At 30.5% G+C, this 167329-nt stretch carries 162 protein-coding genes, 13 tRNA genes, 3 rRNA genes, 1 pseudogene, 1 riboswitch and 2 other annotated features (2 of these 182 only partly in view); of the genes and pseudogenes, 162 read left to right on the top strand and 17 right to left on the bottom strand.

The genetic code is table 11. From position 1 onward, the window contains the following. The 6 genes from AC2JAQ_RS14820 to AC2JAQ_RS14795 all read left to right on the top strand — a co-directional run. Positions 1-1302, top strand: a 23S ribosomal RNA gene (locus AC2JAQ_RS14820); it begins 1602 nt to the left of the window's first position. A 50-nt stretch (positions 1303-1352) separates the two neighbouring features. Beyond that, positions 1353-1470: ribosomal RNA gene (gene rrf, locus AC2JAQ_RS14815) — 5S ribosomal RNA — on the top strand. A 6-nt stretch (positions 1471-1476) separates the two neighbouring features. After that, positions 1477-1551, top strand: a tRNA-Asn gene (locus tag AC2JAQ_RS14810). Between the two features lie 2 nt (positions 1552-1553). Further along, positions 1554-1671: ribosomal RNA gene (gene rrf / locus AC2JAQ_RS14805) — 5S ribosomal RNA — on the top strand. Between the two features lie 975 nt (positions 1672-2646). Next, a tRNA-Phe gene (locus tag AC2JAQ_RS14800) sits at positions 2647-2722 on the top strand. Positions 2723-2726: 4 nt separating this feature from the next. Continuing rightward, positions 2727-2801: transfer RNA gene (locus AC2JAQ_RS14795), tRNA-Cys, on the top strand. A gap of 126 nt (positions 2802-2927) precedes the next feature. Here the strand turns inward: AC2JAQ_RS14795 and AC2JAQ_RS14790 are convergent. After that, positions 2928-3809: a S66 peptidase family protein gene (locus AC2JAQ_RS14790; protein ID WP_488457067.1), complete on the bottom strand. Its 882-nt coding sequence runs from the start codon at positions 3807-3809 to the stop codon at positions 2928-2930. A gap of 89 nt (positions 3810-3898) precedes the next feature. Further along, a complete protein-coding gene (locus tag AC2JAQ_RS14785) occupies positions 3899-4843 on the bottom strand; it encodes a magnesium transporter CorA family protein (protein ID WP_488457066.1) in 945 nt (314 codons plus the stop codon). Between the two features lie 275 nt (positions 4844-5118). Between AC2JAQ_RS14785 and AC2JAQ_RS14780 the strand changes: the two genes are divergently transcribed. Further along, positions 5119-5616, top strand: coding sequence for a DUF6106 family protein (locus AC2JAQ_RS14780; protein ID WP_488457065.1), 498 nt, complete (start codon positions 5119-5121; stop codon positions 5614-5616). Positions 5617-5646: 30 nt separating this feature from the next. On the opposite strand, the gene AC2JAQ_RS14775 is transcribed toward AC2JAQ_RS14780, so the two are convergent. Next, positions 5647-6816 carry a zinc-binding metallopeptidase family protein gene (locus AC2JAQ_RS14775; RefSeq protein ID WP_488457064.1) on the bottom strand — a complete coding sequence of 390 codons (1170 nt, stop codon included), beginning with the start codon at positions 6814-6816 and terminating at the stop codon, positions 5647-5649. Between the two features lie 154 nt (positions 6817-6970). Between AC2JAQ_RS14775 and AC2JAQ_RS14770 the strand changes: the two genes are divergently transcribed. From AC2JAQ_RS14770 to AC2JAQ_RS14730, 9 genes are all read left to right on the top strand, one after another. Further along, positions 6971-7147: a sigma factor G inhibitor Gin gene (locus tag AC2JAQ_RS14770; RefSeq protein ID WP_488457063.1), complete on the top strand. Its 177-nt coding sequence runs from the start codon at positions 6971-6973 to the stop codon at positions 7145-7147. An 18-nt stretch (positions 7148-7165) separates the two neighbouring features. Then, a complete protein-coding gene (locus AC2JAQ_RS14765; RefSeq protein ID WP_488457062.1) occupies positions 7166-8590 on the top strand; it encodes an aminotransferase class I/II-fold pyridoxal phosphate-dependent enzyme in 1425 nt (474 codons plus the stop codon). A 281-nt stretch (positions 8591-8871) separates the two neighbouring features. Next, positions 8872-9462: a guanylate kinase gene (locus AC2JAQ_RS14760; protein WP_488457061.1), complete on the top strand. Its 591-nt coding sequence runs from the start codon at positions 8872-8874 to the stop codon at positions 9460-9462. Positions 9463-9477: 15 nt separating this feature from the next. After that, the gene (locus AC2JAQ_RS14755; protein ID WP_488457060.1) at positions 9478-9633 is read left to right on the top strand and encodes a hypothetical protein; all 156 of its coding nucleotides are present in this window, start codon (positions 9478-9480) and stop codon (positions 9631-9633) included. Between the two features lie 166 nt (positions 9634-9799). Then, positions 9800-10129 carry a cyclic-di-AMP receptor gene (locus tag AC2JAQ_RS14750; RefSeq protein WP_423238968.1) on the top strand — a complete coding sequence of 110 codons (330 nt, stop codon included), beginning with the start codon at positions 9800-9802 and terminating at the stop codon, positions 10127-10129. 22 nt (positions 10130-10151) lie between these two features. Continuing rightward, positions 10152-11075 (top strand): DNA polymerase III subunit delta', encoded by a 924-nt coding sequence (locus AC2JAQ_RS14745; RefSeq protein ID WP_488457059.1) that lies wholly within the window; start codon positions 10152-10154, stop codon positions 11073-11075. Positions 11076-11077: 2 nt separating this feature from the next. After that, a complete protein-coding gene (locus AC2JAQ_RS14740; protein WP_423238970.1) occupies positions 11078-11983 on the top strand; it encodes a PSP1 domain-containing protein in 906 nt (301 codons plus the stop codon). A 167-nt stretch (positions 11984-12150) separates the two neighbouring features. Next, a complete protein-coding gene (locus tag AC2JAQ_RS14735; RefSeq protein ID WP_003452217.1) occupies positions 12151-12321 on the top strand; it encodes a 4Fe-4S ferredoxin in 171 nt (56 codons plus the stop codon). A gap of 133 nt (positions 12322-12454) precedes the next feature. Next, positions 12455-14125 (top strand): Mur ligase family protein, encoded by a 1671-nt coding sequence (locus tag AC2JAQ_RS14730; protein ID WP_488457058.1) that lies wholly within the window; start codon positions 12455-12457, stop codon positions 14123-14125. 51 nt (positions 14126-14176) lie between these two features. Here the strand turns inward: AC2JAQ_RS14730 and AC2JAQ_RS14725 are convergent, their stop codons facing one another. After that, positions 14177-14830 (bottom strand): MBL fold metallo-hydrolase, encoded by a 654-nt coding sequence (locus tag AC2JAQ_RS14725; protein ID WP_488457057.1) that lies wholly within the window; start codon positions 14828-14830, stop codon positions 14177-14179. 216 nt (positions 14831-15046) lie between these two features. Here AC2JAQ_RS14725 and AC2JAQ_RS14720 point away from each other — a divergent pair, with 216 nt between their 5' ends. From AC2JAQ_RS14720 to AC2JAQ_RS14685, 8 genes are all read left to right on the top strand, one after another. Next, positions 15047-15502 (top strand): CtsR family transcriptional regulator, encoded by a 456-nt coding sequence (locus AC2JAQ_RS14720; protein WP_488457056.1) that lies wholly within the window; start codon positions 15047-15049, stop codon positions 15500-15502. A 21-nt stretch (positions 15503-15523) separates the two neighbouring features. Further along, on the top strand, positions 15524-16051 hold the full coding sequence (locus AC2JAQ_RS14715) for a hypothetical protein (protein WP_488457055.1): 528 nt from the start codon (positions 15524-15526) through the stop codon (positions 16049-16051). Beyond that, on the top strand, positions 16035-17051 hold the full coding sequence (locus AC2JAQ_RS14710; protein WP_488457054.1) for a protein arginine kinase: 1017 nt from the start codon (positions 16035-16037) through the stop codon (positions 17049-17051). Before AC2JAQ_RS14715 ends, AC2JAQ_RS14710 begins: the two co-directional genes overlap by 17 nt. Before the next feature lie 24 nt (positions 17052-17075). Continuing rightward, complete coding sequence (locus AC2JAQ_RS14705) at positions 17076-19520, top strand: ATP-dependent Clp protease ATP-binding subunit (RefSeq protein WP_488457053.1); 2445 nt, start codon at positions 17076-17078, stop codon at positions 19518-19520. Between the two features lie 80 nt (positions 19521-19600). Then, a complete protein-coding gene (locus AC2JAQ_RS14700; RefSeq protein ID WP_488457052.1) occupies positions 19601-19948 on the top strand; it encodes a hypothetical protein in 348 nt (115 codons plus the stop codon). A 218-nt stretch (positions 19949-20166) separates the two neighbouring features. Further along, positions 20167-21105 (top strand): thioredoxin-disulfide reductase, encoded by a 939-nt coding sequence (gene trxB / locus AC2JAQ_RS14695; protein ID WP_488457051.1) that lies wholly within the window; start codon positions 20167-20169, stop codon positions 21103-21105. A gap of 2 nt (positions 21106-21107) precedes the next feature. Further along, positions 21108-21341 carry a glutaredoxin family protein gene (locus AC2JAQ_RS14690; RefSeq protein ID WP_488457050.1) on the top strand — a complete coding sequence of 78 codons (234 nt, stop codon included), beginning with the start codon at positions 21108-21110 and terminating at the stop codon, positions 21339-21341. An 11-nt stretch (positions 21342-21352) separates the two neighbouring features. Next, positions 21353-22801 (top strand): NADP-dependent glyceraldehyde-3-phosphate dehydrogenase, encoded by a 1449-nt coding sequence (locus AC2JAQ_RS14685; RefSeq protein ID WP_488457049.1) that lies wholly within the window; start codon positions 21353-21355, stop codon positions 22799-22801. Positions 22802-22932: 131 nt separating this feature from the next. Here AC2JAQ_RS14685 and AC2JAQ_RS14680 read toward each other — a convergent pair whose 3' ends face one another. Further along, on the bottom strand, positions 22933-23160 hold the full coding sequence (locus AC2JAQ_RS14680) for a glutaredoxin family protein (protein ID WP_488457048.1): 228 nt from the start codon (positions 23158-23160) through the stop codon (positions 22933-22935). A 92-nt stretch (positions 23161-23252) separates the two neighbouring features. After that, positions 23253-23420 (bottom strand): hypothetical protein, encoded by a 168-nt coding sequence (locus AC2JAQ_RS14675; RefSeq protein ID WP_488457047.1) that lies wholly within the window; start codon positions 23418-23420, stop codon positions 23253-23255. A 198-nt stretch (positions 23421-23618) separates the two neighbouring features. Between AC2JAQ_RS14675 and AC2JAQ_RS14670 the strand changes: the two genes are divergently transcribed. From AC2JAQ_RS14670 to disA, 4 genes are all read left to right on the top strand, one after another. Next, positions 23619-24341, top strand: coding sequence for a GntR family transcriptional regulator (locus AC2JAQ_RS14670; protein ID WP_488457046.1), 723 nt, complete (start codon positions 23619-23621; stop codon positions 24339-24341). After that, positions 24338-25066, top strand: coding sequence for a glucosamine-6-phosphate deaminase (gene nagB / locus AC2JAQ_RS14665; RefSeq protein WP_488457045.1), 729 nt, complete (start codon positions 24338-24340; stop codon positions 25064-25066). The genes AC2JAQ_RS14670 and nagB overlap by 4 nt, the downstream gene beginning before the upstream one ends. Positions 25067-25319: 253 nt before the next feature. Then, a complete protein-coding gene (radA, locus tag AC2JAQ_RS14660; RefSeq protein WP_488457044.1) occupies positions 25320-26681 on the top strand; it encodes a DNA repair protein RadA in 1362 nt (453 codons plus the stop codon). A gap of 19 nt (positions 26682-26700) precedes the next feature. Next, the gene (gene disA, locus AC2JAQ_RS14655; protein ID WP_488457043.1) at positions 26701-27765 is read left to right on the top strand and encodes a DNA integrity scanning diadenylate cyclase DisA; all 1065 of its coding nucleotides are present in this window, start codon (positions 26701-26703) and stop codon (positions 27763-27765) included. 36 nt (positions 27766-27801) lie between these two features. Here the strand turns inward: disA and AC2JAQ_RS14650 are convergent, their stop codons facing one another. Then, entirely contained in the window at positions 27802-28203 is a 402-nt protein-coding gene (locus AC2JAQ_RS14650; protein WP_488457042.1) for a nucleoside triphosphate pyrophosphohydrolase family protein, read from the bottom strand. 312 nt (positions 28204-28515) lie between these two features. Here AC2JAQ_RS14650 and AC2JAQ_RS14645 point away from each other — a divergent pair, with 312 nt between their 5' ends. The 65 genes and pseudogenes from AC2JAQ_RS14645 to cwlD all read left to right on the top strand — a co-directional run bounded on the left by AC2JAQ_RS14645 (position 28516) and on the right by cwlD (position 79013). Further along, on the top strand, positions 28516-29622 hold the full coding sequence (locus tag AC2JAQ_RS14645; RefSeq protein ID WP_488457041.1) for a PIN/TRAM domain-containing protein: 1107 nt from the start codon (positions 28516-28518) through the stop codon (positions 29620-29622). Between the two features lie 14 nt (positions 29623-29636). After that, positions 29637-30314 (top strand): 2-C-methyl-D-erythritol 4-phosphate cytidylyltransferase, encoded by a 678-nt coding sequence (gene ispD / locus AC2JAQ_RS14640; RefSeq protein ID WP_488457040.1) that lies wholly within the window; start codon positions 29637-29639, stop codon positions 30312-30314. Positions 30315-30668: 354 nt separating this feature from the next. Further along, the gene (locus tag AC2JAQ_RS14635) at positions 30669-32381 is read left to right on the top strand and encodes a proline--tRNA ligase (RefSeq protein ID WP_488457039.1); all 1713 of its coding nucleotides are present in this window, start codon (positions 30669-30671) and stop codon (positions 32379-32381) included. Between the two features lie 108 nt (positions 32382-32489). Beyond that, entirely contained in the window at positions 32490-33887 is a 1398-nt protein-coding gene (gene cysS / locus AC2JAQ_RS14630) for a cysteine--tRNA ligase (RefSeq protein ID WP_488458807.1), read from the top strand. A 226-nt stretch (positions 33888-34113) separates the two neighbouring features. After that, positions 34114-34524 (top strand): Mini-ribonuclease 3, encoded by a 411-nt coding sequence (locus AC2JAQ_RS14625; RefSeq protein WP_488457038.1) that lies wholly within the window; start codon positions 34114-34116, stop codon positions 34522-34524. A gap of 15 nt (positions 34525-34539) precedes the next feature. After that, a complete protein-coding gene (thyX, locus tag AC2JAQ_RS14620; RefSeq protein WP_488457037.1) occupies positions 34540-35277 on the top strand; it encodes an FAD-dependent thymidylate synthase in 738 nt (245 codons plus the stop codon). A gap of 22 nt (positions 35278-35299) precedes the next feature. Next, positions 35300-36172, top strand: coding sequence for a 23S rRNA (guanosine(2251)-2'-O)-methyltransferase RlmB (rlmB, locus tag AC2JAQ_RS14615; RefSeq protein WP_488457036.1), 873 nt, complete (start codon positions 35300-35302; stop codon positions 36170-36172). Between the two features lie 15 nt (positions 36173-36187). Then, positions 36188-36697: an NYN domain-containing protein gene (locus AC2JAQ_RS14610; protein ID WP_488457035.1), complete on the top strand. Its 510-nt coding sequence runs from the start codon at positions 36188-36190 to the stop codon at positions 36695-36697. 81 nt (positions 36698-36778) lie between these two features. Continuing rightward, positions 36779-37426: an RNA polymerase sporulation sigma factor SigH gene (sigH, locus tag AC2JAQ_RS14605; RefSeq protein ID WP_423238994.1), complete on the top strand. Its 648-nt coding sequence runs from the start codon at positions 36779-36781 to the stop codon at positions 37424-37426. Positions 37427-37508: 82 nt separating this feature from the next. After that, positions 37509-37584 (top strand) — tRNA-Thr (locus AC2JAQ_RS14600). Between the two features lie 66 nt (positions 37585-37650). Continuing rightward, on the top strand, positions 37651-38844 hold the full coding sequence (gene tuf, locus AC2JAQ_RS14595; protein ID WP_003452162.1) for an elongation factor Tu: 1194 nt from the start codon (positions 37651-37653) through the stop codon (positions 38842-38844). 182 nt (positions 38845-39026) lie between these two features. Then, positions 39027-39176 (top strand): 50S ribosomal protein L33, encoded by a 150-nt coding sequence (gene rpmG / locus AC2JAQ_RS14590; RefSeq protein WP_003482374.1) that lies wholly within the window; start codon positions 39027-39029, stop codon positions 39174-39176. Positions 39177-39227: 51 nt separating this feature from the next. Further along, positions 39228-39452 (top strand): preprotein translocase subunit SecE, encoded by a 225-nt coding sequence (secE, locus tag AC2JAQ_RS14585; protein WP_423238995.1) that lies wholly within the window; start codon positions 39228-39230, stop codon positions 39450-39452. A gap of 38 nt (positions 39453-39490) precedes the next feature. After that, positions 39491-40012, top strand: a complete 522-nt coding sequence (nusG, locus tag AC2JAQ_RS14580) for a transcription termination/antitermination protein NusG (RefSeq protein ID WP_423238996.1) — start codon at positions 39491-39493, stop codon at positions 40010-40012. Between the two features lie 74 nt (positions 40013-40086). Beyond that, positions 40087-40512: a 50S ribosomal protein L11 gene (gene rplK, locus AC2JAQ_RS14575; RefSeq protein WP_423238997.1), complete on the top strand. Its 426-nt coding sequence runs from the start codon at positions 40087-40089 to the stop codon at positions 40510-40512. A 57-nt stretch (positions 40513-40569) separates the two neighbouring features. Further along, positions 40570-41259 carry a 50S ribosomal protein L1 gene (gene rplA, locus AC2JAQ_RS14570; protein ID WP_003452172.1) on the top strand — a complete coding sequence of 230 codons (690 nt, stop codon included), beginning with the start codon at positions 40570-40572 and terminating at the stop codon, positions 41257-41259. 56 nt (positions 41260-41315) lie between these two features. Continuing rightward, positions 41316-41442: a sequence feature (ribosomal protein L10 leader region), on the top strand. Positions 41443-41476: 34 nt separating this feature from the next. Next, positions 41477-41977, top strand: a complete 501-nt coding sequence (gene rplJ / locus AC2JAQ_RS14565) for a 50S ribosomal protein L10 (RefSeq protein ID WP_488457034.1) — start codon at positions 41477-41479, stop codon at positions 41975-41977. Between the two features lie 57 nt (positions 41978-42034). Beyond that, positions 42035-42400 carry a 50S ribosomal protein L7/L12 gene (gene rplL / locus AC2JAQ_RS14560; protein WP_003452170.1) on the top strand — a complete coding sequence of 122 codons (366 nt, stop codon included), beginning with the start codon at positions 42035-42037 and terminating at the stop codon, positions 42398-42400. Between the two features lie 304 nt (positions 42401-42704). Continuing rightward, positions 42705-46405 (top strand): annotated as a pseudogene (gene rpoB / locus AC2JAQ_RS14555) (DNA-directed RNA polymerase subunit beta). A 79-nt stretch (positions 46406-46484) separates the two neighbouring features. Further along, the gene (gene rpoC, locus AC2JAQ_RS14550) at positions 46485-50021 is read left to right on the top strand and encodes a DNA-directed RNA polymerase subunit beta' (protein WP_488457033.1); all 3537 of its coding nucleotides are present in this window, start codon (positions 46485-46487) and stop codon (positions 50019-50021) included. 112 nt (positions 50022-50133) lie between these two features. Beyond that, complete coding sequence (locus tag AC2JAQ_RS14545) at positions 50134-50373, top strand: ribosomal L7Ae/L30e/S12e/Gadd45 family protein (protein WP_423239001.1); 240 nt, start codon at positions 50134-50136, stop codon at positions 50371-50373. 57 nt (positions 50374-50430) lie between these two features. Then, positions 50431-50811 carry a 30S ribosomal protein S12 gene (gene rpsL / locus AC2JAQ_RS14540; RefSeq protein ID WP_003452165.1) on the top strand — a complete coding sequence of 127 codons (381 nt, stop codon included), beginning with the start codon at positions 50431-50433 and terminating at the stop codon, positions 50809-50811. Positions 50812-50970: 159 nt separating this feature from the next. Beyond that, the gene (gene rpsG / locus AC2JAQ_RS14535) at positions 50971-51441 is read left to right on the top strand and encodes a 30S ribosomal protein S7 (protein WP_322504988.1); all 471 of its coding nucleotides are present in this window, start codon (positions 50971-50973) and stop codon (positions 51439-51441) included. An 80-nt stretch (positions 51442-51521) separates the two neighbouring features. After that, positions 51522-53588, top strand: a complete 2067-nt coding sequence (gene fusA, locus AC2JAQ_RS14530) for an elongation factor G (protein WP_488457032.1) — start codon at positions 51522-51524, stop codon at positions 53586-53588. 72 nt (positions 53589-53660) lie between these two features. Then, the gene (tuf, locus tag AC2JAQ_RS14525; protein ID WP_003452162.1) at positions 53661-54854 is read left to right on the top strand and encodes an elongation factor Tu; all 1194 of its coding nucleotides are present in this window, start codon (positions 53661-53663) and stop codon (positions 54852-54854) included. 707 nt (positions 54855-55561) lie between these two features. Next, on the top strand, positions 55562-55870 hold the full coding sequence (gene rpsJ / locus AC2JAQ_RS14520) for a 30S ribosomal protein S10 (protein ID WP_003479233.1): 309 nt from the start codon (positions 55562-55564) through the stop codon (positions 55868-55870). A gap of 82 nt (positions 55871-55952) precedes the next feature. Beyond that, positions 55953-56582 carry a 50S ribosomal protein L3 gene (gene rplC / locus AC2JAQ_RS14515; protein WP_423239003.1) on the top strand — a complete coding sequence of 210 codons (630 nt, stop codon included), beginning with the start codon at positions 55953-55955 and terminating at the stop codon, positions 56580-56582. Between the two features lie 24 nt (positions 56583-56606). Continuing rightward, positions 56607-57221, top strand: a complete 615-nt coding sequence (gene rplD, locus AC2JAQ_RS14510) for a 50S ribosomal protein L4 (RefSeq protein ID WP_423239004.1) — start codon at positions 56607-56609, stop codon at positions 57219-57221. After that, the gene (rplW, locus tag AC2JAQ_RS14505; protein WP_003454311.1) at positions 57221-57514 is read left to right on the top strand and encodes a 50S ribosomal protein L23; all 294 of its coding nucleotides are present in this window, start codon (positions 57221-57223) and stop codon (positions 57512-57514) included. Before rplD ends, rplW begins: the two co-directional genes overlap by 1 nt. Positions 57515-57567: 53 nt before the next feature. Continuing rightward, positions 57568-58401: a 50S ribosomal protein L2 gene (rplB, locus tag AC2JAQ_RS14500; RefSeq protein ID WP_003460473.1), complete on the top strand. Its 834-nt coding sequence runs from the start codon at positions 57568-57570 to the stop codon at positions 58399-58401. A gap of 70 nt (positions 58402-58471) precedes the next feature. Continuing rightward, the gene (rpsS, locus tag AC2JAQ_RS14495) at positions 58472-58753 is read left to right on the top strand and encodes a 30S ribosomal protein S19 (protein WP_003454422.1); all 282 of its coding nucleotides are present in this window, start codon (positions 58472-58474) and stop codon (positions 58751-58753) included. Positions 58754-58780: 27 nt separating this feature from the next. Beyond that, the gene (gene rplV, locus AC2JAQ_RS14490; RefSeq protein WP_322504993.1) at positions 58781-59116 is read left to right on the top strand and encodes a 50S ribosomal protein L22; all 336 of its coding nucleotides are present in this window, start codon (positions 58781-58783) and stop codon (positions 59114-59116) included. A gap of 20 nt (positions 59117-59136) precedes the next feature. Next, a complete protein-coding gene (gene rpsC, locus AC2JAQ_RS14485) occupies positions 59137-59805 on the top strand; it encodes a 30S ribosomal protein S3 (protein WP_003454406.1) in 669 nt (222 codons plus the stop codon). A 30-nt stretch (positions 59806-59835) separates the two neighbouring features. Then, positions 59836-60270 carry a 50S ribosomal protein L16 gene (gene rplP / locus AC2JAQ_RS14480; protein WP_003454381.1) on the top strand — a complete coding sequence of 145 codons (435 nt, stop codon included), beginning with the start codon at positions 59836-59838 and terminating at the stop codon, positions 60268-60270. After that, complete coding sequence (rpmC, locus tag AC2JAQ_RS14475) at positions 60270-60479, top strand: 50S ribosomal protein L29 (protein WP_003454396.1); 210 nt, start codon at positions 60270-60272, stop codon at positions 60477-60479. The genes rplP and rpmC overlap by 1 nt, the downstream gene beginning before the upstream one ends. Before the next feature lie 21 nt (positions 60480-60500). Beyond that, the gene (gene rpsQ / locus AC2JAQ_RS14470) at positions 60501-60755 is read left to right on the top strand and encodes a 30S ribosomal protein S17 (protein ID WP_003454312.1); all 255 of its coding nucleotides are present in this window, start codon (positions 60501-60503) and stop codon (positions 60753-60755) included. A 30-nt stretch (positions 60756-60785) separates the two neighbouring features. Further along, positions 60786-61154: a 50S ribosomal protein L14 gene (rplN, locus tag AC2JAQ_RS14465; RefSeq protein ID WP_008681183.1), complete on the top strand. Its 369-nt coding sequence runs from the start codon at positions 60786-60788 to the stop codon at positions 61152-61154. A gap of 23 nt (positions 61155-61177) precedes the next feature. Next, positions 61178-61492, top strand: coding sequence for a 50S ribosomal protein L24 (gene rplX / locus AC2JAQ_RS14460; protein ID WP_003454257.1), 315 nt, complete (start codon positions 61178-61180; stop codon positions 61490-61492). Between the two features lie 22 nt (positions 61493-61514). After that, on the top strand, positions 61515-62054 hold the full coding sequence (rplE, locus tag AC2JAQ_RS14455) for a 50S ribosomal protein L5 (protein ID WP_003454431.1): 540 nt from the start codon (positions 61515-61517) through the stop codon (positions 62052-62054). A 16-nt stretch (positions 62055-62070) separates the two neighbouring features. Beyond that, positions 62071-62256, top strand: coding sequence for a type Z 30S ribosomal protein S14 (locus AC2JAQ_RS14450; RefSeq protein ID WP_003470274.1), 186 nt, complete (start codon positions 62071-62073; stop codon positions 62254-62256). Between the two features lie 33 nt (positions 62257-62289). Then, positions 62290-62688, top strand: coding sequence for a 30S ribosomal protein S8 (rpsH, locus tag AC2JAQ_RS14445; RefSeq protein WP_003454446.1), 399 nt, complete (start codon positions 62290-62292; stop codon positions 62686-62688). Positions 62689-62784: 96 nt separating this feature from the next. Further along, positions 62785-63324, top strand: coding sequence for a 50S ribosomal protein L6 (gene rplF / locus AC2JAQ_RS14440; RefSeq protein WP_060795071.1), 540 nt, complete (start codon positions 62785-62787; stop codon positions 63322-63324). Between the two features lie 30 nt (positions 63325-63354). Then, positions 63355-63714, top strand: a complete 360-nt coding sequence (gene rplR, locus AC2JAQ_RS14435; RefSeq protein ID WP_003454424.1) for a 50S ribosomal protein L18 — start codon at positions 63355-63357, stop codon at positions 63712-63714. Between the two features lie 20 nt (positions 63715-63734). Further along, positions 63735-64232 (top strand): 30S ribosomal protein S5, encoded by a 498-nt coding sequence (rpsE, locus tag AC2JAQ_RS14430; protein WP_423239006.1) that lies wholly within the window; start codon positions 63735-63737, stop codon positions 64230-64232. 5 nt (positions 64233-64237) lie between these two features. After that, a complete protein-coding gene (gene rpmD / locus AC2JAQ_RS14425) occupies positions 64238-64417 on the top strand; it encodes a 50S ribosomal protein L30 (RefSeq protein WP_322505130.1) in 180 nt (59 codons plus the stop codon). A 33-nt stretch (positions 64418-64450) separates the two neighbouring features. Beyond that, a complete protein-coding gene (rplO, locus tag AC2JAQ_RS14420) occupies positions 64451-64891 on the top strand; it encodes a 50S ribosomal protein L15 (RefSeq protein ID WP_423239007.1) in 441 nt (146 codons plus the stop codon). Between the two features lie 2 nt (positions 64892-64893). Further along, positions 64894-66171, top strand: a complete 1278-nt coding sequence (secY, locus tag AC2JAQ_RS14415) for a preprotein translocase subunit SecY (RefSeq protein WP_488457031.1) — start codon at positions 64894-64896, stop codon at positions 66169-66171. Positions 66172-66197: 26 nt separating this feature from the next. Further along, a complete protein-coding gene (locus tag AC2JAQ_RS14410; protein ID WP_488457030.1) occupies positions 66198-66848 on the top strand; it encodes an adenylate kinase in 651 nt (216 codons plus the stop codon). Then, positions 66848-67597 carry a type I methionyl aminopeptidase gene (gene map, locus AC2JAQ_RS14405; protein ID WP_423239010.1) on the top strand — a complete coding sequence of 250 codons (750 nt, stop codon included), beginning with the start codon at positions 66848-66850 and terminating at the stop codon, positions 67595-67597. The genes AC2JAQ_RS14410 and map overlap by 1 nt, the downstream gene beginning before the upstream one ends. Positions 67598-67685: 88 nt before the next feature. Further along, a complete protein-coding gene (locus AC2JAQ_RS14400) occupies positions 67686-67964 on the top strand; it encodes a KOW domain-containing RNA-binding protein (RefSeq protein ID WP_488458806.1) in 279 nt (92 codons plus the stop codon). A gap of 7 nt (positions 67965-67971) precedes the next feature. Then, complete coding sequence (infA, locus tag AC2JAQ_RS14395) at positions 67972-68190, top strand: translation initiation factor IF-1 (protein ID WP_300351220.1); 219 nt, start codon at positions 67972-67974, stop codon at positions 68188-68190. Positions 68191-68202: 12 nt separating this feature from the next. Beyond that, the gene (gene rpmJ, locus AC2JAQ_RS14390; protein WP_039312872.1) at positions 68203-68316 is read left to right on the top strand and encodes a 50S ribosomal protein L36; all 114 of its coding nucleotides are present in this window, start codon (positions 68203-68205) and stop codon (positions 68314-68316) included. A 235-nt stretch (positions 68317-68551) separates the two neighbouring features. Beyond that, positions 68552-68917 (top strand): 30S ribosomal protein S13, encoded by a 366-nt coding sequence (gene rpsM / locus AC2JAQ_RS14385; protein ID WP_300351226.1) that lies wholly within the window; start codon positions 68552-68554, stop codon positions 68915-68917. A gap of 16 nt (positions 68918-68933) precedes the next feature. Beyond that, the gene (rpsK, locus tag AC2JAQ_RS14380) at positions 68934-69329 is read left to right on the top strand and encodes a 30S ribosomal protein S11 (protein WP_003454436.1); all 396 of its coding nucleotides are present in this window, start codon (positions 68934-68936) and stop codon (positions 69327-69329) included. A gap of 23 nt (positions 69330-69352) precedes the next feature. Beyond that, the gene (gene rpsD / locus AC2JAQ_RS14375; protein ID WP_003470276.1) at positions 69353-69973 is read left to right on the top strand and encodes a 30S ribosomal protein S4; all 621 of its coding nucleotides are present in this window, start codon (positions 69353-69355) and stop codon (positions 69971-69973) included. Positions 69974-70056: 83 nt separating this feature from the next. Beyond that, positions 70057-71004, top strand: coding sequence for a DNA-directed RNA polymerase subunit alpha (locus AC2JAQ_RS14370; protein WP_003454404.1), 948 nt, complete (start codon positions 70057-70059; stop codon positions 71002-71004). A 16-nt stretch (positions 71005-71020) separates the two neighbouring features. Then, a complete protein-coding gene (gene rplQ / locus AC2JAQ_RS14365) occupies positions 71021-71362 on the top strand; it encodes a 50S ribosomal protein L17 (RefSeq protein WP_423239011.1) in 342 nt (113 codons plus the stop codon). A gap of 199 nt (positions 71363-71561) precedes the next feature. Next, positions 71562-72407, top strand: coding sequence for an energy-coupling factor transporter ATPase (locus AC2JAQ_RS14360; protein WP_488457029.1), 846 nt, complete (start codon positions 71562-71564; stop codon positions 72405-72407). Continuing rightward, positions 72392-73249 carry an energy-coupling factor transporter ATPase gene (locus AC2JAQ_RS14355; protein WP_488457028.1) on the top strand — a complete coding sequence of 286 codons (858 nt, stop codon included), beginning with the start codon at positions 72392-72394 and terminating at the stop codon, positions 73247-73249. Before AC2JAQ_RS14360 ends, AC2JAQ_RS14355 begins: the two co-directional genes overlap by 16 nt. Positions 73250-73264: 15 nt before the next feature. Then, a complete protein-coding gene (locus AC2JAQ_RS14350) occupies positions 73265-74071 on the top strand; it encodes an energy-coupling factor transporter transmembrane component T family protein (RefSeq protein WP_488457027.1) in 807 nt (268 codons plus the stop codon). Positions 74072-74243: 172 nt separating this feature from the next. Further along, positions 74244-74978 carry a tRNA pseudouridine(38-40) synthase TruA gene (gene truA, locus AC2JAQ_RS14345; protein WP_488457026.1) on the top strand — a complete coding sequence of 245 codons (735 nt, stop codon included), beginning with the start codon at positions 74244-74246 and terminating at the stop codon, positions 74976-74978. Between the two features lie 146 nt (positions 74979-75124). Further along, the gene (gene rplM, locus AC2JAQ_RS14340) at positions 75125-75559 is read left to right on the top strand and encodes a 50S ribosomal protein L13 (protein WP_423239016.1); all 435 of its coding nucleotides are present in this window, start codon (positions 75125-75127) and stop codon (positions 75557-75559) included. Positions 75560-75585: 26 nt separating this feature from the next. Further along, the gene (gene rpsI / locus AC2JAQ_RS14335; RefSeq protein ID WP_003454434.1) at positions 75586-75978 is read left to right on the top strand and encodes a 30S ribosomal protein S9; all 393 of its coding nucleotides are present in this window, start codon (positions 75586-75588) and stop codon (positions 75976-75978) included. 518 nt (positions 75979-76496) lie between these two features. Next, entirely contained in the window at positions 76497-78110 is a 1614-nt protein-coding gene (locus tag AC2JAQ_RS14330) for a Na/Pi cotransporter family protein (RefSeq protein WP_423239017.1), read from the top strand. 210 nt (positions 78111-78320) lie between these two features. Next, a complete protein-coding gene (cwlD, locus tag AC2JAQ_RS14325; protein WP_488457025.1) occupies positions 78321-79013 on the top strand; it encodes an N-acetylmuramoyl-L-alanine amidase CwlD in 693 nt (230 codons plus the stop codon). Positions 79014-79248: 235 nt separating this feature from the next. Here the strand turns inward: cwlD and AC2JAQ_RS14320 are convergent, their stop codons facing one another. Further along, positions 79249-80106 carry a YitT family protein gene (locus AC2JAQ_RS14320; RefSeq protein WP_488457024.1) on the bottom strand — a complete coding sequence of 286 codons (858 nt, stop codon included), beginning with the start codon at positions 80104-80106 and terminating at the stop codon, positions 79249-79251. 253 nt (positions 80107-80359) lie between these two features. On the opposite strand from AC2JAQ_RS14320, the gene AC2JAQ_RS14315 reads away from it, so the two are divergent. From AC2JAQ_RS14315 to AC2JAQ_RS14295, 5 genes are all read left to right on the top strand, one after another. Continuing rightward, positions 80360-81058, top strand: coding sequence for a response regulator transcription factor (locus AC2JAQ_RS14315; RefSeq protein WP_423239020.1), 699 nt, complete (start codon positions 80360-80362; stop codon positions 81056-81058). Beyond that, a complete protein-coding gene (locus AC2JAQ_RS14310; RefSeq protein WP_488457023.1) occupies positions 81036-82868 on the top strand; it encodes a sensor histidine kinase in 1833 nt (610 codons plus the stop codon). Before AC2JAQ_RS14315 ends, AC2JAQ_RS14310 begins: the two co-directional genes overlap by 23 nt. 116 nt (positions 82869-82984) lie before the next feature. Next, positions 82985-83341 carry an arsenate reductase family protein gene (locus AC2JAQ_RS14305; protein ID WP_488457022.1) on the top strand — a complete coding sequence of 119 codons (357 nt, stop codon included), beginning with the start codon at positions 82985-82987 and terminating at the stop codon, positions 83339-83341. 282 nt (positions 83342-83623) lie between these two features. After that, a complete protein-coding gene (locus tag AC2JAQ_RS14300; protein WP_488457021.1) occupies positions 83624-85855 on the top strand; it encodes a ribonucleoside-diphosphate reductase subunit alpha in 2232 nt (743 codons plus the stop codon). A gap of 101 nt (positions 85856-85956) precedes the next feature. Further along, entirely contained in the window at positions 85957-86991 is a 1035-nt protein-coding gene (locus tag AC2JAQ_RS14295) for a ribonucleotide-diphosphate reductase subunit beta (RefSeq protein ID WP_488457020.1), read from the top strand. A gap of 67 nt (positions 86992-87058) precedes the next feature. Here the strand turns inward: AC2JAQ_RS14295 and AC2JAQ_RS14290 are convergent, their stop codons facing one another. Further along, positions 87059-87754: an LbetaH domain-containing protein gene (locus AC2JAQ_RS14290; protein ID WP_488457019.1), complete on the bottom strand. Its 696-nt coding sequence runs from the start codon at positions 87752-87754 to the stop codon at positions 87059-87061. Between the two features lie 247 nt (positions 87755-88001). Between AC2JAQ_RS14290 and rpsD (AC2JAQ_RS14285) the strand changes: the two genes are divergently transcribed. Further along, positions 88002-88595 (top strand): 30S ribosomal protein S4, encoded by a 594-nt coding sequence (rpsD, locus tag AC2JAQ_RS14285; protein ID WP_488457018.1) that lies wholly within the window; start codon positions 88002-88004, stop codon positions 88593-88595. A gap of 173 nt (positions 88596-88768) precedes the next feature. On the opposite strand, the gene AC2JAQ_RS14280 is transcribed toward rpsD (AC2JAQ_RS14285), so the two are convergent. Further along, the gene (locus AC2JAQ_RS14280; RefSeq protein WP_488457017.1) at positions 88769-90775 is read right to left on the bottom strand and encodes a sigma 54-interacting transcriptional regulator; all 2007 of its coding nucleotides are present in this window, start codon (positions 90773-90775) and stop codon (positions 88769-88771) included. 473 nt (positions 90776-91248) lie between these two features. On the opposite strand from AC2JAQ_RS14280, the gene ptsP reads away from it, so the two are divergent. From ptsP to AC2JAQ_RS14260, 4 genes are all read left to right on the top strand, one after another. Further along, positions 91249-92868: a phosphoenolpyruvate--protein phosphotransferase gene (gene ptsP, locus AC2JAQ_RS14275; protein WP_423239027.1), complete on the top strand. Its 1620-nt coding sequence runs from the start codon at positions 91249-91251 to the stop codon at positions 92866-92868. Positions 92869-93032: 164 nt separating this feature from the next. Next, positions 93033-94202, top strand: a complete 1170-nt coding sequence (gene iadA, locus AC2JAQ_RS14270; protein WP_488457016.1) for a beta-aspartyl-peptidase — start codon at positions 93033-93035, stop codon at positions 94200-94202. A 117-nt stretch (positions 94203-94319) separates the two neighbouring features. Continuing rightward, positions 94320-94634 carry a thioredoxin gene (gene trxA, locus AC2JAQ_RS14265; RefSeq protein WP_488457015.1) on the top strand — a complete coding sequence of 105 codons (315 nt, stop codon included), beginning with the start codon at positions 94320-94322 and terminating at the stop codon, positions 94632-94634. Between the two features lie 26 nt (positions 94635-94660). Beyond that, positions 94661-95521 carry an NAD(P)/FAD-dependent oxidoreductase gene (locus tag AC2JAQ_RS14260; protein WP_488457014.1) on the top strand — a complete coding sequence of 287 codons (861 nt, stop codon included), beginning with the start codon at positions 94661-94663 and terminating at the stop codon, positions 95519-95521. A 34-nt stretch (positions 95522-95555) separates the two neighbouring features. On the opposite strand, the gene AC2JAQ_RS14255 is transcribed toward AC2JAQ_RS14260, so the two are convergent. Beyond that, entirely contained in the window at positions 95556-96158 is a 603-nt protein-coding gene (locus AC2JAQ_RS14255; protein WP_488457013.1) for a cell wall hydrolase, read from the bottom strand. 70 nt (positions 96159-96228) lie between these two features. Further along, positions 96229-97191, bottom strand: a complete 963-nt coding sequence (locus AC2JAQ_RS14250) for a hypothetical protein (protein ID WP_488457012.1) — start codon at positions 97189-97191, stop codon at positions 96229-96231. A gap of 161 nt (positions 97192-97352) precedes the next feature. Between AC2JAQ_RS14250 and cdaA the strand changes: the two genes are divergently transcribed. The 21 genes from cdaA to AC2JAQ_RS14145 all read left to right on the top strand — a co-directional run bounded on the left by cdaA (position 97353) and on the right by AC2JAQ_RS14145 (position 125391). After that, positions 97353-98210: a diadenylate cyclase CdaA gene (cdaA, locus tag AC2JAQ_RS14245; protein WP_423239033.1), complete on the top strand. Its 858-nt coding sequence runs from the start codon at positions 97353-97355 to the stop codon at positions 98208-98210. Next, a complete protein-coding gene (locus AC2JAQ_RS14240; protein ID WP_488457011.1) occupies positions 98177-99511 on the top strand; it encodes a CdaR family protein in 1335 nt (444 codons plus the stop codon). Before cdaA ends, AC2JAQ_RS14240 begins: the two co-directional genes overlap by 34 nt. Positions 99512-99586: 75 nt before the next feature. Then, positions 99587-101188, top strand: coding sequence for an NAD(P)/FAD-dependent oxidoreductase (locus tag AC2JAQ_RS14235; protein WP_488457010.1), 1602 nt, complete (start codon positions 99587-99589; stop codon positions 101186-101188). A gap of 181 nt (positions 101189-101369) precedes the next feature. Beyond that, positions 101370-102278, top strand: a complete 909-nt coding sequence (ptb, locus tag AC2JAQ_RS14230; RefSeq protein WP_488457009.1) for a phosphate butyryltransferase — start codon at positions 101370-101372, stop codon at positions 102276-102278. Between the two features lie 21 nt (positions 102279-102299). Next, complete coding sequence (gene buk, locus AC2JAQ_RS14225; protein ID WP_488457008.1) at positions 102300-103385, top strand: butyrate kinase; 1086 nt, start codon at positions 102300-102302, stop codon at positions 103383-103385. A 349-nt stretch (positions 103386-103734) separates the two neighbouring features. After that, the gene (locus AC2JAQ_RS14220) at positions 103735-105453 is read left to right on the top strand and encodes a ferredoxin hydrogenase (RefSeq protein WP_488457007.1); all 1719 of its coding nucleotides are present in this window, start codon (positions 103735-103737) and stop codon (positions 105451-105453) included. A gap of 246 nt (positions 105454-105699) precedes the next feature. Further along, positions 105700-106809 (top strand): ABC transporter ATP-binding protein, encoded by a 1110-nt coding sequence (locus tag AC2JAQ_RS14215; RefSeq protein WP_488457006.1) that lies wholly within the window; start codon positions 105700-105702, stop codon positions 106807-106809. 35 nt (positions 106810-106844) lie between these two features. Next, entirely contained in the window at positions 106845-107789 is a 945-nt protein-coding gene (locus AC2JAQ_RS14210) for a PucR family transcriptional regulator (protein WP_488457005.1), read from the top strand. 374 nt (positions 107790-108163) lie between these two features. Further along, positions 108164-109390, top strand: coding sequence for a sugar ABC transporter substrate-binding protein (locus AC2JAQ_RS14205; RefSeq protein ID WP_488457004.1), 1227 nt, complete (start codon positions 108164-108166; stop codon positions 109388-109390). Positions 109391-109483: 93 nt separating this feature from the next. Next, on the top strand, positions 109484-110434 hold the full coding sequence (locus AC2JAQ_RS14200; protein ID WP_488457003.1) for a carbohydrate ABC transporter permease: 951 nt from the start codon (positions 109484-109486) through the stop codon (positions 110432-110434). Between the two features lies 1 nt (position 110435). Then, positions 110436-111329 carry a sugar ABC transporter permease gene (locus AC2JAQ_RS14195; RefSeq protein ID WP_488457002.1) on the top strand — a complete coding sequence of 298 codons (894 nt, stop codon included), beginning with the start codon at positions 110436-110438 and terminating at the stop codon, positions 111327-111329. Positions 111330-111636: 307 nt separating this feature from the next. Further along, positions 111637-112650: a LacI family DNA-binding transcriptional regulator gene (locus tag AC2JAQ_RS14190; protein WP_488457001.1), complete on the top strand. Its 1014-nt coding sequence runs from the start codon at positions 111637-111639 to the stop codon at positions 112648-112650. Between the two features lie 24 nt (positions 112651-112674). Beyond that, the gene (locus AC2JAQ_RS14185; protein WP_488457000.1) at positions 112675-114822 is read left to right on the top strand and encodes a TIM-barrel domain-containing protein; all 2148 of its coding nucleotides are present in this window, start codon (positions 112675-112677) and stop codon (positions 114820-114822) included. A gap of 21 nt (positions 114823-114843) precedes the next feature. Then, positions 114844-116337 carry a 4-alpha-glucanotransferase gene (gene malQ / locus AC2JAQ_RS14180; protein WP_488456999.1) on the top strand — a complete coding sequence of 498 codons (1494 nt, stop codon included), beginning with the start codon at positions 114844-114846 and terminating at the stop codon, positions 116335-116337. Then, a complete protein-coding gene (locus AC2JAQ_RS14175) occupies positions 116330-118693 on the top strand; it encodes a glycogen/starch/alpha-glucan phosphorylase (protein ID WP_488456998.1) in 2364 nt (787 codons plus the stop codon). Before malQ ends, AC2JAQ_RS14175 begins: the two co-directional genes overlap by 8 nt. A 405-nt stretch (positions 118694-119098) precedes the next feature. Further along, on the top strand, positions 119099-121117 hold the full coding sequence (locus tag AC2JAQ_RS14170; protein WP_488456997.1) for an amylo-alpha-1,6-glucosidase: 2019 nt from the start codon (positions 119099-119101) through the stop codon (positions 121115-121117). 115 nt (positions 121118-121232) lie between these two features. Next, on the top strand, positions 121233-122072 hold the full coding sequence (locus AC2JAQ_RS14165) for an AIM24 family protein (RefSeq protein ID WP_488456996.1): 840 nt from the start codon (positions 121233-121235) through the stop codon (positions 122070-122072). A gap of 214 nt (positions 122073-122286) precedes the next feature. Continuing rightward, a complete protein-coding gene (locus AC2JAQ_RS14160; protein WP_488456995.1) occupies positions 122287-122595 on the top strand; it encodes a YerC/YecD family TrpR-related protein in 309 nt (102 codons plus the stop codon). A gap of 75 nt (positions 122596-122670) precedes the next feature. After that, positions 122671-122988, top strand: a complete 318-nt coding sequence (locus tag AC2JAQ_RS14155) for a DUF1540 domain-containing protein (protein ID WP_488456994.1) — start codon at positions 122671-122673, stop codon at positions 122986-122988. A gap of 335 nt (positions 122989-123323) precedes the next feature. Further along, the gene (locus tag AC2JAQ_RS14150; protein WP_488456993.1) at positions 123324-124016 is read left to right on the top strand and encodes a response regulator; all 693 of its coding nucleotides are present in this window, start codon (positions 123324-123326) and stop codon (positions 124014-124016) included. After that, positions 123997-125391, top strand: a complete 1395-nt coding sequence (locus AC2JAQ_RS14145) for a sensor histidine kinase (RefSeq protein WP_488456992.1) — start codon at positions 123997-123999, stop codon at positions 125389-125391. The genes AC2JAQ_RS14150 and AC2JAQ_RS14145 overlap by 20 nt, the downstream gene beginning before the upstream one ends. A 42-nt stretch (positions 125392-125433) precedes the next feature. Here AC2JAQ_RS14145 and AC2JAQ_RS14140 read toward each other — a convergent pair whose 3' ends face one another. Then, entirely contained in the window at positions 125434-126726 is a 1293-nt protein-coding gene (locus AC2JAQ_RS14140) for a DUF349 domain-containing protein (RefSeq protein WP_488456991.1), read from the bottom strand. A gap of 469 nt (positions 126727-127195) precedes the next feature. On the opposite strand from AC2JAQ_RS14140, the gene glmM reads away from it, so the two are divergent. From glmM to AC2JAQ_RS14110, 6 genes are all read left to right on the top strand, one after another. After that, the gene (gene glmM, locus AC2JAQ_RS14135) at positions 127196-128542 is read left to right on the top strand and encodes a phosphoglucosamine mutase (protein ID WP_488456990.1); all 1347 of its coding nucleotides are present in this window, start codon (positions 127196-127198) and stop codon (positions 128540-128542) included. A gap of 752 nt (positions 128543-129294) precedes the next feature. After that, entirely contained in the window at positions 129295-131127 is a 1833-nt protein-coding gene (gene glmS / locus AC2JAQ_RS14130; RefSeq protein WP_488456989.1) for a glutamine--fructose-6-phosphate transaminase (isomerizing), read from the top strand. 17 nt (positions 131128-131144) lie between these two features. Continuing rightward, positions 131145-131315, top strand: a complete 171-nt coding sequence (locus tag AC2JAQ_RS14125) for a hypothetical protein (protein WP_423239057.1) — start codon at positions 131145-131147, stop codon at positions 131313-131315. Between the two features lie 252 nt (positions 131316-131567). After that, entirely contained in the window at positions 131568-132380 is an 813-nt protein-coding gene (locus AC2JAQ_RS14120; protein ID WP_488456988.1) for a class I SAM-dependent methyltransferase, read from the top strand. 214 nt (positions 132381-132594) lie between these two features. Further along, on the top strand, positions 132595-133176 hold the full coding sequence (locus AC2JAQ_RS14115; RefSeq protein WP_488456987.1) for a 5-formyltetrahydrofolate cyclo-ligase: 582 nt from the start codon (positions 132595-132597) through the stop codon (positions 133174-133176). A 92-nt stretch (positions 133177-133268) separates the two neighbouring features. Further along, positions 133269-134963, top strand: coding sequence for a M3 family oligoendopeptidase (locus AC2JAQ_RS14110; RefSeq protein WP_488456986.1), 1695 nt, complete (start codon positions 133269-133271; stop codon positions 134961-134963). An 83-nt stretch (positions 134964-135046) separates the two neighbouring features. Here AC2JAQ_RS14110 and thrS read toward each other — a convergent pair whose 3' ends face one another. Continuing rightward, complete coding sequence (gene thrS, locus AC2JAQ_RS14105) at positions 135047-136978, bottom strand: threonine--tRNA ligase (protein WP_488456985.1); 1932 nt, start codon at positions 136976-136978, stop codon at positions 135047-135049. A gap of 87 nt (positions 136979-137065) precedes the next feature. Continuing rightward, positions 137066-137284, bottom strand: a binding site (T-box leader). A gap of 243 nt (positions 137285-137527) precedes the next feature. Between thrS and AC2JAQ_RS14100 the strand changes: the two genes are divergently transcribed. The 6 genes from AC2JAQ_RS14100 (at position 137528) to AC2JAQ_RS14075 (ending at position 140175) form a co-directional block, all read left to right on the top strand. After that, a tRNA-Leu gene (locus AC2JAQ_RS14100) sits at positions 137528-137611 on the top strand. A 4-nt stretch (positions 137612-137615) separates the two neighbouring features. Further along, positions 137616-137689: transfer RNA gene (locus AC2JAQ_RS14095), tRNA-Gly, on the top strand. Between the two features lie 9 nt (positions 137690-137698). After that, positions 137699-137773 (top strand) — tRNA-Gly (locus tag AC2JAQ_RS14090). Positions 137774-137778: 5 nt separating this feature from the next. Further along, positions 137779-137852 (top strand) — tRNA-Gly (locus tag AC2JAQ_RS14085). Positions 137853-137896: 44 nt separating this feature from the next. Beyond that, positions 137897-137972, top strand: a tRNA-Lys gene (locus AC2JAQ_RS14080). Positions 137973-138273: 301 nt separating this feature from the next. After that, positions 138274-140175, top strand: a complete 1902-nt coding sequence (locus AC2JAQ_RS14075) for a GDSL-type esterase/lipase family protein (protein ID WP_488456984.1) — start codon at positions 138274-138276, stop codon at positions 140173-140175. A gap of 193 nt (positions 140176-140368) precedes the next feature. On the opposite strand, the gene AC2JAQ_RS14070 is transcribed toward AC2JAQ_RS14075, so the two are convergent. Then, positions 140369-140773, bottom strand: coding sequence for an HNH endonuclease signature motif containing protein (locus tag AC2JAQ_RS14070; protein WP_488456983.1), 405 nt, complete (start codon positions 140771-140773; stop codon positions 140369-140371). Positions 140774-140963: 190 nt separating this feature from the next. Between AC2JAQ_RS14070 and AC2JAQ_RS14065 the strand changes: the two genes are divergently transcribed. The 7 genes from AC2JAQ_RS14065 (at position 140964) to AC2JAQ_RS14035 (ending at position 144807) form a co-directional block, all read left to right on the top strand. Then, entirely contained in the window at positions 140964-141656 is a 693-nt protein-coding gene (locus AC2JAQ_RS14065) for a hypothetical protein (RefSeq protein ID WP_488456982.1), read from the top strand. A gap of 101 nt (positions 141657-141757) precedes the next feature. Then, positions 141758-141834: transfer RNA gene (locus AC2JAQ_RS14060), tRNA-Arg, on the top strand. 3 nt (positions 141835-141837) lie between these two features. Further along, a tRNA-Gln gene (locus tag AC2JAQ_RS14055) sits at positions 141838-141912 on the top strand. Between the two features lie 71 nt (positions 141913-141983). Next, a tRNA-Gly gene (locus AC2JAQ_RS14050) sits at positions 141984-142057 on the top strand. 45 nt (positions 142058-142102) lie between these two features. Next, a tRNA-Lys gene (locus AC2JAQ_RS14045) sits at positions 142103-142178 on the top strand. A 133-nt stretch (positions 142179-142311) separates the two neighbouring features. Next, the gene (locus tag AC2JAQ_RS14040; protein WP_488456981.1) at positions 142312-143154 is read left to right on the top strand and encodes a pyridoxamine kinase; all 843 of its coding nucleotides are present in this window, start codon (positions 142312-142314) and stop codon (positions 143152-143154) included. A gap of 77 nt (positions 143155-143231) precedes the next feature. Further along, positions 143232-143395: riboswitch (SAM riboswitch) on the top strand. 98 nt (positions 143396-143493) lie between these two features. Beyond that, on the top strand, positions 143494-144807 hold the full coding sequence (locus tag AC2JAQ_RS14035) for a Na+/H+ antiporter NhaC family protein (RefSeq protein ID WP_488456980.1): 1314 nt from the start codon (positions 143494-143496) through the stop codon (positions 144805-144807). A gap of 55 nt (positions 144808-144862) precedes the next feature. Here AC2JAQ_RS14035 and ispF read toward each other — a convergent pair whose 3' ends face one another. Next, the gene (gene ispF, locus AC2JAQ_RS14030) at positions 144863-145333 is read right to left on the bottom strand and encodes a 2-C-methyl-D-erythritol 2,4-cyclodiphosphate synthase (protein WP_488456979.1); all 471 of its coding nucleotides are present in this window, start codon (positions 145331-145333) and stop codon (positions 144863-144865) included. A 406-nt stretch (positions 145334-145739) separates the two neighbouring features. Between ispF and AC2JAQ_RS14025 the strand changes: the two genes are divergently transcribed. Genes AC2JAQ_RS14025 through rluF form a run of 3 tightly spaced genes read left to right on the top strand, consistent with a single transcriptional unit; the run spans position 145740 to position 148372 of the window. Further along, positions 145740-146390 (top strand): class D sortase, encoded by a 651-nt coding sequence (locus tag AC2JAQ_RS14025; RefSeq protein ID WP_488456978.1) that lies wholly within the window; start codon positions 145740-145742, stop codon positions 146388-146390. 60 nt (positions 146391-146450) lie between these two features. After that, positions 146451-147464: an anti-sigma factor domain-containing protein gene (locus AC2JAQ_RS14020; protein WP_488456977.1), complete on the top strand. Its 1014-nt coding sequence runs from the start codon at positions 146451-146453 to the stop codon at positions 147462-147464. A gap of 20 nt (positions 147465-147484) precedes the next feature. Next, entirely contained in the window at positions 147485-148372 is an 888-nt protein-coding gene (gene rluF, locus AC2JAQ_RS14015) for a 23S rRNA pseudouridine(2604) synthase RluF (RefSeq protein WP_488456976.1), read from the top strand. 214 nt (positions 148373-148586) lie between these two features. On the opposite strand, the gene AC2JAQ_RS14010 is transcribed toward rluF, so the two are convergent. Then, positions 148587-149534, bottom strand: coding sequence for an alpha/beta hydrolase (locus AC2JAQ_RS14010; protein ID WP_488456975.1), 948 nt, complete (start codon positions 149532-149534; stop codon positions 148587-148589). Between the two features lie 116 nt (positions 149535-149650). On the opposite strand from AC2JAQ_RS14010, the gene AC2JAQ_RS14005 reads away from it, so the two are divergent. From AC2JAQ_RS14005 to AC2JAQ_RS13930, 16 genes are all read left to right on the top strand, one after another. Beyond that, on the top strand, positions 149651-150361 hold the full coding sequence (locus tag AC2JAQ_RS14005; protein ID WP_488456974.1) for a DUF3298 and DUF4163 domain-containing protein: 711 nt from the start codon (positions 149651-149653) through the stop codon (positions 150359-150361). 235 nt (positions 150362-150596) lie between these two features. Continuing rightward, positions 150597-151973, top strand: coding sequence for an aldehyde dehydrogenase (locus AC2JAQ_RS14000; RefSeq protein WP_488456973.1), 1377 nt, complete (start codon positions 150597-150599; stop codon positions 151971-151973). A gap of 701 nt (positions 151974-152674) precedes the next feature. After that, complete coding sequence (locus AC2JAQ_RS13995; RefSeq protein WP_488456972.1) at positions 152675-154054, top strand: glycoside hydrolase family 1 protein; 1380 nt, start codon at positions 152675-152677, stop codon at positions 154052-154054. Between the two features lie 334 nt (positions 154055-154388). Continuing rightward, entirely contained in the window at positions 154389-155459 is a 1071-nt protein-coding gene (locus AC2JAQ_RS13990; protein WP_488456971.1) for a mannose-1-phosphate guanylyltransferase, read from the top strand. Between the two features lie 318 nt (positions 155460-155777). Continuing rightward, positions 155778-156344: a DUF3867 domain-containing protein gene (locus AC2JAQ_RS13985; protein WP_488456970.1), complete on the top strand. Its 567-nt coding sequence runs from the start codon at positions 155778-155780 to the stop codon at positions 156342-156344. A 313-nt stretch (positions 156345-156657) separates the two neighbouring features. Next, positions 156658-157236 carry a zinc dependent phospholipase C family protein gene (locus AC2JAQ_RS13980; protein WP_488456969.1) on the top strand — a complete coding sequence of 193 codons (579 nt, stop codon included), beginning with the start codon at positions 156658-156660 and terminating at the stop codon, positions 157234-157236. Positions 157237-157320: 84 nt separating this feature from the next. Beyond that, positions 157321-157941 carry a GntR family transcriptional regulator gene (locus AC2JAQ_RS13975; protein ID WP_488456968.1) on the top strand — a complete coding sequence of 207 codons (621 nt, stop codon included), beginning with the start codon at positions 157321-157323 and terminating at the stop codon, positions 157939-157941. 131 nt (positions 157942-158072) lie between these two features. Further along, on the top strand, positions 158073-158432 hold the full coding sequence (locus AC2JAQ_RS13970) for an ArsR/SmtB family transcription factor (protein ID WP_488456967.1): 360 nt from the start codon (positions 158073-158075) through the stop codon (positions 158430-158432). A 14-nt stretch (positions 158433-158446) separates the two neighbouring features. Further along, positions 158447-160642: a heavy metal translocating P-type ATPase gene (locus tag AC2JAQ_RS13965; RefSeq protein ID WP_488456966.1), complete on the top strand. Its 2196-nt coding sequence runs from the start codon at positions 158447-158449 to the stop codon at positions 160640-160642. Positions 160643-161106: 464 nt separating this feature from the next. Continuing rightward, on the top strand, positions 161107-161745 hold the full coding sequence (locus tag AC2JAQ_RS13960; RefSeq protein ID WP_488456965.1) for a redox-sensing transcriptional repressor Rex: 639 nt from the start codon (positions 161107-161109) through the stop codon (positions 161743-161745). A 271-nt stretch (positions 161746-162016) separates the two neighbouring features. Then, complete coding sequence (locus AC2JAQ_RS13955) at positions 162017-162799, top strand: short-chain-enoyl-CoA hydratase (RefSeq protein ID WP_488456964.1); 783 nt, start codon at positions 162017-162019, stop codon at positions 162797-162799. A 46-nt stretch (positions 162800-162845) separates the two neighbouring features. Next, positions 162846-163985 (top strand): acyl-CoA dehydrogenase, encoded by a 1140-nt coding sequence (locus AC2JAQ_RS13950; protein ID WP_423239083.1) that lies wholly within the window; start codon positions 162846-162848, stop codon positions 163983-163985. Between the two features lie 18 nt (positions 163986-164003). After that, a complete protein-coding gene (locus AC2JAQ_RS13945) occupies positions 164004-164783 on the top strand; it encodes an electron transfer flavoprotein subunit beta/FixA family protein (protein WP_240298804.1) in 780 nt (259 codons plus the stop codon). Between the two features lie 21 nt (positions 164784-164804). After that, a complete protein-coding gene (locus AC2JAQ_RS13940) occupies positions 164805-165812 on the top strand; it encodes an electron transfer flavoprotein subunit alpha/FixB family protein (RefSeq protein ID WP_488456963.1) in 1008 nt (335 codons plus the stop codon). Positions 165813-165925: 113 nt separating this feature from the next. Next, positions 165926-166774, top strand: coding sequence for a 3-hydroxybutyryl-CoA dehydrogenase (locus AC2JAQ_RS13935; RefSeq protein WP_488456962.1), 849 nt, complete (start codon positions 165926-165928; stop codon positions 166772-166774). Between the two features lie 258 nt (positions 166775-167032). Further along, positions 167033-167329, top strand: the beginning of a protein-coding gene (locus tag AC2JAQ_RS13930; RefSeq protein WP_488456961.1) for an ABC transporter ATP-binding protein. It continues 1404 nt past the right edge of the window; only the first 297 of its 1701 coding nucleotides appear in the window; its start codon is at positions 167033-167035; its stop codon lies beyond the right edge, outside the window.

Here is a 167329-nt window from a genome sequence, read left to right as displayed (position 1 = left end):
AGAAAAGCGTCTAGAGAGAGAAGTAGTGCCCGTACCGCAAACCGACACAGGTAGGTGAGGAGAGAATCCTAAGGCCGGCGGAAGAATTACAGTTAAGGAACTCGGCAAATTGACCCCGTAAGTTCGCGAGAAGGGGTGCCTACGAGAGTAGGCCGCAGAGAATAGGCCCAAGCAACTGTTTAGCAAAAACACAGGTCTCTGCTAAAGCGTAAGCTGATGTATAGGGGCTGACGCCTGCCCGGTGCTGGAAGGTTAAGGGGAACACTTAGCGCAAGCGAAGGTGTGAACTTAAGCCCCAGTAAACGGCGGCCGTAACTATAACGGTCCTAAGGTAGCGAAATTCCTTGTCAGGTAAGTTCTGACCCGCACGAATGGCGTAATGACTTGGGCACTGTCTCAACTGTAAATCCGGCGAAGTTGTAGTGCGAGTGAAGATGCTCGCTACCCGCGATTGGACGGAAAGACCCCGTAGAGCTTTACTGTAGCTTAGCATTGAGTTTTGGTATTGTCTGTACAGGATAGGTGGGAGGCTAGGAAACTAGGGCGTCAGCCTTAGTGGAGCCATCCTTGGGATACCACCCTGACAGTACTGAAATTCTAACTGGCGGCCATGAATCTGGTCACAGGACATTGTTAGGTGGGCAGTTTGACTGGGGCGGTCGCCTCCTAAAAAGTAACGGAGGCGCCCAAAGGTTCCCTCAGAACGGTCGGAAATCGTTCGTAGAGTGCAAAGGCAGAAGGGAGCCTGACTGCGACACCCACAAGTGGAGCAGGGACGAAAGTCGGGCTTAGTGATCCGGTGGTACCTCGTGGGAGGGCCATCGCTCAACGGATAAAAGCTACCTCGGGGATAACAGGCTGATCTCCCCCAAGAGTCCACATCGACGGGGAGGTTTGGCACCTCGATGTCGGCTCGTCGCATCCTGGGGCTGAAGTAGGTCCCAAGGGTTGGGCTGTTCGCCCATTAAAGCGGCACGCGAGCTGGGTTCAGAACGTCGTGAGACAGTTCGGTCCCTATCCGTCGCGGGCGTAGGAAATTTGAGAGGAGCTGTCCTTAGTACGAGAGGACCGGGATGGACTGACCTCTGGTGTACCAGTTGTTCCGCCAGGAGCACAGCTGGGTAGCTAAGTCGGGAATGGATAAACGCTGAAAGCATCTAAGCGTGAAGCCAACCTCAAGATGAGATTTCCCATAGCGTAAGCTAGTAAGATCCCTTGAAGAACACAAGGTTGATAGGTCAGGGGTGTAAGCATGGTAACATGTTCAGCTGACTGATACTAATAGATCGAGGGCTTGACCAAATATAGTATTAATTATGTGCAATTTTGAAAGAACAAAATCTTTCTAATAATCTGGTGATGATGTTCTTTAGGGTAACACCCGTTCCCATTCCGAACACGACGGTTAAGCCTTTAGAAGCCGATGGTACTGCACGGGAGACTGTGTGGGAGAGTAGGTGGTCGCCAGGTCAGTATTCCTCGATAGCTCAATGGTGGAGCACTCGGCTGTTAACCGATAGGCTGGAGGTTCGAGTCCTCTTCGAGGAGCCAAATCTAGTGATGATGCGTTTAAGGGTAACACCCGTTCCCATTTCGAACACGACGGTTAAGCCTTTTACGGTCGATGGTACTGCACGGGAGACTGTGTGGGAGAGTAGATGGTCGCTAGGTAAGATAAAGCTTGAATTTTAATTCAAGCTTTTTTATTTTGTGAAATATTAAGATATCCACATGAAAACTTTATTCTTTTAGAATAATTTTTTCTGTGGATATTTTTATTTTAAAAATTATCCACAGAATTTAAAACTAAAAAAAATAAATTGTTTTTGTGGATAACTTTCAGAGTAGTAAGTGCTTGTCATAAAACTTATAATATTTAATATAATAAATTAAGCAAAGGATATAAATAAATTTAACTTTTTGAAAGTGTTATTTAGGAGCTGAATTATTTTTAAATCAGTATTAATTTTTAACCATTTCTTCAACCTACTAATTTTAAGATAAAATCAAAATTTTCAATTTTGTATTTTGAACTTATATATTTAAACAAACCAAAGAGAGAATTCATTATAAAAATTCATGATGTCATTATCTTAAGTAGATAAAATAAGGTTTAATGTAGAAATCTTATTAGGCCTCTGAATTTTATTTAAATTTATCTAGGAACGGTGACAGCTTGAAATTAATAGTTATTAGAATTAATTATTAAGGTGGTTTTATAGTTTTATCTAAAAATTAATATTCACCTAAAACACAACTGAAAAGTATAATAAAATTGTGTTGATAAAATATAATTCATTTTATATGTTGATAACTTTTTAAATAAATTTTATAAACAGATATAATTAATTTAAATTGTATAAATTAGGTGAACAAATTTTAGGTATGAGAATATAATAAAAATATAGACAATTATTTTTTAGCTGAGTAGATCTTTATCACAGAAAAGTATTTTATTAAGTAGAATTAATAATATGGCTACAAAGAGATGTTTTTTTGATGTAATATTGTATTTTTTAGTAGATATTAATTGAATAAGTATATTTTTATAAAAAAACATATAAAATTTTCAAAAAACATGTTGACATATTGCAGATATATCTATATAATTAATACTTGTGAAGAGCAATTGCTCTTTGGTGGTAAGGCTCGATAGCTCAGTCGGTAGAGCAGAGGACTGAAAATCCTCGTGTCGCTGGTTCGATTCCTGCTCGAGCCACCAGTGTGGCGCTATAGCCAAGTGGTAAGGCAGAGGTCTGCAAAACCTTTATTCCCCGGTTCAAATCCGGGTGGCGCCTCCATAAAAAACCTCAGTAAATTTACTGAGGTTTTTGCTTTGTAGAAATTTACATATACACACTAAATTTTATTCCAAACACTAAGGATTAAGTGGATTTATCTTTGATAAATCCACTTTTTTCATTTTACTAATATTTTATTATTAATTTTTCTTTAGTTGGATCAAATAATATAGAAGAGCTAATCGGAAGACTTATATTAGGATAATCATGTCCAAAAGGCATATTATATATTATTGGTTTATTATAAGGTGATAATATAGAAATGATAGTATTAATTGTTTTGGGGTTATACGGAGTAAAGTGACCTATTAAAAAGGCTCTACATGAATCTAATTTTCCTGAAAGTTTTAGTTGTATTAAAGATCTATCTATAGCGTAATTTTCTTCGTTTATATCCTCAAGCATAAGTATTTTATTTCTAGTATTTATTTCATAAGGAGTTCCGAGAGAACTACATAGCATTGTTAAATTTCCTCCACAAAGAGTTCCTCTAAACAAATCTTTATTTATTATCTTAAAATCTTTGGTAGGTATGTTAATTAAATTGCTTTCATCAGTTAACATTGATAGAAAACTATTCTTAGTTAATTCATCTGAGTTGATCTTAGAATTTATCATTGGACCATGAAACGTTACTAATCCTGTTTTTTGTGATATATAGTTTAAGAGAACAGTTAAATCGCTATAACCACATAAAATTTTAGGATTTTTTTTAATTAATCCAATATCTAAATAAGGTAAAATTCTTATACATCCATAACCACCTCTATAAGCTACTATTGCCTTTACATCTTTATCTTCAAACATTCTCATTAAATCCTCAGCACGCTCTTTATCTGAAGCAGCTAAGTAGTCATTTTTCTTTCTTAAATGTTTCCCTTCTTTAATTTTAAAGCCTAGGTTTTTAAATGAAGATATATTGTAGTTTATTACATCAGGATTATCTCCACTAGCAGGAGAAACAATACCGATTGTATCTCCAATTTTGAGTTTTTGAAATTTCATCATAAAACCTCCTAAAAAAATAGAGAGCAAAATTGCTCTCAATACTCTTTTAGTTAATTATATGCTTAAATTTTTCTATGTTTACATGTAATTTAAAACATATCTTTTTTATATAATATAAATGCTATTACACCACAAAGTATTATAGATAGAGTCATAACTATAAAAAATCCATTTGGATGGTGTAATAATGGTATATAGTCAAAATTCATTCCATATATACCTGAAATAACAGTTAATACTGACATAAGTATTGTAACAGAAGCTAAGAATTTCATTACTATGTTTAGATTATTAGAAATAACAGAAGCAAAGAAATCCATAGTACTGCCTAAAATGTTACTATATATTTCAGTCATTTCAATAGCCTGTTTATTTTCTATTATTACATCTTCTAAGACATCTTTATCTTCTTCATATCTTTGAATAACGTCAAGCTTCAACATCTTTTCCAATGTTATTTCATTAGATTTCAAGGATGTTGAAAAATATACTAATGATTTACTTAATGAGTGCAATTGAACTAACTCTCTGTTTTTCATAGATTTGTGAAGTCGTTTTTCTATCATAATACTTTTTTTATCAATTTGTCTTAAATATAAAAGATAATATGTAGAAACTCTATTTAGAATTTGTAAAATAAATCTTGATTTTTTAAAAGAGTAAAAATTACGAACTTTATTTGAAGAGAAGTCGGTTAATACCTTACTATTTTTTAAACATACAGTAATTAATTCATTTTTAGTATGAATTATTGCTAATGGATAAGTATCATATGTTAAGGAGTTATCCTCCATTTCTGTAAAAGGAATATCGACTATTATTAATATAAAATCGCCTTCTATTTCTATACGAGAAGTCTCTTCATCATCTAAAGATGCTTTTAAAAATTCCAAAGGAACTCCAGTTTTTTTAGAAATAAGAAGTAGCTCCTCTTGAGAAGGTGCGATTATATTAACCCAACAACCTGGTTCAAGGGAATCAATTTTCTTTAAAGTCCCATCATTTTCACTTAAAGATTTATATATTTGAATCATTTTCTCCCTCCCAAAGTATTAAGTTATATTAGTGTTCCAACTACCATTAAACAAGTTATTTAAGATAAAATCAAGAGAATTTTTGCAATTAATTTATATATAATAAAGAAAGCAACAGAAATAATGAGGTACAAGCAATACAATTGATATAAACTTTAAATATGAAGAATTTAGATTAAAATCAATAAAATTTTACCTTTATCTAGGTAGAATTAATTTATGAAAATTAGTATAATGTGTTTTGTTTATAATATTAAAAGTCGGGGGATTTTTAAATGGGCACTATGCACAAGGAAATAGTCAAAAAAAGAAGGGATGTAGCTATTGTAATTAGTATAATTTGTATGAGTTTAGCTATAAGCCTATCAAATTTTTTTGGAAATTTTAAAATTGAATCTTTTAGAGCAGAAACAATAACAGATCCAATATTTTTAGTCTTAACATTAGTTATATTCTTTAGAGAGTATAGAAAATGTAATACAAGCTATAAATATTCTATTGTAGCTAACCAACTAATGATTCATAAAATGAAGTCTAATGAACAATCAACATTAGAAAATGTTAAGATAAATAATATTGTTTATTTAGGAAAAGATGATTCTAAAAAAGCAAGAGAATTTAAAACTTCTTCTTGTAGAAAATATGTTTGTAGTTTATTAGATGTAACAGGTCATTATTGTTGTGTATATAAAAAAGATGACAGATATCATAAGTTCTATTTTAAGCCAAGCAGAGAGCTTGTTGATAAATTAGAAAAGAGCATAGCTAGTTAATAAAAAAGAGAGTTTTAAGACTCTCTTTTTTTAATATAAACTTTCTTTAGATAAATTAAATGTTTCTTTAATCTCTGAAAGTAAGAAATCACTTTCTATAAGATCTAAAGCTGTAGAAATAAGTGAATAAGAGGCTGAGAGTGCTTGTTCTTGAGCAAAGCCTGATATTGTTGCATCAGCAAATTCTTTAGTTCCATATTTAATATTTATATCATCAATTATGTTTATATAAGGGTGAATACATGGAACCTTATGACTTACAGCTCCAAGTGAAAGTCCTGCATCTATATCTCTTGGTTTTCCTATATTTATTATTCCATTTTCTTTTAAATTATGGCTATATAATCTATTTAAGATTTGGTTTGATAAAAGTTCCTCGTTTGGAGGTTCATAAAGTTGAACGCAGCTTTCTAAATTCATAGTATCAGAAATACAAGAAACTATATTTCTGATTTTATTTTCTATACATTTTGCTATTTTTGTATTTTCTGCTCTTATATATAACTTGCCTTCTGATTCAGTAGGTCTTAGAAGCGGAGTAACACCACCTTGAGATAAAATAGTATGTATATTAGCTTCTTTACAAAATCCCTTAGATAAAGCATTTATTACATTAAAAGTTAACATAGTACCATCTAAAGATGTAAAACTATCAAAATCTAAAAAGCTTAATCCATCCTTTCCTTTAAAAGTCACTTTTAGAGGAATAATCGCTTTAGATGTACCACTTTCAGAAGTAGTGACATCTGGGTGTGCTGTTAAAACTACATCTATATCATCAAATACACCTTGTCTAACAAAAGTTGCTTTAGTTCCACCTAAATATTCTCCAGGGCATCCTATTAATACTACGGTTCCACCAGACTTTTCAATAACTTTGCCTAAACCTAAGGCACTTGTAATTGAAATTGTACTAAGAAGATTATGGCCAGTTATATGGCCGCCTTTAGATTTAATAGCATCATATTCACATAAAAAGCATATCTTAGGGTATCCATTTCCTTTTTCAGCATAGAAAGAAGTATCTAAGTCTAAGAACTTCTCTGTTACTTTAAAATCTCTATCTCTTAGGAAATTACATATATATTTACAAGCATCATACTCTTTGTAGCTTTCTTCAGGGTTATCATGTAGAAATTTGCAAAGATTAAATAAATCTTCTTTTTCTGTAGATAAATAAGAAATAACTTCCTGTCTCATTGAAAAAACCTCCTAAATATTTATAACTTTAGTTTGTGCTACAATAAAAAAAATATTTATTTTTATTTACTTAAATATTTTTGTAGCATAGTATGTATAGAAAAATACCATTTGGAAAAAATATAGAAAAACAGAATTTTAAGGAGTGTTATCTATGAGTAAATCAATTTGTATAATTTGTGGAAAAGAAGGCTGTGGTATAATGATACGAGGAAAATTAATATGCACAGAATGTGAGAAAAAAGCTATAAGTTGTGATGCAAATAGTGAGTTTTATGAATTCTATAAAAATAGATTAAAAGAAGAGATTTATAAGAAGAAATTAGGATAAATAGAGGAGAGGATAGCGTTGAAAAATATTCCTATAATTGATGGAATATCAAGTTACTTAAAGGAAGAAATAATCCCTTTCTCAATGCCAGGACATAAAATGGGAAGAGGATTTAAGAATTTAGAACAAATACTTTTACAAGGTGATTTAACTGAAGTTGAAGGATTAGACAACCTTCAGCATCCAGAGGGCATAATTAAGGAGGCTGAAGAAAAGCTTTCTAAATTATATAATAGTAAAAAAAGCTATTTTTTAGTTAATGGAAGTACTTGTGGAAATTTAATAATGATTTTTTCTTTGTTTAAAGAAGGGGATAAAATCTTAGTTGAAAGAAACTGTCACAAAAGCATAATGAATGGAATAATAATGAGAAAGTTAAAACCAGTTTTTATAAATAATATATTTCATTCAAAATTAAAGGCACCAGTGGGAATAGATTTAAATCATTTAAAGAGCCAAATAGATTTAAATAAAGATTTAAAAGGAATAATATTAACTTATCCTAACTATTATGGAGTTGGTGTCAATATAGATGAAACAGTAAAAATAGCTAGAGAGGCTAATTTGAAAATTGCCATAGATTCAGCTCATGGTGCGCATTTTGGATTTAATAAATTATTACCTAAAAGTGTACAAGAATTAAAAGCTGATATGGTGGTAATGAGTGCTCACAAAACATTGCCAAGCTTAACTCAAACTGCTTGGATGCATGTTAATGATGAAAAATTTATTGAGGAAATAGAGTTTTATAAAAATGTATTTATGAGTACTAGTCCTTCTTATATGTTCATGATGAGTTTAGATTACTCAAGGAATTTTTTAGAGGAACATGGTGAAGAAGCCTATGATAAATTACTTAAAGTAATAGATGATTTTAAGAAATCAGTTGAGGATTTATCATATTTCAAAATATTGGATAAAAAGTTTTTAATTAATGGATTAGAAAAAAATATTAAGATAAATGATATTAAAATAGATAGCAGTAGGATAGTAATAAATTTAGAGGAAAATTTAAATGGAAATAAACTATTAGATTATTTAAGAAGCAAGAAGATACAGTGTGAAATGAGTGATAATAAGAACGTTGTTTTAATACCATCGCCATTTAATACAGAGAATGACTTCAGGAGTTTAGAAAAAGCTTTAAAGTCATGTGATATAAAATGCTTAGAAGATGAAGAGATAGATTTTTATTTAACAGATTTACCTAAAAGGAGTTTAGAACCTTTTGAAGTATTAGATGCAGAATATGAGAGAGTTAGTATAGATAAAGCACTAGGAAAAATAGTAGCAGAAAGTATAGTTCCATATCCACCAGGAGTTCCTATGCTTATTATTGGAGAAGTAATAGAGGAAAAACATATTAAATTAATTAATGAGTATAGGAAAAATGGAGTAGATATAATAGGAATAAAGGATAATAAAGTAAAAGTTATAAAGTAGAATCAAAAGAAACTAAAATATTAAAGTTTATAAGATAGTTATAAAGAATATCAAATAAGATTAGTAGGTTGTATCAATTTATTTAGTAAATGAAAGATATAAAAGGAGTATTTTTTATTTATAAATTTTGGTACAACCTTTTTAATGTATATAATAACTTTAATCTTGCATAATTTGATATAATAATCTGTGGATTAAGATGAGGAGTTATTATAGAATTTGCTATAATAGCCTTGATATACATTAGAAAATTAAATATTTTTATATAGATTGGAGTAGTCATGGGTAAGATATTTTGCATAATGGGGAAAAGTGGTTCAGGTAAAGATACTATTTTAAAAGAAATAAATAAGATAGAAAATTTAAACCTAAAAACTATAGTTACATATACAACTAGACCTAAAAGAAATAATGAAACAGATGGTGTGGAGTATTTTTTTATAGATAAAAAAAAGTTAGATAGTTTTGATAAAGATGGGAAAATAATAGAATGTAGAGTTTATGATACTGTGCATGGAAAGTGGTATTATTCAACTATAGATGACGGTCAAATAGATTTAGAAAACAATAACTATATAGTTATTGTGACTTTAGAAGCTTATTCTGAGTTTAGAAAGTATTTTGGTGATGAAAAGCTTGTTCCTTTATATATAAATTTAGATGATGGTATTAGATTAGAAAGAGCTTTAAAAAGAGAAAGAGAACAAAAAAATCCTAATTACAATGAGATGTGTAGAAGATTTTTAGCTGATAATGAAGATTTTAGTCATGATAAATTAATTAGTAATAATATAATTAAGAAATATGATAATTATGATTTAGATAAGTGTATAAATGAGATATCAGAAGTTATAAGAAAACTTTCTAAATAAAATGGGGTAGAGAATATGAAAAATGCATTAAAATTAACTTTTGTTGGATTTTTAATAATATTAATAGGAATATATTTGGCTGTTTCTAATATTGATACATATGGAATAAATAAAGTATTCGCTATAGTAGGAGCAATTTTAGCTGTTTTAGGTATAAAAAGTATAAAGTAAAATCAGATAATTTTTCTATTTAATATATAAAGTTTTTAATAAAGAGTAAATTATATACTTTATGAAATTAAACCATTAAGAAGTTTGGTTAAGAGTAATAAATAATGATATAATTATTTAAAACATAATTTTGAAATTAGGGTGTAGAAGGTAAGGAGGACGTGTTATGAAATTGGTAATATCTATAGTACAGGACGATGATGCTTTAGATTTAGTTGATGCGTTAAATGAGAAGGGATATAGTGTAACTAAATTAGCTACAACTGGTGGCTTTTTAAAATCAGGTAACACTACACTTTTGTCTGGGGTTCAAAAGGAAAAGGTTGATGATGTAATAAAGATAATAAAAAATATATGCGAGACAAGAAAAGGCGTTGTAAGTGGACCTACAACTGTTTCAGAACCAGGAGGGGTATATATACCATATCCTATAGAAGTTCAGGTTGGTGGAGCTACAATCTTTGTTGTTGATGTAGATAAATTTGTGAAAATTTAAAAGTAGAAAGGAAAGTGCATAAATGATAGGTCACAATAAAGTTAGAGATAGATTTAATAAAAGTGTAAGTAAAAATGCACTTTCCCATGCTCATTTAATTATTGGTGAGGATGGAATAGGAAAAAGTCTTTTAGCTGATGAATTTGCTTATAAGATTTTAGGAATACCATCACAGAGAGAACATGTTGATATTGTTCATTATAAATCTGAAAAAGCATCATTTGGTGTTGATTTAGTAAGAAGTATCATAGAAGAGGCAAATAAAAAACCTTATGAATGTAACAGAAAAGTTATAATAATTCATAATGGAGAGAAGCTTACTGTGGCGGCACAGAATGCTTTATTAAAGACTATAGAAGAGCCTCTTGCTGGTATTTTTATAGTAATTTTAAGTAGTAACATTGATTCTATATTAGAAACCATAAGATCTAGATGTCAAATACATAGATTAGCACCTCTTAGTAAAGAGGAAATTAATTTATATATAAGTGAAAAATATAAGGATATAGATAGTGAATTAAATAGAACTCTTGTATCTTTTAGTGAAGGTATACCTGGAAGAGTTGATAAATTCATGAATGATGATATTTTTAAAGAAATAAGAAATACAGTTATAGAAATGTTAAAGGATATTGGACATGGAAAAATAGATGTACCTATAAAATATTCGGATAAATTTTATAGTATGAAGGGAAATGAAGGCGAAATATTAGAGGCTATAACTATTTTTGCAAGAGATTCAATTATATTTAAGGAAATAGAAAATAACTTGTCCATTATAAATGGAGATAAGATAGATGATATTAGAGAAATAGCTAATAACTTATCCTATAACAAATTAAATAGGATAATAAAAGTAGTTAATGAGGCCAGAAATAATTTAAAAAGTAATACTAATTTATGGCTAACTTTAGATAGTATGCTGATTAGTATATTGGAGGAATAAAAATGATTGAAGTAATAGGAGTCAGATTTAAAAAAGCTGGTAAAATATATTACTTTGGACCTAATGGTATAGAAATAAAGAAGGGTCAAAACGTAATTGTTGAAACTGCTAGAGGTATTGAATTTGGAGAATGTGTAATTGGTATAAGAAAAATTAGTGAAGAGGATATCGTTGCACCATTAAAATCTGTATTAAGATTGGCCACAGAAGAAGACATAAATAAGCATAAGGAGAATAAAGCTAAGGAGACAGAGGCTTTTGAAATATGCTTAAAAAAGATAGAAGAACATAATTTAATAATGAAACTAATAGATGTCGAATACACTTTTGACAATAATAAAGTTATATTTTACTTTACTGCAGAGGGAAGAGTTGACTTTAGAGAATTAGTAAAAGACTTAGCAACTATATTTAAGACAAGGATAGAGCTTAGACAAATAGGAGTTAGAGATGAGGCAAAAATGATAGGGGGACTTGGACCGTGTGGAAGACCTCTTTGTTGTTCTACATTCTTAGGTGATTTTGCTTCTGTTTCAATAAAGATGGCAAAGGAACAGAATTTATCACTAAATCCAACTAAGATATCAGGAATTTGTGGAAGACTTATGTGTTGTTTAAATTATGAACAAAGCACATATGAAGAGATTAGAAAAGAACTTCCTAAAGTTGGTTCAATAGTCGAAACTGAACTTGGAAAAGGGGAAGTAATAGCTAATAATATTTTAAAGGAATTAGTAAGAGTTAAGTTACCAAGAAAGAACGAAGAATTTATACAAGAGTTTAAAATGTATGATGTAAAATTAATTTCAGGTAGTTACGAAGATGAAGTTGAGGATACAAATATCAGGTTAGAAATTACTGATGAAGCTGATAAGGCGTTAATTAAAAACCTAATAAAAGATAACTAAAAAGATATTTTAATACGGTATGGGGGTATTCTTTAGCATATTAATTCTAATTCTACTAGAATAAGCTAAATATGCTTAAAAGAGATATTAAATACTTTAAAAATTAAAAGAAATGTGATAATATAAATATGGTATTTTTATACCAACATTTTAGGAGGTGTTTTATTATGGCATACAAAATATTAGACACATGTGTAAGCTGTGGAGCATGCGCTGCTGAGTGTCCTGTAGACGCAATATCACAAGGAGATACTCAATTCGTTATAGATGCAGATACTTGTATCGATTGCGGAAACTGCGCTAATGTTTGTCCAGTAGGTGCACCAGTTCAAGAATAATATTAATAAAGATCATCTTCGGATGATCTTTTTTTTGGCAGCTTTTTTAGCTGCTTTTTTTATGTTTTAAATTAATTTTTGAATAAATGTAGGAAAGCCATGGAAAAATATAATGATAATAATGGTAGGAAGGGTGAGTATTTTGAAACTTATAGATTTAAAAGTACTAGAAGGGAGAAATATTAAGGGAGAGGAAAAACTTATATATATATACATAGGTGAATCCGAAAGAAAAAGATTATATTGGTTAATAAGTGATTATGAGTTTATATGTAAACAAATGAATGTTGAAGGAACATTAAAGGATGCTATATATGATGAATGTGGTGGTAAAGCTTGGTTGACTTATTCCAACAAAGAATTGGCTTTATTTATAATTGAGAATTTAATTGATGGCGTGAGTGCTGATGACTTATTGAATAATGCGGTATCAAAGAGACAACGAATTTGGGAATATGAATTATTAGAAGAATGTTCAAAAAAAGGAATAGATTATTTCAATGTTGAAGATAAAATAGTTGTTGGTTATGGAGTTAATTCTAAAATAATAAGCCGAGATGATTATGAAAATAAGAATTACAATTTAGATTTAAATAATAATGGAGAGATTCCTATAATATCTGTAACAGGAACAAATGGGAAAACATCAACTTCAAAATTAATTTATAGTGGTTTAGAAAATTTAAGGTATTTCAGTGGGCTAGCTATGACGGGTGGTGTCATTATAAATAATGAGTTTGTAAAAAAGGGAGATACTACTGGGTTTTATAGTGCCAAAAAAGTTCTTACCAATCCAAAGGTTCAAATTGCAGTTTTAGAAACTGCTAGAGGAGGAATATTAAGAAAAGGTTTAGGATTTAAAAATTCTAAGATTGCCATAATAACTTCTTTAAGTGATGATCATATAGGCTCTGATGGTATAGAAAATATAAATGATTTAATGAATATAAAATTAATTACCACTAAAGAAGTTTTGCCAGAAGGAAAAGTAATAATCAAAGCTGAGTCAAAACTTTATGAAGCTTTAAAGATGAAAGGCAATTTAGTTTTATTTAATTTTGAAAGAAATGAGTGTATTGATGAACATATAAAAAATGAAAAAGAAGCTTGGTATGTAGAGGATGAAAATATAATATATTATGATGGAAAAAATAAAAATATAGTTTCTAAGATAAAAGATTTTAAATTCACTCATGATGGAAAATCAAAAACAAACATAAATAATGTTTTAGTATCAATAGCAGCTATATTTGCTATTCATGAAAATTTAAGTGAGGTAATTAATGCTTTAAAGGATGTAGAGTGTGATATTAATAATAATTTGGGAAGACAAAATATTTTAGATATTGGGGACTTCAAAATTATATTAGATTATGGTCATAATCCAGAAGCTTTTGAAGAATTGTTTTATTTAGCTAGGAATCTACAAAAGAATAATATTATTTCAATAGTGTCTTCTCCAGGAGATAGACTTGATGAATATATAAAAGAGTTAGGAAGAATAGCTGGAAAAAATTCAGATGCAATAATAATTAAGGAAACTTTTGATAGGAGAGGAAGAGAGACTTTAGAAATAACTAATTTGTTAAAGAGTGGTATAGAAGAAACTTCTAATGAATCAGTAGAGGTATTTTCAATAATTGATGAGGAAAAGGCAGTTGAAAAAGCGCTATCAATAGCTAAAAGTGGTGATATTATAGTAGATTTTACACAACATTTAGATGTAGTAATACCTGTAATAAATAAGCATTTAGCTAAATTAGGAGAGAAAACAATAGATATTGATTTAAAAAATTATCATTAATAGAAAAGGCTATATCAAAGTTCTAGCATGAGAGCATTTGACGTAGCCTTTTTATATCATATCTTCTGATGTAAGTTCTAAGATTTTTATAGTTGTTTTATCAGGAAGTGAATCTGAATTTACAGAAAGAACTTCATTATGTGTTATTTTATAATCTTTCATTTGCATAAGAAAATTATCTAAAGTGTTCAAGTAAAAACTTAATTTTTGAGTTTTATAGTGCATTGGAATTACATAGCATGGGTTTATATCTAAAATAACTTTTTTTAAATTTTCTATAGAAATGGTTAGATGCTCTCCAACTGGTACAAATAAAATATCTACATGGCCTAATTGTTTTATTAATTTTGGAGAGAGTATATGTCCTAAATCACCTAAATGACAGAGTGAGATATCATCGCAAAGAATCTTAAATATAAAGTTTTTATCTCTTTTTAATCCAAAGCAATCGTCATGAAAGGAGAGAAAGGATTTAATTTTACAAAAGGTATTTTGGTAATCTACTAAATCTGTTAAAACCTTTGCCTTATCATTTATATATTTTGTACAGTTATGATCAAAGTGCATATGGCTTATAGTTACAACATCAACATCTCCTTTGTAAGGAATATAACCTATATCTATATCAAAAGGATCCATTAATATACGCTTTCCTAGATTAGTTTTTATCAGAAAACAAGAATGACCTAACCAATAAATATTCATTAAAAACCCTCCTATAAAAATTATTTATATTGTTGACACATATAATAAAAATAAACATAAAATATAAAAATAATTTATTTAAACTTAATTCGTTTAAAAAAGATTTACAGAAAATAATAGGTGAATAGATGTATTACATTGATTAAGTAAGTCAAATGTATTAATATATATTGTGTATTAAGGTCAGTAAAGGTCAAATTTTGAGGAGTGATATATATGGCTAAGTTATCAGATTCAATAGAATTTTTTCTAAAGGATCTATTAGAACAAACAGAAGATAATAATTTAAGAATAAGAAGAAATGAGTTAGCGGACAAATTTAAATGTGCACCATCTCAAATAAATTATGTTTTAACAACAAGATTTACCTATGAAAAAGGATATTTAATCGAAAGTAGAAGAGGTGGTGGAGGATATATTATTATTAAAAAAGTTATTCATGAAGTTCATGCTGATAGAAGAGATTTAATATATGATGAGATAGGCACTGGAATTACATATCATAATGCAGCCACAATTGTAGATAACTTACTTGAACATAATATTATAGATGAAAAAGCAGCAAATCTTACTAAAGTTGCAATAAATGATAGAACCCTTCAGAATTCTAAGAATATAAATGAAACAAGGGCAGATATTTTTAAGGCTATGCTTATGGTGTTATTGAAGTAATTTTATAGGGAGTTGAGAAATTTGCTTTGTGAGAGGTGTAATAAAAATAATGCAACAGTTCAGTTAGTAAAAGATACTGATGGTAATAAAGAAATTATAATGCTTTGTGATAAATGTGCAATTGAAATAATGAGTTCTTCATTAGAAGATGAGGATATTAGTTTGGAAGATTTTTTAATAGATTTAAATAATTATATAGATTGTATTAATGAAATAATGGAAGCTGAAGAATTAATTTGTGTCAATTGTGGAATGGAATATAAGAATTTTGAGGAGCATAAATTACTTGGATGCGAAAAGTGTTATGAAAGCTTTAAAAAAAACATAGATTTTTTATTAGATTCAAAAGAAGCGAATGTTAAGCATATGGGAAAACAACCTAAAAGAATAAAAAATAAGCTTAAAAAGTTAGAGATATTAAAGTTAGAGGAAAAGCTGAAAATTAATATACTTAAAGAGCAATATGAGAATGCTATTATTACTAAAGAAAAGATACATGATTTGAAAAAAATTATGGAGGAGGATAGTAATAATGGTTCAATGGATTAGTCCTAAAGACAATAGAAATATAGTTATTGCATCAAAAGTGAAGATATTAAGGAATATAAATGGAATCAAGTTCACATGCATTCTTAGAGGAGAAGAATTTAATAGTGTTGTAGAACCTGTTTTAAAGCAATTAGAAGATGTTAAAATTTTGGATAAGTGTTATGTATTAAAATTAAAAGACAATGAAGAAGAATTAATAAATTACTATAAAGAGAATTTTGGCTTAACAAAGGAATTTATAAATAAAGATTATATGGTATTAATAATGAATAAAAATGGAGAATTTAATATATTGCTGAATGAAGAAGAGCATATTGGGATAGAATGTACAAAGAGTGGATTAAGTTTAAGAGAAGCATATTCTCAAGTAGATAAGTTAGATGACTTAATTGAAGAAAAAATAAACTATTCCTTTGATGCTGAGTTAGGATACTTAACATCAAATATAAAAAATTTAGGAACAACATTAAGAGCAAAGGTTTTAATACATTTGCCAATTTTAAGTTTAAAAAATAACATAAGAGAAATAAAAGATGATTTAAAAGAAGATGGAATTTCTTTTAAAAGTATATATAACTTAGGCAACAAGGGGATTGGAGATATTTATGAAGTATCTAATATGAAAACTTTAGGTATGGAAGAAGAAGATATATTAGATTCTCTTATATCTATTGTAAATAAACTTATTCTAAAGGAAAAAAGAGAGAGAAATAAACTTTTAGATAATGAATATGTTGAACTAAAGGATACTATTTTTAGGGCATTAGGTATTTTAAAAAATGCATATGTTATTGATGTTAGTGAAGCCTTAAAATATTTATCATATGTTCGATTAGGTGTTGAGTGTGGAATTATAGAAGGAGTTGATCTGGAAGCTATAAATTCTGCAATGGTTGAAATTCAGCCAATTATAATAAATAAAACTTTAGATAAAAAAATAAACATACAGAATTTAAAAATAGAAAGAGCCAAAATTATTAGAAATGCTTTAAACACATAATTATAGGGTATTGGGAGGTAAAAGATGCGTCTTGATAATTTTAATGAAAATTCCAAAATAGTAATCAATAAAGGAAAAGAAAGTTCTTTAATGCTTAAACATGGCTATATGGGAACAGAACATTTATTAATAGGATTAATTAATGAAAATGGACAATGTTCTAGGATTTTGGAAGAGAGCAATGTAACAGAGGAAAAGGTACTAAGTTTTATTAAGCTATATGTTGGAATTGGGGAAATAAATTATAGTTTAGATGAGGTGCCTTTTACACCTAGATGCAAAAAAGTTTTAGATAGAAGTTTAGAAATTGCTAAAGAGGCAGGACAAAGTATTTCAAGACCGGAGCATATATTGTTAGCCTTAATAAAGGAAAAAGAAGGTGTAGCTAATTTAATCCTAAATAAAATAGTTAAAAATGATATAAAAAATATAAGTGATAAATTAAATAATATACTTGGTAGAATTCCTAATAAGGAAAATAGAAGTATTAAAGAAAAAGAGAAGCCAAAAAGAAAAGACACTCCTACGTTAAATTTGTATGGCATAGATTTAATAGAAAGAGCGGATAAAAATAGATTAGATCCTGTTATAGGAAGAAAAGATGAAACACAAAGACTTTTAGAAATACTTTGTAGGAGAATGAAAAATAATCCTTGTTTAATAGGAGAACCAGGGGTAGGAAAAACTGCCGTTGTAGAAGGATTAGCACAAAGGATTTTATTAGGTGAAGTACCTGACATGATTAAAAATAAAAGAATATATACTTTAGATGTTACTTCAATGTTAGCTGGAGCAAAATATAGAGGTGAGTTTGAGGAACGTCTTAAAAAGGTTTTAAACGAAGTAAAATATTCAGAAGATATAATACTATTCATAGATGAAATTCACAACATTGTTGGAGCAGGAGGTGCTGAAGGTGCCATAGATGCTTCAAATATATTAAAACCTGCTTTAGCTAGAGGAGAAATACAATGTATAGGAGCAACAACAACTGATGAATATAGAAAAAATATAGAAAAGGATTCTGCTTTAGAGAGAAGATTTCAACCAATAGTAGTAAAGGAACCAAACAAAGAGGATTCCATACTAATACTACATGGAATAAAAGAAAAATATGAAATACATCATAATGTAAAATTAACAGATGAAGCTATAGAGGCAGCAGTAAATTTATCTAGTAGATATATAACTGATAGATTTTTACCAGATAAGGCTATTGATTTGATAGATGAAGCTGCTGCTAAAGTAAGAATAGAAAGTATGATTACTCCACCTAAGTTTTTTAAACAAGAGGAGTTAATTTCTAATCTAAAAGTAGAAAAAGAAGAGGCTATAAAGATACAAGATTTCGAGCTAGCAGCGAGACTAAGAGATCAAGAGTTACTTTTACAGGAAGAGCTAGAGAGGGATAGAGAACTTTGGAGGGAAGAGAATGCTTCTAAAATATATGAAGTAAATAAGGAACATATTGCAAAGGTAGTTTCAAAGTGGACTCAAATTCCAGTAGAAAGACTAACTGAAAAAGAATCTAGTAGACTTCTTAAGTTAGAGGAAAAGCTAAGTAAGAGAGTTATAGGCCAATTGGAGGCAATTAAAACCATATCTAAAGCAGTAAGAAGATCAAGAGTAGGACTCAAAGATCCGAAAAGGCCTATTGGATCATTTGCATTCTTAGGACCTACAGGTGTTGGAAAAACAGAGCTTTGTAAGGCTTTAGCAGAAGCTATGTTTGGTGATGAAAATAAGTTTATTAGACTTGACATGTCTGAGTATATGGAAAAGCATGGAGTAGCTAGATTAATTGGAGCTCCTCCAGGATATGTAGGGTATGAAGAAGGTGGTCAACTTACGGAGAAGGTAAGAAGAAGCCCTTATTCAGTAATACTTTTTGATGAAATAGAAAAGGCACATCCAGATATATTTAATGTTCTTCTTCAAATATTAGAAGATGGAGTTTTGACGGATGGAAAAGGAAGAACAGTAGATTTTAAAAACACAATAATAATAATGACATCTAATATTGGAGCAGATAAACTAGATAAGAAGAATGCAGTAGGATTTAGTGCAAGAGAAGATAATGAACAAGATTATGATAATATGAAAAGTCTTATGCTAGAAGAACTTAAACAAAGTTTTAAGCCTGAGTTTATAAATAGATTAGATGATATTGTTGTATTTCATAGCTTGGAGAAGGAACATCTTCTCAAAATTGTAGATCTTATGATAGGCTCATTAAAAGAGAGATTAAATGACTTACAACTTTCTTTAAACTTTTCACAAGAGTGTAAAGAGTTTTTGGTTAAAAAAGGAACTGAATTAAAGTATGGAGCACGTCCATTAAGAAGGGTTATAACCAAATATATTGAAGATAAATTAAGTGAGGAACTTTTGAATGGGAATATATTAAAAGGTACTGAGGTAGATGTTTTACTAGAAGATAATGTTGTAAAATTTAAAAAAACAGTTTGATTATAATGTATAATAAGGTTATATATGGTAAAATATATGTAATCTTATTTTTTTATAATTAAAATGGTGTGGGGGATATTATGGAATTAATCGGTATTATAATTGGGATATTAGCCTTTGGAGTTGCTTTCTTTGTATGGTCAAAGCAAAAGTTAGAACTTTTTAAAATTGAAGATGCTGCAATTGAAAATATGACTGAGAGAGATAGAAAAGAGGTAAGTAAAAGTTTATCATTACCTATAGCGTTATTAGGAGTTTTATTAATTTCTGTAGTGCTTAATTCTGATAAATGGGGATCATCGGTTATATTTATCTTAATAGGAGTGGTAGCATTATTTGTTTATGTACAAAAAAGAACTATTGATGGAATTAATACAATGTTTAAGACTAAGAAAGTAAAAGTAAAGATAAATAAAAAAAGAAAATAAAGTTAAGCTCTATTGTATTCTAAATCACAGAATATAATAGGGCTTTTTTGGTAGAATAAATATAAAATTCAATAAAATTTATAATTAATAATAATTATCATTGAAAAATTATTTAATAAGGAGTATAATTAATAAAAAACAGGTACCCTAAGGGGGTATATCGAATAATATATCATATAATACAAATAATAAATTTAACCTCAGTAAGGAGTGTTATTATGGAAAAAGAAGTTAAAGAAATTGATTTAATAATAATTGGAGCAGGTCCAGCAGGACTAACAGCTGCAATATATGCTTCAAGAGCAAAGTTAGATACTTTAGTTTTAGAAGATAATATAATCGGAGGGCAAGTAAGATCAACTTATACTGTTGAAAATTATCCAGGTTTTATTGAGATAACAGGTAATGAGCTTGCTGATAGAATTCAAGCACAAGCAGAAGCTTGTGGAGCTACAATAGATGAGTTTGATTTTATAGAGAATGTTTCATTAAAAGATGATGAGAAAATTGTAGAAACTGGAGACTATATATATAAGCCAAAGGCTGTAATAATAGCTACAGGAGCTACACCTAAGAGATTACCTATTCCGAGTGAAAACAAATATTTAGGTAAGGGAATACATTACTGTGCAGTATGTGATGGAGCAGTTTATCAAGATGAGGTTGTTGCTGTTGTTGGTGGTGGAAATGCTGCTTTAGAAGAAGCTTTATACTTATCTAATATTGCTAAGAAAGTAATTGTTATAAGAAGATATGATTATTTTCGTGCTGAAGCTAAAACTTTAGAGGCTGCTAGTAAGAAGGAAAATATTGAAATAATGTATAACTGGGATTTAGTTGATGTTTTAGGTGGAGATTTTGTTGAAGTTGCAAAAATAAGAAATACAAAGACTGGAGAAGAAAAAGAAATTTCTATAAATGGAGTCTTTGGATATATTGGAACAGAACCTAAAACAGCTATGTTTAGAGAGTATATAAGAATTAAAGATAATGGCTATATTGAAGCCGATGAAAATATGAGAACTAACGTTAAGGGTGTTTATGTAGCAGGAGATGTTAGAGATAAAATGTTTAGACAAATAACTACTGCTGTTTCAGATGGAACTATAGCAGCCTTAAATGCAGACAAATATATTTCAGAAATAAAGGAGAGATAATAATGGTAAAAGTATATTCAGTTGAATGGTGTGGACCATGTAATAAATTAAAAAAATATTTACAAAAATTAGGCGTTGAATATGAAACAATAACAGTTGCTGACGGTAAAGAAGACAGAAATGAAGTACTAGAAGTTTCAGGTCAAAGATCAGTACCAGTTGCTGTTATAGGAAATGATGTTATAGTTGGATTTGATAAGCAAAAGATTGATGCAGCTATAGAAAAAATAAAATAGAAGGTGATACTATGAATACTAAAGAAAATATATTTTATAATTTTATGGGTGGAAGCTTCTATGAAAATAAATCAGACAAATTTATAGATATAAAATCACCTTTAGATGGTAGTTTAGTTGGTAAAATACAAAGTCTTTCTAAAGAAGATGTAGATATAATTATCGAAAATGCAGAAAAAGCACAGAAAGAATGGAATCAAGTTCCTTTAAATGAAAGAGCACACTTACTTTATAAGACTGCAGATTTATTAGAAGAGCATAAAGATGAGTTAGCAGAAATAATGATAAGAGAAGTTGCTAAGGATAAAAAAAGCGCATTATCAGAAGTAAGTAGAACTGCAGACTATATTAGATTCACAGCGGATGCAGCTAAAGGTATGGATGGAGAGAGCATACCATCAGATAATTTCCCTGGATTTAATAGAAGTAAGATATCAGTAGTAACAAGAGAGCCGTTAGGTGTTGTATTGGCTATATCACCTTTTAACTATCCAGTTAATTTATCAGCTTCAAAAATAGCACCTGCTATAGTGGCTGGAAACAGTGTTGTTTTAAAGCCAGCGACTCAAGGAAGCTTATCAGCTTTATATTTGGCTAAAATGTTCCATGATGCTGGTCTTCCGGGTGGAGTTTTAAATACTGTTACTGGAAGAGGTAGCGAAATTGGAGATTATTGTGTAACTCATAGAAAAATAGATTTTATAAACTTTACAGGAAGTACAGAAATAGGAAGAAGAATTTCAGAAATAACAGTGATGAAACCGCTTCTTATGGAACTTGGTGGAAAGGATGCAGCAATAGTTTTAGAAGATGCAGATTTAGATTTAACTGTTGATAATATAATTGCTGGAGGTTATTCATATTCAGGACAAAGATGTACTGCTGTTAAGAGAATATTAGTAATGGATTCAGTTGCTGATAAACTAGTTAAAAAACTAAAAGAAAAAATAAATAAATTAAAAATGGGAAATCCATTAGAAATTGAAGATGTAACAATAGTACCTCTTATAGATAATAAAGCAGCTGACTTTGTTATGGAACTAATTGAGGATGCAGAAGAAAAAGGTGCTACTTTAGTTTGTGGTGGTCACAGAAAAGGAAACCTAATAGAGGCTACTCTTTTTGACAATGTTACTACAGATATGAGATTAGCGTGGGAAGAGCCTTTTGGACCAGTTTTACCTATCATAAGAGTAAATGATAAAGATGAGGCAATAAAAATAGCTAATGCATCCAAATATGGTTTACAATCATCAGTATTTACTAAGGATATAAATGAAGCCTTTTATATTGCTGATAAATTAGAAGTTGGAACTGTTCATGTTAATAATAAAACTGAAAGAGGACCAGATCATTTCCCATTCTTAGGAGTAAAATCTTCAGGGATGGGAACTCAAGGAATAAGATACTCAATAGAAGCTATGTCTAGACCAAAAGCTACAGTAATTACAATAAGATAATAAAATTAATATAAGACTATAAGCACAGTAATTTTAAGTAAAAAACTTTAAAATACGTACTTATAGTCTTATTATATTTTATAAAAAATAGAGAGATATTTTTAATATCTCTCTATTTCAATATTTCTATTCTATTCATTTAATGCTGTATCAATAGCGTTCTTATCAAAACCAACTATAATAGTTCCATTTATATCTAAAACAGGAACGCCCATTTGTTTACTCTTTTTAAGCATATCTTCTCTAGCAATCATATCTGTTTGTACATTTAAATCTTCAAATTCAACATTTTTTGATTTAAGATATTGTTTTGCTTTTACACACCATGGACAAGAGTTTGTTGAATAAACTTTTACCATATTATCATCTCCTATGTAAATCAATTTCTAATATACCCTTATTTTAATTATTAAAAGTGTATAAAATATGTGATTTAAATCAATAAAAATAATTATTTAATTTGATTATCATCTAAATGGTCATTGTAAATTAAATTATACATAGCGGCTTCACTATGATTATTAAAAAAAGAAGATAAATTAGTTAAACCTGCATTATTAGAATGTAGCGGGTTTTCAGAAATTATAGAATTATTATTAAGTTTATCCTTTAAGTTCAATAGAGTCCCTCCTAGTTTTTATTTATAGTATTTGATAAAAACACAATAGATATTCATTATTATTGATAAAAGTGGAAAATATTTAATAATAAATGATAAAATATAACATAGACTAAATATGAAATTATTGAAAATGAATGTATAGTGGTCTAGACAAGTTAGAACCAGTTGAGTATAATTTAATTAGGAGGAGAAATCATGATAGATAAAAATAGTCCTATACCTGTGTATTACCAATTAAAAGAGATGATAAAGGAAAAAATAACAAAGGGTACTTGGCAAGTAGGACAGTGTATAGCAAGTGAAAGAGAGTTAACAGAGGCTTATGGTGTAAGTCGAATGACTGTCAGACAGGCTTTAGGGGAGTTAGTACAAGAAGGACTTCTTGTTAGAGAAAAAGGAAAGGGAACTTTCGTATGTGAACCTAAAGTAAAGCAAGAAGATATGATGAGTTTCTCAGATATTATAAAAAAAGCAGGAAGAAGTTTAACAACTAAGGTTTTAGATTTTGAAGTTATTAATACACCTGATGAATTGGCAGATACTTTTGAGGTTGAAAAAATCTATAAAATAAATAGGTTAAGATTAGTTGATGGGGAAGCTGTTGCTAATGAGGTTGTTTATATTCCTTGTGAATATTGTGGTTTTGTAACTAAAGAGGATTTAGAGGGTTCTTTATTTAAGTTATTAGAAGAAAAAGGATATGTTATAGAAAGTACAGAATCAGCTTTAGCAGCCGTAATTATGGATGAGGAGTTAAAAACATTATTCAATGTCGATAAACAAGTACCTCTTTTAAGAAGTCATAATGCAGCTTTAAATTCAGAAGGTGAAATAATTTACGTTGAAGACGCAATTTATAGATCAGATAAATATGTTTTAGAAATTAATATTTCTAAGAGAGAGGGGAAATTGAAATGAGATTAATTGTTACTAAAAATTACGATGAAATGAGCAAAGTTGCAGCAAATGAAATGGCTGAAAGCATAAAATCAAATCCTGAGATTGTTTTAGGATTAGCTACTGGTGGAACTCCAGTTGGAATGTATAAAGAACTTATCAGAATGTACAACGAAGGAGAATTAGATTTCTCAAAAGTTACAAGCATAAACTTAGATGAGTATGTTGGTTTACCAGGAGATCATGACCAAAGTTATAGATACTTCATGAACACAAACTTATTTAATCATATAAACATAGATAAGAATAAAACATTCGTGCCTAATGGATTAGCTGAGAATGTTGAAGAAGAATGTAAATCATATGATGCTAGAATCCAAGAGATGGGTGGAATTGATGTTCAATTATTAGGATTAGGTGCAAATGGGCACATAGGATTTAATGAGCCGGGAGAAGAATTAAGTGTAGGAACTCATTTAACAGACCTTAAAGAGTCAACTATAGAGGCTAATGCAAGATTCTTTGATTCAATTGATGATGTACCAAGAGAAGCTATAACTATGGGACTTGGTGGAATAATGAAAGCTAAGAAGATAATGGTTATTGCAAGTGGTGAAGGTAAAGCTGAAGTTGTTAAAGCTATGATGAGTGGAAAAATAACAACTGAGATTCCTGCAACTATGTTACAAATGCATAGCAATGTTGTATTAATAGTTGATGAAGCTGCAGCTAAATTATTAAAATAGTTATTACTATTTCAGAATTAATTATATAAGAGAACTGTTTGTAGGTTTAAAGTTTAATTTTAAAGCTTAGATTTACAGGCAGTTTTTTATTTTTATTGTAATAATTATTATTAAATCTTTTACATGAATCATTTTAAGAAAATAGTCATAAATAAGTATGTGATTAGTTATAATCATATGATATGATTATTTAAGGATATATTAGGAAATAATTAAATTTGTACGTAAAATGAAGAAATATGGAGTTGGTAAAGTGGCAAAGGTTAGAAGTATATATGTATGTCAAAATTGTGGATATGAATCTCCAAAATGGATGGGAAAATGCCCAGAATGTAATAATTGGAATACTTTGATTGAAGAAATTAGAGATACTAAAAGTAACCAAGTTTCGCCTAAGGTTGAAAGACAAATTGGTGAACTTAAGACAATAAAAGAAATAAAATCAGGTGAAAAAGAAAGATATGACACCGGAATTGGTGAATTAAATAGAGTACTAGGTGGGGGACTTGTTAAAGGATCGCTTACACTTATATCTGGTGATCCTGGAATAGGTAAATCTACACTTCTTTTACAAACAGCCAATAATATTTCAAAAAAATATGGGAAAGTTTTATATGTGTCAGGAGAGGAATCAGAAGAGCAAATAAAGATAAGGGGCGATAGATTAAAAGTTGATGCGGAAGAACTTTATATCGTTGCTGAGACTAATCTTGATATAATAGAAGCATATATAGATAAACTTAATCCAGCTTTCATAATAATAGATTCAATACAGACTATTTATAGAGATACAGTTTCTTCAGCTCCTGGAAGTGTTTCTCAAGTCAAAGAGTGTTCAAATGCTGTAATGAGAATTGCTAAAGGGAAAAATATACCATTATTTATTGTTGCTCATGTAACCAAACAAGGGGATTTAGCAGGGCCAAGAGTATTAGAACATATGGTTGATACTGTTTTATCTTTCGAAGGAGAAAGAACTGAAGAATTTAGAATATTAAGAACTATGAAAAATAGATTTGGAACTACAGCTGAAATTGGTGTCTTTGAAATGCGTGGAGAAGGTCTAATGCAGGTTTATGATCCATCTAGTATGTTCTTAGAAGATACTAGCTTTAATCAAGAAGGTTCTGTTGTAATTGGAGTAATGGAAGGAACTAGACCTATTCTTGTAGAAATACAATCATTAGCATCTGAAACGAAAGCAGTTATGCCTAGAAGAACTTCTGTAGGAGTAGAGAATTCAAGGCTAAGTTTAATATTAGCTGTACTAGAGAAAAAGTTAAGAGTTCCTTTTTATAATACTGATGTTTATGTAAATGTGGTTGGAGGTCTTGAAATAGAAGGAACTACAGCTGATTTAGGAATTGCTATTTCCTTAGTGTCATCAGTGAAGGGTAAGTCTACTAGTTTAGAAAAATTAGTTGTTGTTGGAGAAGTTGGTTTGACAGGAGAAATAAGACCTATAGCCAACTGTGACAGAATATTAAATGAAGCAGAAAAAATGGGCTTTTTAAATGCTGTTGTTCCGTATAGAAGCTTAGAAAAATTAAAAGGAAGTAAGTTAAATCTTATAGGCGTTAAAACTGTGCGAGAAGCAATAGGAAAGATATTTTAAGATGGATAGGTGTGAGTAAATGAGAACTGTACATGATGATGATTTAAAGAAAATATTAAAGATAATGAGTCCAGGTACTTCTTTAAGAGAAGGATTAGACAATATACTTAGAGCAAAAACTGGTGGACTTATAGTATTAGGAGATAATGAAGAAATATTAGATTTAGTAGATGGTGGTTTTAATATAAACTCTGAGTATAGTCCGGCATATATATATGAACTTGCTAAGATGGACGGGGCATTAGTACTAAGTTCAGATAGAAAAAGGATACTTTATGCCAATGCTCAGCTTATGCCAAATCAATCTATAAGTACTTTTGAAACTGGAACAAGACATAGAACCGCTCAAAGGGTTGCTAAGCAGACTAACAAAATAGCAATAGCAATATCACAAAGAAGAAATATAATAACTGTTTATAAAGGTGATATAAAGTATGTATTAAGAGATAGTGCAGTTATATTAGGTAAAGCAAATCAAGCTATACAAACATTAGAAAAATATGTAGCTGTTCTTGAAAGAGTAACAAATAATCTAAATATACTTGAATTTCAAGACCTAGCAACACTTTTTGATGTAACTACAGCAATACAAAGAACAGAAATGGTAATGAGAATAGTTGAAGAAATAGAAGGGTATATCATTGAATTAGGTAATGAAGGAAGACTTATTTCTATGCAGTTAAATGAATTAGTAAGAAGTATAGAACAAGATGGAGTTCTTCTAATAAGAGACTATTGTTATGATAAAATGGAATATAATGATGTTTACAAAGAAATTCAAGAGTTATCATCAGAAGATTTACTAGACTTAGATATAATAGCAAAAGAATTAGGCTATGTAGGAAAATCTTTAATTGACACATTAGTGTCACCTAGAGGGTATAGAATATCTAACAAGGTACCAAGAATACCATCAAATGTAATAGAAAATCTAGTAGGACATTTCGGAAAGCTTAAATATATTCTTGAAGCTGGCAATGAAGATTTAGACCAGGTAGAAGGAATTGGAGAAGCTAGAGCTAGAGCAATAAAAAATGGATTGAGAAGAATAAGAGAACAAGTTGCTCTGAATAAAAATTTATAAAAAGAAGTGCCATATAAATATGGCACTTAATATTTATTATCTGAAAGTAAATTTACCTAAGGTATCCATTTTATTATATTCTTTTAATAAGATATCAAATAGGTTTAAATCCAATGCATTGCATAGAGATGTTAAATAGAACAGATTATTTCCAATTTCACGTTCTATAACTTCTCTACAATTTTCACATAAGTTTCCTTTTAAATGTGAGCTTAGGCATGGGTTTAGTTCATCTAAGGATAGGTCATCATCCTTTAGCATACTTTGTTTTTTAGCACAAATCTCTATGCAACCGCAATTCGTAACGGCTTTACATATAGCTCTGCTTGCTCTTGATTGTGATTCTTGATATTTGCTCAATATATCTAATATGCTTTTGTGTCTAAGTAAAGAATTATTAACGCTATTTTGAAAATCGTCAAAAATTACGTCCTTCATAGTGTTTCACTCCTTATATACTAATCTTTGACCTTATAGTAATTATAGAATTTTATGGTTATATTTGTCAAATGATTTAGGTTGCAAAACTAAATATATGTTAAAAACTAATTAGCTTGTTAACTTGACTATAATATAAATCAAATCATAAAAGATTTATAGGGGGTAATTTCTTAATTATAATATTTAAAGAGTATTTTATAAGTATTAAAGACCTTTAATATGGTATAATTAAGAAAATATATTATAAATATTTTACAACTATGAATGATAAAAACTAAACATGTCAATAATTATATAGGAGGTGAGTTTGTGATAAAGAAAATTTTTAGAGTAATCTTTACTATTTTAGGATTATTGATAGGATTTGTTTTAGCAGATGCAATAAGAAAGAGTGCTATAGGCAGAGAATATCTAACAAACATTTTTTTACAGGTATCATTTTATGTAATTTTAATTGCTATTTTTGGAATCATTTTATTTATTCTTTCTCCTTTTATTTATAAAGCTATAAGAAAGTTCATAACTTTTATAGAAAAAGGTATATCTAAATTATCACCAAGCGAAATAATCTTTGGAGCTGTAGGAGCTATAGTTGCATTAATATTAGCTTTAGTAATAACGTTGCCATTAAGTACATTCTTAAGTGGTCTAAATGATATGTTAGGACCTATTGTATCAATAGTTATAAACATAATTGCAATGATCATTGGGGCAGATATAGCTGTTAAAAAGAGAGATGATATTTTAAGTTATTTCGAGAATTTAAAAAAGAATCAATCTAAGGATAAGAAGACAAAGAACACTACAAATAAAAAAATTGGGGCTACGCCAAAGGTTCTAGATACATCTGTAATAATTGATGGCAGAATATTTGATTTATGCCAAACAGGTTTTATAGAAGGATCTTTAGTAATACCAACTTTTGTACTTGATGAGTTAAGACATATATCGGATTGTTCAGATTCCTTAAAGAGAACAAGAGGAAGAAGAGGATTAGATATATTAAATAAAATTCAAAAAGAACTTCCAATAGAAGTTGATATGTGGGAAGGTGATTTCCCAGAAATCGCAGAAGTCGATATTAAGCTTTTAAAATTAGCACAAAAATTAAACGGAAAAGTTGTAACAAATGATTATAACTTGAATAAAGTAGCAGAGTTCCAAGGTGTGCCAGTACTAAATATAAATGAGTTAGCAAATGCAATTAAGCCAGTAGTATTACCAGGAGAAGAGATGACCCTTACTGTAGTGAAGGATGGAAAAGAATCTGGACAAGGAGTTGCCTATCTTGATGATGGTACTATGATTGTTGTAGAAGGTGGAAGAAAGTACATGGGAAAAGAAATAACAGTAGTTGTTACATCAGTACTTCAAACTGCAGCAGGTAGAATGATATTTGCTAAGTCTAAATATTAGAAGGATATTTAAGTATGGGAAAGATAGTTAGTATAATATTAGCAGGTGGAAAAGGGAAAAGAATGGGTGCTGATGTTAGTAAGCAATTCATTGAAATAAAAGAAAAACCTATAATATATTACACATTAAAAGCTTTTGAAGAATGTAAATCAATTGATGAAATAATACTTGTTCTTCCTAAAGATGAAATAGATTATTTTAAAACTAGAATAGAACCTAGATTTGATTTTAAAATATCTAAAATTGTAGAAGGTGGGAAAGAGAGACAGGATTCAGTTTATAATGCATTAAATGTTTTAGAAGACTGTGATGTAGTTTTAATACATGATGGAGCAAGAGCTTTTGTAAGTAAAAAAATAATAGAAGACGGAATAAAGTATGCTAAGGAATTTGGAGCAGCGGCTCCAGGAGTTATGCCTAAGGATACAATAAAAGTAAAAAATGAAAAAGGATTTTCTATAAGTACACCAGATAGATCATCTTTAGTGGCAGTTCAAACTCCTCAGTGTTTTGAATATAATTTAATAAAAGAGGGGCATGAGAAAGTCAAAAAAGAAGGGATTTCAGTTACAGATGATACCATGATAGTAGATCTTTTAGGAGAGGATGTTTATCTTTTTGATGGAGATTACAAAAATATAAAAGTAACAACTCCAGAAGATTTAATATTAGCAGAACATTTTGTTAAGTAGTAATCACAAGATACAGACAGCATATTGACATGTTATTTTTATAAGGATATAATTTTATAAGATTTAAGAAAATTTAATAGTTGTAAAGACTGTGAAAAAGATTAGTAGAAACGCTTATACAGAGAGAAAATACTAGGCTGAGAGATTTTCAACATGTTTTGAACCTACTTTGGAGTCGTAGCAAAAAACTAACCGGGTTTAATACCGTTAACAATGAATAGAGTACAAATTTAGGTGGTACCGCGAAATACAAGCTCGCCCTAAAGTTTTTTAGGGTAGAGCTTTTTTTATTTTTTAAAATGAAATTAATTAAAATATTAAGATTATAAATAGCTTATGAGGAGGTAGTATATTATGAAAATGTCAAATATGTTAGTAGGAACTTTAAGAGAAGTTCCAGCAGAAGCAGAAATAGAAAGTCACAAGCTTATGCTTAGAGCAGGTCTTATGAGAAAGATGGCTGCAGGTATTTATAACTATATGCCTTTAGGATTAAAGGTTATAGAAAATGTTAAAAATATAGTAAGAGAAGAAATGAATAATGCAGGTGCTCAAGAATTCTTAGCATCAGCTTTAATACCAGCTGAGTTATGGCAAGAATCAGGAAGATGGGATGCTTATGGAGCAGAAATGTTTAGATTAAAAGATAGACATAACAGAGATTTTTGCTTAGGACCAACTCACGAAGAGGTATTTACTGATATAGTTAGAAATGAAATAAAATCATATAAGCAATTACCATTAAATCTTTATCAAATACAAACTAAGTATAGAGATGAAAGAAGACCAAGATTTGGAGTTATGAGATCAAGAGAATTCATAATGAAAGATGGATATAGCTTTGACAAAGATCAAGAAGGATTAGATTTAGCATATGAAAAAATGAGAAAAGCATATGTTAATATATTCAATAGATGTGGATTAGATGCTAAGGCAGTTGCAGCTGATTCAGGAGCTATAGGTGGATCAGGTTCAGCTGAGTTTATGGTTAAATCAGAAGTTGGAGAAGATGATGTAGTATTCTGTACAGCTTGTGATTATGCAGCTAACATAGAAAAAGCTCCATCAACACCAGAACATGCTGAAAAAGAAGAGTTAATGGAAGTAGAAAAAGTTGAAACTCCAGCTGTTAAATCAATTGAAGATTTAGCAAAATTCTTTGAATGTTCACCAAAGAAAATAGCAAAAACTTTAATATTCCAAGCTGATGATAAAGTTGTTGCTGTTGTATTAAGAGGAGATAGAGAAGCTAACGAAGTTAAGATAGCTAATGCTATTGGAGAGGTTATAGAATTAGAAATGGCAAGTGAAGAGGCTGTTAAAGAAGCTACTGGAGCTGCTGTTGGATTTGCTGGTCCTATGGGAATAAAAGTAGATATGCTATTAGTTGACCAAGAAGTAGCTAATATGTATAACTTTATAATAGGTGCTAATGAAACTGATATGCACTTAAAGAATGTAAACTACGGAAGAGATTTTGAGGGAATAGTTGGTGACTTCAGAAATGTTACTATAGGAGAAAAATGTCCTGAATGTGGAAAAGAAATAACTATTTCAAGAGGTACTGAGGTTGGACATATATTTAAACTTGGAACTAAGTATTCAGAATCTATGGGTGCAACATTTATTGATGAAGATGGAAAAGCTAAACCATTTATAATGGGATGCTATGGAATTGGTGTTACAAGAACTGTAGCTTCAATAATAGAGCAACATAATGACGAAAACGGAATAATTTGGCCATTAGAAGTAGCTCCATACCATGTATCAGTTATACCAGCTAACGTTAAAAATGAAGAACAAGCAACTAAGGCTGAAGAAATATACAATGAATTAAGAAAAATGGGAGTTGAAGCTCTACTTGATGATAGAAAAGAAAGAGCTGGAGTTAAATTTAAAGATTCTGAATTAATGGGAATTCCAATGAGAATAACTGTTGGAAAGATGATTGGTGAAGGTCAAGTTGAATTTAAACTTAGAAATGGTGGAGAAGTTGAGACTTTATCTATAGGAGAAGTTTATGATAGAGTAAGAGAAGAATTTGAAAAAGCAAATTTATCTTTATAATTTATAAGATTAACGGAATTGTATATAATTAGAATATAATAATAGAGCTCACCTTATTTAAATATAGGGTGAGTTGCTAATAATATAAGGTAGGAGGGTCAAGTAGTGATTAAGGTTTATAATACTTTAAACAAGAAAAAAGAAGAATTCATTCCTTTAACTCCAGGAGAAGTTAAAATGTATGTTTGTGGTCCTACTGTGTACAACTTTTTTCACATAGGAAATGGTAGAACATTTATAGTTTTTGATACTATAAGAAGATATTTTGAATACAGAGGATTCAAAGTTGATTTTGTTCAAAACTTTACAGATATAGATGACAAAATGATAAAAAAGGCTAATGAAGAAGGCACTACTGTAAAGAAGATTGGAGATACTTATATAAAAGAGTATTATCAAGATGCAGATGCATTAAATATAGAAAGAGCTACAGTTAATCCAAGGGCTACAGAATTTATTGGAGAAATAATAAAATTTGTTAAGGGATTAGTTGATAAAGGATATGCTTACGAAGTTGATGGAGATGTTTATTTCTCAACTAAGAAATTTGAAGGATATGGGAAGTTATCAGGACAGAACATAGAAGACCTTCAATCAGGTGCTAGAATAAGCATTGATGAAAGAAAAAAAGACCCAATGGATTTTGCTATATGGAAAGCACAAAAGCCAGGTGAACCTGCTTGGAACAGTCCATGGGGAATGGGAAGACCAGGATGGCATATAGAATGCTCATGCATGGCTAAAAAATTACTAGGTGAAACTATAGATATTCATGCTGGTGGATCAGATTTAAAATTCCCTCATCATGAAAATGAAATAGCACAAAGTGAAGCTTTAACAGGTGAACCTTTTGCAAGGTATTGGTTACATTCAGCCTTTGTTAATGTAAACAATGAAAAAATGTCAAAATCATTGAATAATTTCTTTACTGCAAGAGAAATATTAGAAAGATATGATGCTGATGTTATAAGATTCTTAATGTTATCAGCTCACTATAGACAACAACTTAACTTTAGTGAAGATTTATTAGAATCAGCTAAGGCATCAGTTGAAAGAATATACAATGCTATAGGAAATTTAGAAAACTTAATAGATGAAGTTTCTAGAGAAGAAATGAATGAAGAAGAAAAAACTTATTTAGAGTCATTAAATAAATATAAAGAAAAATATATTGAAAAAATGGATGATGATTTCAATACTGCTGATGCTATAACAGCTATATTTGATTTAATAAAAGATACTAATACAAATATAACAATTGATTCATCAAAAGAATTAGCTCAAAAAGCTTTAGACCTAATAAGAGAATTAGGAGCTCCATTAGGAATGTTCCAAAAATCAACTAAAGGAAACCTTGAAGAAGAGATTGAAGCTTTAATAGCTCAAAGACAACAAGCTAGAAAAGATAGAGATTTTGCTTTAGCTGATAAAATAAGAGATGATTTAAAAGATAGAGGAATTGTCTTAGAAGATACTCCTCAAGGTGTTAGATGGAAGATGATATAATGTAGATAATAAACTTGCAAAGGAGATTTCTTTTGCAAGTTATTATTTTAAGGAATTTTATTTAATAACTATTAAAATAAAAGTAAATTCAATAATTTAAAAAAATCTAAATTTAATCATATTAAAATCTTTGATTGAATTAGATTTGAATTTGTAGTTTAATAGTTTTAACTAAATAAATTCTATATAATTTTTAAATTAAGCTCAAACAAAAGGAGATAAGATATTGAAGAATTTATTATACAGAGAGTTTTCAGAAAGCGAAGCTAGAATGTTAAATCCACTTCAACTAGCTTTAATTGGAGATGGAGTTTATGAAGTTTTCATAAGAAATTATATATTAAGTGAAAATGCAGGTTTATCAGCTCATAAGATACATGTTAAGGCTATACAATATGTAAAAGCTAAAGCACAAAGTGACATAATAAATGCTTTAGAAGATGAGCTTACTGAAGATGAACTTTATATTTATAAAAGGGGTAGAAATGCTAAGTCGGCAACTGTACCTAAGAACGCAAATGTTAGAGATTATAGAAATGCAACAGGCTTTGAAGCTTTAGTAGGTTATTTATATCTTACTGGCAAAGAGGAAAGGTTAAATGAGTTCTTATTAAAATGTATAGAAGTCCATATTTAGAGGGGAGAATCATTAATGTTAAAAGTTAAGTTATTACAATATACACCAGAACCAGAAAAGACAATAGCAGCTGCGGCTAAATTATGTTATAGTCCTGTAGGAGTTGATGATATATTAGAGAATTTAACTGATGAAGGAGCAGAAAAGTTTTTAAATATGCTTATGTCATATGGACATATGTCTCCAATAGAGCATGTTTCATTTACTTTTGCTGTAGAAGGGGTTTCAAGAAGCTTAACTCATCAGTTAGTTAGACATAGAATAGCATCTTACTCTCAACAATCTCAAAGATATGTTAAGTTAGATCAATTTGAATACATAGTACCACCTGCCATAGAATCAGATGAAGTAGCTAAGAAGCTTTTTGTTGATCAAATGAATGGAGCACAAAAAGCCTATGATGAGATAGTTAATAGATTAAAAACTAAATATATCAATGATGGTATGGGAGAAAAAACAGCTGAGAAAAAAGCTATAGAAGATGCAAGATATGTATTCCCAAATGCTTGTGAAACAAAGGTTGTGTTCACTATGAATGCGAGAAGTTTAATGAACTTCTTCCATCACAGATGTTGTGATAGGGCTCAATGGGAGATAAGAAATATGGCTGAACAAATGGTTAATGAAGTAAAACAAGTTGCACCAATATTATTTAAAAATGCAGGTCCAAGTTGTGTAGCAGGTCCATGTCCAGAAGGAAAAATGTGCTGTGGGAAACTTAAAGAGATGAGAGAATTATATCTTGGGAAATAAGAATTTTTAAGGAGAGAATAAAATGACAAAGTCAGAAAACAAATACAAGCAATTAACTCGTAAACAAAAATATGCTTTAGAAAGAGAGCAAAGAGCAAGAGAAGAAAAATATTCTAGAAACAATAGAAATTTTTCAGTAGAAGAAGAAGTTAAAGTAAGAGAAGATTTGGTAGAAGGTAGAAATGCCGTTATAGAATTATTAAAATCAGATAAAACTATAGAGCAAATTTTCATAGCTAATGGAAAAATGGAAGGTTCAATAAACAAAATTTTAGGATTAGCTAAAGAAAAGAAGATAGTTGTAAAAGAAGTTGATAGAAAGAAGCTTGATTTAATGAGTGAAACTAAGGCTCACCAAGGTGTAATAGCACAAATCACTCCATTTAAATACAGCACAGTTGAAGATATATTAGATTTAGCTAAGAGTAAAAATGAAGATCCATTCATAGTTATTTTAGACGAATTAGAAGATCCGCATAATTTAGGCTCAATAGTAAGAACAGCAGAATTATGTGGTGCTCATGGTATTATAATTCCAAAGAGAAGAAATGTTGGGGTTACTGGAACTGTTTATAAAGCTTCTGTAGGAGCTATTGAACATATGAAAATAGCAAAAGTTACTAATATAAATAATGCTATTGAAGAATTAAAAGCTAACAATGTATGGATATATGGCGCTGATATAGCTGGAGAAGAATATAGTTATGAAACAAACTTCAAAGGAGCTTGCGGAATAATCATAGGTAGCGAAGGTAGAGGTATGTCAAATTTAACTAAAAAGAAATGCGACAAACTAGTTAAAATACCAATGGTTGGAAAAATAAATTCTTTAAATGCTTCAGTTGCAGGTGGTATAATGATGTATGAGGTATTAAAATCAAGAATAATAAAGTAGAAAAAGAGTGATGAAATGAGAGTTATATTTATAGATGGTTATAATGTTATAAATAGTTGGCCAAATTTAAAAAAGTCAAAAAATTATAGCTATGATATAGCAAGAACAGAGCTTACAGAAATGCTTGAAAACTATGCTGCTTTTAACTCTTGTAGAATTTATTTGGTTTTTGATGCACATAAGGTTGCTGGGAATATAGAGAGTAAAGAGTTATCCGGAAATATAATTACTGTCTTTACAAAAGAAGGCGAAATTGCTGATGCATATATTGAGAGAATGGTAGATGAACTAGGAAGAAAGGTTGAAGTTGTTGTTGTAACATCAGATAGGTTAGAACAACAAACTATCTTCCAAAGAGGGGCTGTAAGAATGTCATCTATTGAATTCTACAATGAAGTGTTAAAAGTTCAGGATAACATTAGAAAAAAGGCAGAAAAGAATAAATCTGAAATAGGTAAAAACTTTTTAGGAGATACCTTAGAAAAAAGTGTATTAGAAAAATTAGAAAAAATGAGAAGAGGGTAATATTGACTAAGTCAAATATAAATCTTATAATTTATTTGTAATTTATTGGATATAAGGTTTTTATCTGGGGGTGCAGAGAATATGGGGATTACTTATGATTTAGCTAAAATCGATAATTGCGAAGAGTTTAAAGATCTAACAGATAAAGAAATTGTTATACTAGCTAAAAATGGTGAAAATAGGGCTCAAGAATATATAATAAGTAAGTATGAGCAGTTTGTACGAGCTAAATCTAAATCATATTTTCTTATAGGAGCAGATAAAGAGGATATATATCAAGAGGGAATGATTGGATTATATAAAGCTATAAGAGACTTTAACCCAGAGAAATTTGCCTCATTTAAAAGTTTTGCAGAATTATGTGTTACTAGGCAGATAATAACTGCAATTAAAACAGCAACAAGGCAAAAACACATCCCACTTAATACTTATATATCTCTAAGTAAACCTATTTATGAAGAGGAGTCTGATAGAACTCTTTTAGATACCGTAGTTGGAATAACAATTACAGATCCTGAGTCATTAATCATAGGTAAAGAAGAGGTTGAAAAAATAGAAAGCGCAATAAATAGTGTGCTTTCTGAGCTAGAATTAGAAGTATTGAATTCTTATTTAGATGGTAAATCATATCAGGAAATTGCCTGCGATTTAGATAGAGAAGCTAAATCTATAGATAATGCATTACAACGAGTAAAAAGAAAGCTTGAAAAATGTTTGAATATTAAATAATGCAATTTTTTAAAAGTATTGACAAAGAATTTTATTAGTAGTAAAATTTTTATGGCATAGGTAAATTAAATGAATGTAAGGTGCTCACGTAGCTCAGTCGGCAGAGCGTCGCCTTGGTAAGGCGGAGGTCGTCGGTTCAATCCCGATCGTGAGCTCCAACCCAAAATAAGGAAAATACAACACGCTAGGTAGAGTTTATTTGAATTTTAAAGGAGGAATTTGCAATGTCAAAAGCAAAATTTGAAAGAAGCAAACCACACGTTAACATTGGAACAATCGGTCACGTAGACCACGGTAAAACAACTTTAACAGCAGCTATAACAACAGTTTTAGCACAAGCTGGTGGAGCAGAAGCATTCAAATATGATGAGATAGATAAAGCTCCAGAAGAAAAAGAAAGAGGAATCACAATCAACACAGCTCACGTTGAGTACGAAACAGCTAACAGACACTACGCTCACGTTGACTGTCCAGGACATGCTGACTACGTTAAAAACATGATCACTGGAGCAGCTCAAATGGACGGAGCTATCTTAGTTTGTTCAGCAGCTGATGGTCCAATGCCTCAAACAAGAGAGCACATCTTATTATCATCAAGAGTTGGAGTTGACCACATCGTAGTATTCTTAAACAAAGCAGATATGGTTGACGACGAAGAATTATTAGAATTAGTTGAAATGGAAGTTAGAGAGTTATTAAGCGAGTACAACTTCCCAGGAGACGACATTCCAGTAATCAAAGGATCAGCTTTAGTAGCATTAGAAAACCCAACTGACGAAGCTGCAACAGCTTGTATCAGAGAGTTAATGGATGCTGTAGATAGCTACATCCCAACACCAGAAAGAGCAACAGATAAGCCATTCTTAATGCCAGTAGAGGACGTATTCACAATCACTGGTAGAGGAACAGTTGCAACAGGAAGAGTTGAAAGAGGAGTTCTACATGTAGGAGACGAAGTAGAAGTAATCGGATTAACTGAAGAAAGAAGAAAAACAGTTGTAACAGGAATCGAAATGTTCAGAAAGTTATTAGATGAAGCACAAGCTGGAGATAACATCGGAGCATTATTAAGAGGTATCCAAAGAACAGACATCGAAAGAGGTCAAGTTTTAGCTCAAGTTGGAACAATCAACCCACACAAAAAATTCGTAGGTCAAGTATACGTACTTAAAAAAGAAGAAGGTGGAAGACACACTCCATTCTTCGATGGATACAGACCACAATTCTACTTCAGAACAACAGACGTTACAGGATCAATTAAATTACCAGAAGGAATGGAAATGGTTATGCCTGGAGACCACATCGACATGGAAGTTGAATTAATCACTGAGATCGCTATGGACGAAGGATTAAGATTCGCTATCAGAGAAGGTGGAAGAACTGTAGGTTCAGGAGTTGTTACTTCAATAATCGAGTAGTTTTAAGCAAAATAACATATAGTTTATCATAATAAGGACTGGGTTAAATAACCTAGTCCTTTACATAGCCAACGTTTGTTGACACCTGTGTATATTTATGATAATGTATTTTAGTAATTAACTAGCAGTGTATTGGTAGATAGAACTACTTTTAATATACAACAAAACTGGAGGTGCTGAACGTGAGAGTAAAAGTAACTTTAGCATGTACTGAGTGCAAGCAAAGAAACTACAACACTATGAAAAACAAGAAAAACGATCCTAATAGAATAGAGATGAAAAAATACTGCAAGTTCTGTAAGACTCATACTCTTCACAGAGAAACTAAGTAGTGTTTTGAATGAAAAAATTCTAATGCATTATGGTGTTAAGGATGTGAATTTATGGCTGCAAAGCAAAATGTAAATGAAAAAAGCAGAGGCTTTGGAATAACAAAGTTCTTTAGAGGGGTTAAGGCAGAAATCAAAAGAATAACTTGGCCACCAAAAGAAGAAGCTAAAAAGGCCATTATTGCAGTAATAGCATTTACTGTAATATCTATTGTTTTAATAGGAGCAATGGATTTTGTATTTAAGAACCTCTTTGAGTTAGTGTTTGGACTTAAATAATATAAGGGAGGTTTGGTGATTTTATTCACCGGTATGATATGAGTGATAGAGCTAGATGGTACGTAGTACACACATATTCAGGATACGAAAATAAAGTTAAAGCAAATCTTGAGAAAACTATAGAGAACAGAAACTTAGAATCTTTAATCTTAGACATTCAAGTTCCAATGGAAGAGAGTGCAGAAGAAAAAGATGGTAAGATAAAAGTTACTTTAAAGAAAAAATTCCCAGGATATGTTATAGTAAACATGGTTATGACAGATGAATCTTGGTATGTCGTAAGAAATACAAGAGGAGTAACTGGATTTGTAGGTCCAGGGTCAAAACCTGTACCACTTACCGATGAAGAGGTAGATTCTATGGGAGTAATGAAAACTGCTATAGATATTGACTTGGAGGTAGGAGAAACTATAAACATTATTTCAGGAGCTTTAAGTGGTTTTGCTGCTATAATCCAAGAAATAAATGTTGAAAAAGGCAAAATTAAAGCCTTAGTAGATATGTTCGGTAGAGAAACTCTAGCTGAACTAGATTTTAATCAGGTAGAAAAATTAGATTAAAAATCAGACTAACGTCTCGATCAAGTGGGAGGGCGGAAGTCCGATAATTACCACAGTATAGGAGGAATAAACTCATGGCTAAGAAAGTAACAGGAATGATAAAACTTCAACTTCCTGCAGGAAAAGCAACACCAGCACCACCAGTAGGACCAGCTTTAGGTCAACACGGTGTAAACATAATGGGATTCTGTAAAGAATTTAACGCAAAAACTGCTGATAAAGCTGGCTTAATAATACCAGTTGTAATAACTGTATATCAAGACAGATCATTCAGCTTTATATTAAAAACTCCACCAGCTGCAGTTCTTATAAAGAAAGAATTAGGATTAGAGAGTGGATCAGGTGTTCCAAACAGAACTAAGGTTGGAAGCATCACTAAAGAGCAAGTAAGAAAAATTGCTGAATTAAAAATGCCAGACTTAAATGCTGCAACAATCGAAACTGCAATGAGCATGATCGAAGGTACTGCTAGAAGTATGGGTGTTACAGTAGTAGAATAATTTATTCAAATCGGTGGGAGGTAAAAACCGCTAATACCACGAAGGAGGATTATATTAATGGGAAAGAAATATATTGAAAGTTCAAAATTAATAGATAAGAATGCATTATATACTCCAGCAGAAGCTTTAGAGCTTGCTGTTAAAACTGCAAAAGCTAAATTCGATGAAACTATCGAATTACACGTAAGATTAGGTGTAGACCCAAGACATGCTGACCAACAAGTTAGAGGAGCTGTTGTTCTTCCACACGGAACTGGTAAAGATGTTAAAGTTTTAGTTTTCGCTAAAGGTGAGAAAGCTAAAGAAGCAGAAGCTGCAGGAGCAGATTTCGTTGGAGCTGACGAATTAGTGCAAAAAATACAAGGTGAAAACTGGTTCGATTACGATGTAGTAGTTGCTACTCCAGATATGATGGGTGTAGTTGGTAGATTAGGTAGAGTATTAGGACCTAAAGGTTTAATGCCAAACCCAAAATCAGGAACAGTTACATTTGATGTAGCTAACGCTATAAAAGAAATCAAAGCAGGTAAAGTTGAGTATAGAGTAGATAAGACTGCTATAGTTCACTGCCCAATAGGAAAGAAATCTTTCGGAACTGAGAAGTTAGTTGAAAACTTCAAAGCTTTAATGGATGCTTTAGTAAAAGCTAAACCAGCTGCTGCTAAAGGACAATACTTAAAATCAGTTTCAGTTTCAGCTACTATGGGACCTGGAGCTAAAGTTAACCCAGCTAAAGTTTTAGATTAATTTTAATAAAGTGCTTGACATAAGTTTAAGCTCATGTTAGAATAATTTTTGTTGAAAAAAGTGAATGAAAGTTTCCGTAGACAGTAGGTGCTGATCGGCATAACGTAGAACAACCTACCGAGGGCAATTATAGTGTATATAATAGTCTTCCTATGTCTACGGGAAGACTTTTCTTATTATATAAAGCAGTTAACTAAACTGTGAGGAGGTGGACACAGTGAACAAAAACAGACAATTAAAAGAAGCTAAGGTTGCAGAGATTAAAGAGAAATTAGAAAAAGCTCAATCAGTTGTACTTGCTAGCTACCAAGGTTTAACAGTAGAACAAGATACAAACTTAAGAAAGAACTTAAGAGAAGCAGGAATTGAGTACAAAGTTTACAAGAACACACTAGTTACTCTAGCTGCAAAAGAATTAGGTTTTGATGGAATAGTTGAATACTTAGAAGGTCCAGTTTCAATAGCTTTCGGTTACGAAGATGCTACTGCTCCAGCTAGAATCCTTAACGATTTCGCTAAGGAAAACAAAAAGCTTGAGTTAAAAGCTGCTATAGTAGAAGGAACAGTTTACAACAAAGAAGAAACTGAACAACTTGCTGCTATACCTTCAAGAGAAGTTTTACTTGCAAAACTTCTTGGAAGTATCAAGTCACCATTATCAAACTTTGCATACTTATTAAGTGCAATTGCAGACAAGAAAGAAGAATCTGCTGAATAATTTATAAAAATAAAAGAAATTTAAAAAAACAGGAAAGAAAATTCGGAGGTGCGAATCATGACAAAAGAGCAAATCATAGAAGCTATAAAAGAAATGAGTGTTTTAGAATTAAACGAGTTAGTTAAAGCTTGTGAAGAAGAATTCGGAGTAAGCGCTGCTGCTCCAGTTGCTGTTGTAGGCGGAGCTGCTGCAGGTGCTGCTGCAGAAGAAAAATCAGAGTTTGACGTAGTATTAACTAATGCTGGTGCAAACAAAATAAAAGTAATCAAAGCAGTTAGAGAATTAACTGGATTAGGATTAAAAGAAGCTAAAGAAATAGTTGATGGAGCTCCTAAGACATTAAAAGAAGCTGTAGCTAAAGAAGAAGCAGAAGACATGAAAGCTAAATTAGCTGAAGTTGGAGCTGAAGTAGAGCTTAAGTAATTAAAGCTTTATTTTAAAATATTAAAAGAGGTACTGAGTAGTGCCTCTTTTTTTTAACTCAAGAGATTGAGAACTAAAAATAATTTAAAGTAAATTTTTTAAGAATATTGACAACGGGTATTGCCTATGATACCATAAGTAAATGTACTATTGTGTAATAGTATAAAGTTGAATATGAATTTTATGTATACTACAGGAAAAAATGGGTATACTAAAAAGATGATATTGTATGTAATCCGAAAGCATAGGTCCTTAGGGAAAGTATGCTTTTGGCTATTTTAGTTTATACAAGGGGTGAAAGTTGATGGTACATCCTGTCCAAGTTGGAAAAAGAACGAGAATGAGCTTTGCAAAAGTCAAAGACGTGGCTGAAATGCCAAACCTAATTGAAATTCAATTAGATTCTTACAAATGGTTTTTAGATGCAGGACTTTATGAAGTTTTTGATGATATTAATCCTATCTCAAACTTTACTGGAAATCTTGTACTTGAGTTTGTAGGTTACACTCTAGATATGGATAACATAAAGTATTCAGTTGAAGAGTGTAAAGAAAGAGACACTACTTATGCTGCACCGCTAAAAGTAGCTGTAAGACTTCAAAACAAAGAAACTGGAGAAATAAAAGAACAAGAGGTATTTATGGGAGATTTCCCATTAATGACAGAGCAAGGAACTTTTATAATTAATGGTGCCGAAAGAGTTATTGTTTCTCAGTTAGTAAGATCTCCAGGTGTTTACTACAATTATAATGTAGATAAAACTGGTAAAAAGCTGTTTTCAGCAACAGTTATACCTAACAGAGGTGCATGGTTAGAGTATGAAACAGATTCAAATGATGTTATCTATGTAAGAATAGATAAAACAAGAAAACTTCCTATAAGTATATTAGGAAGAGCTATGGGCTTTGGAAGTGACCAAGAACTTTTAGAGTACTTTGGTGAAGAAGAAAGATTCAAAGCTACAATAGAAAAAGATAATACTAAGACTAAGGAAGAAGCATTATTAGAAATCTATAAGAGATTAAGACCAGGTGAACCACCTACAGTTGATAGTGCCGTTAGTTTAATAGATTCTTTATTCTTCGACGCTAAGAGATACGACTTATCAAGAGTTGGTAGATACAAGTTTAATAAAAAACTTGCAATTGGTTTAAGAATAGCTAACCAAATAGCAGCAGAAGACATAGTAGATAGATTAACTGGTGAAGTTTTAGTTTCAAAAGGTGAAAAAATATCAAGAACTAAAGCTGAAGAAATTCAAAATAGAGGAATAAATTCAGTAGATGTTTTAGTTGAAGACAGAGTAATTAGAGTTATAGGTAATCACTTTGTAGATATACATAAGTGTGTGGACTTTGATATATCAGATTTAAATATCAGAGAATTAGTTCACTATCCAACATTAAGAGAAATCTTAGATAACTATTCTGATGAAGAAACTATAAAAGAAGAAATCAAAAAGAATATGACAAGACTTATTCCTAAGCACATAATCAAAGATGATATATTCGCTACAATAAGTTACCAAATCGGATTAGCTTATAACATTGGATATATTGATGATATAGATCACTTAGGAAACAGAAGATTAAGAAGTGTTGGAGAGCTTTTACAAAACCAATTTAGAATTGGTTATCAAGAATGGAAAGAGTAGTTAAGGAGAGAATGACTATTCAAGACCAAGAAGCTATAACACCACAACAATTAATCAACATAAGACCTGTAGCAGCAGCTATAAAAGAATTCTTTGGAAGTTCTCAGTTATCACAGTTCATGGATCAAACAAATCCATTATCTGAGTTAACTCATAAGAGAAGATTATCAGCTCTTGGACCAGGAGGTCTTTCAAGAGAAAGAGCTGGTTTCGAGGTTAGAGACGTTCACCACTCTCATTATGGTAGAATGTGTCCTATCGAGACTCCAGAGGGACCAAACATAGGTCTTATCAACTCATTAGCTACATATGCTAAAGTTAATGAGTATGGATTTATTGAAACTCCTTATAGAGTTGTTGATAAAGAACAAGGAAGAGTAACAGGTGAAATAAGATATTTCACAGCTGATGAGGAAGACCAATACCTAGTAGCTCAGGCGAATGAACCATTAGATGAGAATGGATGCTTTATAGATAAAAAAGTAACTGTTAGAGATAAAGGTGAAGTATTAGTAGTTCCAAGCAAAGATGTTGATTTAATGGACGTTTCTCCAAGACAATTAGTATCTGTTGCAACAGCAATGATACCTTTCTTAGAGAACGATGACGCATCAAGAGCCCTAATGGGATCAAACATGCAACGTCAGGCAGTTCCATTATTAAAACCATATGCTCCAATAGTTGGTACTGGAATAGAGTACAAAGCAGCTGTAGACTCAGGAGTTCTTCCTAAGGCTAAAAATGCTGGAGAAGTAGTTTATGTAAGTGCTAATGAAGTAAGAGTTAAGAGAGAATTAGATGGTGGTGTTGATACTTATAGACTTCTTAAGTTCAAGAGAAGTAACCAAGGTACTTGTATAAACCAAAGACCAATAGTAGCTAAAGGTGATTGGGTACTTAAAGGTGAAGTATTAGCAGACGGACCTTCAACTGATTTAGGAGAAATAGCTTTAGGTAAAAACATAAGAATGGGATTCATTACTTGGGAAGGATATAACTACGAGGATGCTATGCTTATCTCAGAAGAGTTAGTTAGAGAAGACGTATTTACATCAATCCATATAGAAGAGTATGAATGTGAAGCTAGAGACACTAAGTTAGGACCAGAAGAAATAACTAGAGATATTCCAAACGTAAGTGAAGATGCTTTAAAAGATATAGATGAAAGAGGTATAATCAGAATCGGTGCTGAGGTAAGATCAGGAGATATTCTTGTTGGTAAGGTAACACCAAAAGGAGAAACTGAGCTTACTGCTGAGGAAAGATTATTAAGAGCTATCTTTGGTGAGAAAGCTAGAGAAGTAAGAGATACTTCTTTAAGAGTTCCACACGGGGAAGCCGGTATAATAGTTGATGTAAAAGTATTTACAAGAGAAAATGGAGATGATTTATCACCAGGAGTTAATGAACTTGTAAGATGTTACATCGCTCAAAAGAGAAAGATATCTGTTGGAGATAAGATGGCTGGTCGTCATGGTAATAAAGGGGTTATCTCAAGAGTATTACCAGAAGAAGATATGCCATTCTTACCAGATGGTAGACCACTTCAAATATGCTTAAACCCACTAGGGGTTCCATCACGTATGAACATTGGTCAGGTACTAGAGGTTCACTTAGGATGGGCTGCAAGTGCTTTAGGATGGCACATTGCAACACCTGTTTTCGATGGTGCAACAGAAAGTGATATAGAAGACTGCTTAGAAAAAGCTGGCTACAACAGAAATGGAAAAACAGTTTTAAGAGATGGTAGAACTGGTGAAGAGTTCGATAACACAGTAACTGTTGGTATCATGTACATCTTAAAACTTGCTCACTTAGTTGATGATAAGATCCATGCTAGATCAACAGGACCTTACTCATTAGTAACTCAACAACCACTTGGTGGTAAGGCACAATTCGGAGGACAAAGATTCGGAGAGATGGAGGTTTGGGCATTAGAAGCATACGGTGCAGCTCATACTCTTCAAGAAATACTTACTGTTAAGTCAGATGACGTTGTAGGTAGAGTTAAAACTTACGAAGCTATTGTTAAAGGGGAAAATATTCCTGAACCAGGAGTGCCAGAATCATTTAAGGTTCTTATTAAAGAACTTCAAGCTTTATGCTTAGATGTTAAAGTTTTAAATGACAATAATCAAGAAGTTAAATTCAAAGAATTAGCTGAAGAAGATGAGGATATCGAAGTGTTAGAAGTTAACATGGAGGGTACTGAAGATTCAACAGAGGAAACTAAGGAAGAAAAAGGGGAAGCATACATCCCAGCAGAAGAAATTGAAGAAGAAATAGACTACGAAAACATAGACCTATTAGACTTCACAAGTGATTTAGACATAGAAGATGATTTTAACTAGGATATAAAGTGTTCCCTTACTCATACGAGTAAGGGGATATTTAAAAATTCACATTAAACTATGAAGGGAGGACACACCCTTGTTCGAATTAAATAATTTTGATGCTTTACAAATCGGGTTAGCATCTCCAGAACAAATTAGAGAGTGGTCTAGAGGAGAAGTAAAGAAACCTGAAACTATTAATTATAGAACATTAAAACCTGAGAGAGACGGATTATTCTGTGAAAGAATATTCGGACCTATAAAAGACTGGGAATGTCACTGTGGAAAATACAAAAGAGTTAGATATAAAGGTATTGTATGTGACAGATGTGGTGTTGAAGTAACTAAATCTAAAGTTAGAAGAGAGAGAATGGCTCACATTGAATTAGCTGCGCCTGTATCTCATATATGGTATTTCAAAGGAATACCTTCAAGAATGGGATTAATTCTTGATATGTCACCAAGAGCTTTAGAGAAAGTTCTATATTTTGCATCATATATAGTTATCGACCCAAAAGAAACTTCATTATTAAAGAAACAACTTCTTAATGAGAAAGAATATAGAGAAGCGTGTGACAAATATGGAGAAGAAAGCTTTGTAGCTGGAATGGGTGCAGAAGCTGTTAAAACTTTATTATCAGAAATAGACTTAGAAAGAACTGCTGCTGAACTTAAGGAAGAGTTAAAGCAAAGCACAGGTCAGAAAAAAGTTAGAATAATAAGAAGATTAGAAGTTGTAGAATCATTCAAATCATCAGGAAATAAACCTGAGTGGATGGTAGTTGATGTAATACCAGTTATACCACCTGATTTAAGACCAATGGTTCAATTAGACGGAGGTAGATTTGCTACTTCAGATTTAAATGATTTATACAGAAGAGTTATAAATAGAAATAACAGACTTAAGAAGTTATTAGATCTTGGCGCTCCTGACATAATAGTTAGAAATGAAAAGAGAATGCTTCAAGAGGCTGTAGATGCTTTAATAGATAACGGTAGAAGAGGAAGACCAGTAACTGGTCCTGGAAACAGACCTCTTAAATCATTATCAGATATGCTTAAAGGTAAGCAAGGAAGATTCAGACAAAACCTTCTTGGTAAGAGGGTTGACTATTCAGGAAGATCAGTTATCGTTGTTGGACCTGAATTAAAAATGTATCAATGTGGTCTTCCAAAGGAAATGGCTTTAGAGCTATTCAAGCCTTTTGTTATGAAAAAATTAGTTGAAGACGGAGTTGCTCATAACATAAAGAGTGCTAAGAGAATGGTTGAAAGAGTAATGCCACAAGTATGGGATGTACTTGAAGAAGTTATTGCAGACCATCCAGTATTACTAAACAGAGCACCTACTCTACATAGATTAGGTATTCAAGCATTCCAACCAGTATTAGTTGAAGGTAGAGCTATAAAACTTCATCCACTTGTTTGTACAGCATATAATGCTGACTTCGATGGAGACCAAATGGCTGTTCACGTACCTTTATCAGTTGAAGCACAAGCTGAGGCTAGATTCTTAATGCTTGCTGCAGGTAATATAATGAAACCTTCTGATGGTAGACCAGTTTGTGTACCTACTCAGGATATGGTTCTAGGTTCATATTACTTAACAATGGATAAAGATGGAGCTAAAGGTGAAGGAAAATACTTCTCATCATTTGATGAAGTAATAATGGCTTACCAATTAAAAGAAGTTGATGTTCATGCTAAAATCAATGTTAAAATTTCTAAGGAAATAAACGGAGAGATTAAGTCAGGAATAATCAAAACAACTCCAGGATTTATAATTTTCAATGAATGTATACCTCAAGATTTAGGTTTCGTTAATAGAGAAAATCCTGAAGAAATGTTTAATTTAGAAATAAATTTCTTAATAACTAAAAAGTCATTAGGAAAAATAATAGATAAATGTTACTTAAAGCATGGTCCAACTAAGACTTCAATAATGCTTGATAACATAAAAGCTACAGGATATCACTATTCATCAATCGGAGCTGTTACAGTAGCTGCTTCAGATATGATAGTTCCTCAAAAGAAATATGAATTATTAAAAGAAGCGGATGAAACTGTAGATAAGATCGAAAAAATGTATAGAAGAGGTCTTATATCTGAAGATGAAAGATATGAAAGAGTTATAGAAAAATGGACTGAGACTACTGAAGAAGTTGCAGATACATTAATGAATAGTTTGGATAAATTTAACCCAATATTCATGATGGCAGATTCAGGAGCCAGAGGATCTAAGTCACAGATTAAACAGTTAGCTGGTATGAGAGGACTTATGGCGAGTCCATCAGGTAAAATTATCGAGTTACCAATCAGAGCATCATTCAGAGAAGGTCTTGATGTATTAGAATACTTCATATCTACTCACGGAGCTAGAAAGGGTAACGCCGATACAGCACTTAAGACTGCTGACTCAGGTTACTTAACAAGAAGACTTGTTGACGTAAGCCAAGATGTTATAGTAAGAGAGCACGATTGTGGAACTCAAAATGGTATTTACGTTGAAGAAATAAAAGAAGGTTCAGAAGTAGTTGAACAATTAGCTGAAAGATTAACAGGAAGATATACTGCTGAAGATGTTTTCCATCCAGAAACTGGAGAGCTTTTAGCTGCAAAAGATACTTATATGGATCCAATTTTAGCAGAAAAAATAGCTGATACTGGAATTCAAAAAGTTAAGATAAGATCAGTATTTACATGTGATTCTAAGGTTGGAGTATGTACTAAGTGTTATGGTATGAACATGGCAACATCATATAAAATTAATATTGGTGAAGCTGTTGGTATCGTAGCTGCTCAATCAATCGGAGAACCAGGAACACAGCTTACAATGAGAACATTCCATACAGGTGGAGTTGCCGGAGCGGATATAACTCAAGGTCTTCCAAGGGTTGAAGAGTTATTCGAAGCAAGAAAACCAAAAGGATTAGCAATCGTAAGTGAAGTTGCAGGTACTGTAAGAATAGAAGAAACTAAGAAGAAGAGAACAGTTTATGTTGTTACTGATTCAGGAGAAGAGTATAGCTACGATATACCATTTGGATCAAGATTAAAAGTTAAAGATGGTTTAGCTATAGGAGCTGGAGATGAAATAACAGAAGGTTCAGTTAACCCACATGATATCATGAGCATTAAAGGTGTTGATGGCGCAAGAGAATACTTACTTTCAGAAGTTCAAAAAGTTTACAGACTTCAAGGGGTTGATATCAACGATAAGCACTTAGAAGTTGTTGTTAGACAAATGACTAGAAAGATTAAGATAACTGAGCAAGGTGATACTAATCTATTACCAGGTGTAATGATTGACATATTCGATTTCAGAGCTGAAAATGAAAGAGTTGAAAGTTTTGGAGGAGAAAAAGCTCAAGGAGATATAGTTCTTCTTGGTATTACTAAAGCAGCTCTTGCTACAGATAGTTTCTTATCAGCAGCATCATTCCAAGAAACAACAAGAGTTCTTACTGATGCAGCAATTAAAGGAAAGATTGATCCTCTTGTTGGATTAAAAGAAAATGTTATAATTGGTAAGTTAATTCCAGCAGGTACAGGTATGATGAAATACAGATCATTAAAATTAAACACTGAAAGTAATAATCAAGAAGCTGAAACAATAATTGAGATTGAAGAATAAGATTAATTTTGTTGACAGTATTATTCTTAGATGATAAAATACAGTTTGTGTGATTAGCAAAGTACTAAGGGATTAACTTGTCTACATGGTTATTTACAATGGAGGTAATCTTATGGTAGACAGACTTTTAGGAAAAAAAGTTATTGGCATAAAACAATCCACAAAAGCTATAAAAAACGGTGAAGGAAAAATTTTGTATGTTGCAAAGAATGCTAACGATAAAATGGTTGCTCCATTAGTGGAATTAGCAAAAAAATGTGGAATTGAAGTAAAACATGTTGAAAGCATGAAAATTTTAGGAGAAATGTGCGGTATAGATGTGAAATCAGCTGCAACATTAATCTTAAATTAACGTGTTAACATCTAAAATTTATATAGATAGTTAAATAATTTATCAGGAGGTGAAAGTATGCCAACTATAAGCCAATTAGTAAGAAAAGGCAGAAAAACAGTAGCATCAAAATCAACTGCACCAGCTCTTAAAGAGTGTCCACAAAAAAGAGGAGTTTGTACTGTAGTTAAAACAACTACTCCTAAGAAACCTAACTCAGCGTTAAGAAAAATTGCTAGGGTAAGATTAACTAATGGATACGAAGTAACAGCTTACATTCCTGGTGTAGGCCACAACTTACAAGAGCATAGTGTTGTTCTTATAAGAGGTGGAAGAGTTAAAGACCTTCCTGGTGTTAGATACCACATAGTAAGAGGAGCTTTAGACTCAGCTGGAGTAGCTAACAGAATGCAAGGAAGATCAAAGTACGGTGCTAAGAAACCAAAGCAAAAGAAATAATTGTTGCTTAAACTTAGTTTAAGTGCTGTGTCTTCAAGTTTAGATATATAACTGTTCGAAGTTTAAATATAGATTATGAAGCAAGCACTTTACGACAATCGATTAAGTTGTGTCGAGTACCGATGAACTTAAACAAAAATTGTTAAGGAGGGAAGAAAAGTGCCAAGAAAAGGACATATTGCAAAAAGAGATGTATTACCAGATCCAGTGTACAATTCAAAAGTTGTTACTAAGTTAATAAATAACGTAATGGAAGATGGTAAAAAAGGAGTAGCACAAAAGATATGCTACGATGCTTTCCAAATAATCAGTGAGAAAACTGGCAGAGATGCTATGGAAGTTTTTGAGGAAGCAATGAATAACATAATGCCTTTATTAGAGGTTAAAGCTAGAAGAATAGGTGGTGCTAACTACCAAGTTCCAATAGAAGTAAGACCTGAAAGAAGACAGACTTTAGGATTAAGATGGCTTCTTGTTGCTTCAAGAAAAAGAGGCGAGAAGTACATGAGAGAAAGATTAGCTGGAGAATTAATGGATGCAGCTAACAATACTGGAGCAGCTGTTAAGAAGAGAGAAGATACTCATAAAATGGCTGAAGCTAATAAAGCATTTGCTCATTACAGATATTAATAAAATGGAACTGTTTTGGCTAAGAGCCAAAACAGTTTTGTTGAATTTAAAAACACTATACGTTGAGAGGAGGAGTCACAATGGCTAGACAATATCCGTTAGAGAAATTCCGTAACTTCGGAATAATGGCACATATAGATGCTGGTAAAACAACAACTACTGAGCGTATTCTTTTCTATACAGGAAGAAACCACAAAATAGGGGAAACTCATGATGGAGCTTCAACTATGGACTGGATGGCTCAAGAGCAAGAAAGAGGTATAACAATAACTTCTGCTGCTACAACTTGTTTCTGGAAAGGTTATGAGTTAAACATAATCGATACTCCAGGACACGTAGACTTCACAGTTGAGGTTGAAAGATCATTAAGAGTTCTTGATGGAGCTGTTACTGTTCTTGATGCTAAGAGTGGAGTTGAGCCACAAACTGAAACTGTTTGGAGACAGGCAGATAAGTACGGCGTTCCAAGAATGATATACGTAAACAAAATGGATGCTACAGGAGCTGACTACTACAACTGTATAAACACAGTTAGAGAAAGATTACAAGCTAATGCTGTTGCTATCCAAATTCCAATAGGTCAAGAAGATCAATTCCAAGGAATGGTTGACTTATTAATAAATAAAGCAATCATATTCAAAGATGACCTAGGAAAAGATATCGATGTAACTGATATCCCAGCTGATTTAGTTGATAAAGCAGAAGAATACAGAGCTGCTATGATAGAAGCTATTGCTGAAACTGATGAAGAGTTAATGATGAAATACTTAGAGGGTGAAGAATTAACTCTTGAAGAATTAAAAACAGCTTTAAGAAAAGCTACTATAAATAATGAAATAATCCCAGTTATCTGTGGATCATCATACAAAAACAAAGGTGTTCAACAAATGATCGATGGTGTTGTTGATTACTTACCATCACCATTAGATATACCTGCTGTTAAAGGTACTAACTTAGATGGAGAAGAAGAGACTAGAGAAGCTTCAGATGATGCTCCAATGTCAGCTTTAGCATTCAAAATCGCTACTGATCCATTCGTTGGAAGATTAGCATTCACAAGAGTTTACTCAGGAGTTTTAGAAAGCGGTTCATACGTATTAAACTCAACTAAGGGTAAAAAAGAAAGAATCGGAAGACTTGTTAAGATGCACGCTAACTCAAGAGAGGAAGTTGAATCATTAGAAGCTGCTGAATTAGGAGCTGTAATAGGTCTTAAAAACACAACTACTGGAGATACTTTATGTGCAGAGTCAGCTCCAATAATACTTGAAAAAATGGAATTCCCAGAGCCAGTTATATCTATCGCTATCGAGCCAAAGACAAAAGCTGGTCAAGAAAAAATGGGTATAGCTTTATCAAAGCTTGCTGAAGAGGATCCAACTTTCAAAACTTGGACTGATCAAGAAACAGGTCAAACTATCATAGCTGGTATGGGTGAGCTTCACTTAGATATCATCGTAGATAGATTACAAAGAGAATTCAAAGTAGAGTGTAACGTAGGTGCTCCTCAAGTTGCTTACAAAGAAACTATCAAGAAGGCTGTTGAAGCTGAAGCTAAGTTCGCTAGACAATCTGGTGGTAGAGGACAATACGGACACTGTAAGATAGAAATGATACCAACTGAAGGTGAATATGAATTCGAAAATGCTATCGTTGGAGGAGCTATTCCAAGAGAATACATTCCTGCAGTAGATAACGGAATCAGAGAAGCTTCAGAAAGCGGTATAATAGCTGGATACCCAGTTATAAACTTCAAAGTAAGATTATTTGATGGATCATATCATGACGTTGACTCATCAGAAATGGCATTCAAAATAGCTGGATCTATGGCATTCAAAAACGCTATGGCTAAAGCTGATGCTGTATTACTTGAGCCTATAATGAAAGTTGAAATAACTGTACCAGAAGAGTATATGGGAGACGTTATAGGAGATGTTAACTCAAGAAGAGGTAGAATGGAAGGAATGGACTCAAGAAATGGTGCACAAATCATAAGAGCATTCATCCCACTATCAGAAATGTTTGGATACGCAACTGCATTAAGATCAAGAACTCAAGGTAGAGGAACTTATGCAATGGAATTTGATCACTATGATGACGTTCCAAAGAGCATCCAAGAAGAAGTTGCAGGTAAAAAAAATAAATAATTAAAGAAGCTTTTAAAGCTTCTTTAATACATAAATGTATATAATATTTCAAAATTAAAGGAGGAATTTGCAATGTCAAAAGCAAAATTTGAAAGAAGCAAACCACACGTTAACATTGGAACAATCGGTCACGTAGACCACGGTAAAACAACTTTAACAGCAGCTATAACAACAGTTTTAGCACAAGCTGGTGGAGCAGAAGCATTCAAATATGATGAGATAGATAAAGCTCCAGAAGAAAAAGAAAGAGGAATCACAATCAACACAGCTCACGTTGAGTACGAAACAGCTAACAGACACTACGCTCACGTTGACTGTCCAGGACATGCTGACTACGTTAAAAACATGATCACTGGAGCAGCTCAAATGGACGGAGCTATCTTAGTTTGTTCAGCAGCTGATGGTCCAATGCCTCAAACAAGAGAGCACATCTTATTATCATCAAGAGTTGGAGTTGATCACATCGTAGTATTCTTAAACAAAGCAGATATGGTTGACGACGAAGAATTATTAGAATTAGTTGAAATGGAAGTTAGAGAGTTATTAAGCGAGTACAACTTCCCAGGAGACGACATTCCAGTAATCAAAGGATCAGCTTTAGTAGCATTAGAAAACCCAACTGACGAAGCTGCAACAGCTTGTATCAGAGAGTTAATGGATGCTGTAGATAGCTACATCCCAACACCAGAAAGAGCAACAGATAAGCCATTCTTAATGCCAGTAGAGGACGTATTCACAATCACTGGTAGAGGAACAGTTGCAACAGGAAGAGTTGAAAGAGGAGTTCTACATGTAGGAGACGAAGTAGAAGTAATCGGATTAACTGAAGAAAGAAGAAAAACAGTTGTAACAGGAATCGAAATGTTCAGAAAGTTATTAGATGAAGCACAAGCTGGAGATAACATCGGAGCATTATTAAGAGGTATCCAAAGAACAGACATCGAAAGAGGTCAAGTTTTAGCTCAAGTTGGAACAATCAACCCACACAAAAAATTCGTAGGTCAAGTATACGTACTTAAAAAAGAAGAAGGTGGAAGACACACTCCATTCTTCGATGGATACAGACCACAATTCTACTTCAGAACAACAGACGTTACAGGATCAATTAAATTACCAGAAGGAATGGAAATGGTTATGCCTGGAGACCACATCGACATGGAAGTTGAATTAATCACTGAAATCGCTATGGATGAAGGATTAAGATTCGCTATCAGAGAAGGTGGAAGAACTGTAGGTTCAGGAGTTGTTACTTCAATAATCGAGTAATTCTAACTTTTTAGAAAAGCTTAAATATAAATTTTAAAATAGTACCGATGAACAACGGGAGTTCATGCTGAGTTAAACCTAACTTACGTTCTTAGCGCAAAAGAGTGTAACTTGAGGATTAATAAAGAAAAATTTCTAATATATAGACGTATATACTAGAAAGCTCTTAAAAATCAGAACTAATGCGCAACAGTTTTTGATTTTTAAAGAGAGTTCATTAAAAGGCCTGTGAAGAGAGAGGAATTTCCTCTCTCTTTTTATTTTTTTTAATAATATATTGCTTTTATAAAAAAATTAAATATAATATAATTAGAATTTTTTTTGTGGTAAGAATAATAATATGAATTTTTTGTTAGGAATAAAATTCTTGTTGAAAAATTTTTAAAATAGTATATTATTAATATTAGTGTTTTATTTTTTGGACGGTTTTAAGGTCAAAAATTATAAAAAATGTATATGCTAAAACTTCTAAAAAAATACTTGAAAAAACGTAATATACATAGTATAATGAAGAAGTTGTAAAGCGAACAGCGATGAATCAAGAGGTTGCCGGACTTCCGGGTAATTCTTGATGAGCATGTTAGGATCTAGAATCCAACGACAGGGGTTAGGTGAACATGTTTAAGGTGTGAAACACCAGGGACAGTTTACACATACTTACTGTTGTGCGTTAGAAGTAAAGCGTACATGAAAAGGAGGGAAACCAAATGTCAAAACAAAAAATAAGAATAAGATTAAAAGCATTTGATCATACAATATTAGATCAATCAGCTGAGAAAATTGTTGAAACTGCTAAGTCAACAGGAGCAAAGGTTGTTGGACCAGTTCCACTACCAACTGAAAAAGATGTTATAACAATCTTAAGAGCTGTACATAAGTACAAAGACTCTAGAGAGCAGTTCGAAGTAAGAACTCATAAGAGATTAATAGACATCGTTAATCCATCACCAAAAACTGTTGATGCATTAATGAGATTAAACTTACCAGCAGGTGTTGATATCGAAATAAAACTTTAATAGTTTATTTAGATTGAATTAAGAGATTGAACTGTTATGATTGCAGAGGCAATCCGCTAATACGTTTAGGAGGTGTAACCACATGAAAAAAGCTATCATAGGTAAAAAAGTTGGAATGACTCAAATATTCGATGAGAATGGTAGAGTAATCCCTGTAACTGTAGTTGAAGCTGGTCCATGTGTTGTAGTTCAAAAGAAAACAGTTGAAACTGATGGATATGACGCAATACAAGTTGGATTCGGTGAGTTAAGAGAAAAATTAGTTAACAAACCAAGAAAAGGACATTTCGCTAAAGCAGGTGTTTCTTTAAGAAGAACTTTAAAAGAGTTCAGAATGGAAGATGTTGCTAGTTACAATGTTGGAGACGAAATAAAAGTTGACACATTTGAAATTGGAGATAAAGTAGACGTATCAGGAGTTTCTAAAGGTAAGGGATTCCAAGGTACAATTAAAAGATGGAATGCTAGTAGAGGACCAATGTCTCACGGTTCTAAATTCCACAGAGCACCAGGTTCAATGGGAGCTGCTTCAGACCCATCAAGAACTTTCAAGAACAAGAGAATGCCTGGACATATGGGAGCTAAGAACACTACAGTTCTTAACTTAGAAGTTGTTAAGATAATGCCTGAAAAGAACATAATCTTAATCAAGGGTGGAATCCCAGGTCCAAATAAAGGCACAGTAGTTATAAGAAACAGCGTTAAGGCTTAATTTCTGTAGAAAGGAGGAAGCGTAATGCCTAAAGTAGGTTTATTTAATAAAGAAGGACAACAAGTTGGAGATATCCAATTAAACGAGCAAGTATTTGGAGTTGAAGTAAACAAATATGCTTTACACCAAGTAGTAGTGGCTCAATTAGCTAACAAGAGACAAGGTACTCAATCAGCTAAAACAAGATCTGAGGTAAGAGGAGGCGGAATCAAGCCTTGGAGACAAAAAGGAACAGGTAGAGCAAGACAAGGTTCTATCAGAGCGCCTCAATGGATCAAAGGTGGAGTTGTATTTGCACCAAAACCAAGAGATTACAGAATGTCAATACCAAAGAGCATGAAGAAAGTAGCTATGACTTCTGCTTTAACTAGCAAAGTTGCAGATATGGTTGTTTTAGAAGACTTAACTTTCGAAGCTCCAAAAACTAAGGAAGCAGTTAAAATGTTAAATGCTTTCGAAGCTAAGAAGACATTAATAATAACAGCTGAAGTTAATGAAAATGTATATAAATCAGCTAGAAACATCGAAGGTGTAACAGTTATGCCTGTTAACAACATCAATGTTTATGATTTATTAAACTGCAAAACATTAATGATAACTAAAGAAGCTGTAAACAAAATTGAGGAGGTGTACGCATAATGAAGTTAACAAGCCATGATATAATCAGAAAACCAGTTATAACTGAGAAGAGTATGGCAGCTATGGCTGAAAATAAATACACCTTCATAGTTCATATGGCAGCTAACAAAGTACAAATAAAGAGAGCTGTAGAAGAAGTTTTCAACGTAAAAGTTGCTGACGTTAAGACTATGAGATTCGAAGGAAAAACTAAGAGAGTTGGAGTTCATATCGGAAAAAGAGCTGACTTCAAAAAAGCTGTTATAACTTTAGCAGAAGGTAGCAGCATTGAGTTCTTCGAAGGAATGCAATAATAAAAAGCAGGTATTGGTTGAGGCCAGATAAGCTATAAGAAGGAGGGACAATAATGGCACTTAAAAAGTTTAACCCAACTACACCATCAAGAAGACAAATGACTATGCCAACATTTGAAGAAGTTACTACAAATGCACCTGAAAAGTCACTTCTTGTTTCTTTAAAGAAAACTGGTGGTAGAAACGCACAAGGTAAAATAACTGTTAGACACCATGGTGGTGGAGCTAAGAGAAAATATAGAATAATAGATTTCAAAAGAAATAAGGATGGAATCCCAGCAAAAGTTGCTACAGTAGAGTACGATCCAAATAGATCAGCTTACATAGCACTTGTTGTTTACGCTGATGGAGAGAAGAGATACATACTTGCTCCTGTAGGTTTAAAAGTAGGAGATACAGTTGTATCAGGACCAGAGGCTGATATCAAGCCAGGTAACGCTCTTCAATTAAAGCACATGCCAGTAGGTACTTTTGTTCATAACATAGAGTTACAAGCTGGAAAAGGTGGCCAAATGGTAAGATCAGCAGGTACTTCAGCTCAGTTAATGGCTAAAGAAGGAAACTATGCTACATTAAGATTACCATCAGGCGAAATGAGATACGTAAGAATAGAATGTAAAGCTACTGTTGGAACAGTATCAAACACAACTCATGAGATCGTAAATATCGGTAAAGCTGGTAGAAAGAGACACATGGGATGGAGACCAACAGTTAGAGGTTCTGTAATGAACCCTTGCGATCACCCTCACGGTGGTGGAGAAGGTAGATCTCCTATCGGTAGACCAAGTCCAGTTACTCCATGGGGTAAACCAGCACTTGGATACAAAACTAGAAAGAACAAAAAATACTCAGATAGATTCATCATTAAGAGAAGAAACGCTAAATAGTTTGGAGAGAATTAAATATTCTCTTCACAGTTTGGCGGCATAATTAAGTTTATGAAGGGAGGAAATTCTAGTGAGTAGATCAATTAAGAAAGGACCTTTCGTGCATGCAGGTCTTTTAAAGAAAATAGAAGAAATGAACCAAAATGGAGATAAGAAAGTTATCAAAACTTGGTCAAGAAGCTCAACTATATTCCCACAAATGATAGGCCATACAATAGCTGTTCATGATGGAAGAAAACATATCCCAGTTTATGTTACAGAAGATATGGTTGGACATAAATTAGGAGAATTCGTTTTAACAAGAACTTTCAAAGGTCATATTAAAAACGAAAAAACATCAAAGAGAAAATAATAGTATCCGGGAAAGGAGGATCTTTAGATGGAAGCTAAAGCTATAGCTAAATATGTAAGAATGTCTCCAACTAAAGTAGGAGTTGTTCTTGATTTAATAAGAGGAAAGAACGTAAACGAAGCTTTCGCAATTTTAAAATATACTCCAAGAGATGCCGCTGAGGTTATAAACAAAGTTTTAAAATCAGCAGTAGCTAATGCGGAGAACAATCATGAGTTAGATGCAAACAGATTATTTGTTGCAGAAGCACATGTAGGTCATGGACCAACTTTAAAAAGATTCAGACCAATGGATCATGGTAAAGCATTCAGAATAAACAAGAGAACAAGTCATATAACACTTGTTGTTAAAGAAAGAGCTTAATAAGGTAAGGAGGGAAAAGCATGGGACAAAAAGTACATCCTCACGGACTAAGAGTTGGTGTAATTAAAGATTGGGATGCAAAATGGTATGCTGATAAGAAAAATTTTGCTGACAACTTAATAGAAGACCAACAAATAAGAAAATTCATAAAGAAAGAACTTTTCTCAGCTGGAATCGCTAAGATTGAAATCGAAAGATCAGCTAAAAGAGTTAAGTTAAACATACACACAGCTAAGCCAGGAGTAATCATCGGAAAAGGTGGTTCAGGAATCGAAAGATTAAAAGCTAGCTTAAAAAATATAATAGCTGAGAAGAATGTTTTAATAAACATCGTTGAGGTTAAGAACGCTGAAACTAACGCTCAATTAATGGCTGAAAACATTGCTGCTCAATTAGAAAAGAGAATATCATTTAGAAGAGCTATGAAGCAAACTATCCAAAGAGCAATGAAAGCTGGCACATTAGGTGTTAAAACTGCTTGTTCAGGTAGATTAGGCGGAGCTGAAATAGCAAGAACTGAGCAATACAATGAAGGAACAATCCCACTACAAACAATAAGAGCTGACATCGATTATGGATTTGCTGAAGCTGATACAACTTACGGTAAAATCGGTGTTAAAGTGTGGGTTTACAATGGAGAAGTTCTTCCAACTAAAAAAGTTGAGAAAAAGGAAGAAGCTAACGCATAATAGGATGCACTAAGAAAGGAGGAATATAACATGTTAATGCCTAAAAGAGTTAAACATCGTAAGGTACAACGTGGTAGAATGAAAGGTAAGGCAACTAGAGGAAACTTTCTAGCTTACGGAGATTTCGGAATCCAAGCTACAACTTGTGGATGGATCACTAGTAACCAAATAGAAGCTGCGAGAATAGCTATCAATAGATATATAAGAAGAGGCGGAAAGCTTTGGATAAAAATATTCCCAGACAAACCTGTAACTGAGAAACCAGCTGAAACAAGAATGGGTTCAGGTAAAGGTTCAGTTGAATACTGGGTAGCAGTAGTTAAACCAGGTAGAGTTTTATTTGAATTATCTGGAGTTGATGAAGAGAAAGCAAGAGAAGCTATGAGACTTGCTTCACACAAACTTCCTGTAAAGACTAAGTTCGTTACAAGAAGAGATTTTGAGGAAATGGGTGGTGAAGAATAATGAAAGCTAGAGAGTTAAAAGAACTAAGAACAAGCAATCCTCAAGATTTAATAAAGAAATTAGGAGACCTTAAAGCTGAGTTATTCAATTTAAGATTCCAATTAGCTACAGGTCAATTAGAAAACCCAATGAGAATCAGAGAAGTAAAAAAATCAATAGCTCAAATCAAAACAATCATAAGAGAAGAAGAGTTAAAGATTGAGCAGTAATCCTGAAAGGAGGTAACCGCTGTGGAAAGAAATTTAAGAAAAAAGAGATTAGGTAGAGTTGTTTCTGATAAAATGGATAAAACTATCGTTGTTGCGGTTGAAACAAAGGTTAGACATCCACTATACGGAAAAACTGTTAACAGAACAACTAAGTTCAAAGCTCATGATGAAAATAATGAGGCTAGATTCGGAGATAGAGTTCTTATAATGGAAACTAGACCATTATCTAAAGATAAGAGATGGAGACTTGTTGAGATAGTAGAGAAAGCAAAATAGTTTTCTAAAGTCTGAAAGGAGGTTAATTTCATGATACAACAACAAACCTTACTAAAGGTTGCTGATAACTCAGGTGCAAAAGAAATAATGTGCATAAGAGTTTTAGGCGGATCTAAAAGAAAATTCGGAAATATCGGAGATGTAATAGTTGCTAGCGTTAAAAGTGCAACACCAGGCGGAGTTGTTAAAAAAGGAGACGTTGTTAAAGCAGTTATTGTAAGATCAGTAAGAGGACTAAGAAGAGCTGACGGTTCATACATCAAGTTTGATGAAAATGCAGCTGTAATAATAAAAGATGATAAGCAACCAAGAGGAACTCGTATCTTTGGACCAGTTGCTAGAGAGCTAAGAGATAATGAGTTCAATAAAATCTTATCATTAGCACCAGAAGTTCTATAATAAACGATTAGGAGGTGGCTAAGATGAAGGTACATGTTAGAAAGAACGACACAGTAGTAGTTATATCAGGTAAAGATAAAGGAAAAACTGGTGAAGTTTTAAGAGTAATTCCTAAGACTGGTAAAGTAGTAGTTAAAGGAGTTAACTTAGTTAAAAAGCATCAAAAACCTAATAGACAAAACATGCAAGGTGGAATAATAGAAATGGAAGCTGCAATAAACAGCTCAAAAGTTATGTTATTCTGTGAAAAATGCAAAAAGGCTACAAGAATAAGCCATAAGTTATTAGAAGACGGTGCAAAAGTAAGAGTATGTAAGAAGTGTGGAGAAACATTCTAAAATTTGAAAGGAGGTACTTTACGTGAATAGACTTCAAGAAAGATATGAAAAAGAAGTAGTTCCAGCTATGATGGAAAAGTTCGGATACAAAAACATAATGCAAGTTCCTAAAATAGAAAAAGTTGTTATAAACATGGGAGTAGGAGAAGCTAAAGACAATCCTAAGGTTCTAGAATCAGCTGTTAGTGATTTACAAATAATCGCTGGACAAAAGCCTGTATTAACAAGAGCTAAAAAGTCAGTTGCTAACTTCAAAATAAGAGAGAACATGGCTTTAGGATGTAAAGTTACTTTAAGAAAGACTAATATGTACGAATTCGTAGATAAATTAGTTTCAATAGCTTTACCTAGAGTAAGAGACTTCAGAGGAGTTTCAGCTAAAGCATTTGATGGAAGAGGAAACTACTCATTAGGAATTAAGGAACAATTAATATTCCCAGAAATCGAGTATGATAAAGTAGATAAAGTAAGAGGAATGGATATAATCTTCGTTACTAGTGCTAACACAGACGAAGAAGCAAGAGAATTATTAAGATTCCTTGGAATGCCATTCGCTCAATAATAAGGAGGGGATACGCATGGCTCGTAAGGCAATGATCGAAAAATGGAAAAAAGAACCTAAATACAAAACTAGAGCGTATACTAGATGTAGATTATGTGGAAGACCACATTCTGTATTAAAGAAATTCGGAATTTGCCGTATCTGCTTCAGAGAATTAGCTTACAAAGGTGAAATTCCTGGATGTAGAAAGGCAAGCTGGTAATATAACTAGTAGAATGAAAGGAGGCACAATATAATGGTTATGACAGATCCTATCGCAGACTTACTAACTCGTGTGAGAAACGCGAACTCAGTAAGACACGAAGTTGTTGAAGTACCTTCTTCAAGTGTTAAGAAGGCTATCGTAAATATATTATTACAAGAAGGTTATCTTAAAGGAGTAGAGGAATACAACGATGGTGTAGTTCCTATGATGAGATTAACTTTAAAGTACGGAGCAAACAATGAAAGAGTTATAACTGGTTTAAAGAGAATATCAAAACCAGGTTTAAGAGTTTACTGCAAGAAAGATGAAGTTCCTAGAGTATTAAACGGATTAGGTATCGCTTTAATATCAACTTCAAAAGGATTAGTAGTTGACAGAGAAGCTAGAAAATTAGGATTAGGCGGAGAAGTTATCTGCTACGTTTGGTAATTTTTTAGATTGAGAAAATAACATAGATTTAAATAGATTGAAGCAAAGAGATAAATTTAAAAAAAATAAGGACCAAATTCACAGGAGGTGCGCATTATGTCAAGAGTAGGTAAAATGCCTATAGCTATCCCTGCTGGAGTAACTGTTACTGTAACACCAGAGAACGTTGTTACAGTAAAAGGCCCTAAGGGTGAATTAGTTAAAGCTATGCACAAAGACATTAATATAGCTGTAGAAGATGCTCAAGTAGTTGTTACTAGACCAAGTGACGTTAAAGAACACAGAGCACTTCACGGATTAACTAGAGCTTTACTTAACAACATGGTTGTTGGAGTAAGCCAAGGTTTCTCAAAAACTTTAGAGTTAAACGGAGTTGGATACAGAGCTCAATTACAAGGAAAGAAACTTGTTATGAACTTAGGATATTCACATCCAGTAGAAGTTGAACCAGTTGATGGAGTAGACTTCAAATTAGATGGAACAACTAAAGTTATCGTTGAAGGTATCGATAAAGAGAAAGTTGGAGCAGTTGCTGCTAACATCAGATCATGGAGAAAACCAGAGCCATACAAAGGTAAAGGAATCAAGTACTCTGATGAAGTTATAAGAAGAAAAGAAGGTAAAACTGGTAAATAATAAATACTAATATAGAAAGGAGTGAACCTTATGTTCAAAAAGGCAGACAGAAAAGAAGCAAGAGAAAGACGTCACCTAAGAGTTCGTAAGAAGGTATTCGGAACTCCAGAAAGACCAAGATTATCTGTATATAGAAGTGAAAAGAACATATATGCTCAAATAATAGACGACGTTAATGCTGTTACTTTAGTAGCTGCTTCAAGCTTAGATAAAGCTATCGAAGTTAAAGGAAGCAACAAAGAAGCTGCTAAATTAGTTGGAGAATTAGTTGCTAAAAGAGCTATAGAAAAAGGAATAAATGATGTAGTATTCGACAGAGGTGGATACGTATATCACGGAAGAGTAGAGGCTTTAGCTAGCGGAGCAAGAGAAGCCGGATTAAAATTCTAATCTACAAGGAGGGGAAATACATGAGAATCGATCCTAGCACACTAGACCTTAAAGAAAAGGTTGTTAGTATAAGCAGAGTTACTAAGGTTGTTAAGGGTGGTAGAAACTTCAGATTCAGTGCGTTAGTTGTTGTTGGAGACGAGAACGGACACGTTGGTGTTGGAACTGGTAAATCTATCGAAATCCCTGAAGCAATAAGAAAAGGAATAGAAGATGCTAAGAAAAACTTAGTTGAAGTTTCAATAGTTGGAACTACTGTTCCTCATGAAATACACGGAAAATTCGGTACAGGAGATGTACTTATAATGCCAGCTACTGAAGGTACAGGAGTTATAGCTGGAGGTCCTGCAAGATCAGTTCTTGAATTAGCAGGATTAAAGGATGTTAGAGCTAAATCATTAGGTTCAAACAACCCAAGAAACATGGTAAAAGCAACTATCAACGGATTAGCTAGCTTAAGAACAGCTGAAGATATAGCTAAATTAAGAGGAAAATCTGTTGAAGAGATATTAGGTTAGGAGGGATAGCGATGCTAAAGGTAACATTAGTTAAAAGCTTAATTGGTAGAAAAAAAGACCATATCGCTACTGCACATGCCCTTGGACTTAGAAAAATAGGTAAAACAGTAGAGCATGAGGAAACTCCTCAAATAAAAGGTATGATAAACAAAGTTAGTTATCTACTAAAAGTTGAAGAAGCATAATTAAATAGAGCGTTAGAGGAGGTGTAATAACATATGAAACTTCATGAATTAAGACCAGCAGCTGGTAGTAAATCAGCTCCAAAAAGAGTTGGTAGAGGTACTGGTTCAGGATTAGGAAGAAATGCCGGAAAAGGTGAAAAAGGTCAAAATGCTAGATCAGGTGGTGGAGTTAGACCTGGATTTGAAGGTGGTCAGATGCCATTATACAGAAGACTTCCTAAAAGAGGATTCACTAACCCATTTACAAAACATTTTGTAACAATCAATGTTGATAGATTAAACATATTCGATAATGGAACAGAAGTTACTCCAGAATTACTATTAGAAAAAAGAGTAGTAAGTAAACTAATGGACGGAGTTAAGATCTTAGGAAATGGAAACATAGAAAAGAACTTAACTATCGCAGGTTGCAAGTTATCAAAGCAAGCAGCTGAAAAAATAGTTGCAGCTGGAGGAAAAGTTGAGGTGAAATAATCGTGCTATCAACCCTACGTAATGCCTGGAAGGTTCAAGATTTAAGAAAAAAAATAATTTGGACTGTATTCTTAATAGCAATTTTCAGGATGGGAAGTTATATTCCTGTTCCTGGAATTGATACAGATAGTCTGAAAGCTTTAACACAATCAGGAAGCTTAGTAAGCTTCTATGATTTAATTTCTGGTGGTTCTTTTAGTAGATTTAGTATATTCGCTTTAGGTGTTGTACCATACATTAATGCTTCAATCATTATGCAGCTTTTAACAGTTGCAATTCCTAAATTAGAGCAATTATCTAAAGAGGGAGATGACGGAAGAAAGAAAATCCAAAAGATAACTAGATATGCTTCAATTGTTATTGGAGCAATTACAGCTTATGGAACTTATGTGATAATTCACAATGTAGGTGCACTTAAGAGCACTTCTCCAGTTAGTATGTTCTTAATATTACTAACATTAATAGTAGGATCAACTTTCTTAATGTGGCTAGGAGATCAAATTACTGTTAAGGGAGTAGGAAATGGTACTTCTTTGATAATATTTGCGAATATATTATCAAGTTTACCAATGACTGGTTATCAAATATATAACTTAAGTAAGATAGGTAAAATAAATATTGTTGAAGTAGCATTATTTATTTTCTTTACATTAGCTTTATTAGCAGGTGTAATTTACTTATCATTAGCTGAAAGAAGAATTACTGTACAATATGCAGGTAAAGCCGTAGGTAACAAAATGATGAAGGGACAATCAACTCATATTCCATTAAGTATTATTGGAACAACTGTTATAGCAATAATCTTTGCTATGTCTGTTATGAGTTTCCCAACAACTATAGCTCAATTCTTCCCAGAAGCTGGATGGTCACAATGGATTACAGGATCTTCTTACAGTCCTTTCAATGCGAAGACTTGGATGTATCCAGTATTATATGCATTACTGACTATATTCTTTACTTGGTTCTATACTCAAATAACATTTAAGCCAGATGAAATGGCTGAGAATATGCATAAATCATCAGGTTTCATTCCTGGAATAAGACCTGGTAAACCAACAGAGATTTATTTAGAGAAAGTATTAAATAGAATTTCAATGTTTGGTGGATGTTTTGCTGCATTTATAGCAGTAGTTCCTATTTTAGTTGCAAACTATACTCCTTTTGAAGGAATACAGTTTGGAGGAACATCACTGTTAATCTTAGTTTCAGTTTCATTAGAAATAATGAGACAATTAGAATCTCAATTAACAATGAGACATTACCAAGGATTCTTAAAATAGAAATACAAGTTATGGAGATGATGCCCGTGAAGATAGTTTTATTAGGTCCTCCTGGAGCAGGAAAAGGAACACAGGCAAAATCAATTAGTAATAGATATTCAATTCCTCATATATCTACTGGAGATATTTTTAGAAAAAATATTTCTGAGAATACTCCTTTAGGTATTGAGGCTAAAACATACATGGATAATGGACAGTTAGTTCCAGATGAAGTAACTATAAACATGGTAAAAGATAGACTTCAGCAAGATGATTGTAAAAATGGATATCTGTTAGATGGTTTCCCAAGAACAGTTCATCAAGCAGAAGCTTTAGATAACTTCTTAACTGAAAGAGGAGAGTCAATAGACACAGCTCTTTTAATAGAAGTACCTAAAGAGTTCATACTTGAAAGAATGACAGGAAGAAGAGTTTGTCCTTCATGTGGAGCAAGTTATCACATAAAGTTTAATCCACCAGCTAATGATGGAAAATGTGATCTTTGCGGATCAGATGTTATACAAAGAAAAGATGACACTGAGGAAACAGTGAAAGAAAGACTTGATGTGTACGAAAATCAAACACAACCATTAATTGATTTTTATAAAAACAAAAAGCAACTTTCAGTAGTAGATGGAACACAAGCAATAAACGAGGTCTTTGAGAGTATCTGTAAAATATTAGGGAGCGACAAGTAATGATAATTCTTAAGAATGAGAATGAAATCGACCTAATGAGGAAAGCAGGAAAGCTTCTTGGAGAAACACTTAACCTGCTTAAGGAGAAAGTAAGACCTGGTATTACTACTACGGAATTAGATAGAATAGCTGAAGAGTTTATAACTAAGCATGGAGCTACACCATCCTTTAAAGGATTGTATGGTTTCCCAGCTTCATTATGTATATCTGTTAATAATCAAGTAATTCATGGTTTCCCAGGAAGTTATGAATTAAAAGATGGAGACATTGTTTCTATTGATTGTGGAGTTTGTCTAAATGGATTTCACAGTGATGCTGCTAGAACTTTTGGTGTTGGAAATATATCAGAAGAAGCAAAAAAGCTTATTAGGATTACTGAAGAGTCCTTTTTTAAAGGGATAGAGAAGGCATATGTAGACAATAGATTAACGGATATTTCTAATGAGATACAGCAATATGTTGAAGCCAATGGATTTTCTGTTGTTAGAGACTTTGTAGGACATGGAATTGGCCGAAAAGTACATGAAGATCCTGAAGTTCCTAATTTCGGTAGACCAGGCAGAGGTCCAAAGTTAATGGCTGGAATGGTATTAGCTATTGAACCAATGGTAAACATGGGATCATATAGAGTCAAGACTTTAGATGATGGCTGGACAGTAATAACAGCAGACGGGAAACTTTCTGCACATTACGAAAATACAGTTGCAATTTTACCTAATGGTCCTGAAATATTAACACTTGTAAAATAGTTTTAATATATATTGCTTAGTTATAAATTAACATTTGCCTATAAGGAATTTGTAGTTTATGACTAAGGTAATCTTTGAGGTGGATAAGTTGCAAGAAACTCACTTAATTGGTAGATTAGTTACTTCAAATGCAGGCAGAGATATAGGAAAATCATATATTGTGATTGAAGTGGTAGATGATTATCTACTAGTAGCAAATGGAGCAACTAAGACCATTGAAATGCCAAAAAAGAAAAAAATAAAACATGTAGTGCTTACTGAGATATTGGATGATGAGTTAAAATCATGTATAATATCAAGGGATAAGAATGTAAATCTTAAAATTAAAAGATTTTTAAAGCTTAATCGCACTAACAAGGAGGTTTGATTACCTTATGTCAAAAAGTGATATAATTGAAATGCAAGGTACGGTTTTAGAATCCCTACCAAATGCAATGTTTGAAGTTGAATTAGAGAGTGGGCATAAAATATTAGCTCATATCTCAGGAAAGTTAAGAATGAACTTCATAAGAATTTTACCAGGAGATAAGGTTACTGTGGAACTTTCACCATATGATCTTACAAGAGGTAGAATTACATGGAGAGCAAAATAAGGAGGGTTAGCGATGAAAGTAAGACCATCAGTTAAGCCTATTTGCGAAAAGTGCAAAGTTATAAGAAGAAAAGGAAGAGTAATGGTAATCTGTGAAAATCCTAAGCACAAACAAAAACAAGGCTAATAGGTAAATAAAACATAATAAAAAGGTCAATTGGGAGCGAATTCTTATTGACTTTTATTTAAAAGTAAAATATGATTATATAGGCATTTAAATAATAGCAAATAAATTTTAGGTGCGGCTGTGATGGGTAAAACCATCAACCTAAAATTTTAAATATAAATAAACAATAGATCAATTGAGTTACTTATTAATGTAAATCAATTTCGTATTTTTATTACCAGGAGGTGTAACATTAATGGCAAGAATAGCAGGTATCGACCTACCAAGAGAAAAAAGGGTTGAAATAGGTCTAACTTATATATATGGTATAGGATTACCTACATCACAAAAAATTCTTGAAGTAACTGGAGTTAATCCTGATACAAGAGTTAAGGATCTTACTGAGGACGAAGTAAACTCAATAAGAAACTACATTAAAGAATTAACAGTTGAAGGTGACTTAAGAAGAGAAGTTGCTTTAAACATAAAGAGATTAGTTGAGATTGGTTCATACAGAGGAATCAGACATAGAAAAGGTCTTCCACTTAGAGGACAAAAAACTAAGACTAATGCTAGAACTAGAAAAGGTCCTAAGAAGACAATAGCTAATAAGAAGAAATAGTTAAGGAGGGAAGACAATGGCAGCTCAAAAAGTTAAAAAAACTAGAAGAAGAAAAGAAAGAAAAAATGTTGAGCACGGTGCAGCACACATCCAATCAACATTCAATAACTCAATAGTTACTTTAACTGATGCAAAAGGAAATGCATTAGCATGGGCAAGTGCTGGTGGACTTGGATTCAAAGGTTCAAGAAAAAGCACACCATTTGCAGCTCAAATGGCAGCTGAAACAGCGGCTAAAGCAGCTATGGAACACGGATTAAAAAGCGTTGAGGTTTACGTAAAAGGACCAGGTGCTGGAAGAGAAGCAGCTATAAGAAGCTTACAAGCAGCTGGATTAGAAGTTACTTTAATAAAAGATGTAACTCCAATCCCACACAATGGATGTAGACCACCAAAAAGAAGAAGAGTTTAGTAACGTCACGGGAGGTGTAATGAATGGCAAGATATACTGGAGCTACATGTAAGTTATGTAGAAGAGAAGGTATGAAATTATTCCTAAAAGGGGATAGATGTTATACAGATAAATGTGCTTTCGTTAGAAGAAGCTATGCACCAGGACAACACGGAGCAAGCAGAAAGAAATTATCTAACTACGGAACACAATTAAGAGAGAAGCAAAAAGCTAAGAGAATATACGGAGTTCTTGAAGGTCAGTTCAGAAACACATATGAAAGAGCTGAAAAAATGAGAGGAATTGCCGGTGAAAACTTACTTAAGTTATTAGAAATGAGATTAGATAACGTTGTTTACAGATTAGGATATGGTGCTTCAAGAACAGAAGCTAGACAATTAGTAAACCACGGACATTTCTTAGTAAATGGTAAGAAAGTTGATATAGCATCATTCAAAGTATCAGTTAACGATGTTATAACAGTTTGTGAAAAGAGCAGAGGATCAGAAAGATTCAAAATGTTTGCTGAAAATCCAAAAGCTTTACCAAAATGGTTAGAAGCTAACGTTGAAAACTTCGAAGGTAAAGTTGTTGCTGAGCCAGCTAGAGAAGATATCGATGTACCAGTTAACGAGACTCTAATCGTTGAGTTATACAGCAAATAATAATTATTGATCTTAGAGTACTTTTACAATTGGATCAGTTGCCCTCATAAGGTTGCCATTTTAATATTAAGGAGGGTTTTTGAATGTTAGAAATAGAAAAGCCAGTAATTCAATGTGTTGAATCAAACGATAACGGAACATATGGTAAGTTTGAAATAGAACCATTAGAAAGAGGTTATGGAATAACTCTTGGTAATGCATTAAGAAGAATCTTACTTTCTTCTTTACCTGGAGTGGCTCCAACTTCAGTTAAAATAGATTCAGTTCTTCATGAGTTTTCAACAATAACAGGTGTTAAAGAAGATGTTACAGAGATAATCTTAAATCTTAAAATGTTAGCACTTACTATGGAAGGTGAAGGACCAAAAACTATTTATATCGATGCTCAAGGACCAGGAGTTGTTACTGGAGCAGATATAAAAACAGATGGTGATGTAGAAGTTGTAAACAAAGATCTACATATCGCTACATTAGACAACGATGGTAAGTTATATATGGAAATCGTAGTTAATAGAGGAAGAGGATATGTTACTCAAAACAAAAATAAAACAGAAGATCTTCCATTATCAGCTATTGCTATAGATTCTATATACACTCCTGTAAAGAGAGTTAATTTCTCTGTTCAAAATACAAGAGTTGGTCAAATTACTGACTATGATAAACTTACATTAGAAATTTGGACTAATGGAACTATAAGAATTGAAGAAGCGATTTCATTATCAGCTAAAATTCTTATAGAGCACTTCAAATTATTCATGACTTTAACTGACAACGCTAATGATGTTGAGATAATGATTGAAAAAGAAGAAGATAAAAAAGAAAAAGCTTTAGAGATGACTATAGAAGAACTAGACTTATCAGTAAGATCATACAATTGCTTAAAAAGAGCAGGTATAAACACTGTTCAAGAGCTTGCAGGCAAGAGCATGGATGATATGATGAAAGTTAGAAACTTAGGTAAGAAATCTCTAGAAGAAGTAGAAAGAAAGTTAAACGAGTTAGGCTTAAATTTAAGACTAAATGACGAGTAGGTGAGGAGGTAAAGCCATGGCAGGATATCGTAAGTTAGGTCGTCCTACTGATCAAAGAAAAGCTATGCTTAGAAATCTTGTTACAAGCTTCTTAAAGCATGGTAAAATAGAAACTACTGAAACAAGAGCTAAGGAAGCTAGAAGTCTTGCAGAAAAAATGATCACTCTTGCAAAAAGAGGAGATTTACATGCAAGAAGACAAGTGTTAGCATTTGTTACAGAAGAAGAAGTTGTTAAAAACTTATTTGACAACATAGCTCCAAAGTACGCTGAGAGAAACGGTGGATACACTAGAATGTACAAAGTTGGTCCTAGAAGAGGAGACGGAGCTGAAGTTGTTATACTTGAATTAGTATAATATATTTCTTACAGAGGATTAAGTTTTTACTTAATCCTCTTTTGTCATATAAAAAATTAAAATAAGGAAATATCTATTTACAAAATAAATTATTAATAGTATTATTTTATAAGTAGGTATTTTTTTATACTTGAAATAATTTATTAGATTTAATATATATTGAGAGATATAGTTAGAGTTGGCTTTATAGGAGGCTAGTATGGGAGAAAATATGATTAAAAGTGAAGACTTAGTTTTTAAATATGTCAACGCTGAAGAACAAACTGAGAAGATTGCAATAAATCACGTTTCTATGGAAGTTAAAAAGGGAGAATTTTTAGTTGTATTAGGACATAATGGTTCAGGAAAATCAACTATGGCAAAGCATATGAATGCTTTATTGCTTCCTAGTGGCGGAAAGATGTATGTTGATGGATTAGATACTTCTGATATAGAAAATATTTGGGAAGTTAGAAGAAGAGCTGGAATGGTTTTTCAAAATCCAGACAACCAATTAGTAGCTACCATAGTTGAGGAGGATGTTGCTTTTGGACCAGAGAACTTAGGTATTGATCCTAAGGAAATAAGGGAAAGAGTAGACGATTCATTAAAAGCAGTTGGTATGTATGAGTATAGAAAGCATGCACCACATTTATTATCAGGAGGACAAAAGCAAAGGATTGCAATTGCAGGTATATTAGCAATGAGACCTAAATGCATAGTTTTAGACGAACCTACAGCAATGCTAGATCCTTCAGGTAGAAAAGAAGTAATGAAAACTATAAAAGAAGTAAATAAAAAGTTTGGAATTACTATAATACTTATAACTCACTATATGGATGAAGCAGCACAAGCTGATAGAATAATCGTTATGGATAAAGGTGAAAAAGTAATGGAAGGAGTTCCAAGAGAAATTTTTTCACAAGTAGAAATGGTAAAATCAATTGGACTAGATGTTCCTCAAGTTACTGAATTAGCTTATGAACTTCAAAAAGAAGGAATAGATATATCAACAGAAATATTAAATATAGATGAGATGGTGAATGCTTTATGTCAATTAAAATAGAAAATTTAAATCACGTATATATGCCTAAAACACCTTTCGAAAAGATAGCTTTAAATAATATAAATTGTGAAATAAAAGATGGAGAGTTTATCGCATTAATTGGTCATACTGGTTCAGGAAAATCAACTTTTATACAGCATTTAAATGGACTATTAAGTCCTACTAGTGGAAATATAATAGTTGATGGAATTAATATAGCCGATAAAAAAGTTAAATTAAGTGATATTAGAAAAAAGGTAGGATTAGTATTTCAATATCCTGAATATCAATTATTTGAAGAGACTATTGAAAAAGATATTGAGTATGGACCAAGAAATTTAGGTATAAGCGAAGAAGAGATAAGTAAGAGAGTTAAGAGATCAATGGAAATGGTTGGTCTTGATTACGAAACATATAAGGATAAATCACCTTTTGATTTAAGTGGTGGACAAAAAAGAAGAGTTGCCATAGCTGGTGTTATAGCAATGGAACCTAAAGTGCTTATATTAGACGAACCAACAGCTGGTTTAGATCCAAAGGGAAGAGAAGATATACTTGCTCAAATAAGAATCCTTCATAAGGAATATGGAATGACCATAATTATGGTTAGTCATAGTATGGAGGATGTGGCTAAGATTGCCGATAGAGTAATAGTTATGAATAGTGGAGAAATAGTTTTAGATGGTGAGATAGCAGAGGTGTTTAAAGAGGTTGAAATCTTAGAAAAAATAGGTTTAGCTGTTCCTCAAGTTACTTACCTAATAAGAGAGTTAAGAAAGAAGGGCTTTAATATATCAGAAGAGATATTTACTATTTCTCAAGCTAAAGAAGCTCTTTTAGAAATAATAAGGAATAATAATTAGGAAGGATAAAAAATTATGTTAAAGGACATTACTATAGGTCAATACATTCCTGGGGATTCTTTTGTACATAAATTAGATCCAAGGACTAAGATATTAATATCATTTATCTTTATTGCTTCACTATTTATAGTAGATAAGTTTTGGGGATATATATTTATAATAGCCTTCTTAGGTGCAACTGTATTAATATCTAAATTACAATTTAAATATTTATATAAAGGACTTAAACCTGTATTTTTACTGATAGCTATAACAGCAGCACTTAATATATTTATGATAAAGGGTACAGAAGATACTCTTATATGGCATTGGAAATTCTTATATATTTATAAGGACGGAATAAGAACAGCTATCTTCATGGCTTTAAGACTTATTTTGCTTATAATGGGAACTTCAGTATTGACACTTACAACATCTCCAATTGAGTTAACTGATGGTATTGAAAGTTTATTAAAGCCATTTAAGAAAATTGGAGTGCCAGCTCATGAATTAGCAATGATGATGACAATTGCTTTAAGATTTATACCAACTTTAATTGATGAAACTGATAAAATCATGAAAGCTCAAAAAGCTAGAGGGGCAGATTTTGAATCAGGTAACATAATACAAAAGGCAAAAAGTTTAATACCACTATTAATTCCTTTATTTATTAGTTCATTTAGAAGAGCTGATGAATTAGCTATGGCTATGGAAGCAAGATGCTATAGAGGTGGAGATGGAAGAACTAGAATGAAAGTTTTAAAGTATTCTAAGAATGATTTTATCTCTTTTGGAATGGCAGGAGTACTTTTAGCTTTATCAATAGTAGTTAGAGTTATGTAGTATAAGCTTAGTCTTAATTTGTAGTTTAAGACTTTTAATGTGAATTAAATATTGATAGTATAAAAGAAAGACTGCAAAATTGTAGTCTTTCTTTGTTTGAAAAAATAAATTTAGAGATTAATTATTAATAGTTATAATATAGTTTTATAAAAAAGATTAAAGGAATGATTGTATGAAGAATATAAAGTTAACTATAGAATACGATGGAACATCTTATTTTGGATGGCAAAAACAACCTATAGGAAATACTCTTCAACAAAAGGTTGAAGAAGCCATAAAAAAAGTTACAAAGGAAGATGTTGAGTTACTAGGAAGCAGTAGGACTGATTCAGGAGTCCATGCGAAAGCTTATGTTGCCAATTTTAAGACCAATTCTAGCATACCAGGGAGAAATTTTAAGGCTGCATTAAACTCAAAGCTACCAAAGGATATAGTTATAATGAATTCAGAAGAGGTTGATGAAGCTTTTCATGCTAGATATATGACCACTGGAAAGACTTATTGCTATACTATATTAAATAGAGAAGAGCCACCAGCATTAGAGAGAAACTATGTATATCATGTTAAAAAGTCTTTAGATGTTGAAGCTATGAAAGAAGCATGTAAATACTTTTTAGGGAAACATGACTTTAAGGCATTTCAAAGACCAGGTGGAACAGTTAAAACTTCTGTGAGAACAATAACTGATATTCATATTGAAACAGATGGAAATAAAATTAAAATATATGTTTCAGCAGATGGCTTTTTATACAATATGGTAAGATTAATTGTTGGAACATTGCTTAAAGTAGGAAGAGGAAAAGAGAAGCCAGAATATATAAAGGAAGTCATAGATTCTGGTGATAGAAAAAAAGCTGGAATTTGTGTTCCGCCAACAGGACTATGCTTAGAAAAAGTTTTTTACTAAAAGTACGTGAAATGTATTGACACGCCCGTAAGCGTGTATTATAATTGTATTTGTTTGTAAGAGAGATGTACGGGATTCAATAAGGATCTTAACATAAAGTACGAGGACATATAAAACCTATTTTAAAATTCTAGGGAGGGAAAACGATGAAATCATACATTGCAAAAGCACAAGAAGTTGAAAGAAAATGGTATGTTGTTGACGCTGCTGGAAAGCCACTAGGAAGAGTTGCTAGCCAAGTTGCTTCAATATTAAGAGGAAAGAACAAGCCAACATTTACACCAAATGTTGACTGTGGAGATTTCGTTATCGTTATAAACGCTGAGAAAGTTGTTTTAACTGGTAAGAAATTAGACCAAAAAATGTTAAGAAAGCACAGCTTATACGCTGGTGGATTAAAAGAAACTCCATACAGAGAAGTTTTAGAAAAGAAACCTGAAGTTGCTTTTGAAGAAGCAGTTAGAAGAATGCTTCCAACAGGCGTTTTAGGAAGAAAAATGTTAAAGAAATTAAATGTGTACAGAGGAACTGAGCACAACCACGCTGCTCAAAAACCAGAAGTACTTGAGTTAAGATACTAATTATAAGCTCGGGAGGAGGAGTTCAAATGGCAAAAGTTCAATACATGGGAACTGGAAGAAGAAAGAAATCAGTTGCAAGAGTAAGACTTGTACCAGGTGAAGGTAGAGTTATAGTAAATAATAGAGAAATCGAAACATATTTCGGATTAGAAACTTTAAGAGTTGTAGTTAACCAACCATTAGTTTTAACTGAAACTAAAGACAAATATGACGTTTTAGTTAACGTTCATGGTGGTGGATTATCAGGTCAAGCAGGAGCTATAAGACATGGTATATCAAGAGCTTTATTAAAAGCTGACGAAAACTTAAGACCAGAATTAAAGAAAGCTGGATTCTTAACTAGAGACCCAAGAATGGTTGAAAGAAAGAAATGCGGTTTAAAGAAAGCAAGAAGATCTCCACAATTCTCAAAGAGATAATATTGCTTTTATCAGAAAGAAGGAGGAATTTCTCCTTCTTTTTTTATGTCTTTTTATAAGAATAGGGACTTTTAGTTAATAAAATAATTGTATTTTAAGAGTAAAAAGTATTTTTATTTTTTTATTAAAATATATAAATCAGATTGAAAATGAATATGAATATGAGGATTTATAAATACTAGGGGCAATAGAGAAGATATATCACAATAAATATTAATAATTTTAAAATAAAAATATAAATATATTGATTAGACAATAAATATTATAAAATCTTGAAATTGGCTTAATAACTTGATGTAAATGTATTCTACATTTAGTTGTTTTAAATAAATTGGATATTAATTAGAAAAAAATTCAAAAAAATGGATTCTATATTAAGTTTAAGTTAAAAAGAATCTTTAAAACTTAACAAACAAGTGATTATATTGTAAAATGTTATAGGATTGATATTTTAAAATTAAAAAAGAAAAATTAGAGATTTGTACTTTACAAATTAAGCAAATTGGAGGAGAAGTATCTTGAAAGATGCAATTTTTACTTTAATTCAAGTTGCCGGTGGTTTAGGACTATTCCTTTTCGGTATGAAGTTAATGGGAGAAGGGTTAGAAAACGCTGCAGGTGATAAGTTAAAAAGTATATTAGAGAAAGTTACTAAAAATCCTATATCAGCAGTTTTAGTAGGAGCTTTTGTTACTATGGTAATACAAAGTTCAAGTGCTACTACAGTAATGGTAGTTGGGTTCGTTAATGCAGGTCTTATGAACTTAGCACAGGCTGCTGGAGTAATAATGGGAGCTAATATTGGGACAACCATTACAGCGCAACTTGTTGCCTTTAAGTTAGATGAGATTGCACCTTTATTTGTAATAATTGGTGTTGTATTATTAATGTCAGCTAAGCAAAAGAAAAGAAGAGATGTTGCTAACATAATATTAGGATTTGGTATCCTATTCATGGGAATGGGAATAATGAGTTCATCATTAAAACCACTAGCTTCATCACCTATGTTCTCAGAACTTATAGTTGCTATTGGAGATAATTGGCTTTTAGGAATATTTACAGGTTTAGCTCTTACAGCTATACTACAAAGTTCATCAGCTACAACAGGTATATTAATAGCCTTAGCATCAACAGGCGCTATACATATAAAAGTTGCATTACCAATATTATTTGGATGTAATATAGGAACATGTGTAACTGCTTTACTAGCTAGTATTGGTGCCAATAAAACAGCACACAAAGCTGCTGCAATACATTTAATGTTTAATATCTTAGGTACATTAATATTTATACCATTTATAACACCACTTGGAGATTTTGTTATGAAAATGAGCCCAGGAGATGTTGAAAGACAAATAGCTAATGCTCACACAATCTTTAATGTAATTGCTACTATAATACTTGTACCATTAAGTAAGTATATGATTATGGTAGTTAACAAAATAATCAGAGGTGAAGATGAGATTGAGCACTGTGGACCTAAGTATCTTGATGAAAGATTATTGGAAACACCAGTAATAGCTGCAGGACAAGTTCAAAAAGAAACTTTAAGAATGGCAAATAAAGCTAAAGAAAACTTAGAGTTAAGTATGAAAGCTTTTAAAGAAAATAATGAAAGTTCAGTTAAAAAAGTATATGAAAATGAAAAACTTATAAATATATTAGAAGAGGCAATAACTTCTTACTTAGTTAAATTATCTAAATGTGAATTATCTGCTAAAGAAAGTAACTTAGTAGCATCAACTTTCCATGTTGTAAATGATATTGAAAGAATTGGTGATCACGTTGAAAATATAGCAGATTTAACATTAGAGAAAATAGGAAGAAATCTAAAATACAGTGAAGATGCTTTAAAAGAAATAGATTATATATATGATCAAACAATTAAAGCTTTAGACATAACAATAGATGCCTATGCAAATGAAAATGTAGATGAAGCTGGAACTATTTACGAAATAGAAAGAAAGATAGATTCATCACAAAAAGAATTTAGAGAAAATCATATTAAGAGATTAAGTCAAGGTTCTTGTAGTGCTTATGATGGTGCAATATTTATGGACTTATTAAGTAACTTTGAAAGAATCGGTGACCATGCAACTAACATAGCTGAAAGTGTTATGGAAGTTTACTAAGATTATTAAAAGAACACCTAGAATTGGGTGTTCTTTTTTTGTATAGACTTTTAGAATATTTCTTTATATATAGGAAAAAATAAATTGGACTTCATATTTTAATAATTTAAAGTAAGAATTAAATTTACTTTGATATTAATGCTTCTTTATGATTTCTATTTAATAGAACATTAAGGATATATAATTACATAAATATAGGAGGTATTCTAAATGAAGAAAATAATTAAGATTTTATCAATGGTGATGATTTCTTTTTTAGCTTTTAATATGATTTTAGTAAAAGTTAATGCAGAGGAATGTAGAAAGGTAATAGTGATAGATCCTGGACATGGAGGAATCGATGGGGGAGGAAAAAGTGCAAGCGGAATATTAGAGAAGGATATAAACTTATCAATATCCTTAAAAACTAAAGCTGTTTTAGAAAGTAAGGGATATAAAGTAGTAATGACAAGAAGTGAAGATGTAGGTTTATATAGTGAAGGCAAAAAGGTAAAAGAAAAGAAAAGAGAAGATTTAGCTAATAGAGTTAAGATGAAAAAAGAAAGTAATTGTGATGCTTTTATAAGCATACATCAAAATATGTTTCCACAAAAAAGTTGCAAAGGAGCTCAAGTATGGAGTGCTAACAATGAAGCAAGTCAAAAGTTAGGGCAAATAATTCAACAAAAATTTAGAGAAGAGGTTGATTCAAGTAACAAAAGAGCACCAAAGGTTGCAAAGAAAGAATATAAAATATTGAGTGATGACTATGAATGTCCTTCTGTAATATTAGAATGTGGATTCTTATCAAATCCAGAAGAAAGCGTATTATTAAGTAAGGAAGAGTACCAAATTAAAATTGCTAATGCCATATCAAATTCAGTAGATGAATACTTTAAAACAGTAGATGAAAAGAAAAACTAGGCTTGAAAAATTTACTTCAATATCATTAGGCCTAATAGAATTAAATTTATAGGATAAAAAAATAAGGTTTAATATTAAGAAAAATAGTATTATAAATAAAAGACATATTAAAAAATTAAGTAATTTAAATTTATTCATAAAAACTCCTCAAAATAAATCTACTATATATATACTTTGATTTATTTAGTTATTATGACAATAAAAAAGCTATGCCGCATTTAGCATAGCTTTTATTTTATATATTTTTAAAGCCTTTTCCTTTAACTTCTGAAACGTCAATTATAGTTACAAAAGCACTTGGATCTATATAATGTATTGTATTTTTCAACTCAATCATTTGTCTTGTAGTAACTAGACAATAAAGCATTTTCTTTCTATCATGAGTGTATTCACCTTCAGCTAAAAGAGAAGTTACCCCTCTATGAAGATCATTTATTATATAATTTATCACTTGTTGTTCCTTATCAGTTATTATAAGTAGTAACTGTTTTGAGTGAATACCCTTAATAACTTTATCAACTAATACTGTTTGTACAAATATAGATATAAGTGTATAAAGCGCTGTTTCTAAACCAAAGAAGACTGCTCCTAAAGCAACTATACACATATTTAGAACGAAACTTAGTGATCCTATGTTAAAGTTTGAGTATTTTTTACGAATAACCATAGTAACAATATCTGTTCCGCCAGTTGATCCACCTTTAGAAAATACTATTCCATAACCAAAACCACATATAGCACCACCGAAAACACAGTATAGTAATTTATCATCTAATGTAACAAGATGTGATACTGGTGCTGTTATCATTAATGATAAGGATAAAGCTAACATTCCTATAGCTGAGTTAAATGTAAACTGCTTAGAAAGTTTAAAATAACTAAGTATAAATAATGGAATGTTTATAAGTAAAACAACAATACCTGAGTTAACTCCCACTAAGTATTGAAAGATAAGTGCAATACCTGTTGCTCCACCACTAAGAAGTTTTGCATTTGATAAAAATAGGTTTACGCCTAAAGAAGCTATAAAGCAACCTAAAATAATAAATGCATTATCAATTAGTAATTCTTTTTTCTCTCTAATGTAATTCATTGGGATTCTCCTAAATTTACAATAAATAATTTCATAGGTTATTATAATGCTTTTTTTTGTAAAGTAAAGCTAATGAATACATTGAAAAAGCAACTAATGTGTTTTTATGGTAAAATACATTGTATATACTAAGATTTTCATTGAATTAATAGTAGAAGTTATATCTTAATAAAATCGTAATAAATAAATATGTTAATTTTAATTTTCCTCCTTTACTATTTAAGGGAGGCATAAGTTTAAGGAGTGCTTTATTATGGAAAAAGAAAAGTTTAATGTTTTAGTTGTTGATGATGAAAAAGAAATAAGAGATGCAATAGATATATATTTAAGAGGTGAGGGGATAAATGTAATAAAAGCTGGAGATGGATTTGAAGCCTTAGAGGTTCTTGATAAAGAAGATATCCATTTAGTAGTTTTAGACATAATGATGCCTAAATTAGACGGTATGAGAACTTGCCTAAAGATAAGAGAAAGTAGAAATATACCAATAATATTACTATCAGCAAAATCAGAGGATAGTGACAAGATATTAGGTTTAAATATTGGTGCAGATGATTATGTTACAAAACCATTTAACCATCTAGAGCTTGTTGCTAGAGTAAAATCTCAATTAAGAAGATATGACTATCCTTTAAATAGAGAAAATACTCAAGACTTAATAGTAATAAAAAATTTAACTATAGATACAGTAAATAAACAGGTTTCTTTAAGAGGTGAGAATATCAAGTTAACAGCAACGGAATATAAAATATTAACACTTTTAGCATCGCATCCAGGAAGAATATTTTCAATTAAAGAAATATATGAAAGAGTATGGGAAGAACCTTTTTATAAAAGTGAAAATACAGTAACAGTTCACATAAGAAGAATGAGAGAAAAAATAGAAATTAATTCAAAAGACCCTGAGTATATAAAGGTGGTGTGGGGACTTGGGTATAAAATTGACAAATAGTTTTTCTAGATGGTGGAGGAATTATAGTCTTTCTGTAAGAAGTATAGAGAACATGTTTATAATAATATTTGCAGTATTTATTCCTGTTCTATATATTATTTTATTTGGAGGATATGATTTTCAAAACATAGTAAAATTAAATGCAAAGTTAAATCCTAACATAAGTAATCATGTTATGTATAGAGATGCTTTGATAAGTCCACAGAAATATAGAGAAAGTAGACTTTTAGCTCAATCTGTAGATATATCGGACTTTCTATATAATGAAACTAACTATTTAAGTACATTAGATAGTCTAGATACAAGGGAAGAAAAGCAAGCTTTTATTTCAAAGCTTCAAGAAAGAGCAACTAGTTATTCAGGAGTTGTTTTAGTAAATAAGAAAACTGGAGAATATTACTCTAATAGAGTATGGTTTTATGAGAAACCATACAATCTTTCAACGCCTAAAGAAGTTTTGGAAAGTTTATCTAAAAACGATAATGTAGTTTTTAAGGAAATCAATCCTTCAGATAATTATGAAGAAATATACTTTTCTAGAGGTGAACTTTATGATTCTGAAATAAGTTCAATTAAAATTGCTTTTATTGTGACTATGACTACTACAGTTTTAATGATGCTTTTAATTATAAAAAAACTAGCTATGATTAAGAATATGGGAATAAGAGCTTATAAAGAAAGCTGGAGAAATGGTTACTTCTATAAATTTTTAGAGTGTTTAAATGTATTAATTACGAAGAAAATGTTTATAGAAGAGTTTTTAAAAGATAAAGTGGTTATATTCACTATTTCTTTTACAATAATATATATGCTTATAAATGGTTTTATGAGAAATATAGAATTCGTATGGAAGCAATATCACTATGTGTTAACAGATAATAGATATTTATGGTTGATTCCAATTATTTTTATAGTTCATTTTATCGGAAAATTCATAAGAAAGTATGATGGATTAGATACTATAATAAAAGATATAGAAAAAGTTAAAAAAGGTGATACTGAGATTGAAATAAAGGATAATGATGATAAACAAATAAGGGAGTTAGCAGATGATGTTAATGACTTAAGATTAGGATATAAAGAATTAGTTGAAGAGGGAGTAAAAAATGAAAAACTTAAAACAGAATTAATATCTAATGTTTCACATGATTTGAAAACTCCATTAACTTCAATAATAAATTATGTAAATATCCTTCAATTAAATGATATAACAGAAGCGGAAAGAAAAGAATATATAGAAATACTAGATAAAAAATCTCAAATGCTTAAAAAGCTTATAGATGATTTATTTGAGGTTTCTAAGATGTCTTCAGGTAAAGTTGAATTATTTAAATATAATATAGATATAATTCAACTTATATATCAATGTATAGCGGAAGTTGAGGACATATATTCAGAAAAACAAATTCAGTTTAAGATAAATGGACCAGAGGAATGTATGGTTAAAATAGATCCTCAGAGAATGTCTAGAGTATTTCAAAACTTAACCACTAATGCTTTAAAATATAGTCTAGAGAACACTAGGGTTTATGTTGAGATAAAGGATTTAGAAAACTATATAGAAATATCATTTAAAAATATTTCATCATATGCCTTAGATTTTGATGAGCAGGATATTTTAGAAAGATTTGCAAGAGGAGATGAATCAAGAAATTCAACTATAGAAGGATCTGGATTAGGATTAGCCATAGCTAAAACTATTGTAGAACTTCATAATGGTAGATTTAGAGTTGAATGTGAGGGCGATTTATTTAAAGCTTTTGTAATAATACCTAAGAACAAAGAAGATAATAATGAAGAAAAATTATAGTCTTTTATTATTAACTTATTTTAAAATCTTCACATAAAGAGTATAATTACTATATAATAATATTTATCTAATAAAAATTATTTATTAAAATACTAATTAAGAGAAGGTGTGAGGAAATGAGCTATTTATTTTTAGAGTATCCTAAATGTAGCACTTGTAGAAAGGCCAAGAAGTGGCTTGAGGAGAATAATATAGATTTTATAGATAGAATGATAGTTGAAGAAAATCCAACTAAAGAGGAATTAAAAACTTGGTATGAAAAAAGCGGAGCTAATTTAAGTAAGTTTTTTAATACTTCAGGTAAATTATATAGAGAAATGAACCTAAAAGATAAAGTAAAAGTTGCTAGTGAGGATGAGCTTTTAGAAATACTATCAAGTAATGGGATGTTAGTAAAAAGACCACTACTTATAAAAGGTGATTTAATCCTTATAGGATTTAAAGAAGAAGAATGGGCTGAAAAGTTAAAATAATTAAAAGACTACAGAAAAAAATTCTGTAGTCTTTTTTTATTAATATACTAAAAGCTTTATTTTACTTATTGTAGGAATAAATTTAAAATGTCAATAATTATTATTAAGCAAATAACATTAAAAAAAGAAAATATAACTTATATAATAAGAGTTATTGATACAAAAACCTAACTTTTTCAAGAAATTCAAGTTTTACAAAATAGACTTAAATTATTATAATAAATTGTCAAGATATTGTGCGAAAATAAGAATTAATTACTATATATTGTGGAGGGGTAGCTAATGACACTATTAAAGAAATATTGTGCATGGTCTATAGAAGAACTAAATGATGAAACAGGGCTATATACTGAAGAGAAATTAATGATTGCTTTAGATAATATAGTTACATCAAAAATGGGGGAAAAAGAGATAATAAAATCTTTCATACAAGTTTCATTAGAGTTAACTTCTCAAACAGAACCAAGATGGCAGGAAATTGCGGCAAAGTTATATGTTAAGAATTTATATGAAGAAGTAAGAGTAAACAGAGACTTAGAAGAGGGAGTAGATCCATATGATAACTTCTATGATTTTATAAAAGAACTTACTGATAAAGGGTTATACGGAAAATATATTTTAGAAAATTACTCTAAAGAAGATATAGAAGAGTTAGAAAAAGAAATAAAAAGAGAAAGAGATTTTTTATTTACATACAGTGGAATAAATTTATTAGCTAAAAGATACTTAGTTCAAGATTTTAATAGATTACCATTAGAACTTCCTCAACAAATGTTTATGGGAATTGCTATGCACCTTGCTATTCCTGAGAAGAAGGAAAAGAGACTTTACTGGGCTAAAAGATTTTATGATGTTTTAAGTTCTATAAAAGCTACAATGGCTACACCAACTATGTCTAATGCTAGAAAACCATTCTATCAATTAAGCTCATGTTTTATAGACACTGTAGATGATAGTTTAGCAGGTATATATAAATCATTAGATAATTTCTCAAAGGTTTCTAAGTTTGGTGGCGGAATGGGAATCTATATGGGTAAAGTAAGAGCTCTAGGTTCAGCCATAAGAGGCTTTAAAGGGGCATCAGGCGGAATTATACCTTGGATAAAGTTATTCAATGACACAGCTGTAGCCGTTGACCAACTAGGAGTTAGAAATGGATCAGTTGCTATTTGGTTAGATGCTTGGCATAAAGACTTACCAGAGTTTCTTCAAATAAGAACAAATAATGGAGATGATAGAAAGAAGGCACATGATATTTTCCCAGGTCTTTGTTATCCAGATTTATTCTGGAAGCTAGCAGAAAATGATATAGATGCTAATTGGTATATGATGTGTCCTCATGAAATAAAGAATGTTAAAGGATATTCTTTAGAGGATTTCTACGGAGAAGAGTGGGAAAAGAGATATTACGAATGTGTAGAGGACGATAGAATAGAAAAAAGAGTTATGAGTGTTAAGGATATTGTTAGACTTATAATAAAGAGTGCGGCAGAAACAGGAACACCATTTGCTTTCTATAGAGATACAGTAAACAAATTTAATCCTAATAAACATAAGGGCATGATATACTCATCAAATCTTTGTACTGAAATAATGCAAAATATGAGTGCTATGGAAATAGAGCAAACAGAAATTAAGGATGAGAATGGTGATATAGTAGTTATTGAAAAAACTAAGCCAGGAGATTTCGTTGTTTGTAATTTATCTTCAGTAGTATTAGGAAATGTTGATGTTACATCAGATAAGGAAGTAGAATACGTAGTTGAAACTCAAATAAGAGCTATGGATAACGTAATAGATTTAAATTACTATTCAGTTCCATTTGCTGAGATAACAAACAAAAGATATAGAGCAGTTGGTCTTGGAACATCAGGATACCATCATATGCTTGTAAATAATAAAATTGTTTGGGATTCAGAAGAACATTTAGATTTTGTAGATAAAGTTTATGAGAGAATAAATTTCTATGCCATAAAGGCTAGTTTAAATATAGCTAAGGAAAAAGGAAGCTATCCATTATTTGAAGGTTCTGATTGGAGCAATGGAGATTACTTTGAATTAAGAGAATATAATTCACCTCAGTGGAAAGAACTAAGAGAAGAGGTTAGTAAATATGGTATGAGAAATGGATATCTATTTGCGGTAGCTCCAAATGGTTCAACAGCGACTTTAGCAGGAACTTCTGAGGGTATAGATCCAGTTATGAATAGATTCTGGTTAGAAGAAAAGAAAGGAAGCATAACTCCAAAGGTAGCACCAGGATTGTGCCAAGAGAACTTCTGGTATTATGTTTCAGCTTATAATGTAAATCAGGAGTTTACAGTTAAAGCAAATGGGGTAAGACAAAGACATATAGATCAAGGACAATCATTTAATCTATATATAACTACAGATTATACTATGAGACAAATAATGAATCTTTACATTGCAGCTTGTAAAAATGGAGTTAAGAGTATTTACTATGTAAGAAGTAAATCATTAACCGTTGAAGAATGTGAAAGTTGTTCAGCATAATTAGATTAAAAGAGAGATTTAAAATATTAGAGATACTCATCTGATTTCGGGTGAGTATCTATTACGTATAAATATTAGAGTTATGGAAAGGTGACGCGGAAATGGAAATAAATAAAAGACCTCTTTTTAATGAGTTTGGAGATACTGAAACTAATAAAAAGAGAATGATAAATGGTAATACAACTAACTTAAATGATTTTAATAATATGAAATACACTTGGGTTTCAGATTGGTACAGACAGGCTATGAATAACTTCTGGATTCCTGAAGAGATAAACCTAGCCCAAGACTTAAAAGACTATAAAAAATTAACCAAGGAAGAAAAAACGGCTTATGATAAAATATTATCTTTCTTAATATTTCTAGATTCAATACAAACAGCAAACTTAGGAAATATAAATAGTTATATTACTGCTTCAGAGGTTAACTTATGTTTAACTATACAAGCTTTCCAAGAAGCGGTTCACTCACAAAGTTATAGTTATATGCTAGATAGTATTTGTTCACCAGAAGAGAGGAATGAAATATTATTCCAGTGGAAAGATGATGCTATATTACTTCAAAGAAACAAGTTCATAGGAGAGTTATATAATGATTTCTTAGAGAATTCAACTATGGAAAATTTCTTAAAGTCAGTAATGGCTAATTATATTCTAGAAGGAGTTTATTTCTACTCAGGATTCATGTTCTTCTATAACTTAGAAAGAAATGGTAAGATGCCAGGTTCAGCCCAGGAAATAAGATATATAAATAGAGATGAAAATACTCACTTATGGTTATTTAGAAGCATAATAAAAGAATTAAAAGAAGAAATGCCAGAATTATTTACTGAAGAATTAAAAAATGAATTAAGAGAAATGGTTAGAACAGGTGTTGAACATGAGATTGCATGGGGTCACTATGTTATAGGTGACAATGTTAATGGAATAAATAAAAATCTTATAGAAAGATATATAAAATATATAGGAAACCTAAGAGTTAAAGCAATAGGATTAGAGCCTTTATTTGAAGGATATGATGAGAACCCAGCACCTTGGGTAGATTATTATGCTGATGCGAATCAAGTAAAAACAGATTTCTTTGAAGCCAAGTCAACAGCATATGCTAAGGCTGGAGCTTTAATAGATGACCTATAATCTTTAATATATGTTAATAGAAGAGGCTGTATCATTTTGATACAGCCTCTTTTTTACAGATATTTTTTTATTTTAATAGATCAGGAGAATCTAAATCATAATGTAATCCACAACTACAACGACCTTCTCCAAATAATAAGGAATAAGATTCAGGAAAACTACTATTTATTCTTATCACTTCTTTAGCAAATTCTTCTCTGTCTTTAGGTATGTCCATTAAAGCATCAGCCTTTTCTTGGGTGTCAATTATAGCACCAGAAGGTATAAATTTATTTGGAGATATTTTAATGGCACCTGAGACTAAGGCATTAGAAGATATATAAGTTCCTTCTCCTACTATTGCATAGAAAACAGTACTGTTAAAGCCAACAAATACATTGTCTTTTAGGCAACAAGGACCATGAATTATTGAACCGTGAGCACAAGAAACTGATTTTCCTATATAAATAGAATATTTTTTGTTATTAATAAGTACTTTTTCTTTAGCTAATCCATGTAATATAACCCCATCTTGAAGATTGGAGTTTTCACCAATAAAAAACGGAGAACCTTCATCACATCTAACGGTAACGTTGCAAGCTATAAAAACATTCTTCTCAATGGTTACATCTCCTATTATTGAAGAAAAAGGGCCAATAAAAACTGTAGGATCTATAGTTGGAGAAATACTTACTTTATTTATTTCAGTTTTAGGATTTGGACTTATTACATATGGATGAGTATTTAAACTATATACATTTTGATTTGAACTAGTAGAATCCATTATTTATCACCTTAAATTAATTTTATAATTTTATAATATTAAAGTTCTAATTAGAGTGTGTTATTACTAAAAGAATGTATAGATTTTTATTTCAAAATAGATATGTAGTTTAAAGATAGAGGGAGTATTTAAAAGCATCAATAAGATAAATAAACATAAAAAGGTTATTTGTTAATGATAATCATTTTCAATTAAATGAAATTTATGTTAAGATAACATCATAGAAAAAAACATTTGGAGGTTTAATATGGCTAAGATGATGGGACCTCGTTTCAAGATGTGCAGAAGACTTGGATTAAACGTAGTAGGACATCCAAAGGCTATGGAACGAGCGAATAGAGGAACAAGCAGAGCTGATAAAAAGTTATCAGATTATGGTGTTCAATTATTAGAGAAACAAAGATTAAGAGCTTATTATGGTGTTATGGAAAGACAATTTACTAGATATGTAGATAAAGCTTTCAATAGTAAAGAACAGCCTGGTGAAGCTTTACTTATGATTTTAGAGTCAAGACTTGATAATATGGTATATAGAATGGGATTTGCTAATTCTATAAGACAAGCTAGACAAATGGTTAACCATGGACACTTTTTAGTAAATGGAGAAAAAGTAAATATACCATCTTTCAGATTAAATGTTGGAGATGAAGTTGTTTTAAGAGAAAAATCAAGAAAAACAGAAATGTTTGTAAACAACTTTAAGGATAGTATAGGAAATGAAGTTCCTTATATAAGTAAAGAAGAAGAAAACTTTAAAGGAATCTTTACTAGAAAACCTAAGAGGGAAGAAATTCCAATAACAATACAAGAGCAATTAATAGTTGAATTCTATTCTAAATAATAGTAATACTGTATAACTGTTTAATCTAATAGGAAATTTAGTTTTAATTACTAAGCTGTTCCTGTAGTTAAAACTAAAATATCTTGTCATAATTATACTTAATAATGTTACTAAACTCTTACTAACAAAAAACACTTGGAGGTGTGCTGGCCTCCAAGTGCTTTTTGCTTTTATTATTTTTTTACATCTATATTATACTTTTTACATTTTAAAGAAACGGTTCTGTGAGTTAATCCTAAAGCCTTACCAGCTTTATTAAATGATTTATATTTTTTCATAGCTGCTTCAATTATTTGCTTTTCATATTCTTCAAAAGGAAGGATATTATCTATATCAATATTTAAAGCAAAAGAAGTGGATTCAATTGGCTTTAAATAAGAAGGCAGGTATTTGCTATCTATATAATCATTATCACAAAGATTCATGGCCCTTTCCATTATGTTTTCAAGTTCGCGAATGTTTCCAGGCCAAGAATATTCAATTAATAGATTAAGAGCATCTTGATTTATACCTAATATACTCTTGTTTAGCTTTTTGTTTAATTTTGCTATAAAATGTTCAACTAATTCAGGAATATCTTCTTTACGTTCTCTAAGTGGAGGAAGATTAATACCAAGAACATTAAGTCTATAGTAAAGATCTTCTCTAAAGGAACCCTCCTCAATCATTTCTTCTAAATTTCTATTAGTTGCTGCAATAACTCTTACATCAATGCTCTTAGGAGCAATACCTCCTACACTTTCAATTTCTCTTTCTTGTAATACTCTAAGTAATTTAACTTGCATTGACAAAGGCATATCACCTATTTCATCTAAGAAAATTGTTCCTGTATCAGCAATAGCAAATTTACCAGGCTTGCTTTGAACTGCACCTGTAAAAGCACCCTTCTCATATCCAAACAATTCACTTTCTAATAGATTTTCAGGTATAGAAGCACAGTTAACTCTAACAAAAGGTTTATTTTTTCTATTACTATTATTGTGTATAGCTTTTGCTATAAGTTCTTTTCCAGTACCACTTTCACCTCTAATAAGCACAGTAGAAGTGGTTTCAGAAGCTTTTTGACACATATACATTATGTCTTTTAATGTTCTGGTTGAACCTATAATATTTTTAAAAGAAGAATTTTTAGAAAGCTGTCTTAAAAATTCATTTTTATAGTAATCCAATTCTTGTTCAGATTTATTTAATTTTGACATAAGCTCTTTAATTAAGCTAACTGGTCTAGAAGTTGAAATAACTCCTTTAAACTCACCATCAATAAATAGTGGATCAATAGTACTTATAACATTAGTACCATTTTTTTTATGAATTACATCTTTTAATAAAGTTTTTTCTTTAAATACTTTAGCTCTAAGCCCTTTAGGAGAAACATCAAAAATACTTTTTCCTATAATATCAGTGCTTACTTTAGAGAAATTTTTAATATACGCAGGATTTAAGTAATTTATTATGCCATTTTCATCTAAAAAGCAAATCATATCTTGTGAGTTTTCAAGTATCTTTGTAAATTTCTCGTTTATTTCTTTCATACCTATAAGATCAGATACATCTTGAATTACGCTAACAGCTCCTATAATTTTTTCATTTATAAAAAGAGGAGAACTATTTACTAATCCAACCCTATTATTAATATGAAGTGTGGAACCATATTTTTTTAAATTACTAAGCATAACATGAGGAAGTTGAGATGAAGGAATTAACTCGTTAATTTTTTTACCATTAACATCTTTTCTATCACATCCAATGAATCTTAAGGCATATTGATTTATTGTTATTATATTTTGATCTATATCTATAACAACAATTCCTATAGGTAAACTTTCAAGAACCTGTTCATTAGCTACTATACTAGCATCAATTATTTCATCAATTTCACTATCTTCAGATTCTGAAGGATTATTTATGTTTTTATCAATAAAATCCATAAGAGATTGAACTGCTAATTTTTCAATCATTCCTTCATTTTGACATCCAATTAATATTCCTTCACCAGGTAAAACCTTAAGAGAAAGAATTGCAAGCATACTTATTCCAAGCCAATCAGTATAAGAATCTTTTTTTATATAAAGTTTAACCTTATATTTTGACTCTATTTCAGAAGCTTTATTAACAATCATAGCAGAGTATCTAGTATGTAATCCTAAGGGCGTTTTTATGATTAATTCTCTTGAATACATTAAATGAAATCACCGTCCAAAGTTTTATTTTAATGAATTATATACAAAAAAGTGAATGTGCTTGATATTTTTTATCAAGTGTTAATAATATATTATCAGAAAAACATATTATTTTAAAGGTTTTATATATGTTATTATTGATAAAAAGAAAATTATTAAAGAAAATATGATAAAAAATATCAAGTCTAAAATTTGTTTGATATTTTTTATCATATTTAGTATAATAAAAGCAACTAATATGACTAGTTATTTTTATCCAAATTTTTAATAAATAAAATATTTTTATAAGAATTATAGGCATTTTTACTAGGGTTTATGAGTATAATATATCTTGAAAAATATTAAAATTTAAAAACTTGGCACGCAAATTGCTGTTGTATATAGGCAGTGAATTTGAAAAGTGAATTAGTTGAATTGTGATTGATATTTAATGTTGTATTTAGTTGAGTATGAACTTAAAGGAGGACTACATAATGAAAAAAGGTATTGCTGCTTCAAAAGGATATGCAATAGGAACTGTATTTATACAAGAACATGAGGAAATAGTAATAACTGATGCGAAGGTTTCAGATATAGCTGCTGAAAAAGAAAAATTAGCTAAGGCTTTAGCTCAATCAAAAGAGCAGTTAGAAGCAATAAAAGAAAAAACAGCTAAGGAAATCGGAGAGCATGAAGCTCAAGTTTTTGAAGCTCATTTAATGTTATTAGATGACGTAGAGTTTACTGGTCAAATGGAAATGACTATTGAAAATGATCAATTAAACGCTATGAAGGCTGTACAAAATGTTACAGATACTTTCGTTATGATATTTGATTCTATGGATGACCCTTATATGAGAGAAAGGGCAGCAGATATAAAAGACGTTTCTAAGAGAATAATAGCTAACCTAGCAGGTAAGGGCGGAAACGGAATGGAAAATGTAGGAGCTAACACTGTTGTTGTAGCTCATGACTTAACACCTTCAGATACTGCTCAATTAGATAGAAGTAAAGTTGTTGGTTTCTTAACTAACATAGGAGGAAGAACTTCTCACTCAGCTATAATGGCTAGAACATTAGAAATACCAGCTGTTGTTGGATTAGGTGATATAACAACTTCAGTTAAAAATGGAGATACTATCATAGTTGATGGTATTGAAGGTGTAGCTATAATCAACCCAGATGAAGCTACTATAAATGAATACAAAGCTAGATTAGAGAAGTTTAAAGCAGACCAAGAAGAATTAAAGAAATTAATAGATGTTAAAACAACTACTAAATCAGGTAGAAGAATAGAGGTTTGCGGAAATATTGGTAAACCAGAAGATATAGATCAAGTTTTAGCAAATGGTGGAGACGGAGTTGGACTATTTAGAACTGAGTTCTTATACATGGATAGAGAAGAAGCTCCAACTGAAGACGAACAATTTGAATCATACAAATATGTTTTAGAAAAAGCAGATGGTAAGCAAGTTGTTATCAGAACATTAGATATCGGTGGAGATAAAACTCTTCCATACTTACCATTACCAGAAGAAATGAACCCATTCTTAGGATACAGAGCTATAAGATTATGCTTAGATAGAAAAGATATTTTTAGAGTTCAAATAAGAGCTTTATTAAGAGCTTCTGTTTACGGAAATCTTGCAGTAATGTTCCCAATGATTTCAGGATTAGAAGAATTCCAACAAGCTAAAGCATTTGTTGAAGAATGTAAAGCTGAGTTAAAAGCAGAAGGAATTGCTTACTCAGACTCAATTCAATGGGGTATAATGGTTGAAATCCCAGCTGCAGCAGTTTATGCTGATGAGTTAGCTAAGCATGTTGATTTCTTCTCAATAGGAACTAACGACTTAATCCAATATACATTAGCTGCTGATAGAATGAGTGAAAAGGTGTCATACCTTTACAACCCAATGCATCCAGCTGTATTAAGATTAATCAAAATGACAATAGATGGTGCTCACAAACATGGTAAGTGGGTAGGCATGTGTGGAGAGATGGCAGGAGATGAAAGAGCTATACCAACATTAGTTGAATATGGCTTAGATGAATTCTCAATGAGTGCTACATCAATCCTAACTGCTAAAAAAATAATAATGGAACAAGAATAATAGTCAATAATTTAAAAATTAATATACAACACTCAAAACCCTAAGTTTTGGCACGAAGTATTTCGTGCCTTTTTTTTATAAAAATAAGTTTTTCATGAAATAAATTTATTTTTATTGAGTTTTAGGAAAAAATAATAATAATTTAAATAAAGGAGGCGTATTTTTTGTTAAAGGTAATAAAAAATATTGAGGTTTATGACCCAGAGTATTTAGGCAAAAAGGATATTGTTATATTAAGTGATAAAATTGAAGGATTATATGATGAAGTAAATGTTCCAGAAGATTTTATAAATATTCAAGTTATTGATGGAGAAGGAATGATAGCTGTTCCAGGATTTATAGATTGTCATGTTCATATACTTGGTGGAGGTGGAGAAGGTGGATTTAGAACTAGAACTCCAGAACTTCAATTAAGCAGTATTATAAAAGGTGGAATAACCACCCTAGTAGGGTGTATAGGAACTGATGGGGTTTGTAGAGACATGAAAGGATTAATTGCAAAAGCTAAGGCTTTATGTGAAGAAGGTGTCACTTGCTATTGCTATACTGGTTCATATGATGTTCCTGTAAACACCATAACTAAGAGTGTTAAAAGTGACTTACTTTTAATAGATAGAGTTATAGGTGTTGGTGAAATAGCACTTTCAGACAATAGAAGTTCACAACCAACATATGATCAGTTTGTTAATGTAGTGGCTCAAGCTAGGGTTGGAGGACTTTTATCAGGAAAGGCTGGAATAGTAAATGTTCATTTAGGTGCTGGAAAAAGGATGATTGAATATATAACTAGATTAATAAATGAAACTGAAATTCCACCAAGTCAAATCATTCCTACTCATATGGGAAGAAATAGAGAACTTTTTGAGGCTGGTATAAATCATGCTAAGGCTGGTGGTCAAATAGATTTAACAACATCTTCAGATCCTCAACATTTAGAGGAAGGAGAGTTAACAGCAGGTGAAGGACTTAAAAAGCTTTTAGACGCCGGAGTAGACATAGAAAGAATAACTTTTTCTTCAGATGGAAATGGAAGTATGCCATTATTCGATGAAAATGGAGAACTTAAAGGCTTAGGAATATGTTCGGTAGAAAGTCTTTTTAATGAAGTTAAGGAAGCTATAAAGCTTGGAGTACCTTTAGAAAAAGCTATAAGGGTTATTACTAGTAATGTTGCTAATGTTTTAAAATTAGAGCATAAAGGCTTTATATCAACAGGAAAAGATGCAGATATAATTTTATTAGATAAAAAAAATTTAGATATAAATTCTGTTATATCTAGAGGGAATATTTTGATGGATAATAAAAAATTGTTAGTAAAAGGCACCTTTGAATAACAAACTTATAAAAGTTAAATAATAGCTATTATTTGTAACATTGACTTAATATTTTAAATATAATATAATTGTAAGTAATAAAGTACCCCTAAGGGGTATATTAGGAGGCGTGTAAAAATGGTAAAACACATAAATGATCAAGATTTTAATACAGAGGTAATAGAAGCAAGTGAAGTAGTAGTTGTTGATTTCTGGGCAACTTGGTGTGGACCTTGTAAAATGATAGCACCAGTTATAGAAGAGTTAGCAAATGAAATGACAAATGTTAAATTTGTAAAAGTTGATGTTGATAAAAACCCAGGTTCAGCTGGAAAATATCAAATACAAAGTATACCAACTTTATTAATATTCAAAGGTGGAAAAGTTGTTGATACTTTAGTTGGATTTAGACCAAAAGCTGCATTAGTTGAAGCTATCAAAAAATACGTTTAATAAGCTTCTTAAGGAGATGAACAATTTTGAGCGAAAGATATGATATAGCCATAATAGGAAGCGGACCAGCTGGTCTTTCAGCTGCATTAAATGCAAAAATTAGAAATAAAAAATTTATTCTTTTTGGTAATGATGATTTAAGCACAAAGCTTGTTAAAGCACCAAAAGTAAATAACTATCTTGGATTTGTAGGAAAAGATGGTATAGATCTTAAGAATCAGTTTATGGGTCATTTGAGAGAAATGGATATAGAAATAACTGAGGAAAGAATAAATAGTATTTATGCTATGGGAGAATATTTTGCTCTTATGGTAAATGAAAAAATGTATGAAGCAACTTCAATTATAATTGCAACGGGTATAGAATACACAAAACCTATGAGAGGCGAAGCAGAATTTTTAGGTAAAGGTGTAGGCTATTGTGCAACTTGTGATGCTCCATTATACAAAGAGAAGGTTGTAACTATAATTGGTTATAATAAAGAAGCTGAAGAGGAAGCTAACTTTGTAAGTGAATTAGCAGCTAAAGTTTATTATGTTCCTAGATATAAAGGGAAGTTTAATTTAAATTCATCAATAAAAGTTGTGGATGATATTCCTGTAGAAATACAAGGAGAAGATAAGGTCACTAAATTAGTTACTAAAAATGGTGAAATAGATACTGATGGTATATTTGTACTAAGAGATAGTATATCACCAGGACAATTAGTACCAGGATTAAAAATAACTGATGATCATATAGAAGTTGATAGATTAATGAAGACTAATATAGAAGGATGTTTTGCGGCTGGCGATTGTACAGGTAAGCCATATCAATACATGAAAGCTGCCGGTGAAGGAAATGTAGCTGCCCTAAGTGCAGTAGCGTACTTAGACAGTAGGAGATAAGAAAAAAAGCTAACACTTTGTGTTAGCTTTTTCTTTAGGTAACATTAAAAAAGACATGTTGACCTATGCTTTTTTCTCCTATCTTTTCAACGCCTTTCATCCACGAGCATGTAGCAATTTTAGGGTTATAAAAATATAATGCTTCATCTGTTGGGTCACAGCCTTCTATGGCCTTAAGAACAGCATTATAGCTATCACTATCAGGTACTACGTCTATTTTTCCGTTTCTAACGCAGGAAAAAGCATTTTTTTGAGTTATTACTCCTTGAATAGTATCAGGAAAGTGTGAATCTGTTGTTCTGTTAAGTATTACTGATGCGACAGCTACTTTTCCATCAAAAGGTTCCCCTTTACTTTCAGCATATACAACCTGAGACATTAAATATATGTCATCTTTAGTCAAGGATATTGTAGAGTTTGAGCTCTTGAATACAGCAACAACCTCGTCAGGTGTATTACAGATTTGATCAGATTCTGGGGGTTGTGAATTATCAGCTATTTCTGTTAATTCTATATAATCATTTTTGGTTACATGCTCATTTGAAAGAGAAAGCCCTAAAACTTCTTTCTCATTAAGTGTAGTGATGATAAATAAGGCGAAGGCGAAGATGAAGTAAGTATAAATACTCTTTTTCATAAGAACCTCCTTTTAGGTAATTATTTTACTTTGTATATTGTAACCAAAAAAACAGACTTAATACGTTATTTTAATTTTTGATATAATTATCTAAGGACTTTTCAGCAGATTCTAATGAATATATGAATTCATCAAATAGTTCTGAAGACTTATCATAATAATCTTCTGAAGTCTTTTTATTTTCAATCTCATCTAAAAGACCTTTATAGAAATAATCAATATAGTTACCATAAGATTTTAATGCCTTTTCAAGAGCTAAGAAGCAATCATTAGCTTGTTCTGGAATAGGCAAGGAATATAAATCGTTTTTAAGCTCTTGAAGAGAAGCAATTTTACCGTCTATGTCGGTTACTAAAACTTTTAAATCCCTATTGGATTCTTTTATTAGGTTTGCTGTTTCAAAAAGTTTTTCATCCATTGAAGAAAGTTTTAAGGCTATTGATTTCATAGCAACTACAAAATCATTTTTTTGGCTTTGAACAAAGTTCTTATCTCTATTGGTTTTTATTAACTCATTTATATAATAAAAAATATCTTGGAGATAAGTATTTCCTTCTTTGTATAAATAAACAGGGATTAAATTAGAGCGACATAAGTAATAGTAATTTTCACATTCTTCTTTTAGCTTTAAAGTAATTGCATATTCATCAGCTAGATTTAAAGCGTCAGGAGTTTTTAGAATGGAAAGCACCTTATTAAATAGTTCAATATTTTTATCTAATCCATTACTAAGTGGTATTAATAAATCTTCGTGTTTTGGAGAAACTGTTAAAGATTTTAAATTAGAATTTATGGTTGTAAGTTTTTCAAGTTTATTTTCTATAGAGCTTACATAGTTTTCTGAAGTTATGGTTCCTTCAGTAAAATCATAAGTAAGATTAATCTCAGAAACTGATCTTCCTAAGTCCTCAAGCTTAGATTTTTCATTATGTGCTCTAAAAAAGGAAAATCCTAAAACAAATATTAGTATTAGAACTGCAAATATTATATATATTAAGGAATTATCAATATATTTTTTATACTTAAAGTCCATAATAAGTACCCCCTCATATGATTTTTCTATTAAAATATATGAAGAAATATATAATAACATTACCTAGAATATGTAAAACTACAAAGAAATGATTTAAAATATATTTTATAATTATATTTTTATTGTATAATTTAATTGTTACGGTAATGGAGGTGAATTTTGTGCAAGAATTAATAATGATATTTACAAATAGTTTAAAGGATATATCTATTTGGTCAATCATAGATATTTTAATTGTAGCTTTTATATTTTATAGAGGATATATATTAATAAAAGAAACTAGAGCAGAGCAATTATTAAAAGGAGTAATATTATTATTGATTTTGATTCCTATAAGTTATGTTTTAAGACTTCAAATGTTAAACTTTATATTAACAAAGACATTAACAATAGGAGTGTTATCAATAGTGATTATTTTCCAACCTGAAATCAGAAGAGCTTTAGAGCATATAGGAAGTACAGCCTTTGATGATTTTCATGTAATTCAAGATGATCAAAAACTAGAGGAAGTTATTGACCAGCTTATAATAGCAGTAGAGGATATGGCTGAGACTAAAACAGGAGCCTTAATTGCTATTGAACAGGGAACTGGTTTAGCAGAAATAATATCTACAGGAACTCAGTTAGATGCTGTTATAACGTCAGCATTAATAGAAAATATATTCTTTAAGAATACTCCATTACATGATGGGGCAACTATAATTAGAAATGATAGAATTGTTTCAGCAGGTTGTGTTTTACCATTAACAAATAATAATACTATAAACAAAAAGTTAGGAACTAGACATAGAGCAGCTATAGGTTTATCTGAGGTATCAGATGCTTTAGTTATTGTTGTTTCAGAAGAAACAGGAGCTATATCTCTAGCTGTAAAAGGAAGATTAACTAGAAACTATGATGGTAAAAAGTTAAAAAATATATTATTAAAAGTTATGAAGAATAGACGTGATAAGAGAGGTAAATCTTATGGGGAGAAGGTGAAAATATGCTTAAAAAAATTAAAGGAAAAAATTTCTTAGTAAAATTTATATGCTTATTATTATCCTTTTCACTTTGGTTGTACATAATAAATGTGGAGAATCCAGTTAGAGAATACAAATTGAATAATGTTCCTGTTCAAGTTATAAATGCGGATATTTTAAAGGAATATAATTTAGTATTGACTCCTAATCAAAATTTAACAGTAGATTTAGATTTAGAGGGGCCTTCAACTGAAATATATAAAGTGAAGAAAGAACAATTTAAAATAGTTGTTAATTTAGGAGAGTATGTTTTAAAAGAAGGAGATAATAATATACCAGTACAAATAGAAACTTCTCCTAACAATATAAATATAAAGAATAATGGATTGTTAAGAGTAAATGTAGCTCTTGATAAATATCAAGAAAAAAGCTTACCAATTGAAAGTAAAATAAAAGTAAATACAGAGCAAGGAGTTTATGCTGATAAAGTAAATATTAATCCACAGAATGCTACTGTATCTGGTGCTCAATCATTAGTAAGCAAAGTTAAATTTTTAGAAGTAAAGGGCGAGATAAATGATGTTAGCAAAGCTGTTAATATGAGTTTACCAGTTGTTGCTGTAGATGATAGTGGAAATGAAATTAAGGATGTAAATATAAGTCCCAATAAAGTAGATGTATCTTTTGGAGTTAAAAAAGCTAAGGAAGTACCAGTTAATGTAATAACGACAGGAACTACTAAGGAAGGCTTAGCCTTAAAATCTATTACTCCAAGTCTTACTAAAGTTAGCTTAGTTGGTTCAGAGGATGCCTTAAGTAAGGTTAGCTATGTAGAGACTGCACCTATAGATGTATCTCAGTTTTCAGATGATACAGAGGTATCAACAGGATTAAAAATTCCAGATGGAGTAAGTTTAACTTCTAATGATCAGTCTCAGATTAAAGTTAAATTAGACTTTAGCAAAGACTTACAAAAAGAAATTGATGTTCCATTAACTGTAGAAGGAAGTTTAGAAGGATATACACCTGAAACTGATGTTAAGACCGTGAAGTTAACATTAGATGGTCCTGAGGATTCTGTAAATAATGTAGATATAAGCAAGTTTAAATGTAGTATTGATATATCAAAACTTACAGAAGCGGGAGGAAGTATAAAGCCAACTATATCAAATCATTATGATAACATAAAAGTTATTAAAGTGGATCCGGCAGAGGTTAAAGTAACTTTCAAAAAGAATGAAGAGTCAACTGGTGGTACTGACAATAGTGGTACGAATTCAGAAAATCCAAACAATAATAACAATAGTAGCAATACTTCAAACGAAAATAATAAGCAAAATCAAAATAAGAAACAATAGTATTTACCACAGATTACTTTAGCGGTATTCTGTGGTAAAATAATTTACTAAAGAAAATAAAATGGAGGCAATTTTATGACTATTAGAATAAATAATATTAGTTTAGATATAAATGAAGATTTAGATCTTTTAAAGAATAAAGTAGCTAAAAAACTAAAAATTTCTAAGGGTGAGGTTGGAGATATAAAAATAATAAAAGAATCCTTAGATGCTAGAAAAAAGAATCTTATAAAATTTAACTATTGTATAAATATAGAGCATGAAAATGAAGAGAAGATAGTAGCTAGACTTAATGATAAAGATGTAAAAATAGATACAGTTAATTATGATTTCGACTTTGAATTTGGGGAAAAGAAACTTGAACATAGACCAGTAGTAGTAGGATTAGGACCGGCAGGGCTATTTGCGGCTCTTTTACTGGCTAAAAAAGGATTTAACCCAATAGTATTTGAAAGAGGAGAAGATGTTGATGAAAGAACTAAAACTGTAGAAGAGTTTTGGAGAACTGGGGAATTAAATCCAGAATCAAATGTACAGTTTGGTGAGGGTGGTGCAGGAGCATTCTCAGATGGAAAGCTTACAACTAGAATAAAGGATACAAGATGCGATTATGTGCTTGATGCTCTTGTAAGGAATGGAGCTCCTGAAGAAATAATATATAAAGGAAAACCGCATGTAGGAACTGATATATTAAAAAATGTAGTTAAGAATATAAGAGAAGAAATAAAAAGACATGGTGGAGAAGTTCATTTTAATTCAAGATTTGAAGGAATAATAAAGAAAGATAATAAATTAAAAGGAATTAAGGTCAACGGAGAAGATGTTCCATGTGAAGTAGTAGTTTTAGCTTTAGGACATAGTTCTAGAGATACATACGAAATGTTATTTAACGAAGGAATATTTATGAAACAGAAACCTTTTGCTATAGGGGTTAGAATAGAACATCCACAGGAAATTATAAATTTAAGTCAATATGGAGAAAAATATGCTAATCATCCTAGATTAAAGGCGGCAGAGTACAGATTAGCATATCAAAGTAAGATTTTAGATAGAGCTGTATATTCTTTCTGTATGTGTCCAGGAGGAGTTGTTGTAAATGCTTCTTCAGAAGAAAAAAGATTATGTGTAAATGGAATGAGTTATCATGCTAGAGATAAAGAAAATGCTAACTCAGCTTTAGTTGTAACCGTAGGATCAAATGATTTTGGAGGAGATCATCCTTTAGAAGGAATGAAGTTTCAAAGGCATTATGAAGAACTTGCATTTAAACTAGGTGGAGGAAATTATAATACTCCTGTTCAATTAGTCGGAGATTTCATGAATGATAGAGTTTCAACTAAATTAGGAAAAGTTAATCCAAGCGTATTAAGTAATGGATATAGATTTGAAGATTTAAGAAAATGTCTTCCTTCTTATGTAATAGCAGGGTTAAAAGAAGGTATTACTGATTTTGATAGAAAAATAAAAGGGTTTGGACATAGCGATAGTGTATTAACTGGTATAGAAACAAGAACCTCAGCACCAGTCAGAATTGAAAGAAATGAGAAATTACAAAGCATATCTTTACAAGGTTTATATCCTGCAGGAGAGGGAGCAGGATTTGCAGGCGGAATCGTTTCAGCAGCGGTAGATGGATTAAAGGTTGCAGAAAACATAATGAAAGAATACCATGTTTAAAATTTAACAATTAAATAAAAATAATAAATTGAATATTCTGAAAACTTACGTTTTCAGAATATTTTTTGGTAGAATATAGTTATGGAGAATTAATTTTGAATTGATAAATTTATGTAGTCAAATTTTTTTTGTTTGCAATTGTTATAAATTTAACAAAATTCAAGAAAGAGGGTTGAGTATTATGGCTAAAAATTTTAATGAATTGTTTTCAAAACTAAGAGAAAATGGAATGAAAAAAGTTTCAGTTGCAGTTGCTCAAGACGAACCAGTTTTAGAGGCTGTAAGAGAAGCTAAAAAGTTAGGAATAGCTGATGCTGTTTTAGTTGGGGATGAAGAAAAAATAAAGGAAATAGCTAATAAAATAGATATGAATTTAGCTGATTTTCAAGTTATAAATGAGCCTAACGATAAAAAGGCAGCTTTATTAGCAGTAGAGTTAGCATCAACAGGAAAAACTGACATGGTAATGAAAGGTTTAGTTGATACTGCTACTTTCTTAAGAAGTGTATTAAATAAAGAAGTTGGATTAAGAACAGGTCAATTAATGTCACATGTATCTGTATTTGAAATACCAGAAATGGATAGACTACTTTTCTTAACAGACGCGGCATTTAATACATATCCAGAGTTAAAAGATAAAGTAGCAATGATAAATAACTCAGTTAAAGTAGCTCATGCTTGTGGAGTAGAAGTTCCTAAGGTGGCTGTTATCGGCGCTGTAGAAGTTGTAAATCCTAATATGCCAGCAACAATAGATGCAGCATTATTAGCTAAAATGAGTGATAGAGGACAAATAAAGGGATGTATAGTTGATGGTCCATTCGCCTTAGATAATGCTATATCAGAGGAAGCTGCGGAGCATAAAGGGGTAAAAGGAGAAGTTGCAGGAAAAGCAGACATATTATTATTACCTAATATAGACGTTGCAAATGTAATGTATAAGACTTTAACTTACATGTCAGAATGCAAGAATGGTGGATTATTAGTGGGTACATCAGCACCAGTTATATTAACTTCTAGAGCAGATAGTTTTGAAACAAAAGTTAAATCAATAGCTATAGCAGCAGTAGTTGCTCATGATTTAAAATAATAGATTTTGGGGGAGAGTTATATGGCATACAAATTATTAATAATAAACCCAGGTTCAACATCTACTAAAATAGGTGTTTATGAGGGAGAAAAAGAAGTATTAGAGGAGACTTTAAGACATTCAGCAGAAGAAATATTAAAATATGATACAATATATGATCAACTTCAATTTAGAAAAGAGGTTATTTTAAATGTTTTAAAGGAAAAGGGTGTTAACATAAATGAGTTAGACGCCGTTGTTGGAAGAGGTGGAATGCTTAAACCAATAGAAGGTGGAACTTATGAAGTTAATGATGCTATGGTTGAGGATTTAAAAATTGGAGTTCAAGGTCAACATGCTTCAAACTTAGGTGGAATATTATCTAATGAAATAGCAAAAGAAATTGGGGTAAAAGCTTTTATAGTTGATCCAGTTGTAGTTGATGAAATGGAAGATGTAGCAAGATTATCTGGAGTTCCAGAGTTACCAAGAAAAAGTAAATTCCATGCATTAAATCAAAAAGCTGTTGCTAAAAGATATGCTAAAGAGCACAATACTTCATATGATGACGTTAATTTAATAGTTGTTCATATGGGTGGTGGTGTTTCAGTAGGAGCACATAAAAAAGGAAGAGTTGTTGATGTAAACAATGCTTTAGATGGTGATGGACCATTTTCACCAGAAAGATCAGGGGGAGTACCTGCTGGAGACTTACTTAGACTTTGTTTCTCAGGAAAATACAGTGAAGATGAACTTTATAAAAAATTAGTTGGTAAAGGTGGATTTGTTGCTTATGCTAATACAAATGATGCTAGAGACTTAATAAAGTTATCACAAGAAGGTGATGAAAAAGGTTCACTAATATTCAATGCATTCATATACCAAATAACAAAAGCTATAGGAGAAATGTCTGTAGTTCTTGAAGGTAAAGTTGATGCTATAGTATTAACTGGTGGAATAGCATACAGTGATTACGTTACTAATGCTATAAACGAAAAAGTTAACTGGATTGCGCCAATAGTTGTATATGGTGGAGAAGATGAACTTTTAGCTTTAGCTCAAGGAGCTATAAGAGTTTTAGACGGAGTAGAAGAAGCAAAAATATATAATATGTTACTAATGTCATAAACGAAAAATTTAATTGAATTGCATCAATAGTTTTATATGGTTTGGAAGATGAACTTTTAGCTTTAGCTCAAGGAATTATAAGAGTTTTAGATAGAGTAGAAAAAGCAAAAATATATAAATAGATTAAAGAAATACATGTAAATATTAAGATTGATTATGATTTGGGGAAGAATTTTGTAATTCTCCCTTAAATTTTGTTTTAAAAAAGTGTTCATAAAAGTCTGAAATATTTATATTTCACAAATATTATGTTAGAATAGTAACGATGATTTTTAAATTAACTGATTTTTACGATATATGAGTTGAGGTTTAGTATTTATCAAAAAATCCTAAAAATTGGAGGAACAGCATGAATAAAATAATAATCAATGATAAGACTATCGAATTTGATGGTGACAAGACGATACTTGACTTAGCAAGAGAGAATGGCTTTGACATTCCTGTGCTTTGTGAGTTAAAAAATTGCGGAAACAAAGGACAATGTGGGGTTTGTCTTGTTGAGCAAGAAGGAAATGATAGACTATTAAGATCTTGTGCAATAAAAGCTAAAGATGGAATGGTTATTAAAACTGATAGTGAAAAAGTTATAGAAGCTAGAAAAGAAAGAGTTGCAGAACTTTTGGACGAGCATGAGTTTAAATGTGGACCATGTAAAAGAAGAGAAAACTGTGAATTCTTAAAACTTGTAATTAAAACAAAAGCAAGAGCTCACAAACCATTTGTAGTTGTAGATAAATCAGAGTATGTAGATGATAGAAGTAAATCAATAGTTTTAGATAGAACTAAATGTGTTAAATGTGGTAGATGCGTTGCTGCATGTAGAACAAGAACAGCTACTAACTCAATAAAATTCCATAGAATTGATGGTGTTAGATTAGTTGGACCAGAAGAATTAAAATGTTTCGATGATACAAACTGTTTATTATGTGGACAATGTGTTGCTGCTTGTCCAGTTGATGCGTTATCAGAAAAATCACATATAGAAAGAGTTCAAGATGCATTAAATGATCCAGAAAAACATGTAATAGTTGCTATGGCACCAGCTGTAAGAACATCAATGGGTGAATTATTCAAGATGGGTTACGGCCAAGACGTTACTGGAAAATTATATACTGCTTTAAGAGAATTAGGTTTCAATAAAGTATTTGACATAAACTTTGGTGCTGATATGACAATAATGGAAGAGGCTACTGAGCTTATAGAAAGAATTAAAAACAATGGACCTTTCCCAATGTTAACTTCATGTTGTCCATCATGGGTTAGAGAAGTTGAAAACTACTTCCCAGAGTTAGTAGAAAATCTTTCAACAGCTAAGTCACCACAACAAATATTTGGAACAGCATCTAAAACTTATTATCCACAAGTTGCTGATATAGATCCTAAAAAGGTATTTACAGTAACTATAATGCCTTGTACTTCTAAAAAATTCGAGGCTGATAGACCAGAAATGGAAAACGAAGGAATTAGAAATATAGATGCAGTTTTAACAACTAGAGAATTAGCTAGAATGATAAAAGCTGCTAAAATAGATTTCGCTAAATTAGAAGATAGCGAAGTGGATCCAGCTATGGGTGAATATACAGGAGCTGGTGTTATATTCGGAGCTACTGGTGGAGTTATGGAGGCTGCTTTAAGAACAGCTAAAGATTTCATGGAGAATGATAACTTAGATAACGTAGATTATGAAGTTGTTAGAGGATTAGCTGGAATAAAAGAAGCTAATGTTGAAATATCAGGAAATGAATATAAAATAGCTGTTGTAAGTGGAGCTGCTAATGTATTTGAATTGGTTAACTCAGGTAAAATAAATGATTATCACTTCATCGAAGTAATGGCATGCCCAGGTGGATGTGTTAACGGTGGAGGACAACCACATATTTCAGCTGAAGATAGTGATAAAATGGACATCAGAGAAGTAAGAGCTTCTGTTCTTTACAACCAGGATAAGAATTTAGAGAAGAGAAAATCACATCAAAACTCAGCTTTATTAAAAATGTACGAAAACTATATGGGTCAACCAGGTCATGGAAAAGCTCATGAGTTATTACACATGAAATATAAAAAATAATATTTGAAATATAAACAGAGTACTTTAAAGTACTCTGTTTTTTTATAGTTTTTTATAAAAACTGAAAAAATTAAATATAAAATATCACAAGAAAAATGAAATTTGTACAGGCTATTTAGATTATCATACAAAAAATAATGAATTCTTTTGTAAATAATGTCCATAGATGAAAACGGTTAATTGGTATAAAATAAAATCATAAAAGAAATTCGAGAAAATAATTGGAATTTATGGGGGAGTATTAATATGGCAAATTTATCACTTAAACATATTTATAAAGTTTATCCAGGAGATGTTACAGCAGTTAAAGACTTTAACTTAGAAATCGCTGATAAAGAATTCATCGTATTCGTTGGACCATCAGGTTGTGGTAAGTCTACTACTTTAAGAATGATCGCTGGATTAGAAGAAATATCAAAAGGTGAATTATTTATTGGAGATAGATTAGTTAACGAAGTTGAACCAAAGGAAAGAGATATAGCGATGGTTTTCCAAAGTTACGCACTATATCCACATATGACTGTATATGATAACATGGCATTTGGACTTAAGTTAAGAAAAGTTCCAAAGGAAGAGATAGATAAAAAAGTTAAGGATGCTGCTAAAATACTTGATATAGAGCATTTATTAGATAGAAAACCAAAGGCTTTATCAGGAGGTCAAAGACAAAGGGTTGCATTAGGTAGAGCTATAGTAAGAGAACCTAAAGTATTCTTAATGGACGAGCCTTTATCAAACTTAGATGCTAAGTTAAGAGTGCAAATGAGAACTGAGATTTCTAAATTACATCAAAGATTACAAACAACATTCATATATGTTACACATGACCAAGTTGAAGCTATGACAATGGGTACAAGAATAGTTGTTATGAAAGATGGTATAGTTCAACAAGTTGACTCACCACAAGAAATATACAATAATCCAGCTAACATCTTCGTTGCAGGATTCATAGGAAGTCCACAAATGAACTTCATAGATGGTACTATAAAAGAAGAAGGCGGAAAATATTTTGCATGCTTCCAATCAGAAAAGATTGAAATGCCAATGGAAAAAGCTAGATTATTAAAAGAAAAAGGATATATCGGAAAAAGTGTTATAATAGGTGTAAGACCTGAGCATTTAGATGATGATCAAGAGTTAGTTGCTGCCAATCCAACAACTGTAATAAAATCAAAAGTTGAAGTTACAGAGTTAATGGGAGCAGAAAGTTACATTTATACTAAACTTGGTGAGCAAAGCATAACAGTTAGAGTAAATGGAAGCACTAAGCTACAAAGTGGTCAAGAAGCTAAGTTCTACGTTGATGCTAATAAAATTCATGTATTCGATAAAGAAACAGAATTAAAATTAGTTTAATTAGTAAATAGCTTTAATATAGAGAGGTAATTAATATGTACAGTTTTCATAAGTTCTTAGAAGAGTTATATTTAAATACCCAAATACCTTTCAAGGTTACTTTGGATGATGAGGAATTCATATTATCAGATTTTGATAATGATGAGACGGTTTCTTTAGAATTTGAAGTTAATGATAAAAAGGGAAAAATAATAACTCAAAAGGAATATGAAAGCTGTACTTCTTTATTAAGATATTTAATTGAGAATAAGATTAAAGAAGTATCAAGTAATAAGGAAAAACTTATTAAGAAAGCTTTGAATGGAGTTATTATAGATAAAAACATTATTGATAAAGAATTATGCTTTTTAAAGGATGAGTTTTACATAATTAATGTTTATTTAGCTTCACATATTCAAGAAGGCTTAGAACTTATTAATGAATGCTATAGTAATAAAAATATAGTTAGCGTATTAAAGGAAGATAACATAGTAATTATTGGTGCCTTAGAAGATGTTTATGATCATGTTAGTAGTATCAAGGATTCTATTGACTCAAACCTTTATGTAAAATGCTATATAAGCTATATGAAATTAAGTAATATAAATGAAATAAAAGAGGCTTATGAGATAAATATGTCTAAGATAAATCTTGCAATAAAATATGATTTGGATGAAGTCGTTTATGGAGAAAGAGATTTAATTTTTGAAACTTTAGTTGACTCCATAGATGAGGAATTAAAGAGTAAGATGTATGAAGATTTTGGATTAGGATTCTCTAAGCTAGATAGAGAGATGATAAAGACTATAGAAACATTTTTTAAATGTGGACTTAATATAAGTGATGCATCTAAAGAATTATATGTACATAGAAATACTCTCATCTACAGATTAGATAAAATTCAGAAGTGTACATCTTATGATATAAGGAATTTTAATGAAGCTGTGATCTTTAAAATCGCTTTTTTAATATGGCGTGGAAAAGAAATAGGTAAGCAATAATAAATAAAAATATATTTATGAGAGTAGAGAACCGTATCAAAAATACTATTTAGAGTATTTTTGATATGGTTTTTTATTTTAATAACATCATAAATATAGTCATAAAAACTACTGTAAATAATATATCAAAAATGGTAAAAAAATTAATGGATAAATTTTATATGAAATCTACAAAAATTTCAAAAAAAGTATTGAAAATGTTTTCTAGATGTTATATAATAATTTTGGAAACGATACCGAAGTGCTTTCCAAAGAGATTATTAATGAATAATAGATGAAATATTTTTTTGAATATTTTTGGTATCGTTTCCGAAGATGAGAATTTAAAAATTATAGCTTTTTAGCTAATTAAAAGTTATGAGGGGGATTTTAGAATGGGAAAACGTACAAAAATTCTAGCAACTGTAATGGCAGCAACAATGTTATTTGCAGGGTCACTAGTAGGATGCGGAGGAAAAACTGATTCAGGAAATGCTGGAGGTTCAGAAAAAGAACTAACAGTATGGTCACACTTAACAACTCCAGAAGTGGACGAGATAAATAAATTAGCCCAAAAATGGGGAGAAGAAAATGGAGTTAAAGTTAAGGTGGTAGAAGATAAATCAGAAATGCAAGCTTACATACAAGCTGCAAACAGTTCTAAGGGACCAGATATCATGTTTGGTTTAGCACATGATAACTTAGGAACATTCCAAAAGGCAGGACTTTTAGCAGAAGTTCCAGAAGGAACTATAAATGATTCTGATTATGCATCACATCAAGTTTTAGATGCTGTAACAATAGGTGGAAAAAGATATGCAGTTCCAATAGCACAAGAAACTTCAGCTCTTTTCTATAACAAAGATAAAGTTAAAGAAGTTCCAAAGACTATGGAAGATTTAGTTAAGGTTGCAGAAGAAGGTGCAGGATTTAAATATGATATTAATAACTTCTATGCTACTTATGGATTTATAGCAGCAGATGGAGGATATGTTTATAAAGATAACAATGGAACTCTTGATCCAACTGATATTGGATTAGCTACACCAGGAGCTATAAAAGGATATCAATTCGTTCAAGATTTAGTTCAAAAAGATAACTTAATGCCAGCTGATATAACTGGAGACATAGCTAAAGGTGATTTCTTAGCTAAGAATACTGGATTCTATATTTCAGGACCTTGGGATGTATCAGCATTTAAAGATGGTGGAGTAAACTTTGGAGTAGCTCCAATGCCAACATTATTTGGAAAACAAGTACCAACTTTCTTAGGGGTTCAAACTGCTTTTGTAAGTGAAAAATCAAAAAATAAAGATTTATCATGGAAATTAGTTAAGTACTTAGCAGATAATTCAGGTGATATATTATTAAACAAAGGTAATAGAATTCCAGTATTAAATAAATACTTAGATAGTGCAGACTTCAAGAACAACGAATATATGAGTGCTTTCGCAGAACAAGCTAAATTCGCTACACCAATGCCTAACATACCAGAAATTCAAGCTATGTGGGGACCTGCTGGAGCTAACTTACAATTATTAACTTCAGGTCAAATCACACCAGAACAATGTGCTCAAATGACAGTAGAGCAAATTAAAGAAGGTATATCACAACAAAAATAATTAGAAATTTTAACTAGGGGGATGAAAAGTCCCCCTTATTTATAAGAATTATCTTAAAGGGTAGAGGTATTTTATTAAGGAGGAGAGTATGTAATGCAAGTAGTAGCAGATAAGAAAGCGGCAAGAAAAAAGAGTATGAATCAGACAAAGAAATCTATTCCATATTTATTACCAGCACTTATATCAATTATAATATTTACAGTTTTACCTATATTATATACAGTTTATATATCTTTTACAGATTATACAATGTATTCACAAGGCAATGTTCAATTTGTAGGATTAGCAAACTTTATAGAGGTTTTTACAGGACCTTTTAAAGAAATATTTTTCCCAGTTTTAGGTTGGAACTTAGTGTTTGCAATAGCTTCAACTTTAGGAACTTTCTTCTTAGGATTAATAGTTGCTATGGCAGTAAATAATCCTAACTTAAAAGAAAAAGCAATTTATAGAGCAATACTTATAATTCCATGGGCTTTACCAGCAACAGTAGCAATACTTTCATGGAAAGGTCTTTTAAATGGAAGTTACGGAGCAATAAATAACTTATTAATGAATTTACATGTAATAGCAGATCCTATTCCATGGTTAACAGATCCAATGTGGGCAAGAGTTGCAATAATATTCGTTGGTATATGGTTAGGATTCCCATACATGATGAATGTTTGCCTAGGAGCTTTAGGAGCTATTCCAGATAGTTACTATGAAGCTGCAGATGTTGATGGTGCTAGTAAATGGCTTCAATTTAGAAAAATAACATTACCATCATTAGCACAAACTGCTTATCCATTAATAATTTCATCATTTGCATTTAACTTTAATAACTTTGGACAGGCATATTTGATTACTAATGGTAATCCACCAAGGATGGCGACTCAGTTTGCTGGATACACAGATATCCTTGCATCTGTAAACTATAAATTATCAACACAATTTGGTAGATTTGAAATAGCATCCGCAATAAGTATAATAATATTTATCTTATTAGCAACAATATCATATTATCAAATGAAATTATCAGGACAATTCGAGGAGGTTGAATAAGATGCAAAGTAGAGTACAAAAAAAGAGCGGAATAAACACTTCCTCAGAAATTAAATATAAAAAGAAATTAAGACCATCAGAAGTAAGGTCAGTATGGATAGCAAGAGTATTTTTATGGTTTATGTGTCTTGTAGTATTATTCCCAGTTCTATCTATAGTAACTGCTTCTATGGCCAAAGGGGAAGCTTTCGTACAAACAACATTATTACCACAAGCATGGACACTTGAAAACTATTCAAAGGTTTTAACTGAAACAAACTTTTTAATTTGGGTTAAAAATACTATTGTTATATGTGTTGCGGTATCTGTAATTCAATTACTTTTAACAATACCAACAGCTTTTGCTTTCTCAAAACTAAGATTCTGGGGAAAGAAAAAAGGATTAATGTTTTTGTTATTACTTCAAATGTTCCCAGCAGCTATGTCATTACCTGCAATTTTAGGTCTTGCATATAGATTAAATGGTATGGACCATATAATTACATTAGTAATTATAGCTGCAGGTGCTAGTGCATATAATATTTGGTTAATGAAGGGATTCATAGATGGAATTCCAAAGGAACTTGTAGAAGCTGCAAGCGTTGATGGGGCAACTACTTTCCAAATATTTATGAAAATAATATTACCATTAACAAGAAATATGATTTTAGTAATATTCTTATTTACATTTATAGGATCATATAGTGAATTTATATTCGCTTCAGCAATATTAAAAGATCCAGATAGTTTAACACTTGCTGTAGGTATGCAACAGTTTATTAAAAATGACTTCTCAGCTAACTGGACTCAATACTCAGCTGCAGCAATAATGGCTTCAGTTCCTATAGTAATTCTTGCAACTGTAGGTCAAAAATACATGGCTAAAGGTTTAGTTGCTGGATCAGTTAAAGGTTAAAGTTAATAAAATATTTTATATGGAATAGAATTTAAATACCTTATAGATACTAGATACCTCTTATAAGATTATAATATGTTGATGGATAAAAGTAGAAGGAGGATGATAACTTCCTTCTATATCCATCAAAATGTGAAAAGTGATTATTAAAATAGGTATTTAGGAACATTAAATTTTATTATAATTATTTAAACTCTTGTAAGTATTATTGCTAATGATTTCTATGAGGTTTATAATTAAATTGGTATCGTTACCGAAACAATTTCCAAGTTAATTAAAGATTATAGAAAATCAGGAGGATTTTTATATGAATATAAGAGACATAGCAAAGCTTGCTGGGGTTGGCGTTAGTACAGTTTCAAGAGTTATAAATGAACATCCAGATGTAAAGGATGAAACAAGAGAAAAAATATTAAAAATAATAAAAGAAAGTAATTACATACCTAATAATAGTGCTAGGATTCTTAAGAAAAATTATACAAATAATATAGGAGTTTTAGTAAAAGGGGTATTCAACCCATTCTTTGCTGAGATGATAAACATCATAGGTAACAGAATAAATGAAGCGGGTTATACAATGATATTACAACAAAATGATTATACAACAGAGGATGATGTAGATAATTTAATAGCTTTTGTTAAGGAAAAAAGACTTCAAGGTATTATTTGTCTAGGAGGAAACTTTTTAAATATAAACGATGAAAGTTTTCAATTTTTAGATATTCCAGTAGTTTTAACATCTGTTAATACAATATCTAAAGAGAGCAAAAGTAAGTTTTCATCAATAGGAATAGATAATATATTATCTGCTAAAGATTCAACTCAATATCTTATAGATAAAGGTCATAGAAATATAGCTATTTTACTAGGAGAAAAAAATGACGTTGGTATAAGTGGACTAAGACTTGAAGGATATAGAAAAGCATTAGAAGAAAACGATATACCATATTCAGAAGATAATGTTTTTATAGGTGATTACGACTATAGTGGAGCTTATAAAGTTACAAAAGAAATAATTAATAATAGAAAAGATATAACAGCTATTTTTTCAATATCAGATATTATGGCTGTTGGTGCAGCTAAGTCAGTTATAGATCAAGGATTACAAGTAGGAGAAGATATATCTATTATTGGATTTGATGGTATGGATATAAGTAAATATTATAATCCAGGAATAACAACTGTAAAGCAGCCTAAAAAACATATGGCTAATAATAGTATAGATTTACTATTAGCTCTTTTAGCAAAAAAAGAAGAGCATAAGCATATAATTTTTGAAACAAAAATAATAGAAAGAGATTCATGCAAGGATATAAGATAGTCATTATAATTTGGGGGAGATATTATGAGAATTAATGGTGTCAATAATCACATAACTAAATATACTTTTGGAACTCCTTTCAATACTGAGTCAGTTGTTCTAAAGGAAGGTTCAGAAATACAGAATCAAGAATTAAAATATTTAAATTTTGAAAATAACACTCTTACATTAGAGCTTAAAGATGAAGATATTGTTTATGGATTAGGTGAAAACGTAAGAGGATTAAATAAAAGAGGATGGGTATATGAAAGTTTCTGTACAGATGACTTCTCACATACTCCAGAAAAGAAAAGCCTATATGGAGCTCATAATTTCTTAATGGTTTATGGAGAAAAAACTTTTGGGATATTTATAGATTATCCTGGAAGAGTAAAGTTTGATGTAGGTTATACAAGAAGAGATGAATTAAAGATAACAATAGATGATGAAAATTTTGCTTTATATATTATTGAAGGTGAAAGCTTAAAAGATATAGCAAAGAGTTTTAGAGAGCTTATAGGAGAAAGTTATATAGCTCCAAAATGGGCATTTGGTGCTCAACAAAGTAGATGGAGTTATAAAGATCGTAATGAAGTTCTTGAAGTCCTAGATAATTTTAATAAATCAGAACTTCCTCTTGATTGTTTATACCTTGATATAGATTATATGGAGGATTTCAAGAACTTTACCATAAATAAAGAAGCCTTCCCTGATTTTGAAAACTTTGTGAAGGAAGTTAAAGAAAGAGGAGTCAGACTTATTCCAATAATCGATGCTGGATGCAAAATTGAAGAGGGATATGATGTTTATGAGGAAGGTGTTAAAAATGGTTATTACTGTTTAGATGATGAAGGAAAACCTTTTGTAGCAGCAGTTTGGCCAGGTAGAGTTCATTTCCCAGACTTTTTAAATAAGGATGCAAGATTATGGTTTGGGAATAAATATAAAGTACTCACTGATAAGGGTATAGAGGGCTTTTGGAATGATATGAATGAGCCTGCAATATTCTATTCTGAAAAAAGATTAAATGAAGCTTTTGAAAAAATATCAGAAGCAAAAGGAAAGAATTTAGGTATATATGATTATTTTGATGTTAAGGATACATTCCCAAGACTTCAAAATAGTATGGAAGATTATCAAAGCTTCTATCATAGAGTAGGAAACGAAAAAATAAGACATGATAAGGTTCATAATCTTTTTGGATTTAATATGACAAGAGCAGCAGCTGAAGGACTTGAGAATATAGATGAAAATAAGAGGTTTTTACTATTTTCTAGAGCATCAACAGTTGGTATGCATAGATATGGAGGAATATGGACTGGAGATAATATGTCTTGGTGGGAACATATTAAGTTAAATATTCAAATGATGCCAAATATAAATATGTGTGGATTTATCTATACAGGAGCTGATACTGGCGGATTTGGAGGAGATGCTACAGAAGACTTAGTTATAAGATGGTCACAATTTAGCATGTTTACACCTTTATTTAGAAATCATGCAGCTTTAGGTACAAGACATCAAGAACCATATGCATTTAGAGGTGAAAGTGTCAAAGTATTAAAAAATATATTGGAGTTAAGATATGTTATGGTTCCATATCTTTATAGTGAGTATATGAAAGCTGTTTTAAATAATGAAATGTATTTTAAACCATTAACATTCGAGTATAAAGATAACTTTGCAAAGAGAGTAGAAAATCAATTACTTTTAGGTGATAGCTTAATGATAGCACCTATATATGAACAAAATGCTTTAGGAAGATATGTTTATCTTCCAGAAGAAATGCTTCTATGGAGAGCTAGAAAATATGATGATGGGGATTATGAAATTTTAGAAAAAGGAAATCATTATGTAGAAGCTAAGTTAAATGAAGTTCCTATATTTATAAGAAAAAATAAAATAGTAACAATGGCAAGTAAGCCAAGTAAAAGGGTAGAAAATTTAGATACTAGTGAATTAAATCTAATTGCTTTTGTTGATGATATAGCTGAATACACATATTACAACGATGATGGAATCACTAAGGACTATAAAAAAGGTGATTATGAAGAGCTTAAAGTAAAAATCACAAAAGTAGAATCAGATTATGATATATCAATAGAAAATAAAAATTCAAGGGTTAAAAAGTTAAATATAAAAATATTTGATTTAAATAAAAATATGATTGAAAAAGAGATATTAGTTCAATAATAGTAACTAGGGGGAAGCAATATGAGAAGATCAAGTGGAATAATAATGCATATTGCTTCCTTACCTGGAAAGTATGGAATAGGTACTTTTGGTAAGGAAGCATTTAAATTTGTGGATTTCTTAAAGAAATCTGGACAAGGGTATTGGCAGATATTGCCTCTAGGTCCTACAAGTTATGGAGATTCACCATATCAATCATTTTCAGCTTTTGCGGGAAATCCATATTTCATAGATTTTGATATTTTAAATAAAGAAAGATTACTTGATAAAAAGGATTACGAAGGAATTAATTTTGGAAATGATCCAGAAAAAATAGATTATGCTTTATTATTTGATAAGAAAATGAGAGTATTAAGAATAGCATATGAAAAATCTCTAGATAAAAACAAAAAAGAAATTGAGAAATTTAGAGATGAAAATAAACTTTGGATTGAAGATTATGCTTTATATATGGCAATTAAAAATGAAAATGACTTAGTTAGCTGGCAGGATTGGGATGAAAAACTAAAGTTAAGAGATAAAAAGACTTTAGAAGAATGCAAAGTTAGATTAGCTAAAGAAATAAATTATTGGGTATTCTTACAATATCATTTCTTTAAACAATGGAGTGAGCTAAAAGAATATGCAAATAGCTTGGGAATTAAGATAATAGGAGACATGCCTATATATGTTGCAGAGGATAGTGCAGATGTTTGGGCAAATCCAAAAGCATTTTTATTAGATGAAAATAATGTGCCTAAAAAAGTTGCTGGATGTCCACCAGATGCCTTTTCAGAAACAGGTCAGCTATGGGGTAATCCTATATATGATTGGAGTTATATGGATGAGACAGGATATAGTTGGTGGATTGATAGAGTAAGAGAGAGCTTTAAACTTTACGACATATTAAGAATAGATCACTTTAGAGGATTTGAAGCTTATTGGCAAATACCATATGGAGATGAAACAGCAGTAAATGGTGAGTGGGTTAAAGGACCTGGAATAAAGCTGTTTAATGCAATTAAAGATGAGTTAGGAGAGGTTAATGTAATAGCAGAGGACCTTGGTTACTTAACTCAAGAGGTTATAGACTTTAGAGATGAAACTGGATTCCCAGGTATGAAGGTTTTACAATTCGCCTTTGATTCTAGGGAAGAAAGTGATTATCTTCCACATAATTATCCAGTAAATTCAATAGCTTACACAGGGACTCATGATAATGATACATTTAGAGGTTGGTTTGAAGTTACAGGAAACAAAGATGATGTGGAATATTCTAAAAAATATTTAAAACTTACTGAGGAAGAAGGGTATAACTGGGGATTCATCAGAGGAGTTTGGAGTAGTGTAGCACATACTGCAATAGCTCTAATGCAAGATTTCTTAAACTTAGGAAATGAAGCAAGAATAAACTATCCATCTACTCTTGGGGGCAATTGGCAATGGCGAGTTAAGGAGGATGCTTTAACTGATGAATTAGCAGATAAAATATATGATATAACAAAACTATATGGAAGGGTGAATAACAATGAATAAAGAACAAATCAAGAGAGGAATCGAAAGATATCTAAAAGTAAAGTATGGAAAGAGTTCAATTAAAGATGCTAAAGATTTTGAGGTGTTTAATGCACTATCATTAACTCTTTTAGAAAACATTGTTGATGATTGGAATCATACAGAGGAGCTTTATGAGAAAGAAAAAAATGCATACTATTTCTCTGCTGAATATTTAATGGGTAGAGCTTTAGGAAATAACTTAATAAGTTTAGGTCTTTATAATGAAGTAAAAGAAGTTTTAGATGAAATAGGGTTTGATCTAAATAGAATTGAAGAAATAGAAGAGGATGCTGGTCTAGGAAATGGTGGTCTAGGAAGACTAGCAGCTTGTTTTATGGATTCAGGAGCTTCATTAGAAGTACCACTAAAAGGCTATGGAATTAGATATAACAATGGTTTATTTTCTCAATATTTTGAAGATGGATTCCAAAAGGAAGATGTTGATAGCTGGTTAAAATATGGAGAACCTTGGAGTATAAGAAAAGAGGATGAGTTTGTAACTGTTGATTTTGAAGATATGACAGTTAAAGCTATCCCATATGATACTCCAATAATAGGATATGCTAGTAAGAATATAAATACTTTAAGATTATGGAAGTGTGAACCTGTAAAAGAATTTGACTTCAAATTATTTAATGAACAAAAATATGATGAAGCATTAGAGCTTAAAAATAGAGCTGAAGATATATCAAGAGTTTTATATCCAAATGATTCAAATAGAGATGGTAAATTACTAAGATTAAGACAACAATACTTCTTAGTAAGTGCATCATTAAAAGATATAATAAGAAAGCATAAAGAAGTATTTGGAAACGTTACTGAAGATTTTGCAAAGCTTCATGCTGTTCAATTAAATGATACTCATCCAGTTTTAGCAATTCCAGAACTTATAAGACTTCTTGTAGATGAAGAAGGATTCACTTTTGAAGAAGCTTATAATGTTGCTTCAAAAACTTTTGCTTATACAAACCATACTATATTAGCAGAAGCTTTAGAAAAATGGGATGTTGATTTAATAGAAGAATTATTCCCAAGAATATTAGAAATAATCGAAAAAATAGATGCAGAATTTATAGTTAACTTAGAAGAAAGAGGATATTCAGAAGAAGAAATAGAAGAATTCAGAATAGTTAACGATGGAAAAGTTAGAATGGCTAATTTAGCAATACACGTAGGATTTGCTGTTAACGGTGTTGCACAACTACATACAGATATATTAAAGAACATTGAGCTTAAAAACTGGTATGAATTATATCCAGAGAAGTTCCAAAACAAAACAAATGGAATAACTCCAAGAAGATGGTTAAGATTATGTAACCAAGAATTATCAGCTTTAATAACTGAACTTTTAGGAAGTGAAGATTGGGTTAAAAACTTAGACTTATTAAAAGGATTAGAAAAATATAAAGATGATGAAGAAGTTCTAAAGAAATTTATGGAAATCAAGCATGCTAAGAAAGAACAATTAGCTGCATATATTAAAGAGCACGAAGGTGTGGAATTAGATCCAGATTCAATATTTGACATACAAATTAAGAGATTACATGAATATAAGAGACAATTATTAAATACTCTATATATCTTAGATTTATATTATAGATTAAAAGAAAATCCAGATATGGATATACCAAAGGTAACATTCATATATGGAGCAAAAGCTTTCCCAGGATATAAGAGAGCTAAATCAATAGTTAAGTTAACAAATGAAGTTGCTAAACTTATAAACAATGATAAATCTATAAAAGGAAAAATAAAAGTTGTATTTGTAGAAAACTATAGAGTTTCTTATGCAGAAAAATTATTCCCAGCAGCAGATGTATCAAAACAAATATCAACAGCTGGAAAAGAAGCATCAGGAACAGGTAACATGAAATTTATGTTAAATGGAGCACCAACTTTCGGAACTAACGATGGAGCTAATGTAGAAATTGTTAGAGAAAGCGGAATAAATAATAACTTTATCTTTGGGTTAGAAGTAGAAGAAATAGAAGAATTAAAAGGAAAATATGATCCAGTTGCTTACTATGAAGCTGATGAAGAATTAAAGAGAGTTTTAGATTCATTAGTAGATGGTACTTTTGATGATGGTGGTACTGGTGACTTTGAAGACCTTTATAATTCATTATTAGAAGAAGGAGATCAATACTTCTTATTAGCAGACTTTAAGGCATTTAAAGATACTGAAGATAAGGTGTTTGAAGCTTATAAAGATAAATTAGGATGGGCTAAGATGGCATTTGAAAATACTTGTAATGCAGGTATGTTCTCAAGTGACAGAACAATAAAAGAATATTGTGATGACATTTGGGGAATCAAAAAATGCACAAACAAATAATAGGGCAAAAGCTTATTTAATAAGCATTCCAATATATTCCCAAATATATTACTAAAAAGCTATATTTCCTTAGGGAAATATAGACAACAATAAGAAATGGCTTTGCTAAAACTTGAAAACTGAGTTAAAGTCCAAATTGTAAATTTGGAAAGTTAAATTTTATACTCTTTATAAAGAGTTAAATTTAAATTGGGGTTTAGGGTTTGATGCGAAGCCTTTTCTTAGATTAAAAAGCATTTTTAAATCTAATTATATTTTAAAATATTGACTATTATTAATTATTTTTTTGATTATATAAAATCAATATTTACTCAAGATAGGACTTTAAATTTAGATGTAAATAAAAATTCATAAAAGTTATGGTAAAGAGAGTACTTTAGGTATTAAAATAAGGGGTGGCAATTTATGAAGTTTGGAAAAAAAGATTGGACTAGCTATGATAGAGGTATAGAGAAAGAATGGTTGATTACTAATGGTATAAGTGGATTCTGTGGAGGAACTGCTATTGGAGCAAACTGTAGAAAGTATCAAGGATTATTGCTAGCATGCACTAATTCACCAGAAGAAAGATATATGATTCTTTCTAATTTAAATGAGGAAATAAAAATCGGTGGAAAGCTTCACCAGTTGAGTTCTTGTAAATATACAGATAAAATAGTTGATGGCTTTAATAATTTACAAGGATTTTACTATGATGGATTGCCTCATTTTAGATTTTTTGTAGATGGAGTAGTTGTTGATAAAAAGGTTGCTATGGAATATGGTAAAAACACTGTAGTGATTGAATATGATATATTAAATGGAAGTGAAGAATCTAAAATAAACATTGAACCACTATTTACTTTTAGAAATCCAGGTATATGCAGTGGACAAGAGAATTTAGAATTCAAAAAAACTGTGGATAAAGAAAAAATTGAACTTATTCCAAAGCTAAAAGACGATATAATTATAAGATTTTTAACTTATGGTGGAAAAATAATAGATAATAATGACAAAATTGTGGATAAAATTTATTACGATGTGGATAAAAGTACAGGTGATAAGTTTGTGGATAAATGTTACGTTCCAGGAACTGTTGAAATAAAATTAAATCCTAATGAAAGAAAAAAAGTTTATTTACTTTGTACTATAGAGAAAGAAGATAATTTTGACTGTGAAAAAATAATAGAAAATGAAGAAGAAAGAATAAGAAAACTTAGAAATACCTTTGATGATTCAAGAGTTTTAGCTAAGTATCTTCCTATTGCAGCAGATCAATTTATAGTAAATAGGGAATCTATAAATGGAAAAACAATATTAGCAGGATATCCTTGGTTCTTAGATTGGGGAAGAGATGCTATGATTGCTATTAATGGATTAACATTATCAACTGGTAGGTTAAATGATGCCAAAGATATTATAAGAAGTTTTAGTCTTTATGAGAAAGATGGATTAATACCAAACATGTTTCCTGGAGAAGGACAAGAACCACTTTATAATACAGTTGATGCTTCACTATGGTTTATAAATGCAGTTTATAACTATTTACTTTATGCTAATAGTGATGAGGCTTTAGAATTTGTAGAAAAAGAAGTATATGGAACAATAAAAAATATAATAAAGGCTTATAAAGAAGGTACTGAGTTCTCAATAAAAATGGATGAGAAGGATTCTTTAATAAATGCTGGTTCAGGTTTAGACCAAGTAACTTGGATGGATGTAAGAGTAAATGGAATAGTAGTTACTCCTAGACATGGTAAACCGGTTGAAATAAATGCTTTATGGTATAATGCCTTAAAAATAGCAGCTTTATTAAAAGACAAGTTTGAAAAAGAAAATAATAATGAGTATGAAGAATTAGCACAAAAGGTTAAAGAATCATTTACTAAGGCTTTTTGGAATGAAGATGGAAAGTATCTTTATGATGTTGTAAATGATGAAGAAAAAGATTCTAGCTTAAGACCGAATCAGATTTGGGCTGTATCATTACCATTTACAATGTTAGATAGAGAAAAAGAAAAGCTTGTTGTACAAAAGGTTTTTGAAGAACTATATACACCTTATGGTTTAAGAAGTTTAAGTAGAGATCATAAGGATTATCATGGAATCTATATAGGAAAGCTTTTTGATAGGGATATGGCTTATCATCAAGGTACAACATGGGGATTCCCTTTAGGAGCATTTTTCACAGCTTATTGTAAGATAAATGATTATTCTAAAGAAGCTGTTGACTTAGTGGATTCTTTAATGAGTGATATGGAGGATCATATACAAGATCAATGTTTAGGAAGTATTGCTGAAATTTTTGATGGTGATAATCCTTATAAAGCTAGAGGTTGTTATGCCCAAGCCTGGAGTGTTGGTGAAATGCTTAGAGTTTATTATGAAGATATATTAGGAAATAAGAAGAAGTTAGAAAAAGTCCACAAAGATATATTTATATAAATGTTTTGCTAGAGATTACTTTATTAATCTCTAGCTTTTTTGATTTTTGTAATTATTAAGTTTGAAGTTTTGGGATATAATTAAAGGAAGAACTTAACATAAAGGGGAGATATATGTGAGAACATCACTAAATATAGAAAATCAAATTAACATGATATCTGAAATGAGAGGAGACTCTGTATTTCAAGTTTTAGAATATGATAGTTTAAGAGGAGGAAACTCTTTAGAACTTGCTATAAAATTAAATCAAATGAGAGAAGCAAATATAAAGTTAAGACAGGTTAGAATAATATTAGAAGATAGCTCTGTTAAGATAGAAAAAGGGGCTTTAAGTTACATGAGAGGTCCTATAAGTATGAGAAATAAAATAGGAGGACCAATTGGATTAGGTAAAAAATTATTTGCTAGTAAGGTTACTGGAGAGAGTACTTTTAAACCTAGATACGATGGAACAGGTGACATATTTTTAGAGCCTTCTTTTGGTCATTATGCTTTAATTGAATTAGAAGATGATGAGATAATAGTTGATGATGGATTATTTTATGCTTGTGAAAGTAGTGTAGAAGTAACAGCTCATATGAATAAGTCATTATCATCTATGGTTTTAGGTAATGAAGGAGTTTTTCAAACAAAGCTTTCTGGAGAAGGAATAGTAGTTTTAGAAATACCGGTACCTGAAGAAGAAATATTTAAGTGTAAAATAAATAATGATGTTTTAAAAGTTGATGGTAACTTTGCAATTTTAAGAACTGGGGATATTGAGTTTACAGTTGAAAAATCATCAAAATCATTAGTCTCTACTGCTACTGGAGGAGAAGGACTTTTAAATGTCTTTAGGGGAACAGGAGAAGTATGGTTAATACCAACTAAATCTGTTTATGAAAAGCTTGAGCATGGATGGGATTCACTAAGACCTTTAACAAATCCAAGTGGTAGTTCAAATACTGAAGTATAATTTATTAATAATATAAGTATTTAAATGAACGTTACTAAAGAAAGATATTTAAATTAAAGTTAACTAAAGTTTAGATATATTAAACTAACTCTAGTGCAAGTATTATTTTCTTTATTATAATAATAGAGATATAATTAATTTGTTAAAGAATTTAAAATATATTTGATTATTATAGAGTTATATTAATATACAAGTAGTTAAAGGAGAAGAGTATATGAATGGAGTTCAATCTAAACTAAAAAGTAAGGATTTAGATTTTTTATTTGAGGCTATTTTAAAATTAGAGGATATAAATGAGTGCTATAATTTTTTCGAAGATATATGTACAATTTCAGAATTAAAAGCATTAGCTCAAAGATTACATGTTGCAAGAATGCTTAGAGATAAGAAAACATACACTGAAATTGCAGAGGAAACTAAGGCGTCAACAGCAACTATAAGTAGAGTAAATAGATGTCTAAACTATGGAGCTGATGGCTATAATGCTATACTAGATAGGCTAGAAGAAAACAAAGAAATATAAAAATCATATTAGGAATAACGTGGTGAAGAAAAGAACATACTAATATCAACTAAAATATTTAAGGAGGTATATAGTATGCCAAATTTAAGCTGTGGAGTAGATAACTGTGCATATAATCAAAACGATATGTGTTCATTAAACTCAATAAAAGTAAATGGTTCTTTTGCTAGTCAATCAGAAACAACTTGCTGTGGAAGCTTTGTTGAAAAAGGTGGATTTACTAATGCTGCTGTTGATGTGGGAGAAGCTGAACCAGCAACTAGTGTTGATTGTGAAGCAGAAAAATGTTGTCACAATAAAGATTGTAAATGCCATGCAGAAAGCATAGATATTTCTGGTGATTATGCACAAAATCAAGAAAGCACAAATTGTGCAACTTTCAAACCTGAATAATTAAGTTATATTAACTTTGCTAATTGAGAAAGAAGACTATACAATTTAGTCTTCTTTTTACATAAAAGAATTAAATTAATGGAGATTATTGTGAGAGAGTATTTTAGAAAATTTGTTGAAACATTAAAAAATACAAGAAGTTGAATTAATAATTTTAAATGGGGTAGAAGCATCAAAAAAGCAGACAAGCTATCCGATTACGATTTATATGTGTACTATAATAAAAATATAAGCATAGAAAAGCATAAAATATTTCTACATATTATTTATATATTTCTTTTATATAAATAATATACAGATAGAAAATATAAAATATTGAGTAAGAGGTGTAAATTTTGAATATATTATTAGTTGACGATGAAGAAAAAATAGTAGAAGTCTTAGAAGCATATTTAAAGAGAGAAGGATTTGGTGTTTTTTCTTGTAGTAATGGAGAAGAGGCTTTAAAAATATTCGAAAATAATGATATAGATTTAATTCTTTTAGACCTTATGCTTCCAGATTTAAGTGGAGAGGAAGTTTGTAAGGTAATAAGAGAAAAAAGTTGTGTTCCAATAATAATGATAACTGCAAAGACTGAAGAAGAGGATTTGCTAGAAGGGTTTGATATTGGTGCTGATGACTATGTTACTAAACCTTTTAGCGTTAAGCAATTAATAGCTAGAATAAAGGCTATTATTAGAAGAAGTCAAAAGTGCCAAAAGGAAGATAGTGATATTTTAATTTTTGATAATGGAGAGTTAAAAATTAATACAGATACAAGAGAAGTTTGGGTAAGAGGAGAATTGATAACTCTTACATCAACAGAGTTTAATATACTTATTTGCTTAAGTAGGTATCCAAAGAAGATATTTACTAGAGATGAAATAATTGAATTAGTTTTAGGTGATAAAAGTGATAGTTTTGATAGAGTTATAGACTCTCATATAAAAAATTTAAGAGGTAAAATAGAAGAGAATACAAGAAAACCTAAGTTTATAGTAACTGTATATGGGGTGGGGTATAAGTTTGAAGGTAAGAAGATATAAGAGTTTAAATTTTAAGGTAATAGTTCCTTCTATAGCTATTATAATAATTACTACATTACTTACTGTATTTATGTCTAAGTTCTATTTTGATAAGAAGTTTGGAGACTATATTATGGTTAAAAATCAAAATACAGTACAAAATATTTTGATAGATTTAGGTGAGCAATACTCTGATGGTAATTGGAATTATCAAAATTTAGAAAAAATAAGCTATGATGCCTTAGACAAAGGGATTATAGTCGCCTTATATGATAAAGAAAATCAAGAAGTAATTGATATAGAGAAAAACTCTAAAGAGAGATGTAATAAGGTTATGAATTTTATAAAAAGGTCTATGGAAGGGAAATATGGTTCTACTACAAGTCAATTTGAGCCAGTATATTATCCTTTAATAAAAAACGGGGAAAAAATAGGAGAGGTTAGAGTTAAATTTTATGGTCCTATTTTTTATATGCAGAATGAATTAGTGTTCTTGAATATGGTAAATAATCTTATTTTAAGTATTGGAGCATTATTAATTTTGGCCTTTACTATAATAGGCTTTATAATTTCAAAATCTATAACAAAACCAATAAATAAGCTTATGACAAAAGCAAAATATATTTCAAATGGAGATTATGATAAAAAAATTGATATAAATACAGATATTTTAGAGATTAATGGTTTAATAAATTCTATAAACAATCTTTCACAGAGTATAAAGGAACAGGAGAGCATAAGAAAAAGGCTTACAGGAGATATTTCTCATGAATTAAAGACACCTTTAACAAATATACAATCACACTTAGAGGCTATGATAGATGGAATATGGGAGCCTACAGAGGAAAGACTTATAAGCGTCAAAGAGGAAGCAGAAAGATTAACTTCGTTGGTTAGTGATATGCAAAAGCTTAACAAATATGATGAGTACTCTATGAAGATAAAAAAGGATATTGTTAATATAAGTGATGTAATTTGCTTTGTAGTATTTCAATTTTCTAATTTAGCTAAGAGCAAAAAAATAAAGATTGAATACGAGAAAAAGGATATTAAGATATCTTGTGATAAAGATAAAATAACTCAAGCCTTAGTAAATATTTTTTCAAATGCCATTAGATACTCTAATGAAGGAAGTACTATAGTCATAGAGGAGAAACTAAAAGATGATAAGTTAAGTATATCTATAGAAGATCAAGGAGTAGGAATTTCAGAAGAAGATTTACCATATGTATTTGAGAGGTTTTATAGAGCAGATAAATCAAGAACACGAGCTACTGGAGGAACTGGTATAGGGTTAACTATAGTTAAGTCTATAGTATCTTCTCATGGAGGAGAAGTTAAGGTAGAAAGTGAATTAGGAAAAGGAAGTAGATTTACAATAATACTACCTAAATAAGAAAAAAGCTTACTAATTTTTGTTAGTAAGCTTTAAATTTTTTTATTTTAAGTTATTTAATTCAGTTCTTATTTCATGCATTTCGTTTTGAACTTCTTTAACCTTAGCTTTATTACTTTCTATTCTACCTTTAATATCTTCAACTATTTCTTGATATTTTTCAATAGTTTCTAATGAGTTATTTCCAGGTCTAACATTGAATAATCTGTTAGCGAAATCAGAAAGTCTTTCTTCATCTTGGCTAATATATTTCTTTAACTTTTTAACAAATTCATCTTTGTTTTTAAGTAATCCATTTAAGAAGTCTCTTTGTTTATTAGCTCTAGCAGCATTTATATTATCAAAATATTCTTGTCTAGCAGCGTAGAATCCATCTCTAATTTCTTTGAATTCATTTATAAGTTTTTCATTTTCTTCTTTTCCGCAGAATCCTACTTTGAAGAATTCATCACTTATTTCTTTTACTTTAGCTGAAGCTTCTTTCCAACTATCATTTTCATATAATTTCTTTAATTCTTCTATAAGAGCTTTTCTTTTTTCAATATTAACTTTATTTTCAGCTTTTAAAGCATCGAAGAATTCTTGTCTCTTAGCAAAGAATACATCTTTAGCTTCTTTATAACCTTGAGATATTTCTTCATTTCCTTCTTTTCCAGAGAAGCCTATTCCTTTAAATTCTTCGCAAAGAGCATTGAATTTTTCAGTAGCTTCTTTCCAATTTTCATTATTAACTAAAGCCTTAAGTTCTGAGATTATTTCTCTTTTTCTTTCAGCTTTATTTATGAATTCTTCTTTTAAGCCTTCCATAGCAGCTTTTCTGCTTTCTTGAGCGGCATTTCTAGCTTCTTTGAATCTATTGAATAATTCAGTATTTACTTCTTTGCCTGCGAAACCTAGAGCATAGAATTCTTCAGATAAAGATTTAGCTAACATATCTCCAGCTTTTATATCATTTGTATAAACTAAAGCTTCAAGTCTTTTTATAACATCTTCTTTCTTTGCAGCATTTTCTTTGAAGCTTTCGTTAGCTTTTTCAAAGAATGCTTTTCTGGCATTGTAAAACTCATTTTTAGCCTCTCTTAATTCACCTTTAAGAGTATTCTCAGTTTCTTGGTCATAGTAATAAATATTATTAAACTCTTCTATAAGAGCATTGAATTCTTTATTAGCTTCTTTCCAATTTTGAGCATTGTTTGCTAAGCTTTTAATTTTCTCAATTACTTCTCTTTTTCTTTTGCAAGAATTTTCTTCTTCAGCAGCCAAAGCTTTTGCAAAATCTTCAGTTTCTATAGGATTTTTATTTTCATCTATGTAATTAGATTCATTAGTTGTCATGTTAATTATCCCCTTTCTTTTATATCACTCAATTAATATTTTAAGGCGTAATAGGAGTTATGTCCATAATTAAAATGTTTTCACGAACATTTATGTAAGATATATAGAAATATAGTATGATTGGTACTTTAATAAACATAAAACACAATACCTTTCTAATTTCAAGTATATGCTAATATGAAGGATATATTATATTAAAAGAAATAAAATTACTTAGGTATTTATTAAAATAATATTAATGAAAAAATGGTCTAAAAATAATATTTTAGTAATAAATAGCCTTTATTCCTGTGATAATATAAAAAATGACTATAAAAAATAGAAAAAAATTAAATTTTCTATTAACTAATATTTGACAAAAAGTAGTACATACAGTATTCTTTGAAAGTGTAAAAAGTATTAATTAAGTAGCAAAAATAAAAGAATTTTAATTAAATATAATATAAATTTATTAGAGGGGTGACAGAAATTGTCAAGATTATTTGGAACAGATGGAGTTAGAGGAATAGCAAATACTGAATTAACAGCAGAATTAGCATATAATTTAGGAAGAGCGGGAGCTTATGTTTTAACAGAAGGAACTCATAAACCTAAAATATTAGTAGCAAAGGATACTAGAATATCAGGAGATATGTTAGAAGCGGCTTTAGTTGCTGGTATATTATCAGTTGGTGCAGAAGCTGTTTGTTTAGGAGTAGTTCCAACACCAGCAGTAGCCCACTTAACAAGAGTATATGGCGCTGACGCTGGGGTTATGATATCAGCTTCACACAATCCAGTTGAATATAATGGAATAAAATTCTTTGATGATAAAGGATATAAATTATCAGATGAATTAGAAGACGAAATACAAAGAGTTATAGAAAGTGGATTTGAAAATGTTCCATCACCAACAGGAGCAGATTTAGGAAGAGAAATAATAGAAAAAGCTGCTTTAGAAGATTATATAAACTTTGCTAAGGATACAGTAGGAGTATCTTTAGAAGGATTAAGAATAGCTTTAGATTGTGCAAATGGTGCTTCTCATGAAGCTGCTGTTAGAGCTTTTAGAGAATTAGGAGCAGAAATATTTGTAATAAATGATAATCCAGATGGAACTAATATAAATGAAAATTGTGGATCAACTCATCCAGAAGAATTAATGGAGTATGTTGTTAAGAAAAAATGTCATATGGGATTTGCTTTTGACGGAGATGCAGATAGATGTTTAGCTGTTGATGAGCAAGGAAACTTAGTTGATGGAGATTTCATCTTAACAATATGCGCTAAATACTTAAAAGAATTAGGTAGATTAAAAGATGATACTTTAGTTGTAACAGTAATGAGTAACTTAGGATTAATGATAGCTTGTAAGAATGAAAAAATAAATACTGCTGTTACAAAAGTTGGAGATAGATATGTATTAGAAGAAATGTTAGCTAAAGGATATTCTTTAGGGGGAGAGCAATCAGGACATATTATATTCTTAGAGCATAATACAACAGGAGATGGTCTTGTTACTGCACTTCAAGTAGCTAGCATAGTTAAGAGAACAGGAAAATCTTTATTTGAATTAAAGAATGTAATGAAGGTATTACCACAAGTTTTAGTTAACGCTAAGATACCAAATAACATGAAAAATATTCATGAAGAAGATGAAGAAATAATAGCTGAAATTAAGAGAATAGAAGCGGTTTTAGAAGGTTGTGGAAGAGTATTAATAAGACCTTCAGGTACAGAACCATTAGTAAGAGTTATGCTTGAAGGTGAAAATCAAGCTGAAATAGATGAAATGGCTCATAACCTAGCAAAAATGATAGAAGATAAATGTAATTAAGATTTAAAAGATTAAAATATTAATAGAAGCTATAAATATATTGCGAAAACTTCTCAATAATATTTATAGCTTTTATTTAGTAAAGTTTTATAAATATGAGTAGTAAGTTTTAGAGTGCTTACTACTTTTTTTATTATATGATGAAGAATTTTTTTAATGCTAATACTAAAAAATGAAAGAATTTTATTTTAGACTTTCTTTGGAAAGCATAATTTTAAATGGTTAATTGAATATTTAAAGGTTATAGATGTCTATACAACTATACATTAATATATTAAAAAGGAGAAATATAGAGGTATAGACAGATAAATAAAAATAATCTAGAAAAATAATCGAAAATAAAGAAAAATGAGTTAAAATAAACGAAAAAAGCTTGAAAAAATTTTTGAAAGTGCTAGAATAAGTTTGTAGATTTTTTTAGAGATGATGCATAGAATATATTAACTTTCAAAATAATAAATTAAAGCGCCAGGACTTAAAGTTTTATGGCCAAAGCTAATAAGTTGTCTGACCTTAAGTGGTGGTAAGATTTATTAGCTTTCATAAGAATTTAAGTTGACGAGGTTGGGGAGTATCGATAGTTCGGCGGGTGCCCCACGGTAAAGCACTACCGTAAAAGATTGGTTAAAGCTTAGAAGTGATTTTAAGGACAAAGCCAATCAGGTGTTTGAAACCTTCTATGCATTAAGAAGTTATATAAAGCTTATTTTGAAAGTTGAAATATAATTTGAAAAACGGAAGGAAGAAAAAATATGTGCGGAATAGTTGGATACGTAGGACAGAAAAAAGCAACAGATGTATTAGTTGAGGGATTATCAAAATTGGAATATAGAGGGTATGACTCAGCAGGTGTTGCTGTATTAGAAAATAATGAAATAAAAGCTGAAAAACACAAAGGAAGATTAGCAAATTTAGAAGGAATGTTAGAGGAACATCCAATAGATGGTGGAATAGGAATAGGACATACTAGATGGGCTACACATGGAGAACCATCAGATGTTAACTCACATCCTCATTTAAATAATAAAGGAACAATAGCTGTAGTTCATAATGGAATCATAGAAAACTACAATGAGTTAAGAAACTGGTTAATGGAAAAAGGATATGAATTCCATTCAGAAACAGATACAGAGGTTATTCCAAACCTAGTAGATTTCTACTACAAAGGAGATTTATTAGATGCTGTTATGGAAGCTACTAAACACATGGAAGGTTCATATGCTATTGGAGTTATATGCAATGATGAACCAGAAAAATTAGTAGCTGTAAGAAAAGATAGTCCATTAATAGTTGGATTAGGAGAAAAAGAATACTTTATAGCTTCTGATATACCAGCAGTTTTAAACTACACAAGAGAAGTTTATCTTTTAGAAGATAAAGAGTTTGTTGTATTAACAAATGATGGAGTAGTTCTTTTTGATGAAGAAAAGAATCCAATAGAAAAAGAAGTTTATCATATAACATGGAATGTTGATGCAGCTGAAAAAGGTGGATATGAAGACTTCATGTTAAAAGAAATTCATGAGCAACCAAAGGCTATAAAAGATACAATGACATCAAGAGTTATGGAAGGAAAAGAAGTAACTTTAGATGATATATCAATAACTAAAGAATATTTAGATAATGTTGATAGAGTATATATAGTTGCTTGTGGAACAGCTTACCATGCTGGAGTTATTGGAAAATACGCTATAGAAAAATTAGTTAGAATACCAGTTGAAGTTGATATAGCTTCAGAATTTAGATATAGAGATGCTGTTATTACAGATAAAACTTTAATAATAGTATTAAGTCAATCAGGAGAAACTGCAGATACTTTAGCGGTTTTAAGAGATGGACAAGCAAAAGGTGCAAGAGTGTTAGCTGTAACTAACGTTGTAGGAAGTTCAGTTTCAAGAGAAGCTAATGATGTATTATATACATGGGCTGGTCCTGAAATAGCTGTTGCGTCAACAAAAGCATATGTAACTCAATTAATTGCTATGTACACATTAGCACTACACTTCGCTGAGTTGAAAGGAAGCAAATCAGTAGAAGAAATTGAGGAAATCAAAAAAGCAATGCTTGAATTACCAGAAAAGGTTGAAGAAATCCTTAAAAATACAGATTTAATAAAAGAATTTGCAGTTAAAGCATCTACAGAAAAAGATTTATACTTCTTAGGAAGAGGGATGGATTATGGAGTTGCAATGGAAGGATCATTAAAACTTAAAGAGATTTCTTACATTCACTCAGAGGCTTACGCAGGTGGAGAACTTAAGCATGGTCCAATAGCTCTTATAGAAAAAGATGTACCAGTAGTATCATTATTAACTCAAAGAGAGCTTATGGATAAAATGATAAGTAACGTTCAAGAGGTTGTTACAAGAGGAGCTAATGTTTTAGGTGTTTGCTTTAAAGGTGACATGGAAGAAAGTAAGAGAAAAATGTTTGAAGGATTAATAGAAATTCCAGAAACATTAAGCATATTATCACCAGTTTTAAGTGTTGTACCATTACAATTATTCTCATATTATGTGGCTAAAGCTAAAGGATTTGACGTTGATAAACCACGTAACTTAGCTAAATCAGTAACTGTTGAATAAAAAGGGGGATTTTGAATATGAATAATGAGAGTTTATTAAAATTATTAGAAGAGTACAAGGAAACTAAAAAATGTCTTGAATTAGGTTTAAACTGGTTACAAGATAAAGACTATGCTAAAGGCAAATTAGAAGTAGTAAATGTAATAATAAAAGATTTAGAATCAGCAATTGGGGCACAAGGAATTTAATTATAGAGCTTAAAATTTAATCTTATTTGTATATGTAAGAGAGTGTTAGAAATTATGATATATAGGATTTTAAAAATTCTATATGAGAGTAGATTTGACACTCTCTTTATTTGTGTAAATAAAAAAATTATATTTAAGAATGTAATGAGTTAAGAAATATATTGAAAAATACTTTGGGTTGAAGTATAATACTTTCGCTAAAACCTCATAATTCTGAGGAATAAGCTAATATTAATTAATGAGGTATTTACAGTGGAAAAATTTCAAGAAAATAATATTTTAGAAGATAAAGAAGTTTGTATTCATGAAAATGAAGAGGCTTGGAATAAAGAAACATATAATGCTTGGGTTAAAAGGTTTGGAACAGCTGAAGAGGCTGCAGAAAAAATAAAGGCTATGCCTGAGAAGAAGTTAAATGTTTTATTAGATAAGTTTGGAGATGTTAAAGGAAAAAAGATATTTAATCTTATGGGATCTAATGGAAATAAAGCTGTTGCTTTAGCTTTGTTAGGAGCAGAGGTTACTGTAGTAGATTTTTCAGAGGGAAATAAAAGATATGCTTTAGACTTAGCAAAAGCTTGTGGAGTTGAGATTAAGTACATATTAAGTGATGTTTTAAAGATGCCTAAAGAGGTATTAAGTGGAGATTATGATATAGTATTTGCTGAAATGGGAATACTTCATTATTTCTCAGATTTAACTCCTTTTATGAAAGTCATATATGACTTATTAAAAGAGGGAGGGAAGGCTGTAATAAGAGATTTTCATCCAGTATCAACAAAGCTTATAACATCAAGAGGAAGTACTGCAAAAGTAAGAAAACATAAGGTTACAGGAGACTATTTTGATACATCATTAGAAGAAAAAGAAATAGCTTATTCAAAGTATCTAGAAGAGGGAGAAGCTGAAAAAGTATTTCTTAGAAAGTGGAATTTAGGTGAAATAGTTACAGCAGTAGCTAGTTCAGGGTTAAAGATCGAAAGTTTAACAGAGGAGCCTAATTTATCAAGTGAAGTTTTTGATAAGGGAATTCCAAAGACATTTACAATAGTAGCAAAAAAATAAAGCTTTTAAATATAGATGTGTAATTGGTAGAGGTATAGAAACCAATTATGCATCTATTTTTATTTGAAAATATTTAATTAAATTTTAGGTATTAATGTTAAATTAGAATTTTTTTCTTGTAATTTACGTAGCAACTATAATATTAATTTCTTTCATGTAGTATTGCAATACAAAATATGGTAAAATTATTAAAAATCTATGAGGAGGAATTTCAATGGACAAGGGAGAGTTAAGAAAAGAAATTAAGCTTAAAAGAGAAAATTTAGATAAAAACATAAAGTTAAGGGCTGATGAAAAAATAAGAAAATCACTTTTTGAAAGTGAAATTTATAAAAATAGTAAAGTTGTATTTATATATGTAAATATGGATTCGGAAATAAATACAATAGATATAATAAAGGAGTTATTAACTTCAGATAAAATTGTTGCGGTGCCTAAAGTTATTCCAGTAAGCTTAAAAGAAAGACAAATGAAAGCTTTAAAAATAAATTCAATGCTTCAATTAAATGAAAGTGGTGCCTTTGGAATTTTAGAACCAAGTGTTGAATGTGAGGATATTAGTGAGGATGTTGATTTAATTATAATACCAGGCCTAGCTTTTGATATAAATGGTAATAGATTAGGATATGGTGGTGGATTTTATGATAGATTTTTAAGAAAATATCCTAATAGTAAGAGAGTAGCTTTATGTTATGATTTTCAAATTTTTGATGAAATTCCACATGAATTCTTTGATGAAAAGGTTGATTTAATAATAAGTGAAGAAAAAATTATTAGCTTAGAAAAAGTCAAATAATAAAATAGTATTTTCAATAATTTTAATTTATTGATAATAAATTTTGGTTGTGTCAAAATTAAAAGAAATAGAATTTTGAGGTGGTATAAGATATGAAATTTGAAGAGTTTAAATATGAAAGACCTAATATAGAAAAAGACAGGGAAAACATTAGAGTTTTCATAAAAGATTTAGAAAATGCGAAAGACTTTGATGAAGCTAAGAAAGTCATAGGCAAAATAAATAAAATAAGAAATAATACGGCAACTATGATGGCTTTATCAGAGGTTAGACATACAATAAACACTGAAAATGAATTTTATAATGAGGAAAGTGATTTCTGGGATGAAAATTCACCTCTTATAGAAGAAATAAATAATGAATTTTATAAAGCATTAATTGATTCGTCTTTTAAAGATGAAATAGGTGCTTATTATGGAGAAACTATAATAAAAGAAGCTGAGTATTCTCAAAAAAGTTTTTCTAAAGAAGTAATAGAGGATATGCAACTTGAAAATAAATTAGGTAGCCAATATCAAAAGCTTATTGCTTCTGCAAAAATCGAGTTTGATGGAGAAGAAAGAACATTAGCACAACTAGCTCCTTTTGTGACATCACCAGATAGAGATGTTAGAAAAAGAGCTTCAGAAGCTAAATATAATTTTTTTGTTAAACATGAAAATGAAATTGATGAAATCTTTGATAAGCTTGTAAAGGTAAGAACTAAAATAGCTAAAAAACTTGGTTATAATAACTTTGTGGAATTAGGCTATGTAAGAATGAGAAGATATGACTATAATAAAGAAATGGTTGAAAACTTTAGAAAGCAAGTTGAAGAATTCATAGTTCCTATAGATACTAAGTTGTATAAGAGACAAGCTAAAAGACTAGGACTTGATACATTAAAATATTATGATGAAAAATTTGAGTTTTTAAGTGGAAATCCAACACCAAAGGGAGATTCAAAATGGATTGTTGAAAATGCTAAGGTGATGTATTCAGAACTTTCAAAAGAAACTAAGGAATTTTTTGATTTCATGGTTGATAATGACTTAATGGACTTAGTTGCTAAGAAAGGAAAAGCTGCTGGAGGATATTGTACTAATTTCCCTAATTATAAAGCACCATTTATATTCTCAAATTTTAATGGAACAGCTGGTGATGTAGATGTATTAACTCATGAAGCTGGACATGCGTTCCAAAACTTTAGAAGTTCTTGGATAGAAATGCAAGAATGCCAATGGCCAACTATGGAAAGTTGTGAAATTCATTCAATGAGTATGGAATTCTTTACTTGGCCTTGGATGTATTTATTCTTTAAAGAAGATACAGACAAATATAAATTCTATCATTTAGGAGATGCCATTAAATTTATTCCTTACGGAGTAACAGTGGATGAATTCCAACACTTTGTATATGAAAATCCAGAAGCTACACCAAAGGAAAGAAAAGATGCGTGGAGAAGAATAGAGAAAAAATATCTTCCACACAAAAACTATGATGAATGTGATTTCTTAGAAAGAGGTGGTTGGTGGTTCCAACAAAATCACATATTCCTATCACCATTCTATTATATCGATTATACATTAGCTCAAATATGTGCACTTCAATTTTGGAAAAAAGATAGAGAAAACCATGAAAAGGCATGGGCAGATTATTTAAATCTTTGTAATATAGGTGGAACAAAAACATTTCTAGGATTATTAAAATACGCTAACTTAAAATCACCATTTGAAAACGGATGTGTCGAAAGTATAGTTGGAGTAGTAGATGAGTATCTAGAAGGCATAGATGATAGCAAATTTTAATATGTAATAAATCAAAAAAGAACTTGGAATAAATTATCCAAGTTCTTTTTGTTTAACTAAGTCTTTTACAGATTTGAAAGTTCTTAGTTTTCTTTGTTAGCTATTTCAAGAACTATTCTGTTTATGAAGTCAGCTAAAGGCATAGCACCTTCTTCACCGTTCTTTCTACTTCTTACAGAAACTTCTTTGTTTTCAGCTTCTTTTTCTCCAACAACTAAGATGTAAGGAGATCTTTCTAATCTAGCTTCTCTTATTTTGTATCCTATTTTTTCAGCTCTATGGTCAGCTTCAACTCTAACGCCTCTTCTTCTTAATTCCTCAACAACTTCGTTAGCGTAATCAGCATATTTGTCTGATAGAGGAAGAACTTTAGCTTGAACTGGAGCTATCCAAGTTGGAAGAGCACCTGCATATTTTTCTATAAGCATTGCTAGTGTTCTTTCATAACATCCAATTGAACTTCTGTGAATGATGTAAGGACGTTTCTTTTCTCCATCTTTATCGATGTAGTACATTCCAAATCTTTCAGCTAAAGCGAAGTCTATTTGGATAGTGATGATTGTATCTTCTTTTCCATGAACGTTCTTGAATTGGATATCAAGTTTTGGACCATAGAAAGCAGCTTCATCATCAGCTTCAGTAAAGTCTATATTTAAGTGATTTAATATTTCTCTCATTATATTTTGAGTATTTTCCCAAGCTTCAGGATCGTTGATGTATTTATCAGTATTATTTGGATCCCATTTTGAGAATCTGTAAGTGATATCATCAGCTATTCCTAAAGTAGTCATAACATATTTAACTAAGTCAACAGTGTTTTTGAATTCATCTTCTAATTGCTCTGGAGTACATACTATATGTCCATCAGCAAGAGTGAATTGTCTTACTCTTATAAGACCATGCATTTCTCCTGAAGCTTCGTTTCTGAATAGAGTTGAAGTTTCAGCGAATCTTACAGGTAAGTCTCTATAACTATGTTGAGTTGAGTTATATATTGCATATTGGAATGGGCAAGTCATTGGTCTTAAAGCGAATACCTCACTATCGTGTTCTTCATCGCCTAAAACGAACATACCATCTTTATAGTGATCCCAGTGTCCTGATATTTTGTAAAGATCACTCTTAGCCATTAAAGGAGTTTTAGTTAAAACATATCCTCTTCTTTCTTCTTCGTCTTCTATCCATCTTTGAAGAGTTTGAATTATTCTAGCTCCTTTTGGCATTAATAGAGGAAGACCTTGACCTACATTTTCATCAGTAGTGAATATTCCAAGTTCTCTACCTAATTTGTTATGGTCTCTTTTCTTAGCTTCTTCTAAAGCTTCTAAATAAGCATCTAGCTCAGCTTTTTTAGGGAAAGCAGTACCATATACTCTTGAAAGCATTTTGTTCTTTTCGTCACCTTTCCAGTAAGCACCAGTGGATCTTAATAACTTAACTGCTTTCATTGGTTTAACAGCCATTAAGTGAGGTCCAGCACAAAGGTCTACGAAATCACCTATTTGATAGAATGAAATTATTTCGCCTTCTGGAAGCTCATTTATAAGTTCAACTTTGTAAGGTTCATCCTTCATAAGATCTAAAGCTTCATTTCTAGGAAGTTCAAATCTCTTTATTTCAGGATTTTCTTTTATTATTTTTTTCATTTCCTCTTCTAATTTATTTAATTGATCAGCAGAGAATGGTTTCTCAGTATCAAAGTCATAATAGAATCCATTGTCTATTGATGGTCCTATAGCTAATTTATCGTTAGGGAATAATCTTTTAACTGCAGCTGCTAATACATGAGAAGCAGTGTGGTTAAAAGCATGTTGACCTTCTTTAGAATCGAAAGTACAGATTTCTAATGAAGAATCTTCATTAACTATAAATCTTAAGTCCTCAACTTTTCCATTTACTATACCGCAACAAGCGTTTCTAGCTAAACCTTGGCTTATGCTTTGAGCTATTTCGAAAACTGATAGTCCAGCTTCAACTTCTTTAATTGAACCATCTTTAAGTGTAATTTTTATCATATCAATTTCTCCTTTCAAAATTATGTTTTTCATATAGTTTTTTATCATTCATATAAAATAAAAAACTCTCGTCTCTTTCCTAATCAGAAAAGGGACGAGAGTGTATATTCCCGTGGTTCCACCCAAATTGTACTTTAGTAATATTAAATAAAGTACCACTTAAATTAATCGTAACGTGATTATAACGGACTGGATTAGAGTCACTCAGAGGTAGTCTTCAACTAATTCCATTTAAAAGTACTTACAGCTAATGTACCCTCTCTCTGAAAATGTACCAAAGTTTACTCGTCTCTTCATTGTGTTAATAGATTTATAATATTTACTTTAGATTATAAGTTTATTGGTTTTGTATGTCAATGGATAAAACAATAAAATAAAACTTAATTAAAAATCTTTAGAATTTAAAAAATATAAGCACAATTTAGTATTTCAATATTATATAATCAAAGTCATACAATTGATACATTTAAATTAAAGTTTATAGAGAATAATTTACAAAAAAATACTTGAAATAGAGTTTGAAAAATATTATAATTAAAACATAGTTTTGCAGGTGTGGCGGAATTGGCAGACGCACTAGACTTAGGATCTAGCGCCTACGGCGTGGGGGTTCGACTCCCTTCACCTGCACCACTAAGCGGGTGTAGTTCAATGGTAGAACACCAGCCTTCCAAGCTGGATACCCGGGTTCGATTCCCGGTACCCGCTCCAATTAAATATGCGGGAGTGACTCAATGGTAGAGTGTCACCTTGCCAAGGTGAAAGTTGCGGGTTCGAGTCCCGTCTTCCGCTCCACTTATGCGGGTGTAGTTCAATGGTAGAACACCAGCCTTCCAAGCTGGATACCCGGGTTCGATTCCCGGTACCCGCTCCATTTTTTTTAGTTTAACTGTAAAATTATTTAAAAAAACACAATATGCACCATTAGCTCAGTTGGTAGAGCACCTGACTCTTAATCAGGGAGTCCAGGGTTCGAATCCCTGATGGTGCACCAAGCATCGATTTATAATCGATGCTTTTTTATTTTACAATAGATTTTTAGGAGACTTCATAATTTTATTGAAGTCTTTTTTATTGAAATTAAATTTCTATAGTTTGATTAGTAAATATAATTTTTAGCATATTAATATTTTTCTGGTAATAAACATATAAGGGGATATAATTAATTAAATAGTAATCTACAAAATATGTAATTAGTTTGTAGATAATTAAGTTCTGAAGAAATATTATTTTTAGTTAAAGTAAAATGATATTATAAATTAAAATTAGAGGATAAAAAGAAAGAGGGAATTAGAATGATTAGAGGTGATAAAGGGTTAAATATTGTGTTTACTGGAGATAGTATAACTCATGGACCACTTCATACTAAAGGATATAGAAGTTATACAGAACATTTTAGAGAAAGATTAAAAGAGAAATTTAAAAACGAGAATATTATGGTTTTTAATACTGGGGTGTCAGGAGCTACAACTAGAGACATAATAAATGACTTTCATATCTGTGTTAATATATACGATCCAGATATTGTTTTTATAATGCTTGGAATGAATGATTCATCAAATCAAATAGTTTCTTTAGAAGAGTATAGAAGCAATATAATAGAACTTATTAATAAAGTTAGAGAATTTGGGGCAATACCAATTCTTCAAACAAGTAATACAATAAAAATGGATTTAAGTAGGAAAAGTCTTAAATTTTATATGGAGGTTATTAGAGAGATTGCTAGTGAAAAGAATGTAATGTTGATGGATCATTATAGTCATTGGGAGGAACTAGAAAAAGAGAATCCTAATCTTAAAAATGAGCTTCTTAATGATTTAATACATCCTAATGAAAAAGGGCATTTAGAAATAGTTAAATTTATTTTTAAGGAATTAGATATTTTTGATGAAGATAGTTATACCTGCAATTTAAGTTATCCAATAAAAGTAGAAAATGACTTGGGAAGGAGAGTTGATACTACTTATTATCCTAGTTATGAAGGGGTAGAGGGAAAGAAAAGTTTGGTAAGTTATAAGATAGAGAAAATGTTTAGTGGAGATTTTATAGATAAATCAAAGGATTTAAATAAAGTTAGTAATTTAGAAAAGGGATCTATAGTTTCAAGGTTTAAAGTTGAAAATAATAGAAATAATCAAACAATATTAAGTTTTTTTGATTCAAGAGATGATGATAGTAATCTTATTTTAGCTATAAATAATGGGAAAATTCATTTCTCAGTTAGAGAGAAGGGGGTTTTTTCAATAAATATAACTACTTCAAAAGGTGGATATAATGATGGAATGTGGCATACTCTTGCAATAGATGTAAGGGATCATGGAACAAAAATATATGTAGATGGAGAATTAATTAATAGTAAATTGAATAAAGGATTTTTTAAGAACATAAGTAATGCAAATTCCTTTAATATAGGACGAAATCTAGATAATAAAGATTATGAAGAAGGGTTCTATTATGGACATATATCTTATATTGATATATATGAGGAAAATTTATCTCAGGAAGAATTAATTAAGTCTACTAAAGAAAATTTCAATGATAATTTAGAATCTATGACAAACTTAATAAATGAAGATGAAAAGGGAGTATGGGTATTTTGGGGAGATAGAGATACAACTGGCAAAGGAAATACCTTTGGTTATAAAAACTATGTTGAATATGTAGAAGAAAGAATTAGGTGGGAATTAAATGATGGAAGCATAAATAAGAGAGAAAGGTTTATGATTAACTCTGGTATAGAAGAGGCTAATTCAGAGTATTTAATGAATAATTTTGAATATTTAGTATCAAAATACAATCCTAAAGCTGTTTTTATTATGATTGGAGGATATGAAAAAATTACTCCAGAAGAATTTAAACAGAATTTAATTCATATAATAGGCAAAATTAAAAGTATAAACTCCATACCTGTTTTGCAAAGTCCAATAAAAAATGAAAGAAATATAGAGGAATATATAAAAGCTATAAGAGAGGTTGCTAAGGAAGAAGAAATATTGTTAATAGATCATTATAAATATTGGTATAAATTAAGTAAAGGTCAAGAATTACTTCAAAAATCATGGCTAGTAGAAGGAAGTCCTAATCATAGGGGACATTTAGAAATTGCTAAGAAGATTTTGAAGGATTTAAGAATCTATAATTATAATAGTTTAACATGTGGGTTTACAATAGAAACACCATGGGATAAATCACTTTAAGATGTTAAAAGTTAGTTGTTTAAAGTAATTAGTAATTATAAAAAAATTAGTTAGAATGCAAAATAAGGGGATAAAATTTTAACTTGTTTAAAAAAAGAAAAAGATAGCTTTATTTCATGAGGAAGATTAAATAATTAGTAATTAATATAAAATAAAGCTGTATCAAAACTGGATTAGTCTTGATACAGCTTTTTTATATACAACTTATTGCTTTTTGCAATATGAAATCTTCTATATATTCTTCTGAATAAACTTTTTTGCCCATAAGATTAAATATTAATTCATCCTTAGAATATCCTTCTTTATAACGCTTTAGGTTCTTAGTTAATTTTTTTAAGGAACCTGGTGTAAGTCCTAGCATAGTTTTTATATCATTACCAGTATAAAAACTTTTTATGAAGAGCTCATTAAGTTTATTCTGCATTTCAAGTTTATAATTTAAATCAACAACCTTATCTCTATGAGGGCTACATTTAGAACGGTGATGTTTCTTACACAAATATTTATAGTTTAGTTTAAAGTCTAGACCACCCTCTGATTTATGAACTATGTGATGAACATCAGCGTAATTACCACAAATCTCACAACAATAAGACATATAATCCTCCTTAATTTGATATACCCATTTATAGTATTAAAATAGCATAAAAAAATAGTTTAATCAATATAAGCAAGCTTTTTTAGATGTATACGAGGGTATATAAAGAAATTTAGGATTTTTTACACTTTGATGTTAAAAAAAGTTAGCAATATAATTAAATTATAAAGTATATAAAGGGGGTTTTAAGATGCGTAACTTATTTCGTCAAAGATTAAAAAAAGAAGAAAATCCCGAGAAATATTGGGGTGAATTAATAAGAAAAAATGAAACCCTAAAAGGAAGAATGTTCAAAGATGAACCTATAACTGAAGACACAAAGTATCTACATTATGTAATATTCAACAGACATGTTGGATTTCAAAATGTCTGGGTAATGGTACCTAATTATAATAGCCTAATACAATTTATACAATATGTCTTTATGCCAGAGGCTTATTATAAATGGGTTGAAGGAAAAAGAAAATTAGTAACACATATTCCATCGATTGATGTTGAAAAAATTATTTCTATAATAAAGAGTAAAGCAACAGAAGAAGATAGAGAAAAAATGAAAAATGACATTTTAGCATTAAGGAAGTTAAATGGATACAATGCTGAAAATGGAATGAGAAAATTAAAAATATTCTGTAGTAGATTTAATAACAATTGGATCGGAGATAAGGATGAATTTTTATACTTAAAAGTCTTCAATAATGCTGAAGAATTAGGTAGATTTGTAGTTGAAACTAATTTACAAACTGATTGTGAAGATTGCTATGAAAAAACTATAGGAATGACTACAGAAGAGTGGTTTAAAGTTTGTAGAAATGCTCATAAAAATAAAGATGATGAAGAAAGATTTAAAACCGTATTATTTAAGTACTTGGAAGATATTGTTTAAAATTAAATTCGCTTAGTATTAATAAAAATATAAAATAAATTCAAAAAAATGTTGACAATTTTTAAATAATTATGTATAATAATTTTTGTTGATTCAAGTTTGTATCTTTAGCTCAGCTGGATAGAGCAACGGCCTTCTAAGCCGTGGGTCAGGGGTTCGAATCCCTTAAGGTACACCATGTTGGGATATCGCCAAGCGGTAAGGCAACGGACTTTGACTCCGTCATTCGCAGGTTCGAATCCTGCTATCCCAGCCATTTTTTTGAATGATGAATCAAAAAAATACTTGACAACGTGTTAACATTGTGTTAACATATAAACATACCAAGCGGGTGTAGTTCAATGGTAGAACACCAGCCTTCCAAGCTGGATACCCGGGTTCGATTCCCGGTACCCGCTCCATTTTTTTAAGAGTTTACTGTAAAATTATCTTAAAAAATACAATATGCACCATTAGCTCAGTTGGTAGAGCACCTGACTCTTAATCAGGGAGTCCAGGGTTCGAATCCCTGATGGTGCACCAAGCATCGCTTATATAGCGATGCTTTTTTATTTTATTTTAAAATATATCGATACATTTGATATAAGAAAAATTAATTAATATAATACTATGTAACAAGAATTATATTTAGATCGGATTTTGAAGGGAGATAAAAATGAAACCTATGAATAAAATTGCTGCTATACATGATATTTCATGTTATGGGAGAGCAGCTTTAGCAACAATAATTCCTATATTATCTTCAATGGGTAATCAAGTATGTCCACTTCCAACTGCGGTTTTATCAACACATACAGACGGATTTGGAAAACCTGCAATTAGAGATTTAAGTAATTTTATATATGAAACTAAGAAGCATTGGAAAAAGCTTAACTTAGATTTTCAATGTATTTATAGTGGGTATTTAGCAGATCCTAATCAAGTTAAATTTGTAGAGGAATTTATAAAAGAATTTAAAGAAGAAGATACTTTAGTTGTTATAGATCCAGTTATGGCTGATAATGGCAAGCTATATGATGCAATGAGCGAAAAAATGATTGAAGAGATGAGAATTTTAATTAAAAATGCAGATATAATAACTCCTAATATTACAGAAGCTACTTTACTTCTAGGAGAAGAGTATAAAGAAAACTTAAATGAAGATGAAATAAAAGAATATTTAATAGGGTTAGGTAATTTAGGACCTAAAATAAGTATAATAACAAGTGTACCAAGTTCAAAGGGAAATGAATATATTGATACTGTACTGTATGATAAACAGGAAAATATGTTCTACACTTATTCTCATAAAAAAATAAATGCATTTTATTGTGGAACTGGAGATGCCTTTGCGTCTTTGTTAATAGGATGGATACTAAGAGGAGAATGTGATGAAAAAGCATTAGAAAAAGCATGCAACTTTATAGCGGAAGCAATAGAATATAGTGAAAAATTTGATTATCCACCTAATGAAGGAATATTGCTTGAAAGTTTGTTATATAAATTAGTAAGTAAATAAATTGTTAAAAACCATATAAATTAAATTGACAAAGTAATTTTGGCGTGTTAGTATTAGTAAAAAATAAAATTTAATAAATCTTATCAAGAGAGGTGGAGGGACTGGCCCTGTGAAACCCAGCAACCGGTAATTCTTTGCGGTTAAACAATACTGATTTAAAAAAAGTTTAAGTCAGTAATATTTTGTTATGCAAAGATTTATAGCGGTGCTAAATCCTGCGGTAGAAACTGAGAGATAAGAATAAGAATCTGTGAGAATAATAACTTCTATCCTAGGATAGAAGTTTTTTATTTTGTAGGATAAAAGAGAGATTTATTAAATAGATTAGGAGGAGAGAAAATGAAAAAAGGAAAGTTTTCAGCTTTATTGCCATTAATAATTTTTGTATCTATTTACTTGGGAACTTCATTAGTAATGAAAGATTTCTACTCTGTATCTGTTTTAGTTCCAGGAATAATAGCAGCATTAGTTGGAATTTTTATGAATAGAAAAAGAGGGCTTGAGAAGAACATAGAAATATTCTGTAAGGGAGCAGGAAATAGCAATATAATTTTAATGTGTTTAATCTTTATATTAGCAGGAGCTTTCGCAGAAGTAGCTAAGAATATGGGAGCTGTAGAATCAACGGTAAATTTAGGGCTAACAATATTACCTAAAAACATATTGGTAGCAGGAATATTTGTAATATCATCATTTATAGCTATATCATTAGGAACATCAATGGGAACAATAGCTGCCATAGTACCAATAGCTATGGGAATCGCAGATAAAACTAATATAGCATTACCTCTTATAGTTGGGGCAGTAGTAGGTGGAGCTATGTTTGGAGACAACCTATCAATGATTTCTGATACAACAATAGCAGCAACAAAAACTCAGGGATGTGAGATGAGAGATAAGTTTAGAATAAACTTTAAAGTTATATTACCAGCAGCTGTTTTAGTAATTGTATTATACACATTCTTAGGAAGTGGATCTAATACTTCAGTTGGACAATATGATTATAATTTAATAAAGGTTATACCATACTTAGGAATTTTAATAGCAGCATTAATGGGGGGGAATGTAATTGCTATACTAGCAGGAGGAATAGTACTAGCAGGAGGAATTGGATTCTTTACTGGATCAATGGACTTAAAGGTATTCTTTAACTCTATATCAGCTGGGGTAGCTGGAATGAGCGAACTTATATTAATTTCAATAATAATTGGGGGAATTGTTGAGATAATAAAGGAAAATGGCGGTATAGACTATGTACTAAACTTAGTTACTAAGAGAATCAATGGAAAAAAAGGAGCTGAATTTGGTATTGGTTTATTAGTAAGTTTAGTTGATGCATGTACTGCAAATAATACAATTGCTATTGTTACAGTTGGACCTTTAGCAAAAGATATTTCAAATAAATATAACTTAGATTCAAAAAGAGTTGCAGGGATATTAGATATGTTTTCGTGTGCAGTTCAGGGAATAATCCCATATGGAGCACAGTTAATGTCAGCGGCGGCTTTAACAGGATTAAGTTCATTTGAAATAATGAAATTCTTATTTTATCCATATTTAATGGGAATAAGTGCAATAATATTTATAGCATTTTTCCAAAAGAAAGAGAATACTGAAACAAGTGAGGAATTAGATGTTGCAGTAACTCAATAAAGTATAAAAAGAGTATATAGCTTCTAATGTTAAGGAAGTTATATACTCTTTCTTTTTATTTCGTTAAAAGACAGATGCTTTGAGAAGAAATTCCTTCACCTGAGCCAGTAAAGCCAAGACCTTCTTCTGTTGTTGCTTTAACATTTATTTGGTTTATATTTATATTTAATGCTTTTGCTATATTTTCTCTCATTGTAGCTATATGAGGGGCCATTTTTGGCTTCTGAGCTATTATTGTTGCATCTATATTTGATATTTTATAATTATTTTTATATATAAGTTCACCAACAAATTCAAGAAGCTTTATGCTATTTGCTCCCTTATATTTAGGATCAGTATCTGGGAAATGCTTGCCTATATCACCTAAAGCTGCAGCACCTAAAAGTGAATCCATTATTGCATGTAATAAAACATCAGCATCTGAGTGACCTAAAAGTCCCTTTTCATAAGGAATGTTAACTCCTCCTAAAATTAAATCTCTATTTTCAACTAGTTTATGGACATCATATCCCATTCCGATTCTCATCTTTATCACCTCTTAAAAATATTTATCATTACAATGAAAGTCACCATAATTTCTATGGTTTTATTATATATAATTATTATTATGTTATCAAAGAGTAGTAATCTTTATTATAGTCTAATAAATAATAAAAATAAATTTGTAACATAAAGAGTGTAATATATAATTAAAATGTAAATAAATTAAGGAATTCAAATTTTGAAAAAGATGTATTTACTGTATAAAAATTTATATAGATATGATATATGCTATGGTATAATAAATTAAGATTTAACTAAAGAGAATAATTACTATTGCTTTTAAATGTTTAAATTTATATAAAAGTAGTATTTTAAGGCTTAAATTAAAAGTATTTAGTAAGTAGCATTATAATAAAAGGGAAAATTGAATAGAAAGGATGTATTGAGAAGTGTGGGGGAAAATTAAAAATGTTTTAGGTATTCTTTTAATTGTTGCAGGGATATCTCTTATTGGGTTAACAATCTGGATGAAGTATGATACTTATAAACAACAACAAGCTGTTTTGGATAGTTTTAAGAATCTAACTTTTGATGTTCCAGAAGGGGAAAGTCAAAATGATGAGGCAACTTTGGAAGAAGAGAATGAAAGTATTAAAGTTGAAAATAGTGAAACTAAAGAGAATAAAAAACCAGGAAAGGCACAACTTGAAGAAGGAAATGGAATTGGTGTTTTAAATATTCCAAAGATAGATTTAGAAATTGGTATAATAGAAGGCGTTAGATATGAAGATATAAAGTATGTAGTAGGTCACTTTCCAGGAACACCTATGCCTGGAGAAAAAGGTAACTTTTCTATAGCTGGACATAGAGTTTCATATTTTGGAGAGGCCTTTAAAGACATTGATAAACTTGAAAATGGGGACAAGGTTAATGTTACTTATAATGGAAAAGAATACACTTATGAAGTAACCGACATGTATGAGGTAACTCCAAGTCAAACCGAAGCTTTAGAGCCTACAAAAGATGCAACAATGACTATAGTTACATGTACTATTGATGCTAAAAATAGAGTAATAGTAAAAGGAAAGTTAGTGGAATAAGACTGGGTTTTTGCCTTAGTCTTATTTTTTGCAAAATATATATAAAGGAGTGTAACTTAATTGAGTGAGGTAACTTTTAGAAAAGATAAATATATGTTTTCTACTAGAAATATAAAGAAGAATCTAGATAAGAATATCTTGAAAAAAGAAATAGGTGCTTTTATAAAAGAGCTAAAAAAATTTAAGATTAATATAAAAAATCTTTCTAATGAATCTTTTAATATTGAGGAAAGAAATTTAATTCTCAATATAGCATATTTTTTAGTTGATGAAGAAGTTCTCTTAAGGAAAATTTTGAATAAAAGAGAGTTGTCTACAAAGGTTATAGCTAAAAAAACAGGATTTAATAATGAAAAGATAATAAATTGGTCAAACTATATAATTGCTTACGTGCTTTTATTATATAATGCAAATTATACAAATTTAGCAATGTATTTAAATATAAACTTCAAGGATTTAGAAAGTCTTGCGGTTATAAAAGGAACTAAGGATGAAGATGTTGTTTATAAAGGTTTAGTTATGTTAGAAGGTAAAAATAGTACCATAATATTAACTAAAGAAGGTCAGTTTGTAAGAATAAAAACAAGATGTGAAAACAAAGTTGGAGAAGAACTGTCAGGCAAGGAGAAGAAAACTTTAAGACATTATAGAAAGATAATAATAAGTGTTGCTTTAATTGCCTTTGTTCTTATAGGGGGATTTGCATTTATTTACAAACAACAAGAAACTACCATATTAATTCAAGGAACATCAAAAGTTAAAATTGGATTAAATAGATTTAATAGAATAGTTTATAGTTATTCACCTACAGAAAAGGGAAATATATTAGTAACAGAATTAAAATTAAATAATAATAAATTCCAAGATGGAATGATTGCTATATTAAAAGGTTTTGAGGAAAGTGACATGATACCACCAAATAAAGTTGTTAATATTTATATAACTGGTAAAATGGTGGATACTACAGATTTAAATAATGTCACAGCTTATGTTGATAGCGTAAATAAGGATGATAATGTAAATAATAATTTTAGAATAAAGATAAATAATTCAGGATATGAAAAGAAAAATTAATAGGAAAGGAATTATTTATAGTGAGAAAAGTATCGAAGAATAACAACAGAAGAGAAAAAAGTTTTTCTAATAAAAAAAAGCGTAGAAATGAAGAAAAAAATTTTAACAAGCCAACAAAACAAAAAATAGCCAAGAAGGCTTCAGAAAAAAATATAGTTATATCAAATAAAAATGAAATTAGAGATGAAGTTAGATTAAATAAATATATAAGTGAAACAGGATTTTGTTCTAGAAGGGAAGCAGATAAGCTTATAGAGCAAAGAAGAGTTAAGATAGATGGAGTTGTTGCAACAACAGGAATGAAAGTTTCAAAAGGACAGAGTGTATCTATTGATGGTAAACCATTGAAAGTTGAAAATGAACTTGTTTATATAGCTTTAAATAAACCAGTTGGGATAACTTGCACAACAGAAAGCAAAGTAAAAGGTAATATAGTTGATTTTATAAACCATGAGAAGAGAATATTTCCAATAGGAAGATTAGATAAGGACTCTCAAGGGTTAATATTTATGACTAATGATGGAGATATAGTAAATAAAATTTTAAGGGCAGGAAACAATCATGAAAAAGAATATGTTGTTACTGTAAATAAACCTATAACTGATGAATTTATAAAAGGTATGAGTAATGGTGTTCCCATATTAGGCACAGTTACTAAAAAGTGTTTAGTAAAAAAAGAAGGAAAATATGCTTTCAGAATAATATTAACACAGGGCTTAAATAGACAAATAAGAAGAATGTGTGAGTATTTTGGTTATGAAGTTAAAAAGCTAGAAAGACTTAGAATAATGAATGTTAGTTTAGGAAATCTAAAAATAGGTTCATGGAGATATTTAACTAAAAAAGAGTTAGCAGAAATAAATAGGCTTACATCAAATTCTATAAAAACAGAAGAGGCTTCTAGATAAGAGAAGTTAACATAATAAAGCTCCTATAAATATAGATAAGAATTCTATATTTATAGGAGCTTTTTGTTTATGTGTAATCAAAAAAGAATACAATCTCACTATACTCTAATTGTATAAGTTTAAAATGCAAAATTGAAAGTTTTGATTTTCACTTAAGATTAAGCTGGGTCTAAAAGTTTAGCTTAAAATCAATGTCCGCTTAGAACAAATGATTTTATTTTGTGGTATAAAAAGATAATGCTTTTTCAATAAAATTCATTACTCTTTTTTCATAGAGAAGTTTATTAACTTCTATAGATTCAGCATGTTCAGCTCCTTCTACTAAATAAAGTTCTTTATATCCTTTAACTTTAGCATTGAATAAATCAACTGACATATACCAAGGAACAAAATAATCTTCTTTACCATGAATAAACATCATTGGAATTGTAGTTGAAGCTACTATATCTATAGGAACTATTTTTTTCATAGAAAATTTTGCTTTTATTTTCATGAACCAGTCTGCGAAAATAAGGCTTGGACGAAGAATTTTTCTAACTATTTTATTTTTGAAACCATGTGTTATTTGAAAACCTATAAGTTCATAGAAATTAGAATAGCCACAATCCTCAATAACAAATTTTATAGAGTTATTTAAAGGGATAGTTTCCATTACCGTTCCTGCACCCATAGATTCTCCGTGAAGGCCTAATATTATATCGTCTCCAAATCTAGATTTTAAATATTCTATCCACATGTTTACGTCATATTTTTCATAAAAACCGTATGTGGAGTACTTTCCCTCACTTTTTCCATGCCTTCTTTGATTTACTATAAGAACGTTAAAGCCATTTTTATAAAAAATATCAAAATATTTTAAAGAACCAACATAGCAAATAGAAACACCGTGTACTAAGACTATAAATTTATTTGTTGGTTTTTCATTCATTATTAATGTTGATGTTAGATTAAGCCCATCAAAAGATTTTAAAGTGACATCTTCCTTATGAACAGAATCATATAGTGTTTCATCAAAAAGGTTATTTTCTACGTATCTATTATAGCTTTGATCTATATCATGAAGTTTCCTGGTTACAGTTGATTTAAATATATAAATACCTATTGCTGAGAAAAAAACAACAACTATAATTGCAATGATTATCAATATGATAATGTAGTTCATTTCCATCACCCCTAAGCAAGTTTTTAAATAAGTTTTTTCTTTATACATTATACATAATTATATCACTTAAGAGAAAAATAAAAGGAGTCAACTATAAAATGGAGGTTTATTTTTTTATGAAAATTAAGAGAAGTTTTTTAGGGTTTATATTAGTATTTTTAGTTTTAGCAGTACCAGTTTTTGCAGAGGAGATAAATAAAATAGATGTTGTTGAAAAATCTATAGAAGAAAATACTGATAAATACGATGTTAAGATTAAGTATCCTATGGTTGTAGGTGGCAAAAAAGAAGTTGTAGAAAAAATAAATAAAATCATAGAAGATTATACATTAGAGTGGTTAAGTGATTTAAAACTATTGGTTCAAGAGTATAGTAAGACCTATGAAGAAGCAGGAGCAAAAATGCCTAAAATGGAGGCATATAGTTTATTTGAGTCTTTTAATACAGATGAAGTTATAAGTTTACCTGTTAATTATTATCAGTATACTGGTGGAGCTCATGGATTGACAACTAAAATTTCTTATAATTATGATCTAAAGACTGGAAAAGAGATTAAACTAAAGGATTTATTTAAAGAAGGATTTGATTATAAAAATATAATTGACAAAAAGGTGAGAGAGGATATTGCAAAAGAAAAAGATATCTATTTTGAAAATGGAGCTTTATTTAAGGGTGTTAGTGAAAATCAAGCATATTACTTAAATAAGAATGGAGTTATAGTATATTTTCAACAATATGAAATAGCACCTTATTCTTCAGGAATCAGAGAATTTAAAATTCCTTATGGAGAATTAAGCGAAGGGCTTGTTTATAAATTAGGAGTTTGATATTGAAATAGTTTAGAAGATAAATTAAATGTTTTCTAAACTATTTTTTATTTTAATATTGTTTGATTAATTAGTTATATATTTCAAAATAAATATAGGGTTCATTTTATTATTTTGAAATATATGATTATAATAGATAAAAAAAGAAGAATTTATTTCCACATTGTAATTAAAATTTGTATTAATTAAGTAAGATTATAATAGATTAAAAATGTTAATAGAAAGGGAGAATTTTATGAGTACATTAGGAGAAAAGATAAATGAACAAAGAAAGTATTTTAGTACAAATGAAACAAAAGATATAGATTTTAGAATAAATAAATTAAAAAAACTAAGAGAAGTTTTAAAAAATGAAGAAGAAAAAGTTTTTGAAGCTTTAAGAAAAGATTTAATGAAATCAACCTTTGAATCTTATGTAACAGAGGTTGCCATGGTATATGATGAGATAAATACTCAAATTAAAAATATAAAAAAATGGAGTAAAAGGAGAAGAGTAAAAACTCCTATAGTTCAATTTCCAGCAAAAAGTTTTGTACAGTTAGAACCTTATGGTATTGTTCTTATAATTGGTCCATTCAATTATCCTTTTATGCTTACAATGGATCCTTTAATTGGAGCCATAGCAGCAGGAAATACTGTTGTTCTAAAACCATCTGAATCAGCACCAGAAACATCCAAAGTGCTTAAAAGTATCTTAGAACAAGTATTTGATGAAAAATATGTTCTTCATGTTAATCCAGAAAGAGGAAAAGAAGTAGTTGAAGAATTATTAAGAGAAAAATTTGATTATATATTCTTCACTGGAAGTGCAATGGTTGGAAAAATAGTAATGAAGGCAGCTGCTGAGAATTTAACTCCTATAACATTAGAACTTGGAGGAAAGAGTCCATGCATCGTGGATAGGGATTGTAAAGTCGAGTTAGCTGCAAAAAGAATTGTTTGGGGAAAAGCAATGAATTCAGGTCAAACATGTGTGGCACCAGACTATTTATATGTTCATAAGGATATTGAGGAAGAGTTTATTAAAAAATTAGAGGAAGAAATTAAGAGACAATTTGGAGAAGAACCTTTAAAATCAGAGGATTATTCTAAGATGGTAAATGAAAGAGAGTTTAATAGAGTAATTTCTTATATAGATAAAGATAAATTAGTTTTCGGAGGAAACTATAATAAAGAAACTCTTCAAATAGAGCCTACAATACTAAAAGATGTAACTTGGGATGATTCTGTAATGGAAAGGGAAATTTTTGGACCTATTCTCCCAATTTTAAATTTTGAGGATTTAGATGATGTTATAAACATTATAAATAGTAAAGACAAGCCTTTAGCTTTATATTATTTTTCAGAAGATAAGAATAAAATTGAAAAGATACTTAATACTACATCATCAGGTGGAGTAACAATAAATGATACCTTAGTACATGTATCCTCAACTTATTTACCTTTTGGTGGGGTTGGAAATAGTGGAATGGGAGAATATCATGGAAAATATAGCTTTGATTTATTTTCAAATAAAAAGGGAGTTATGGATAGAAAAACGTTTTTAGATATAAACCTTAGATATGCTCCTTTCCAAAATAAGTTAACAATAATTAAAAAAATCATGAAATAAATAAAAAATGGATGAATATGACTGGTTTTGTATGGAAATGACTTAAAAAGTTATGTATAATATAATTAAAGATTGTATATGTTTTCAATGAGCGGATAAAAGAAAGTTCTTAAAATATAGTGTTCAATTTATATTTAAAACATATAACTTAATTAGGAATACAATCTTTGAAAGTTACGTCTATTTACTAATGCCTGTTATTTATAGATGAACTTCTGACAAACCAATAATAAGGTATAATAAACATATTGAAGATTAAGTTTTGCGCTTAAAGGTTTGGGGGAGCCTTTTGGTAGGATTACTGTTGGAAATATGATTAAATTTTTTAAAACTTAAAGGACATGTTTTGTTCTTACATGAATTTTTTAAGCTTCGATGGGGAAGAAGCTTTATGTATCTTTCAGCTTATGATAGATATTAGGGTATTTATATTGAGAAATTATTTTTATTAATTATTGAATTTTGAGAGAATTTATTAAGTATGGTCATTTAAAGGGGACGTTCTAAGTTTAAAAAAGATTAAATAATTATATTAGTTATATTGGTTTGCGGAAAAAGGTCTAAGTTTATACTTAGGCCTTTTTTTCTTAAAATTAGCCACTTTTTTTTGAATTAAGCCATATAAGAACTATAGAAATATTTGCGCTTAAAATATACAATTAAATAAAGAAAAAGTTTACAAAGGTATAGGGGGTTTTCAAATGAAATATACTTTCCCAGAAAACTTTTGGTGGGGAGCCGCAACTTCAGGACCTCAATCAGAAGGTAGATTTAATAAGAAACATGATAATGTATTTGATTATTGGTTTGATACACAACCAGAATTATTCCATAATGGTGTAGGGCCAGATATAGCATCAAATTTTTATAATAGTTATAGAGAAGATTTAGCAATGCTAAAAGAAATAGGTTTAAATTCTTTTAGAACTTCAATTCAGTGGACAAGATTAATTAAAGACTTTGAAACTGGAGAACCAGATGAAGATGGAGTAAGATTTTATAATGATTTGATAGATCAGTGCTTAGCAAATAGAATAGACATAATTATGAATTTACATCACTTTGATCTTCCAGTTGAATTATATGATAAGTATGGTGGATGGGAATCAAAGCATGTTGTAGAATTATTCGCTAAGTTTGCTAAGACTGCTTTTGAGTTATTTGGAGATAGAGTTAAGAAGTGGGCTACCTTTAATGAGCCTATAGTTATTATAGAAGGACAATACCTTTATAAATGGCATTATCCTTGTATAGTTGATGGTAAAAGAGGCCTTCAAGCGGCTTATAATATAGCTTTAGCTTCAGCTAGAGCTATAGAAGAGTATAGAAATTTAGGTCAAGATGGTGAAATAGGAATAATAGTTAATCTAACACCAGCTTATCCAAGAAGTGAAGAAAAAGAAGATTTAAAAGCAGCTGAAATTGCTAATGCTTTCTTCAATGAATTATTCTTAGACCCAGCAACTAAGGGTGAATTCCCTAAAAACTTAATTAAGGTTTTAGAAAATGATGGAGTTATGTGGGAATCAACAAAGGAAGAATTAGAGATTATAAAAAATAACACAGTTGATTTTTTAGGAGTAAACTATTATCAACCAAGAAGAGTTAAAGCTAGGGAAGAAGAATTTACTGGGGAAACATGGGCTCCAGAAAGATACTTTGACAACTATGATATGCCAGGAAAAAGAATGAATCCACATAGAGGATGGGAGATATATCCTAAGGCAATTTATGATATAGCTAAGAATGTTCAAGAAAATTATGGAAACATAAAATGGTTTATTTCAGAAAATGGAATGGGTGTTGAAGGAGAAGAGAAGTTTAAAAATGCAGAAGGTGTAATAGAGGATGATTATAGAATAGAGTTCATAATCGAACATCTAGAATGGCTTCATAAAGCAATAGAAGAGGGTTCAAACTGTGTTGGATATCACTTATGGACTCCAATAGATTGTTGGTCATGGTTAAATTCATATAAAAATAGATATGGATTTATATCTTTGGATTTAGCTACTCAAAAGAAAACTATTAAAAAATCAGGAAGATGGATAAAAGAAGTTTCTGAGAACAATGGTTTTTAAACTTTTAGATTATTTTAGGTTAAATTTATTTTTAGATATGCTTTCAGACCTAGCTTAATTTCGCAAAGAGTTTCTATTATCTATTCCAGAATAATGAAACTCTAATTGCTTATTAAGATGATCTTACAGCCACATCTAAAAATAAATAACGATAAAATATGAATTAATATTTAAAGTTAATATTAAATAGTAAAAATAAATTAATATGAATAAATAATGGAAGACCTTAGTTAAGTATTTTGCTTACACTAAGGTCTTAAATTTTTTTAATACTCACATAATGGCATATTTTTACATAAAATACACTATAACAATTAACGGAGTTGAAGGCAACATGCTTTACTCATTAATTTTAGCAGGAGGCAAAGGTACTAGACTTTATCCACTTTCAAGAAGTTCAAACCCTAAACAATTTCTTAGCATACACAATAATGGAAAGAGCTTTCTTAGCAATACTGTGGATAGGATTAGACCTATAATCAAGAAAGAGAATATTTATGTAGTGACAAACAAAGAGTATGAAGACAAAATAAGAGATGAACTAAAAGATATAAGAAAAGAAAATATCTTTACTGAACCTGCTAATAAAGAAACTGCAACATGTATAGGTCTTTCGGCTGCCAAGCTTCTAAAGATGGACAAGGATGCAGTTATGATTGTATTGCCTTCAGACCATTATATAGAAGGAGATAAAAGTTATCTTCAAACTCTGGAGCAAGCCGTAGAGATTGCGGATAAGAAGAGAGCTATTGTGACCATTGGAATAGAGCCAAGTAGACCAGAAACAGGTTATGGCTATATAGAAATGGGCGACAGAATTAACGGTGACATTCCTACCTTCAAGATAGCAAGGTTTACAGAGAAACCTAATTTAGAAGTTGCAAAGGACTTCTTATTAAAGGGAACTTATTTATGGAATAGTGGGATGTTTATATTTAGAGCTGATGTAATATTAAGAGAAATAGAGAAGTATATTCCTAAGATGTATAAATGTTTAATGGAAATATATCAACACATTGGAGAAGATGATGAGGAAGAGGTAATAAGAGAGCAATATTCTTTAATTGATGGAATATCCATAGATTTTGGAGTAATGCAAAAAACAAGAAGATCCTTTGTTATAAAGTGCGATTTTTCTTGGGATGATATAGGTAGTTTCTCAGCTTTAAGTAGATTTTTAGAGTCTAATGGTAATAATAGAGCTTCAGAAAATGTCTTTTTAGAAGAATGTGAAAATTGTTCCGTTTTTGGAAGGGAAAAATTGATAATTGGATTTGGAATAAAAGACTTGGTATTAGTTGATGCAGGAGATGTTATTTTGGTTATGGATAAGGGGAGAGACCAAGAGATTAAACATCTATTAAATTCTATTAGTGGTAAGAAGGAACTTAAAGAGTATTTATAAGCCAAATAAGCTTATGTAAAAAGAGACCTACATCTATGTGTTGTTAAAACCGATAGATGTAGGTCTCTTTAATTAAAGGCTATATTTCAAAGCAATCTTTACATAAAACATAGTTCAACTTTTTGATATTAGATTTTAAATTTATTATAAAGACAATTAAGATCTTGAATAAGCTATTTTGCTTACTTAAACTAAAATTTTATATTTTTTATAAGAATAAATATTAAGCAAAAAAATTAATATTAAAAATATGTTATAAATATGTTTTTATGTTATTATAGTAATAATATAAAATTGAACTTTACGGAGGTATTGTTTATGAGTGATAGAATTGTAGATTTCAATGAATTAAAGAATAAGGCAAGAGATAAAGATATAGATAATTTTGAATCATATATTTATGATTTGTACTACTCAGTGGCTCAAGGAAATATGAGTATGATGGATCTTTCAAGAGAGATAACTAAATATATGAATGAAAATAATATTTCTCAAGAAAAATTTTTAAACATACAAACAGAAATGCTTAAGAGATATGGCTTTGATATGGGAGATATTGAAGGTCAAATGAAAAACTTAGGAATAGATATGAGTAACTTTGGAATTCAAGGTGGAGACTATGAAAGTTTAAGAAAAACTTTAAGTTTTCAAGAGAAATATAAGGGAAAAGTAAAGACATCTAGTGTTACTACATATTTTATAAAAAATGAAAAAAACGATATTGAATTAATTTTAGAGAATAATAAGGTTCTTATAACAAGCCCTAAAAATGTAGATCTTCAAGATAGTGAGTTAAATGAGTTCTTATGCTCATATAAAAAAACTATTTCAGATGATCTTTTAGATATAAGAATTTGTGAAAATGTAGAACAATATAATTATTAAAATACTTTCGGTTAGACCTAAACATATTAAGTTTTATACTTAATATGTTTAGGTTTTTATAATTGGGAAAAGATAAATTAGAAGTATATTAAACTGTATTTTAAATAAGCAATAATCTAAATAAAATTAAAATTCAAGAAAAATATAGATTAATTAGAATGAAATTAATTTTATAGAAATAATTATACAAAGTAAAATCGAATTTATTAATAATTAATTAATAAACAAAAAGTGTTTTTGTAATATACTTTTACTAGATATGAAATATTATATTAATTAAGAGACTTTTTTAAGAGATTAGAGGTAATAAATTATGTTAATGAACACTCATATTCTTATTGCACAAAATATATTGAGAGATGTTGACGTAGATTTTAAAATAAGTGAAAAAAATTTTATATATGGAAATGTAAAACCAGATATGGTTTCAAAGTATAAATTAAAGAAGCATTATTTAGATGAATCTTTTGATATGATAGTAAATAAGATAAAAAAATTATCATCACTTAGTATGTATGACTTTAAAAAGAAATTTTCCATAAGTAGATTCAGCCAAGAGCTTGGGGTTATATGCCATTTTATATGTGACTTTTTTTGTGTTCCTCATAGTGAAAGATGGGAATTCAAACATAGCATGAATAAACATGTTAAATATGAAAAAGATTTAGCGAGTTTTGCTAAAACATATGTCCCTTCAAAGGATGAGTTTGAAATATGGGGTAATATGTCTGTTGAGGTTTTCTTAAAGGAGGCTCATAAGATATATAGAATGAGAGAAAGCTATAGAAACGATATGCAATATGCTTATTTTGCTTGTAGAAGTATTATTAAGTATATAAATGATTCTATAGTAGTAAATACACAAGTAGCTTATTTAGAAGGTATAGCTTAATACAAATATTTCCTTTCTATAATGAAATATGTTAAAATTAATATGTATTTACAAAAGTAATTTTTATAATAGAAAGGGTATAAGATGGAGAGTAAAGTAAATGAACCTATATACAAGCAGATTGCTTTAGATATTGCAGGAAGAATTTATAATGATGACATAAAAATAGGAGAAAAGATACATGGTAGATCAACTTTAGCAAGTAATTATAATGTATCACCTGAAACAGTTAGAAAAGCTGTTAAATTATTAGAAGATATGAAAGTAGTATCATCAAGCAAAGGTAGTGGAGTAACAATTATCTCAAAGGATAATGCTTACAACTTTATAAATAGGTTTCATTCAATTGAAAGTGTCACATCTTTAAAGCATGATATAGAATCATTGATGGAAGAAAAGAAGGTTATAGAAAAAAATATCGGAGAAATGATAGATAGAATAGTAGATTATTCTAATAGACTTAGATATACTAATCCATTAACTCCTATAGAAATAGAGTTACCAAAGGAATGTGATCTTATAGGAAAAAGCGTTTCCGAATCAAAGTTTTGGCAAAATACAAAAGCGACTATTGTTGCTATAAGAAGAAAAGGTGAGCTTATTATATCACCTGGTCCATATTTGGTTTTTGAAAAAGGCGATAATTTACTTGTGGTTGGAGAAGAAGATATATTAAAAAAAATAGAGATATTCTTAAAGAAATAATAAAAAAGCTAAACTAATTAGAAATTAGTTTAGCTTTTTTTTAGTTGCATTTTTTGTAGGACAGACATATAATATAAGTGAACATATGAACAGATGCTCATATGTTAATATTAATAATAGGAGTTCGAATTATGGAGAATAATAAGATAGAGAGTTGTAACTGTTCTACTATTCATGAAGATATACTAAAAAGAGTAAAAGAACACTTACCAAAGGAAGAGGTTCTTTATGACTTAGCAGAAATATTTAAAGTTTTTGGAGATTCAACAAGAATAAAAATATTATGTGCATTATTTGAAGGAGAAATGTGTGTCTGTGATATGGCAGAGCTATTAGGAGTAAGTCAGTCGGCTGTATCTCACCAATTAAGAGTTTTAAAACAAGCAAGACTTGTTAAATTTAGAAGAGAAGGTAAGATAGTATATTATTCCTTAGCTGATGACCATGTTAAACACATATTCAATGAAGGCTTAGACCACGTTTTAGAGTAAAGGAGATATTAGTCATGAAGGAAATAAAATTTTATTTAGACGGTTTGAATTGTGCAAATTGCGCAGGAAAGATTGAAGATAAGATAAATAGACTTAGTGATGTTGATGAAGCTGTTCTTAATTTTTCAACAAAGCTTCTATTAATAACTCCTAAAGAGGGTATTTCAGAAAAGGAGCTTGAAGAAAAAGTTGAAAAAATAGTTTTAGGCTTAGAACCAGATGTAAAAGTTCTAAAGGAATCAGAAAAAAATAAAATGAGATCTTCAAACCATGGAGAGTGTTGTGGTGAAGAAAATGAACATGAACATGCTCATGGTCACTCACATAGTCATGGAAGTATCAAAGGTAATAATTTTGGAATAGATAAAAAAGACCTTATTAGATTAGGGGCAGCCTTAACTTTATTTATAATAGGAATGATAGTTAATTTAGATAAGATGTATGAATTTATTATCTTTGGTGTAGCTTATATTATAGCTGGTGGAGAAGTTCTTTTAAAAGCATTTAAAAATATATTAAAAGGACAAGTTTTTGATGAAAACTTCTTAATGAGTATAGCTACAATTGGTGCATTTGCCATAGGTGAATTCCCAGAAGGGGTAGCAGTAATGCTATTTTATGAAGTAGGGGAAATGTTCCAAGATTATGCGGTAAATAAATCAAGAAAATCAATATCAGATTTAATGAATATAAGACCAGATTTTGCTAATTTAATTAATCTTAATGGAGAAGAACAAAAAGTATCTCCAGAGAGTGTTTCAGTAGGATCAATAATAGTAGTAAGAGCAGGAGAAAAAATTCCTCTAGATGGTACTGTTTTATCAGGTGAAGCAACATTAGATGTATCTGCATTAACAGGAGAATCATTACCAAAAGAAGTAGAAAAAAATGATGATGTATTAGCAGGTTCAATAAATAGAAGTGGTTTGTTAAAAATAAAAGTTACTAAGAGTTTTGGAGAATCTACAGTTTCTAAAATATTAGATTTAGTTGAAAATGCAGGTAATAAAAAATCTCCAACAGAGAAGTTTATAACTAAGTTTGCAAGATATTATACACCAGTAGTTGTATTTTTAGCATTAGCTCTTGCAGTTATTCCACCTTTAGTAATAAGTGGGTCAAGCTTTTCAGAATGGATATCAAGAGCTTTAATATTCTTAGTTGTTTCATGTCCTTGTGCTTTAGTAGTATCTATACCTCTTGGATATTTTGCAGGAATTGGGGTAGCATCTAAAAATGGTATCCTAATAAAAGGAAGTAACTATTTAGAAGCTTTAAATAATGTTGAGAGTATAGTTTTTGATAAAACTGGTACACTAACAAAAGGTACATTTAAAGTAAAAAAAGTAGAAAGCACAAGCGAATTAAATAATGAAGAATTATTAAAATTAGGAGCATATGCTGAGTATTACTCAAATCATCCAATTGCTAAGTCAGTAGTAAGTGCCTTTAATGGAGATGTCGATAAATCATTAATATCAGATTATGAAGAGATTCCTGGAAAAGGTATAAAGGTAACAATTGATGGAATGACAGTTTTAGCTGGTAATTCCAAGTTAATGAATATAGATAATATAACTTTTACACCTATAAATGAAGTTGGAACTGTAGTTTATTTAGCTAATGAAAATAGTGAATTAGGCTATATAGTTATTTCAGATGAAATAAAAGATGATGCTAAAGAAGCTATAAGTGGATTAAAGAAAATAGGTGTTAAACAAACTGTTATGTTAACTGGAGATAATGAGAAAGTTGGAGACAGTGTTGCTAAAGAGCTAGGCGTAGATAAAGCGTACTGCAACTTATTACCACAAAACAAAGTAGAAAAGTTAGAAGAATTGTTTAATAATAAAAGTAAGGATAAAAAGATTGCTTTTGTTGGAGATGGAATAAATGATGCACCTGTACTAGCCAGAGCCGACATAGGAATAGCTATGGGAGGTGTAGGATCAGATGCAGCAATAGAAGCAGCAGACGTTGTAATAATGGATGACGAACCAAGTAAGATAATAAAAGCAATAGGCATAGCTAAAAGAACAAATAAAATTGTATGGCAAAATATAATTTTTGCTCTAGCAATTAAGGTTATAATCTTAATATTTGGAGCTTTAGGAATGGCTAATATGTGGGAAGCAGTCTTTGGAGATGTAGGTGTAACATTAATAGCTGTACTAAACTCAAGTAGGATATTAAAAAATAAAAAGTTATAACCGTGAAATTTGTCTAATGTTGTTGACAAGACTTAGTTTTTTTGCTATTCTTACATGGTAAGAATACTTTCAGGCATAGGGTATAGATTGTAAATAATTCCCTTAAACTTTTATATTAAACATTATGAAATGTTTAAATAGGCTTGTGTGCGCGTAGGGTTTTAGACACGCAAGCCTTATTTTTTTTGTAGAAATTTATTAGTAAAGTTAAGTTATAGTAAAAAGTGTAATTTTAATTATATTAACCAAGGGTTATAAAAATAGAAATAAATGTAAAAAATAGGCTTATATACATATATTTTTGATAGTGAAACCGAAAGAATGTTAAAATATAGACAAACTTTTTGGGGTATGGTAATATTTTAGAAGGTTAAATTTGTAATTTTATCATTTGAGTTTAGAATACAATCTAAAAAGTAATTGCTTTTTAAAAAAGAACAATTTTAGAAAGAGGTGCTATTAAAATGGAAAAGAAAAAAGGTATATCTATGGCCGTTATAAAAAGATTGCCTAAATACCATAGATATTTACAAGAACTAATGGAAAATGATGTTGATAGAATATCTTCAAAAGAGTTAAGTGAAAAAATAGGGTTTACTGCTTCACAAATAAGACAGGACCTTAATTGTTTTGGCGATTTTGGGCAACAGGGTTATGGATATAATGTAAAAGAATTATATAATAATATAGGAAGCATATTAGGACTTACAAGAGACTATAATACAGTAATAATAGGTGCTGGTAATATAGGGCAAGCAATAGCCAATTACAATAGCTTCAATAGATTGGGCTTTAAATTAAAAGGTATATTTGATGCAAATCCAAGAATGTTTGGAATTAAAATAAGAGATATAGAAATACAAGATGTAGAGAAATTAAAAGACTTCGTAAAAGAGAATGATGTTGAAATAGGTATAATATGTGTACCTAGAACTAATGCACAAAAAGTATGTGATGAATTAGTTGAAGGTGGAATCAAGGGTATTTGGAACTTTGCTCCTATAGATCTTGAAGTACCTGAAGATATAAGAGTAGAAAATGTACATTTAAGTGAAAGTATGATGACTTTAGTTTATCTTTTAAATCATAATGACGCAAAATAGAGTGAATTAATAATAGAATAACTTGTTTAATCTGGAAAAATAGTATTAGATTTTCAAAAAAATATAAATAATATATTGAAATATTTACTATTAAGTTTTATAATTTAATTGAAGTACCGAGTACTTCAATTATTTTTTTGTCTTTGTTTGTTACAAAATTAACAATAAATTTTGGAAAAAATATAAGGTGAAAAATATTAAGTTGTTAGTTATTAGTTGTTAAGCTATTTAAAACCATATATTCGCTATGGTATATGAGGGAGGAAATACGATGGAATTAAATAATGTAATCTTTGAAAAAGAGGGCAACATTGGAATTTTAACAATTAACAGACCAAAAGCATTAAATGCACTAAACTCAGAAACTTTAAAGGACTTAGATACTGCTATAGACCACATCGAAAAACAAGATGATATATATGTTGTTATCTTAAAAGGTGCTGGAGATAAAGCATTTGTTGCAGGCGCTGATATAGCAGAAATGAAAGATTTAAATGAAGGACAGGGTAAAGAATTTGGACTTTTAGGTAACAAAGTATTTAGAAGATTAGAAAAGTTAGACAAGCCAGTAATTGCTGCTATAAATGGATTCGCTTTAGGTGGCGGATGTGAGATATCAATGGCTTGTGACATAAGGATCGCAACTACAAAAGCTAAGTTCGCACAACCTGAGGTTGGTTTAGGAATAACTCCTGGATTTGGTGGAACTCAAAGATTACCAAGAATAGTTGGAATGGGTAAAGCTAAAGAGCTTATTTACACAGGCGATATGATAAAAGCTGATGAAGCTTTAAGAATTGGTTTAGTAAACAAAGTTGTTGAACCAGAAACTTTAATGGAAGAAGCAATTACTATGGCTAAAAAAATAGCTGCCAATGCACCAATAGCTGTTAAGTTATGTAAAGATGCAATTGATAGAGGAATGCAAGTTGATATAGATTCAGCAATAACTATTGAAGCTGAAGATTTTGGAAAATGTTTTGCTACAGAAGATCAAACTGAAGGTATGAGTGCTTTTGTAGAAAGAAGAGAAAAGAATTTTAAAAATAAGTAATTTTTTAAATAAAAATGGTTGTGTGGATTTAAGGAGGGTAATTAAAATGAACTTTCAATTAACAAGAGAACAAGAATTAGTTAAGCAAATGGTTAGAGAGTTTGCTCAAAACGAAGTTAAACCAATAGCTGCAGAAATTGATGAAACAGAAAGATTCCCTATGGAGAATGTTAAGAAAATGGCTAAATTAGGAATGATGGGAATTCCTTTTAGTAAAGAATATGGTGGAGCTGGTGGAGATACTTTATCTTATATCTTAACTGTTGAAGAATTATCAAAAGTTTGTGGTACTACAGGAGTTATAGTTTCAGCTCATACTTCATTATGTGCTTCATTAATAGATCAATTTGGTACTCCAGCTCAAAAAGAAAAATATTTAACTCCACTTGCAAAAGGTGAAAAGTTAGGTGCTTTCGGATTAACTGAGCCAGGAGCAGGTACAGATGCTGCAGGACAACAAACTACAGCTGTATTAGAAGGTGATAATTACATCTTAAACGGAAGTAAAATATTCATAACAAACGGTGGAGTTGCTGATACTTTCATAATCTTTGCTATGACTGATAAGAGCCAAGGAACAAGAGGAATTTCAGCATTCATAGTTGAAAAAGGATTTGAAGGATTCTCAATTGGTAAATTAGAAGACAAAATGGGTATAAGAGCTTCTTCTACAACTGAGTTAATAATGGAAAACTGTGTTGTTCCAAAAGAAAACTTAATCGGAAGAGAAGGTAAAGGATTTGGAATAGCAATGAAAACTCTAGACGGTGGTAGAATAGGTATCGCTGCTCAAGCATTAGGTATAGCAGAAGGAGCTTTAGAAGAAGCTGTTGCTTATATGAAAGAAAGAAAACAATTTGGTAGATCATTATCTGCATTCCAAGGATTACAATGGATGGTAGCAGAAATGGATACTAAAATTGAAGCTGCAAGATTTTTAGTATATAAAGCGGCTTGTTTAAAAGAAGAGGGTAAACCATATTCAGTAGATGCTGCAAGAGCTAAGTTATTTGCTGCAGATGTAGCTATGGAAGTTACAACTAAGGCTGTTCAATTATTCGGTGGATACGGATATACTAAGGAATACCCAGTAGAAAGAATGATGAGAGATGCTAAGATAACTGAAATCTATGAAGGAACTTCAGAGGTTCAAAAAATGGTTATCGCAGGAAGCATATTAAGATAATTTTAGGAGGGCTTTGAGATGAAAATAGTAGTTTGCTTAAAACAAGTGCCAGATACAACAGCTGTTAAAATAGATCCAAAAACAGGAACTCTTATAAGAGATGGAGTTCCATCAATAATAAACCCAGAGGATAAGCATGCTTTAGAGGCTGCATTACAATTAAAAGATAATAATGGAGCAGAAGTAACTGTACTAAGCATGGGACCACCTCAAGCTAAATTAGCTTTAAGAGAAGCTTTATGTATGGGAGCTGACAAAGCAATTCTTATAACTGATAGAGCATTTGCCGGAGCTGATACTTTAGCTACTTCAAAAGCTTTAGCAGGAGCATTAAAGAAATTAGAATATGACATAATATTTGCGGGAAGACAAGCTATCGATGGAGATACTGCACAGGTTGGACCAGAAATAGCTGAGCATTTAAATATTCCTCAAGTAACTTATGTTCAAGGCGTTAAAGTTGAAGAAGATGGATTATTAGTAAATAGAGCTTTAGAAGATGGATATGAATTAATAAAAGTTGAAGCTCCAGTGCTTTTAACTGCTATAAAAGAGTTAAATGAGCCAAGATATATGAATGTTAAAAATATATTTGAAACATCTGATGATGAAATCTTAGTATGGTCAGCTGATGACATAGATGTAGATAAAGCTGAATTAGGATTAAAAGGATCTCCAACAAAAGTTAAGAGATCAATGACTAAAGAAGCTAAAGGTGCAGGAGAAATAGTTAAAGAATCACCTAAAGATTCAGTTACTTATGTACTAGGCAAATTAAAAGAAAAACACTACATCTAAGGATTATGGGAGGTATTTAAGATGAATAAAGCAGATTTCAATGGCGTTTGGGTTTTTGCAGAGCAAAGAGAAGGTCAATTACAAAAAGTTTCATTAGAATTATTAGGTGAAGGTAGAAAAATCGCTGATAAATTAGGTTCTAAATTAACAGCGTTATTAATAGGAAATAAAGTAGAAAACTTAGTTGAAGATTTATCAAGACATGGTGCTGATGAAGTATTAGTTGTTGATTCTCCAGAATTAGAGCATTATACAACTGATGGTTACACTAAAGCTATATGTGAATTAGCTAATTCTAAAAAACCAAATATAATCTTCATAGGAGCAACATTTATAGGAAGAGATTTAGGTCCAAGAGTTGCTGCTAGATTATCAACAGGTTTAACTGCTGACTGTACATCATTAGATGTTGATGTTGAAAGTGGAGATTTATTAGCAACAAGACCAGCATTTGGTGGTAACTTAATGGCTACAATCGTATGTCCAGATCACAGACCACAAATGGCTACAGTAAGACCAGGAGTTTTCGAAAAACTTCCACTAGGAGAAAATGATGCAACTGTAGAAAATGTTGAAATAGAATTTAAAGCTAATGATATAAGAACTAAAATAGTTGAAATAGTTAAAGAACACAAAGATATCGTTGATATCTCAGAAGCTAACATATTAGTTGCTGGTGGTAGAGGTGTTGGTTCAGAGGAAAACTTCACTATGCTTAAAGAATTAGCTGAAGTTTTAGGTGGATCAATAGCAGCTTCAAGAGCAGCAGTAGAAAAAGGATGGGTAGATAAGGATTATCAAGTTGGACAAACAGGAAAAACTGTTAGACCAAATATCTATGTAGCTTGTGGTATTTCAGGAGCTATTCAACATGCTGCTGGTATGCAAGAATCAGACATGATAATAGCTATCAACAAAGATGCTAACGCTCCAATAATGAAAATTGCTGACTATGCAATAGTTGGAGATGTAAACAAAGTTATTCCAGAATTCATAGCTCAATTAAAAGCTATGAAGGAAGAAGCTTAATTAATAGATAATATAACAAGGGTAAACTTATAAAATTTTTCAATTAATGGTGTAGGGCTTTTCTGATGGGTCAGAAAAGTCCAATTAGAGAGAGTATTTAGGAGGAACTTAATATGGAAAAGATTTTTGTAATTGGTGCAGGTACAATGGGTGCTGGAATAGTTCAAGCATTTGCACAAAAAGGATATGAAGTTATAGTTAGAGATATAAAAGACGAATTTGTTGATAGAGGAATAGCTGGAATCAACAAAGGTCTTACTAAATTAGTTTCTAAAGGAAAAATAACTGAAGAAGATAAAGAAGCAGTATTATCAAAAATCACTGGAACTACTGATTTAGGATTAGCTGCGGACTGTGATTTAGTTATAGAAGCTGCAGTTGAAAATATGGAAATCAAAAAACAAATTTTCGCTGAGTTAGATGAAATCTGTAAAGAAGAAACTATATTAGCTTCAAACACATCTTCATTATCAATAACAGAGGTAGCTTCAGCCACAAATAGACCTGATAGAGTTATAGGAATGCATTTCTTTAACCCTGCAACAATAATGAAACTTGTTGAAGTAATAAGAGGTATGGCTACTTCACAAGAAACTTTTGACAAAGTAAAAGCTATGTCAGAAGCTATAGGAAAGACTCCAGTAGAAGTTGCTGAAGCACCAGGATTTGTAGTTAATAGAATACTTATCCCTATGATAAATGAAGCTGTTGGAATATATGCAGAAGGAATAGCTTCAGTTGAAGACATAGATACTTCAATGAAATTAGGAGCTAACCATCCAATGGGACCTTTAGCTTTAGGAGATTTAATAGGATTAGACGTTTGCTTAGCTATCATGGACGTATTATTTAAAGAAACTGGAGACAGTAAATACAGAGCTCACAGTCTTTTAAGAAAATATGTTAGAGCAGGATGGTTAGGTAGAAAATCAGGTAGAGGATTCTACAACTACAATGCATAAAATTGAAGTTTTAAAAAAGTTTATAAAAATTAAATAGTTTATAATATAAATATTTATTATAATATTTGTATAAGTAGGTTATGGTACTATTTATATGATTAAAATTTAGTTGAGTTATGTAAAGAGAGGTTGATATTTTATCAGCCTCTTTTTATTATTTAGGTTTTTTATTTAGTTGATTTAATTTTAAAAGTTAATTATAATTAAGAAATGAAAACAAATATTAATTAATAATTTTTATCATTAAAAGGGGGAAATATGTTTAAAAATTTTATACGATATTATAAACCATATAAAAAATTATTTATTTTAGACTTATTAGCTGCATTTTTAGTTGCTGCTTGTGATTTATTTTATCCTATGATCACAAGAAATATAATTAATGATGTTATTCCAAATAGACAAATAAGATTATTGTTTATTTTTGCTATAGTACTTACTTTAATATTCTTAATTAAAGCAGGATTAAACTACTTTATGCAATATTGGGGACATGTAGTTGGAGTTAGAATGCAAGCCGATATGAGAAGAGACTTGTTTGAAAAATTACAGGAT

Source organism: Clostridium sp. LIBA-8553 (assembly GCF_057782465.1).
This window is presented reverse-complemented; position numbering and strand designations above follow the sequence as displayed.

Coding starts and splice junctions, on each gene's coding strand:
- AC2JAQ_RS14790 (WP_488457067.1), bottom strand. CDS start 3,809: ATGATGAAATTTCAAAAACTCAAAATTGGAGATACAATCGGTATTGTT.
- AC2JAQ_RS14785 (WP_488457066.1), bottom strand. CDS start 4,843: ATGATTCAAATATATAAATCTTTAAGTGAAAATGATGGGACTTTAAAG.
- AC2JAQ_RS14780 (WP_488457065.1), top strand. CDS start 5,119: ATGGGCACTATGCACAAGGAAATAGTCAAAAAAAGAAGGGATGTAGCT.
- AC2JAQ_RS14775 (WP_488457064.1), bottom strand. CDS start 6,816: ATGAGACAGGAAGTTATTTCTTATTTATCTACAGAAAAAGAAGATTTA.
- AC2JAQ_RS14770 (WP_488457063.1), top strand. CDS start 6,971: ATGAGTAAATCAATTTGTATAATTTGTGGAAAAGAAGGCTGTGGTATA.
- AC2JAQ_RS14760 (WP_488457061.1), top strand. CDS start 8,872: ATGGGTAAGATATTTTGCATAATGGGGAAAAGTGGTTCAGGTAAAGAT.
- AC2JAQ_RS14755 (WP_488457060.1), top strand. CDS start 9,478: ATGAAAAATGCATTAAAATTAACTTTTGTTGGATTTTTAATAATATTA.
- AC2JAQ_RS14750 (WP_423238968.1), top strand. CDS start 9,800: ATGAAATTGGTAATATCTATAGTACAGGACGATGATGCTTTAGATTTA.
- AC2JAQ_RS14745 (WP_488457059.1), top strand. CDS start 10,152: ATGATAGGTCACAATAAAGTTAGAGATAGATTTAATAAAAGTGTAAGT.
- AC2JAQ_RS14740 (WP_423238970.1), top strand. CDS start 11,078: ATGATTGAAGTAATAGGAGTCAGATTTAAAAAAGCTGGTAAAATATAT.
- AC2JAQ_RS14735 (WP_003452217.1), top strand. CDS start 12,151: ATGGCATACAAAATATTAGACACATGTGTAAGCTGTGGAGCATGCGCT.
- AC2JAQ_RS14725 (WP_488457057.1), bottom strand. CDS start 14,830: ATGAATATTTATTGGTTAGGTCATTCTTGTTTTCTGATAAAAACTAAT.
- AC2JAQ_RS14720 (WP_488457056.1), top strand. CDS start 15,047: ATGGCTAAGTTATCAGATTCAATAGAATTTTTTCTAAAGGATCTATTA.
- AC2JAQ_RS14710 (WP_488457054.1), top strand. CDS start 16,035: ATGGTTCAATGGATTAGTCCTAAAGACAATAGAAATATAGTTATTGCA.
- AC2JAQ_RS14705 (WP_488457053.1), top strand. CDS start 17,076: ATGCGTCTTGATAATTTTAATGAAAATTCCAAAATAGTAATCAATAAA.
- AC2JAQ_RS14700 (WP_488457052.1), top strand. CDS start 19,601: ATGGAATTAATCGGTATTATAATTGGGATATTAGCCTTTGGAGTTGCT.
- trxB (WP_488457051.1), top strand. CDS start 20,167: ATGGAAAAAGAAGTTAAAGAAATTGATTTAATAATAATTGGAGCAGGT.
- AC2JAQ_RS14690 (WP_488457050.1), top strand. CDS start 21,108: ATGGTAAAAGTATATTCAGTTGAATGGTGTGGACCATGTAATAAATTA.
- AC2JAQ_RS14685 (WP_488457049.1), top strand. CDS start 21,353: ATGAATACTAAAGAAAATATATTTTATAATTTTATGGGTGGAAGCTTC.
- AC2JAQ_RS14680 (WP_488457048.1), bottom strand. CDS start 23,160: ATGGTAAAAGTTTATTCAACAAACTCTTGTCCATGGTGTGTAAAAGCA.
- AC2JAQ_RS14670 (WP_488457046.1), top strand. CDS start 23,619: ATGATAGATAAAAATAGTCCTATACCTGTGTATTACCAATTAAAAGAG.
- nagB (WP_488457045.1), top strand. CDS start 24,338: ATGAGATTAATTGTTACTAAAAATTACGATGAAATGAGCAAAGTTGCA.
- disA (WP_488457043.1), top strand. CDS start 26,701: ATGAGAACTGTACATGATGATGATTTAAAGAAAATATTAAAGATAATG.
- AC2JAQ_RS14650 (WP_488457042.1), bottom strand. CDS start 28,203: ATGAAGGACGTAATTTTTGACGATTTTCAAAATAGCGTTAATAATTCT.
- ispD (WP_488457040.1), top strand. CDS start 29,637: ATGGGAAAGATAGTTAGTATAATATTAGCAGGTGGAAAAGGGAAAAGA.
- AC2JAQ_RS14635 (WP_488457039.1), top strand. CDS start 30,669: ATGAAAATGTCAAATATGTTAGTAGGAACTTTAAGAGAAGTTCCAGCA.
- thyX (WP_488457037.1), top strand. CDS start 34,540: ATGTTAAAAGTTAAGTTATTACAATATACACCAGAACCAGAAAAGACA.
- rlmB (WP_488457036.1), top strand. CDS start 35,300: ATGACAAAGTCAGAAAACAAATACAAGCAATTAACTCGTAAACAAAAA.
- AC2JAQ_RS14610 (WP_488457035.1), top strand. CDS start 36,188: ATGAGAGTTATATTTATAGATGGTTATAATGTTATAAATAGTTGGCCA.
- sigH (WP_423238994.1), top strand. CDS start 36,779: ATGGGGATTACTTATGATTTAGCTAAAATCGATAATTGCGAAGAGTTT.
- tuf (WP_003452162.1), top strand. CDS start 37,651: ATGTCAAAAGCAAAATTTGAAAGAAGCAAACCACACGTTAACATTGGA.
- secE (WP_423238995.1), top strand. CDS start 39,228: ATGGCTGCAAAGCAAAATGTAAATGAAAAAAGCAGAGGCTTTGGAATA.
- nusG (WP_423238996.1), top strand. CDS start 39,491: ATGAGTGATAGAGCTAGATGGTACGTAGTACACACATATTCAGGATAC.
- rplK (WP_423238997.1), top strand. CDS start 40,087: ATGGCTAAGAAAGTAACAGGAATGATAAAACTTCAACTTCCTGCAGGA.
- rplA (WP_003452172.1), top strand. CDS start 40,570: ATGGGAAAGAAATATATTGAAAGTTCAAAATTAATAGATAAGAATGCA.
- rplL (WP_003452170.1), top strand. CDS start 42,035: ATGACAAAAGAGCAAATCATAGAAGCTATAAAAGAAATGAGTGTTTTA.
- AC2JAQ_RS14545 (WP_423239001.1), top strand. CDS start 50,134: ATGGTAGACAGACTTTTAGGAAAAAAAGTTATTGGCATAAAACAATCC.
- rpsL (WP_003452165.1), top strand. CDS start 50,431: ATGCCAACTATAAGCCAATTAGTAAGAAAAGGCAGAAAAACAGTAGCA.
- fusA (WP_488457032.1), top strand. CDS start 51,522: ATGGCTAGACAATATCCGTTAGAGAAATTCCGTAACTTCGGAATAATG.
- tuf (WP_003452162.1), top strand. CDS start 53,661: ATGTCAAAAGCAAAATTTGAAAGAAGCAAACCACACGTTAACATTGGA.
- rpsJ (WP_003479233.1), top strand. CDS start 55,562: ATGTCAAAACAAAAAATAAGAATAAGATTAAAAGCATTTGATCATACA.
- rplC (WP_423239003.1), top strand. CDS start 55,953: ATGAAAAAAGCTATCATAGGTAAAAAAGTTGGAATGACTCAAATATTC.
- rplD (WP_423239004.1), top strand. CDS start 56,607: ATGCCTAAAGTAGGTTTATTTAATAAAGAAGGACAACAAGTTGGAGAT.
- rplW (WP_003454311.1), top strand. CDS start 57,221: ATGAAGTTAACAAGCCATGATATAATCAGAAAACCAGTTATAACTGAG.
- rplB (WP_003460473.1), top strand. CDS start 57,568: ATGGCACTTAAAAAGTTTAACCCAACTACACCATCAAGAAGACAAATG.
- rplV (WP_322504993.1), top strand. CDS start 58,781: ATGGAAGCTAAAGCTATAGCTAAATATGTAAGAATGTCTCCAACTAAA.
- rpsC (WP_003454406.1), top strand. CDS start 59,137: ATGGGACAAAAAGTACATCCTCACGGACTAAGAGTTGGTGTAATTAAA.
- rplP (WP_003454381.1), top strand. CDS start 59,836: ATGTTAATGCCTAAAAGAGTTAAACATCGTAAGGTACAACGTGGTAGA.
- rpmC (WP_003454396.1), top strand. CDS start 60,270: ATGAAAGCTAGAGAGTTAAAAGAACTAAGAACAAGCAATCCTCAAGAT.
- rplN (WP_008681183.1), top strand. CDS start 60,786: ATGATACAACAACAAACCTTACTAAAGGTTGCTGATAACTCAGGTGCA.
- rplX (WP_003454257.1), top strand. CDS start 61,178: ATGAAGGTACATGTTAGAAAGAACGACACAGTAGTAGTTATATCAGGT.
- AC2JAQ_RS14450 (WP_003470274.1), top strand. CDS start 62,071: ATGGCTCGTAAGGCAATGATCGAAAAATGGAAAAAAGAACCTAAATAC.
- rpsH (WP_003454446.1), top strand. CDS start 62,290: ATGGTTATGACAGATCCTATCGCAGACTTACTAACTCGTGTGAGAAAC.
- rplF (WP_060795071.1), top strand. CDS start 62,785: ATGTCAAGAGTAGGTAAAATGCCTATAGCTATCCCTGCTGGAGTAACT.
- rplR (WP_003454424.1), top strand. CDS start 63,355: ATGTTCAAAAAGGCAGACAGAAAAGAAGCAAGAGAAAGACGTCACCTA.
- rpsE (WP_423239006.1), top strand. CDS start 63,735: ATGAGAATCGATCCTAGCACACTAGACCTTAAAGAAAAGGTTGTTAGT.
- rplO (WP_423239007.1), top strand. CDS start 64,451: ATGAAACTTCATGAATTAAGACCAGCAGCTGGTAGTAAATCAGCTCCA.
- map (WP_423239010.1), top strand. CDS start 66,848: ATGATAATTCTTAAGAATGAGAATGAAATCGACCTAATGAGGAAAGCA.
- infA (WP_300351220.1), top strand. CDS start 67,972: ATGTCAAAAAGTGATATAATTGAAATGCAAGGTACGGTTTTAGAATCC.
- rpmJ (WP_039312872.1), top strand. CDS start 68,203: ATGAAAGTAAGACCATCAGTTAAGCCTATTTGCGAAAAGTGCAAAGTT.
- rpsM (WP_300351226.1), top strand. CDS start 68,552: ATGGCAAGAATAGCAGGTATCGACCTACCAAGAGAAAAAAGGGTTGAA.
- rpsK (WP_003454436.1), top strand. CDS start 68,934: ATGGCAGCTCAAAAAGTTAAAAAAACTAGAAGAAGAAAAGAAAGAAAA.
- rpsD (WP_003470276.1), top strand. CDS start 69,353: ATGGCAAGATATACTGGAGCTACATGTAAGTTATGTAGAAGAGAAGGT.
- AC2JAQ_RS14370 (WP_003454404.1), top strand. CDS start 70,057: ATGTTAGAAATAGAAAAGCCAGTAATTCAATGTGTTGAATCAAACGAT.
- rplQ (WP_423239011.1), top strand. CDS start 71,021: ATGGCAGGATATCGTAAGTTAGGTCGTCCTACTGATCAAAGAAAAGCT.
- AC2JAQ_RS14360 (WP_488457029.1), top strand. CDS start 71,562: ATGGGAGAAAATATGATTAAAAGTGAAGACTTAGTTTTTAAATATGTC.
- AC2JAQ_RS14355 (WP_488457028.1), top strand. CDS start 72,392: ATGTCAATTAAAATAGAAAATTTAAATCACGTATATATGCCTAAAACA.
- AC2JAQ_RS14350 (WP_488457027.1), top strand. CDS start 73,265: ATGTTAAAGGACATTACTATAGGTCAATACATTCCTGGGGATTCTTTT.
- truA (WP_488457026.1), top strand. CDS start 74,244: ATGAAGAATATAAAGTTAACTATAGAATACGATGGAACATCTTATTTT.
- rplM (WP_423239016.1), top strand. CDS start 75,125: ATGAAATCATACATTGCAAAAGCACAAGAAGTTGAAAGAAAATGGTAT.
- rpsI (WP_003454434.1), top strand. CDS start 75,586: ATGGCAAAAGTTCAATACATGGGAACTGGAAGAAGAAAGAAATCAGTT.
- cwlD (WP_488457025.1), top strand. CDS start 78,321: ATGAAGAAAATAATTAAGATTTTATCAATGGTGATGATTTCTTTTTTA.
- AC2JAQ_RS14320 (WP_488457024.1), bottom strand. CDS start 80,106: ATGAATTACATTAGAGAGAAAAAAGAATTACTAATTGATAATGCATTT.
- AC2JAQ_RS14315 (WP_423239020.1), top strand. CDS start 80,360: ATGGAAAAAGAAAAGTTTAATGTTTTAGTTGTTGATGATGAAAAAGAA.
- AC2JAQ_RS14305 (WP_488457022.1), top strand. CDS start 82,985: ATGAGCTATTTATTTTTAGAGTATCCTAAATGTAGCACTTGTAGAAAG.
- AC2JAQ_RS14300 (WP_488457021.1), top strand. CDS start 83,624: ATGACACTATTAAAGAAATATTGTGCATGGTCTATAGAAGAACTAAAT.
- AC2JAQ_RS14295 (WP_488457020.1), top strand. CDS start 85,957: ATGGAAATAAATAAAAGACCTCTTTTTAATGAGTTTGGAGATACTGAA.
- AC2JAQ_RS14290 (WP_488457019.1), bottom strand. CDS start 87,754: ATGGATTCTACTAGTTCAAATCAAAATGTATATAGTTTAAATACTCAT.
- rpsD (WP_488457018.1), top strand. CDS start 88,002: ATGGCTAAGATGATGGGACCTCGTTTCAAGATGTGCAGAAGACTTGGA.
- AC2JAQ_RS14280 (WP_488457017.1), bottom strand. CDS start 90,775: ATGTATTCAAGAGAATTAATCATAAAAACGCCCTTAGGATTACATACT.
- ptsP (WP_423239027.1), top strand. CDS start 91,249: ATGAAAAAAGGTATTGCTGCTTCAAAAGGATATGCAATAGGAACTGTA.
- trxA (WP_488457015.1), top strand. CDS start 94,320: ATGGTAAAACACATAAATGATCAAGATTTTAATACAGAGGTAATAGAA.
- AC2JAQ_RS14255 (WP_488457013.1), bottom strand. CDS start 96,158: ATGAAAAAGAGTATTTATACTTACTTCATCTTCGCCTTCGCCTTATTT.
- AC2JAQ_RS14250 (WP_488457012.1), bottom strand. CDS start 97,191: ATGGACTTTAAGTATAAAAAATATATTGATAATTCCTTAATATATATA.
- AC2JAQ_RS14240 (WP_488457011.1), top strand. CDS start 98,177: ATGCTTAAAAAAATTAAAGGAAAAAATTTCTTAGTAAAATTTATATGC.
- AC2JAQ_RS14235 (WP_488457010.1), top strand. CDS start 99,587: ATGACTATTAGAATAAATAATATTAGTTTAGATATAAATGAAGATTTA.
- ptb (WP_488457009.1), top strand. CDS start 101,370: ATGGCTAAAAATTTTAATGAATTGTTTTCAAAACTAAGAGAAAATGGA.
- buk (WP_488457008.1), top strand. CDS start 102,300: ATGGCATACAAATTATTAATAATAAACCCAGGTTCAACATCTACTAAA.
- AC2JAQ_RS14220 (WP_488457007.1), top strand. CDS start 103,735: ATGAATAAAATAATAATCAATGATAAGACTATCGAATTTGATGGTGAC.
- AC2JAQ_RS14215 (WP_488457006.1), top strand. CDS start 105,700: ATGGCAAATTTATCACTTAAACATATTTATAAAGTTTATCCAGGAGAT.
- AC2JAQ_RS14210 (WP_488457005.1), top strand. CDS start 106,845: ATGTACAGTTTTCATAAGTTCTTAGAAGAGTTATATTTAAATACCCAA.
- AC2JAQ_RS14205 (WP_488457004.1), top strand. CDS start 108,164: ATGGGAAAACGTACAAAAATTCTAGCAACTGTAATGGCAGCAACAATG.
- AC2JAQ_RS14200 (WP_488457003.1), top strand. CDS start 109,484: ATGCAAGTAGTAGCAGATAAGAAAGCGGCAAGAAAAAAGAGTATGAAT.
- AC2JAQ_RS14195 (WP_488457002.1), top strand. CDS start 110,436: ATGCAAAGTAGAGTACAAAAAAAGAGCGGAATAAACACTTCCTCAGAA.
- AC2JAQ_RS14190 (WP_488457001.1), top strand. CDS start 111,637: ATGAATATAAGAGACATAGCAAAGCTTGCTGGGGTTGGCGTTAGTACA.
- AC2JAQ_RS14185 (WP_488457000.1), top strand. CDS start 112,675: ATGAGAATTAATGGTGTCAATAATCACATAACTAAATATACTTTTGGA.
- malQ (WP_488456999.1), top strand. CDS start 114,844: ATGAGAAGATCAAGTGGAATAATAATGCATATTGCTTCCTTACCTGGA.
- AC2JAQ_RS14175 (WP_488456998.1), top strand. CDS start 116,330: ATGAATAAAGAACAAATCAAGAGAGGAATCGAAAGATATCTAAAAGTA.
- AC2JAQ_RS14170 (WP_488456997.1), top strand. CDS start 119,099: ATGAAGTTTGGAAAAAAAGATTGGACTAGCTATGATAGAGGTATAGAG.
- AC2JAQ_RS14160 (WP_488456995.1), top strand. CDS start 122,287: ATGAATGGAGTTCAATCTAAACTAAAAAGTAAGGATTTAGATTTTTTA.
- AC2JAQ_RS14155 (WP_488456994.1), top strand. CDS start 122,671: ATGCCAAATTTAAGCTGTGGAGTAGATAACTGTGCATATAATCAAAAC.
- AC2JAQ_RS14140 (WP_488456991.1), bottom strand. CDS start 126,726: ATGACAACTAATGAATCTAATTACATAGATGAAAATAAAAATCCTATA.
- glmS (WP_488456989.1), top strand. CDS start 129,295: ATGTGCGGAATAGTTGGATACGTAGGACAGAAAAAAGCAACAGATGTA.
- AC2JAQ_RS14125 (WP_423239057.1), top strand. CDS start 131,145: ATGAATAATGAGAGTTTATTAAAATTATTAGAAGAGTACAAGGAAACT.
- AC2JAQ_RS14115 (WP_488456987.1), top strand. CDS start 132,595: ATGGACAAGGGAGAGTTAAGAAAAGAAATTAAGCTTAAAAGAGAAAAT.
- AC2JAQ_RS14110 (WP_488456986.1), top strand. CDS start 133,269: ATGAAATTTGAAGAGTTTAAATATGAAAGACCTAATATAGAAAAAGAC.
- thrS (WP_488456985.1), bottom strand. CDS start 136,978: ATGATAAAAATTACACTTAAAGATGGTTCAATTAAAGAAGTTGAAGCT.
- AC2JAQ_RS14075 (WP_488456984.1), top strand. CDS start 138,274: ATGATTAGAGGTGATAAAGGGTTAAATATTGTGTTTACTGGAGATAGT.
- AC2JAQ_RS14070 (WP_488456983.1), bottom strand. CDS start 140,773: ATGTCTTATTGTTGTGAGATTTGTGGTAATTACGCTGATGTTCATCAC.
- AC2JAQ_RS14065 (WP_488456982.1), top strand. CDS start 140,964: ATGCGTAACTTATTTCGTCAAAGATTAAAAAAAGAAGAAAATCCCGAG.
- AC2JAQ_RS14040 (WP_488456981.1), top strand. CDS start 142,312: ATGAAACCTATGAATAAAATTGCTGCTATACATGATATTTCATGTTAT.
- AC2JAQ_RS14035 (WP_488456980.1), top strand. CDS start 143,494: ATGAAAAAAGGAAAGTTTTCAGCTTTATTGCCATTAATAATTTTTGTA.
- ispF (WP_488456979.1), bottom strand. CDS start 145,333: ATGAGAATCGGAATGGGATATGATGTCCATAAACTAGTTGAAAATAGA.
- AC2JAQ_RS14010 (WP_488456975.1), bottom strand. CDS start 149,534: ATGAACTACATTATCATATTGATAATCATTGCAATTATAGTTGTTGTT.
- AC2JAQ_RS14005 (WP_488456974.1), top strand. CDS start 149,651: ATGAAAATTAAGAGAAGTTTTTTAGGGTTTATATTAGTATTTTTAGTT.
- AC2JAQ_RS14000 (WP_488456973.1), top strand. CDS start 150,597: ATGAGTACATTAGGAGAAAAGATAAATGAACAAAGAAAGTATTTTAGT.
- AC2JAQ_RS13995 (WP_488456972.1), top strand. CDS start 152,675: ATGAAATATACTTTCCCAGAAAACTTTTGGTGGGGAGCCGCAACTTCA.
- AC2JAQ_RS13990 (WP_488456971.1), top strand. CDS start 154,389: ATGCTTTACTCATTAATTTTAGCAGGAGGCAAAGGTACTAGACTTTAT.
- AC2JAQ_RS13985 (WP_488456970.1), top strand. CDS start 155,778: ATGAGTGATAGAATTGTAGATTTCAATGAATTAAAGAATAAGGCAAGA.
- AC2JAQ_RS13980 (WP_488456969.1), top strand. CDS start 156,658: ATGTTAATGAACACTCATATTCTTATTGCACAAAATATATTGAGAGAT.
- AC2JAQ_RS13975 (WP_488456968.1), top strand. CDS start 157,321: ATGGAGAGTAAAGTAAATGAACCTATATACAAGCAGATTGCTTTAGAT.
- AC2JAQ_RS13970 (WP_488456967.1), top strand. CDS start 158,073: ATGGAGAATAATAAGATAGAGAGTTGTAACTGTTCTACTATTCATGAA.
- AC2JAQ_RS13965 (WP_488456966.1), top strand. CDS start 158,447: ATGAAGGAAATAAAATTTTATTTAGACGGTTTGAATTGTGCAAATTGC.
- AC2JAQ_RS13960 (WP_488456965.1), top strand. CDS start 161,107: ATGGAAAAGAAAAAAGGTATATCTATGGCCGTTATAAAAAGATTGCCT.
- AC2JAQ_RS13955 (WP_488456964.1), top strand. CDS start 162,017: ATGGAATTAAATAATGTAATCTTTGAAAAAGAGGGCAACATTGGAATT.
- AC2JAQ_RS13950 (WP_423239083.1), top strand. CDS start 162,846: ATGAACTTTCAATTAACAAGAGAACAAGAATTAGTTAAGCAAATGGTT.
- AC2JAQ_RS13945 (WP_240298804.1), top strand. CDS start 164,004: ATGAAAATAGTAGTTTGCTTAAAACAAGTGCCAGATACAACAGCTGTT.
- AC2JAQ_RS13940 (WP_488456963.1), top strand. CDS start 164,805: ATGAATAAAGCAGATTTCAATGGCGTTTGGGTTTTTGCAGAGCAAAGA.
- AC2JAQ_RS13935 (WP_488456962.1), top strand. CDS start 165,926: ATGGAAAAGATTTTTGTAATTGGTGCAGGTACAATGGGTGCTGGAATA.